Below are 230686 nucleotides of genomic sequence, written 5' to 3' on the forward strand. Positions count from 1 at the left end.
GAAAACGGTGCCAACAGCTCGTTTGTACACCGTTTGGTCGATGCACGTTGCCCTGTTTCTGAATTGGTTGATCATCCAGTCACCACGCTGAAGAGCCGTAAAACTCTGCGCAATCCGTTGATCGATTTGCCACGGGATATGTTCGATAACCGAGCCAATTCCTACGGCCCTAATATCGAAATCGAAGCCGAATGGCAGCCATTTAAAGCCGCGGTTGATGCCTTTATGGGCCCAGAAACCAAGTGGACAGCCCAGCCAATCGTCGCAGGCGAGAGCCTAAGCACAGAAGATGTACACGCGGTTAAAAGCCCTTACGATCACAGTTTAGTGGCTGGTGAAGTACATTGGGCCAACGCTGAGATCGTCAATCAAGCGATCGAGACTGCCCACGGAGCTTACCCAACGTGGTCACAAACGCCAGCCGATGAGCGCGCCGCCTGCCTTGAGCGCATGGCAACGCTGATGGAAGAGAACTACGCCGAATTGGTGGCTATTTGTCACCGTGAAGCGGGTAAAACCATTCAAGACAGCATCGATGAAGTGCGTGAAGCAGTCGACTTCTGTAACTACTACGCACTAGAAGCGCGTAAAAACTTTGCGGCGCCGAAGGCCTTCACCAACTACTTGGGTGAACAGCAAAACGCTAAGCTGGTCGGCCGTGGTGTGTTTGCCTGCATCAGCCCTTGGAACTTCCCATTGGCGATCTTTACCGGCCAAGTCGCCGCTGCCTTAGTCGCTGGTAACACAGTGGTCTGTAAAGCCGCCGAGCAAACCTCTTTGATTGCTTACCGTGCGGTACAAATGCTGCATGAAGCAGGCATTCCGAAAGACGCTCTGCACTTTGTGCCTGGTAATGGCGCGACCGTCGGTGCACCCTTAACACAGCATCCACATATCGCTGGCTTAGCCTTCACTGGCTCTACGGGTACCGCACAACTGATCAACCGCACACTGGCCGAGCGTGGCGTGGCACCCGTGCCTGTGATCGCCGAAACCGGCGGTCAAAACGCCATGATCATTGATTCCACCTCGCTACCAGAGCAAGTGGTGCGTGATGCGGTGCGCTCAGCGTTCGCATCAGCGGGGCAGCGTTGTTCAGCGCTACGCGTGATGTTTGTGCAGGCCGATATCGCTGATCGTGTAATCCCGATGATCGCGGGGGCCATGCAACAACAAAGTGTCGGTTTGCCTTACTTACATTCGACCGATGTGGGTCCTGTGATCGATGAAAAAGCGCAAACGATGCTGCTTGAACACATCGACACCATGAAGCAAGAAGCGCGCTTGATCGCACAATCTGAGCTGCCGCAAGACGCCGATAAAGGTACTTTCGTCGCGCCGACAGCGTTTGAAATCGACAGCATTGATCAGCTAAAAGAAGAGAAGTTTGGCCCGATCATGCACGTAGTGCGCTACAAGGCCAAAGATCTCGATAAGATCATCGATACCATTAATAACTCTGGCTTCGGTTTGACCATGGGCGTACACAGCCGCAACGAAACCACTTGTGCGCACATCGCCAAACGTGCCCGCGTGGGTAACTTGTACATCAACCGTGACCAAGTCGGTGCGGTAGTTGGCGTACAACCATTTGGTGGCCAAGGCTTATCAGGTACTGGACCAAAAGCAGGCGGCCCGCACTATTTGCCACGCTTTGCGAAAGAGCAACTGCTTTAAAAACGCGCATTAGTCCTTGCCGATGCTGATAGCACCACACGGCAGATAGAGGTGCCTGCCGCTCGATGCGATTAAGGCAAGTGAGGTTAGACTTTGACATTGTTTAGGCTGCCCCCTAAGCAATAGGAGAAACAAGATATGACGATGGTAAAACCGATTCAGATGGAGGTCGCCAACCAAGTGCTGGAAACTTGGAACGCTCTTGGTGTGGCGGCTCGAGCAACGGCGCTAGCACGCACTATTGCAGGCCTTAACGATGCTCAAGCGCGTATGGCCCAGTGGCAATTAGACAATGCCCAAGCGCAAATCGGCGAGGCTGAGGTGTTACCCGGCCCAACTGGGGAAAGCAACGTACTGTCTACCCATGGACGCGGTGCGTTTCTGGTGACGGCACAAACAGACCTTGAGGCAGAGCTCAAAACCGTGGCACTGGTCGGCCACCTTTACGCCGCACTGGTGGCAGGCAACCCTGTCATTACAGTTGGGCCTGAGGGCCAAGCATTGATGGATCAAATTGCCCCGCACGTGCCCGAAGGCGTCATACAAAACGTCGCTGAGTCAGCCCAAGACACCATCATTGCCGCAGCAGGTTTAGCCGGGGTGGCGATTGTATGTGATAGCCAACATGCGCAAGCATTAAGCCAGCGCTTGGCGCAAAAAGACGGTTTGCTGTGTCAGCTGATTGAGGAAACCGACACCCAACAACTATCAAGTGTCGCCGCGCCACATACGATTTTGCGCTTTGTCACCGAGCAAACCGTGACCACCAACACCACCGCCATCGGCGGTAACGCTACCTTGCTAGAGCTGGGTAGTCAGGCTGAGTGATACGGCCTATTTGGCTTGGCGCACGGATGTGCGCCAAGCATTTTTTGTTTTAACTCAGCCTATCGTTACCCGCTAACTGAGTGATCCGCCCACGGCTTCCTCCCTAACTGAGCCGTGGGCTTTTTTTTGCCTTTAGAAGTGATAATCGAATGACATCGAAGCGGTACGCGGCGCGCCGTAGTAAGCGGTCGAGTACAAACTTTGGATGTATTTTTCATTAAAGATATTGTCGATGTTTAGACGGACCGTGGCATCGTCGCTTAACTCGTAAGAGGCAAACGCATTGGTTAACATGTAATCGTCTTGGGTCATGCCGTAGGTGGATTCGATATCTGACTGCCAGCGAGTGTTGACGCCGACTTTTAGGCCAGGCACTTGTTCAACACGTGTATCCATCATGAATTTCACTGTGGTACGTGGCACGTATTCGTAGATATCCTGACCATCAGCACCTTCAAGGTTTAGATGCGTCAGACCCAGCGACATACGAGTTCGAGGGGTTACGTGCCCCATGATTTCCATTTCCACCCCTTTCGACTTCACTTCTTTCGGTACGTAGTAGCGATCACCTTCTGCGTTGCGACCTTCGCCTAGTGTCGCCAAACCATCTTGTTCCGCGGTAAACACCGAGAAGGTCGTCAGCACGCGATTGTCCAACCATTCGGCTTTGACACCCGCTTCGTAGTTCACACCTTTTACGGGATCCAGATAATTACCATCGTATCCAACTTGGTCTTGGTTTTGATAAATGTCCGAGTAAGACACATAACCGACCACATCATCGGTGAAATCGTACAGCACACTTAAGTAAGGACTAACTTCTTCGGTATCCGGATAGTTAGTTGTGGTACTGCCTCCACCAAAGATAGAGTCCCCTTCACGCTCTAACTTAATCGCATTAACGCCGACAATGGAGTGCAATGCATCGGTTAACTCAAGTTTAGACGCCAGATAAAAACGCGTTAGCTGCTGCTCGCCCGTCCCGGTTAAGGTCTTAGGGCCAAACTCAGGCTCAACGGGAACATCACCGCCATAAGGCAACGCTGGCAATGGCTGACCTCGGTAAGTGTCCGTATCAAAGTTACGCACATAACGCTTAGAATCTTGGCGCGAATAACTTACCCCCGCCAAAAAGCTGTGCTCACGCTCAAAAGCGTTAAAGTCGCCGCTTAAGTTCAAATCAAAGACATTGTTTTCAAGCTTGGTAAAACCGGAGTAAGGAAAGCTGAATAAGCCCGTACCGTCAGCATTGACCGAATTGTTAGGTGCAGAGGCAAAGAACAGTTTCGAGTCGCCTTCGTATTCACGATAGGTGTAAGTGCCTTTAAGCTCCCAATCGTTGGGTAAGAAATGGCTGTATTCCACGAAGGCATCATTTGTTTTGGTATCGTAATACGCCCACTCAGCACTGGAAGACGAGGACCGATCCAGCTCCAGCTGACCACCGCCGTCGATATTAAGCGGCATCGCGCCCCACATAGGCGCATCTTGTTCGGCGTTACGGTAATTCATACCAAAGGTCAAAATACCATTGTCGCCGATTTGACCGTCGACTACTGCGTAAAGCGATTGGTGCTGATCTTCTAGGTCACGTATGTATGAGTCGCTTTGCTCACCGACCGCCACCACGCGCGCTGCCCAACGGCCATCTTCAGTCAGCACCTTGTTGTAATCCACCGCGCCGCGCATTTTGCCATAAGAGCCAGCGCTAAGATTCAGCTGGCCTTCATCGATATTGGTCGGACGCTTACGCACAAAGTTAATGGTGCCTGAGGCATTACCGACCCCCGTCAGTAGACCATTGGCGCCACGGATGACTTCGATTTTTTCAAATAGGAAAGTATCTTTTTGGCCAATCACGGTGCCCCAGTCATTGGTCATCCCCAAGCCATCCACTTGTGTGAGCTGAATACCAAAACCACGGGAATTGTAACGAGCACGGTTGGTTTCGTACTGGTCAACATTGACGCCAGTAATAAAGCTTAATGCTTCATTACTGGCCGTCAGACCATTATCCGCCATGCTTTCTTGATCGATGGTCGAGATGGATTGCGGAGTATCTTTGATCGCGAGCGCTAATCCGGTCGCGCCTTTTGACACACGATCATTACGCTGCGCTGTGACGGCCAGCGCGTCCATCTCAAAAGGTTCTGAGTTGACCGCGGCGAGTGGCTGTGACAAATAAATCACATCGTCTTGGACCACAGCATTTAGGCGAGTACCTGCCAATAATTGCTGCAGTGCTTGTGCTAGGGTGTAATCTCCGTTTAATGCGTCGGCTTCCTTACCTAAGGTTAAATTCGCTTGTGCTGAGAGCGACAGTCCACTGTCGGCCGCCAGTTTCAGTAACGCTTGCGACAAAGCGCCTGCGGGGATGTCATAGGTATTGCTTGCCTGCATCACACTGTCTGGACCAGTAATTGTTTGCTCGGCGTACACAGGCGCAGTACATAGCGCGCCCAGTACTAATGCGGAAATAGCCGTACGTTTAAACATTGTGAGTTCTCAAAAGTTCGTGATAAATGGGCCTACGTCAGCTTCGTGACGCGTTCACTAGATATGCCCCGACAACCACAAAAAGGGGAACTAGGAATGAGAAATATTTTTATTCTCTTCTATAAGAGTGAACCAAGGCGTGATTTCACGTACTTGAATCGGCAAGGTAAACGCCAAGGTATTCAGCACCTTACGTGTATCGGCCAGCGGGTAATGCCCCACTAAACGCAAGTTGGCAATCGCGGCGGAGCACTTCAACCAACCCTGTGGATGATAGCGATCAAGGTCGCGGATAAAATCTTCTAAGCGCATATTGTCAGCCACCAAGAAACCATCACGCCAAGCTTGAGCATTAGCGGAGACGCCTTGGTTGAGCACTGAATTCGCTTGGTTAAAGTGCAAAGTCTGCTGGCGCTTTACAGATACTTGGGTCGGCAATTGCGTCAACAGCACCTGAGCTTGCCCTTCACTCATGGCCAGTAAAGCACTGTCGTCTTGTAAGCGCATACCAAACGCACTGGCAGTGGCATCGACTTGGCCATAATCACTGTGAAGGCGCAGCGGCTGCGCATGGTTGGCCGCTTCCCAATAGAGCTCACCACGCATTAAATACAATTCTGGAGTAGGCGCCTGCTGGTCGATGTTGATCAAGGTATTGGTGTTAAGCCATAGCTGACTGCCATCTTTAAGCGCCAATTGACGGCGCTCGCCGACCGCTGTCTCATGACGTGTACCAGGAGTTAGAGAGGCCTCTAGAGTATGACGCTGAGTCCAAGCAAACGGTAACGCCACCGCTAAGCCCGCCAACCCATATAAGAACTGGCGTCGACTGCGCCCTGCTCCCTGTAACGCTTGAAAGCTTTCTTGGGCCGGCAATTGGCGAAACTGTCGATCAATCTGTTCTACTTGCGCCCACGCCTCACGGTGCAACGATGAATCCGCTAACCACTGTTGCCATGCTTTGCGCTCGTTGACTGACACTTGATCTCCTTGCAACGCCGCAAACCAAAAGGCTGCGTCTTCTAACGCTTGTTCACGCTGCTGAGTCGTCACCTGGCTCATGAGGCATCTGCCTGCTGGGCTTGTAAGCATTTAAGCATCGCTTGTGCAATGTACTTTTTCACCATGCGTTCAGATACCTCTAGCTCCACGGCAATGTCTTGATAACGCACGCCCTGTAAGCGCGACATCAAAAAGGCTTGGCGCGCCTTGCTCGATAAGTCCTGTAGCATTTGATCCACTTGATACAGCGCTTGCAGTACCTCGTATTGATCCTGCGCCGAGGGATACTCTGCTTCTGGCTGTGTCTGTAGCGACTCCAGATAGCTGCGTTCGATGTCTTGGCGGCGCCAATGGTTGATCAATAAGCCTTTGGCGATGGTAGTTAAGTAAGCCCGTGGTGAGTCAATCAACGACAGATTTTCTTGGCGTGTAATCAGGCGCGTAAAACTGTCTTGTGTTAAATCTTCAGCGGTGTGCTGACAAGACAAATGGCGGGCCAAGAAGCGCTGCAACCAAGAATGATGCTGACGGTAAAAATCCGCAAAATGACGATCAGAGACGCTTTGCATGTCGAACAAGCCTTTATCAGATAAAACTCTTACGAGGATATGTCCGAAGCGACATATCAAGCATGCAAAATAATAATACAAATGAGAATTGTTTTAAACAAAGAAGTCTAATAATTGATCAGCTAGCAAGCGGCTTAATTAGTCGTAATACGCTAGGCAAACGCGATTGCGGCCACTGTGCTTGGCTTCGTACAAGGCTTTATCCACGCGTTTGAAGGATTCCTCAAGTTGTCGCTGTGACGCTAACTGAATCGCGCCAATGGACACGGTTAGCCGCACAATTTGACCTTTTAGGATCAAAGGCTGTGTAGGAATGTAGGCGCGTATCTGTTCTGCCACGCCTTTGGCGCTCGCCAAATCGGTGTTTGGCAGCAACACATAAAACTCTTCACCGCCCATACGATACAGAGTGGCTTCTGCTGGCAGGGCATCTTGCACCGTGTTCACTAAGAATTTTAACGCCTCATCACCACTGGAGTGACCAAAGGCATCGTTGATTTTCTTGAAGTGGTCGATGTCTAGCGTCAGCAGACTGGCCGCTTGACTCGACTGCTTGGCATGGCTCAGCACTGCGTCGACACATTGCTCAAACTCGCGGCGATTACCAATGCCTGTAAGCGGGTCGGTACGGCTGGCACGCTCAACTTTTTGCATCAGTAGGTTGCGCTCGGTGACATCGAGCATCACGCCCACTTGGCCACCCTTTTCACCGTTGCTTTTGTAGAACACCGCTTTGTTAAACTCAATATCTCGGATGCCTTGCGGCGTCTGACAGGCGGCTTCGTAGATTTGCACACCGCCCTCAGCCAACAGCATAGCATCAGCACGATAGTAGACGTGGGCCAGCTCTTTTGGCGCCACGTCATACACCGAGTGATCGACAATTTTCTCCAGCGGCAGACCGATAAACTCACTAAACGCTTGGTTACAGCCACGATAAACGTGATGCTCGTCTTTATAAAAGATCGGTACCGGAATCGCATCAATGACATTTTGCAGCATGGTTTGTGCCGCTTGTTGCGTGACAAAGCTAAACTCTGCACGGGCAAGTTCGGCGGCGATCCAAGCGGCGATACGCTGGCTATCTGACAGAGCCATACTGTCTTTGACACCGGCTTTGAGCCATTGAGTGGCTTCGTCAAACGACCATTCATCACTTAATAAAAGCACACTGCGACTGGCCAACAGCGGAATGTCTCGACGATACAGGTCTTGCTCATGCTGCAAAACAATCGCTGACACCGGCGCTTCAGAAAGGCTGTCCAGCGCTTGCCAAACTAGCTGATGAGCCGTGCCGTTTAATAGCGTTGCAACCGGCGCCTGCCAAGCGGCAAAAGAAGCAGAGTAGTAGATGGTGCAAGTGGCCATGGCGATCGTCTTTGCTTAGGAGAGATACTAACAGTCTAAAGACCCATCAGCGCCAGAGCAATCGATAAACGGTAGCTTTACTCGCAAGATTCGTTGTCTTTACGTAACCTTCAAGCCAAGTTTTCACTGCATAAAAAAAGCCCCGCAATGTCTCCACTGTAGGGCTTCTTTGAACGCTGGGCTAACGTTAGTCACCCGCACGTGCGTTGATGATGGCGCGCTCAGAGACTTCGTGCCACGCCTCGACCTTGGTCTTGAAGGCCTGCATCGAGTTATACACTTTTTGACTCATTGGATCTTTGGCCGCAATGTCGGCCAACACTTCATCCGAGGTGGTACGCAGCTCAGCTAAAACAGCGTCAGGGAAGCGCTTCAAGTTCACATTGTGCTCGTTGATCAAGGTTTCTAACGCCGAGTTATTCAGCGCTGTGAATTCATCAAGCATTTCGGCATTGGCTTGACGCGCCGCCGCACGAACAATCAGCTGTAGATCTTCTGGTAAAGCTTCAAACGCATCTTTATTGATAAAGGTTTCGATGGTAGAACCTGGCTCTTGCCAGCCTGGGTAGTAGTAGTATTTCGCCGCTTTGTAGATACCAAAGGCCAAATCGTTGTATGGGCCGACCCATTCTGTCGCATCGATGGTGCCGGTTTGTAGCGCGGTAAACATTTCGCTACCTGGCAAGTTAACAATGGTCGCGCCCGCGCGTGCCATCACTTCGCCGCCAATGCCTGGCATACGCATCTTAAGACCTTGTAGGTCTTCTAAAGAGTTGATTTCTTTGTTGAACCAACCGCCCATTTGCGCGCCGGAGTTACCTGCCGCCATCGGGATGATGTTAAACGGCTCGTATACTTCTTCCCACAGCTCTAAACCACCGCCACTGTGTAGCCATGAGTTCATTTCTTGAGCCGTCAAGCCAAACGGTGTACTGGTAAAGAACTGCGCCGCAGGCACTTTGCCTTTCCAATAGTAAGAGGCGGCATGACCCATTTGAGCGGTGCCACGCGATACTGCATCAAAGGCTTCTAAGGCAGGCACTAGTTCACCCGCAGCGTATACTTTGACGTTCAAACGGCCGCCAGACATGGCAGTGATGCTGTCTGCTAGTGACTGGGCACCGGTTCCTAACGCGGGGAAGTTTTTCGGCCAAGTGGTGACCATTTTCCATTCGATCGGCTCGGCTTTAGCCGCAGGCGCTGCCGCTTGAGTGCTGTTATCAGAGTTGGCTTCTTCATCGCCGCCACAGGCGATCAAAGATAATGAAAGCAAGCTAGCTAATGCTAGTTTGCCGAAATTCGCTAGTTTTTTCATGATTTTCCTCGAAGTACTCGTTACCTTGCTGCCCGACTAAGATCGTAGCAACAGACATCGATGCGCGTCATACGCTGTCATTAGGCAATGCAACGGACCTGTAATCAGATTCTTATAATGGACGCTCAGGGCTTGTTCTGAGACAAGCGCGGCAAAATGGTAAGGGGGAAATTTGTACAACTCAACGAAATTCTAACCAATTAGTAGAATTTCGCTGAGTTTGGCGTAAATACGCAAGGGCGTTTAGCGACAACGAAATTAAAACGCAGACTGGTACTGCCAGCTTTGACGCTCACCCGTGCGCGCCGAGTGCTCGGCCAATGTCATGGCATACACCAATTCACAGGCTTGCTTAAGGGTCACAGGCGCTTCGCCCTGCCCTTGAATAGCCACCGTCAGTTGCTGGTAGAAATCCACATACCGACCGGCGCTGATCGCCTCATCCGTGGCCGTCACGTCATGCTGCGACGGCGCTAGGTAACAAGCAGCGCGCTGTTTGGTGCTGGCAAAGTCTGGCTGACCTGGTAGCTCTCCTGCTCGCAGCGCGTCTTCTTGAGCATCTAAGTCATAACAGTGCCAAGAGCCGCCATCAAAACGGGCGTTGTAACGGCGCATCGCGCCAGCTTCAAACAAACTCGCACCCAAGTACACGCGACGCTTGCCGTACGCTAAGGTGACATCAAAGGTATCCGCCGCAGAACCGCCTTCTCGCAATGTACCTATATCAGCTTGCACCCAATCAGGTGTACCCAAAAGTGCTAATGCTTGGTCCATTACATGGGGGCCTAAGTCCCAGAAAATCCCGGTACCGACACCCGGCTGCTCGCGCCAGCGCTCTTGTACCTCTGGACGAAAGCGGTCAAAGCGGCTCTCTAGCTGCTTTAATTGGCCTAACTCTTGTGTTTCTACTAACGCCTTTAAACGCAGGAAATCCCCGTCAAAGCGGCGGTTTTGATATACGCTCAATACTCGGTTTTGCTCACGGGCTAGGCGACATAACGCTTCCATTTGCTCAAGCTCTGTCACCGCAGGCTTTTCTAGCAATACGTGTTTGCCAGACTCCAGCGCTAACTTCGCTTGCGCGTAATGCAGCTCATTGGGCGTAGTGATCACCACCAGATCGATGTCATCACTTTGAATCAACGCCTCGGCATCACTTACCACCGCCACGTCAGGCCAGTATTGGTGAACCTTCTCCGGGCTAGAAGAGCAAATATACGACAGCGTCATACCCGCTTGATGGGCCACAAACGGCGCGTGAAACACTCGGCCTGATAGGCCAAATCCAATAATACCGACTCGAATCGTCATGAAATGCTCCCTAGTCATCGACAAGCTTAATACTACAGTTGAGTTATAGTATCAGGGATTTATGAACCAAGGCTTTCGGGTTTGTGCAGGTTTTCAGGTTCTGGGCCAAGACCCAAGCCTAGTGAGATAGGCTTGGGATAATAGCTTATCAAGTAGAGTGCTAAAGCACCTCTAGCTTAGCAAACGACAGCACCAGCCACTTGGAGCCGGCGTCGTCGAAGTTGACCTGCACCCGTGCTTGCGGGCCTTGGCCTTCGTAGTTCACCACTAAGCCTTCGCCAAAGATCGGGTGTTTGACACGATCACCCATGGAGACGTTGGTCTCTGGCACGGTGTGGCCTTGCATAATGTTTTGATTCTGACGCTGCACCGAAGCCGAGTAGTCAGGTCGCTGCATAGACACTGGGCGCGCCACTTGCGAGCGCAGGCGAACTTCTTCTAAGCACTCTTCTGGAATCTCGCGAATAAAGCGTGATGGGCTGTTGAACGACTCAGAACCATACAAACGACGCGATTCGGCGTAGGTGATGTAGAGCTTTTGCATGGCACGCGTGATGCCGACGTAACACAGACGGCGCTCTTCTTCTAAGCGGCCCGGCTCTTCAAACGACATTCGGTTAGGGAATAAGTTTTCTTCCACGCCCGCTAAGAATACTAGTGGGAACTCAAGGCCTTTGGCCGAGTGCAAGGTCATCAGCTGCACCGAGTCTTGGTATTCGTCCGCTTGAGCCTCACCGGCATCCAGCACCGCTTGATCTAAGAACGCCATCATCGGTGAGCTGAATTCTTCATCGGTATCGAGCCAATTAAAGCCACTGGCAGCGTTGACCAGCTCTTTTAAGTTCTCTACTCGGGCTTCACCCTTCTCGCCTTTTTCCTTTTCGTGATACGGAATCAAACCGGCTTCGGCAATGATTTGATCGAAGATATCACCTAGACCCAAGTCGGGATTTTGCAGCGTCGAGGCCATGCCTTGAATCAACTGCATAAAGCCCTTAATCGCATTCGCGGCGCGGGCGGGCATCAAGCTGTGGGTGACGATCTGATCCGCCGCTTGCCACATAGAACAACCTTGATCACGGGCGATTTCACGAATGGTGCCGATGCTGCGCTCACCAATGCCACGGGTCGGCACATTGATTACCCGCTCCATGGCACCGTCATCATTGGGATCAATCGCTAAGCGCGCATAGGCCAAGGCATTTTTGATCTCCAAACGGTCGTAGAATCTGTGCCCACCATAAATGCGATAAGCAATCTGTTCCCGAACTAAGCATTCCTCGATCACTCGTGACTGGGCGTTGGAGCGATATAGGATCGCCATATCCGTTAACGAATGGCCATCATCGCGCCATTTTTTGATGATTTCAACGATAAAACGCGCTTCGTCTTGTTCGTTAAAACCGGCGTATACCGAGATCGGTTCGCCTTCACCACTGTCGGTCCAAAGCTCCTTACCAAGGCGATCGTCGTTGTTCATGATCAGGCCGTTGGCCGCTTTTAGGATATGGCCTGTCGAGCGGTAGTTTTGCTCCAGACGAATGGTGTGTAGGTCTTTGAAGTGATGGGCTAGGTTTTGGATGTTTTCGATCTTAGCGCCACGCCAGCCGTAAATCGACTGGTCGTCATCACCGACTGCCGTGATGGTGCCAGCATCGCCGACCATCAGGCGTAGCCACGCATATTGGATGGTGTTGGTATCTTGAAACTCGTCCACCAGCACGTGCACAAAACGCTGTTGGTAATGTTTCAGCAGCGTCGGGTTGGTCAGCATCAATTCGTGGGCGCGCAGTAGCAGCTCACCAAAGTCGAGTAAGCCGTTTTTCTCACAGGCTTCTTCGTAGTGGTAATACATTTCGCGCATGCCTTTAGAAAAAGGGTCATGGCTATCGGGTACGTGCGCCGCGCGCAGCCCTTCATCTTTTTGCGCGTTGATAAACCAGCACACCTGCTTAGGCGGCCAGCGGGTTTCATCAATACTCAGCTCGCGCATGATGCGTTTGACCAGACGCAGCTGATCATCGCTGTCCATGATCTGGAAGTTTTCTTTAAGACCCGCGTCACGCCAGTGAGCGCGCAATAAACGGTGGGCGATACTGTGGAAGGTGCCCACCCACATGCCTTGAGGCGGTACGCCGATCAGCTGTTCGATACGCCCTTGCATCTCACGCGCGGCTTTGTTGGTAAAGGTCACCGCCATTAAGCTGTAGGGCGAGATTTCGTAGGCGTGCATCAGCCATGCGATACGGTGCACCAATACGCGGGTTTTACCCGAACCTGCGCCAGCCAGAACCAAGCTATTTTGTAACGGTGCTGCGACCGCTTCTCGCTGCTTATCGTTCAGCACATCGAGAATAAAAGAAACGTCCATTAGAACCCGCCAATAAAAAATTCATAAAAATTAGGTTGATTTTTGACCAGCTTTGCTTTTTTCTAACAGCTGAAGTCTTGATGTCTGTCTATTTTGACTTTTTTCACCTGTCGATGACAGTGATCTGTGCATTTCTGTCATCGAAATGGACCGAGAGGGAAAAATGATGAGTACGCCAGTGGAAACCATTGCCGAAGTTAAAACCGATTTGTTGTACGCTTCCATCAGCTTAAAGAAAGAAGAAACCGAACGTAATCAAAAAGAAGGTAGCGAACGCATGCGTAAAGCACGCCGAGCCATCGAAGACTATCTTGAGGAAAAACGCTTAAGCCAAGCGATTTCCGATGGTTGGGACGACTAGCGCGCCTTAACCTGCCCCAACATTATGTTGCCTAGGCCACATAGTGAGCCTAGGCAACACGCCTTTCTGTACGTCATCACGTTGCAGGCATAACTTTTATACCCTTAAAAACAGCATTTCAGATCCCCTCATAGATCAAAAATTGACTCATTTACGCTTTCTGAGGGGTGGTTTTTCTAGCGCACAGGTAGCGCTTGGAGTACCATTACCGCTGGTTTTTTAATGTTAATTTAGAATAAAAGCAGTACTTCTAACCCTTATGGGGAGTCACCATGTTCGAACATATCCAAGTTGCCCCGGCCGATCCTATTCTTGGCCTAAACGACGCTTACCGTAACGATCCGCACCCAGACAAAATCAATTTGGGCGTGGGCGTCTACAAAGATGAGCTCGGCGCGACACCTATCCTTAAGTCGGTTAAGCAAGCAGAAGAGCGCTTAGTCGAAACTGAAAAGACCAAAAGCTACTTGAGCATCGAAGGTACCGAAGCGTACCGCAACGCAGTTCAAGCGCTACTATTTGGTGCTGACCATGACATTATCGCCAAGCAACGTGCGCATACCGCACAGTCTCCAGGTGGTACCGGTGCTTTGCGCATCGCCGCAGAATTCATCAAGAAGCATATGTCTGGTGCAACAGTTTGGGTAAGTAACCCGACATGGGCCAACCACCAAGCGATTTTCCAATCAGTGGGCTTAGAAGTCGGCAGCTACGCGTATTACGATGCAGCGAGCAAGTCACTGGACTTTGAAGCCATGCTTGCCAGCCTATCGCAAGTGCCAGCAGGTGATGTGGTACTGTTCCACGGTTGCTGCCACAACCCAACCGGTATCGACCCAACCAGCGAACAATGGGCACAGTTGGCAAAATTGGCCAGCAAACAAGGCTTCTTGCCGCTGTTTGACTTTGCTTACCAAGGTTTCGGCGATGGTTTAGAAGAAGATGCTCGTGGTCTGCGCATTTTCCTAGAGCAAAACCAAGAAATGCTGATCGCTAACTCGTTCTCAAAGAACTTCGGTCTGTACAACGAGCGTGTTGGTGCCATCACAGTAGTATGTGAAACTGCTGAGCAAGCCGATGCGGCGTTCTCACAAGTGAAACGTTGTATCCGCGCCAACTACTCTAACCCACCATCACACGGTGCGGCGGTCGTAACAGAAGTGTTAACCGATCCTAAGCTGCGCAGCCTATGGGAAATGGAACTGCAAGCGATGCGTACGCGTATTCACGAAATGCGTAGTCTGTTTGTTAATACTTTGCGCGCTAAAGGCGTGACTCAAGACTTCTCGTTTATCTCACAACAAAACGGCATGTTCTCATTCTCTGGTCTAACGCCAGATCAAGTGGCACAGCTGCGTAGTGAGTTCGGTATTTACATTGTTGGCTCTGGCCGTATCAGCGTTGCAGGTATGACTAAAGACAACATGGAACCTCTGTGTGAAGCGATCGCTAAAGTATTAGCGAACTAAGCTCAGCGGTTCAAAGTCTTTTTAAAAAGCCAGCCCAAGCGTCTTGGGCTGGCTTTTTGTGTCTAGAAGCGCTCTTATCAAGCGCCTAAAGCACTCGATCTAATGCATCTAACAGCTGATCTAAATCGGCTTGGCTGGTGTAGTGCGCCAGCGAAAACCTTAGTACACCCGACTCAGGATCCACTCCCAGCGCTTCCAATAACCTTACCGCATAAAAATGCCCTGCGGCACAGATAATGCCTTGCTTTACCAGCTTGGCGGCTAATTCTTGTGGGCTGAACTCAGTTGCTAACAGCGACACTGTAGCACTGCGGCGCTGATAATCTGCTGGTCCCACTAAGGTCAACTTGGGATGCTGTGAGACATAATCTAGCAACTGTGGCAACAACGCAGCTTCGGCATCGTGCAACAGCTTACGCACTCGCTCGGCGCGTTGGCTGATGTCTTTACTGGGCTCAAAGTGATGATCGTGTAAGCGATCAAAGTAATCTACCACGCCTTGTGCAGCTGCGACTTGGGCGTGATCTGGCCCCGCTGGCACAAACCATTTATGGCGATACGCCTGGTTAAAATAATGGCCTTGATTACCCAAGACCTCGGCCATTGCTTGGCGAATCACCATTGCACCTAAATGCGGGCCAAACGCTTTATACAAAGAAAATAGATAAATATCTGCGCCTAAAGCACGCACATCAGCAAAGCCATGACCTGCCATCGCCACACCGTCTACCACGGTCCACACACCGGCTTGGCGTGCCTGCTCACAGATGGCTTTTACAGGATTAATGTGCGCCACCACATTAGAGCAATGGTTAAACGCCAGCAGCTTGGTACGCGGCCCAATTAGGCTCTCTAATTGCTTGGGATCTAACTCTGCCGTGATCGGATCGACGCGCCACTCTTTGATCTCGATCCCCTGCTCCACCAAACGGCGCCACACGCCAATATTGGCCTCATGATCTTGATTAGTAACGATAATTTCATCGCCCGCTTGCAGCACCTTGGCAAACGCCTGCGCCAGCACATACGTATTTTGTGAGGTTGAAGGCCCTAAATGCACTTCTTCTGGCAGCACATTAAGATAGCCAGCTAAGCGATCATAAGAGGCGTCCATCTGCTTGCCTGCGTCTTGCGATACTGGGTGTAGATGGTACGGCTGTAGCTTATTTTGGTGGTAATAACGATTGAGGTGCACGATGACAGGCAGACAAGCGTAAGCGCCACCGGCGTTATCAAAAAACGCTTGCTCCTGCAGGCTTGGCTCATCAAAGGCGGGAAACTGGGAACGAACAAACTCAAGATCAAGCGTAGCCATATCGACTGCCTCCTATACTGGCGATACTTCCTTGCAGTATAGGAGGCTTGCGGCAAATGTCAGGGGCTGCACAGGAAAACCTTAGTTATTGCTCCTGTCAGCAGGTATTAGCCAAAATCGTGATTGATCAAATCCAACATCGGGTTATAAACCGTTTTGGTAGGCTCTTGCTCATCGTCTTTGGCCTCGTCAGGTACAGTGTCAGCGGCTTCCGCTTCAGCCATCAGCTCATCGGTGGGCACATCGGCCTCGGCGTGCTCTATCGCTTGCGCCATTTGCTCGGCTTCTAGCACGGCTTCGTCTTCATCCGCGAGCATCAGGTCTTGATCCATAACCTCTTCAAGCGCCTCAATGCTCGCAGTCTGTTGCTCTAACAACTGCTCGGCTTCTGCCATATCAGCCGCCAGCGCGTCTTGCTCTGATGTAACTGGAGCCTCAGCAAGATGATCAAGCGTCTCAGCATCGTCTAATACTGGCTCATCGATCGTACTCTCAGCGAGAGAATCTTCCATTGCAGGCTCAGATTCAGGCTCAACCAGCACCGCAGTCTGTGACTGTTTCACATGGTGTAACTGTGCCGCCAAAGCCTCCAATCCGTCATAGCTCACATTGACCGCCAGCCAATGTTTGGCATCTGCCTGCGCCGCAAGCAGCTCCCCAGGCACGAGTCCATGGCGGTGCTTGGCCAGCAGTTGCGTCAGTTGATCGTCGGATAACGGTTGCTCTAGCTGTAACCATAGCGCCAAGCCACCTTTGGCGGGGGCAAATCTTACCCAATCACCCAAGGTCTGCTCTAAGGTGCTTTTAGCTTTTTCTGCTAGCGACCAAATCTGACGCGCGCGGCGCCCCAGCGCATGTTTACTGGTGTTGGATTCAAGCGCATCGATCAATGCCTGTTGTTGTGGATCGCTAAGCGCTAAATCAGCACTTAATAACGCACCTTCTAAGGCGCTGTATTGGCTTGGCAAACACCATGCCGCGTTGCGATCGACGCCTTTTGATTCGAGACCACCAATGTAAACAATCTGGTTGCGCTCATCTAACGACTTGTACGTCATCAAGGGTGCATTTTTGTAGCCAAGATGCGAGGTCATGTCCCATTCGATCGCCGGGATATCCACCTGCTGAAGAATCGCTAACCAGCGGCGTAAGCTTAAGTTAGAGATTTCAATGCCCGCGGGAAAGCCAAACTGGCTTGGGAATACCACAAGGCGAATGTCATCGTCGCGCAAACAGCGCACCGCCTCATCCAAATCCACCCCGCGCTCACCGGCAGCTAAGGTGACGACCTCGCGTCCAAGGCTTAGTCCGGTCGACGTCAGGCGTGGATCACAGGGCGTGATGACAAGGATTTTATCGCCCGCTTGAGTCAGCGTTTGCAGGGCTTGGGTAAACATCGCCAATGGCGAACGTCCAAGCCAAATATGCGCAGGATGGGCTTTAATCGCAATCTTACGTAAGTGTTCACTCACGGCTTCACGTACGGCTAAGTGGCCTTTGCCCAGTACTGGTAGATCTGGCTCGCCGGCTTTATGTACCGGAAATAAGAACTCATCACTTTGATCCACTAAGGCGGCTCGATGGGACAAAGCCGACCATGGCATTTTCTTGGCAAGACTTGCCTCAAACTCAGCGATCCGATCGCCAGCGAGTAAATGAGCCTGTTTAGCCGAAGGTTTATGACAGACGAAATAACCTGATTTTGGCCGCGATTCAATCCAGCCCTGCTCGGCTAGAATCTCATAGCCATGAATGACAGTGTTTAAGCTTAACTCCAGCTGTTTGGCCAGTTTACGTAACGACGGCATCTTATCACCAGGCGTTAACTCGCCTTGGCTCATCTGCTCTAAAAACCAGTCCACTACGCCCTGATATAAAAAGTCCGCCACGTCGTCTGTACCTTTCCTGAGTTAATTTTTACATTCTGTTAGAAACCTTAGCGAATCAGGCTAAAATAACAAGTGAATATCGTGCAAAAGGCCGCTAGATAGGGCCTTCAGCCAAATTTAAGGTACAATTTAACGGTCTTTTAACCAACAGCTGTGTGGAGCGTATGATTTTTGACGCCAATAAACTTCGCGATGAGTTTCCTATCTTAGCCATGGAGGCTCACGAGCATCCCTTGGTGTACTTAGATAACGCCGCCACCACACAAAAGCCGCAAGCAGTGTTGGATGCCTTGATCGCCTACTACACCACCAGCAATGCCAATGTTCATCGCGGTGCCCATTACTTAAGCGATCGCGCCACTGCACAGTTTGAACACGCCCGCGACCGTGTGGCTCGCTTTATCAATGCGCCGCAAGCGGACCATGTGATCTGGACCCAAGGCACGACCGATTCGATTAACCGCGTCGCTTATGGCCTCGAATGGTGTCTGAAGCCGGACGATGAGATTCTCATTACTAGCCTTGAACACCACGCCAACTTAGTCCCTTGGCAACAGCTAGCGTTTCGTACCGGTGCGCGTTTGCGCGTGTTACCGCTTACTTCCAAGGGCGAGTGGGAGCCGGAGTACGAGCGCTATTTTAACGAACACACTCGTATTTTTGCCTGTACTCAAGTCTCAAACGCCATAGGTGTTAAGACGCCGATTACAGATATGCTGGCCGCCGCCAAAGCGGTAAACGCCTTTACCTTGGTCGACGGCGCGCAAGCGATTGCTCACTACTCAGTCGATGTTCAAGCCCTCGACTGTGACTTTTATGCCTTTTCAGGCCACAAAATGTATGGCCCTACGGGGATTGGCGTACTCTACGGTAAGCCTCATGCCTTAGAAGTGCTGACGCCACTGCAAACCGGTGGTGAGATGGTCAGCCATGTAACCTACAACAGTACCGAATTTAACGTCTTACCGTACCGCCTAGAAGCTGGCACGCCAAATATCGAAGGCGTGATTGGCCTCGCCGCAGCGTGTGATTTTTTAGCGGCGCAAGATCGCCAAGGCATGATCGAATGGGAACAAAAGCTGGCACGCTACGTCTTTGATGAACTCAAGTTCAACACCGACATCGAGATTTACTCCCCTGCCAGCGATACCACTGTGGTGTCGCTGAGCGTACCGGGCATTCATACGCTCGATTTAAACAGCTACCTAGACAGCCAAGGTATTGCCGTTCGGGCGGGCAGTCACTGTGCTCATCCGCTGATGGCACAACTGGGCGTTAGCAGCACCCTACGAGCTTCATTTGCTTGTTATAATACCCTGTCTGAAGCGCGCCGCTTCTGTGATGTTTTACTCGAAGCCATAGAGATCTTAGGTGATGACTGAATTTGACCGCGACGCCATTCAAGCACGACTAACCACCTGCACCAGCAAAGAAGCGACCTTTAAAGAGTTAGTGAGCCTTAGCAAACAGCTTGAGCGACTCAGTGACGCAGATAAGACCGATGAGCATAAGGTCAAAGGCTGTGAAAGCGCCGTTTGGCTTATTGAGCAGCAAGACAATGGCATCTGTACCTTTCAAGCCGACAGCGACGCTAAGCTAATGCGCGGTGTGTTAGTGGTGATCTTAAGCCTTGCCAACGGCCGCAGCAAAGCCGAGCTGCAAGCGATGGATCTGGCTGCAGAACTGAGTCAGTTTAACCTCTCAAGTTACCTCACTAGCTCGCGCACCAATGGGATTTTAGGCATTCTTAAGCAGATTCAGGCCTAATCTGTATCTGCTTTGCTAAAAGACAAAACCACTGATCCCTAATGCGATAAACATCACACCGGTAAGACGATTAATCAGCACTAGGTGATTTTTCAGAATGTGCGACACTCGATCGATCGCGGCTGAGATCAAGATATGAATGACCAAGGTGATCAGTACTAACTCCAGCGTTAGCAACACCGCATAGCGTACAAAGCTGCCATTGTCAGGGATAAACATCGGAAACAACGCACCAAAAAACACCAAGGTTTTCGGGTTCAGTAGTGAAATCAATACGCCATTTTTGAAGCCATAGCCTTGAGCAGCAATGGTCATTTCACTGTTGGCGTAATACAGAGCCTTACATCCTAAATAGGCAATATAACCGCTGCATAGCCATGTCATGATTTGAAACGCCAGCTCACTTGAATGAATCACCGCCAGTAACCAAGTGTTTGCCAACACTGAGGCCAGTATCAGCCCAGTGGCAATACCGATAATCACTGGCAAAGTACGACGCAGATTGTGATTGATACTGTTGCTAACCACCGCCAAACCACCAGGTCCTGGCGATGCGGCAGAGGCCAAACAAACGGCTAAAAAAGCTAACTGACTTTCCATGTGACTCCCACTGTTACGGCCACTGCTACGGCTAAATTATTAAGAGGCTTGATTGGCCTTCTGCGCCAGTTTCTCAAGTACTCGGCCCACGGCGACAAAGCCGAAGGTTGCTGTGACCACTGTGCTGGCACCGAAACCCGTATCGCAATTCATCTTAGTTTCTGTGTCCCCTTTTTGACGTTGTTCGCAAACTGTACCGTCTAACTGTGGGTATTTTAGTTGCTCTAATGAGTACACACATTCGATTTCAAAGCGGCGTTTGGTGTTGCGAGGGAAGTTATAGTGACGACGCAGGAAGTTACGTAGCTTGGCAGCGAGCGGGTCTTGCTCGGTACGTGACAAATCCGCGATCTGAATTTGCGTCGGATCGATCTGGCCACCCGCGCCACCTACGGTAATTACCTTGCGCTTGTTGCGTTTACACCAAGCGATCAGAGCCGCTTTAGGTTTTAGGCTATCAATCGCATCAATCACGTAGTCAAAGGGCGTTTCAAGCAGCTCAGCGACGTTTTCTGGGGTGATAAAGTCTTCGACACAGTTCACTTGGCACTGTGGGTTGATCAGCTTAATACGCTCCGCCATGGCGTCTACCTTGGCTTTACCGACGTTGCCGTCAAGGGCATGGATCTGGCGATTGGTATTGGTGACACAGACATCGTCCATATCAATCAAGGTGATCTGGCCGACCCCTGAACGCGCCAACGCCTCAGCACACCAAGACCCCACGCCACCGATGCCGATGACACAAATGTGCGCTTGCTTGAACGCCTGATAGGCCGTTTGACCGTAAAGGCGGGCAATCCCGCCAAAACGCTGATCATCACTCACTCTTGAACTCCTTGCAGAATCTTACCGATAAGGCAGAATAACGATGCAATGTCTGATCTAGCTGACCAACGATTCCGTTGTGTCATCGCAGTACCGACCGGGCGGACATCCCTGTCCGCGACGGTCGGGTCGCCCATCCATGGGCTAAGTACTTGCAATGACACAACTTCATCTTAGCTGCGATCGATACATCGGCACCTTACCATGTTCGATAACGTCTACATTTACGATTAATTAGGGTTTATGCTGCATCAAGTCTTAGAACAACTCGGTCTGACCGAACGCGAAACCACCTTATATCAAACGCTGCTCAAACTAGGGCCGGCGTCGATTCGTGACATCGCTGAGCAGTCAGGCGTCAATCGTGGTTCCGCTTATGAATCGCTCAAGCAGCTGCAAAATAAAGGTGTGGTGAGCTATTTTCCGAAGGGTAAGCGCCGTTTTTTTATGGCGGAGAACCCTGATATTTTGCTTAACCTCGCGGAGGAGCGTAAGCAAAACATTGAAAAGACCATCGACTCACTCAAGCATACGATCATTCCGAGCTTGATACAGTCCCAGCCGACTTTCCATCACACCGATGTGCGTTATTACGAAGGCGATGATGGAATCGAGTGGGTATTGCGCGATATTTTAAACGTGGTGTCCGAGCAAGACCATAAAGAATACTGTGTATTTTCCTCGAAACCGATCCGACCGTATTTGTACCGTCCGTTTCCGACCTATACCAAGCAGCGGGTAAAGCTGGGGATCAATGTAAAAGTCATCGCCCTTGGCGATGGTGGTGAAGATGCGGAGCTTTCCGAACGTAAGTGGATCAAAACCGAAGACAGCGTCGATGCCAGCTACATCGCTATCTATCCGCCCAAATGTGCCATCATTTCGCTGGCGCGAGAAAACTTCCCGTCAGCGGTGGTCTTGGAATCAAACGACATCGCGAAAGCGCAACAGATTATCTTCGATACTCTTTGGCGACTGCTGTAGCCCATTTTTAACGCCATAAAAAAGCCCGAGCCGAAGCTCGGGCAAGGTGAATTAACATGGCGGTGGACCATGTTATCGGCTTGCTCAGCGAGTGGGTTGCAGCATCAGCCCGCTAACTTCTCAACGATTACGCCACGCTCCGCCATCAGTTCACGGATATCATCGATACTGTTGGGATCATCGATGGTCGACGGAATGGTGAACTCTTCGCCTGAGGCGATCTGACGCAACAGTTTACGCAAGATCTTACCGGAGCGTGTTTTGGGTAACTTGGGCACCACCAAGGCTAGTTTGAAACAAGCCAACGCACCAATCTCTTGGCGTACCAATTTGATCAGCTCTTCTTGTACTTGTTCGGCTTGGTCTTCGTAGCCATTTTTCAGTAGCACCAAGCCCAGTGGCAGCTGGCCCTTCAGGTCATCATTGATGCCAATGACACAACACTCCGCCACGGCATCGTGCATCGCCACCACTTCTTCCATTTCGCCTGTCGAGAGCCGGTGACCCGCTACGTTAATCACATCGTCGGTACGCCCCATGATGAAAACATAGCCATCTTCATCGATGTAACCGCCATCGCCGGAGGTGTAATAGCCGGGGTAGACACTCAGGTAGCTTGATTTGAAGCGCTCAATATCGCCCCAAATAGTCGGCAGACAGCTTGGCGGTAACGGCCGTTTGATGGCGATACTGCCCTGCTCCATCGGCGGCAACGGCTCACCTTGATCATCCAAGACACACACTTGAAAGCCTGGTGATGGCACCGTTGAAGAGCCTGGTTTGGCTATTTTCATCTCAAGGCCAATGGGGTTGGCACAGATAGCCCAGCCGGTTTCCGTTTGCCACCAGTGATCGACAATACATTTGCCAGTCACCGCTTTGGTCCATTCGTAGGTCGGTGGGTCTAAGCGCTCGCCAGCCATAAAGATGACTCGAAGGCCCGCTAAGTCTTCTTTGTTAAGCAGCTCGGCATTGGGGTCTTCTTTGCGAATCGCACGAAATGCAGTGGGCGCGGCAAACAAGGCTTTAACATCATACTCTTTGCAGACGCGCCAGAACTCACCAGCATTGGGCGTCATGATAGGCTTGCCTTCGTACATCACCGTAGTGCAGCCATAAATCAATGGGCCGTAAACAATGTAAGAGTGTCCAACAACCCAGCCCACATCGGACGCCGCCCAGAACACCTCGCCAGGCTGCATGTTATAGATCGCCTGCATGGAATAGTTTAACGCCACTGCATGACCGCCGTTATCACGCACCACGCCTTTAGGTTTGCCTGTAGTACCCGAGGTATAAAGGATATAAAGCGGATCAGTCCCTTTAACTGGGGTACAGTCACAAGGGGTAGCATCGCGCACAAAATCGTCCCAAGCCATGTCATGCGGACCGTTCAGCTCAGCCAGTTGCTGCTCGCGCTGGTACACCACACAAATATTTGGCGTGTGCTCGGCTTGAGATAGCGCGTTATCTAGCAGTGGCTTATAGGCAATCACTCGATTTACTTCAATACCACAGGAGGCGGTAATCACGGCCTTCGGCTTGGCATCATCGATACGTACTGCAAGCTCATGGGCAGCAAAGCCACCAAACACTACCGAGTGAATCGCACCCAGACGCGCTACCGCGAGCATGGCAATCAGCGCTTGTGGAATCATCGGCATATAGATGACGACGGTATCGCCTTTGTCGACACCTTGCTGTTTTAAAGCGCCCGCAAAGATCGCGACTTCTTCAAGCAGCGCTTGGTAAGTGTAGGTGTGTTGGGTGTTGGTAACGGGGGAATCGTAAATCAGCGCCGCTTGCTCAGCACGGCCATTGGCAACATGATAATCCAAGGCCAGGTAGCAGGTGTTGAGTGCGCCGTCCGCAAACCAACGATCCATGCCGTGCTCGTCCTGTGACAGCACGGTTTGGGGAAATTTAAACCACTCTAATGCGCGCGCTTTTTCGCGCCAAAATGCTTCTGGCTCAGCACAGGCGCGTTGGTATTCTATTTGATATGACATGCAGGCAGACCTTTTGTGTTTATTCTTTGCCAAACTCAGATTGTTGACAATCTGAAACGTCAGAATCAAATATAGACGATTTTTTAACCTAAAAATCTAATACTAAAGGCGTATTTTGAGTGTAGTTTTAATTATTGTCGACAAATCTACCTTCACGACGATTCATCTCTATGGCTCTTAAGCGTGCCACAGCTTCATTCAGCTCTTTTAGCGCTCGAGCATGGTCAAGGTCACTGCTGGAGTCGCCTAGATGTTCTTGGGCATGCTGTTTGGCGGCTAACGCTTCTTCTTCATCAAGCTCTCCAGCACGCTCAGCAAAATCTGCTAGAACGGTGACTTTATGAGGCTGTACTTCTAAGAAGCCACCCGAGATATACAAGACTTCTTCGCTACCGTCATCTTTGACGAGGCGTGCGATGCCAGGTTTTAAAAACGCCAACAGTGGTGCGTGCCCCGGATAAATGCCCATGTCGCCTTGGCTAGCGGTGACGACGATATGCTGAACGGCATTGGAAAAGAGTGTGCTGTCGATGCTGACAATGTCACACTGAATAGAACGACTCATAAAAACTCCCTCTTAGGTCGTAGGAATAGCGATATTGAGCCTCTAGTGTACGCGTTAATCATGGTTAAAATATGAACACAGCACATGATAGGCATAAAAAAAGCAGCCCTAAGGCTGCTTTTTTGAGAGATGGATCATCTAAAATTAGATGCCAGTACCGTGACGGTATTGCTGGATAGTACGTAGACGCGCTACGGCTTCCGCAAGCTCAGCCGTGGCACGGCTAAGATCCATGTCTGCATTTTGTTGATCCAACAGATCTTGAGCATGTTTCTTCGCTTCAAGTGCTGCCGCTTCATCAAGGTCGTTCGCACGAACAGCGGTATCTGCCAAGACAGTTACACGGTGTGGCTGAACTTCAAGGAAGCCGCCAGATACGAAGATAAACTCTTCTTCACCGTTTTGCTTAACCACACGAACAGGGCCTGGTTGCAACGTAGTCAACAAAGGCGCGTGACCTGGGTAGATACCTAGATCGCCATAACTACCTGCAGCCACAAGAGTCTCAACAGAACCTGAGAAGATCTCTTGTTCAGCGCTTACGATATCGCATTGTACCGTGATAGCCATAAGTTGCCTCTTTCAAGTCAGGCTTAGTCAGTGAGCCTGAGCTCACTGACGTCGCGTGGATTAAAGTTTCTTAGCTTTCTCGATGGCTTCTTCGATGCTACCGATCATGTAGAACGCTTGCTCTGGAAGCTCATCGTATTCGCCGTTTAGGATGCCTTGGAAGCCACGGATAGTGTCTTTCAAAGAAACGTATTTACCAGGTGCACCGGTGAATACTTCCGCTACGAAGAAAGGCTGAGACAAGTAACGCTGGATCTTACGAGCGCGGTTTACTGTCTGCTTGTCTTCTTCAGAAAGCTCGTCCATACCTAGGATCGCGATGATGTCTTTCAGCTCTTTGTAACGCTGAAGAACCATCTGTACGCCACGCGCTACATCGTAGTGCTCTTGACCGATTACTAGTGGATCAAGCTGACGTGAAGTAGAGTCTAGTGGATCGATTGCTGGGTAGATACCTAGCGCAGCGATGTCACGTGACAATACAACTGTTGCATCCAAGTGCGAGAACGTTGTCGCTGGAGAAGGGTCAGTCAAGTCATCGGCAGGTACGTATACCGCTTGTACAGACGTGATAGAGCCTTTCTTAGTTGACGTGATACGTTCTTGAAGTACACCCATCTCTTCTGCAAGCGTTGGCTGGTAACCTACGGCAGAAGGCATACGGCCTAGAAGGGCTGATACTTCAGTACCCGCTAGTGTGTAACGGTAGATGTTGTCGACGAAGAATAGTACGTCACGGCCTTCATCACGGAATTTTTCCGCCATGGTTAGACCAGTTAGTGCTACACGTAGACGGTTACCTGGTGGCTCATTCATCTGACCGTATACTAGAGATACTTTGTCGATTACGTTCGACTCAGTCATCTCGTGGTAGAAGTCGTTACCCTCACGAGTACGCTCACCAACACCTGCGAATACAGAGTAACCGCTGTGCTCGATCGCGATGTTACGGATAAGCTCCATCATGTTTACGGTTTTACCTACACCGGCACCACCGAACAGACCAACTTTACCACCCTTCGCGAACGGACATACAAGGTCGATTACCTTGATACCTGTTTCTAGCAATTCACTGCTGTTTGCTTGATCAGCGTAAGATGGAGCTTCGCGGTGGATAGACCAACGCTCTTCTTCACCGATTGCGCCTTTCTCGTCGATTGGGTTACCTAGAACGTCCATGATACGACCTAGAGTCTGAGTACCAACTGGTACAGACACTGGGTGACCAGTGTTTTGAACTTCTAGACCACGTTTTAGACCTTCTGTAGAACCCATGGCGATAGTACGTACGATACCGTCACCTAGCTGTTGTTGAACTTCCAACACCAGCTCTTTACCCTCGATAGTGAGGGCGTCGTATACTTTTGGCACGCTATCACGTGGGAATTCCACGTCGATAACCGCACCGATAATCTGTACGATTTGTCCGCTACTCATGTTCGGATCCTCTTAATACCTAAATACCTTAAACCGCTGCCGCGCCGCCAACAATCTCAGAAATTTCCTGAGTAATGGCTGCCTGACGTGCCTTGTTGTATACCAACTGCAACTCATCAATGATGTTGCCCGCGTTGTCAGTTGCGTTCTTCATAGCCAGCATTCGAGCGGCTTGTTCACACGCAATGTTTTCAACAACGGCCTGGTACACCTGAGATTCGATGTAACGAACCAATAGATCATTCAAGATCTCAACTGGGTCAGTGGGTTCGTAGATGTAATCCCAATGGTGTTTCAGTTGATCATTTTCTTCTGCTTTAAGCGGCAAAAGTTGTTCAACAACTGGCTTCTGAGTCATTGTGTTAACGAATTCGTTAGACACCATCATCAGACGGTCGATGCGACCTTCATCAAACGCATCCAACATTACTTTTACGCTACCAACTAGACGTGATGCTTCTGGCGCATCGCCTAGGCCGGTAATCGCAGCCGTAACATTACCACCGTAGTTTTTGAAGAAAGACACAGCTTTAGAGCCGACTGCACAGATCTCAACTTCGACCCCTGCATCAACGTGCTGCTTCATGTCTTTAATCGCAGCTTTGAACGCATTAATGTTCAAGCCACCACATAGACCACGGTCACTGGATACGATGATGTAACCAACTCGTTTAACTTCACGCTCGTTTAGGTAACGGTGCTTATACTCAAGATTCGCGTTTGCCAAGTGACCAATCACCTGACGAATACGATCTGCATACGGACGAGAAGAGCCCATACGATCTTGAGCTTTACGCGTCTTACTCGCTGCTACTTTTTCCATAGCGCGGGTAATTTTACGCGTATTGTTAATGCTCCCAATCTGAGCGCGTATCTCTTTTCCGACTGCCATATTAGACCTGCCCTTGTGAGAATGTTAATTCACAAACTGCAGAGATGATCAGTGGCTGGCAAGCCAGCCACGAAATCATTACCAAGTTTGCGTCGCTTTAAACTTCTCAATCGCTGACTTAAATGTGCCGGCGATTTCGTCGTTGTACTTACCAGTTTTGTTGATGTCAGCCATCAGATCAGTGTGTTCACTGTTCATGTAGCCTAACAATGCATTTTCAAAGCTAGCAATTTTGCTTGTTTCAACATCCGCAAGGTAGCCTTCGTTGGCAGCGTAAAGGATTACGCCCATTTCACCTACTGGCATTGGACTGAACTGTGCTTGTTTCATCAGTTCGGTCACTTGCTTACCGTGCTCAAGTTGCTTACGAGTCGCATCATCAAGGTCAGAAGCGAACTGAGCGAAAGCCGCCAATTCACGGTACTGAGCAAGAGCAAGACGGATACCGCCACCTAGCTTCTTGATGATTTTCGTTTGCGCTGCACCACCTACACGAGATACCGAGATACCAGCGTTCATTGCAGGACGGATACCCGCGTTGAAAGCACTTGTTTCAAGGAAGATCTGACCGTCAGTGATCGAGATAACGTTCGTTGGTACGAACGCTGATACGTCACCACCTTGGGTTTCGATGATAGGTAGAGCAGTCAAAGAACCTGTTTGGCCTTTAACTTCACCGTTAGTGAATTTCTCTACGTAGTCTGCGCTTACGCGAGACGCACGCTCTAGTAGACGAGAGTGCAAGTAGAAAACGTCACCTGGGTAGGCTTCACGACCTGGTGGACGACGTAGAAGCAATGAGATTTGACGGTAAGCCCAAGCTTGTTTCGTCAAGTCATCAAATACGATCAATGCGTCTTCACCGCGGTCACGGAAGTATTCGCCCATAGAACAGCCAGAGTAAGGAGCAAGGAACTGCATTGCAGCTGGGTCAGATGCACCCGCTACCACAACAGTTGTGTATTCCATTGCGCCGTTTTCTTCTAGCTTACGTACTACGCTAGCGATAGTAGACTGTTTTTGACCTACTGCTACGTACACACACTTAATGCCAGAGTGTTTCTGAGCAATGATAGTGTCGATAGCTAGTGCTGTTTTACCGATTTGACGGTCACCGATGATCAACTCACGCTGACCACGGCCGATTGGCACCATAGAGTCAATGGCTTTGTAGCCAGTTTGTACAGGTTGGTCTACGCCTTGACGCGCGATTACACCAGGTGCAACTTTTTCGACTGCGTCAGTTAGTTTTGCGTCGACAGAACCTTTACCGTCGATTGGGTTACCTAGTGCGTCAACAACGCGACCAAGTAGCTCAGGACCGACTGGTACTTCAAGGATACGACCAGTACATTTTGCTTTTTGGCCTTCTACAAGCTCTTGGTAATCACCAAGAATTACGGCACCTACAGAGTCACGCTCTAGGTTCAATGCCATACCGTAGACACCACCAGGGAACTCAATCATTTCCCCGTACATTACGTCAGCTAGACCGTGGATCAATACGATACCGTCTGCAACGCTGACAATTGTGCCCTCATTCTGGGCATCTGAAGACACATCTAGCGTTTCGATGCGCTTCTTAATGATCTCGCTGATCTCAGATGGATTCAGTTGCTGCATGCTAAATTCCTCAACCCTAGTTTCAATTACGAAACTCTAGGAGTTTATCGCTTCGGCCAGTTTCGCCAGTTTTCCGCGTACTGAACCGTCGATGATTAAATCACCGGTACGGATTACCACGCCACCAATAAGGCTTGCGTCTGTTTCACTAGTTAAATTGACGTGACGGTCTAATTTTTTCGCTAGTGATGCGGCCAGTGTTTGCTCTTGTTCAGTTGATAACGCAAAGGCAGATGTCACAACGACATCAACTGCTTTTTCGTAATTCAATTTGAACTGTTCAAATAACTCAGAAATCGCTGGAAGAAGCATTAAACGCTTATTCTCAGCAAGGCTTAGCAAATATGCTTTACCTTGATCTGTAACGACTTCGTTGCACACTTCCGCTAGAGCAGCTGCCTTCTCTTGCGCACTAAAAGCTGGTTTCTGAAGCGCTACGCTTAGCGATGGCTCAGTTGTAGCAGTAGCCAATATGCTTAGCATATTGGCCCACTCTGCAACTTGGCCCTGCTCACGAGCGACTTCAAAAGCTGCTTTGGCGTATGGTCGCGCGACTGTTTTTAATTCAGCCATATGACCCTCGCTTAAAGCTCTTTGGCGAGTTGTTCAACTATCTCGCTGTGTGCTTTTTCGTCAACGCTGGCGCCCAAAATCTTCTCCGCACCGATAAGAGCTAGAGCTGAAACTTGACTACGCAGTGCTTCTTTAGCACGTGCTGCGTCTTGTTCGATCTCTGCTTGCGCTGCATCACGTAGGCGTTGGCCGTCGGTTAGCGCTTGCTCTTTCGCTTCATCAATGATTTGGTTAGCACGTTTGTTGGCTTGTTCAATAATCTCGGCCGCTTGTTCCTTGCTTTCACGTAGTGTCTTAGTCGCTTGCTCTTGAGCTAGCTCTAAGTCACGTGAAGCACGGTTAGCTGCTTCCAAACCGTCTGCAATTTTCTTGCTACGCTCTTCGAGCGCAGCAATCACTGGTGGCCACACGAACTTCATGCAGAACCACACAAAAATAGCAAACGAGATAGCTTGGCCTATTAGTGTGAGATTAATATTCACGCAAATATCCTCGCTCTAGTCGTTCAAAATTAATAGATCACTTCAAAGTAAAGCGACGTATTAGCCAGCAACCTGAGCAATGAATGGGTTTGCGAAAGTGAAGAACAAAGCAATACCAACACCGATCATAGAAACGGCGTCAAGAAGACCCGCAACGATGAACATTTTAGTTTGTAGCATAGGCGCTAGCTCTGGTTGACGAGCACTTGCTTCCAAGAACTTACCACCCAAGATAGCAAAACCAATCGCTGTACCTAGTGCAGCCAAACCGATAAGGATTGCTACAGAGATAACAGTTAAACCAACTACAGTTTCCATTTTAACTCCTAAATATCACAGTTTTTTAAAGTTTAAAGCGTTTTATTCAAAAAGAATTAGTGATCTTCGTGGGCCATACTTAGGTACACGATTGTTAGCATCATAAAGATGAATGCTTGCAATGTGATGACCAAGATATGGAAGATTGCCCAAGGCACAGATAGCGCCCACTGAGCGAACCACGGCAAAATAGCGATAAGAATAAATATCAGCTCACCAGCGTACAAGTTACCGAATAGACGCAGTGCTAACGATACTGGTTTCGCCAGTAGACCTACCATTTCCAAAACAAAGTTGAATGGAATCATGATAGGTGTATTAAAGGGCTGAAGTGTCAATTCTTTAGTAAAGCCACCCACGCCTTTAATTTTGACGCTGTAAAAGATAATCAAAGCAAACACAGACAGAGACATGCCTAGGGTCGCGTTGATATCTGTTGTCGGAACGATACGGAAGTACGGCACGCCCGCCAACGTAGCTAAGTGAGGGATGAAATCAACAGGGATCAAGTCCATCAAGTTCATCAAGAAAATCCAAACGAAGATCGTCAGAGCTAATGGAGCAATCACACGGCTCTTGCCATGGAAACTCTCTTTTACGCTGTTGTCGACGAACTCGACCATCATTTCAACAAAATTCTGTAGACCAGAAGGCGTATCCGCAGATACTTTCTTCGCAGCCATTCGGAACAACCATAGGAATAGGATCCCTAGGCCGATAGAGAACAACATGGTATCCAGGTGAATCGCCCAGAACCCCATTGCTGCCGCTTCATCTGCACCGTGAGCAATGCCCCACGAACCATCAGGATGTTGACCAAAGGTCAAGTTCTGAAGGTGGTGCTTGATGTAGCCGGACGCGGTGAGATTTTCACTTGCCATATTTACATCCACACTTTTTCAATGATTAAAACCGTTACGCTTTGCTGCACTACTTATTGAGCAACAAAGGGCTGAGCCAGTGGCTCAAAACTGCAACTCCGAAGCCGGCCAATACAGCGCCTGGAACAAGTGGTTTGATGAAAATGAAGACCGCTGAAAGTAAAATAGCCGTCAGTACCAACTTGCCCGATTCACCTCGGTAAAATGACCTCACCACATCTTTTGCGGCTCGCGTCCCAGCATGACCAAATACGCGCCATGCCATATATAAATTTGGAAGGATGCTGGCTAATGCTCCGGCAAAAAATGAGTAGGCGTGTAGACCGCTTAAGGCGAAAAAAATTCCTACACTGATGCCGGCAGCGAGCGCCACTTGCAAGCCTACAAAACGAAACACTGCGCGTTTACGTGCGGCCAGTAATTCGCTTGCCTTTAATGGTTTGCTTGACGCCATGCTATCCCCTAACTTGATGCACTATTTTGGCTCAAAAAATAAGCACACAATGTGATCAAATTCAAAATCGGTCGCATTATATGGGTTATGTTAAGTGGGTTCAATACAAAGACTGCATAGAACACGCACTATTAGCCTAATGTCGACAAAATAGATGAATTTTGGGGCGTATGCGCCCCTATAAATCGAATAATTCTGCCATCATCGCTTCGAGGTGAGCCTGATCCTTGTATTCGATCACTAACTTGCCTTTGCCTTTGGCAGACGGTTGGATCTTGACGCTTGACTGAATTTTGGCAGCGATTTTATCGGCGTGTGCACTAAAGTCAGGCAATTCTGGTTGAGAGGCTTTATCAAGGGGCGGTTGTTGATAGGTTTTTACCAATTTTTCGGTTTCGCGAACCGATAAGGATTTGGTAATCACCACGGACGCCGCTTGCGGTTGTTGCTCCGCCTCCAGCGCCAATAAAGCACGGGCGTGGCCCATTTCAATGTCGCCATGCTCGAGCAGACGGCGAACTTCTGGTGTTAAGTTAAGCAAACGCAATAGGTTGGCCACCGCTGAGCGCGATTTACCGACGGTCTCTGCCACTTGTTGTTGCGTCAATTGGAACTCATCTACTAGGCGTTGTAAGGCCAATGCTTCTTCAACAGGATTGAGATCTTCACGCTGGATGTTTTCGATCAGTGCTAATACCACCGCATCAGCATCTTCCACATGACGCACAATAACGGGCACTTTATCCAAGCCAACAATCTTGGCCGCGCGCCAGCGACGTTCACCGGCGATAATTTCGTAGCGCTGCTCAGACAGTGGGCGTACCACGATGGGCTGCATAATGCCTTGATTACGAATCGAATTAGCCAATTCGTCCAGCTGATTCGGATTCATATCACGGCGCGGCTGGAACTGGCCTTTGCTCAGCCAATCCACCGGCAAGTACGTCAATCCCTGAATCGGCGCATGGGCTGATGCTTGTGTATCGGTCGTTTGACCTTCTTCTGTGGGGGCTGCTTTAGGCGCCAAGAGAGCGTCTAGACCACGGCCTAGACCACGCTTTTTCATCGTCATACGTTCCAAAAACCTTTATTAACCAAGATGCCAAGTTAGGCAGCGACCGCACGTTTGCGGATAAATTCTCCAGCCAGCGCTAAGTACGCGACCGCCCCTCGAGATTGCTTTTCGTAATGCAGCACCGGTAAACCATAACTCGGCGCCTCCGCTAAGCGAATATTACGCGGAATCACCGTATCGAAGACTTTATGACCAAAGTACTCGACCAATTGCGTCGACACATCATGGGTCAAGCTTGGACGCGGGTCGTACATGGTGCGCAAAATACCTTCGATCTCCAATACAGGGTTCAACGCCGTCGAAATCGTCTCAATGGTCTGTAGCAACGCCGATAGACCTTCTAAGGCGTAGTACTCACATTGCACAGGAATTAAGACACCTTGTGACGCGGCTAAAGCGTTAACGGTCAGCATGTTTAGTGACGGTGGGCAGTCGAGCAATACATAATCAAAGTCATGCTCGACTTCGTACAAGCTCGCTCGCAGGCGCGTTTCTTTGCTTGGCAGATCCAACAAAGCGACTTCGGCGCCTGTCAAATCTCCATTGGCTGGCAAGATGCTATAACCTGCCGTTTCACAGTGGACCATGGTCTCTTTAATACCATGGGTGCCTACCAATACATCAAACACAGACTTTTCGAGTTCTTCTTTTGCAACACCACTGCCGGTGGTGGCATTTCCCTGAGGATCGAGATCAATCAATAACACACGGCGTTTCATTGCGCTTAACGAAGCGGCTAGGTTAACGCAGGTGGTGGTCTTGCCCACGCCACCTTTTTGATTGGTCACTGCGATGATACGCGCCATGTTTCTATCCTTTGCGGGTCATGATTACCATATGACGCTCGGCATCAATGGTAGGTACACTTAATGGCTGAATGGTTTGAACGGATACAGAATCCGGTAAATTCACCAATTCATCCTCGGGGTAAACCCCTTTCATCGCTAAAAAGTTACCATTTGCCGCCGGTAAAGGTAAGCACCAATTAATCATGTCTTCGAGCGACGCAAACGCGCGCGAGGTAACATGATCGTAAGCACCTTGATGGGCATGGGTTTCAACGCGCTCATTGGCAACGGTGACATTTTTTAGACCCATTTCCATTTTGACTTGGGTCAGAAAGCGGGTTTTCTTACCATTGCTGTCCAGCAAGGTGAATTCGCGATCCGGCAAACAAATCGCTAACACCATACCGGGTAAACCTGGGCCGGTGCCGACATCGATGATTTTTTGTCCGGTAATGAAAGGAATCGTCGCTAAACTGTCGAGCAGATGTAGCGAGACCATCTTATCCGCATCACGGATGGCGGTAAGATTGTAGGCTTTATTCCATTTTTGCAGCATGCCAAGGTATTGCACAAGCTGTTCGATCGTCTGATCAGACAGTGAGATGCCCATTTTATCGGCACCCCACTTTAAGGTATCAAAGTAACTCACAGTAGTTCCCAGAAAAGCAGTCTAGAGACTGCCGATTCTAGGCACTTTTGCTGCTTATCGCACGTTTTTTCAAGTGAACTAACAGTAAAGATATGGCCGCAGGGGTCACTCCTTGAATACGAGACGCCGCGGCTAAGGTCGCAGGACGTGCCTCGTTTAACTTTTGTTTCACTTCGTTAGACAAGCCATCAATGACACTGTAATCAATGTTATCTGGTAAAGGCGTATTTTCTTGACGACGTAAACGCTCAATCTCATCCGCCTGACGCGCAATGTAACCGGCGTATTTCACCGAGATTTGCACTTGCTCTGAAACCTGCTCAGCCACTGCTTGTTCTGGTGCATTTTTAAGATGTGCGACATCTTTGTATTCCACACCAGGGCGCTTTAACAAATCAAGCAAGTTGTACTCGTGAGAAATGGGCGTTTCTAACTTTGGATTAATCGCTTCTGCTTCTGGCGTGTTCGGTACAATCCAAGATGACTTCATACGCTGTGTTTCGCGCTCGATCGCTTCACGTTTCTCACAAAATGCTGCCCAACGCTCTTCGCTCACCAAACCAAGCTCATGACCTTTTTCGGTCAAACGCATGTCGGCGTTGTCTTCACGTAAGATCAAACGGTATTCGGCACGGCTGGTAAACATGCGGTACGGTTCTTTTGCGCCCATCGTAATCAGATCATCAATCAGCACACCGATGTAAGCTTCATCACGGCGCGGTGTCCAAGGATCTTTGTCTTGTGCTTGTAGCGCGGCGTTCATACCCGCCAATAAGCCTTGTGCTCCCGCTTCTTCGTAGCCAGTAGTGCCGTTTAGCTGGCCAGCAAAGAATAAGCCGTCCATATGTTTGGTTTCTAATGAGTACTTTAAGTCTTGTGGATTAAAGTAATCGTACTCAATGGCGTAACCCGGACGCGTAATATGCGCGTTTTCAAGGCCCTTCATCGAACGGATTAACTCTAATTGCACGTCAAACGGTAACGAGGTCGAAATACCATTTGGATACAACTCATGTGTCGTTAGGCCTTCTGGCTCGATAAACACCTGATGTGAGTTTTTATCAGCAAAACGCACAATCTTATCTTCAATCGACGGACAGTAACGTGGACCGACGCTATCAATCACACCCGAGTACATCGGTGAACGATCCATGCCCGCACGGATAATGTCATGTGTCTGTTCATTGGTATGGGTGATAAAGCAATTGATTTGCTCAGGATGCAATGCACGGCTGCCCATGTAAGACATCACCGGTGTAATGTCATCACCCGGTTGCGCTTGCATGACAGAAAAGTCGACTGAGCGCGCATCAATACGCGGCGGCGTTCCGGTCTTCAAGCGGTCAATGCGAAACGGTAGCGCACGCAATTTTTCAGCTAAGCCAATCGAAGCAGGGTCGCCAGCACGGCCACCTGAATAATTTTGCATGCCAACGTGGATAACACCGCCCAAGAAAGTACCGGTTGTTAGTACGACCGTTTTACCGTGAAACTTGATACCACTTTGAGTGACGACACCACGAGCAGCACCCTCTTCAACGATTAAGTCTTCACAAGACTGTTGAAACAGCCATAGGTTTTCTTGGTTTTCCAAGGTATGTCGGATTGCCGCTTTATACAAAATACGGTCTGCTTGCGCACGAGTGGCACGTACTGCTGGCCCTTTACGGCTATTTAAAGTACGAAATTGAATGCCTGAGCGATCAGTCGCTAATGCCATGGCACCATCTAGTGCGTCAATTTCTTTCACAAGGTGGGACTTCCCGATGCCACCAATCGCTGGGTTACAAGACATTTGCCCCAGTGTCTCAATATTGTGTGTTAATAAAAGGGTTTTAACACCCATACGTGCTGCAGCTAAAGCGGCTTCGGTACCAGCATGACCACCACCGACTACAATCACATCAAAGCGAGTTGGGAAATCCACAAAGACCTCGTAAATGAATAAAAAACGAACAGTTCAAGAAACAGGGCGCCTAGTATATCGGCTAATTCACAAATTGAAAGAGAGCTCTCACGCTATTAACCCGGTCATCAAATATATAAATAGAATAGTATTATATGTCTTTCTTATGTTTATGTTTGCTATTAAAGAACGCTTTTTCTGTTGATAAAAAATAAAACTCTTTATTTATTAATAGTTTACGATCCTAAGAACTTGTTAACTATATACGCGTAAGCTTGTGATGTGGATAACCAAACCTTGTGTATAAAAGTGTGAGTTATACAAGCCATATTTAACACTGTGGAGTTGTCCTAAACTGTGCAAAACTTCTTATGCACTTGTCACCGATTTTGTCCACAGTGATTTTTGATTTATTTTATTAACATAAGGTGCTGAAAAATAAGAGGTTTGTGGGTATTTTTGGTTATTCATACAGCATTTTATTAAAAAAATAATCCACAGGCCAATCATGAGGATTTTTTTTCATCTTCATATTTTTTGCGCAAAAATTTTGTGAATAAAATATCTTGACAACCTCCTGCTGGCGTCAATGTTATGTGCATAACCCTCATTTTTTCGTCGACGCCAGCAAATGTGGATACTTTTCAAACATTTCTCTGCCTGCTATCGCTGTATTTGCCTTTCTGTGAACAAGCTTCTATTTTTAGACGGTCGGTCTAAAAGGAAATTGCTATGACAGCTGTGAGTAATCGTCGGGGGCGCCCGAAACAAACTGAATTAAGTTATTCGGACACGCGTGAGGCGTTATTGCACGCAGGTATTGTCTGGTTAACCAAGCAGGGTTTTAGTGCCACTGGGCTCGAGCCTTTGTTGCGCTCGGTACAGATCCCTAAAGGATCGTTTTATCACTACTTCGACAGCAAGGAGGCGTTTGGCCTCGCGGTATTAGCTCATTATCGTCAGTACTTTGAGCGTAAGTTGGCACGCCATCTTGAGGATGAGCAGTTACCCCCCTTTTCACGTCTGCGCGGCTTTATGACGGATGCGCGAACAGGGATGGAAAAATACGCCTACGAACGGGGCTGCTTAGTGGGCAATTTGGAGCAAGAAGCCAGCCACTTGTCGGCCGCAATGCGCCAAGCATTACTGGAGACCTATCAAAGTTGGCAGCATCAAGTAGCAAATTGTCTCGCCTTAGCGCAACAACAAGGACTGTTGGCGCAAGACGCCGATATCGACGCCCTTGCCCATGTATTTTGGGTCGGCTGGGAAGGCGCTGTCGCGCGAGCGCGACTGACTCAATCAAGTGGCCCATTGGTGCACTTTGAACACTTCTATCTCGCGGGGTTACCGCGCTAAATTTATTGCTTATAGACCTAGAGTCTAATCGGGAGGACGCACATGTTTAATGCGCTGGTCATTAACAAAGATGAACAAGGCTATCACGCTACACTGCGCCAAGTGGATGACGCAGAGTTACCCCAAGGCGATGTCGAGATTGCCGTGCAAGCGAGCACTCTCAACTACAAAGACGCGTTGGCGATTACCGGAAAATCACCTGTGGTGCGCCAGTTTCCGATGGTGCCAGGCATAGACTTGGTAGGCGAAGTGACGGCCTCAAGCAGCGCGCGCTTCAAACCAGGTGATCAGGTGCTATTAAACGGCTTTGGTGTGGGTGAAACCCACTGGGGTGGCTTAGCTGAACAAGCGCGATTAAACAGCGATTGGCTCATTGCATTACCGAGTGCCTTCAGTGCCGAACAAGCCATGGCCATCGGTACTGCTGGCTATACCGCCATGCTCAGTGTTCTGGCACTTGAAAAGCATGGCTTAACGCCTGAGCAAGGCCCGATATTGGTCACCGGCGCCAATGGCGGAGTTGGCAGTTATGCCGTGCGTATTTTAAGTAAATTGGGCTTTGAGGTGCATGCCAGTACGGGGCGCCCTGATGAAGCAGACTACCTAAAAAACCTCGGCGCCAGCACCATCATTGATCGTGCTGAGCTCAGTGAAGCTGGTAAACCGCTGCAAAAAGAGCGCTGGGCGGGGGTGGTTGATTGCGTCGGCAGTCACACTCTGGTCAATGCTTGCGCGCAAACTCAATATGGCGGTGCCGTCACCGCTTGTGGTTTGGCTCAAGGCATGGACTTACCAGCGACTGTCATGCCTTTTATCCTACGTGGCGTCACTCTGTATGGCATTGATAGCGTGATGCGCCCATTGGCGGATCGAGAGCAAGCGTGGCAACGCTTGGCAAGCCTACTAACCAGCGACGATCTGGATCAAATCGGCGCCAAAATTGGTCTCGAAGACGTCACCGAATACGCCCACAAACTGCTCGATGGCAGTGTGCGCGGACGCGTGATTGTGAGTCTATAGATATTTTTCTAGGACTATAAAATAAAAAAAATTTATAGTCCTAAGTTGCCCATTGGCACAAAATGGCACAAGCTTAATAGCCTTTCGCTTTAGATGAGCAATGGCTATCCAACTGGTGATGCACCAGTATTAAAACAATTAAAAAGGGAATTACCATGACGCTAGTATTGATACTAATTGCCGTTATTGCGTTTATCGTAGTGGCGACCTCAAAGTACAAACTCCATCCTTTCCTCACCCTATTATTGGCCGCATTTATTGCAGCCTTTGCCTATGGTTTGCCTGCCACTACCATTGCTAAAACCATTTCCTCGGGCTTTGGTGGTATTTTAGGTTACATTGGGTTGGTGATCGTTCTGGGGACTATTATTGGCACTATTTTAGAGAAAAGTGGTGCCGCGATTACTATGGCTGATGCAATCGTTAAGCTATTGGGGAAGCGCTTTCCAACGCTGACCATGTCGATCATTGGTTACATTGTATCCATACCCGTATTTTGTGACTCAGGCTATGTCATTTTGAACTCATTAAAACAGTCGATGGCCAATCGTATGAAAGTTTCGAGTGTGGCCATGAGTGTGGCGTTAGCAACGGGTTTATACGCAACGCATACCTTTGTTCCTCCCACGCCTGGTCCTATCGCAGCGGCGGGGAACTTGGGCTTGGAATCGAATTTAGGTTTGGTGATTGGCGTAGGTGTATTGGTTGCTCTAGTTGCAGCATTAGCAGGTATGTTTTGGGCTAATCGTTTCAAAGATACCCAACCTAATGGTGAAGGCGCTGAGAATTTGATGTTCGAAAATACCGATTACGAAGCCCTTAAACAGAGCTACGGCGTATTACCAAGCCCATTGAAATCGTTTGCACCGATCTTCGTACCGATCCTACTGATTTGTTTTGGGTCTATTGCTAACTTTCCGTCGGCACCATTAGGTCAAGGCCTGTTATTTGAGCTGTTAAACTTCTTAGGTCAGCCGCTTAATGCCCTAATTATTGGCTTATTCCTCTCGCTACCCCTACTTAAGGGAGAGCATAAAATGAGCGATTTTAGTGATCGTATTAGTGAAGGCTTAGTTGCGGCGGCGCCCATCTTGCTTATCACGGGGGCTGGCGGCGCGTTTGGTGCCGTATTGAAAGCGACCGCGCTTGGCGAATATTTGGGTAGCACTTTGTCTGCGTTGGGCATTGGTATCTTTATGCCGTTTGTAGTGTCTGCTGCATTAAAATCGGCGCAAGGCTCTTCGACAGTAGCCCTAGTGACGACTTCCGCTTTGGTTGCGCCACTGCTGGGAGATATCGGCTTGGATAGTGAAATGGGGCGTGTTCTAACGGTAATGGCGATTGGTGCTGGTGCGATGACAGTATCGCATGCCAATGATAGCTTCTTCTGGGTCGTAACACAGTTTAGCCGTATGAGCGTTAAACAAGCCTACAAAGCCCAAACCATGGCGACGCTGATCCAAGGTATTACCGCTATGCTGATGGTGTATGTACTGAGCTTAGTATTACTTTAACCCTTATCTAAACGCATAGCGCCACGTGAGGTCTTGTTTAAGGCCTCACGTGGTCAGCGCCTTATTTACCAATACAGAATGAACCAAAGATACGACCCAGCAAGTCGTCACTGCTAAACGCGCCGGTGATTTCGCTGAGGGCGTTTTGTGCTTCTTTAAGGTCTTCGGCAAGCAATTCCCCTGCGCCATGGCCGTGCAGTTGATCAAAGCCAGCATCTAGGTAGCGGTTGGCTTTTTGCAGGGCTTCGATGTGGCGACGGCGGGCGATAAAGCCGCCTTCGGTGGTGCTGTCAAAGCCCATTACGCTCTTAAGGTGCGTCGTCAATGCATCGACGCCATCGTTGGTTTTCGCCGATAGTGAGATCACAGGCAGGCCGTTTACTTCTTCGTAGCCAGTGCTTTCTTGGGTCAGATCGACCTTGTTGCGCACCAGGGTGAGATGATCGCGGGTGTGAAGTTGGTCCATAAATTCTGGCCAGATATCACGCGGATCATTGGAATCGACTGACTGACTGTCGACCATCAGCAGGATGCGATCGGCTTTGTGGATTTCTTCCCAAGCACGCTGGATACCAATGCGCTCGACTTCGTCCGGGCTGTCACGCAAGCCTGCAGTATCAATGATGTGTAGCGGCATACCGTCTAGGTGGATGTGCTCGCGTAGGACGTCACGAGTGGTGCCTTCGATGGCGGTTACGATGGCCGAATCTTTACCTGACAGAGCATTCAAAAGACTCGATTTACCCGCATTCGGGCGCCCTGCAATCACCACACTCATGCCTTCACGCAACAAAGCGCCTTGGTTGGCCTCTTGCATTACGCTGTTCAGCTTGTCGCGAATATCACCTAACTGCGCAGCAACTTTACCATCGCCGATAAAGTCGATTTCTTCTTCTGGGAAGTCGATCGCTGCTTCGACATAGATACGCAAATGAATCAGAGCTTCGACCAGCTCATCGACGCGTTTAGAAAACGCCCCTTGTAACGAGCGCAAGGCGCATTTAGCGGCCTGCTCAGACGATGAGTCGATCAAATCGGCGATCGCTTCGGCTTGCGTTAGGTCCATTTTATCATTCAAAAAGGCACGCTCTGAGAATTCACCTGGGCGCGCTAAGCGTGCGCCCAAGGCAACACAGCGGCTCAGTAGCATATCGATGATGACAGGCCCACCATGCCCTTGTAACTCAAATACATCTTCGCCGGTAAACGAGTTCGGGCCTGGAAAATACAGCGCGATGCCCATGTCCAATTGCTCACCTTGAGCATCATTAAACGGCACATAGTGCGCGTGACGTGGCGTTGGCTCAAAGCCAATGATGGCTTCGGCAATCGCTCGGCTTTTAGCGCCGGAAAGGCGCACGATGCCTACGCCGCCGCGACCTGGTGCGGTCGCTTGGGCAACAATGGTGTCTTGATCGATAAGCTGCTGAAAATCTGACATAACGGCCTGTGTAACAAAAAATAATAGAGTAAGTGTACGTCTTTCAATGCAAAAAGGCCTCCCGAAGGAAGCCTTTTTTAACACTTAGAAAAAGCCGGCGCTTTAGCCTTCGCCTTTCTCGATGTTTTTGGTGATCACGTACTGCTGGATAATCGATAAGGTGTTGTTCACTACCCAGTACAGTACAAGACCTGCCGGGAACCACAAGAAGAAGAACGTAAAGGCGATCGGCATGATCTTCATGATACGTGCTTGCATTGGGTCTGGCGGCGTTGGGTTAAGCGCTTGCTGACCTAGCATACTCAGACCCATTAGGATCGGTAGTACGAAGTAAGGGTCCATCGCCGACAAGTCGGTGATCCACAGCATAAATGGCGCGTGACGTAGCTCGACTGATTCCATCAATACCCAGTAAAGGGATAGGAATACCGGCATTTGTACTAAGATCGGTAGACAGCCCCCAAGTGGGTTGATCTTCTCTTTCTTGTACAGCTCCATCATCTTTTGTGACATGGCTTGACGGTCATCGCCGTATTGCTCACGTAGACGAGTAAGCTCTGGGCCAAACTTACGCATTTTCGCCATCGAACGGTAGCTTGCTGCAGACAGTTTGAAGAACAAAGCTTTCACACAGACGACGATCAAGATGATGGCCACACCCCAGTTCACAACAAACGATTGAATCGCTGTTAGCAACCAGAATAGCGGCTGAGCTAGCCACCACAACCAGCCGTAATCCACGGTTAGGTCTAGGTTTTCAGCCGTTGCTGCAAGTTGGTCTTGAAGCTTAGGACCGACATAGAAGGTCGAGCTTAGCGTGCCTTGTTGGCCTGCTGGTACTTCGACTGCAGAGCCAGTAAAGCCGATTAGGTTAAAGCCATTGTTGGTGCGCGCTTGCAGCGTCACTTTTTGGCCTTGCTCTGGAATCCAAGCCGATACGAAGTAGTGTTGCAATAACGCTACCCAGCCCTTTGTGGTCGTCTCTTTAACAGGCTCTTCAGCCATGTCGTCAAAGGAGATTTTATCGTAAGGGTTTTCTTCGTCAGAGATGGCGCCGCCCAAGAATGGCTGTAAGCCCATGTTGGTTGCGGTGCTTGGGTCTTCACTGTTGTCACGTTTGATCTGTGCAAACAGGTTACCACGCCATGTTTGTTCACTGGTGTTATTCACCGTGATCAATTGACGGATACTGTAAGTACCACGGGTGAAGACAAACGTTTTGGTGTAGCTAATGCCTTTGGCGTCGGTGTAGTACAGGTTAACTTCCAGCGTGTCTTCGCCTTCATTTAGGCTGTAAGACGTTTGCTCAGTGCTGTACATCGGGCGTGAACCGCTAGCATCAGGACCGTCACGGCCAATCAAACCACTTTGTGTCACGTAAAGACGTTCGCCGCCATTATCAAGGATCACAAATGGCTCATCGCCATTGTTGGTTTTCATGTACTGCAGTAACGAGGCTTCAACAAGGTCACCACCTTTCGGGTTGATGGCCACATCGAGCGTATCGGTAGTGACGTGAATCAGTTCCCCTTCGGCAACCGGCGTTGCTTGGTCAGGAATTTCACTGTCGCTGGCAGCTTGAGTTGAGGTGCTCGCGCTTGGAAGGTCCGAGTCGGCATTGGCTGCGACAACGGTTTCGCTTGGCGTACCTGCTTTTTGAGCGGTTGCTGTGGTGCCGTAGTCTTGGTTCCACTGCAAGAACAACAGGTAGCCGCTGACAAACAGCGCTCCCCATAAAAAGTAACGTCTGAAATCCATGGTATTCAACTAATTTGTTTGGTTGGACAATGGAGGTGAAAACACCCTTTTAAAAATCACGCCGTATTAAACCAGCCTTTAGCTGATTTTTCAGCCTATTTCTGCGACGAGTTGCGTTGTTTTTGTCCAGAATTGGGCTTTTGGGCTTTCTTCGCCAGTTGTTTCCACGCTTTTTCAAGGCGCTTATGCAACTCAGGGTTATCCACATCTTTAATGCCTTGGCGCGCGAGGAAAATAATATCCAAGCCGTTGAGCACGTCTTGATGATGTCGGAATGAGTCCCGCACAACGCGTTTGATGCGATTACGGCCAACAGCACGCTTATCGGTTTTTTTAGACACAATAAGACCGAGCCTAGCTTGGCTATCTTGTTTTCTTGCTAATAGCAGAAATTCGCCTGCGAAGACTTTAGAAGAGGTGTCGTTAAAGACAGATTGGTAGTCCCCGGCATTCAGGAGCCTGACCTGCCGGGGAAACATAAAGCGGGTCATCAAAGATTACGCGCTTAGAACCTTACGACCGCGAGCACGGCGAGCCGCCAATACTTTACGACCGTTTTTAGTTGCCGAGCGAGCACGGAAACCGTGTGCGCGTTTACGTTTTAGTACGCTAGGTTGGAAAGTTCTTTTCATTTCAATTCTCTCACTGAATCAGTGTTCTGAGTGTGAGGGTTAGCGTCCGCCAAGCCTCTTGGTTTGATTACAAAATCAGGGCGCGAATTCTAGTGGGTTTAGCGGCGCAATTCAATCCACTGAACGCGCATTTCTGTAAATAATTTAACCACAAATTCATTCATAAGGTTATACACAAGTTTATTGTGGTGATGTGAATAAAAAATTAAATGCGCCATTTATATTATCCACAAAGGAATTTTATTAATTTATAAAATTATTAATTAACAAATAGTTATCCTACAAATTTCCCTGTGCAAAAGATCTTATTGATAGGCTTGTTAATATGTTGATAAGTGGCTTGTTTATGCACATCTAGGTGATTTAATGCACTGGTGTGTATAAGTATGACTGTTATTAACATGTCCTGAAAAAAAGAGCGTGTGCGCTGCGCGCACATTTTTTTGTGGATAACTGCAATCGAGAACGTTAGAATCCCCCTCTTATTTCAAATTTACCGATTTTTCTACTCAATCAGGGAGAGCGTCTATCGTGTCTTTGCAGTATTGGGAGCGCTGTCTTGCGACCCTGCAGGAAGAGTTTTCCACATCGCAATTCAATACATGGATTCGTCCGCTGCAAGCGGAAGCCGAGTCTAATGGCGATCTGTGCCTGTATGCACCGAATCGTTTTGTGCTCGATTGGGTGACGAACAAGTACCAAACGCGTATTAAAGAGCTGTTATCGGAGTTTGCTGGTGCGGGCCCTGCGCCTAATCTTGTGTTTTCGGTGCGTCAAAGTGGCTTCAGTCAAACCAATACGCCACCGCCGCCGCCTGCTCCTGCACCAGCGACGCCTGAGCCTGCGCCTCGAGCACCTTCTATGCCCGAGCCAAAGTTTGAATCAGGCTATAGCCCGGGCTTTAGTCTGATGGACGATGAAGATCAGGATGGTCCAGAGATTGAATTCGAAGCGCCGTTAACACTTGGCGACCATTATCCTCGTCCAGAGCCTGAGCCGTACGAACAAGGGCAACTACCTTTAACACCGCCTAATCGTAAGGTGGAAGTAGAAGGTGGTATCAACCACGGTGCCAACTTGAATAACTCATTTACTTTCGAAAACTTTGTCGAAGGTAAGTCGAACCAATTGGCCCATGCTGCGGCGCAGCAAGTAGCAGAAAACCCTGGCGGTGCGTACAACCCACTGTTTATTTACGGCGGTGTTGGCCTAGGTAAAACCCACTTAATGCAAGCGGTCGGTACTGAGCTAATGCGCCATAACCCGAATGCGAAGGTGGTGTATTTGCACTCCGAGCGTTTCGTGGCGGATATGGTCAAAGCGTTACAACTTAACGCGATCAATGACTTTAAGCGTTATTACCGTTCAGTTGACGCCTTGTTGATCGACGATATTCAGTTCTTTGCTGGCAAAGACCGTACCCAAGAAGAGTTTTTCCACACGTTTAACGCCTTGTTAGAAGGTGGTCAGCAGATGATCTTGACTTGTGATCGCTACCCTAAGGAGATCCAAGGCCTTGAAGATCGTCTCAAATCACGTTTTGGTTGGGGCTTAACGGTTGCCATTGAGCCGCCTGAGTTGGAAACGCGAGTGGCGATTTTGATGCGCAAGGCGGACGAAAGCGGTGTTAAACTGTCTTACGATTCGGCCTTCTTCATTGCCCAAAAAATTCGCTCCAATGTGCGTGAACTAGAAGGCGCATTGAAACGCGTGATTGCCAACTCGCACTTTACTGGCCGTGCCATCACGCCGGATTTTGTGCGTGAGTCGTTAAAAGACTTATTGGCCTTGCAGGACAAGTTGGTGAACATTGATAATATTCAGCGTATCGTTGCCGAGTATTACAAGATTAAAATCAGCGATCTGTTGTCAAAACGTCGCAGTCGCTCAGTGGCCAGGCCGCGCCAAGTGGCGATGTCGTTGGCCAAAGAGCTGACCAACCATAGCTTGCCAGAAATCGGTGAAGCCTTTGGTGGACGTGACCACACGACCGCTTTGCATGCGATTCGTAAGATTAAAGAATTGCAGGACACGGACTCGGATATCCGTGAAGATTACAAACAATTAATGCGCATTCTGACCACCTAATTGGTCTAAGACTTTGAATTAACGAGGAAAAGAATGAAATTTTCAGTCGTCCGCGAGACACTACTCAAGCCCCTACAGTTGGTGGCGGGTGTCGTTGAGCGTAAACAAACGATGCCAGTATTAGCGAACGTGTTGGTAGAAGTAAAAGACCAGACTTTAACGCTAACGGGTTCCGACCTCGAGGTGGAACTGGTCGGTCGCGCACCACTAGATGAATGCCAAGAAGGTCGCATCACGGTACCTGCGCGTAAGCTGATGGATATTTGCAAAAGCTTACCAGATAGCGCTGTGATCGAATTTTCGTTAGACGAACAAAAAGCGGTGATTCGCTCAGGTCGTTCACGTTTTACCTTGTCGACTTTGCCTGCCGAAGAGTTCCCTAATATCCAAGATATGCAGGGTGATCTGACGGTCAAAATCCCGCAAGGCAACGTACGCAAGCTGATTGATCGCACTGGCTTTGCCATGGCCAACCAAGACGTGCGCTACTACCTAAACGGTATGCTATTTGAAGTAGCCGATGGCCAATTGCGTGCCGTAGCAACTGACGGTCACCGTCTGGCGACAGCGATCGAAGATGCCCAAGTACAAGGCGATCTGACGCAAGTGATCGTGCCACGTAAAGGCGTACTTGAACTAAACCGTCTATTAAACGATTCGGAAGACGAAGTCGAGCTGACCATTGGTGCCAACCACATTCGTGCCAAAGTTGCCGATTACACCTTCACGTCTAAGCTAGTTGACGGCAAGTTCCCTGATTATCACCGCGTTATCCCGCGTAATAATGAAAAAGTGGTGACAGCGGATCGTCTTGAACTACGCCAAGTATTCTTGCGCGCCTCGATTCTATCTAATGAAAAATACCGTGGTGTGCGCTTAATCTTGTCCAATGGCATGCTGCAAGTATTTGCCAATAACCCAGAGCAAGAAGAAGCCGAAGAATCCGTTTTGGTACAGTACCAAGGTGATAACCTAGAAGTTGGCTTCAACGTCGGTTACCTATTGGATGTATTGGGTGTAGTGGATTCTCAAGAAGTCCGTATTTCTTTGAACGACTCGAACAGCAGCGCATTGATCGAAGAAGGCCAAGGCCATGCTTCACAATACGTTGTCATGCCGATGCGTCTGTAATATCACCCAAGGGCGCGTTCGCGCCCTTGCCTTTCTAGGCCTTTTTTTATGCCGTTGGCCCGTCTTGATATCTCGCGTTTACGCAACTTAAGTCAGGTGCGGCTAGACCCCTCGCCGCAAGTAAACATTATCGTTGGCGAAAACGGCAGCGGCAAAACCTCTATATTAGAAGCCATCCACCTATTGTCTTTGGGGCGCTCGTTTCGTAGCCACAAACACAAAACCTACATCCAACATGAGCAACAAGAATGCGTCGTGTTTGCTCAAGTCGAAGATGGCCATCAGCGTTTACCCGTCGGCATTAAGCGCACCCGCGACGGTGCGGTCGAAGTGCGCATCCAAGGCCGCCCAGCGCAGTCTGCGGTGGAGCTGGCGGAGCGCTTACCAGTGCAGCTAATCAACCCTGATGCGTTCCGTTTATTAGAAGGCTCACCCAAGGTCAGACGTCAGTTTGTCGACTGGGGCGTATTCCATTTTGATGAGCACTTTATTAATGCATGGCGCGGTTGGCAAAAAGCGTTAAAACAGCGGAATAGCTTACTCAGACGTGGTAAAATAGCGGCCAATTTACTGGCGGCGTTTGATCAAGAGTTGATTCGCTTAGGCGAGCAAGTCAATCAGGCGCGTAAAGCGTACTGCGCCGCCCTGACACCGCATTTTGAAGCGGTGCTAAAACAACTAGCGCCAGGGCTGAGCGTGCAATTGCAGTTCTTCCAAGGTTGGGACGCCCAAAAATCCTTGCCAGAGGCAATTGAGCACAGTTACCAGCGCGACATAGATCTTGGATACACCAATACGGGGCCACAGCGCGCCGATTTGCGCGTCAAAACGCCGACCGGCGACGCTCTCGATACCTTGTCTCGAGGCCAGCAAAAATTGGTGGTATCAGCGCTTAAAATCGCCCAGGGTCAGCTCTTAATTGAGCGCGGTCGACAGTTAGTGTTTTTGGTGGACGATTTGCCCGCCGAGTTAGACGCTAACCACCGCCGCAAGCTCTGCCAATTGTTGGAATCCTTGGCGAGCCAAATTTTTATTACCAGCGTTGGACCAGATAGCATGGATTTTGATTGGTCCGATCAGACAGACGTTCGTCATTTCTCCATGAATGAAGGCGAACTGTCCCAAACGAGCAAAGGTTTGCAGGAGAGTTAAATGAGTGAAAATAGTTACGATTCGTCCAGTATCAAGGTGCTCAAGGGGCTAGACGCGGTACGTAAGCGTCCCGGTATGTATATCGGTGATACAGATGATGGTACCGGTTTGCACCACATGGTGTTTGAGGTGGTGGATAACTCCATCGACGAAGCACTAGCGGGCCACTGTGATACCATCAAAGTCATTATTCACCCAGACGAGTCTATTTCTGTATCGGACAATGGTCGTGGTATTCCGGTTGAGATGCACCCAGAAGAAGGTGTCTCGGCGGCGGAAGTCATCATGACTGTACTGCACGCTGGTGGTAAGTTTGACGATAACTCCTACAAAGTATCCGGCGGTCTGCACGGTGTGGGTGTATCGGTGGTAAACGCCTTATCAGAAACTGTGACCTTAACGATCCGTAAAAACGGCAAAATCTACGAGCAGAACTATGCTCACGGTGTGCCACAATCACCGCTTGCCGTGGTGGGTGAATCCGATGGTGCTGGTACAACAGTCCACTTTAAACCGTCTGCGGAAACCTTCTCCAACATTCTGTTTGTCTACGACATCCTAGCTAAGCGCTTGCGCGAGCTGTCATTCCTAAACTCAGGCGTGGCGATCCATCTGAAAGATGAGCGCAGCGGCAAAGAAGAATTCTTTAATTACGAAGGTGGTTTGAAGTCATTCGTTGAGCACTTGAATACCAACAAGCAGCCGATCAACGATATTTTCCACTTTATCTGTCAACGTGACGATCTCGACGATGGCATCGCCGTTGAAGTGGCGCTGCAGTGGAACGAAGGCTTCCAAGAAAACATCTTTTGTTACACCAACAACATTCCACAACGTGATGGTGGTACGCACTTAGCGGGCTTCCGTGGCGCGTTAACACGTACGCTGAACAACTTCATCGAATCGGAAGGCCTAGCTAAGAAGCAAAAGGTAGCGACCTCAGGAGATGACTGTCGTGAAGGTTTGACGGCCATCGTATCGGTGAAAGTACCGGATCCGAAGTTCTCTTCTCAGACCAAAGACAAGCTGGTTTCATCAGAAGTGAAAACCGCGGTTGAGCAGGAAATGGCGAAACGCTTCGCCGAGTACCTACTTGAGAAGCCAAACGAAGCCAAGATCATCGTTAACAAGATGCTAGATGCGGCTCGTGCCCGTGAGGCGGCGCGCCGTGCTCGTGATATGACTCGCCGTAAAGGTGCTCTAGACATCGCCGGTCTACCAGGTAAATTGGCTGACTGTCAGGAAAAAGACCCAGCGCTTTCAGAAATCTACCTAGTGGAGGGTGACTCTGCGGGTGGTTCGGCGAAGCAAGGTCGTGATCGTCGTACACAAGCGATCCTACCGCTAAAAGGTAAGATCCTAAACGTCGAAAAAGCGCGTTTTGACAAGATGCTTTCGTCTGCTGAGGTGGGCACTCTGATCACCGCACTGGGTTGTGGTATCGGCCGTGACGAATTTAACGCCGACAAACTGCGTTACCACAGCATCGTTATCATGACCGATGCCGACGTCGACGGCTCGCACATTCGTACTCTGCTGTTGACCTTCTTCTTCCGTCAAATGCCGGAAATCATCGAGCGTGGTCACATCTTTATCGCGCAACCACCGCTGTTTAAGATCAAACGCGGTAAGCAAGAGCAATACATCAAAGATGAGCCAGCGTTGGAGCAATTCTTGATTGAAGTGGCGTTGGACGGTGCCAAGTTCTTCGTTAACGAAGAAACACCAAGTATCCAAGGCGAAGGCCTAGCGAAGCTGATCCGTGACTTTATCAAGATTGAAGAAGACATTGATCGCATGTCGCGTGTGTACCCGAAAGATGTGATGAACAAGCTTTTGTACTGCAAAGAGCTGACCACTGATCAATTGAGCAGTGAAACAGAGGTACAAACATGGGTCGATGCGCTAGCAGCACAAATGCCGCTAGACGTGCGTACTGGCTTCCGTTTTGACTTCGGTGTTGAAAAAGACAGCGAGCGTAACCTTTACCTACCGGTTGTCGACATCATGTCTCACGGTGTGAGCACGCGCTACCGCTTTGAAGCGGCGTTCTTCACATCACCTGAGTACCAACGCATTGTGGCGATGTCAGAAACCGTTTACGAACTGTTTGAAGCGGGTTCTTACATCCAGCGTGGTGAGCGCAAAGAAACCGTGACCACCATCGAAGCTATGAAAGCCTGGCTGATGAAAGAAGCCCAGCGTGGCCTAAGCATCCAGCGCTACAAAGGTCTGGGTGAGATGAACCCTGAGCAGCTTTGGGAAACCACCATGGACCCAGATGCGCGTCGTATGCTGCGTGTGACCATCGATGATGCGGTAGCTGCCGATCAGATGTTTACCACATTGATGGGTGACGAAGTGGAACCACGTCGTAACTTTATTCAAGACAACGCCCTAACAGTGGCAAACTTGGACGTATAAGTCCTCAGTACGATCTTGGTAGCGAAAGCCCAGCCTAGTGCTGGGCTTTTTTATGTCTGCTATTTAGGAAACGGCTTGCTTGGTACGTTTGGCTCGCGGGCAATTAGCGCACTCGCTAAAGCCTTCACAGCGGTAGATTAAGCAGCAGGTTTTACGCTGAAAACTGCTCTGCTCCTGTTGCAAGCGCTGTGCGGTTTTGGGGACTTTAAGGCCCATCAGCTGACACCATTTTTGTCCTTGTTGATAGACCCAAGTGGCACTGTGTTCACCTGTAGGCGTGATCAGTTGCTGTGCCACCAGATGCTCTAAGGTGGTGAAAATGGTATCGGCTAAGATGGCCATCAGCAGTGGCTCACGGCTGTGTAGTTGGGTTGATAAGGCGTTAGCATAGCGCTGACAAAGGCGTTGCAAATCCGCCGCTGTCGGCACCATAGCGCGTTCTGTATCTGGCGCCGTGAGTAAGCGTGCGTGACTGGGTAAGGCAAAGCCAAGGGTGTAGTTATGTTGTTGGCGCAGGTCGAGTTGCGCTAAGCCCACCAAGCGTGACTGTAAACCATGGACACTGAGTATTGCCAAAAACACCGGCTGCCAAATCAACATACCCCACGTGCGTAAACGCCAAAAAGGCGCTCCCGCTTCGGGGGCGCCTTGGGCAATGCGGTGCGCTAAGCGCGCCGTCCCATAATGGGGACGCGACGCTAAAATAACGCTGCCGGAGTCGATCCTGACTTGAGTAAAGTCAGGGCTAATGGCCTGTGTCAGGTTAGTCAGTGCTTGCATAGATTAACGTCATCATAGTTTAGAACTCATAGCGCGCGCTGAGCTCGTACTGGCGTTCGGCACCAAACCAGCAATTGTCGGTGTCATAACAGCTGACATATTGCTCATCGGTCAAGTTGCTGACGCTAAAGCGTACGCTGGCGCCTTCAAGGTCGCGGTTAAGCATCGCCAAATCATAGCTGACTGCCGCGTCGACTAATGTCACCGAGGGGACAGTGTCAGAGTTTTGCGCATCGGCTTCCATCTCGCCGATATAGCGTGCTCCCAAGCCGAAGTTAGCACCCGCTAACTTGCCTTCAATCGGTTGATAGTTAAGCCACGCGCTAAGCTGCTTTTCGGGCACCCAGATCGGTGTGTTGCCCTTCAAATTGGTATCTTCAGTGACTTCGGCGTCTTGTAATGTCAGCGCGCCGCGTACGTCCCACTCATCGTTTAGGTAATGGGTGACATCGGCCTCTAGGCCACGTGAACGCACCTCGCCCACTTGAATCACATCGTAAGCGGTGCCGTCTGGGTCGCGTGTTTCGACCTTGGTTTTATCGATTTGATAGCCAGCCAAGGTAGCGACCGTATCGGCATTTTCAAACTTGATACCCGCCTCCCATTGTTCGCCTTCAGACGGTTCAAACGGTGTGCCAAAACGGTCTGAGCCGGACACTGGCTCGTAGCTTTGGGCGTAGTTAAGATACGGCGATAGACCATTGTCGAAGCGGTAAAGCACGCCGGCACGGCCACTGGTGAAGCGTTGGCTGATACGTGCATCTCGTGGCGCACCGTATTGCACGCCCTTTTCCGTGGATAAGAAGCGATCATGGCGTAAGCCCCCTAACAGTACCCAATTGCCCCACTCGATTTGGTCTTGAACATATAAGCCGGTTTGCTCTTTGTCGATGGTGAAGTCGCTGTGGTACGCCGGTGTATAAGTCAGAGTGTCGCGATCGACTAGATAGTGGTTGGGGTTATACAAATCGATGCTTGCGATGGCGCCGTCTTCGTAGCGAATGTCTGACTTCAGCTTGGTGTAATCCAACCCGAACAATAGATGGTGTGTCATGGCGCCGCTTTCTAATTCGGCGGCAAATTGGTTATCAATGGTCAGGCCTTTGCTGTCTTCATCGGTTAAATAAGCGCGGCGAGATAAGGTGCGCTCGTCTGCGGCTAAGCCCGTAGAGTAAGTGTTTTCTTGCAGTGCGCTGGCATCCATAAAGCGCGCGTTTTGTAAGAAACGCCACTGGTCATTAATCTTATGGTCCACCTTGTAACCCAACAGTGCGACTTCTTTGTCGTAGGTATTCCAGTTGGCATCACCTGAATAAGCATCGCTGTCCAAGGGGCCGTTAATGTTGGACTGCAGCGTGCCCTTTGCTGGTAATGAGGTATAGATACCCATCTCTGGGTCTTTTTGATAATAGAAATTGAGGTTAACTAGGGTGTCATCACTGGCTTGCCATTCTAGCGATGGCGCGACCATGATGCGTTCTTCTTTGGCGGTCTCGGCTTGGCCATCTTTTTGGCGAATCGCACCGACAACGCGGTAATTCACGTCATCACTTAGGGCGCCCGTGCTGTCAAATTCGGCATCGCGTTTGTTGCTACTGCCGATCGCCAGCTCAATTGAGTGCTGTGATTCGGCTTGCGGCGCTTTAGGGATGATATTGACCATGCCGCCAGGCGGCATGTAGCCATACAGCGCAGAAGTTGGCCCCTTAAAGACTTCGACATGCTCGATGGCCGCGCCGTCGATTTGTGGCTGTAAGTTCCAATCGTTGTACAACAGCTGCATGCCGTCATAATAGTTTTGGTAGTTGATGAAGCCACGGATGTTAAACAGATCCAAGCGCGTCACCGCGCCACCGCGCAGCTCGGTATTGATACCGGAGGTGTAGCGCACGGCTTCGGACAATGATTCAGCACCGCGCTGTTCTAACGATTGTGAATCGATTGTCGTGACACTTTGCGGCGTACTTTGCGTGTCTAATTGGTTTTTGGTACCGGTATTACGATAGGTTTCGCTAGTGACGGTTAAGGTATCCAGTAAGCGCGTGCTCGGTTCGGCTGCCTGCAGAGATAAACTGCTACCAGCGACGGCAATAGCGATTAACGTAGGGGTAAATAACGCACGATTAGCCATGGAACGTAAACTCCGATACATAAATAAAATTGAGAATAAGTCTCATTTTATTAAGTACAGTATCCGCTACTTAACCATTTGGTGCAACCTACGATGTTCGTCAGGCATCTTCTGCGCGCGGCACGATTGGTAGCCAGTATTCCATATGGCTGCTGCTCAAAGCCGGATCATAATCGCTTGGATAGATTTCGAGCTCAAACCCCGCTACCCCGCGATAAGTCGAATTAGGCAACCAAGTATGCATAAACCAACGTAGCGCCTGCTCTATTTGACGTACATCTCCCTCAATCGGGATCACCGCATAGGTTTGCTCTGGCAACGTTAGGCACTCAAGCTGTGTGGGAATGGATGTACAGGCAGCATTGTCGGCGCGTCCAGCCCAGTAGATCAACTTTTCCGCCAAAGGTGCTTCGCTAGGATCGCGAGTGTCAATGACACCGATAAATGGCGCATCGAACTTGAGTGTCGCGTCGGCACTGTTACAGACAGAATGATAGCGCTGCCAAATTTTAGGCACAGTTTCAGTGAAGTTGGGCGCATTTGAAAACGGCCCTTGAATCGTGGCGGATAGACCGATCAGAGTAAAGCTTGGCTGGGTTTCGATGCGTATTTGGCGAAACGCGTGCGTGTCGGCGGGCGCTTGCTGAGCGATGCTGCGCAGCGGTGTTTTTAAGGCGACGCGTTTACCGCGTTTACGGTATTGGCCTGGCGTGCAGCCAAACTGTTGTTTAAAGGCGCGATGAAAGCTGATTTCAGAGTCGAAGCCACAGCTTAACGCGATATCGATGTGCTTGGCTTGGCTATCAAGCAAGGCTTCTGCCGCTCGGCTTAAACGCAGTTCACGGACATACTGGGCGACGCTCAGCCCAGTGACATCGTTGAATACGCGCTGAAACTGCCAGCGAGACCAGCAACTGACCTGCGCCAATGAGGCCACCGTATGCTGCTCGGCCAGATTGTCGTGCAAATACTGCAGCACTGTTTCGATACGTGAGAAGCGTTGGGTGGTCATATTCTGTCGTCAGGTTGAAAGCGAAATAACAATTATTATTCCGCTTTCTGACGTGAATGCCAAGGCTTCTGCCTGTGTCTTGGCGCTTGGCAAACTTAGCCTAAGGCAACTTTGATACTGTCTTGGATCGGTGTCGTTGGGCGCCCTATCAATTCAGACAGAGTATGGCTGTCGTCAAACAAGCCGCCTTTTGAAGCGCCCACATCAGAGTCTGCTAGGATGTTGGCGAAGCCTTCGGGTAAACCGATATCGACCAATACTTTGGCGTATTCTGCTTCAGGAAGGTCTTGGTAAACCACCTCTTTGCCGCTGATTTGAGATAGATAGGCAGCGTACTGCGATAAGGTAAAAGCTTCATCGCCAGCCAACTCATAGATCTTACCTGCTTGCTGCTCTGAGGTTAGCACGATCGTAGCGGCATCGGCGTAGTCAGCACGTGTGGCGGTGGCGTATTGCCCTTCGCCCGCGCTACCCAATACGGCGCCGTGCTCGACCGCCATCGCTGCGCTCATGGTGTAGTTTTCTGAATACCAGCCATTACGCAGTAATACATGCGGTACGCCAGAGGCCTTTAACGCTGCCTCGGTGGCGCGGTGTTCTTCAGCCAGCGCCAGTGGCGATGAATCGGCGTGCAAAATACTGGTGTAAGCCAGCAATTCTACACCCGCAGCTTTGGCAGCAGCGATGACATTTTGATGCTGCGCTGCACGCTGGCCCACTTCACTAGAAGAGACCAACATCACTCGTGTCACACCAGCAAAGGCTTGCTCTAATGTGCTGGGATCGTTGTAGTCCGCTTGGCGCACCTGTACGCCACGTTCGCTCAAATGCGTAACCTTGCTTGGGCTGCGTACCGCGGCGACGATGGTTTCAGGGGCAACGCCACGTGCTAATAAGCTGGCGATGATCAGTTGTCCTAATTGGCCTGAGGCGCCTGTTACTAAAATCATTTTTACATCTCCATGGATTGGTGAGTGGATGAATCTAGGTTAGACTACAAGCTAACTTTTAGTAAGTACTGACCAAAAGGTAAGTATGGGGCTTTTACGAAACGGAGCATTCCATGACATCGAATAATCGCTTTGAGCGTGGGGATGTGTTTTCTAATCAGTGCCCCTCTCGTGAAATTTTGCGCCATGTCACTGGTCGTTGGGGCATGTTGGTGTTTTGGGCGCTACGTGATGGTGAGCCACAGCGTTTTAGTCAGCTGCGCCGACGTATCGAAGGGGGTAGTGAAAAAATGCTGGCGCAGACGTTACAGCAACTAGAAGCCGATGGTTTTGTAGCCCGTATCGAATACCCTGTCGTGCCGCCTCACGTGGAGTATCAGCTGACGACGTTAGGCAAGGCGTTTGGCGAGCGTGTGATCGATTTGATTGATTGGCTAGAGGGCAACTTGCTGACCATTCTTGATCAGCAAGTAACGCCCCCAACAGCATAATAACTATTGGTATTTATGAATGGTTGCGATCGCAAACGCCGCCAGATCCGTGTAAATATCAAAGTAGAAATCGATGTCTTTGTATTGCGTGGCGCGGCCTTTGCCGGTCAATACTAAGACTGGCGCACAACCACGGGCTTTGCCCGCTTCTAAGTCACGCAGCGAATCACCGACCATGATCGCCGGCTGCTGAGTAAAGTCCATCCCCAGCTGTTGCTCGATAGCTTCGATCATACCGCTTTTAGGTTTACGGCATTGGCAAGCGTCGTCTGGGCCATGGGGACAGTATTCAATCCCCTGCACTTCGCCACCTTCGGCGTGTAGTAAATCGAGCATCTTTTGATGCATTTTATCAAGCTCAGCCGCGTCGTAATAACCGCGGGCAATGCCAGACTGGTTAGTCGCGATAAACACTTGAAAGCCCGCTTTAGTCAGTGCCGCCATGGCTTTGATACTGCCAGGTAACGGAATCCACTCGTCGACCGATTTCACGTAGGCATCTGAATCTTGGTTAATCACACCATCACGGTCCAGTATGATAATGGGCTTGCTTGGGGCCATAAATAAATCTACCTCGAATAAATAAACTGCATTCGGTGGTAGTATAAAGGTTTCATAAAGCCTATGCGTTTGTTTTCACGTGAAACACTTTTTTATCACGGTTGTCTGACGCCAATTTATGTACAATGTAGCCATATTTTTAAAACCTAAGTGGGTGTTATGTCAGATCAAACTTCTAACTCTTCCTCGGCCATGACCAAAGTCTTCAAACTGATGGGCAAGCTGCCATTGCCATTGGTGCGCAGCCTAGGGCGTACGTTTGGCCTAATAGGATTGCGTTTTGATCGCCGTACCCGTCGCGCCATCGATCGTAACTTAGAGCTATGCATGCCGTCGCTCGACATCGAACAGCGTATTCGACTGCGTAACAATCGCTTGCGTCACATGGGGCAAACCTTTGCAGAAATGGGTCACTTATGGACCCGTGATGTGTCGTTTATTCTTGATCACTGCTATGAAGGTGAAGGGGCGGCAGCACTGAAAGAAGCGGTACAAGGCAAAGGCGGTGTGATTGTATTGGCACCGCATATTGGTAACTGGGAAGCGGTTAACGTTTATGTCAGCTCTATTCGCCCGATGACGGCTATGTACCGCCCTAGTAAAGACGAAAGCCTAGACAGTTTCATTTTGGCAGCGCGTAACCGTGCTGGCGGTGATTTGGTACCGACCAACCGCCGTGGTGTGATGCAGATCGTCAAGGCACTCAATGCCGACGGTGTCGTAGGAATGCTACCTGACCAAGTGCCACAAAAAGGCAGCGGCGAGTTTGCCCCCTTCTATGGGCATCAAGCGTACACCATGACGCTTGCAGGACAATTGGCACACAAAACCAACGCTAAAGCTTTTGTCGTCGGCTGCTTGCAAACCAGTAAAGGCTTTGAAGTGGTCGCGCTAGAAGTCGATCCGCGCTTTTACGATGAAGATGTCGAGACCTCACTTACTGGTCTAAATGCCTCGATTGAACAGTTAGTGGAGTACGCACCGAGCCAATACCAGTGGGAATACAAACGCTTTAAGTACCAGCCCCACGGTGCGCAAAATCCTTACAAAGAACACCTGTAACGCGTAGCCCTACGCTTCAGCAATATCCGCAAAACACGCTTGGCGACACACGCTCGCCAAGTCGTCTGGCGCTAAGCCAATATCAAAACCACGTTTACCGCCACTCACATAGACTTTATCAAACTGCTGCGCAGAGGCATCAATAACGGTCGTCAGCGCTTTCTTTTGGCCGATTGGACTAATCCCACCGACGATATAACCCGAACTACGCTCGGCTTCCTTAGGCTCAGCCATGCGCACTTTCTTCAGCTTTAAAGCCGCTGCAGTACGCTTTAAATTAAGCTTGCCTGTCACGGGCACAATCGCCACGTACAAAGCTTTTTCATCACTCACCAGTAAGGTCTTAAACACTTGAGCTGGCGCTAACCCCAGTTTGTCAGCCGCTTCTTCACCAAAGTTAGTGCAGTTTGGATCGTGAGCGTATTCGTGCTCGCTAAAAGCAATCTTGTGCTTTTTTAAGGTCTGTGTGGCTGGGGTCATTGCTTGCTCCTAGGCTACTTCTGCCAAAACATTGGTGTGAACAAAACCAACAAGGTAAATACTTCAAGACGCCCTAATAGCATGGCAAAACAAAGCATCCATTTGGACGGATCGTTAATCGTGGCAAAGCTGGCTGAGACTTCCCCAAGGCCAGGGCCTAGGTTATTCAGTGTCGCTGCTACAGCAGACCAAGCGGTGATCTGATCAATGCCAGTCGCCATCAAGCCAATCATCAAAATGATATACACCAACAGGTAGGCCGAGAAGAAGCCCCATACTGCCGATACCACTCGCTCTTGTACCGCCTTACCGCCGATCTTGACGGGAATCACGGCACTTGGGTGAATCAAACGCTGGATCTCACGAAAACCTTGTTTAAGGATCAGCAGAATACGAATCACCTTCATACCGCCGCCAGTCGAGCTAGCACAGCCGCCTACGAATGACGTTACGATCAGCAAGAATGGTAAAAAGTGCGGCCAGACCGAGAAGTCTGAGGTACTAAAGCCTGCAGTAGTCGCGATCGAGACACTTTCAAAAATGGCGTAACGTACAGAGGTTTGCCAATCAAATGTCGAGGTAATCACCAATACCAGCGACGCCAAGGAAATGGCACAAAACAGAATGAAGAAGAAAAAGCGTGCTTCTGAGTCTTTAAAGTAATGCCATACGCTACGGGTGCGCCAAGCATAGAAGTGTAAGCCAAAGTTCAACGCTGAAATTACCATAAAGATGGTACAAATGGCCTCAATGGTGCCGCTGTTGAAGTAACCAATGCTGGCATCGTGAGTAGAGAAACCACCGATTGCCACGGTCGAAAAGCTGTGACAAATAGCATCAAAGAAGGTCATGCCTGCCGCCCAATAACCAATGGTACACAGCACCGTCAGCGTGGCATAAATGTACCAAAGGGCTTTAGCGGTTTCGGCAATACGTGGGGTTAATTTGGAGTCTTTTACTGGCCCCGGTGTTTCGGCACGGTACAGCTGCATACCCCCGACCCCTAGCATCGGCATGATGGCTACCGCTAATACGATGATACCCATACCGCCTAACCACTGTAGCCACTGACGGTAAAACAAGATCGACTGGGGCAAGTTATCAATGGTGTGCAGAATGGTTGCCCCTGTGGTGGTGAGCCCGGACATGGACTCAAACAGCGAGTCGGTAAACGTCAGCTCAGGGTTGGTGGTCAGCAAAAAAGGCACCGCACCAAACAGCCCTAGCGTGGACCAAAACAAGACCGTCACCAAGAAACCGTCGCGGATCTTTAAATCGCCGCGGCAGTTGCGAAACGGCAGCCAGATGACTAAGCCGCTGGTTAAGTTGATCAGCAAGGCATATAAAAACGCCAAGATGGCACCGTCTTCATAGATAAGCGAGACGATGATGGGCGGCAACAGCGTTAAGCTGAAGATCATGATCATCATACCGATAACGCGCAGGATCACCTGAATATGCATGCTTTAGCCTTACTAAAACCAATCTGCGCCAAGTCGTTTGGCGCAGTAAAATGAATGAAAAGTTTGTCGTTAGAAGAAGCTCAGTCCCACTTGGAACAACTGCTCCACCGCTGGAATTTGTTTTTTATTGGAAACGAAAATAATGACGTGATCTTCCGCTTGAATCATCACATCGCCCGTGGCCAAGATGACTTCGTCGCCGCGAACGATGGCGCCGATCGTCGCCCCTTCAGGTAAGTGAATCTGCGCTATCGAACGCCCCACTACTTTAGACGAGCGGTAGTCACCGTGCGCCACGGCTTCTAGCGCCTCAGCCGCGCCTTTGCGCATCGAGTGGACATTAACCACATCGCCACGGCGAATAAAGGATAACAGTGAGCTGATGGTCGTATGTTGTGGTGACACCGCGATGTCGATCATACCTTCTTGTACGATGTCGACGTACGCTGGGTTATTGATGATGGTCATAACCGTGCGTACGCCCAATACCTTGGCCAACATCGAGGACATGATATTGGCTTCATCGTTATTGGTAATGGCACAGAACACATCGGTCGACTCGATGTTTTCTTCGAGCAGCAGCTCCTGCTTAGAGGCGTCACCATTGAGTACAATGGTGTTATCGAGGTTTTCAGAAAGGTAACGACAGCGTTCTGGATCGCGCTCGATGATCTTAACGCGATACTCTTTTTCAAGGCTTTGTGCCAAACGCTCACCAATGTTGCCGCCACCAGCGATAATGATACGACGGTAAGGTGTATCCAATGGGCGCAGTTCACTCATGACATCCATCACATCTCGCTGGGCAGCCAAGAAGAACACTTCATCGTTGGCGTGAATGTGCGTATTACCATCTGGCTTGATCGACTGACCATTTCGATAAATCGCAGCGATCCGAGTTTGGATCGAAGGCATGTGCTCACGCAGATAACTGATCGGGCGATCAATCAACGGGCCGCCCTTTTCCGCGCGTACCACCACCAGCTGAACTTTGCCTTCGGCAAACTCCATCACCTGCAGCGCGCCGGGGTAACGAATCAGACGGCTTAAATGCTTAGTGACTTCTTTTTCCGGACTGATGCGCACGTCCATTGGTAAGGCGGTATCGGCGAAAATCTTCGGATACTTGGAGTAGGCATTAGAGCGGATACGACCAATCTTGGTAGGCGTTTTAAATAAGGTGTAAGCGATCTGGCAGGCGATCATATTGGTTTCGTCTTGGTTGCTGACCGCAATCAGCAAGTCGGCATCGTTACAGCCAGCTTGGTCCAATACATCCGGATGCGAGCCGCTGCCCTGCACGGTTTGTATATCAAGACGATCTTGCAACTCCCTGAGACGATTCAGGTCGGTATCAATGACCGTGATGTCGTTGTCTTCATTGGCCAAGTTTTCCGCAAGAGTTGCGCCTACTTGGCCCGCGCCAATTATGATGATCTTCATTGTCTGCCTTAGAGCCAAGGGCTCATCGCAACATTAAAACGTAGCTGACCCCCACGAAATCATGAGGACGGTATTTGCTCACATTCTAAACGTGATTGGGTCAAGATTTAACGCTGAATAGCATAATATTGAATAATTTTTTGCGCCGCTGTGGTGGGCACTGACACTAGACAGGTAAGAACGCATTGGGGAGGCAGTGTTGCAGGTAAAACAAACACCACGACCTTACGATCGTGGTGTTGATTGGGTTAGGCCTGCTTTTGCAATAAGCAGTAATAAAAGCCGTCTTGGCCATCTACGGTTGGCAAGACTTGAATCCCATGACTCACCGCTTTACCAAAGCCAAGCGCCAGTGCGCTGTTTAAGGTATCCAGTGAGCACTCTTTTGCGTCCGCTTGCTCCGCTAAGAAGTGTGCCATTTGTCGCTCGTTTTCTTCTGGCATCAACGAGCACGTGGCGTAAAGCAAATAGCCGCCCGGTTTCAAGGTCTGCCAAGTCGCCATCAAGATACGCTGCTGGATTGTAACCAGCTCATCAATGTCCGCAGGCTTACGATTAATCTTGATGTCAGGGTTGCGGCGAATCACGCCTGTGGCAGAACACGGCGCATCCAACAAGATCTTATCGAACGCCTGTTGGTCCCACCAGGCATTCGTGTCACCGGCATCAGCACAGATAAGTTCTGCTTGTACTCCTAAGCGCTCCAGATTGGACTCGATACGCTGTAGGCGCCATGGTTCTAATTCCACTGCGGTAAGCTGTAGCTCGGGTGCTCGCTCAAGTAAATGACCGGTTTTTCCGCCAGGTGCCGCACAAGCATCCAGCACGCGTTCGCCCTGCTCAGGAGCTAGAATCATTGCCGCCAACTGCGCAGACTCATCCTGCACACTGGCGTGACCGTGCTCAAAATCAGGTAACATAGTTACGGAAACGGCTTTTTCTAGGTACAAACCTGAATCCGAAAAAGCTGTTTCACGTGAAACAGTGCCCTGTTCTGTTAGTTGTGCTTGATATGTTTCACGTGAAACTTTGTCTTGGTTCACACGGATACACATGGGTGGATGTGTGTTGGTAGCCGTTACGACTTGTTCGAAATCATCGCCCCAGTGCTTTTTGAAACGCTTCACCAACCACTTTGGTAAGTTAAACTCGACGGATGGTTGGCTAGCTAGATTGTCGAGAATGTCATCGCGCTCACGCTGGTAGCGACGCAATACGGCGTTCATCAGTTTAGTTGCCCAGTCTTTATCAAGCTGACGACACAGCTCTACTGACTCGTTAACCGCAGCATGATCTGGTGTATTCATGTGCTCGATTTGATACAAGCCCATCAGTAAGGTGGCGTAAAGATCGAGGTCTTTTTCTTCAAACGGCTTAGACAATAAGCTTAAAGCAACGCTGTTGAGCTGTGGGTAATAACGGCAGACACCGAAGCACAGCTCTTTGGTAAGACCTTGCTCATCGTAATCAACTTCGCCAATCTGCTTACTGATCTGTGTCGATAGTGAGCCGTGTTGGCCCAGCACCTGTTCAAGAATTTTTGCGGCGATTAAGCGTGCTGGCTGACTCATGCGTCGCCCCCGAAGACCTTACCAATTTGTAGCTGATCTTTGTGTTTACCATTTAAGGCATCTTGTACGGCTAGACGTTTGCCGCCTGGGAATTGCAGCTCGGTAATCAAGATTGAGCCTTTACCAGTGGCTACGACCAAGCCCTCTTTGCTCACCATGGTGATGGCGCCTGCTAAAAAGTCTTGGTCATGAGTGTCGAGCAATTTGGCTGCGTGGATCTTCATCGCGCCGACCGGTGTTTCAGTGTAAGCACCAGGCCAAGGCAGTAAGCCGCGGATACGACGGCTGAGCGTCAAAGCATCTTGCGTCCAGTCAATACGCCCTTCTTGTTTGGTAAGCTTTTCGGCGTAGCAAGTTAAGTCTTCATTTTGTGGCTCAGGTGTTACTTTGCCTGCGCGGATCGCTTCTAAGCCTTCGATCAAAGCATCGCCACCTAGTACGGCTAGACGGTCGTGTAACTCACCTGAGGTGTCTTCTGGTTTGATGTCGCACTCTTTCTTCAGCAACATGTCGCCCGTGTCTAAGCCCACATCCATTTGCATGATGGTGATGCCAGTAATGGCGTCGCCGGCGATCACTGCACGGTGAATCGGCGCAGCGCCACGCCAGCGAGGCAATAAAGAAGCATGTACATTGATGCAACCAAGTTTCGGTGTATCAAGCACGGCTTTAGGCAAAATCAAACCGTAAGCGGCGACGATCATGATGTCGGCGTTGAGCTCGGCTAAGGTTTGACGATCGGCTTCGTCTTTGAAATTAAGCGGTTGGTATACTGGGATATCATGCTCAAGCGCCAATTGCTTCACAGGGCTCGCGACCAGTTTTTGGCCGCGACCAGCAGGACGGTCAGGCTGAGTGTACACAGCAATGACTTCATAGTGTTTAGCCGCAGCGTTATCAAGCACGGCTTGTAAGCTAGCAGCCGCAAAATCTGGCGTACCAGCAAAGATAATACGTAAAGGTGTTTGAGAGTCTGGATTGGTCATAGTGCTTGTTTATCTCTACTAACGAAAAAATCAGGCCGTAGCCTGATTTTTGAAAAAGGATGTACGGTGTGTAGCGGGACACGCCGTAGGCTTTTTATGCGCGTTTCTTTTGCGCTTTTTGCAGCTTGGTTTTGATGCGGTTACGCTTCAATGGCGATAGGTAATCCACCATTAGCTTGCCATCAAGGTGATCGATTTCGTGTTGTACACACACAGCCATCAGCTCATCGGTATCCAATTCAAATGGTTTACCGTGACGGTCTAACGCTTTGACTTTGACCTTGGCAGCACGGTAAATGTGCTCGTAAAAACCAGGCACGGATAGACAGCCTTCTTGGCATTCATTGGGTGCATCGTCTAACACGTCAAACTCAGGGTTAACGAAAACAATTGGCTCGTTGCGCTCTTCCGAGAAGTCCATCACAACGATACGGTAATGGTAGTCAACCTGTGTCGCGGCAAGACCAACACCCTGCTCGTCGTACATGGTATCCAACATATCGTCGATCTTGGTCTGTAGGTCGGCATCGTCAAAATCAGTGACGGGTTCAGCGACCTTACGCAGACGCGGATCTGGGTATTCTAAAACGGGTAATACAGCCATAGGGTTTTCCAAATTCTTAATGTGTAGCCTGTCCTTTAACATCTGGGTGGCAAAGGACAATTTCAATACCTATATTGTAACCTAAGATGACGCAAAAGCGTGCATCCAGCTGGCTAAAAAATATGCAATGTGGTTAAATACGCCGCGTTTTTTAGCACCACAGAGTCTCTGTGGCCCCGCTCCTCTTTATGTATCGCGAAGGATTGCTACATGAAACACTCCCTGCATGGTTTGAGTGAAACCCAATGGTTAGCGCTAAGTTTGATGCCAGGCCTTGGTACGACGCGTCTAGCTCACTTATGGACCTATCTGGATACACTGCATCAACCTCAAAGCGTAGAAGCGTCATTATTTCCTGAGCTTGATGAGTCTTCTCACTCTGAATCCGCTATCGATTTTCAGACGTTACGTGCCCTAGGCTGGCCTGAACACACGGCACGTGCGGTGATGTTATACCTCAATCGCGACAAACTACCCTATGAGGCCGAAAGCAGTTTACAGACCGCGCTGGACTGGTTGCAGAGCGATGATCAGCAACTGGTGTTTCGTGGCACAGGCAATTATCCAGCGTTACTTGGGCGCATCAGCGTGCCGCCGACCTTTTTGTATGTCAAAGGCCAGCCCAGTGCTTGGGACAAGCCAACTCTTGGTATGGTTGGAGCGCGAGCCGCATCGGGTTACGGTCGCAAGATTGCCGAGCAATGGGGCATGCAGATGAGCCAGCAAGGCTTTTCCATCATCAGTGGCGGCGCCCGTGGGATTGATACTTACGCTCACCAAGGAGCGCTCAATGCTCAGCAAGCGACGGTGGCGGTAATGGGTACCGGCTTGTTTCACCCTTATCCCAAGCAAAACATAGGCTTATTCCAACAGATCCTAGAATACGGCGGTGCGTTGGTAAGTGAGTATCCGCTTACTACCGGTGTACGCCCCAATTTTTTCCCGCCACGTAATCGCATTATCAGTGGTATGAGTCACGGTGTGTTTGTCGTAGAGGCGTCGGAAAAAAGCGGCTCACTGATCAGTGCGCGTTATGCTCTAGAAGAAAATCGCGAAGTGTTTGCCCTACCGGGTCGAGTCAGTGATCCGCAGGCGTCGGGCACCAATCAGTTGATTCGCCAAGGGGCGACGTTAGTCACTTCGATCGACGATATTTTAGCGGAGCTGCCGCGTTCGGTGCGCAGTCCTGTTGGCGATGTTAAGCAAGACGTGAGCGCTCTGCCTGAAGGAAAGGTTGATGTAAGCGGCTTCTCAATCAGCGCACAAACCTTGGTCGAGGTGTTTCAACAAGAGCGCATTGGATTGGACTTTGATGCGCTGGTGCGACGCACTGGCCTGCCCGCACCAGAACTATCGCAAACGCTCATGGAGCTAGAGCTCTCTGGGGTGATTACCAATGCTCAAGGGCAGTATCAATTTAGCGCTTAATCGCCACTGAAAATATCGCGCTTAAGCTGCTGAATATCGCGGCGCTCTTTTTTGTTCGGACGGTGATCCGACATGATGCGACCACCAAAGGATTTGTGCTCTGCAGCACGGCGCTCACGCTTGGCGATCGAGTCGGCGGTTTCTTCATACAGTAGCTGCGCTTCGGGTGCGCCACGGCGCTGCTCACTAAGACCTTTGACCGCCACGGTGACTTCGTCCCAGCCTTTACGTACGGTGATCAACGCCCCCAGCTCAACATTGCGTGCGGCTTTGCCTTTGGCACCGTTGTACATGACTTTGCCGCCATCGATAGCGTCTTTGCACAGACCACGGGTTTTGAAAAAACGCGCGGCCCAGAGCCATTTATCTAATCTTACTGCTTGTGATTGCGACTGTTTTTCTGCTTTACTCATAGATTGGACACACGATTGTTAAAACGAAAGAATTCATACCATTATGACGGATGTTAGTTGTCACCCAAGCTTTAAGGCACTGCAACAGATAATACACAATGCGGCCGATGCCATCATGGAGATTTATCAGAAAGCCGACTTAGGTGTCGAGCAAAAATCTGATGATAGTCCCGTGACGGCAGCAGACATCGCCGCCAATACCGTGATTATGGCAGGCCTAGAACAGTTTACGCCAGAGATTCCGATTCTTTCGGAAGAAGCCGTGGTGTCGTTTGAAGAGCGTAAAGACTGGCAATTGCTTTGGGTGGTGGATCCGCTGGATGGTACCAAAGAGTTTATTAAGCGCAACGGCGAGTTCAGCATCAACATCGCGCTGGTGCGTGATGGTCGTCCGATCCTCGGTATCGTGTATCTGCCGACAACAGCGGAAGGCTACTTTGGCGTCACCGAAGCGTGGCAAGGACTCATGCCAGGAGCATTTAAATGGCAAGGTGATGAAGTTGAACCGATCACCGTGCGTGAGCCACGTGAGCCGCTGGTGGCGATGACCAGCCGCAGTCATGGACCTGCCCTACCAGAAGACCTAAAAGAAACCCTCAAAGACACCTATGAACAAGTGCGAGAGCTGCCCAAAGGCAGCTCTATCAAAGGCTGTCGTATTGCTGAAGGCGTTGCGGATTTGCACCTACGCCGTGGCCCAACCAGCGAATGGGACACCGCAGCACAACAAGCCATCATCGAAGCGGCCGGTGGCCAGCTGATCGCACCCAGCGGCAAACCATTTCGTTATAACCAACGCGAAAGCCTCCTCAACGGCCACTTCATTGTCGCCGGCCCTGAGATCACACCCGTGATTTTAGATTGGTACAAGCAAGGTGAAGACGAAGCGTAGCCGTAGCCGCCGTCCGAGCCCTAATAAATGCCCACAAAAAAGCCGCTTAGAAATACTCTAAGCGGCTTTTGTCGTTTATAGAGGTTTAACCCTAGACTGTCGTCAGCCCATGAGTTTGTTAGGCAACCAAGTCACAAGCTCAGGGTTGAACATAACGATGATCAACACCAATAGCTTGATCAGTACGAACGGTGTCACCGAACGGTAGATATCGAGCATGGTAATGCCCGGCGGTGCGATGCCTTTTAGGTAGAACAAGGCGAAGCCGTAAGGTGGCGTTTGTACGGCGATTTCGATGTTTAGGATCATCAAGATACCGAACCAAATCGGATCAAAACCCAGTGATACCGCGATCGGCGTGAAGATCGGCGCACACATCAAGACGATGATGAATTCATCGATGATGAAGCCAAGCAACAACATAATCACCTGGAACAACAGGATCACCATCATTGGCGGTAAGCCAAGATCTTCGGTAAAGCCTGCTACCATGCTTTGAACGCCCATCAGTAGATGGAAGTTACTAAAGACGGTGGCACCGAAAATGATCCACATTGCGACACTGACTAGCACCGCCGCGCGTAGGCCTGCACTTCTGACCATCTTAGGTTTAAAGCGTTTAAAGAAGATCGCCAAGATCACCGCACCCACGACACCAATGGCGCCGGATTCGGTCGGGGTCGCAATACCCATAATGATACTGCCCAATACCGCAACGATCAGTAGCAATGACAAGCCACCATCACGGGCCGTCAGTAACTTCTCTTTGGTCGTTTGTGGCGTCTCTGGCAGTTTATCGAGGGGCGCTTTCTTAGGGTTCAGTTTGCACGAAATCACCACGTAAGTGATCAACAGCACAATGGTAATCAACGCCGGCACTAAGGCACCGATAAACATACGGCCCACAGAGTTCTGCGTCGACGAGGCAAACATGATCATTGGGATACTAGGTGGAATCAAAATACCCAGACCACCACCGGCCATGATCACACCCAGTGCTAGGCGTTTGTCATAACCACGCTCAAGCATTGGGCGCAGAGCGATACTGCCTGAGGTCATGATGCCGGCACCAATAATACCGACCATGGCACCGATCATCGAACACACGATGATCACGCTGATCGCTAACGAGCCGCGTACTTTACCGATGACCATTTGACTGGCATTAAACATGGCATCACCGATGCCGGAGCGAGTCAGTAGTTGGCCCATGTAGATATACAGTGGGATGGCGAGCAGGATAAAACTAAAATGCGTCGCTTCAAGAGTCGTTGGGATCACGTTAAACAAGCCATCACCCCAAGTGATGTAACCAATGCCCATGGCGATGCCGCCCAAGGCTAGGCCCACTTGTGCGCCCAGCGCAAAGCTCACCAAAATACAGGCCAGTAGAACGCCCGTTAAGACTTCAATACTCATCATTACGCGTCGTCCTCATCATCAAATCGGCGCTCTGGTAGGAGCTTTTTACCGGTAAATAGGTGGTAGGCTTCTTCGAGCCAATCGCTTGACAGTTGTGCGATAAAGATCGCACCTGCGACCACCATCATCATCCAGTAATGATGCATATGAGGCGCCCATTCACTTTGGCGGCGGTAGTTGAATTCGAGTGCTTCTTCAAACTTGCCAAAGCACATTTTGCAGACAATGACTAAGAAGAAGATGCCAAGCGCAAACGACAGCATGTTAAATACGTTGCGTACGCGCGGAGAAACTTTGTTGTAGAGAATATCAACGTTGATGTGCCCACGGCGTTGTTGTGCGTAGGCACCGCCGAGTGCGGCGATGTAGCCAAACATAAACAAAGATAGGTCATAAGCCCAAATCGTCGGCTCATTTAAGAAGTAGCGAGAAAAAACCTCGAAAGCTACGACAAACGCCAAGGCTGGCATGACATAAGAAACGGATTTGCCTACGAATTCCACCACGCGGTGAATCGTAAGGCAATATAGCCTTATCGCAGTCAATAACATGGAAAGTGTACCTCAGGATAAACGAAAAAAGGCGAGCGCGGACGCGCTCGCCTTTTGGAAAGGATCAATTACTTCTGTTCTGCACGAAGTACATCGATCAAACGTTTGCTGTATTCATCCGATGCAGCGTATTCGTCCCACAGGCCTGCGCCTGCTGCTTTCCATGCTTCTTTGTCCGCTTCGCTTGGCTCTGGAGACCATTGTAGGCCTTTTTCTTCCATTTCAGCGATCGCTTCTGCTTCCCATTGCTTAGACTTGTTTAGCTGCTCGTCTGCGTGCGTTGCAGTCGCTGCTTTCACAGCTTCTTTTTGCTCGTCAGTTAGCTTGCTCCACGCGCTACGGTTAACAATGATAGGTAACACTTGAGCGCCCGCTAGTGGAAGTGGGTACATGTATTTTGCTACTTCTACGTGGTTACCATCGCGGTGGTCGATCATGTTAGAACCGATCGAACCATCGATAACGCCAGTTGATAGAGACGTGTAGATCTCAGACCAAGCTAGAGATACTGGAGAAGCACCTAGGTTACGTAGGAACTTACCGTATGCGCCTGGTGCACGGATTTTCAAACCTTTGAAATCTTCTACTGATTCAATTGGCTCTTTGGTGATGATGTAAACTGGTGGCTGAATGTATGGGTCAAGCCATACTAAGCCTTGAGAGCCGTACGCTTCTTTAAGAATCTCATCCCAACCTTTTTCGTGGAACAAAGCGTTTAGTTCGTCAGTGTCATCGGTACCGCCAGGTAGGCCGATTTCTACCACACCTGCTGGAAGCTCACCCGCGTGCATTGATTGGAATGGTGCGCCCATCGTCACAAGACCAGATTTTACTGCGCCTAGGATACCGGTTGTACCCACACCTTCGCCGGAGTAAAGCACTTGAACTTTAATGTCGCCATTAGAGTTTTGCTCGATATTTTTAGCTAGGTTTTCGTAGATTTCACCGAACGCTGTGCCGCGACCGTATAGGTTGGCAAAGCGCCAGTTATGGTCAGCTGCATGAGCCGAAGTTGCTACTGCGCCAGCACCCAAAGCGACAGCAAGAGAACTCGCGACTAACTGTTTTTTTACTTTTAGTAGAGTTTTTAACATGAGTAACCTCTTGTAGAAGAGTTGCTAATATGAGCCACGTCCTCCCCGACTGTGGCGCTTAATTTGATACTTTCAAAAAGCTTGCACAAATTAAACCGTACAAAATCTACCTAAAGTTTTGTCGCTATCAAACAAATGAGGAGCTAAGAAAACAGCTTATAAATCAGTAGGCTAAAGAGTAAGGTCCAAGGCATACACGGCACTCTGACTGGTCCATTTTGGTGCTTGGTGTGTTGCAGTAAGATGTTCGTTTTATGAAGATCTAATGATCTGATTATTAAAGCATTTTCGCGGCGCAACAGCCAAATATTTTGCTTAAAAAATAAGCAGTAAAATACCCAAAAAACAAACGCACCAATGAGGTGCGTTTGTCGCAATTAGGCAAATCTAATGGGGCAGCCCGTGGCGCCATTTAACCGGCCGTAAAAGCTTGGCTTTTAGCGCACATCAAATTGTTCAATTTGTTGGGTCAGCGCGCCCACGTGCTGATGAATCGCTTGCCCAGAAGACTCAATATTTTGCGTGGCGTGGTAGTTGTGCTCGATGCTTTGCGCAATATCGTCCATGTCTTTGGCCATGGTTTGAGTGGTCTGCACCACCTCTTGAATGGCGCTGGAAATGGTCTGAGTGCGTTCCGCAGCATCCAATGTCAGTTGCTCAACTTCTTGGATCGTCTGCACGGCGCTCTCGCCCTTCTCACGGCCAGTAGCGACTTGTTGCAAGCTGTGCTGCATGGCGCCGATGACCTGTTGCGTGTCTTGCTGAATGCCTTCAATCTTACTGGTGATGCTGCTGGTGGCTTTAACAGTTTGCTCGGCTAAGGTGCGCACCTCGTCGGCGACCACAGCAAACCCACGCCCTGCTTCTCCAGCGCGGGCCGCTTCAATGGCTGCATTAAGTGCCAACAAATTAGTCTGCTCAGCCACGCCTACAATGAGATCAATCACCGAATCGATTTCTTTAGAACGCTCGCCCAGCTTGGTGACCATGGTGTGCGTATGCTCAATAGAATCTGCTACCGCTTGAATCGAATCAATGGCCACGCCAATCACGGCGGCACCGCTTTGCGCGGCGCTATGAGCATGATTTGCAGCGTTGTTTACCTGTTGGGTCATGTCCCCTACATCGGCAGCGGTTTGCGAAATTTCTTCGGTGGCGGTCGCTAGAGTGTTACTGCGATCGCGAATCTGCTGGCTACCCGCAACGATGGTGTGAGCGTCATCACTTAACTGATCGGCAGTTTCGATTAAGGCACGATTGCTATGACGTAGCTGCCCTACTAACTGGCTTAAGCTATCGGTCATGTTGTTGGAGGTCAGTTGAATCTGATCAAACTCATCATTGTTGTTGAGCCCTGCATTGTCACGGTGAATCAGCTTACCCGCGGCGACATCTTTTAACTGTGCCAAGATCACGCCAATCTTTTTGTTTAGGGCGTAGATCAAGGAGGCCATGATCACGCCAATCAGCAACGTTAACACCACGCCGCCAATGATCAGGTTACGACGGGCGTCGTTGGCGGTGGTGTGCGCGGTTTGTTGCGCTTGCGCTAGTAGTGGATCTTGCAGATAGCGTGTGGTTTGGCTTAATAACTCGGTATTTTGCTGACGCTGTGTGCGCAAGGTTTGTTCGAGTGTTACCAGTTTTAATGCGGTGTCCGCTACAGGCTCTAGAGCAGCGCGATAGTCATTTAATAGCGGATTAAATACATCGCCAAAGCCAATGTCGTTGATCTGTTTTAGTAAAGTATCGAGTGCGGCTTGCCAAGCTTGATACCCTTCTGGCGACGGGTAGGCGAGGAAATCTTTTTCCTGGGCGCGTACTTCTTTAAAGCCTGACGCAAACGCCGCCAGCAGTTTCAACTCTTCGGCCGCCGTTTGGGCGCTTTGATTAAGGGTTAATAACGCCCCGTATTGATTATCCGTGCCCAGCTGCTTGATTAACTGTAGACGCTGCTCAAGAGTGGTTAAGTAATCAGGTAATTGTTGGCTTAGCTCGTTGAGTAACTGCTGAGCACGCTTATCAAGGTAAGGATTCTGAAGGATATTGCCTAGCGCTTTCGCTTGATGCAAATCGTTGAGCTCGGTCGCAAGATCGGCTAATTCTGGTTGCTGTGGCTGCGCTGAGTCTTGGGTGAACTTTAGCAGGTCAATTTCAAGCTCACTGATCTGTACGTGAGACGCCGCAATGGCATTTGCCTTGCGCCCTGCTTCCTGCATCTGGTTGAAGTTTAATACGGCATATAACCCAAAGCCTGCATAGCCAACACAAACAAGCACAAGGATGGCAATTAGCTTTTGACGCATAGATAAAGATCGCAGCACAGGAGCTCCTGATTAAATCATCGATTATGAACGGCCAATGTACAGATTCAATATGTAACTTTAATGAAAAAAAAGCCCTCAACTAAGAGGGCCTAAATACGAAGATTCTCAGTATAAGAAGTAAAAAGGGCCTTCTTAAGAGCTACCGACCTGAGCTGTAAAAGGGTGAGAGTTACGCATCAAGGTCAGTGGGTTTACCTTAAATAAGCTAACCTTTGAATGAAAGGTCAGCTTCTAAACCTAAAGTTAGAGCGTGACCAAACTTTGTTCATCAGGCATGCTAAGAGACGATTGAAACCGTGTATATCTTTGTTCGGCATACGGTTTTGAGAGTGGATCCGATATACTGGGTGGGTGTCGGTCGGTGAAGTCAGTAGATTGAAGGGGGACGCCATGAGCGCAAAGAATTACTCGCTTGGGCAAGTAGGTGATTATGAGATCAAGCAACTCAAAGTATTTAAGACAGTGGTCGATTGCGGTGGCTTCTCTGCAGCTGAGACGGTACTAAACATCGGCCGCTCGACGATTAGCCTACACATCTCGAACCTCGAAGCGCGCCTTAATCTGACCTTATGTAAGCGTGGCCGCGGTGGCTTTTCACTGACCCAAGAAGGTGAAATCATCTACCGTATGACCGAAACCTTGCTGGAATCGCTGGATGCCTTTCGTATCACAGTAAATAACTTAAACGCCAGCCTGACCGGGCGTTTGCGCATTGCCATGTCAGACTCCGTTAGCCTCGATCCCCGTTGTCGCTTCCCAGAATTGATACGCGAATTTACCGGCCAGGCCCCAGAAGTATCGTTAACCACCAGCGTGTCGGCCATGGCGCAAATCGAACGTACCATCTTAAATGACGAGGCAGACGTCGGCTTTATACCTTACCACCGTAAATTAGACGGCCTTGGCTACATTCATTTATACAGTGATGCGTGTTATGTGTACGTGGCCAAAGACCACCCACTGGCCCAAATGAGCGCCGCCGAACAAGTTGAAGCCGTCGACAGCTACCCTGCTTCGCACGCAGGGCTTAAACCCCATGAAGGGGTTAGCTCGCAGATGTCCAACATGAACCTGTCAGCGATCTCTTACTTCTACGATACACGTCTTAGCTTGATTTTATCGGGCCGCTACATTGGCTTTTTACCCGAAGCGTATGCTTCAGAGCATGTCAAAAGCGGCGCGATCGTCCCCGTTGCCACCGACCATCGTTCGTACTCCCTCGGCATGGCCGTGATCTATAAAAAGACCGCCCAACCGAACAAACCACGGGAAGTATTTTTGGACGTCATCCGCGAATACTTCGCCAACAACTCTTCTGAAGCAGCGCCTTATTAAAGGCGCTTAAGAGAACAAATAACCGTCAAAATCTGGTGATTCGGTATCAGATAGCTCAAACAACGTGCGTTTGACGTTTTCCAAGTGTTGCCACATCGCCTCGCGAGCACCTTCTGCATCGCGTTTGCGCAGCTGCATTAGCACCTTTTCATGATCTTTTAGCCATTGACCGCTATACGACGACTCGGGGATTCGAGAATGGAGTTGCTGCCACATCGGGTTGTTATCACGCATGTCCCACAGGCGTAAGACATTATCGGCAAGTAAGGTATTTTGCGTCGCTTGGGCGACCAATAAGTGAAACTCACGATCAGCGGCATTGGCTTTTTCGACGTTGTGCAGCTCTGCTTCCTCAAGGTCTAAGGTATCTTGCAGCTTCTGCAGGTCTGCTTTGGTAATAGTCTGAGCGGCACAAGCGGCTACGGCGCTTTCTATCACTTGACGCGCTTGCAGTAATTCAAACGGCCCTACATCGGAAATGGGTGCTGCCGCACGCTCCATAGGGCGACACTTTAAATAGCTTCCCGAGCCTTTCTTTACTTCGATCAGCTCTTCGATTTCTAGCATGATAAAGGCTTCACGCACCAAGGTACGGCTGACGCCAAATAGCTCAGCGTAGACCCGCTCGGTAGGAAGTTTATCGCCGACGCTTAAATCAGATTTCAGAATTTCTAATTTGATTTTTTCGCCAATTTCTTTGTAAAGACGCTCTGCCATAGTGCTTGCTACATAGTTTAAAACGTAGGAGTGGTATGCCATCTTCACGTATTTGTCTAAAAAAGTCGAGTCGCGGGCACTTTAATAGGCCATTAAGATCAAAATGGTATACCAAAAAGCGATGTTTGCTTGTCTGTGGTGAAAAATTACGCTAGGTTTAGCCTCGTTATCCATTTTTTGGTATGCCAAAAATAATAAATTAGGTTTGTCAGTATGAAAATTCGCTCCGCTAAAGTGATTGTGACCTGCCCGGGTCGCAATATGGTGACACTCAAAGTTGAAACCGACGAAGGTGTCTATGGTATCGGTGATGCAACCTTAAACGGCCGTGAAAAAGCGGTGGTTGCCTATTTAGAAGATCATGTGATCCCAACGTTGATTGGCAAAGACCCTCAACGTATCGAAGACACATGGCAGTACCTGTACCGCGGAGCGTATTGGCGTCGTGGCCCTGTTACCATGACGGCTATCGCAGCGGTTGATGTTGCGTTGTGGGACATTAAAGCCAAGCTTGCCAACATGCCACTGTATCAATTACTAGGCGGTAAAAGCCGTGAAAAGGTCATGGTCTATGGCCATGCAACGGGATTAGACATCGACTCTTGTCTTGAAGAAGTACAGAAACATGTGGATCTTGGCTACAAAGCCGTACGTGTTCAATGTGGTATTCCGGGCGTACCGACAACCTATGGTGTCGCTAAAGAGGCTGGCAAACCCTATGAACCAGCAGACTCGTCTTTGCCTGCAGAGCACGTATGGTCAACGGAAAAATATCTGAATCACGTTCCTAAACTGTTCCAAGCAGTACGTGACCAGTTTGGCGAAGACCTACATATCTTACACGATGCCCACCATCGTCTGACGCCTATCCAAGCGGCACGCTTAGGCAAAGAGGTCGAGCCGTACCATCTATTTTGGCTAGAAGACTGCACGCCTGCGGAGCATCAAGCGTCGTACGAAACTATTCGTCAGCACACCACGACGCCGCTAGCGATTGGCGAAGTCTTTAGTTCTTTGCATGATTGCCAAGAACTGATCCAAAAGCAGTTGATTGATTACATTCGCGCGACTATTACCCACGCGGGTGGTATCACCAATGTGCGCCGTATCGCCGACTTTGCCGCTTTGTACCATGTTAAGACAGGCTTCCATGGCGCCACGGACCTTTCGCCAGTGTGCATGGGCGCAGCATTGCACTTTGATACTTGGGTACCGAACTTCGGCATTCAAGAGCACATGCCCCACACTGCTGAGACCGACGCGGTCTTCCCCCATGCTTATGAATTTAAAGATGGTTTCTTCACGCCTGGCGAAGTGCCTGGACACGGTGTCGACATCGATGAAGAACTGGCGGCGAAATACCCTTACAAACCTGCTTATCTTCCGGTTAACCGTTTAGAAGATGGCACGCTGTGGAACTGGTAATCTTATGAAAGCTTTTGAAGTCAAAAACGTTAACGAATACAACCTAATCGATGCAGACATGCCAGATGTCAGTGCGGGTGAAGTCATTATCAAGACTTCCTTTGCCGGTATTTGTGGCTCGGATCTACATATCATTCATGGCCAGAATCCATTTGTGCAGTTCCCTCGCGTCACCGGCCATGAATTCTCTGGTGTCATCACGGCTGTGGCAGACGATGTTGAAGGTCTAGCTGTTGGCGATCGCGTCTGTGTTGATCCCGTGATCAGCTGCGGAACCTGCTATCCATGTCGAGCTGGTCGTCACAATGTGTGTATGAACATGCAAGTGTTTGGCGTGCATCGTAATGGTGGCTTTAGTCAGTTTACCAGCGCTCCTGCTGGCAATGTCATCAAGCTGCCGGACAATGTAACCTTAGAGCAAGCCGCACTGGTTGAGCCTTACTCGATTGCGATGAATGTGCTATCACGCATGAACCCCATCGATGGTGATACGTTATTAGTTTATGGTGCGGGCGTGATAGGCCTCACCATTGTCCAAGTCGCCAAAGCCATCGGCATTAAGCGTATTATCGTCACGGATATTGTTGCTGAGCGCTTGGAGACAGCCAAAGCGCTGGGCGCCACCGATACCATTAATAGCCGCGAGCAAAATGTTGAAGACACCGTGCGTGCGTGGACCAACGGTGAAGGTGTACCGCTGATCGCGGATGCGGCCTGCATTCCAGCGCTATTACCGGAAATCTTACGAATTGCCTGCCCTGCTGGCCGCATTGGTCTGCTTGGCTTTAGTTCTGCGCCGAGCGATTTGGCGCAAATCGAAGTGATTAAGAAAGAGTTAACCTTGGTTGGCTCTCGCTTAAACAACCGTCGATTCCCACAAGTGTTGGAATTGATAGCTTCTGGTCAACTCGACCCGTTGAAACTGATCAGTCACCGTGTTGCCTTACAGCAAATGCCTGAAGGTATCCAGCTGATGGAAAAACACCCAGAGATTACCCGCAAAGTGCTCGTCACTATGGGTGAGTAACTTATAAACGATCGATAATAAAAATTGGAGTTACCCATGATTAAGCCAATGTTCAAAGCCCTTGCCCTGTCATCAGCCTTATTGGCGGCCGGTATGAGTCAAGCCGCCGATGTCACCCTGAAGTTTGGCCACCCTGCTGCCGAAGATAATATCTGGCACAAAGCGGCACTTAAATTTAAAGAAGTTGCTGAAGCTGAGTCAGAAGGCCGCATCGAAGTAAAACTGTACCCAAGTTCGCAGCTTGGTAAAGAACTGGATGTGATTAACAGCATTCAGTTAGGTACAGCAGACATGACAATGACGGGTGAGTCACTGCAGAACTGGGCCCCTAAGGCGGCGTTATTGGCCGTACCTTATGCCTTTACCAGCTCTGAACAGCTGAAAAGTGCTGTCGAAGGTGAAGTGGGTGAAGAGATTGAAGCGCAGATTAAACAGCGCACAGGTCTGCAGCCGATTGCTTGGTTTGAGCGTGGTCCGCGTCATCTAACTTCCAATAAACCGATTACTGAGCCAAGTGACCTTGAAGGCATGAAGCTGCGTGTACCCAACGTACCTTTATTTGTAAAAGCGTGGGATAAACTGGGTGCTAAGCCTATTCCGATGTCATTCAGTGAAGTGTTTACCTCATTGCAGCAAAACACCATTGATGGCCAAGAGAACCCACTAAGTCTGATTAAAAGCGCGAGCTTTTATGAAGTACAAGACTACGTGAACCTAACTGGCCACGTGCGCAGCTGGATTTATGTAGTGATTAGTGCCAACAAACTAAACAGCATGCCAGCTGATCTGCGTGAAATCGTTTTAGATGCAGCAGCACAAATGCAGTCTTACGAACATGAGATGTTTGCCGCTGACGAAGCCGCTTTACGCTCAGACCTAGAAGCTCGCGGTATGGAGTTTGTTGAGCCAAACATCGAAGCCTTCCAAGAAAAAGTAAAAGCAGCGGTTCAAGAGTCTTTGACGCCTGAACAGCTAGAGCTACTGAATAAAATTTAATAACAACACGCTCAACCTCCTCATGCTCTAGCATGAGGAGGTATTTTTTTGGAGTTTGGTCTGATGAATGCTCCCGCTTCTAAGAGCTCTTTTGTGGCGACCATCACCTCTGTCTTGCTGACGCTCAGAGGCGTGATTGATAAGTGCTTTGCCACACTTGCCTGCGTATCACTGTTGGCCATCGCTGCGGTGGTGTTGCTGCAGGTAGTGGCGCGCTTTATGTTGCCTTCTTCGCCCGTTTGGACGGAAGAATTATCCCGCTATCTATTCATTTATCTTATTGTCCTCAGCTCTGGTTTAGTCATTCGTGATGATCGCCATGTGCGTTTAGAACTGTTTCAAGGTCTGCTAAGTCCAGCGTTAAAGCGTGCTTATGTCTTAATTTGTCACGCACTTACTGGCGCCTTTGCGGCCTACCTCATTCCGTTTGCTCTGCAGTATGCGCAAATCGGTCAATGGCAAATGTCGCCAACTCTAGAAATGCCAATGTACTGGGTCTTTATTTCAGTCACGATCTTTTTTGCCTTAACGGCGTTTTACAGTGCATTGGGCTTTGTACTTGAGTTGCTTTCTCCCACTAATCGAGAGACTCAATAACGATGGAAGTTGCGATTTTATTCACCCTGTTTTTTGCTCTTCTGCTCTTTGGTATGCCCATTGTTTTTTGTTTGGGGCTGTCCTCGGTAGCGTATTTATTTATGGCGGATATTCCGCTGACGATTGTGCCACAGCGGCTGTATGCGGGGATGGATTCCTTTGTCTTGCTCTGTATACCTGGTTTCATTTTGGCGGGTAACCTAATGAATGTCGGTAACATTACCGATTACATTATTCGTTTTAGCAACTCGCTTTTAGGTCATATTCGTGGCGGCTTGGGCCTTGCTAACGTGGGTGGCTCGATGATCTTTGGCGGTATCTCAGGTACGGCGGTGGCGGATACGGCAAGTATCGGTTCGGTGATGATTCCGGGGATGGCGCGCTCTGGCTATGACAAGCCATTTGCCGCAGCGGTCACTGCCGCCTCATCAACTATCGGACCGATTATCCCGCCTAGCGTTCCCATGATTATCGTGGGTTCTTTAAGCGGTATCTCCGTCGGCAAAATGTTTATGGCCGGCGTTATTCCTGGTTTGATGCTGGGACTGGCCATGATGGTGACGGCGTACATCATCGCCGTGCGCCGTCAGTATCCGCGTGAGAAGCGTGCCACAGTAAAAGAAATCCTATCGGTTGGTCGCGGTGCGTTTTGGGCGCTGCTGATGACCTTCATTATCCTCTACGGCATCATCGGCGGCGTCTTTACACCGACCGAAGCGTCGATTGTCGCGAGTTTGTATGCGTTTGTCGTCGGTATGTTTGTGTACAAGGGGATTACTTGGAAAAACTTGCCGAAGATCTTGATGGATACGGCACTGAGCTCGTCGAGCTTGTTGATCTTGGTCGGCATGGCGAACTTGTTTGGCTGGATCTTAACCAGTGAGCAGATTCCACAGATGCTAGCGGATGCGATCTTTGGCATTACCTCGAATCCTATTTTAGTGATCTTGATTCTCAATGTGGTATTGCTGCTGGTCGGTGGTTTTATGGAAACCATCGCCGCACTTATCATCCTGTTCCCTACCTTGTTAAAGGTTGCTGAAGGCATTGGTATGGATCCGATTCACTTCGGCATCATGGCGGTCTTGAACTTGATGATCGGCTTAACAACACCGCCAGTGGGGGTGTGTTTGTTTGTCGCGGCTGGCATCGGCAAGATTCCTATGTCGCAAGTCGTGAAAGCGATCTGGCCCTTCCTACTGTGTAATCTAGCGGTACTGCTGCTGGTTGCCTATGTTCCGGCAGTGTCTTTGTGGCTGCCATCGTTTATGAATTAAGCCTGAGATAGTGCTATGAATATTACCTACGAACACAGCCAAATAGCGCCTGGTCAACATCAAGCAGGCATCGTTCACATCGGCTTGGGCGCATTTCACCGCGCTCACCAAGCCGTTTATATTGAAAAGACCTTAGCCGCCAAAGGCGGTGATTGGGCTCTTGTGAGCGCCAATATTCGCTCTAATGTCAGCTTGGTCGAGCAACTCAATGACGCTAATAATCGCTTTCATGTGGTTGAGTATGCGAGCAGCGAGCAGGCGACTGTGCGCGAGATCTGCGCGATGAAAGAAGCGCTGTTTGCTGGCGATGAGGCTGGGCGACAAGCGCTGATCGAACGTCTAGTGGACACACATACCAAGATTGTCACCATGACGGTGACAGAAAAAGGTTACTTCTTATCACCTGCTTCAGGTGAGCTACAGCTCGATCATGCGGATTTGCAGCATGACTTAACACATCCTAACAGCCCGAAAACCGTGATTGGCTTATTAGCCGAAAGTTTGCGCCAGCGTCGAAACGCTGATATGCCTCCTTTCACGGTATTGTGCTGCGATAACATGCCGCACAACGGTCAACGAGTGAAAAATGCTGTGGTAAGCTTTGCCAAAGCATTAGACACCTCACTTGCTGAATGGATTTTGCAGCACGTTGCCTTCCCAAGCTCCATGGTCGATCGAATTGTCCCGGCGATGACGGAAGCGGATTTCTTAGCGGTTAATCGTGATACCGGTATCGATAGCCCTACTGTGGTGAAGTGCGAACAATTTAGCCAATGGGTCATCGAAGATGACTTCCCCCAAGGGCGTCCTCAGTGGCAAGACTTTGGCGTGCAGATGGTGGCAGATGTCAGCGCTTATGAAATGATGAAGCTACGCATGCTCAATGGTAGTCACTCACTGTTAGCGTATCTAGGGCCCATTGCAGGTTATGAAACCGTTGCACAAGCGCTAACCGATGCAGACATCGAGCAGTTTCTACGTAACTACATGATGCAAGAAGTGGCACCGACACTGACGTCCTTCGAGCATGATGAATTATCAGCCTATTGTGAGGCCTTAATTCAGCGTTTTAAGAATGACAGTTTGCATCATAAGCTACTACAGATCGCGATGGATGGTTCGCAAAAACTGCCTCAGCGCTGGCTACAAAGTTGGTTGGAATTAACGCAAGCATCGCGCACAAGCGCAGCGATAGAGTTAGGCATCGCGGGCTGGATGCGTTACGTGATCAACTGCCAAGCGACACAATCAGACTTGAATGATCCACTGCAAGCGGCCTTGTATGAGGCGATATCAGGGCTTAATGACAAGACTCAAAAGGTGCAGGCTTTATTGGCGTTCGGTGATGTGTTCCCAGTACAGATGAGCACTGATCAAGCGTTGGTTGAACGCCTAACCTGCCAAGTGGCGCGACTCTCAGAGCAGCCATTAGCTGAGACGTTACACTCATTGTTTAGTCCTGCAGTGTAGAGGCCCAGATCATGACAACGCTAAAAATAGCCTGCATCGGTGAATGCATGGTGGAATTAACACAGGGTACAGAGCCGAATAGCTTAATCAAAAACTATGCAGGTGATACCTATAACACAGCTTATTATCTAAAAATGCTACTCAAGGGCCACGCAGAGGTAAGCTATATCTCTGCAGTAGGTACAGATGCTCTGAGTGTAGAGCTGGTCGACGCTCTTGAGACGGCAGGCTTAGAGACTGGCTCCATACGTCGATTAGAGGACGGTAAAGTGGGTTTGTACCTTGTGGCAAACGACGCGGATGGCGAGCGACACTTTACCTACTGGCGCGAGACGTCGGCTGCTAAGCGGGTATTTGATGGTGAGGAAGGCGATCGTTTGTTAGCGTCTTTAGCAGATTACGATGTCGTTTACTTATCGGGTATATCGCTGGCGATTCTGACGCCTGTGGCGCGAGTGAAACTATTAAACGCCCTGTCAGAAGCCAACATCGACGTGGTGTTTGATCCCAATTATCGGCCTAAGCTATGGCAAAACGCTGGCGAAGCGTCCTCGGCTATGCGTGAGTTCATCAGCGCTACACACGCTACCGTTATGACTACCTTGGACGATGAGCAGTTGTTGAATAACCTAACCTCCGACACTGAAGTGATCGATTTTTGGTTAGCGGCTGGGGCGCAAGAGGTGATCGTTAAAAAAGGTGCTGAAGGCTGTTTAATCGCCTCGGAAAACTTGCTAGTACCTTCGTTACAAGGTTTGCAGCCGCTTGATACAACAGGTGCAGGTGACTCATTTAACGGTGCGTATTTGGCTGCTAAGGCATCCGGTAAAAGTGTTCAAGACAGTGCTCAATTAGCACATCAAGTCGCGGGCCAAGTGATACAGCATCGAGGCGCCATTGTGCCATCAAGCAAGCTTGAGTTGTGACCCAACGGCATTAACCCCAAAAAAGAAGCCCTAGCTGGAAACAGCTAGGGCTTTTTATTGCGCTTAAAACCTAGCCATAAAAAAGCCACTGCCCAAGGGGCAGTGGCTAAAAATGCAAGAAGTACTTTAAGGAGGACGCTCTTGCAAACGGAAGTCTAGGTGGACTAAACCGTTAACACTGAAATCTTAAACAAGCTCTTTGAATAGACGCTTGAAGATTTCCATACCTTCATCAATGATCTCCATTTCGATCGTCAATGCTGGTAGGAAACGGATAACGTTGCCGCGGATACCACAAGAAAGCAGTACTAGACCGTTTTCTGCTGCTTTTGCAGATAGGTTTTTCGCAAGCTCTGGATATGGCTGGTTTACGTCACCGTCTTTTACGAATTCAACCGCGATCATGGCACCCGCATTACGGATATCACCGATGATTTGTGGGTAGTCTGCTTGTAGACCTTTTAGGTGCTCAACAAAACGCGCGCCAACTTGGTTAGCACGTTCGCATAGGTTTTCTTCTTCGATTACGTCGAATACTGCAAGACCTGCTGCACAACCTACTGGAGAACCACCGTACGTACCGCCAAGACCACCAGGGATTGGAGCGTCCATGATGTCTGCTTTACCAACTACTGCTGCGATTGGGAAACCGCCCGCGATACCTTTAGCAGCGGTCATAAGATCCGCTTCGATACCAGCTTGTTCGTGGCAGAACATAGTACCTGTACGTGCGAAACCTGCTTGGATTTCGTCAGCGATCAATAGGATGCCGTGTTGGTCACATAGCGCGCGAAGTTTCTGCATGAAGCTTGCAGAAGCCATGTAGAAACCACCTTCACCTTGTACTGGCTCAATGATGATCGCAGCCACACGAGAAGGCTCGATGTCACAAGTGAAGCGCATTTGCAGGTCAGCAAGTGCTTGCTCTTCAGTGATGCCTAGGTATTCATTTGGGTATGGCACGTGGAAGATGTCGCTTGGGAAAGGACCGAAACCTACTTTGTAAGGGTTTACTTTACCCGTTAGACCCATGGTCATGTTAGTACGACCGTGGAAGCCACCGTTGAACGCGATGATGCCTGGACGACCTGTGTAAGCACGTGCGATTTTCACACAGTTCTCAACCGCTTCTGCACCCGTTGTAACGAAGATAGATTTCTTCGGTGTGTTACCTGGGGCTGCCGCGTTTAGCTTCTCTGCAAGAGCCACTGCTGATTCGTATGGGCTCACCATCACACAAGTGTGTGTGAAGCGCTCAACTTGCGCTTGTACAGCGGCTTGTACTTTCGGGTGGTTGTGGCCAGTGTTGACTACGGCGATACCAGCACCGAAGTCGATGTGACGGTTGCCTTCAACGTCCCAGATCTCAGCGTTTTTCGCACGGTCTACGTAGACTGGTGCCATGTTGCCTTGGCCACGCGCGATGGCGTTTACTTTGCGTTCTTGTAAGCTAGCGTTGTTCATGTGTCTTGTTCTCTCTTAATTAGGTGCGAGCAATGTCGTTTGCAAAAGGTTGTCTTGGCGTCGTGTTATCGCAAGCATTTAGCCCATGGATGGGCGTTCCGCCCCTTTAGGGCATGGACGCCCTACAGGGCGGTGCTGCGATAACTCGATGCCAAAGCCGCAACCTTAAGGCTCGACACTGGCGGGCAATTGGGCTGCTTAGTTAATGCCGCCCATGCATAGGTATTTAATTTCCACGTACTCGTCGATACCGTACTTGGAACCCTCACGGCCACTGCCAGACTCTTTGACGCCGCCAAACGGTGCAACTTCGCTGGAAATGATGCCTTCGTTAACACCGACCATGCCGTATTCCAAGGCTTCTGAAACGCGCCAGATACGACCGATGTTTTGGGAATAGAAGTAGGATGCCAAACCAAATGGGGTATTGTTTGCCATCTCTACTGCCTCTTCTTCTGTGCTAAAGCGGAACAATGGCGCCACAGGGCCAAAGATTTCGCTTGAGAAGATGGTCATGTCAGGTGTCACACCTGTCAAAATAGTGGGCTCAAAGAATTGCTCGCCCGCTTGCTCTGCTTTCGCGCCGCCGACCAATGCTTGCGCACCTTTGCTCACTGCGTCGTTCACAAGCTCTTCAACCTTGTTCACAGCCGCTTTGTTGATCAAAGGACCAATGTTTACGCCTTCAGTGAAACCGTTACCTGTCTTGAACTCAGCAACGCGCTTCGCCAATTTCTCAGCAAAAGCATCGTACACGCCGTCTTGAACAAGGATACGGTTGGCACAAACACAGGTTTGGCCTGCGTTGCGATATTTGGAAGCAATCGCGCCTTCTACTGCCGCATCGAGATCTGCGTCGTCGAATACGATGAAAGGTGCGTTGCCGCCTAGCTCCATGGAGGTGCGTTTTACCGTTTGCGCACATTGAGACAGCAACAATTTGCCTACTGGCGTAGAACCAGTGAAACTCAATTTACGCACGATAGGGTTGCCAGTCAGTACGCCGCCAATATCTTTGGAGTTAGTACCCACTACCACGTTCAAAACACCCGCTGGGATACCCGCTTGATGCGCCAACTCGGCAAGCGCTAGAGCACACAGAGGTGTTTCTTCTGATGGTTTAATCACGATCGTACAACCTGCAGCAAGCGCTGGACCGGCTTTACGCGTAATCATGGCAATTGGGAAGTTCCAAGGGGTGATCGCTGCAACAACGCCCACGCCTTGCTTGATAGTTAGTACACGCTTGTCGTTGGCAAAAGATGGGATCACTTCACCGTATAGACGACGCGCTTCGTCAGCAAACCAGTCGATGAAAGATGCGCCGTATAGCACTTCGCCTTTCGCTTCAGCAAACGGTTTGCCTTGCTCTAGAGTCATTAGCTTGGCTAGGTCTTCTTGGTTATCAAGAATCAGCTGGTTCCATTTACGCAGTAGCGTGGCACGCTCTTTTGCAGTTTTGCCTTGCCATGCTTTTTGTGCTGCATTAGCCGCTTCCACAGCACGTGTGGTTTCGTCGGCTGCAAGGTCCGCAACGTCAATGATGTGCTCGCCAGTGGCTGGGTTCGTGATGGCAAACGTTTTGCCAGAATCAGCCGCGATCCATTCGCCATTCACGTAGGATTGGCTCTTCAATAGATTCGCTTGCGCTAAGGTTGCTTGCATAGTAACTCCAGACTCAAATATGAGATATCAGTGTTCGAGCCATTGGCTCGTAATGCTGAGATAGTAGGAGATCGTTGATGACGGGAAAATGAAAAGCTATCAATGCAATGTTTGATGCTTTTCAAACATTTAAAACAAGCTTGATGGCGCGCATGGCGCGGCCTGTGTCATGGCATAAAAAAGGCGAGCCAGTGGCTCGCCTTTTAAGATTAGAGCGTGACGCGTGGTTTATTCAGCGTCTTCTTTAATGCCGCCCATGCACAGATATTTGATTTCTAGGTAATCTTCGATGCCGTACTTAGAACCCTCACGGCCATTACCCGATTCTTTGACACCACCAAATGGCGCAACTTCAGTAGAGATGCCGCCTTCGTTGATGCCAACCATGCCGTATTCTAGCGACTCGGAAACACGCCAGATGCGGCTTACGTCTTGGGCATAGAAGTAAGAGGCCAAGCCAAATGGGGTATTGTTGGCACGCTCGATCACTTCTTTTTCAGTCTTAAAGCGGTACAGCGGCGCGACGGGGCCAAAGATCTCAGTTGAGAAGATGTCCATCTCGTCATTCACATCGGTCAGTACCGTTGGCGTGTAGTAAAGCTCATCGCCCTGCTCTGAGTCGTGACCGCCGACGGCGATTTTTGCACCCTTCTCGACCGCATCATCGACCAGCTCGACTACTTTTTTCACCGCGTCCGTATTGATCAATGGGCCAACGGTAACGCCTTTGGTGAAGCCATTGCCGACTTTGATGTCTGCCACGCGTTCAGCCAGCTTTTTAGCGAATTCGTCGTAAATGCCATCTTGGACAAAAATACGGTTGGCGCTGATGCAGACTTGGCCGGCGTTGCGGAATTTACAGCCGATTAGGCCATCCAGTGCGGCATCGATGTCGGCGTCATCAAAGATAATAAACGGCGCGTTGCCACCAAGCTCCATCGAGGTGCGTTTAACGGTTTTGGCACACTGTTCTTGCAGCGTTTTACCGGTTGGCGTTGAGCCAGTGAAGCTTAGCTTGCGCACAGTTGGGTGGCTGGTCAGTGCTTCGCCCACGTCTTTTGAGCTACTGCCGACGATCAGGTTGAGTACACCTTCTGGGAAGCCTGCTTGGCGTGCCAGTTCTGCCAAAGCTAGCGCACACAGAGGCGTTTCTTTAGATGGACGCGCGATGACTGTACAGCCGGCCGCCAGTGCTGGTGCGACTTTACGAGTAATCATCGCCACTGGGAAGTTCCATGGCGTAATAGCGGCAACGACACCGACAGGTTGTTTAATGGTAAGTACGCGCTTGCCGGATGCAAACGTCGGGATCACATCGCCGTCGGTACGGCGCGCTTCGTCAGCGAACCAATCTAAAAACTCTGCGCCATAAAGCACTTCGCCTTTGGCTTCTTCAAAGGGTTTGCCCTGCTCTAGGGTCATTAGTGTCGCGAGATCTTCTTGGCTTTCTAATACCAGCTGATACCACTTACGCAGCAAGGTGGCGCGCTCTTTAGCGGTTTTCTTTTGCCAAGCTGGCTGTGCGGCTGCGGCGGCTTCGATGGCACGATTGGTTTCGTCCGCGCCGCAATCCGCCAAGTTGGCAAGGGTTTCCCCTGTAGCTGGGTTGGTCACGGCAAACGTCTGACCTGAATCTGCTGACACCCACTGACCGTTAATGAAGGATTGGCTTTTTAGTAGGCTTGGTTGCGTTAGTGTGATTTCCATAATGACTCCAGACTCAAAATTAGAGGTTCGCGATCGAGCGCTAGGCTCGATTCCAAGTGAAGGCAGCAAGTCATCGCATTACATCGCTCAGTACTCGCCACCGCGTAAAATCACTATAGCGCTTAAATCCGGTGCGTTTTGCTTAAGAAACATGAAAGCACCGTGAAGAAACGCGCAAATGCCAAAAGGCTTACACCTTGTGTCAGAGATCCGGAAAAATGTGGGTCATTTAAGGATGTGTATTTAAATGGTCATAAACCTTGCCTATAGTGAAACAAACAAAAGCATCTACCGATTGATAGATAGCAAGGAGAACAACACATGGATATGCAATCGACCCTCAGTGCTGCCAACAAGCCTGAGAACCCAACCAAGCTTGCGATTATGGCCGCGGGTGAAAAAGCACTACTAAGCCAAGGTTACAAAGCCATGAGCTTTCGTGATTTGGCGGCTGAAGTAGGTATCAAAAGTGCCAGTGTGCATTATCACTTTCCGACTAAAAGCGATTTGGTGCTGGCGGTGCTAAAGCGCTATCGCGCGGATTTTACCGAGCACCTAGTGCTGCCCAAAAAGAAACGCCAAGCCGCGCAAAAAGCGTTAAACAGCTTTATTGATGGCTTTCGTAAGCGCGTCATCGACAACGGCACCTTAAGTTTATGCACCGTGTTAGCCGCCGAAAAGAGTCTACTTGAGCAACAGGTATTAGATGAAATAGAGGCCTTTTATGAGATCAAAGTCGATTGGCTGGCGACGGTGGTGTCATACATGAAAAAAGGCTGGATGCCGACCGATGAAACGCGCCACTACGCCTACCAAATCTTGGCCAGCCTTCATGGTGCTTCGGTATTGGTGCAGGCCAGCGGCGCGCCTGAGCGTTTCGAAGATGCCATGGCGCCTTGGCGTACGCTGGTGGAGCGTTTTTAAGCGCGTGTTGTTGGTTGAGAATCAGTGCTAGAATGCCAGCACTTAATTTACAACCTAGGGAGCGAGCCTAAGCATGGTAACTGAGGACAAGATAGCGTCTGTTAAGCAGTATTTATTAGGACTACAGGATCGTATCTGTGAGCGTCTTGAAGCCTTCGAACCCACGGCGCGCTTTCATGAAGATGCTTGGCAACGTGAAACCGGCGGCATGGGCCGCACCCGTGTGCTGACGGGGGATGTCGTTGAAAAAGGCGGCGTAAACTTCTCCCATGTTAAAGGTGATAAGTTGCCCCCTTCGGCGACCGCCCAGCGTCCTGAACTTGCTGGCGGCAGCTTTGAAGCCATGGGCGTTTCCCTAGTGATTCACCCGCATAATCCCTACGCACCCACCTCCCATGCCAATGTGCGCTTGTTTGTCGTTCGTAAAGAAGGCCTAGAGCCAGTTTGGTGGTTTGGCGGCGGCTTTGACCTGACCCCTTATTACGTCGATGAAGCAGACTGTATCCAATGGCACCAACAAGCGCTGGATTCGCTGACGCCTTTTGGCGAAGAGTATTACGACCGCTTTAAAGCATGGTGTGACGAGTACTTCTTCCTAAAACACCGCCAAGAGCACCGTGGCATCGGCGGTTTATTCTTTGACGACTTTAATGAACTGTCCTTTGAAGACAGCTTCGCTCTGATGCAAGCGGTGGGCGATGGCTACATTGAAGCGTACGAGCCGATTTTAGCAAAACACAAAGACACGCCATTTGGTGAACGTGAGCGCGATTTTCAGTTGCATCGTCGTGGGCGCTATGTAGAGTTTAACTTGGTGTTTGACCGTGGCACGCACTTTGGTTTGCAAAGTGGCGCTGGGCGCACCGAATCGATTTTGATGTCATTGCCGCCTGAGGTGAAATGGACCTACGGTTACGAGCCAGAGCCAGGCAGCCCAGAAGCCGCACTGACAGAAGACTATCTGACTGGACGCGATTGGTTAGGGCGAGCTTAAGTAGAATCGCTCTTTCCTATTAATCTTTGATCAGCAAGCGTCCAGCCACCAAAGAGACAGCTCAAATGGCACATCCCTTTGCCCCTTGAACTTTCACCGTGATTATGACGGTTCTTCTCTGGCTTGGCTTTGACGTTTGCTGATAATGAACATCGAATTTAGCAATCTTAATTGAGGTTTACAGTGGAACAGCTCGCAGTAATCGGTAATCCCATTGAACACAGCAAATCCCCAGAGATTCATCATGCGTTTGCCGCGCAAACTGGTTTGGCAGTCAATTACTCCAAGATCCTTGGTGATCTAGAAGGCTTTGAGCAGCAGGTTCAGGACTTCTTCGCCGAAGGTGGACTCGGGTTAAACGTTACTGTGCCGTTTAAGCAGCGTGCGTTTGATATGTGCGACAAGCTAAGTAAACGTGCCGAACAAGCCGGAGCCGTGAACACCCTAATGATGGGCAAAAATGGCGAACTCTACGGCGACAACACTGATGGCGCAGGCATGGTGCGCGACATTGTAAAGGTGCTTGAGCAGCCACTTAAAGGCAAACGTGTATTGATCTTAGGTGCTGGTGGCGCGGTACGTGGTGTGCTGGGGCCTGTTATGGCACAAGATCCAGAAACGGTCACGATTGCCAATCGAACGGTAGCGAAAGCCGAAGAACTGGCGCGCATTTTTAACTGCGACTACTCAGGTTTTGATGATCTAAAAGGCGCGTTTGATGTCATTATAAACGGCTCCTCAGCAAGTTTAGGCGGTGAACTACCACCATTAAAGGACTCGCTGATCGCGCCTCATACGTGGGTCTACGATATGGTTTATGGCAAAGAGCCGACTGTCTTTATGCAATGGGCATTTGCGCGTGGCGCACAAGGTGCAGACGGCTTAGGCATGTTGGTTGGCCAAGCGGCAGAAGCTTTCTTCTTGTGGCTACACCAGCGCCCTGAACAAGCACCAGTGATTGAAAAACTACGTGCTGAGATGTAGTCAGTTTAGCTACTGAATTCTAAGATCATATACTCTCTTCGCACTGGCTAAACGGCACATCCATATGCCCATTAGCCAGCGTTGTCATCCTGACAGCAGTGTTCAGGTAAGTTTATGTTTGTCTTTGCTCAGATCATAAAATCTCTTCGCACTGGCTAAACGGCACATCCATGTGTCCATTAGCCAGCGTTGTCATCCTGACAACTGTGCTCAGATGAGTTTATGATCTTAGCTAGGCGTTTTTTGTTACTTGGTTAGAGCACAAGAATACTTTTGGCTTCAGCAATCAATCGAAGAGCCGCCGTCAGGATGACGGCATCGGCTCACCAGCACAGGGATGTGCTGTTGAGCCGACTCGCAGATGATTGCTAAGTCACAATGAATAACTTCACTTCGGAGGCCTCATGAAAGCCCAATGGTTCGCATCCATCGCAGATATTGGCTATGAACGCTGGCAGCAGGCCATCGGTGAGACCTCTTATCCGTTTGCCCAATTCGCTTTTTACCAAGCGTTAGAAGAGCACCACTGCTTGGGGGATGGCACCGGTTGGTATCCAGAATACCTACTAGTCATGGACGACGATGACACGCCGATTGCGATTGCGCCGACCTTCTTAAAGACCCACTCGCAAGGCGAGTTTGTGTTTGACTGGTCGTGGGCCGATGCCTATCAGCGCTATGGCTACGATTATTACCCTAAGCGCATTTGGGCGGTGCCTTATTCACCGGTGACAGGTCCACGCTTGTTTACCCACCTTGATCCGACCGGCCATTCTGAAGAATACGCGGCCATTTATGCGGCGCTTGCTCCAGTGCTGACCCAAGCCAACCAAGAGCGCCAGTTCTCCAGCTGGCATTTGCTATTTTGCCGCGAGCACTTGGCCGAACACTTGGCGCGTTCGGATGACTACTTACACCGTATTTCCTGCCAGTTTCATTGGTTTAACAAAGGCTATCAGTCGATGGCGGATTTCTTTGCCACCTTTGCCAGCCGTAAGCGCAAAAGCGCTCGCAAAGAGCGCGAGAAAATCGCCCAGCAAGGCTTGCGCCTAGAGCGCAAGCTCGGCTCCGAGCTGACAGCTGCTGATGTGCAGTTTTTCTATATTTGCTACCAAAGCACCTACGCCAAGCGCGGCCAAGTGGGCTATCTCAGCGAAGCTTTCTTCCAGCAGCTGGTCAATACCATGGCGGAGCAGATCTTATTGGTACTGGCGTATAAAGAAGACCTGCCAGTGGGGGCGTCTTGGTGTTTCTTCGACGATCACTCACTCTATGGCCGTTATTGGGGCTGTATCGAGGAATTTGACTGCCTGCATTTCGAGGCGTGTTATTACCAAGGCATCGAGTTCTGCATCGAAAAAGGGTTACAGCATTTTGATCCAGGCACTCAAGGGGAACACAAAATTGCCCGCGGCTTTGAGCCTGTGTTCAGCCACAGCATTCACTACATCGAACACCCTGGTTTTCGTGACGCGATCGGCAACTTCTGTGAAGAAGAAGCCGAGGCTGTGCGCGAGTATCACCAAGATACCCATGAACTGCTGCCGTTTAAGCAGGGCTTATAGCTATCTAGGCTTTCTAAGTTAATATTTTCTACAGTCTAGTTTTTCCAGCGGACGACTATTACTTTGCGAAACTGCAATTATTTCGAATAAAAAATACCCGCATAGGGCGGGTATTTTTTAAAAAGCTTGGATAGCTTATTGGTTATCAGGCTATCAGCTTAAATGTTTTCAAACGAATAGTCATGGCTTGCTGCGATACTTCAAAGTACTGAGCAAGTGCTGAAATATCTTGAGTTACGCTTTTAAAGCGCTCTACGACCAGCTCTTTAGGTAACAGCAAAGCAGCTGCAAAGCGATTCGCTTCTGCTTCATGAGAAGGTTTAATCTTGCTGTTTCCTAACTCACCGTTATCACTTCGATATGCAACACTATCGCTAATACCTGTCCCCATCAAATGTCGATGTAAAATAAAGTGACCTATTTCATGGGCTATTGTAAAACGCTGACGATATGCGCCGTGCGTTTTATTCACAGTGATTTCAAATTGATTGTCTTCTTTGCGTTCGATTTTACCAGACATATTGTCTGCTAAACGCTTTCTAGTTAGCTTGATTCCCAGATCAGAGCATAATTGCTCCAGATCAACAGGCTGGTTTCTCATGGCTTCATTTACGATTTCAAAACTATTTTTCATCATGATGCCCTCCCCTTAAATCTTCATCTGGTGCAGGTGCGATATCGTCTTCTGTACCGCTAGTCTCATTCGTGTTAACTACGCCATTCTTATAAAGTTCTGCATAGTCCTGAAAAAGATCTGGTACTGATTCTTCCATGTACTTGATGGCGTCCTGCTCCAGCTTTTCACTCATTTCTTTTTTGAACTGCTCAAAACATTCTTCTGTCGTTTTTTTGGCAATGAATTCAGCGCGATCCTTTAAATGCATAAAGCCAAACACACCAAGGATGGCAAATACTACCCCTATCAGAGCTAGGGCCAATGACGCAAAATCTAAACGACCTAATTGGTAAGCAATGCTTATTGCATCAGCATGAAGCGCAGTTGAAACAGTAGATGAATTCATAATTTCAACGCCTACCTCATCAACTGTCTGGACAGTAGTGCTAACTACTTTGGAAACGGAAGAACTGCTTGTTTCCGTATCAACAGACGCGGCAACCGCTTTATTTACTACTGGTACCGAAACTGGGAACCAAGTTGTCCCGCCATGGTGAATAAACCAAAAACCGGCGATGGTCAGAGTTGATATTGTCCATACCCAATGTGCCAGTTTTAAACCTTTCTTTAACACTAAGAACTATCCCTGAACACTACATATAGTGGTGAAAAACCAAAAAAACACTACATATAGTGTTTTTTACTTCCTTTTAAAACCAGAAAACCGCTCTAATGGCGGTTTTTTAGTGTTGCGAGCTTTTCAAATTGTATGTAGTAGTATCACTAAGCAATGAACCAAAAGATACTAAGACCTGTACACTTAATGTGTAACATCTTACACGTTAAGTGTACCCGTAACTGCATTTTTTTACACGGTAAATGTGTGTATTTGTGTCATTTAATGGCGTTATTTTGTGTATGTTGTACTGAGTTAGCACGGTTTTATATCAGAGGCCAAATGCTAAGCGTCGTCTGAGTCTGGTCGAAGGCTGGATTTGTCTTACTCCAGAAAGGCTTACTTAAAAACTCTGATGTGGTCCAAACACTTCGTAATGAATGCGATCTTCGCTGACACCAAGGCTGAGTAGTTGCGCTTTCGCAAACATCATAAAGCCCACTGGGCCACACAGGTAAAAGTCGCCATCGTTAACCGGTAGTATCTCTGCGATTTGCGCCAGCTGCATTTGTCCTGCGAGGCTGTGATCTTCATTCTCCGGTGCCTGATGTTCAAACCAAGTGTAGTGAGTGAGGTTGATGCGCTCTGCCAAGCTTGCAACGTGCTCGCCAAACGAGTGTTGGCTTGGAGTACGACAAGCGTGTAGGTAAAACACTGGGTTGTTAGTGCCTTGCTGCACCAGCGTGTCAAGGATGGCATTCATCGGGGTTAAACCAACGCCCGCAGAGATTAAAACAACTGGGCGCTCACGCTCTTGATAATGAAAGTCGCCAGCAGGCGGCATCAGAGCCACTTCATCACCGACTTCGACACTATCGTGCAGGTAGTTAGACACCACGCCATTTTTCGTATCGTTTAGCTCACGTTTGACGCTGATGCGGTAGTTTTTGCCATTTGGTGCAGTCGATAAGCTGTACTGACGAATCTCATCAAACTCGTGATCGCTTGGGTGCACTTTGAGCCCTAAATACTGACCTGGAACGTAATCCATCACTGGCTGCTGATCGACTGGTTCTAGCACAAAGCTAGTGACCAGCTCAGATTCGAGTTGTTTTTGCGCCACGCGGAAGGTACGGAACTCTTCCCAACCGCCATCTTTGGCTGCGTTGGCTTTGTACAAATCCCCTTCTACTTGGATAAAGATATCCGCTAGTTGCTGGTAAGCGGCGCCCCATGCTTCTTCAATCTCCGGCGTGAACGCATCACCCAGTAATTCGCGTAGCGTTTCGATTAGGTGATGACCCACGATTGCGTACTGATCGGCCTTGATATTAAAGCTGGTGTGTTTATGGGCGATGCGCATCACAGCACCAGTCAGCACGTCTAGATTATCGATATGAGTTGCATAGGCAGCGATCGCATCAAACAGGGCTGCAGGTTGGCGGCCTGTGGCTTGATGCGACATATTGAATACATCTTTTAATTCGGGGTTGTGCGTAAACATGCGCTTGTAAAAATGCTCAGTGATGGCTGTCCCCGCTGATGCCAATACCGGAATAGTCGCTTTTACGGTGTCGATATGTGTTTGCGCTAGCATAGTGTGTCTCCGCGATGTTTTAAGTGTTTTGGGCTCAATCAACTGAACCAGTTAACCTCTAAGAGCGAAAACAGTGCCAAAAATATTTTATCTAATTAATTCAGTTGGTTAGGTAATTTAGAGAATTGATATAGGTCATTTTGACTGGCTTATTTTCGTGTCATTACCTATTAATTAGGTCAATATGACCTAACGATAAGAATTGAATGAGATAGTTATGATTGCCAGTGATCACCTACTGCGATTTGCCTTAGACCTTGCCAGCTCTGTGACCTTAGAAGATCGGTTCGAGCGTCTAATACGTGCGGTGCGCGCAACCATCGAATGTGATGCGGTGGTATTACTAGTACGCCAAGGCGACGTGCTACAGCCGCTTGCGCAGCAAGGGTTAGTCGATGATGTCATGGGGCGCCGCTTTAGTATTCAAGAGCACCCGCGTTTCACCGATATTTGTGCTTCATACCAACCGGTACGCTTTCCAACAGGCTGCACGCTGCCTGATCCCTACGACGGTATGGTGGCGGGCCATGCTGATGGCTTGCCAGTACATGCCTGCATGGGCATCCCGCTATATGTACAAGGCCAGCTGTTGGGCGTAGTGACGCTGGATAGCATGACGCCAGGTGTGTTTGATGACATTGATGCTCGAGCGTTAGATATTGTCGGTACGATGGCGGCCATGAGCCTTAATACCGCCATGCTACTGCAGCGGCTGGAGCAAAAGTCGAAGCACGCACAAGAGCTCTTGGTGGAGTTAAGTGAAGAAGCATTGAATAAAGAAGCGACTGAGCTGGTTGGACAGAGCCAAGCCATGCAAACACTCAAACAACACCTAGAGTTGGTCGCACCGGCGGATTTAGCTGTGCTGATTGAAGGTGAAACCGGTGTGGGTAAAGAACTAGTAGCACGTACCCTGCACCGTGCCTCTCAACGCTCACAAGCGCCGATGGTGTATGTGAATTGTGCGGCGATTCCAGAAAACCTGATCGAAAGTGAGCTCTTTGGCCATGTCAAAGGGGCTTTTACTGGCGCGGATCGAGATCGTGTGGGTAAGTTCACACTCGCCCATGGCGGCACGCTGTTTCTCGACGAAATTGGTGAATTGCCCTTGGAAGCTCAAGGCACGCTACTGCGTGCCATCCAAAACCAAGAAATCCAGGCCGTCGGTAAAGACAGTATCGAATACGTCGATGTGCGCATCATCGCTGCCACCAATCGCGACCTAAAACAAGAAGTAGCGGAGAAACGCTTTCGTGCCGACCTCTATCATCGGTTAAGCGTATTTCCCATTGCGGTACCGCCACTGCGTGAGCGCCAAGGCGATGTGCTGCTGTTGGCAGGCTTTTTCGCTGAGCAGCTACGCCGAAAATTTGGCTTGCAGCAGCTAACCCTCTCGGCCAATGCGCGTCAGCACTTACAACAGTATGCGTGGCCAGGGAATGTTAGGGAGCTTGAGCATGTATTATCGCGCGCCGCTTTACTCGCAAAACAGCATACAAATCAGGGAATTACCTGCATTGATGTAAGCCACCTAGGCGACATAAACTCGACCTTGCCGCAGGATGAACAGCTGCCGACAAGCAGCGACCTTGCGGCTGAAAAAGCAACAGATAGCAGCGTCGATCTAAAAGTAGCGACAGAAGATTTTCAGCGCCAAATGATTCAACAAGCCCTCGATCAAGCCGAGCTTAACTGGGCGCAAGCGGCACGTCTTCTCAATATGGACCGAGCCAACCTAGTGCGCTTAGCAAAGCGCTTGGATATCCACGTTACCAAGCAGCGGAGTTAGGCGTTATTTTGGCGCTGAGCTTGGCTCACTTGTTGGATGCGGCCCGCGGGGACGCTAAGGGCTGAGATTAGGTAGTCACGTAAATCGTCGTCATAACCGCATTCTACTAAAGCGTCATTCATGCAGTTGAGCCACATTAGGCGCTCGGCATCGTTTACGTCTAGGTGCGCGTGCGCACGTGGCAGTGCGATTTGACCGTATTTGGCGGCGTACATGCGTTCCCCGCCCATCCAGCCGTGTAAAAACAGGATCAGTTTATCGATCGAGGTGTCCACAGGCTGCGGGTGCATATCAAATAGTGGTCGATACGCTGGCGTGTCCGCCATCAAGCGATAGAAGGTGCGCACAAGTTTGTTCAGACCTTCCAAGCCACCAATGGCTTGCAACGTGGCATCGCCCTCACCGAAGGTGGGTTTCGTTGTATTACTCGTCATTCTTCTGCTGCTTCTCAGCTTTCGCTTTGTCCATTTTGACGGAGTTGTGCCAACCACCTAATGCGGCCAACGCACCAATGATTAAGCTCATGTACATCGGGATTTCGAACAGCATGGTAATACTGATAAAGACACAGCCTACAGCGAGACCTTCTAATACGGGTTTGAATGCTTTTTTCATAGGGACTCCGAAAATTTTCGCTGCGAAGTTTAGCAAAATGGCCACTAAATTAAAGCAAATTGTGGAAAAAACCACCACTTATCCAGATGTCAATACAATTTGCTACATGAAACGAATTTGCTGGAACTATGTGGATAACTACTATTTTGGCGCATATTTTGGGTATAAATCCAGGCTATCGCCGTGAAAGACGGCTTTAAACTGTCTAAACGCTAAAAAAATGTGTATAACAGGCGCTTATTTCCACAATCAATTATCGGCGGCACGCGGTTAGCGTTAACTAACTTATCCACAATGATGCAAAATACACCCAATTTGTTCCAACGAGGCAAAGCTTGAGTTATCAACAGCTGAAAGCACGTATCCAGCAAGACGGCGCTCTACATCGCAAAATCTGGCATCTAGCATGGCCGCCAATGGTGTCTAACATCACCACGCCTCTACTTGGTTTAGTCGATACGGCTGTGGTCGGACATCTAGGCACAGCATTGCATCTTGGTGCGGTTGCCATCGGCGCGAGCATTTTTAGCTTCTTGTTTTGGGCGTTTGGCTTTTTGCGTATGGGGTCGACCGGATTAACCGCGCAATCTATGGGACGTGATGACGGGCATCGTGTGCGGGCGCTGTTGTTACAGTCGATTGCGATGGGCGTGGGAATTGGTTTATTACTGATTCTGTTCCAAGGGCCCATTATTGAGCTGGCGATCTATTTTATGGAGCCGAGCGCCGAGCTAGAGCCTTGGGCGCGGGCCTATTGTGAAGCGCGAATCTACAGCGCTCCGGCTGTGTTGGCAGGCTATGCCTTGATGGGCTGGTTCTTTGGTATTCAATATTCCAAAGGCCCTTTATGGATGCTGCTGGTGATCAATATCGCCAACATGATGCTGGATTATGTGGCCGTGTATCAGTGGGATATGGCCAGTGTCGGCGTCGCTTGGGCGACGGTAGCATCGCATTATTTAGGTGTGTGCTTTGCGCTGGTGCTAGCGGCCAAGCAATTACAGCGTTTTGAAGGGCACGTGCCATTAGTGGATTTGGCCAAATGGCGTACCTACATTGAGTTGGTGCAAGTGAATCGCTATTTGTTTGTGCGCACGGTTTTACTGCTGACCGTGATGACCTTCTTTACCGCACAAGGGGCGCGCCAAGGCGATGCGGTCTTGGCGGCCAATGCGGTTTTAATGACCTTCCTAATGATCATTTCCAATGCGCTGGATGGCTTTGCGTTTTCTGTGGAAGCGCTATGTGGCGAATATCTAGGGCGTAAAAAGCGTGAGCTGTTTGAGAAGGTGATCCGCTTATCGACTTACTGGGCGTTGTTTGCTGCGTTGTTGTTAATGTTGGTGTTTTGGCTGTTTGGCGGGCTGATTATCGACCTTTTAACCAGCGTTGAATCGGTGCGAGCGACGGCCAAACTGTACCTACCTTGGCTGATTGCCTTTCCTCTGTTGGGTATTTGGTCCTACATGCTCGATGGTATATTTATCGGCACGACCAGTGTTAAACAGATGCAAAACACCATGATTCTCAGTGTGTTAGGCGTGTTTTTTCCATTATGGTGGCTGACCCAAGGCTTAGGCAATCATGGTCTTTGGCTCAGCATGGCGCTGTTTTTTATCGCTCGTGCGATCACCTTGTGGTGGTGTTACCAGCGTAATTTGAAGCGCCATGTGTGGTTTGCGCCTGAGTCAGTCTAATTCTTGTTCGTTGCGTCGCAAGGAGCGTTGAATACGTGACGCTTCGCGGCGCATTTTTAGCAGGTTATCTTCGACAAACACGAGATGCGCATGCACCGCCGAGCGTGCTTCATCAGGCTGCCCTGCCATGATGGCATCATACAGCGCCTGATGTTGTGCCATGACATGGCCACGCGCATCTTTCTTTTCAAATAAATTGGTCAGATTGGCCGAGATGCTTTTTTCTAACGTCGAAAACAAGCTGCGCAATGTGTGCAGTAGCACGACATTGTGAGCGCATTCGGCGATCGCCATATGAAATTCGGCATCGAGCTTGGATTCTTGGCTTGAATCTTCACGTTGGTTCGCTGCCACTAAGGCGTTGTAGCGTTTGGTCAGCATGGCCTTATCCGCCTCTGTCGCACGCAGCGCGGCGTAATAAGCCGAGAGCCCCTCTAGCGCATCGCGAAACTCTAGTTGATCGTACAAAAACTCGTCATGAGAGCTTAGTAACGCTTGCAGTGGATCGGTAAACGAAGAGCCCAGCTGCTCAGAGACATAAGTACCGCCGCCATGTTTGGAGTTCAGCACGCCGCGGGCGGCCAGCTTTTGGATCGCTTCTCGTAATGAAGGCCGTGACACATCAAAGCGCTCCGCCAACTCGCGCTCCGGCGGTAATTTCTGCCCAGGTTTAAACGTCCCTTCCAAAATCATACTTTCGAGCTCTTGCATGATGATGTCGGAGATTTTCGGCTGTTTGACGCGTCCGAAGCTACTTTTGCTCACGATAAAGCCCCTTTATGTATGTCTACCTAATTGGTTTTGTTGCAGTTAATTATTTGGTAAGACCAATGTCAATGTTTTTCACATGCTGAATAAAACCCTTCAACTTCTGTGGATAAAGTTAAAAGTGGTAAAACCAATGGTAAAAATCACTAATATGTCGACAAAAGTCTTAAAAATAGCCAGTTGACAAATTATCGGCTTGTTCTTATCTTTGCCTTACTTTGATCAGGTAAATTGGTATGACCAATTTATCGATCTTGGATAATAGCCTCTAGTTGGTCTGGGAGTCACGGGGGCGACGATAAAAATAAACATATCCAAACAAAGGTTATAAAAATGAAAACATCCGTAAAAACTCTGCTCACAGGGACAGCGGTAGCTGTTGCCATGGCATCTCTTACACCTGCGGCGTTGGCTGATGACAAGAAAATCATGCTAAAAGTGCCCGTAGCCTTCTCTACTAATCTACCTAGCCTAGGTTCTCCGATCGTTAAAGTGGCGGATCAGCTTAAGCTGGTTTCCAACAATACGCTGCGCATGAAGGTATACGAGCCGGGTAAATTGGTCGCACCGTTTGAAATTTTAGACTCTGTATCACGTGGCAAGGTTAATGCAGGCTTCACGTTGGCAGGTTACTGGGCAGGTAAAATCCCTGCGTCACCGATGTTTTCATCTGTACCTTTTGGTCCAGAAGCGTCTGAATACCTTGCGTGGATTTATTACGGCAACGGTTTAAAACTGTACCAAGAAATGTACGACCAAGCGGGTTACAACGTACATGTTGTGCCATGTGGTATTACCCCGCCAGAAACCTCTGGCTGGTTCTCAAAGCCAATCGAAAAGCCAGAAGATCTTGAAGGTCTGCGCATGCGCTTCTTCGGTCTTGGCGGCAAAGTCATGGAGAAGCTAGGCGTGTCGACGTCGTTGCTACCAGGCTCAGAAATCTTCCCTGCGCTGGAAAAAGGTGCGATTGATGCCACTGAGTTCTCTATCCCTTCAGTGGATAAAAACATCGGCTTCCACAAGATCGTCAAATACAACTACTTCCCTGGTTGGCACCAACAAGCAACCTTGGCTGAGCTTTTGATCAACAAAGATACTTGGAATGAAATGTCCGAGAGCCAGCAAGCGCAGCTAAACCAAGTCTGTAAAGCTTCCGTGGCGGACTCACTTGCCCAAGGCGAAGCGGAGCAGTTTGCCATCTTGCAAGAAAACGTTGAAAAGCGTGGTGTTGTAATCAAAAAGTGGAGCCCAGAAATGCTGAGCACCTTTAAATCCGCTTGGGACGAAGTGGTCGCTGAAGAATCGGCGAACGATCCATTCTTTGCCAAAGTCTGGGAAGACCTATCGGAATTCCGTGAAGGCTACAAAGTCTGGGGCGAAAATGCCTTCCTACCGCGCTAAGCGCTCGTTTAACGACGACTTCAAGCCAGTAAGCATTTGAGCTTACTGGCTTTTCTGATTGATTTAACAGGAGAATCACGTGTCTCACTCTGATTCTGATGCTTTGCCAACTGTACCCTTGGCAACCTTTCTAGAAAAGATTGTACTGGGCAGTGGGCGTTTATTTGCGTGGGCGTATGTGGCGCTGATCGTAGTGATTTTGCTACAGGTCGTGCTGCGCTATGGCTTCAACCACGGGCTTGTCTTGCTAGAAGAGCTGCAATGGCACTTGTATGCCATCGGCGTGATGTTTGGTGTGTCCTACGCCCAAGTCACCAATTCTCATATTCGTGTGGATTTGTTCCATGCCACCTTGTCCGCCCGTGCGCGTCACTGCTGGGAAATCTTTGGCATTGTGTTTTTGCTATTTCCTTTTATCTACGTGGTGTTTGATTCCAGCTTGCCGTTTGTCTACGACGCGTGGCGCATTGGCGAATCGTCGGCCGCGCCGACTGGATTGCCCTACCGCTGGGTCATTAAATCGGTGATTCCGTTAAGTTTTGCGCTCTTGTTCCTCGCGAGTTTGGCGCGTTTGATCCGTACTGTTGCGGCGCTACGTCGAGGTTAATGCTATGGAAATGAATGAAATTTTAGTCATTGCGATGTTTTTGACCTTCATCGCTTTATTGTTCACCGGCTTTCCGGTGGCGTTTGTCTTGGGTGGCGTTGGCGTTGCCTTTGCGTTTATCGGTTACCTTTCAGATATCTACCTCGATACCTTCACCGGTTTGGATTATCTAACCCTGAGTTTGGTGGTTAACCGCATCTATAAGGTGATGGATAACTGGGTCATGGTCGCCCTGCCGATGTTTATCTTTATGGGCATCATGCTGGACCGCTCTGGCGTGGCCGAGCGCTTAATGCAGTCGATTCAGCAGTTGTTTGGTCGTGTGCGTGGCGGCTTGGCGATCACGGTTACTCTGATCGGTATTATCTTGGCGGCGTCGACCGGCATCGTTGGCGCATCTGTGGTGTTGCTGGGGTTAATGTCCTTACCTGCAATGCAAGCGCAGAACTACAATAAGCCGCTGGCGCTGGGCACCATTGCCAGTGCGGGCACCTTGGGTATTTTGATTCCGCCTTCGATCATGTTGGTGATCATGGCCGATCAGTTGGCACTGTCCGTGGGTGACCTATTTATGGGCGCGGTAGCCCCAGGTTTCTTGTTGGGTGCGATGTATGTGTTCTTTATCGTCGCGGTTGGCATCATTCGTCCGAGTATGTTCCCGCTGCCAGAAGACGCTAAAAAAGTCGATTGGCCAGTGATTTGGAATGTATTTAAGAGCATTTTGCCGCCTGTGGCGCTGATTTTTGCTGTGCTCGGTTCGATCTTTGCAGGCATCGCCACGGCGACTGAAGCCTCAGGTGTCGGTGCATTTGGTGCGACCTTGCTGGCCTGGTGGAATAAAAAGCTGAACTTCAAAGTCTTTAAGGAAGTGCTGCACGGTTCTTACAACACAACCGCGTATATTTTCGCTGTCTTCTTGGGCGCGACCTGTTTTGCCTTGGTGTTGCGCGAATTAGGCGGAGATGAGCTGATCGAGTCTTGGTTGCATGCGCTACCGTTTGGTGACTACGGCATCATTGTATGCGTATTGTTGATTATTTTCTTATTAGGCTTCTTCCTTGATTGGATTGAGATCACGCTGATCGTACTGCCTTTGTTGGCACCGGTGATTTCGGCACTGGACCTAAATATCAATGGTTACGGTGTCATCGATAACCCAGAGCTGGTGTGGTTTGTGATGTTGGTAGCGATGGCGCTGCAAACCTCCTTCTTAACACCGCCGATGGGCTTCTCGTTGTTTTACTTAAAAGGCGTTTGCCCGCCAGATGTGAAGTTGTCTCACATCTACAAAGGTGTGGTGCCTTTTATCATTCTGCAGTTGATTGGTTTGGCTATCTTGGTCGCTTGGCCGCAGCTAGTGCTGTGGTTACCGGCGACGGCGTACGGTAGTTAATTCGTCAGTAAAATTGGAACACGTTATGAAACCGCATTATCAAGCTTTATACGACAAGTTGGCGCAGCGCATTGATCGCGAGCGTTTGATTCATGACCCTTTGCGTACTCTTGCGTACGGTACGGATGCCAGCTTTTATCGCCTTGTGCCGCAGTTGGTGGTGCGGGTTCATAACGAAGAAGAAGTACAATTTGTGCTGCGTGAAACGCGTGCCATGGATATCCCGGTGACGTTTCGCGCCGGCGGCACCAGCCTTTCAGGCCAAGCGGTCACGGATTCGGTGCTGATTCAGCTGTCTGACCAATGGAAGGGTTACCGCATTCACGATCATGGTCATGCGGTGTCATTGCAGCCAGGCATTATTGGTGCCCGTGCTAACCAGCTGCTAGCGCCCTATCAGCGTAAAATCGGCCCAGATCCAGCATCGATTAATGCCTGTATGATCGGCGGGATTGCCGCCAACAATGCCAGCGGCATGTGTTGTGGTACCGCGCAAAACAGCTATCACACGGTGAAAAGCATGCGTGTGATCATGGAAGACGGCACCTTGCTGGATACCTCCGATGAGAACAGTCGCGCTAACTTCCAGCAAAGCCATACAGAATTGTTATCCGAATTGGATACATTAGCCAAGAGTGTCAAAAATGACAGCGATTTAGCCAACAAAATAAGACACAAATACAGGCTCAAAAATACAACTGGGTACAGTCTTAACAGTTTGGTAGATTTTGACGACCCATTCGACATTCTGATGCACCTAATGATCGGTTCCGAAGGGACGTTGGGCTTTATCAGCGAAGTGACTTACGAAACCGTGATCGAGCACCCAATCAAAGCGGCCGCGCTGATTTACTTCCCAGACATGCATACGACTTGTCGTGCGGTGACCGTGCTAAAGAGCACACCGGTGGCGGCAGTGGAGTTGATCGACCGCGCGGGTTTGCGCGCAGTGGAAGACAAGCCTGGCATGCCTGAGATGCTCAAAACATTAGACGAAAGCGTTGCTTGCCTATTGGTAGACGTGCGCGCTTCGACTCAGGCTGAGCTTGAGCAGCAGATTGCTCAGGTGGCGCAGTCCCTTGAGAGCATGAATGCGCTCTACGAGATTGAGTTCACCCAAGACAAAACCCTCTACGACACCTACTGGAAGATCCGTAAAGGTATGTTCCCAGCGGTCGGCGCCGTGCGAAATGTCGGCACCACGGTCATCATCGAAGATGTGGCGTTTCCCGTGGAACAATTGGCCGAAGGCGTGGCCGAGCTACAAGGCGTATTTCAAAAATACGGCTACAGCGAAGCCATCTTGTTTGGCCATGCCCTTGAAGGCAACCTGCACTTCGTCTTTACCCAAGGCTTTGATGATCCGGCCGAAGTCAAACGCTACGAAGCACTGATGGACGAAGTGGCGCAGCTGGTCGCCGGTAAATACAACGGCTCTCTAAAAGCCGAGCACGGCACAGGGCGTAATATGGCGCCTTATGTGCTGCTCGAATGGGGCCAGCAAGCCTACGACATCATGTGGCAACTGAAAAAAGCCTTTGACCCAAAAAGCTTGTTAAACCCTGATGTGATTTTGACGCACAACGCCAATATCCACGTGGAAAACCTCAAGCCGCTGCCCAAGGCCAACGACAAAGTCGATACCTGTATCGAGTGCGGCTTTTGTGAGCATGCCTGTCCGTCGCGTGATCTGACCTTGACGCCACGCCAGCGCATTGTGCTGTGGCGTGAGATTCAGCGCTTAGAACGCTCGGGCGAATCTCCCGAGCGCTTGGCCGAGCTGCGCCAAGAATACGCCTACGAAGGCGTCGATACCTGCGCCGCCTGTGGTTTGTGTTCGATGCAGTGCCCAGTGGGCATTAATACTGGCGATTTGACGCGCGAATTACGCCACGATCGTTACGACGATACCAAGGTCGGCTATTGGATCGCCGATCATTTTGAAGGCGTCACCAAGACGGCGCGCACCGGCCTTGCCCTCGCTGGCGGCATGCGCACTGTGCTAGGTAATAGTGGTATGAAAGCCGTCACCGGCATCGCCAACAGCGTGACCGGTGGCATAGTGCCTAAATGGCACCCGCAGATGCCAAAAGCCGCCTCAGTGCCGCAGCAGCGTATTGCCATCACCCAAGACGGTCGCCCGACGGTTGTCTACGTGCCGAGCTGTGCCACGCGCGTGATGGGCGCCGGCCCAAACGCACAGGATCAGCGCCCCGTGATGGAGGTGATGCTATCTGTACTCGAAAAAGCAGGCTATAACGTCATTGTACCCGAAGGCATCGATAGCCAATGCTGTGGCATGGCGTTTCAATCCAAAGGCCAGTTTGATGCGGCGGCGCAAAAAGCTAATGACCTCAATAGCTTACTGATGAGTGCTACGCAACAAGGCGCGCTACCAGTGGTGTGTGACACCAGCCCGTGTTTACTGACTATGAAAGACACTCTCGATCCAGCATTGAACTTGTACGAGCAAGTACAATTTCTAGCGGATCACGCCATGGCGAATCTAAACATCGAACGCAAAATCCCGAAAATGGCCCTGCATATCACCTGTAGCACCACACGCATGGGCTTAGGCAATACCTTCGTGAAACTGGCTGAGCAACTGGCCGACGAAGTCGTGATACCGCCGGATATCACCTGCTGTGGCTTTGCCGGTGACAAAGGTTTCAGTACACCCGAGCTAAACCAAAGCGCCCTGAAAACGTTGAAAAACGCCGTACAAGACTGCGACGTCGGCTACTCCAACTCCCGCACCTGCGAGATCGGCCTGACCGAGCACTCCGGCATCGAGTACCAATCGATTGTTTACTTAGTGGACCAGCTGGCGCGATAGCTATTTGTTCACGTTAAAAGCTTGTTCATGATGCATGAACAAGCTTTTGCGATAGGCACTGATACCTTTTCTAGCGCATTCTGCGCTCAAACCATCATCACCAAAACTGCGTTGTGCAGACGTGACTGTAAGGCGGTGATAAGATCCGCGCCCTAAGATATTCCATAAATAGTTGATGACTATTCCCAGAAGGAATATTTTATGGCCACACCTCACTAATCTCACAGAGTTGGTGAGATTGCAGATTCAACTGGGCGCTCATTAAATGATCTTTATAAAAAACTTAGTCACCAAATCTATAGTCTTCGCGCAGCAGTGGCCTGGGCTATTGGCAGTGATCGCCTTTGCCAGTGGTGTGGCGAGTTACGCGCTTGTCGAGCGCAACGAATCGTTTGCGCAGGGTATCGCCGTTCTATTGTTGTTGTCTTGGTTGTGGCTAATCATTGATAACTGGCTACGCCATAAGGTCAAACAACGTTTCGGCGTCGATGTGTCGCCAAACTTTATGCGCTTTGCGCTGCAAATGGTGCAGCAAGAAAGCCTGTTTTTTGCATTGCCGTTTTTCTTAGCGGTGACCTCTTGGAACCATCCGCAGGCGGCCTTCACTGGTTTGATCATTGTCTGTGCTTTTATCTCTGTCGTGGACCCGATTTACTACAAAAAGCTGGCCAGCCAACATCTGCTTTATACGGTGTTTCATAACTTTGCGTTGTTTGTCGTGTTGCTGGTGACCCTACCCATTTTATTGCATCTGACGACTAGCGAAAGCGTGAAGATCGCTCTAATCATCGCCACCATATTCACCATCCCCAGCTTAAAAAACCTGATGCTCAATGCTAAATGGTGGCACTTCCCTATTTTGATCATCGTGCTTTGCGCCTTGAGCGCTGCCCTGTGGCAATTGCGCAGCTGGGTGCCACCTGCGGCGCTACGCTTAACGGATATCACGATCTCACATGACGTCAATGAAGAAGAGCTCAAGCCCGCTGAAAGTGTCAAACAGATCAGTGCAAACACGCTAAAACAAAGTGGCTTATATACGTGGACGGCCGTCAAAGCGCCGCGAGGGTTAAATGAAAAAATCTATCATGTCTGGATCCAAGACAAACACGAAGTTGATCGTATCGCCTTAGAGATCGCTGGCGGGCGCCAACAAGGCTATCGCGCTTGGACCCACAAAGTTAACTTCCCTGAAAACCCAATGGGGAGATGGCAAGTTGAAGTCGTCACAGAATCTGGACAATTGATTGGCTTAACCAAATTCACCGTCACCAAAGCGACAGAATCTGAGACGCCAGTCACACCGGCAGCTGAGCTGGCGCGCTAGTTGATATGTTTCTTGCTCAGGCACTTAACCTATTCATGGCACTACAACCAAAAGGTCGAGTACATGCCGCAGACGCAGACGATCAGTAGCGCCCAGCCGATCACTTTAAAGAACACTGGGGTTTCGGCTTTTTGAATCTTGTCGTGGAAATGCTGGCCGATCAGGTGGCCGATAAAGGCACAAGGCAACAGCCAAAGCTGGTGGATCAGTTGCAAGTCGACGCCCGCGATCAAAAAAGACGTCATCTTGATGCACACCAAGATAAACCACAGCACAAATAGCGTGTCGCGCAGCTGATGGCGCGGCACCTTGGTGGCAAACACCGATACGATCAAAGGCGCGCCGACCAGCGATGTGCCGCTGACATAGCCGCCCAGCATTAGCAGGCCGTTGTTGACGATCGGATTAGTGCTGTAAAACGGCCGACTGATGATATAAGACACCGCAAACACCGACACGATCACAAAAATCACGCCCGTGACGATATCATTAGGCAACGTCAGCAAGCCAAATACACCGATCAACTTAGGCACGATCATGATGCCAAGCGCCTTGCGCAAATAGCCCCACGCAATGTTGCCGGAGGCTTCACCCTGCTGCGGTAAGTCTTGATTGTGCTTGGCTTTTTTGGCGCCGCGCCAAGCGATCCAGCTGGAGAAAATCAGCAGATGAATGGAAATAATCGGTAGAAACACCAGCGGGTCGTTGTGCACCAGCAACAGAAACGGCAGCGCCAATACCGCGCCCCCGAAGCCCAGCCCAGTACGGACAAAGCCACTCCAAATAAAAATCCCTGCGATGGCGGCATACTGCCAGCCCATTAGCTGTTCCATGGTGTCGATCTTCTTAACAATGCATAAGCGGGAATTATGACGGTTGAAACCACGCTTGGCTATGCAAGTACGCCATCAATTCATCGCGCAATAGCTTGGCACGCACCGATAAACTGCGTCGATACGGCCACACCATATAAATTTCGCGACTGCGCCCGCGCCACTCCGGCAACACCCGCTGTAAGTGACCTTGCTGCATCTCTTCATAGACCAAGCTCTCCGGCAAAAAGGTCACCCCTTGGCCGTGCTTCACTAGATTGACGGCAATGCGCATATCGTTGCTGGTGTGGCGATGGGATTTATCCAGCGTCACGCTTTTGCCGGATTGGTGAATCAAATGCCACTCGGCAAACAACTGGCCCGCTACGCTTTGGGTTTGCTCCAGTTGCTCTAGCGTCGTAGGAAATGGCGCTAAGCTCGGTGACGCGACCAGCACGCCTTGGATCTCGCCGACCTTGCGCTGAATCAGTGACAGATTGGCCGACTGCCCCGAACGCAAGGCCAAATCCGCCTGCGTATCTTGCAAGCTTTCGTAACTGTTACTGAGCTCAATACGTAGGGATATTTGCGGGTATCGTGCGGTAAATTGCGCCCAAAATTCATCAAGTGGCCCAGCACCTAAGTTCGTTGGCGCAAGGATTTTAACCTCACCTTCGAGACTATTAAGCGTGTGATCCAGGTCTGAGATACGCTGGTCCAACGCCTCGATAAACTCCGCACACTCGCGGTAATAAGACTCGCCCGTGGTGGTCAGCGTCAGCCCCTTCGTCGAGCGATGCAGCAACACCGCTTCGAGCGTGTTTTCCAGTGCAGCGATGCGGCGCGATACCGTCGCAATGGTCATGCCCAACTTATCCGCCGCCGCGGTTAGGCTTTTGGCCTCAGCGGCCACGATAAAGATTTTAAGATCGTCCAGCATTTTGCATTTCTGTAAAAAGGGTTATTAAAAGTGGCTATTTTTACCAATATAACGCTTTGGTAAGCTTCTCGCATTCGTTAATAGCCATTTTTGAGGACGTTTTTATGAAGCACCGTATTGTCTTTGCCGCCATGATGTCATTTGTTTTATCCCTGCTGATGTCGGCTTGGGTGACCTTTATGAACATCGGCGCCCACCCTGAGTTTGTCTCGTTTTGGCTGCACGCATGGATCTACGCATGGCCCGCCGCTGCCGCGATTTCATTTGTGTTCGCACCCTACTTACATCAGCTCGCCACCAAACTCACCAGTAAATAAACACCAAAAAGCCACATCAGACTTCTCTTGGCGTGGCTTTTCTACACCTACTCTGTAAGACCGCGCTATGCGCGGGAACAATAATGTTATCCGCTTTACCTTATGTTCAATTAACTGTACAAGTATGAATTCTAGGCTTATACTTGTCCTATTAAATGTACATGTGGAGGTTCTATGAGAATTGTATCTTTTACAGAAGCAAGAAATAGTCTTAAAACTGTGTTGGATGGCGTTGTAAATGATGCGGATACCACGGTGATTACTCGTCGTGATTCAGAAGACGCCGTTGTCATGTCACTAGATTACTACAACAGCTTGATGGAAACCGTTCATTTGCTTCGCTCACCGCAGAATGCTGAACACTTGAGCCGCTCAATAGCACAGTACCGTGCAGGCAAAACCGCAGCACGAGAGCTAATTGATGAGTAGCCAACGTTTACTATCGTGGACTGATGAGGCATGGGGTGACTATGTTTATTGGCAAACACAAGATAAGAAAACATTAAAGCGTATCAATAAGCTTATCAACGATGTAAAGCGTTCACCATTTGAGGGGATTGGTAAGCCTGAGCCTCTAAAAGAGAGCTTGGCGGGGTTCTGGTCGCGCCGTATTGATGATACCAATCGACTAGTTTACGCAGTCGATGACCACTCCATCACAATACTTTCTTGTCGTTATCACTACTGAGCCCCCATTAGCAGAGTGCTCACGAGTGTCAGTTCACTTAGTAGGACCGCGCTGTGCGCGGGAAAATCGACATCCCCCGCCCTAAATCATTGGAAACCACGCCTGAATCGCTTAGTCTTTCATCATTGCTGTCATGGAAGACGAAAAGCCCGCCTTAACGCCTCCCTGATGCACGGTTATTTAGAAAACCACGCATGCTTGTTTTGAAAGTCCAAGAGGTGCGTAAATTCTATTTGATCCATTAAAAATCATATAGTTAGTGCTTATAAATTATAAGAACTAAGCAGAATAATGAGCACGTACGGTTTATTGGGTAAGCGCGGGTGCGCACTATTAAAATGTTATGTGCCAATAAAAATTAGTCATGTAGGGAATTTCAAATGGGAAAAGAAAACAAGGACTGCTTTATAATAATGCCAATAGCCGATGCCGATGGCTATGAGAAAGGGCACTTTCTAAGAGTTTATGAAGATATAGTTAAACCAGCAGTTCAAGATTCAGGGTTCGTAGCAACCAGAGCTGACGAGGTAAAAGAGACAAATTTCATCCACTTGGATATTCTTAAAAAGCTCATTGATGCCCCTATTGCGATTTGCGATTTAAGCTCAAGAAATCCAAATGTTCTTTTTGAATTGGGAATTAGACAGGCTTTTGATAAGCCAGTTGTTCTCATTCAAGAAAAAGGAACTCCTAAAATCTTTGATATTGGGCCGTTACGTTACCTTGAATACGATAAAGGCATGAAGTATCACGATGTTTTGAGAACACAAAAAGAACTCTCTGAGGCTATAGTTGCTACCAAGACAGCAGAAGGCCAACAAGGTAATATCAATTCAATTGTCAGGCTGATGGCCTTGAGCAATCCTGCATCTATACCAACCCTTGAAGGCGATAATAAAGAAGCTCTTGCTATAGATATACTTCAATCACAGCTTAATGATATGCGTAAGATGATGGAGATTTCTTTGATGGAGAATAAACGAGGAAGCAGCAAGGGAAGCATTCACCTAATCGAATATGAACGAATTTCCAATAAGCTCGACAAGTTAATTAACTCTAGAAACCGTATGTCCAAATCTAATCTCGAAGGTGAGTACCACCGATTAATGATGGAAACAGAGGAGCTAGCTATGCACTGCGATGAAAAGACTGATCATCGAATGCTTCGCTATTTGATGGAAAGAATCCACCGTTCGATGCATAGCGATTTTGGTGATGAGTAAGGCACATAACAAACCAAGTCAGCGGGACACCAACACGTAGGCCCCCGTCACTTCGTTCCGTATTTTAGCCTACGTGTTATTGCCCCTGCTTGGGGCGTTATGCAATTCAAGGAAGCTCCAAATGGATTGAGGCCGTATCGGATAAAAAACCTAGGAGGACAGCATCAGTCGCCGTAATGCGATCGGGCTCGGATAATCACCACTACACAGCGACCATTCTCAATCCGATAGACGATCCTGTCTTGGAAGCTTAAGCGAACGGAGTAATAGCCCTTTAAATCACCGACTAGCGGTTTGCCAGTTTCGGGAGCTACGGAGATCTTGTGACGCAGGATATCTTTTAGCTTGTCCTTAAGCTTAGGGGGTAGCTTGGCAATATCTATTTGCGCTTGCTTGGTGAACTCGATTTGGTAGGTCTGCTCTGTCACAGAGGCTCCCTAAACACGTCTTCAAAGCTATCAGTCTCACCTTCATCTGCTTCTTTAACGGATTGATCAAAGGTTTGCTTAAAGTTTGGCTGTGTCAGCAAATGAAGAGTTTCTTGCAAGCTCTCGTAGTCTTCTGCTGACATGATCACTGCGTTACCAGTTTTATGTTGTACTTCGATGATTTCGTGTTGTTGGTTGGTTTGCTTAATCAGCTCAAAGAAGGCTTTTCGAGCTTCTGTCGCTGTCATCTTTACCATGATGATAGGTCCTCTAAAAACGTACCACTTGAGTGTTTGAGAAGTATATTTTCATTTGGCTAATTCGATCAATAAATGATCACTTTGAACTATTGAGCTTTTCGTATGCCCGCTCTATTTGAAGAACTTAGCTGCGTCCTAAGTGACAATCAGTTGTAACAGTCAGCTTTTGTTGGTGCTGTAGGACGGCGCTTTGCGCGGGAAAATCGATATCCCCCGCTCGAAATCATTGGAAACCACACTAGAATCGCTTAGTCTTTCATCATTGCTGTCATGGAAGACGAAAAGCCCGCCTTAACGCCTCCCTGACGCACGGTGATTTAGAAAAACACGCATGCGCACTATTAAAATGTGAGCTTGAAGGGAAGCATGAAGTACGATCCGATCAATATAAAAAATAAGCTGGCTCTTTTCGATGAGCTCTGGTCCCCTCGCGTAATAGCTGAAATGAATGACTACCAGTTCAAGCTTGCGAAAGGTGAAGGGGATTTTGTCTGGCATGATCACCCTGATACCGATGAGGTTTTTATCGTAATGGAGGGTCAGCTTGTTATTGAATTTCGTGATGGGGCGGTAACGTTAAACCCTGGAGAGATGTATGTGATTCCAAAGGGTGTTGAGCATAAACCTTTCGCTAAAGGCCTTGTGCAGGTTTTGCTTGTAGAGCCTAAAGGTGTTGTGAACACGGGTGAATCTGGTGGCACTCTTACCGCAGAGAACGATATTTGGGTTTAAAGCTAACAAGCGGCGCGAGACGGACCAAATTTCCGCTCGTACCTTGCGCCGTTCATGTGGGGCGTTATGCTGCTAGGAGTAAATATGTTGAGATTTGATCAGGGCAACGCTCGGTTTAATTGTCGTAGTGCTGCTGTGATAATTGATGAAAATCATGTGTTGTTGCATAGACTTGCAGGTGACCCTTTTTGGGCATTGCCGGGCGGTAAAGTAGAGTTTTTTGAAAACTCAGACGATACATTGAAAAGAGAGCTGCTTGAAGAGCTGTCTATCCAGTCAGTTGTTGAAAGGCATCTTTGGTATGTTGAAAGCTTTTTTGAGTTTTCTGGTAAAAAGTATCACGAATTAGCCAATTACTTTTTGGTGCGCTTGAGTTTTCCACAGAAGTTACCAAAAACTGAGACTTTTCATGGTATAGAGTCTGACGTAGATTTAGAGTTTCGCTGGTTCCCATTGACTGATTTAGCAGACATCGATATTAGACCTAGGTTTTTACGCTCTGGCTTATTAGATTTACCTAGCGAAACAAGATATATCAAGCTAAATGAAAACGCAGCATAACAAACCGTTTAAGCTGGTTCGCAAACGCTCAAACATGGCATAGGTTCACTCACAGCTTAACGCGACGTTAAATTTAAATAACCCATGAACACCCTTCCATGCATTCAATTGGCACGCTTTTTAAACAATTAAGTTGCATGGAAGAGTGCCCCAACGATCCTGCACCCTCGACAAAACCAAAGCCTCGCAAACCTAAAAGACTCCCGCGCGCAGCGCGGTCCTACAAGGGCTTAAACCAGTGCCCAGAACGCCTCAACCAGTGGTTTTTTCAGGCTCTTCTGTAAGGTAGACAAGCCAATATCATAAGGCTCTATCAGGACGCCATTATGCAGTTTTATTTCGATGTGCGGGTGCACTTGGCGAAAGCATTTAGAGATAAAAAAACGGCCTCACTAGGAGGCCGTTTTTCTAATCACACTCTACCTGACTAAGACTGTTTCTCAGTCGGCGTGTTGTCACTTTCGTCTTCGTTGTGCTCGTTCCAGATTGAGTCGTCGATCTGGCCTTTTAGCTCTGGGTATTCTTTGGCATCAAAAATCGGGATGTGATTTTTGCGTTGCGCAAAGTAGTCTTTGGTCAGTTTCACCACGACACCAGACAGCAAGACGATGGCGATCAAGTTGATGGTTGCCATCAGACCCATCGCAGCGTCGGCGGCGTTGAAGACCATTTGAACGCTTTCGTACGCGCCCCAAGGGATCATTGCTAACGCCAAGATACGCAAGATGAAGATGCCTGGCTTGGTCGCCCATTTTAGGTACGTCAGGGCGTTTTCAGCGTAGCTGTAGTTACCGATGATCGAGGTAAAGGCGAAGAACAAGATGGCGATCGCGACGAAGTAGCTACCAAAGCCGCCGATATGCTCATCTAGAGCGGTTTGCGTCAGCATGATGCCGGTCTCATCTGTCCCCATGGCACCCGATAGCAAGATCATCAGCGCGGTGGCGGTACAGACCAGCAGCGTATCGATGAATACGCCCAATGACTGCACCATGCCTTGTGATGATGGGTGGTGTGGGTAAGGTGTCGCGACTGCGGCGATGTTTGGCGCTGAACCCATACCGGCTTCGTTGGAGAACAAACCACGTTTAACACCGTTTAACAGTGCACCGGCGACGCCGCCAGCGGCTTGTTCAAAGCCAAAGGCACTCTTCACAATCAACGCTAATGCTGCTGGAACCTCGTCAATATTGACGACGATAACAAATAGAGCCAGTAGCAAATACGCTGCTGCCATAAAAGGCACTAGGATCTCTGCAACGCGAGCGATCTTTTTGATGCCACCAAAGATCACGATCGCGGCAAGGCCCATTACCACAAAGCCAGTGACAAGCTTAGGCACATCGAAGGCTTCTTCCATGGCGCCGGCGATCGAGTTGGCTTGTACGGCGTTGAACACGAGACCAAACGCTAGGATCAGTGCTAACGAAAACAACGCCCCTGCCCAAGGCGCTTTCAGGCCGCGAGCAATGTAAAATGCTGGGCCGCCACGCAGTTGGCCGTTGGCATCGCGCACCTTGTATAGCTGCGCTAGCGTGCTCTCAGCGTAGGCAGTGGCCATACCGATCAAAGCAACCATCCACATCCAAAAAATCGCGCCAGGGCCACCTAAGACCAGTGCTACGGCCACGCCGGCCATATTGCCGGTGCCGACGCGTGACGCCAAGCTGGTACATAGGGCTTGAAAAGGAGAAATGCCACCGCGATCATTTTGTGGTGCACGCATAATGGTGCGAATGAACTCTGGGAAGTGGCGGATCTGAATGAACGCCAAGCGGATGGTGAAAAACACGCCGACCGCAAGGAGCCCGTAAATGAGGATATAGCCCCAAAACAGATTGTTTAACGTATCAATGATGGTTGCCATGAGGCGCTCCATAGTTATGTTTGTTATTCAAAGGCGAGCACGTTTGGCTTGTTACTGAGCGCAACGTGGGTGCTCCCTTCCCTCGAAGCGCGCAAGGATAGCGCGGCCTTAAAACATAGCAAGGATAAAGCTGACCAACTGAACAAATAGGGTGCAAAAACTAAGTAATTAGCCTTTTGCACTCGGTTTTGGGCGGATAATCTTCAAACCAAAGGTCGTGATCTCGCCTTTTTCGATTTCTTTTACGGTGAGCTCGATTTCACCAAAACGGTAGCGGTCACCGACCACCACGCGGCGATGGAATTTCTCTAAAAAGAACTCTTTGACGGTGCAATCAAGGTAGCGTTCTTCCATGCGGAAGAAGTAGAAATACGCCAGATCGCGCAGTTTGGCATCGCTGTTGACCACAAAATCGCCGTAGAACTGGCTCATAGAGGTTTGCTGCAAACGCTGCCCTGAGGTGAAGTAACGACTCAATTCGATGTCTTCGGCCACTTGCGAGAAGAATGCGGCTTTGTCGTTGGCTTGCAGGGCTTGGTCAAACTCCACCATCAGCTCACCGCCGCGCATCACGCCCATGGGCCTTGAGTACGGCGTAGACGGCATGGATTCTACCGAACAGCCGACCAGATCGCTGTCTGCAGGCACGTTAAAAATCAGGATATGGCGATTGTGGAAGTCGTCAAACGACAAGCTGTAAGTGTTGGGTGTCGCAGCTTTGTCGGGCAGCTCTACTTTGAGCCAACGTGCCACTTTAGGGATGGTCCAACCCTGCAGCACCAATGACATAATCACCACGAAAAAGACCAGGTGGAAGTAGGTGTTGGTTTGCTCAAGCCCAGACAGTGACGGATACATGGCCAAAATGATCGGTACGGCGCCACGCAGACCACACCAACTGATAAACACCTGCTCGCGCCACGGGAAGTGAAATGGCAGTAAAGACAGCAACACCGCAATTGGACGGGCGACGAAGATCAGCGCGAAGCCTATGGCGATGGCGGGCAAAATCACCGTGACCAGCTGGCTGGGTGAGACCAGCAGGCCCAGCATCAAGAACATACCGATTTGGCTCAGCCACGCCATGCCGTCATGGAAGCGGTGTACGTCTTTTTTGTAGGGCATATTGACCGAGTTACCCAGTACCACACCGACGATGTAAATCGCCAAGAAGCCACTGCCGCCGAGTAAGTTGGTGATACCAAAGACACTTAAGCCAGTGGTCATGATCAATAATGGGTACAGTGAGCTGGCAAGCTTGAGTCGTGGTAATACTTTTGTCAGCAAGTAACCGATACCAGCGCCTATGGCTAAGCCAAGCCCCATTTGCTGAACGAAGTGCAGCAGCATGCCCCAACCTAGCTCTTTGTCTTGGCTGCCAATCAATTGCACCATGGTAATGGTTAAGAAGATTGCCATCGGGTCGTTGGCACCGGATTCGACTTCAAGTGTTGCCCCCGTACGCTCTTTTAAGCGCAGTCCGGCGTTACGGATCAAACCAAATACTGCGGCGGCATCGGTAGAGCCGATGATAGCGCCGATCAGCAAGCTTTCTTGCCATGGTAGCCCGATGATCCAATACACGGCTGCGCCAGTAATGCCTGCGGTGACTAAGACGCCGACCGTCGCTAGCATAAAGGCAGGTTTTAAGCTGATGGCAAAGGATTCGCGCCGGGTACCAAGACCGCCGTCGAGAAGGATGGTGGCGAGCGCGAGGTTTCCGAATAAAAAGGCTAAACCGGAGTTATCAAACTCAATGCCGCCGATTCCGTCTTCGCCGGCAAGCATGCCGACCACAAGGAAGACCAGCAGGAGTGGTGCGCCCAAGCGGCGCGATAAGACACTGGCAAGGATGCTAAACAGCGCTAAGGCACCCGCCAAAAAAATGTACTGGCTTGAGATTTCAATGGTCATAGGCGTTCTATCCGTAATTGTTAAGCTTTAACCATCAAAGGACGAGCGGTTAACAGATGGAACGTATCAGTGTATGGCAACTTGATGAGCCTGCAAAGGGCGAGACAAAGCAATTGCCCGAATTTCCACAAAGCCCTAAAAAGACCCACTGACAAGCGGCGCCAGTGGGTATAAGTAGGTGTTGTATGCTCTTTTGTGTGAGCCTACAGCCCCAGCTCGCTTTTTACAGCGGCTAAGCCTGGTTGGCCCGAGGTCGTGGTAACACCTTCTAGCCAGTTATCTAACACATCTGGATTGTCTTGCAGCCATTTGCTGGCGGCTTCGTTGGCGCTCATGCCTTCATCGGTCATGGCGATGACGGTGTTTTCCATATCCAGCGTGAAGGCCATGTTTTCTAGTAGTTGGGTGACGTTGCCACAGTCGCTGGCATAGCCTTTACGGGTGACGGTTTGGATCGTGGCGCCGCCATAATTTGGGCCAAAGTAGTCATCGCCGCCGGACAAATATTTAAGATCGAAGTTAACGTTCATTGGGTGCGGCTCCCACGCGAGGAAGACAATTGCCTTTTCACGTTTAACCGCACGCGCTACTTGCGCCAACATGGCTTGTTCGCCGGATTCCACCACACGCCACTCACCAAGGCCAAAGTCGTTTTTATCGATCATATCCATCAGGTTTTGATTAGCCGGAGAGCCCGCGCCAATACCGTAGATGCGCTCGCCAAACTCGCGCGCGTGCGCTTGCAGGTCACTAAAATCTTGGATGCCTTGATCGTACATGTACTCCGGCACGGCAAGGGTGAATTTCACTCCTTCTAAATTGGTGCGGATCACATCAAGGTTGTCTTGATATTGCTCGATAAACGCGGTTTGCGCGGGCATCCAGTTGCCTAAGAAGACATCAATCTGACCATTTTTGAGGCTTTCGAAACCAATGGGCACCGCCAATAATTTGATGTCTGTCTCATAGCCGAGGGCTTCGAGTACGGTCGTCGCTAAGCCATTGGTGGCGCCGATGTCGGTCCAGCCTGGGTCGGTCAGCGTGACCGTTTGGCATTGTTCGGGGACGGCGGCCAGTGCGCCGCTAGCAGAGACAGAGATCAGGGTGGCAAGCAGAGTATGAGTCGGGCTCAGTGGTTTCATGAATCGGTTCCTCAGTGATGTTATGTTGTTATGTTTACATGGAGCGTTCTTATCTTTTTGGTTGATTTCTATACAAACTATGACGCGCCCATAGGGCGCGTCAAATGCTTTAGTGAACTTTTGGGTAACGGGATTTGGCTTCGAGGTCATCCAAATCAATGTGATTACGCATGTACATTTCGGTCGCTGGGAAGTACGGCTGGTGATCCCAAGCGATGTTGGTCTCGCCCTCGCCCACTGCGCGCACGATCAAACGACGACGGCGCTGACTGATCTTCACGGCTTCGGTAATGGCCTCAGAATCCCAACGTTGCAGCGCCTCGTCGCGGAAAGCTTGTACGACGTTGGCGTAGGCTTCATCGTTGGCTAAGTTGTTCAGCTCTAACGGGTCTTTCTCAAGGTCGTACAGCTGGTCTGGGTCAATATGACAGTGCACGTATTTGTATTGGCCACGGCGAATCATAAACAGTGGCGCGATCGCCCCTTCGCCACAGTATTCGCCAATCACTTCATCGTGTCCGCCCGCTTTGCCTTCTATGTGTGGCGTGAGTGTGCGGCCATCGATAGGCATCGCATATTCCATGCCTTCGCCGCCGGTGGCCCAGTCGACAAACGTCGGCAGCAAGTCCATGGTGGAGACTGACTCTTTCACACGTTTCGGCTGGAAGCGATCCGGTGCAGAGACGATCAATGGCACGCGCGCTGAGCCTTCGAAGTATGACATTTTGAACCATAGGTTACGCTCGCCCAGCATGTCGCCATGGTCGCCGGAGAAGACAATGATGGTGTCTTCATCTAGGTTACAGTCTTTTAGGGCTTTTAGTAGGCGCCCTACTTGATCATCGACGTAGCTGCAGGCGCCGTAGTAAGCGTGGCGCGCGTTGCGAATGTCTTCATCAGTAATCTCTTGATCGTAGTAAGCAAACACATCCTGCAGACGGCGCGAATGCGGATCTTGCTCTTCTTCTGGAATACGAATCTTCGGCAGATCGATTTCATCGTGATCGTAGCGATCCCAGTATTCTTGCGTAATCGCGTAAGGGTCGTGTGGGTGTGTCATCGACACGGTCAGACAAAACGGCTGCTCTTTTTTGCTGCGTGCGTAGTCGTATAGGTAACGCTCGGCGTGGAACACGACCTCGTCGTCAAAATCGAGCTGGTTACTGCGCACGCAAGTGCCCGCTTCTAGCACAGAGCCCATGTTGTGATACCAAGTTGGGCGCGTGTCTGGGTCGTCCCAGTTGGGGAACCAGCCGTAGTCGGCCGGGTAAATATCGGTGGTTAAGCGGTGCTCAAAACCGTGTAGCTGATCGGGGCCACAGAAGTGCATTTTGCCAGACAGCGCGGTTTTGTAGCCTTGGGTACGTAGGTAGTAAGGGAACGTCGGGATATCCGCTGGGAAGTCCGCGGCATTGTCCCATGCGCCGATACGAGTCGGCAGTTGCCCTGTCATCAGTACATAGCGTGATGGCGCACACAGAGGGCTGTTGGTATAAGCCGAGTCAAACACCACGCCGCGCTCAGCTAAGCCAGCAAGGTTTGGCACTTTGGCGGTTTTGCCGCCGTAAAACGGCAGTGCCGAAGCGGCCATTTGGTCCGCCATGATGAAAAGAATATTAGGTTTTTTGTGCGCCATGCTCGATTACTCCAGATGCGTTTATAAATAAGCTTGATTAATACTACTTCAGCGCTGAAGTCCTTATGTGTTATAGATTGAAGGGAAATCTTAATGCTGTAAACTGACTAAAAATTTATGAGTAAGATAAGGTGAGCTTATGTTAAACGATGGCGATATGCCGCCGCTGCAGATGTTGGTAGTGTTTGAGTCTTCGGCGCGACATCTAAGCTTTACCGGCGCGGCGCGCGAGCTGGGCACGACACAGCCGGCGATCAGTCAGCAGGTCAAAGCGCTGGAGGCGTTTTTAGGGGTGATGCTGTTTCGCCGTGTCTATCGCGGCGTGGAGCTGACCGATGAAGGTCACATCTTGCTGAAAACCACTCAATCCAGTTTCAGTGAGATTCGTAAAACCATCAGTTTTATTCGTAATAAACGTGACACGCCGCGCCTCAATGTGGCGACCGATTTTGCCTTTGCCGCCTACTGGCTGATGCCGCGGTTACCTGAGTTTCGTAGGCTGTACCCCAATGTCGAAATTCGTTTGCATACGTCACAATCCAATGCCGATGTGGCGCTGCAAGATATTGATTTGGCGATTGTTTTCAGTGATGGCGTGCACAAGGGCTTAGTCACGGAAAAGCTGTTTGAAGAAGAGGTATTTCCGGTCTGCAGTCCGCGATTATTAGCGGAATATGGCCCCTTTGCCACGCTCGAAGATTTGACCCAAGCGCCGCTGCTAAAACTGCATGCCCAGCCGGATGAAAAATGGATGGTTTGGGAACGTTTGTTTGCCCAGCATAATGCGGCGTGGTCACCGGCTCAGACCATGATGGAGTTTGATAATTACACGCTGTTGGTGCAAGCAGCCATTGCCGGACAAGGTGTGGCATTAGGCTGGAGTGCGCTATTAGACGACATGCTAAACAATCAGTTATTAGTGGCGTTTCCTGAGTTTAAAACCCAATCTTCTAATGGCTACTTCTCTGCTGTTCCGCCCGCTAAAGTCGAGGATTTGACGGTGCAGTTATTCAAAGAGTGGCTCCATCAGCTGTGCTAATCGAATCAATGCCTAGAAAGTGATCAACATTTTTACTCCAGGGATAGACAAACGCAAATGATAATGATTATTATTGTTTGGCATTTTCATTCTTGGAGGGGCATCCAATGGAAAACTGGAAACACGTCATCGTCGCCGGCAATCACGCTTTTAGCGCCGGTCAAAATCAGCAAGCACTTGAGCATTACCAACAAGCCTCAGCGTGCGCACGCGAATACTTAGGACAATGGTTTGATACCAAAGCCGCGGTGATGGCGCTGGTGGTCAGTGATTTGAATCTCGCTGAAACCCAGTGCCGCTTAGAGCAATTCTCCGACGCGATCGACACGTACAGTACCTTGAGCTTGGATCTGCGCCGTTTTCAATGTCGTTTCCCACAAAGCAACCCCATCGTCGGTTATGTGGCGCAGGCGCTGACGCGTGTTAAGCAAGAGTTTTTAACGCTGACCAAAACCTATGCTTACGACATTTTAGACGTGCCGCCACAACCTGCCGCTGCGCCACAGGCGTCCGGTGCCTCCTAATGTACCCACTCATTCATAGTCTAAAGGAGTCTTTGTTATGTTAACGCGTGTTTTCACTAGCGCCGTTGCGCTGACGGCCACCAGTGCTGCGCTGGCCCATCCTGGCCACGATCACTCCCATTGGAGCAGCCCTGCCGTGCATGCTTTATTTTTCATTGGCATTGCTGTCGTGCTCGGTGCTGCCGCTTGGCAAATTCGTAAACAAATCAAAGCGAAGCGAGATCAAGGAGAATCCTAATGTTACACGGTATGTTAAGTAAACTAGATCGCCTGCTGACGCTGGAGCAAGCGTCTGCCCATTGTGATATTCCCTGTAAAATTTACGATCCTTACATGGCGCAATATTCGGCGTTAAGCGTCTTGCGGATGATGGATTTGATCGCCGAACTAAGCGCGAAAGAGTCACTAAGCATCGCCGATCACGCCCAATTAGCACGTGTCGTGGCAGAGAAAGAAACCCACGCTGAAAAAGCCAAGCATGAAGTGCGAGTGATCTGGGGCGACTATTTTAAACAGCCGCAATTTGAGCAATACCCAGACATCAGCGATCTTGTACATCGCATCATGTTGGCAGGCTCTGCGTGCAAGCAAGGCATCGAACGCGATAAAGCCGAAAACTTTATAAGCCTAATCAATGAATTTGCGGCAGCCTTTTGGACCACAAAAGGCATCGAAACGTACACGGCTACCGCGCCGTTCCCACCTTCAGTTCCTGTGGTATATGCCAAATTGGGTGATTAATGCGCCTTAATTGGTGGCCGCTACGCTGCTTTCGCGTACACGGGGACAGCATGTCCCCGACCCTGCATCACGGTGATTATGTCATCACCCGCACCTGCTTACTCAACCTGCATGCGGGAGATGTCGTCGTGGTGCAGCACCCGCAATTCGACATCATTATTAAACGTATCGCCGCGATCCTACCCCATGGTTTGACGCTCCAAGGAGACAATTTGGCGGCGTCGACCTCCAGCGAGCGCATGGGCTTGGTAAGTCACGCTCGCGTCCTTGGCAAGGTTATAAAGTGCGTTTCAACCTAAGTGTCGTAACGCTCAGCTTAGGCGCAGGCCCTAGCTCGGCTGCTGCGGCCTAGTATCTGCTGGATGTAGGGCTTCACTTCGGCGACGGTGGTGCAGTGGTTCGGAATCGAGACACTGCGGTAGCCGTCGCTTTGGAAGGCTCGATCAACTTCTAGCAAGAGGCCGGTTTCGTTGTCGTTATCGACGAAGGTAGCTTCGATCTCTTGAATACCTAGCCAAGAGCGGCTCTCAGGTTTGAACTCATACTCTTGGTAGCATGGCAGATGCGAGATGAAGTCGGGGGTTTGAGCGCGTCCGACTTCGATGTCTGACTTGAATAAACGATAGCCGCTTTGGTTAAGGCATTTGAGTACTGCCAGTTGCGTGGCTCTTGGCAGAATGACCAATGGCTCTTGGTCAGAACCATCTAATCCGTATTTGATGTCTAGCCCTGTCTGGAGCCAAACGTTGGCGATCTGCTCGCCCATGAGTTCGGTGGCAGGGATTTCGGTATGTAGCGTTAGGGTGAACGTTTTTGTCAGGGTTTCGCCCGCTTGCACTGTGATGTTTAATTCTTGCCACCATTCTTGTAACACCACGTTTTTGACGAACTCGTGCTTGCCATCATGAGTTTGCGCATGAGCGCCAGTCATAATGGCAAAGGCCAATCCTTGGACTTCTTGCGCGACCTCGCCACCTTGGATGGTGACTTCTAGTTCGAACGGTTCACCCGCTTGTAACGTGGGTGAAAGCATGACTGCCTCGACTGTGGCGTTACCAATACCGGCGCTGGCTAATAGCTTTTTAAACATAATCAAATCCTCCTAACGGCTACATCGTCCATTCAAAGTAGCATCGCTTAGAAGCATGCGACTACACAGCACAATGCCAACAATATGGTTGTTTAGGTTAGGGCTTTGACAATGCTATGACGTAAGCTAGCAATGCGCTTATCTGGCTCAAAAATAGCGCACGTTCTATGCACGCTTAGACAAACCAAGCGATACCTAAGCCGACCACACTGGTAAACACCAAGGGCAGGCTAGCGCGAAGCATGGCGCGGCCACCGATGGCGGCAGTCATGCCAGCTTTGAGCAAGCCATTAACGGTGGCCGCGATCACGATCCCGAGCACCGCGGTATTGAGTGCCAATCCTTCACGGCTCATGCCGGACAATGACAAGTTGATCGGGTCCACATCGGCTACCCCTGATGCGGCCGCTAGCAAGAGTACCCCAGCATCCCCAAGGGTGGCTTTTAAGCCGCTGCTGAGCAGTAGAATAACCGTTAGCAAGGCACCAAATCCTAACGCCGACCATAACGATAATGGCGATGCCGGAGGCGCGACATCTTCGGGGACACTTTGATTCCCTTGATACCAAAACCATAGGGCGGGTAGATAAGTCAGCAGAGCCATGATTAAAACAGGGATAGCCAGAGGCGTAATCAGATCAGGGTTAATCACGCCAGCGACTAATAACACACGCGGGTACATGGTGCCGCAGGCAAACAGCACCCCAGCCGCCAGTAAGGGCGAGGCCGCCGGTACTTGTTTGGCCATGCGCGAGAATTGCAGTGTCAGCGCCGTCGATGAAGCGAAGCCTGCAAACAGTGCTGTCGCCATAATGCCTTTGCGGGCACCAGCAAACTTCATCGCGAAATAGCTGACAAACGAGATACTGGCGATCAGTACCACCATCCACCAGATTTCATAAGGATTCAGCGCGTCCCAAGGGCCCATATCTTCGTTGGGAATGACCGAGAGAATCACCACAGAAATGACCAGCAACTCTAAGGCGGCCCATAGCTCTTTCTTTTCAAACAACAAAAGCCAGCGATGTAGCTCGCCTTTAAGGCTTAATAGAAGGGCGGTAATTACCGCCAAAGAGGAGGCTTCGACGACGTAGCCCAGCATCACCATGGCGCCATAACTAAACGTCAGCAACGAGGCGATCAGTGAGGTTAAAGAGGCGCGCTCGCGGGTGCTGTTGACCACATACGAGGCGGTTAATGCCAATGCTAGGGCAATGAAGAAAACGCCCAATAAATAGACGTTGACGGATTCACTGAGCATCGCCGCGACCGCGCCAAGCAAAGAGATCAGCGCATAGGTCCGCAATCCCGCTACGCGAGAACCTTCTTTTTGATCGCGGTATTTAAAGCCGCGTTCGATGCCAATTAATAAGCCTAAAGAAAGCGCAACGGCCAACAAAACAATCTGAGAATCACCAAACTGCATAGCACCATCCTATTGTTCTATTTATAAATATTCTTATGCGTGTTGCATCCTTGAGCCTTCTTTAAGCCTAACACAGAGGTGCAAAATTGCCTGTTTAGTTACTGTTTCATTGTGTTTTAGCAGGGTTAGCGAGGCACGCGCGAGCGGATTGCCTCAGGCAAGAGCCGCAGCACTTGTTGACGTGCCACATGCCAAAATCCAGACAAGATCAGCAACGAGAAGCCCACGGCGATACCGACCAGTGCCGCGCTGTTTTCGACGCCCCCATAGGTGTCCATAAAGTCCACCGTGGCATACAACACATAGACCAAGGCTGACACCATAAACGCACGTCGATCAATGATAAGCGATAGCACTGTGAGTAGCGCGTAGAGTGCGATAAAACTGGCAATATGAGCACCAGCAGTAGGTGCGATGATTAGGTTATAAAAGGCCGCATGAACGATCAAAGGCGAAGCGCACAGATGCAACCAAAAGGCGATGTCGGACTGGCGCTTAGTGCGCGCTAAGTCTTGGCGATCCCACCACAGCGCCATGGCAAACAAGATTAGGCCCGCGATCAGAGCGGCTTCATCAAGGTAATTAAGGTTTTGTAAGCGCGGAAAGAGGCTCACTAAGCCGCTAAACAAAAAGATCACTGCCGGTACGGCGCCAGCGGCAATGGTGATCGGCACTCGAAAGCGTTGCCAATGGCAAAAGGTACCCGCAACGGTTACCGCAGCGGCCAACAATACGGCGTTTTGATGCAATGTTTCAAAGGTCAGCATGACCGCCGAGAACAAGCTGCCGGCAAAATACGCAACCAAGACAATCGCTGGCAGCGCCATATGACGACGCCTGACGAAAAACTCCGCCAACAACCAAGACGCAGCGGCGACCATGGCCGAGCCAAGAGCTGGCGCATAGGCATCGCCTAACAAGGAAATGGAGTATAAAAATAGACTGATCGCAATGACGACAAAAATGTCATTGAAGCTTGAAATCAAACGAATATTTTCTTCGTCGACACTGGGGCTGTGGCGTTGTTGTTCGACCATCTGGCGAAAGGCTTGCACGTCAGCAGAGCGAAAAATCCCCTTACGTGTCGCCTGTTCTAGATCTTCATCCGTGTACATAGCGTCTCATCTTAAAACTGATCAATAGCGTGAATGTATGAGTGCTTAAGATGACGAATGCCTTGCTGTGATGCAAGGCTTGTGCGCTGGAAAGTCATTTATTTACACGGCACTTAGCGACATCGTGTAAGTGTCTTATTTAGGCACTCATGATGAGCTGGCTAATGGCATTGCTGATCAGGTTTTTGTTCACCGTGGTGCGTGCCACAGGTTGATCAAACCAAAAGCTCATGGGTTGGTCGTAGCCTATGCCGTGCATGAAGTTGTACAGCGCTTTGCGTAACCCTTGGCCGAGCATGTCATGATCGGTGCCAGTGGGGTCAAAGAAGTCTACATCGTTTTCCGCGAACAGCGTCTCAGGGCGTTCGGCTAAGGTGATGCCATATTCTTCAGGATTAAGGCCGATAGGGCTGTGAATGGTCGCTGCAAAGCGGTGCCAGTAAGCGGATTGGAAACAGCCGTGTGACATCATTTGGCGTACCATTTCGAGGGCATCGACGGTTTCTTGCTCGGTTTGTGTTGGGAAGCCGTACATCAAGTAGGCGTGCACTAGGACGCCAGCATCGCTGAAGCCTTTGGTGACGCGTGCGACTTGCTCGACACTGACGCCTTTTTTCATCAGTTTTAGCAGACGATCGGAAGCCACTTCCAAACCACCGCTGACGGCAATACAGCCTGAGTCTGCCAGCAGTTGGCATTTTTCTGGTGTGAAGGTCTTTTCAAAGCGAATATTGCCCCACCAGCTGATCACGACGCCACGCTCGATTAGACGCTCAGCAAGCGCAAACAGTGCTTTCGGTGGAGCGGCTTCGTCAACAAAATGGAAGCCTGTTTGACCGGTTTCTTCGATCAACTGCTCAATGCGATCCACCAAAATATCGGCGCCCGCGTAGTCATAGCGCTCGATATAATCCAAGCTGACATCGCAGAAGCTGCACTTCTTCCAATAGCAGCCATGGGCAATGGTCAATTTATTCCAGCGGCCATCGCTCCAAATGCGGTGCATTGGGTTAAGCATCTCGCACAATGCCAAGTACTCGTCCAGCGGCAAACCGTCGTATACAGGTGCACCCACATCAAGCTGCGGGATGTCGTGTAAGTCTTTGTTATCGTTAAAGTAAACAAACGCTTCGCCGTCTTGGTCTTGCGCTAAAAAGTAGGTGCGCACCAGCTCATCGACGTCCCGTTTACCATCGAAGTATTCGAGCAAGGTCATAAACGGGCGTTCGCCATCGTCGACACAGATAAAGTCGACGAATTCAAACACACGTGGGTCTTTTAAAGCGCGCAGTTCGGTATTAATAAAACCGCCGCCCATCACCACCGGAATATCTGGCGCTAGCTCTTTGCAGGTCTGCGCAATTCGCAGTGCACCGAGCATGTTGCCTGGGAATGGCACGGTCAGTGCCACCACGCTAGGCTGAGTTTCGTCTAAATACACTTCGACCAGCTGCTCTAAAATCTCTGAGCTAAAGCTTGGCTCTGCCATCAGCGTATCGTACAAATCATCAAACGTTGGATTGGCGGCGGCGAGGCGTTCGCCATAACGGCTCACTTCAAAGTAAGGATCCACCCCTTGGGTGATGACAGCGGATAAATCGTTGATAAACAGCGTGGCTAAGTACTTGGCCTTATCCTGCACACCTAGGTCGCCGAAGGCGCTTTTGAGCACATCGCCCGACACTGCTTCCATTTGCGCAATGGCATCGAAGGCAGGACCTTCCGGTAAAAAACGGCGGCTATTGATGCGCATCGCAAGACTTGGGTCTTTGCCTTGTAAAAAGCGAATCACAGGCTCGACACACAGATGATAGCGATCAAATTCGGCCAAAAAGGTGTAGATCACATCGGGTAATTCATCGTCGTCAAACTCGGCAAAATTATCCTCTACATGCTGACGCATAATGTCTAATCCAGACTGCGTCATCATCTCTAAGAATAATTCAATCGCAGGGTCCCGCTGTACCGCCTCGTATCCTTGAGAACGCAAAAAGCCTGTCAGATACGCCGTCGCTGGATAGGGCGTATTTAACTGAGTCATTGGAGGAGTCATGAATAGAACGGTCATAAAAGGCCTGTGTTTTGAGCTTAATTAGCGTAAAAAAGTGTTTAATACGGTTTCAAATTGATCACGTAAACGTGACTCATAGACTTGCTTGACCGACTCTTGGTTAGCGAGCGACACGCGTTGGCGCAGTGCTTCATCCTCAAGCAGGGTCGTCATAAGGTTTGCCAACTCTTGATTGTCAGAACCTTCATAAATAAAGTCTGCCGCTTCGCCACTAATCAGTTCACTCGCACCCACCCACTGTGTGGTGATGACTGGCGCGCCACAGGCCATTGCTTCGGCTACTACGCGGCCAAACTCTTCAATGCGGGCGGGTAAAACAAAGATATCCAACGCATTGAAGTAATCTTGTACTTCATTAGAAATCGGTAGATGACGAATACGATGAGCGTAAGGCGATTGATCCAGCATCGCTTGGTATTCTGGCGTTAAGTTATCTTTGCCGACATAGACGAAATGGGTTTTTTCCGCGAGTTCGGGGGCCAGTAAATCAATCGCTTTAAAGAAGCGGTCAATGCCGCGCTTTTTGAATGCACCAGAGGTGACTAGACCCACCAGAAACTCATCGTCTTGAACCCCTAGCTTGCTGCGAATAGTTTGGCGCTCCTGCGTAGACACGCGCTTAAACTGCTGCTCATCAATGGCGGGGTAAATGATGGAAATATCTTCTGATGCCACATTAAAGCGTTGCACCAGCTCGTTTTTCATCATCTTTGAGTTAGCCACAATATGTTTGTAGGTATGATTCTTAAGAATAGGTGTGTGAGTTTGATACAGCTCATCGTCTTCGGCTAATGGTCGACCATGGATCTTTTCCGAGGCCAAGTGCACACAGTTATGGATAAAGTGAATATCAGGTTGCTGGAAGTCACCGTGGCCAATAATAAGGTCAACGTTTAAGCGCTCTGCTAGTTTCAATACTTGCTTATTAAACTGCTTACGACGCGCTGATTTCTTTTGCCAAAAATAGCGCTTAGCTTTGTGCGGGATACCGCCACTGGCCTTGATATCTGGAATGTTTAGCGCTTCAGCAATGATGTGTACTTCATAGCCTTTTTCTTTTAGGAAGCGTGCTTCTTCATGGACATGACGGCTCGCACCTGAGTAGGTTTTCTCAAGATTAAGCTTAGCGATTAGGATCTTTTTCATAGAGCTTCCCTTTTGAAGGATGACGTAATCATTGCCTTGGTATCAATGTATGTGCGCGGGCGCAGTTTACCTTATTTTGGTCTGAAACAGTTGCTTAATTTTGTGTTGTGCTGGGCGCTCGACAAGATGCCAAGAAGCAATCGCACAGGCGAAGGTAACCGTACTTGAGAGTAATACAAAGCCTGGCCACGACAGCTCAGGCCATAGATAAATGACACTCTGCTGTACTAAAAAACCATAAATATAGAGCCCATAGGAGTAATCCCCCAGGCGCTGCAAGCTGCGCATTTTATTACGGGGTAGATAGGCGAGTGTGAGCGTGGTGTAACTGATGGCAAGCCCAGCAAGCGCAGGTAATAGCGCTGTGTGTTGCAGTGCCCAAAGCATGATACAAAGCGCTAGCGCATAGCGGAAGCGTAATACCAGAGTATGGCGTGCTAGGTACATAAATGCGCCAGCTAAGAACACACAGACAAATATCAGCATTACCCAAGCATCGTCTGTGCGTGTGTTTAGCGCACGATGCCCAAGGACACTCAGTAGAACGTAGCCAATAAATGCCAAACCAAGCGCGCGGCGTCGAAGCCAGTAAGTGGAAGAAATGGACGTGGCTGTTAACACGCAAAAGCCTACCGCCACCATCACATACAGCCACGCCTCAATCGGCAGCGTCCAAAGTGAAGCATTGATGGTATGCGGGTACGGCGTTGTCTGAAACACGCCAGGCAACTGAAACTGCGTGTGTATGTCGAGTAGGTTTAGATTGAGTAGGTAGCGCCATGTGGAGGCTGTGCTGAAATAGTCTGCCAGCCTTAGCTCAGTTAAAAGCGGACCCGCTACCAATACAGTGAGACCAAGCAAAACAATGAGCCCAGGGAGCAAGCGTGCGGCGCGCGCGCAGGCGTAGTAGCGAAGGTCTTGGGAGCGATGCAGACTGCGACAAATCAAAAAGCCACTGATGGCGAAGAACACGCAGACAAAAACATGATCTAGGCGAATGCCAACGATCGACCATGGCAGCGCGGTGCCGGAAAACACCAGCACACTGTGGCTGAGCAATACGCCCACCGCGCAGCACAGGCGCAGGAGCGTAAAGTGATTATCGCGTGATGGGCTAAAGTCGGCTAAGGTCATGCGCGCATCATAGCACGATGACGCAGGCGGTCAGCCCATCAGGCGTTCACTTAAATGTGAGGCTAGGCGCTTACAGTACCGTCATGATGTCTTCGCGCGCCAGACGGGTTTTAGCAAGACCGGCATTGTAATCCGTGCTTTCGTCACGGTAGCCCAGCGCCAAGCCAACATCACAGCGGTAGCCACGTAGCTCATCAGCAAACAGCTCGCTCAGCATTTCGTGATCCACCCCTTCAAGCGGCGTTGAGTCAATACCAAGGCGTGCTAGCGTATGTAGGGTGTTGCCCAAGGCTAGATAAGTTTGCGCTTTGGTCCAAGCTTCGGTGTTGCCGTTTTCGTCGGTATTAAGCTCAGCAAATGGAAACGAGCTGTACGCCGCTTCGCGCTCTTCAGGCTTGGTGCGGCCATCAGCGATGCCTTTGTCGACGACTTTATCGTAATCGGCACGGGTGTAATGTGTTTTGTGGGCAAACAAAATAATGTGCGACGCTGCTTTGGCGTGCTTTTGGTTGAACTGAAATTTGTTTGCGAAGCTGTCGTAAAAGCGTTGCTTAGCCGCATCACTCTCGATCACGACAAACTTCCACGGCTGTGAATTAATCGACGACGCCGACAGACGCATGGCTTCGTAAATCACTTCCATATCGGCCGCTGAAATGCGTTTAGTAGGGTCGTAGCTTTTAGTGGTGTAACGCTTTTCTAAGTCCGCAATAATTGGATGAGTCATAATCTTCTCTCTTAATCATTAGGGCATGCTGAGCATGCGGCATTTATGTGGCCATGCTAGTGAAGTTAAATGACAATCGGAATAGGTGTTAAATTGAATTATTATCAAATATATTTTGATAATACATTTCTAATGAAGGTCCTGAGTCGTGCAAATCGAAGATCTTAATGTGGTGTTGACCGTGGCGGAGCTGGGCAGTATCACCGCGGCCGCCACTCAGCTGGATATGCAGACGGCGACCGCGAGTGCGGCGGTAAAGCGCGTCGAGGCGTACTTGGGCGCGCCCTTGTTTATCCGTACTACGCGTCGCTTACGGCTGTCGGCCATCGGAGCAAGTTATCTACCTCAGTGCCAGCAAGCACTGCAGACGCTGGCGCAAGCCAAGCAGGCGGTGCAGCAAGAGCAAGGCACCATGCGCGGCGAAGTGCGTTTGTCGGTGTCCTCTGATTTGGGCCGTAACCTCGTAATGCCGTGGCTGGATGAGTGGTTTGATGAGCACCCTGAGTTATCGATTCGCGCGCATTTAAGCGACACCAATGTGGATTTTTACCGCGACAACATCGACCTCGCGCTGCGCTATGGTGCGCCGCCGGACTCCAGCTTGTACGGCTTTAAAATCTGTAACGTGCCACGACTGCTGTGTGCGAGCCCAGCTTACTTAACGGCGTACGGTACGCCGCGAGTACCAGACGATCTCAAGCAAGGGCACAACGGCTTGTTTTATCAATTACGCAACATCTTAAACGATGCTTGGCAGTTTTATGATGGCACAGGCCAAGTCTATAAGGTGAAGCCGCGGTCCAATCGCTGTGCCAACGATGGCGAGTTGGTGCGGCGCTGGTGTGTGGCGGGCAAAGGTATTGCGGTTAAATCGAGCTTAGACATCAGCGGCGATTTATTAGCTGGGCGCTTGGTTCCGCTGATGTCTGATTATCAAATAGAAATGGGGGAATTGTGGCTAATTTATCCGAGCAAAAATATCACCACGCCGGTGATTCATTTATTACGGGATCGCTTGCGCGAGCGCACACGAGCACTACTGACGGCGCTGATTGAGCGCCGTCTCCTACCACCTGAGGTGCTAGATTAGCGTGGCTCACTAGGCACGCGCGTGACCAAAAGCTGCTCCACGCGGACCCCTTCTAGATCGAGCACTTCAAACTTATAACCCGCGTGTAGCAGTGAGTCGGTGCGCTTGGGTAAGCGTTTAAGTTGATAGATGACAAAGCCTGCGATGGTTTCGTATTGGTTGCGATCAGGGAAGTCCTCGATGTCTAAGTGGCGCATGACATCGTTGATGGGCGTTAAGCCGTCGATCAGCCAAGAGCTGTCATCCCGTTTCACAATGTGCTCGGCATCGTGTGAAGTAATCAAATCGCCCATAAAGCTATTTAGCAAATCTTTTACCGTGACCAGTCCGACCACGGTGCCGTATTCATTGACCACCACCGCAAACGCTTGGGGCGCGACCTTAAATGCGTTGAGAGCCTCCGACAGGGTCAACGTCTCTGGTAGGTAAAAAATATCCTTATCAAGCTGCGCCAGTGGGATGTTGGCTTGTTCCCCTTTGAGCACTTGGCGCAAGATTTCTTTGGATTCGATGATGCCTAAAATCGTATCCAAACCACCCGCACAGACTAAAAAGTCATTGTGTGGATGCTCGATAAATTTTTGCGTGATCGCCTCGCTGTCTTCTTGAGCATCAAAATACACAATTTGGTCGCGCGGTGTCATGGCGCTGCCAATGGTGACACTGTCCAGCTCAAATACGTTGCCAATCAGTTGATATTCCTGCTTTTGCAAACTGCCATCTTCGGCGCCCGCTTCCATCATGGCGACGATGTCTTCGGTAGTCACTAGTTCCTCTTGCTGAGTCGGTAATTTCAGCAACCTGAGGATCATGTTGGTGAGTCCGTTGAAGAAAAATACTAGCGGCATCAGCACAAATGTCATCCAGCGCATTGGTGTGATTACGCGCATGGCAATGGCTTCGGGCATGATGATCGCCAAGCGCTTAGGCAGTAGGTCGGCAAACAAAATGAACAGTGAGGTAAGCGTGATAAACGAGAGCCAAAAGCTTATCTGATCCAGCAGTGGCCCTTGGTACACCATCGCAACCCATTCTTTAAAATACGGCGTCAGGGCTTGCTCACCAATGATACCGCCCATGATGGCGATCGCATTGAGCGCAATCTGAATCATGGCGAAAAACGTCCCTGGATTCTGCTGTAAGGCGAGCACAGCACTGGCGTTAGGGTGGCCGTCTTCGACCAGCATGCGCAGTTTGATCTTGCGGGCCGCGGCCATGCCGATTTCTGACATGGCAAACAACGCACTGACCCCGATTAATAAGCCAATGCCAAACAAATCACTCATACACACCTCATTTCACGACCGACGCAATCAAGCCGTGTGTGGGCGTCCTGAGTAGGTAAAAAGGGGCGCGCCATAAACGGCGTTTTCTGATCAGAAAACAGCCGCATTATAGAAGTAAATGGGTTTAGAGCAACGCTTATTTCACTCTAAAATCGCCGCTAAATGTTGCGGCCCTAGTTGGCGCATTTGACGCTCGATCCAGCTCACTCGTTGGCTCAGCTGGTAGCTTAAACGATTCGGATTGCGCTGGCGTGGATTGGGCAGTAAGACTGCTAGTTGTGCCGCTTGGCGAGGTGTTAGGGCGCGGGCAGAGCGATTGAAGTAATGCTGGCTGGCAGCTTCGACACCATAAATACCAGGCCCAAACTCGGCGACGTTTAAGTAGATTTCTAAAATGCGGTGTTTGCCCCAGAGTAACTCTAGGCTCATGGCTAAGCTGGCTTCCAGTCCTTTGCGGATCAAGCTGCGACCAGGCCATAAGAATAAGTTTTTAGCGGTTTGCTGAGTGATGGTACTGGCGCCACGCAGCTGTTCGCCGTCGCCGTAATCGTGTAACGCATTGCTGATCGCGGTGAAGTCGACGCCGTAATGCAGCGGAAAGCGCTGATCCTCAGAGGCCACAAATGCCAATGGCACATAATCGGGTAATTCATCTAAATCCACCCAAGACTGCGTCACTGGTGCATCGCTTTGCAGCATAAACGCAGTCGTCGGGGGCGGCACAAAGCGAAACAGTATCAACAGTAGCACGAGCAAGAGTGCCAGCTTCCAGAATACAGACCAGAGCCAACGAAAGATCGGATAGCGTCGTTTTGCCATGAATAACCCTAAAGGTAAAAAGTTAATAACCAATGCTAGTAGATCATAGCAATTTTTCAGAAGATCGTGCTTATGGTCTGATTTTTTCCAATTTAGCTCCTAACACTCAGAGCACATGATGTCTTCAGTATTTTACTTTGATAATCAAATAATCTACGCTTTATTTATATTTGATAATCAAAGTAGTTGTTATGACCATACCGAATTGCAATAAAACCGAACAGTTCTCGTATTTTGACGCGCAGAATGAAAAGCGTACGCGTTATGTCTTGGCGCTGACATTTGTCACCATGGTGTTGGAGATTGGCGCGGGTACGATTTTTGGCTCCATGGCGCTGTTGGCAGATGGCTGGCACATGGGCACGCACGCGGCGGCGTTTTGCATAACTTTGTTTGTGTATCGCTACGCGCGCAAGCACAAAGACAGCGGTAAGTTCTCTTATGGCACTGGTAAGGTCGGTGTATTAGGCGGATACACCAGTGCTGTGTTGTTGGGACTGGTGGCATTTGGCATGTTGTTTGAGTCGCTGCATCGCTTGGTGGAGCCAGTGGCGATTGAGTTTAACGCCGCGATTGGTGTCGCGGTGATCGGTCTAGTGGTCAACATCGCCAGTATGTTCTTACTTGGCCATGATCACGGCCACGACCATGGTCACGGCGGACATTCACATGATCATCATCACGGGCACGATCATGCTCATGACCACTCACATAGTCACCATGATGATCACAATCTACGCGCCGCGTACATTCACGTGCTGACCGATGCTTTGACCTCGGTATTGGCGATTGCTGCGTTGTTGGTCGGTAAGTATGTCGGCTGGACTTGGCTGGACCCCATTATGGGCGTAGTGGGCAGTATCATCATAGCTAAGTGGGCCTGGGGGCTAATGCAGCAAACGTCGCCGATCTTGCTCGATAAAGCGATCGATGAAGACTACAAACATCAGTTGGTTGAGACGGTTGAGCAAAGCGGCGCACGCTTACAGGATATGCATATCTGGAAGGTCAGTGCCGATCATTTTTGTGCCACGCTAACGCTTAAGGACAGTGAGCAGCGTTCGCCTGCTTTCTTTAAGCAACTACTGCGAGAGTTTGATAAGATTGACCACATAGTGATTGAAGTGAACCCAGCCTAGGAAGCTTACATGTCTAGCATCGCGACCTTAAACAAAGTACTGACGGAATACTACGACAAGATGGCCTCGTGGGAAGCCTGCGTGGTACGTGAGTCAGAATACTCGTTGGCCCAGATCCACACCTTAGAGGTGTTGGGTAATTATGGCGCGACCAATATGAAAACTCTGGCTCATCGCTTAGGCATCACCACCGGCACCTTGACGGTGCAGGTGGAAAAGCTGGTCAAACAAGGCTTGGTGCAGCGCCAATACAGTGAGGACGATCGCCGCTCCATCACGGTGGCGCTGACCGATGCTGGCCAAGCCATCCATGAGCATCACAATGCCTTACACATCGCCTTAACCGAAGATCTCACCAAAGACTTCAGCGACGCGGAACGCGACACCTTGATCGCTTTGCTGAGCAAGGTGAATCAAGAGTTTTAAGATACCAACCTTGCCTGTGCTTCGTTGCCAAAGTACAACACTCCGTTACGTTACACAGTGGTATTTGTAGATAGGTTTGCTAATTTACTTAATAAGGTTAGGTAAATAGGCACACTCTACATGAGCGACAGTACTCCACAGTATGATGGTTTCGAAGCGGTTTTTAGACACTCTAAAGACGGCCTTGCCATTTTCAAAGACGGCTACTTTGTTGATTGCAATCAATCCATGATTGAGCTCGTAGGCGGTACCCAAAAAGAAGACTTTTTAGGGTTAACGCCGTTTGAATTCTCGCCGGAATATCAGTTTGATGGGCAAAGCTCAGCCGAAAAAGGCATGGCATACATTAATCAGTGCTACGCTGAAGGCAGTGTGCGTTTTGAGTGGATACATAAGAAGCTCAATGGCGAACCTTTTTGGTGTGAAGTCATTCTGACCAAAATGGAGCTCAACGGTGAAGTGGTTGCCCATACCAACTGGCGCGACATCTCCGAGAAAAAACAGCTAGAGCTGGATCTTGCCGAACAAAAAGAAACCTTTGAAACCCTATTTAACGAGTCTATGGATGGCCTGTGTGTATACGATGGCAAGCAATATGTGGACTGCAACAAAGCCTTTCTAAAGATGTTTGGCTTTGCCAAAAAAGAAGACGCGATCGGGCTTAACCCTGGGGATATTTCACCCGAATTTCAGGCCGATGGTCGACCTTCCAAGATCGCTGCACGAGAGATCGTACAAGACTCCATGGAAAAGGGCAGCGTGCGCTTTGAGTGGGTGCATAAGCGCGTCGATGGCACCGAGTTTTGGACCGAGGTCATTGTCACCAAAGTGATGCTCAATGGCGTCAATTCGATCTATGCGGTGATCCGTGACATCTCGGAAAAGAAAAACTTAGAGCTTGAGCTTGCGGATCAGAAGCTTACCTTTGAAACCTTGTTTAATGAATCCGTCGATGGCCTGACTTTCTTTGATGGTGAACGCTATTTAGACTGCAACAAAGCCTTCTTGCAGTTGATGGGATTCCAGCACAAATCCGAAGTGATTGGACTCAATCCGTTAACCATTTCGCCCTCTCATCAAGCTGACGGGCGCACCTCCGAAGAGCATTTTGATGATCGTGCTGCCGAGTTGTTTGAGCACGGCAGTACGCGCTTCGAATGGCTGCACAAAAAAACCGATGGTACGCCGTTCTGGACCGAAGTGATTGTAGGGTTATTGTCATTAAATGGCCGCGAAGTGACCTACTCGATCACCCGTGATATCAGCGAGAAAAAAGCGCTCGAGCTTGAAATTGTCGAGCGCAATGAGGCACTAAATCAGTCCAATGCCGATCTAGAAGACACGATCGACAACCTTAAACAAACCCAAGACAAATTGGTCGAGTCAGAAAAGATGGCCAGCTTAGGTTCATTGGTGGCGGGTGTGGCCCATGAGATCAACACGCCTGTTGGCGTTGGATTGATGGGCATAACTCAGTTTTTAGAGGACAGCTACGAGCTACGCCAGCGCTATGACCACGGCCAGCTGACCGAAACGGACTTTGAAAGCTTTCTAAATAACGCCAACGATATCTCTGAACTGGTGAAGAAAAATCTCGAGCGCACTGCGCACCTAGTCAAAGGCTTTAAACAAATCGCCGTCGATCAAACCAGTGAAGAAGAGCGTCAGATCAACCTAAATGATTACTGTGAAGAGGTGGTATTTAGCCTTGGATCGGTGATTCGCAAAGCCCGCGTTAGCGTAGAGATCGATTGTGCACCGGATTTAAATGTGGTCACCAACCCTGGGCTGTTGTCACAGGTGCTGACTAACTTGATTGTGAACTCGATGAATCACGGCTTTGGTGATCAAGGTACGGGCACTATCCGTATTGCGCTGCGCGAACAAAGTGAGCAAACCTTTGTGTTGAGCTATAAAGACAATGGCAAAGGCATCAGTGCGGCCAATTTGCCGAAGATATTTGATCCCTTCTTTACCACCAATCGCGGCCAAGGCGGCACGGGCTTAGGTCTTAATGTTACGTACAACATTGTTACGGGGCCGTTAGCTGGTGCGATTCGCTGTACTAGCCAAGAAGGTCATGGGGTGGAATTTACGATCAGCTTCAAGGTGAAGCAGCGACTATAAATGAGAGCGGCCCACCTTAAGGTGAGCCGCTGGCATAGCTTAGGCAAGGTGCTTGTTGAAGAACTCAGTCATCTTATCAAATGGGATGATGTCAGTTTGATCGTATAGATCCGTGTGAGTCGCCCCAGGAATGATCATCAGCTCTTTTGGCTCGGCCGCTGCTTCGTACGCGGTTTCGCTGAAGTAACGCGAGTGTGCGTTTTCACCATGAACAAATAAAATCGGACGCGGTGAGATTTCATCAATGTAAGTCAAAATCGGCAGGTTCATAAACGGTAGCGGCGTGGTGAGTGACCAAGCTGCATTCGAGTTGATCGCACGCGGATGGAAGCCACGTTCCTTTGACTTGTAGTAAGCGGCGTATTCGACCACGAACTGCGGCTCGCCACCTTCAAGCTCCAGTGACACTGGGCCGTACGCTGGCTTACCATTTTCGGCATCTTTCCAGCGCTGTTGGCTAAGTTGCTCTAGCGTTTGTTGGCGCTGCTCAGGTGTGGTGCTGTCGTTGTAACCTTTCGACATCACGCGCGTCATATCGTACATGGTGCTGGCTACGACCGCTTTGACACGTTTATCAACTGCCACCGCGCTCAGTGCCATGCCACCAAAACCACAAATACCGATCACGCCGATACGCTCACGGTCAACATTAGACTGAAGGCCGATGCAATCGACGCCTGCACTAAAGTCTTCGACGTTGATATCGGGTGACGCAACATTGCGAGGTGCGCCGCCGCTTTCGCCGGTAAACGATGGGTCAAACGCCAAAGTGATAAAGCCACGCTCGGCCATGGTTTGTGCGTATAGGCCAGAAGATTGCTCTTTGACCGCACCAAATGGACCGCTTAACACCAAAGCTGGCAGCTTACCGCTAGCATTTTTAGGGGTGTATAAGTCGCCAACTAAGGGAATGCCGTAACGGTTTTTGAAGGTGACTTTTTGGTGGTTAACCTTATCGCTTTTCGGGAAGGTTTTGTCCCACTCTGAGCCAATCTCAAGTTCAGAGCTTGAGTGTGCAAACGCTTGACCGGATGTCATCGCCGCGACGCTTGCTGCGGCAATACCTGCACCAGTCATTTTCAGTAAATCACGGCGCTCTGCGCTTTGTAGGGATGCTTCTGTCGATGGGATATCTTGGCTCATACTCTGGTCTCCTTATGGGGATTAGGCCATATCAATGAAAATCACTTACCAAAGTGTTACTGAGTAGGGGCAATTTACGTAGTCGAATTGTCTTTAGTTATTGCCTAATGATGCAAAAAACTGAGCGTTAATGTTGGCTTGGCTGAGACATCTGAGATGTATGACCTCCGTTTTTTTTCCCTGCAAAAGCTGCAGTTCATAAAGCTTTCACAAATACTCGTTAGTTTACTCAGAGCCAATGAGTAGCCTGAATAAAATAGAAACTACTACAGCCATTGTCATGACTGGGATACAGCGGTGCAAGATAAATGATTTCTGTGGTTATTGATCCGTACTCATGATAGCGTGGCGATAATTAAGTCAATGGAATGACATATTCTTTACAGATAGCGAGCCGTGCTTCGCTGTCATGCCGAGACTTAAGCACATAATAACAATGCTCGGATTTACGTGAGGCGTGTCAGATAGCGCTAAGCGCTGCTAAAGGCGCCCTCACGTAGTAAAAAGAAGGAAAAAATAGTTTATGGATAAATGGCATCGCTTAGCTCTGCGTACGCGCTTTTTCTTGGTGGTTGGTTTGCTGCTACTGGTGCAGCTGTGTATCGTGATGACCAGCCAAGCACTTCTCACCAGTCAAGATCGCTTAGATCGTTTGCAACAGTATGAATTACCGCTCGCGTTAGAAGGTATTGGTAGCGGTATTCAAGCAGAGTTAAACAGCATGATTGCCGGCTCACAAGCGCTTGCGAACAATCCCGTGATCACCCAATGGGTACAGCAAGGCATGCCCCAGAGTGGCTTTGAGCAGGTCTCCCAAACCATGGTCAAAACGCAATCCAACCTCGGCGCACTGGGCGTATTTCTAGCGGCCAATGATGGCAACCGGATGGCCTATTATCATTACGAAGATGGTCAATTGCATGAGCGTCCACTGACTCAGTCAAATCCAGACGACAGCTGGTACTTTGATTACCTCAGTCGACAGCCAGAGTACGAGCTGAATCTAGATTCCAATGATTTCAGTGGCAATGATCTGCGCATGTTTATCAACTTTTCCAGCACCGAGCTAAACGCTGCAGGCCGTCCTTATGTAGTCGCCGGTGGCGTGATGGATTTAGCGGCGGTGGCAAAGCTGATTCAGTCTTACCAGATTGGTGCTAATGGCACCGTGTTAATGGTCGCGGCGAATGGCCAAGTGGACGTCGGCCCAAGTGATTTACCGCAAGACTTAGCCTTGGCGCAAAATCCCACGATCGCCCCTCTTATTCGCCAGCCGAGCACCAGCGTACAGGTGGCAAAAGGTGATTGGCTTGGGCGCGACAGTTATATTGCTTCTTATTGGTTACCATCGTTGCAGCGCTATGTGGTCGCCACGGTACCGACCAGTGAGATTACCGCGGATATTCGCAACAACCAATTATTGATCGCAGGCTTATCGTTGGTGCTTTTGCTGGTTGGACTGCTGGTGCTTTACCCTGTCACAGGCGCCTTGATTCGCCCAGTCGTGCGTTTGCGTGAGCAGATTCGTCAAGCATCGGAAACGCTCGACCTATCGATGCAGTTTAAGACCCGTGACCAAGCGGAGATCGGCGATTTATGTGCCCAAATGACACATTTGATGGCACGGTTGCGCGGCACTATGCAAGAAGTGGCGGTCGTTTCAAACGAGACGGAAGATCTGTCTGAGCAATTGGAATCTGGCGCCCAAAGTACCACTCGCTCGTTTCATGAGCAGCAAGCCGCCTTGGCGCAAATCTCGGCAACCATGGAAGGCATCGCTGAGCAAGTATCGACCATTGCTCACTCGGCGCGCGAGGCGGGAGACCAGTCAAGCCAAGGGCGTGATATCTTGGCGCAATCGGTGCAACGCTTACAGATCAGTGTCAGCGCCATCGAACAGTTGCAAACCGAGATGAACGCGAACCGCGAAGAAATGAGCGTGTTACAGCATCATGGTGATGAAATCCTTGTGGTGTTAGACGTCATCCGCGGCATTTCTGAGCAAACCAATCTGCTGGCGTTAAACGCTGCCATCGAAGCGGCGCGTGCCGGTGAGCATGGTCGCGGCTTTGCTGTAGTTGCCGACGAAGTACGTCAGCTGGCACAGCGTACCTCCGACTCTACGGCCAATATCCAGGGCATGATCGATACGCTACGTGGTGCAACGCAACGTATGGCAGATCAAATGCAAAACAGTACCGAAAGCACTGAGAAAGGCTTAGCTGGTTTGCATGAAACCCATGCCAAACTCGACGATATGAGCCATCAGCTGACGGCGGTCTTTGATCGCAATGCGCAAATCGCGCAGAGCACACAAGATCAAGAATACTCCATCAGTGAGGTGCACGAAGGTTTACAAGCCCTGTCGACGCAAGGGGAAGTGGCGGCGACCATGGCCGATCAATCAAGCTCCGCTACGCGTCATTTACGCGATCGCATGGGGACACTAAAAGAGCATATGAAGGTGTTTACCTTTTAGTAAACGCTGAATGTGGGTCAGCACAGGCCGGTTGGGCTATAAGAGAATGTTATGTATAACTTTAAACCGTTAGAAATCTGGTTATCATGGGCGTCAAATTCAGATGACGTAGTATGAAAGGATAATTTTAATGGGTTGGGTGTACTTAATTTTGGCGGGTCTGACAGAGATCGGCTGGCCGCTTGGGATGAAGCTGGCACAAACCACAGGGCACAAGTGGCAGTGGTTGCTGTTTGCTGTGGGTTTTATGATCATCAGTGGCTTTTTGCTATGGATGGCGCAAAAGCAAATCCCGATGGGCACGGCTTATGCGGTGTGGACCGGCATCGGCGCCGCTGGCACATTTTTGGTTGGCGTGTGGATGTTTGGCGATGCGACCTCATTGTTGCGTTACATGGGCATCTTGTTAATCATCTCAGGTGTCGTCGTCCTCAAGCTCGCACACTAAGCAGAGACGGGCTTGCTATGCTGCAAGCCCGTATGGCGCTATTTAGGCGCGTTCGCCGAGCTGTTTTTAGCGCGAACGTGTAGCTGCAAACCCAATAAAAAGTAGCGCAAGATCTGATCTTTACACGGGCGATAGTGGCGATTATCCGGCTTACGGAAAAACGCGCTTAGCTCGTGTTTACTCAAGTTGAACTCCGCCAAGCGCATCATCTCAAGCATGTCTTCGGCTTTAAAACTCATCGCAATTCGCAGCTTCTGCAAGATCACATTATTATTCAGACGCGTTTCTGGCACCGGTTTTTCGCCCTCACGCGCGCCGCGGCGCTGGATAATTAAGCCATTTAGAAAAGACGCTAACTGCACATCTTCCATTGGCTCAAAGCCTTCCATGTCTTCTTTTTTTAACCAAGCCGCAACCTGCGCTTCTGTTGTATTCACGTCGGCCAAGGCAAAAATCTCGACCATGGTGCTGTCTTTAAAATCGAAGGTGTAGCGTACGCGACGCAAAATATCATTGTTGGTCAAAATAGAATCCAGTGAGTTAATAAACCAGCTTAATCCAAATGATTGCTGGGGCCGGATCATGATAACAGAGAAGCGCGCTAGGCTCTTGTCTAGAGCGTGTCAATCGGCATTACTTTTTCCTTCACAGACTCTTTTCTCAGATTACTGTAGTATGCGCACACTAACGCGCTAACGCTTTAAATAGCGCGTTTTATAAGCAACTTTTGTGAAAGGATAATGCCGAATGGCAGATTTTAAAACTCACGTCAGTGTGGCCGCCGCCTTAAGTATTCCATTGGCTGCGGGCACCTACTTTTTCCATTTAGCGAGCCTTACCGATGCCTTGTTATATGCCTTGGCTGGTACGTTAGGGGGCATGCTGCCTGATATTGATGCCGATGAGTCGATTGCCATACGCATCGTGTTTCGGCTGTTTGGTGCGCTGACCGCGGCGGTGTGTGGCTGGCTTTGGTTTGATGAGCTCTTGATTTGGCATGTCTTAGCCTTAGCGCTGGCCAGTTATTTTGTGGTGCGTATTCCAGTGCAGTGGGTGTTTGAGCGTCTGACAGATCATCGCGGCGTGCTGCACAGCCTGTTGGCCAATGTATTATTCACCGTCGTCGCCGTACCGATCGCTTATCATGTGCTGGGCCTAAGCGCCAAAACCGCATGGGGTATTGGTGCTTTCATTTTCTTTGGTGCCACGGTGCACCTAATTTTGGACGAGGTCTACAGCATCGATTTGAGCGGCATGCGCGTCAAACGCTCGTTTGGCACCGCTTTAAAACTCACTGACTGGAAAGAGCCGTTGGCTTCTTTGATCTTTGTCGTGGCTTGTGGCGTTGGCTATTGGTTGAGTCCAGGCCTTGAAGCGTGGCAACAGTCTCTGCTGGCGCTGACCCCTTAAGCCAATGCCATCCAGTAACTAAGTGTCAGCATCAGTATTGCAATGCCCGCATCCAAGCAGCGCCATGCTGCTGGCTTACTAAACACTGGCCGTAACAATCGCGCCCCAAACCCTAAGCCACAAAACCATAGAATGCTTGCCATACAAGCGCCTAGGGCAAACAAAATTTGGCCGATCCCCGTATATTGCGCTGACAAACTGCCGAGCAGCACCATGGTGTCTAAGTAGACATGAGGGTTTAAAAAGGTAAACGCCAAACAGGTTGCGATCGCGGCTTTAAGAGAGCCGGCGGATGCTTGCGCCGCCTGTAAAGCGGCGTTGCCGGATAATGCACGGTAGGCTGCTTGCAGGCCATATACGGCTAGAAATACCGCGCCGCCCCAGCGCAAATATTGGATCAGCAGCGGCCAGCGCTCTGTTAATACTCCAATCCCTGCAACGCCTGCACTGATCAGGAGAATATCGCTAAGCGAAGTGATCAGCACGATAACGCCCACGTGCTGACGCAACAGCCCTTGGCGCAACACAAAAGCGTTTTGTGAGCCAATCGCAATAATCAATCCGGCGCCGGTAAACAGCCCCGACAGTAACGCCGTTAACATCATCTTTAGACCTATTAGTTGAATAACGGCGCTATGATGGGCGGTCAGTTCTAGTTAGTAAAATTAATAAAATTGGATATAGTTAAGAAAAACTAATCTGGAGCGCAAAATGAGTTTAGTACACCCGCAGTTAGCGGCTTTTGCGGCAGTGATCGAAGCCACCAGTTTTGAAGGCGCTGCGCAGCGTTTGCATGTCACGCCTTCGGCTATTTCGCAGCGAGTGAAGGCGCTTGAAGACCGATTGGGGCAAGTGTTGGTCGTACGTCAGCTACCTTGTCGGCCGACCGAAGCGGGCCAGTCTTTATTGCGTAAAGTGTGGCCCATGCTTGCATTAGAAAGTGAAGCGTTAGAAGCCTTTCAGTTAGAGCTATCAGCCAATGCGGCAGCGCGTCCGCTCAAAATTGCGGTCAACGATGACTCTTTAGAAACCTGGTTATTGCCCGCTTTGGCCGAGCTTCATCAGCAGTTCGGGTATTTGTTTGATGTGATGGTCGACGATCAAGATCATTCGTTGCACCGGTTGCGTGAAGGAAGTGTATTGGGCGCGGTAACCGCGGATCATCGCCCGATTCAAGGGTGTGCAGTAAAGCCGCTTGGCACTATGCGTTACCAAGCCATTGCCAGTCCAGAGCTGGCTCAGCGTTATTTTGCAAATGGAGTGAATGCTGACAGCTTGCGCCAAGCGCCGATGCTGGTTTTCAACCGCAAAGACGAGCTTCAGCATCGCTTTATTGCGCAGATCACGGGGCAAACACCCTGTCATCCGCCCACACACTATCTGCCAACTTCAAAAGGATTTGTGGACGCTGCAGCACTCAGTATCGGCTGGTGTATGGTGCCTGAATGCATGATAACAGAGGCCTTAGCGCACAAGCGCGTCTGCTTGCTGGCACCAGAGCAACCAATAGAGGTGCCCCTGTATTGGCAACACGCCTCGGTTCGCTCGCAAACACTAGCGCATTTAACCGAGGCACTGCGTCGACATGCTGAGCAGATGTTAGGGGTTACTTAAGCTGGTAGTCACAGACTGCCCAATCTTCGCCGTCGGTCCAGACACTACCCGCTTGGCGGTCGATGTCTTGCTGCTGGCTTTGTGCGCTAAAGAAAATACCGTGAGTAGCAGAGGGCGCGCGGCCTTTCACATCAATCTTGATGCGATCGTCTTCGATTGCGCCCACCGTGCCGACACTGTTTTGCCAAGTGCAGACCGACGCACCTAAGGGTTTGGGTTGCTTAAGGTTGTGCTCATAGCGGGCTTCGCGAGACTGCGTTTCACGCTCCATTTGGGCGTTATCCTGTTTGGCTTGTTGCTGTGCTTGCTTTGCTTCAGCAAGCAGTGGCGTCTCGTCTTTGCTCGAGGCTTGAGCTTGGCTGCTGTGTTGCTTGGCTGTGGTGACTTCGCCTTGAGGCTCACTCACTGGCTCGGGATTCGACACAGCACTACATGCGCTCAATAACAAAGGCAGAGCGACTAAAGTCAAATTACGTATCAACATGAGCAATCCTTTTTGTCCTATAAGTTGACTCTAGCTTAGCACTGTTTGAATTTAAAAAGTGAGCACATAAAACCCAATAAAAAACCAAGCTACTATGTGTATCTTTACGGTTTGGGGGGCGGCGCGTAAGGTCCTTCAAGTAAGCCCTTGTACCTATCATTAATGGCAATAATATTGGCACTTCGAGCCAGTTGCGGCGTTTGATCATTTACCGAATTAAGGATCTGCGTGGCAACCGCGTTAAGAATCGCAGAGGTCAGGCTGCTACTAGAATCAGAGCTTTTCGAAGCACTGGCTTTGGCGTCCCACAGCGTAACGCCGGTTTGGCTATCGACCAAACGCATCGAAACATCGACTACGGTGCTAGAGGACAGCAGGTTAAATTTCTGCCCCCAATCGTGGATCTCAGTGTAAAGGACTGCATCGGCGCCGATGTGCTCATAGAGCTTATCTAGCGGCACTAAATTCATTTCTTCGGGCGTTGGTAAACCATTGTCCTTCATAAACTGGTCAATCACCGCGACCGGAAACACGTAGTAGCCTTTTTCGCCTAAGGGCCGACTAATGGTCGAAATAAACACATAAGGTGCTTGTACTTCGAGCGATTGGTTTTTGGGCGGGATCACCAAAATTGAGCGCGGCTCAGCGGCTTTCAGGGCGTCATAATTATAAGGTGCCGGTGTCGTACAGCCCGCGAGCAGTAGACACAAGCTCAGGCCGAATAAGGTCCGCACAGCGGTTAGATATTTCATTGTGCACCACCTTGTAAGCGCGACAGCATGCCGTCGACCATCACCGTTGCCTCAGGAAATAGGGTTTTCTCCATCACGAGTTCTGCCTTGGCTTGCGCCATATTGCCTTGCATGGCGTATAGATAGCCTAAATGCGCATGCACACCAGGGGCGATGGTCAAACCTTTGGCGTGGCTTTTCTCCACGTCCGCCTGCAATGTGAGGATTTGCGTCGTGGTGTCGGCACTGCCGGGCTCAAAGTACATGTCGTACACTAAGCCCTCATAATGGCCCCAGTAAAAAGCCGGCTCACGCGTGGCACAGCCGACCGCAAGTAGTGTCAAACCAGCGAGGCAGGCTAGCCGAGCGGTCTTATAACAGGATAGAAGAGTGCCACGTTGCATCGTTATTCAACGCTCCACGTGCCATTTTCCAGATCACGGACGATGTTGTTGACCGCCTCAGTAATCGCAAAATTCAGTACCTTGCCATTCAGTGTGGCATCGTAACTGGCGGTCGAACCAAAGCCGATGACTTCGCGGTTGCTAAGCTCGTATTCACCGGCCGCTTGAGTCGCGTATACGATTTCGCCATTGATCACATCGACGATGTTTAAGCTGACTTTGGCGTAAGCGGTTTGTGTTTTACCTGAGCCTAAAATACCGAAAAGTTGCTTATCACCGGTGATCTTGCGACCAAATTCAGTGACATCGCCAGTTAAAGTGTAGCGAGCGCCCGTCAAGCTTTGGCTGACGCCATTTAACTCGGCTTCGCGTTTTAGCGTTTCTAGGTTTTCACGATCGACCACTTTAAAACGGTTGGTTTGTTGCAGATGAGTTTTTAAAATGGTTTTTGCTTGGTTGCCTAGCTGATCCACATTGCTGGAAAACAGCCCTTGCATGTAGGACGAGCGATTCTGGAAGTTACCCACTACTAAGGTAGTTTTTTGACCTTGATAGTTGGTTTTATAAGTCGCCACGGTCTCAGATGGCACCATACGGTTGGACTGTGTTGCACTACATCCCACTAAGCCTAATGCGATGATTGCTGCGCCAAACGCCAGTGATTTTTTAATAGAAAAACGCGCCATAGAAAACTCCCCATAAGGCTCGTGAAAAGCAGTGCTGCGAAAATGCCACTGCAGATTATTTGCACGATTGTATAGCGCTTACAGGACAGGCGCCAGTGCAAAAATAGCGCTCTGCGCTAGTCCTATGACGCATAGATGCGTTACCGTGGTGAGCATGTACCATTTAACATTAAGGATGCTTATGTCGCGTCAAAAATTAACCCCAGCAGAGATTGAAACGGCTCTAGCTGAGCTCAACGCCGCCACAGAAAATGCTTGGCAAATTGAAGACGGTAAGTTGAGTAAAACCTTTAAATTCAAAGACTTTGGGCAGGCGTTTGGCTTTATGACCCAATGTGCTCTGTATGCAGAGAAAGATGATCATCACCCAGAATGGTTCAACGTCTACAACAAGGTCACGATCCAGCTGATTACGCACAGCGCCGCAGGTCTATCCGCTAAGGATTTTGCCTTTGCTCAAAAGGCGGACCGCTACGCTCAGGGCGATTGAGCCATGGTCGCCATCAGAGCATGTCGGCCGCGTAATTTGCTGTTACAGTGAATAGCGATTAACCAAGGATGATAGGCTATGCCAGAGAGTCAAACAAACACTTTAGTGCCCGCACCAAACTCAGTAATGGGCTTTGATCAAGATGTATGGACGTGGGACTTTTTTTATCAGCAGTGGCTACAGATCGTCCATGCCTGTGCGCAAATCTTACCTACCTTGTTATTGGGTTTAGCGCTATTCGTGTTGTGTTATCTGATGTCTGGCCCTTTATCGCGTTTGCTGATTCGTCCGATCGCATTAATGACCGATAGTAAGTTAGTCGAAGTCGTGGTGAGGCGAGGCATCAGCACTTTGATTATATTGCTTGGCGTGTATTTATTTTTGCGCTTGGCAGGACTGACGGAATTTGCCGTGGCCATCATGAGTGGCACTGGCTTGATCGGCCTGATCCTCGGTTTTGCTTTTCGCGATATCGCCGAAAACTTCATTGCTAGCTTGCTATTGAGCATCCAGCGACCCTTTAAGATTGACGATGTGATCGAAGTCGATGGGCGCGTAGGCGTTATCCGTAAGGTGACTTCACGGGCGACCACACTGGTGGATTACGATGGCAATCATATCCAAATCCCTAATGCCACCGTGTACAAAAACACCATCAAAAACCTCACCGCTAACCCTAAAATGCGCGCTAAAGTGAGCATCGGTATTGGTTATGAAAACGATATTCGTAGCGCTCAAACCTTAGCCTTAAGCATCGCTAATCAGCAGGCTGCGGTATTAAATGAGCCGCCCGCACAAGTCTTAATCGAAACCTTAGGCGCTTCGACCATCAATTTAGTGCTGTACTTCTGGGTCAACAGCGAACAGCACAGCCCGCTAAAAGTCAGCTCGCAGCTGATGCGTGAATTGGTCGAAGAGTTTACGCGTCGGTCGATCAGCATGCCTGACGACGCCCGCGAGCGTATCCTGCTGAACGTGCCTACCGCTCTAACTCAAACTACTGAACCGGCTCGAGAAGACACAGAGACTCAAGAACCAAGCACCGCCACGCAAGAGCCCCCTGCAAGCCTTAATGACACCAGCAGTGATACAGATGATATTCGTGAGCAAGCTGATCAAGCCCGTGATCCTGAGCAAGGTAAGAATATTATTTAGGGTTAAAACGTAGGGATTTGGCCGGTTTGAATGCTTTCTAGGACGCCTGCGCGCATTTTTTCTGTGCGGCGCAGCATGCCTTGGATGACCTGCTTGCTTTTTTTCCTAGCAAGTGGGCTTAATACCATACGTGACAAAGATTTAAAGCTCATATCGCGTGGGCCAAAGCCATCGACTAAGACAGGGGTTAAGCGGCCATCTGTTGCTTTGCGCATTAAAATATTTTGGATGCCATCATCGTGCAATAAAACACCGCACTTCAGGACTTTTTCTTGCAGAGCCTTGATGTAGGCAAAGCCTTGCTCAATCGAGAGCAAGTTAGCTTCGATGTATTCTTCAAGGCTTTTAGATACTTTGCCGTCATGATCTTTAACGATCTCAGTCACCACGCCTTTACCCATGTTGGTGGCCACGGTGCCTTTGTATTGCGCAATGAAATCCAACGCATGGCGGCGGTGAAAGTGGTAAAACACGATCTCTGTAATATTGCGGTCTTTGCGCGGGTTATGGTTAACCTTGATGCACAAGTCGTTGTGACTTGGGTGCTTGAACACCGTACGGCAACTGCCTTTGGCAAGATATAAGGGATCACTGAGCGTTACGTTCACGAAAGCCTCGGGGTGTTAAAACTAATAACAGTGGCCCAGTGAAACTTTAGAGGTTGCTTCCTTGAACCATCGCTGACGGTAGTGCCATTATGCCACAACAACAAAGATTCACATAATTGAAAACAGATTGTCATAGTTTTGTGCGTTTTGTGTCAGCTAGGCAGTGCTGGTGTAGTATTGATCTGCCCTCACAGCCTTTTTTGAGTCAATCTTGTAAGGATGGTCAACAGCAGGCCATTGAATTACTATAAGCTACTGTTATCCAATATCTGCATCTTAGCCTGCAGGTATCTTGTCGATAGGGACGTTATGAAGACAAATGCATTTTTGACTAGAAGCTTACTGAGTGGCTTATATCTGCTTCTACTCAGTATGTCTGGCATGTCGTATGGACAAGATATCTTGACGGCTGAGGAACGCCAGTGGCTAGCGGATCAGCCCGTGATTCGCTTTGCCCCCGCCCCTAATTATCCTCCGGTCGAGTTCTTCGATGACAACAACGAGTACCAAGGCATTACCGCCGATTTTATTCGCATCATCGACCAGAAATTTAACTTTGGCCTCAAACTTGAGATCGTACAGCTAAAGAGCTGGGGAGAAGTGGTGTCGGCAGGGCGCGCGCGTGAGGTCGACATGTGGGGCGCAGCCGAACAAACCCCAGCGCGCAGTCAATATATGCAATTCACTCGGCCTTATATTCGTTTGCCGGCGGTGATTATCGTGCGTAATGAATTCGTCGGCGAAGGCATCGAAGCGCTGGAAGGCAAGCAAGTTGTCGGTATCGACAATTATGCCTCTTACGAGCATTTGCAAGAGCATTATCCACAACTCAACACCATGGCCGTGCCAGATATTGAGACCGGCCTGCGCATGGTCTCTTATGGCTCGGCGGATGCGATCGTCGCCTCCAACGCCGCCGCGATTTACTACATCGAAAGAAATGGCCTGACCAATCTTAAAGTCATCGGTGAATCCGGCTTTGAGTGGAATTTACGTTTCGCTGTAAGAGACGACTGGGCGCCGCTACTGTCCATTATGCAAAAAGGCTTAGACGGCATCACTGCACAACAAAAGCGAGACATCTACCGCTACTGGATTAATTTGGATTCGGTAGAAGACGGAGCCTTTTCCCAAAATGGTCGCTATATCACTTTGGCAGGCGTTTTGGTGGCGATTTTACTGGTCTTGTTAGGCTGGTGTGTTCGTAGAAAATCGAAGCTTAAAATGCAGCTACTGACTCAGCGCCTCGAAGAACAGAAACAAATCGAACAAGAGCTCAAAAACCTGGCGACGACCGATGCCTTAACCGGCACTTATAATCGACGCGCTATTTTAGAAATGGCACATGTAGATCACGCAAAATGCCTAGCAGAAGGGCAACCCTTTAGCGTGCTGTTGATGGACATCGATCACTTTAAACAAGTGAACGATCAATACGGTCATGAGGTAGGCGACCGAGTCATCAAGGCAGTGGTTGATGTTTGCAGTGAGGTCTTGCAGGTCAAAAGTCTTGGTCATATAGGCCGTTTTGGTGGCGAAGAGTTTGTGATCCTACTGCCAAATACAGATCAAGCTGCCGCTAGCATCCTCGCCGAACAGCTCAGAGAGCGAGTCGAACGAGAGCCAATTCAATGCGTCAAAAATGCGTGGCACTCTGCCACCGTCAGCATTGGCTTGGCGTCACAGGATAGCTATGAGACATTCGACGAGCTGTTAAATCGAGCGGATCTTGCCATGTACGAAGCGAAAAAAGCCGGTCGTAACCAAGTCGCTATTTCACAAGAGCTGGTTGCTGGCTAATAGTACAAAGCGTTACTGCTGCATCTCTCTTATGCGCATAGGCATCCGATCAATATCGTTAAACAAGCGCTCTAGATCCAATCCCGATATGCGCTCTTTTAGGCCGCCATCCTTACCGATCAGAATGACCTCGTTGTCGTTAAGTTGATACTGGCTTTTCACGCGGCTTAACAAGCTTGGGCTGATGGCACCTTGGTAATTAGTCTGAATATCATTGTCTGATAACACCAACCAGACCACATCCCGATCAATGATCGCGTCGCTCGCTTGGCTAAAAAGATCTGTCAGCTTCGTACTGTCTTGGCCGGCGTTGGCCACTATGATGCGGTTTTCCCACCTTAAATCTTGCAGGCTCGTGAGTGTTTCATCGCTGGCTGCAGCAGCTTGAGTAAACGCCGTGAGCGCCAGTACACAGGGAATAAGACAAGGCTTCATATATTCCTCCAGGTCAATGCTTATTAAGCGGTACGAGGATGAATAGTGCGTAGATCAGTTAGTGGTAACTCTTAGAGCGGATCTCTTTGCGCCCATTGTTCACCACGTGGATTCGCAATAACATGGCAGCAGACACGCAACGCCAGCATTTCGGCTGCTCACAGGACTTACTTAGGTTGTATAGAGAATGATTCACCTGCAAGACTACTTCGCCCGTATTCACTATCAAGGGCCGGCAACACCAGAGCTTTCCACGCTAAAAGCCATTCACGCGCTGCATCCGGCGCACATCCCCTTTGAGAATATTGATGTCTTGCTTGAGCGTGGCATCAGCTTGGATCTAGAGAAGATCCAGCAAAAACTTATCGGCGATCGTCGCGGTGGTTACTGTTTTGAGCACAACGCGCTGTTTATGCAGGTGCTAAAACAACTGGGGTTTGAAGTCGAATCGTTAATGGCGCGTAATGTTTGGCGCCAGCCCGAAGATATGCCATTTGGCCCACGCACCCATCAGGTGCTAAGAGTACGTATTGAGGGTGAATGGTGGCTCGCGGATGTGGGATTTGGTGGTCTTGTACTGACCGATCCTCTGCGTTTGGAAACCGATGAAGCGCAGCAGGGACAACACGAAGCATTTCGTATTTTGACGCACGATCACGGCTGGATGTTGCAGGTAAACGTACAGGAGCGATGGGAAGACCTATACGATATTGCCAGCCAACCTCAGGAGCCGATCGAGATGGACGTGGCTAACTGGTTTACTTCAGCGAGCCCCAACTCCAAATTCCGCCACAACTTAATGATGGCGCGAGCCACACATGACACTCGCTATGCATTGCTGAACAACCGCCTAACGGCTCGCCCACGCAACGGCACAGTAGAGCAACGAGAGTTAAACCCAGAGCAGTTAGCCGCTGCTTTAGAGGAATGCTTTGAGCTTAAGGTCGAAAGCGAGTGGATGCCGCTGTTGGAAAGGATTGTTGAAAAAGCCAATTCGTAAAAGCAATAGTTAAGCTGATGGAAGGGGTGGATTAGTTTTCATCTGCCCCCAATATCTCATAGCTCCATACCAGCCATCATGTGCTTCGCTACATGAGAGTGGATCGGCGTCAGTCCAGATTTAATGCCAAAGGGCTTAAACACGGTATCAATCATCGACTGGGCTTGGTTGCCTTTGTCTTGCTCAATATCTGTGAGCGTACGGCGACTGACTCCGACAAACTCCGCGTAGCGGGTTTGAGAAAATCCTAAGACCTCTTTACGTAGCGTCTTAAGCATTTGCCCTTGGCTGATTTCACCTAGTAAATGCTGTTGTAGCAGTTGTACCAACAATGCCTGGCGTTCGGCAGGTGTCATGCTCATAAAAGCCCCCAGCGAGTCAGTTTAGTTTCCAGCCATTCGATTTGAATCACCCTTAAAATACGTTCTGCCACGCCTCGTTCCGTCAATCTGTCCTGTAATCCCACTAACTTTTGAGCCGTGTTTTGCAGAGCGGAAAATGAAATGTTACTAGGACACAGATCGCCTAATTCTTCTGTGATGGCGTGCCAGCGGTATTCACCGCCTTCCTCAAAAGGCGGCCCCCATTTTGTGGTGCGAGTTACGCCTTCTGGGTCCACTTTCATTGGCGCAAAGTCATAGATAGGTGACAGCCAAATATCATTCGGGCGTTTCAGTAAAGCGGTATTGCGGCCATGATTATCCGTGTTGCCAAAAGCAATGTTTAATAAATCGCGAGTCAGCCATTCACAGACAAAACGCTGTGGGTCAAATTTCGCAGAGCGTTTGGCAAGCAAAGCACAGATTGAGCGTAATACCTCAAAATGGTTTAAGTAACTGCCAGCTGGCTTGTGCAGTACCGAGAATATCGACTCTAAACCATAGCGCTCCCAAACCGAACCATTCCAATGTGTATCAAAGCGAGGTAACCAAAGGGAAGGGTAGCGCTCCCCTTCGATGAGGCGCATACCTTCCGTATTGATGGTGTTAAAGCCCATGGCTGCTAGCTCTTGGTAAAAGTGGTACTCAGCGCGCAAGATATCGCAATCATCTTGTGTGCGGTGCTTTCCTCTAGGAAACTTTACCAAGTAATGAGCATCGGCAATCGTATGTTGGTCTTGAAAGGTATCAATCCATACTTCTTCGTTATCAGAGCAACGCAATAACAACTTAGGGGCTTCGCCGCCAGCACCGGTTGCCCCGCCACTGATGGCGCCCATTTCCTGAGCATAGGCTAAAAAGTCAGAATCCCGTTCGACCACATCTTTCACAGCAAACTTACGTAAATGAAGAGTCGAGCTTTCTGGTAATTTAGGTAAAGACTCCTTAACTCTTAAATTGCCTACTGGTGCAATAGTGCCTTTTTCTAATAGTTCAGAATCCAATTCGCCTGATGATAGACCTGCTAAGCCCCAAGCATCCACCAGATAGCGGCGTGCAGCCTCTGCTGGAACAATATCATCCAAGAAGCCAAACCAGCGTTCTGCTTCATGCTCAATCATCACTTGAACCGGAAGCGTCAGTCCACAAGCATGCTCATCATCGTAGTCAAGCCACTCGATGGCATAGTTCATCTCATAGCCAAGGCTACATCGACCAGTATTGCCTTTCTCCGGCTCAGCAATATTGACGATAGCGATGTCATGCCATTGTTGATCGAATAGTGCTTGAATAGTAAGGGATTTCATAAGATACCTGAGTGAGCAGTATTTTGCTCATTCTAGACTTTACTAGCCGTTTTTGGGAAATATATTTCTCAAAAAAATCTAAAATACTTATTTTTGAGCAATATATTTCCCAATGGAAACAGTAACCCATTCACGCCTTGTGAACTGCTCTAACAGGCTTGCATGGCGATACTGTAAAAAGCTAAATTACCCGCTCTGGTCAAAAATCGATCTCAATGAGGAGAAGTACAATGTCATCAAAACGCACTAGAGAGATGTCTGCGCTTAAAGCGAGCAATCTTAAGCGTTTAGGCGAGGCGTACGCTAAGGCCAAAGCTGAAGGTACATTGAAAGCAAAGTCACCTCAAAAGCAAGCTGTAGCGCGCTAGTACGACCAATAAAATTAGACTGATAAGCCGAGCATTGCTCGGCTTTTTTGTCGCTAAATCGCGGTTCTTGCATCTTACCCGCAAATCTCAATAGTACTTCCAAAAACTGGCTTACCATCGCGATTGAATTTGAGAAACATACCCATGCAGCAGTTGGCACAGAGCTGATCCTAACTAACTACTACCAGAATGCAGGCTACAAACGCCGACCGAAAATAAGCTGAACGAAACAGCTACTCGCCTAGTAAGCTCTCACTCCCTTTCATTTTCTATTACCTGAACTGGTAAGAGTACAGTCCGCCTAAATATCGTTAAATCTCGATAAAATCTACGATATGGATGGTAACGAAGCAAGAAAAGCCAGCTTTAGATAAAACTGGCTTGGTTGATAGAACTGAACTCTGGATCATTTTTTAAGGTGGGTGGCCTGTTAAGCTGCCTGTTAATATTCTTTAGGTAGCGTAAATCCATTAATATAAGATTTTTTTATGACAATCTTTCTATTATCAGGCGTCTCTATTAGGTATTCGTGACCTAGTCTAGAGAGAACTATCACATCAGTTATTGTGTTTTCTATGCACTTCTCATTCATTTCTTCCAGTACTTTGCATCCATCATCACTAAAATGAATTGAATCTACTTTGAAGTTTCCAATTTTAAATATTTTTGCAGTTGCTTTCGGTATGTAATAAGTATTTTTGCTTGAAATTGATATGATTAATATTAACATAAATCCTGAGATTAATATTTTAAGAAGACTGGCTTCTGAGCTGCTTATTATGATGTTTATGAGCAATACAGACAGTCCTGTTATGAAGATATAAATGTAGTCTTCATAGTTTCCTTTGAATTCATTGGATGTCTTGAAAATTGCTAAGACTACTATGACAGGAAAGAAAATTAAGAATGACGCCGCCGTTGCTTGGAGAGAGATTTTAAATTTTCCATATTTTTCATGCACGAATTTAAAATCCAGAATTTTTAGTACTGCCAGGGAAAAAAGCCATGAAAGTGCTAATGTTAATGTTAATATGTATTCTGGTGGTATTTTTTCTGGATCATTATTTAAGATTAAATACAGTGCACTTGAAATTGAGAATGTTAAAAAAGGTGTAAGTATACATATTGCTGCCACAAAAAACGGTTTAATTTCTTTCCCTAAAAAATAAACATCATAAAATGATTTTCTTTTAATGCTCAGTATTAGTCCTGGTATTATTAAATACATTGATAAGTTTACTAATAAAAAAAGGCTTGATGCTGTAGTTGTGATGAAAAGTACACCTAGATCTTCTATTTTTATGGATGGAACATACTCAATATAAGTATAGTAAATTACAAGATTGAGTAGTCCAAATAAAGTGAAGAAAGTACTTAGGGTTTTAAATGGTTCTTTGATTAGTTTTGATTTAAATTCTTCCATTAATGTATGTGCTCTTTTTTAGAATATCTGATGGTAATGAAATTGTGATTTTGATTGTGATGGAAAAAATAAGGCACTAATGCGCCTCGTCCCAGTTGTTCCCAATCCCAGCTTTCGCAAGCAATGGCACGTCGATCTCGCTGGTGGTTTGCATTATTTCGACAATCTTCTCTTGCGCAGCGTCAAGGTCTTTCTCAGCCACTTCATAGATGAGTTCATCGTGTACTTGCATGATCATGCGTACGTCTAGGTCGGTGTCGGCGAGCCAGTTGTGCATGTTGATCATGGCGCGTTTGATGATGTCGGCGGCGGAGCCTTGCATCGGGGCGTTGATCGCGGTGCGTTCGGCGGCTTGGCGCATCACGGCGTTACGGGCTTTGATCTCGGGGACGTACAAGATTAATTTTCATCTGACCCCAATTGTTCAGGTTAAGGCGTGGTAACTTCTTAGTCATATACTGCCTCTTTAAGTTTGATATAAGTATGTATATAAACATTCTGTTTTTATATACAGTGCCATGGTTCTTAGAATAATTCCAGAAATGGGGCAAAAATCTCCTATTCCGCCAATCCTGTTTTGATATTTAGAAACATGTCATAACAGCTCATTTCCCAAGGTAAAAGTTTTTAGGGTGGGCGAACTATCGCTATCATGCAAAAGAGTCACTGGGTCTACAAAGTGAGCTCTGGCAGTCACACGAGCTCTATCTCAAACTGAGTCATCAGCAAAGAGCACGAGCAAAGCGTTATCAAACATTATTCAAATATCATATTCCCGACGAAGAGTTTGGACGGATTCGATCCACCGCATTCCGATATGGGTGGTAAAGAAGCAAGAAAAGCCAGCTTTATATGAAGCTGGCTAAGTGCTAGAACTGAGTGTTGAATCACTTTTTAAGGTGGGTGGCCAGTTAAGCACTGTTTTGCCTGATTTGTTAAGAGTTTATTGCGTCTAAAAACGTTAAATCTCGATAAAATCTACGATATGGATGGTAACGAAGCAAGAAAAGCTAGCTTTAGATGAAACTGGCTTAGTTGGTAGAACTGAGTGCTGGATCATGTTTTAAGGTGGGTGGCCTGTTAAGCCTTCTAGTTAATATCGATTATTTAGTTTTGTAAAACCTGTGCTCATCATCTAAAAAAACAATATAAAATGTGTTTTTGCAGAATTTCCATTCAGAAGAGCCTTGCTTCATATCGTGGCATGTTTCAGGCGTTACGAAGCCTATGAGTCTTGTTGAACTATCTATTCTAAACCTTGCCCACTTTGCTTCAATAGGGACGTGCTTAGGATGTGAGAAATCCGATTTCTTGGGGAAATCTCCATAGACCTCTAAGACATGACCACTCCCTCTACCAATTTTTTCTCGCTGCCAATGCTCTAAGCTATCTTTTGAATAGTTAATGAGCTTGTCTATTAACTTTACGATATTATCTTGATTCCAATCCTTGAAATCTTGGCCAGCATCTTGGTCTCGATCAAAGTAAGAAAAGTTGAATTTGCAGCGTTTCGAAAGATCATTATTCTCACTAAAGATACTAATTGTAGGTATCTTTGATAAAAAGCCATCCTTCCGTGAATTTTTAAAACTCATATCTTAGGAGTTCCACCAATTTTTCCAGAATTATAGATTCTTGCTATTGAACGATCATTTCTTAATAGCTCGCCTGGGATTTCATCAAGCCTATAGCTAAAGCATTCATTGTTTTCTTTTTCTACTAGGTATACCTTGTACTTTCCCAAATGATCAATGATTTCTGTATTATGTGTAGTGAAGATTAACTGTGCATCATTAGGGTTAGTCTCTTTATCTTCAAAAAGAGATATCAGCTTAGGTAATATGTGTGGATGTAAATTTATATCAAATTCATCTAAGCAAAGAATTCCACCTAACTGTAGGACAATTTCATATTTACCTAGTTGATCATATAAGGATCGAGTGCCAGTCGATTCAAAGTAATAATGTAGTTTATGATCTTTTTTGTTGTGTGAGTGATAAAATAATGGGACGTATGATATCTTGCCGCTTTCTTCATTTTTTCGTTTAAATACTTTTATATCAGTAATACCTGTGTCACATTCTTTTATGATATTTTTTGTAAACTCTAAAGCCTCAGGTCTTTCATAAAATATTTTTGATATCTTCGATACAAAAGAGGGCATTGATCCTGTCTCTTCGAGTCCCGTATAAGATACATTAAAGATCATTTTGTTAAAGAAAATATATGTATCTTCAATAGCGGAGAGATCAGTTTTTTTATTTTCAGAATCTAAATTATGTTGTTTGTATATGCTAAATAATGAAACATTCTTTCTTAATTTTATCGAGCGTAAAATGGAAAGAGAGGCAATTGAATAGTTAATTTCATTATCAATCCTCTCTAATATTAGAGTTTTGCGATTATTTTTCCTATAAAGTCTTTCTGACAGTACAGAAGACTCTGTAATACTTAGCTCATAAACATACTCAGTGTTATTTATGATAAAGTTTACAAAAAAATTCGATGGGTCTTCACTGTCAAAGAATGGTTCGTAATTTAGTAAGTCATCAGGTTCATAATCATCGAATGATTTAGTACAAAAGTTACTTAGGAAAGAAAGAGCTTTAATAAGGTTTGTTTTACCGGAGGCATTTTTTCCTTTGATACATAACAATTTTGAAATGCCACTATCATTTGAATACTGCTCAGGTACGCGAAAACTAATATTGGCCCCTTCTTTAAACCCAAAAAAATTTTCAAAACCATATTCTAGCAACATTTTAATATCTCTATTTAGAGTTAATTTATATGTTCTTGATTGTCGTCTAATTGGCGCATCTTGTCAATTTTAGGCAGAATGCGCCAATTAGGGTTGGCGCCTAGTGCGCCTCGTCCCAGTTGTTTCCAACCCCAGCCTCAACCAATAGAGGTACGTCGATCTCGCTACTCGTCTGCATAATCTCGACAATTTTCTCTTGCGCGGCATCAAGGTCTTTCTCGGCCACTTCGAAGATCAATTCATCGTGTACTTGCATGATCATGCGTACATCTAGGTCGGTGCCTTGTAGCCAGTTGTGCATGTTGATCATGGCGCGTTTGATGATGTCGGCGGCGGAGCCTTGCATCGGGGCGTTGATGGCAGTGCGTTCTGCGGCTTGGCGCATCATGGCGTTTTTCGCTTTGATTTCAGGTAGGTACAAGCGACGACCAAAGATGGTTTCGACGTAGCCTTTTTCTTTGGCGCTTTCACGGGTGTTGTCCATGTAGGTGCGCACGCCTGGGTAGCGTTCGAAGTAGCGCTGTACGTATTGCTGCGCTTCGGGGCGGCCGATGCCAAGTTGTTTCGCGAGGCCAAAGGCCGACATGCCGTAGATCAGGCCGAAGTTGATGGCTTTGGCGCGGCGTCGTTGTTCGCTGGTGACTTCATCAGCGGTGGTGTCGAAGACTTCCGCAGCGGTCGCCTTGTGTACGTCGAGGTCATTGGCAAACGCGTCTAAAAGTCCCTTATCTTGTGATAGGTGCGCCATGATGCGCAGCTCGATCTGTGAGTAGTCGGCCGCGACCAGCTTGTAGCCTTCCGGTGCGACAAACGCTTGGCGAATGCGGCGACCTTCGGTGGTACGGATTGGGATGTTTTGCAAGTTCGGATCGGTCGAGGACAAACGGCCGGTCGCGGTCACGGCTTGATGGTAAGACGTATGAATGCGGCCAGTCTTTTGTAGCATCTCTGGTAGCTTATCGGTGTAAGTCGACTTGAGCTTCGATAGGCTGCGGTGTTCCATGATCAAGCGTGGTAGTTCGTATTGCTCGGCCAGCTCTTGCAGGATCGGCTCAGCAGTCGAAGGTTGGCCTTTTGGAGTCTTCTTAATGACTGGCAAGCCTTGCTTCTCAAACAGGATTTCTTGCAGCTGTTTCGGTGAGCTTAGGTTAAAAGCTTGGCCTGCTTCTTCGTGTGCTTTGATCTCGATTTCTTGCAGTTTGCCAGCGATTTCAGAGCTTTGCGCGTGCAGTAAGTCCGGGTCGACCAAGGCGCCCGTTTGTTCCATTTTTGCCAATACTGGCACCAATGGTAGTTCGATGTCTTTTAGGACTTTGACCAAGTCGCCTTCTTTTTCTAGCTTAGGCATGATCGCATGGTGCAGGCGCAAGGTGATGTCGGCGTCTTCGGCGGCGTAATGGGCCGCTTGCTCAAGTTCGATCTGGTTAAAGGTTTTTTGCTTGGCACCTTTACCAGCGATTTCTTCAAAGCTCACCGTGGTGTGGCCCAAGAATTTGGTCGCAAGGCTGTCCATATCGTGGCGCGTGGCGGTGGAATTCAGCACGTACGACTCTAGCATGGTGTCGTAGGCGATGCCGCGCAGGGTGATGCCGTAGTTGTTCAATACGTTGGCATCGTATTTTAGGTGCTGACCGACTTTTTTCTGGTTATCGTCTTCTAGCCAAGGCTTCAGTTGCTCTAGTACCCAATCACGATCCAGCTGCTCGGGCGCGCCTTCGTAATCATGTGCGACTGGGATGTACGCGGCTTTGCCGATTTCCACGGAAACGCTCACGCCCACAAGCTCAGCGGCCATGTAGTTAAGAGATGTGGTTTCCGTGTCGAAGGCTACCAGCTCGGCGTCTTGGATTTTCTTCAGCCAAGCGTTGAAGCTGTCTTTATCAAGCACCGTGTCGTACTCGACGTCGATATTGGCCGCAGGCGCTGGTTCATCTTCGTTGTCCACTGTGTCATCGGCGGTGCCGTGGGCTGGGGCTTTGTCGATATCGCGCAACCAGGTTTTGAATTCTAGCTTTTGGAACCACTCGCGTAGGGCTTCTTTGTTGATTTCTTCGTTTTTCAACGTGTGTGGATCAAATGGCAGCTCGACGTCGCATTTAATGGTGGCAAGCTTGTAGCTTAGCTCGGCCATTTCGCGGTGTTCTTCCATTTTCTTGGCCATGGTTTTAGAGCCACGGAAGCCCAAGTCCGCCAGTTCGTCGAGGCGTTGGTAAATTTCTTCGATGGAGCCGATGCCTTGCAGCATGGCTAAGGCGGTTTTTTCACCGACGCCCGGTACGCCTGGGATGTTGTCGACTTTGTCGCCCATCAGCGCTAGGAAGTCGATGATCAACTCAGGTGGGATTTTGAATTTTTCTTTAACGCCTTCCACGTCCATCACGGTGTCGGTCATGGTGTTGACTAGAGTGACTTTGTCGGTGACTAGCTGCGCCATGTCTTTGTCGCCTGTAGAAACAACGACTTCACGGCCTTCGCCACCGATTTGTTTGGCGATGGTGCCGATCACGTCGTCGGCTTCGACGCCGTCGATGATGACCAACGGCAAGCCCATGGCTTCGATCATGCGGTGGATCGGTTCGATCTGTACGCGCAGGTCGTCAGGCATCGGTGGGCGCTGGGCTTTGTATTCGCTGTACATGTCATCGCGGAAGGTTTTGCCTTTGGCGTCAAAAATCACCACGATCGGGGAATTTGGGTAACGGCCGATTAAGCTGCGGATCATGCTGATCACGCCACGGGCTGCGTTGGTCGGTTGGCCGTCGCTAGTGGTCAGTGGTGGAATGGCGTGAAAGGCGCGGTACAGGTAAGACGAACCGTCTACCAATACCATCGGTGCTGCATGGGTCAGTGAATCTTGAGCCGACATAATTTCCCTCGTGCACGGTACGCTCGGCGTATCGCGTCTGTTTAAATTCAAATCTTAGATATTTGCGTCGTAGATTAACATAATCGCCCCTTTTTTCGTGGTGTTCAATTGACCTTTTTGCTCTGATTGTGGAGCATTAGCGGCTTATGCAGATTTAATTCATTAGGTACAGATTTTGGCTGTTTACACTTCTCTCTCGGACTCTGACATGCGCGGCCTTGTGGCCGATTACAACTTAGGTGAACTGGTGTCTTTTCAAGGCATTTCAGGGGGTGTGGAAAACACCAATTATTTTGTCACGACGACAACAGGGAAGTATGTACTTACTTTGTTTGAAGAGTTTGAGTTTGATGAAGTGCCGTATTTCTTAGATGTGGTGTCACATCTGCAGAACAAAGGCTTTAATGTGCCAGCGGCGTTGCTTGATAACGAAGGCGAGCGCCTACGCGTGGTGCAGGATCGCCCAGCGATCATTGTCGATTGCTTCCCTGGCGACATCATGGAGTCTACCAGTGTGGAATCTTGCCGCATCATGGGTAAGGTACTTGCGCAGCTGCATACCGCAGGTATGGACTTCCCTGAGCAGCGTGCAAGCCATCGCGGCATGGAGTGGTGGCACGCAACGTCTAAAGCGTTGGCGCCGGAGCTTGAGCCAGAGCAAGCGCATTTGTTGCTTGAGCAAGTGGCGGAGTTTGATCAGTTTATCGATCAATACGACGATCAGTTGGCCAAGGGCACAGTGCACGGCGATTTGTTCTTCAACAATACTTTGTTTGAAGGCGAGCAGTTGTCGGCCATCATCGATTTTTACAACGCCTGCTACTCGTGGTTGATGTACGACCTTGCGATCGTGGTCAACGATTGGTGCTCGGATTTGAGCACGGGCGAGTTGGATATGGACAAATACCACGCCATGATCAATGCCTACATGCATGAGCGCAAGCCTAGCGCGGCGGAAATCCTGTCTTGGCCGCATATGATGAAGATCGCGGCGTTGCGCTTTTGGTTGTCACGCTTAGAAGCATGGCACGGTGCGAAAGACGACCCAGAGCGTCTAGCTCAACAACACGATCCGAAGGAATTCCAGCGCATTTTGGAAGCGCGTGTGCGCAACGTACCGAGTTTAATGGAGCACTAAATGCGCGCGTATTGGCGTCATGCTTGCATCGGATTACTGAGTGCGTTGGGCGTAAGCTCGGCGCTGGCGCATCCGCACATTTGGATCGATTCCTATTATTCGGTCAATGTCAGTACGCCGCGCGTGCAGGTGGTGGAAGCGCACTGGTCGTTTGATGTGTTTTCAAGCTTAGATATGTTGATCGAGTTTGATAAAGACGCCAACGGCCAGTTAGAAAAAGCCGAGAAGGCAGAGGCGGCCGAAGCCTTTACCAATTTGGCGCAATACGGCTACTTTATAAAGATGCAGGTGGATGGCCAAGCGGTCACGCCTGCGAGCGTCGATGTGCTCGATGTCGGCGTGCAAGATCAAGCGCTTACGGTGCGTTTGGGCATTACCCTGCCTAATGAAGTCGACCTACAACAGCAGCGCTTACGCATGGGTTTTGGTGATCCGGAAAACTATTTTGCGATGGTGATCCCAGAGCAGGGCTTGGTGCAGCTCAATGGTATGCGCGCCGAAACCTGTACGCCAACACCTGCTGATGCGACGGAGTTTTATATGGAAGGCTGGGTCGATCTAAGCTGCGATCCCTAAGTCGCTCAACCGTCGCCCACGAATGTTAGACGAGGCGTGTCATGCTTGAGCAGTTTCAGTGGTTACCTTTTTTAGTGGCGATTAGCTTGCTCACCATGAGCCCCGGCGTGGATACCTTGTTGGTGTTACGCAGCTCGGCGATGGCGGGCTGGCGGGTCGGCTTTGTCTGCAGTTTGGGCATTTGCATGGGGCTGTTTGCTCATGCTGCCGTGTCGGCGCTGGGCTTGTCGGTGATTATGCTTGGCTCGGCGACGCTGTTTACTATGTTTAAGATCGCTGGGGCCTTGTATCTGGTGTATCTCGGCCTGCAGGCACTGCGCAGTGCGTGGCAGGCTCAAGGCTTGCGTTTGGAGTTGCCCCAAGGGCGTACGTTTACCGCGCGCACGGCGTTTCGCCAAGGCCTGTTGTCGAATCTTTTGAATCCTAAGACGATTGTGTTTTACATGGCGTTTTTACCGCAGTTCATCAACCCAGAACACTCGGCGGTGACACAATCTCTGTTTATGGCTGCCCTGCACTTTATCATAGCGATGGGGTGGCAGACCTTTTTGGCGGTGATGGTTCACCGTGCAAGAGTTTGGCTAGCGCGACCAAAAGTGGCGCAAGCTTTGGATGGCTTAACTGGCGTATTGCTGGTGGGCTTTGGTATTAAATTGGCACTGACTCAACGCTGATCGTGTGAGCGGTGTCTACTTGGGTATGACCTATCATGAGTTTATTGATTTCCACTTGGATTAAGTTCTTCTTCCTGTTCGCACCGTTTTTCGTGTTGTCGATGTTTTTGGCACTGACGCGCGGTGAGACACCTTCAGCACGTCGTCATGTGGCGAATAAGTCGATCATTGCGGCGCTGGCGATTTCGTTGGTGTTGATGTTTTTTGGCGGTGCCTTGTTTGATGTATTGGGCATTACGCTGGACTCGTTCCGTATCGGCGCGGGCATCTTGCTGTTTATGTCGGCGATCAGCTTGGTCAAAGACGGTACCCGTAACCACGCTACCGGTATGCCCAGTGAGGAGCGCGACGATGTGTCGGTAGTGCCATTAGCGGTGCCAACTATTATTGGCCCCGCGACCATCGGTACCATCTTGGTCTATGGTGTGGAGTTTGAAGGCTGGGATTTGGTGATCGGCGTATTGGGCCTTGTCGGGGCGTTGTTGTCCTTGGGCGTGTTGTTGTACGCCAGCTCCTTGATTGAGAAACTTTTAGGCCGCACCGGACTCAATATTCTCTCGAAAATCACCGGTTTGATCTTGGCCGCGATGGCGGCGCAGATTTTTATGGGCGGTGTGATGGGCTTTTTGCAGCCAAATTAAGCGATGCTGAGGCGTCATTGGCTGGATGTTCATTTGCGTTTAAATGTTATACTATAACATTATGATAACCCTACAGCGGAGCCAATGGTGCCACGTAATCTTGTCGTAACTCTTATCTTAGCGCTGCTGGCCAGCAGCTCTTGGGCCGCCGACGGTCAGTCGATGTTTGCCGTCAGTCGCTGGATCATGGAACAACAGCGCGACTTTCATCGTCAGTTGGCGAGCTTGGTGCAAGGCCTAAGCCGAGAACAAAGCCCTGCGTTGATTGGCAGCTTGCTGGTGGCGAGCTTCTTATATGGTATTTTTCACGCAGCGGGTCCAGGTCACGGTAAGGCAGTGATTGCGTCTTATTTGTTGGCCACGAAAGCGCCGCTGCGTAAGGGTATTTGGCTGTCATTTTTATCCGCTACGCTACAAGGTGTGGTGGCGATCGCCTTGGTGGTGGCGCTGGCGCAGGTATTAGAGCTCGCCGGACGCGTCACACAGACCACGCGTATGTTAGAATTAGCCTCTTATGCGGCGATTGGCTTGATTGGTGTGTGGATGCTGTGGCGTTTGGCGCGCGGTAAATCCAGCTGTGGCCATGATCATTCTCATGATGAAGTAGGCTGTCACGGCCATCACCATGACGCAGCGCATGCGCACCATGGGCATGGTTGTCATCACGATCATAGCCACGCCCATGAAGAACAAAAAGTCGCCCAGCGCAGTACGGTTGCGATGGTGTCGGCGATCGGTATTCGCCCCTGTACGGGGGCAGTGTTGGTGTTGCTGTTTGCCACCAGCACCGGAATTTTACAATGGGGAATGTTAGCGACCTTAGTGATGTCGCTAGGCACCGCCCTCACGGTGTCGGCGCTGGCATTGGTCAGTGTCCTAGTGCGCGATGGCAGTATGGCATTGAGCCCCAATAAATGGCGCAGTCGTTTGACCAAAGGGCTGGCAGTACTTGCCGCTTGCGCCTTAATTTTTATCAGTGTCACGATGATTTACAGTGACCTACAAGTAGCAGGGCGGGCATTCTAATGACCGAACACAAACACGATCAGAGCCACGATCACAGTCATGATCATGCGCACAATCACGATATCTGTATTGAGCAAGCGTTGGAAACGGCGGAAACCGTCTGCGCCGAGCAGGGCCAGCGTTTAACCAAGGTGCGCCGCCGTGCGTTGGAGTTGATTTGGCAGAGCCATCGTCCACTTGGGGCGTATCAATTGTTGGCCAAATTGGCCGAAGAAGGCTTCAATTCTGCGCCGCCGACGGTGTATCGCGCGCTAGACTTTTTGTTGGCTGCAGGCCTAATCCACAAGGTTGAGTCGATGAACGCGTATCTTGGCTGTGCCCACGCAGACAAAGTCCACAAGGGCTATTTCTTGATCTGTGACGAGTGCCAAAACGTGATGGAATTTGACTACCAAGACATCCATCAAACCTTGATCGATAAAGCGGCAGAGCAAGGTTTTGAGCTGCGCTCAGAGACCATCGAACTGACCGGCTTATGCGCCGATTGTCGTCACTAAGGAAGCCTTGGCATGAGTACCCGGTTAGCCGAGTTAAAAGACATTGGTATTCGCTTCGGCGAGCGCCAGCTGTTAAGCAATATTAATATCACCCTGCATCAAGGCGAGATCGTCACTTTGATCGGCCCAAATGGCAGCGGTAAAAGTACCTTGATCCGCACCTTGTTGGATCTACAACAGCCAAGCTCCGGTAAGGTAGTGCGCCATGACACCTTGCGTATTGGCTACATGCCGCAAAAGCTACACATTGATCCGACGTTGCCTTTGACAGTGAAGCATTTCTTGGGGTTGGTGCGCGGTGTGAATAAAAAGCAGATCGCTCCGACGCTGGCCAAAGTGGGCATTCCACACTTGGAAAACTCGCAAGTGCATGTTTTGTCAGGTGGTGAAACGCAGCGCTTGTTGTTGGCCCGTGCGTTGCTCAATCAGCCCAATTTATTGGTGCTGGACGAGCCGGTGCAAGGGGTCGATGTAAATGGTCAAATCGAGCTGTATAACTTGATTGCGGCGATCCGTGATGAGCTCAATTGCGGCGTGTTTATGATCTCCCATGATTTGCACTTGGTGATGGCGCAAACCGATACCGTGGTGTGTGTGAACCAGCACGTATGTTGTTCGGGGTCGCCGCAGCATGTGAAAGATCATCCTGCCTATCAAGCGTTATTTGGTGTGCCGGGGGCCGATGCGTCACTGGCGATTTATTCACACCAACACGATCATGTTCATGATGACAGCGGCGAAGTGGTCGAAGAAGGCCATGTGCATTCCAAGCATTGTCAGCACCATAGCCACTAGCCCGGAGAAGTAAGAAATGTTGGAACTGTTAATGCGCGCCTTGCTCGGCGGCTTAGGTGTGGCGGCGGTCGCGGGGCCCTTGGGAGCTTTCGTGGTGTGGCGTCGAATGGCGTACTTTGGTGACACCTTGGCGCACTCGGCGCTGTTAGGCGTAGCGCTGGGCTTCTTGCTCGATATTAATTTGAACTTAGCCATTGTGGTGTTGTGTGTCGGCTTGGCACTGGTGCTGGTGACGTTACAGAAAAAGCAGATCATTGCCACGGATACCTTGCTTGGCATATTGGCGCATTCGGCGCTGTCGCTAGGCTTGGTTGCGGTCAGCTTTTTGGACAATATCCGTATCGATTTGATGGCCTATTTGTTTGGTGATTTGCTCGCCATCGGCCAGACGGATCTGTACTGGATTTATGGCGGTGGTTTGGTTGTCATGGCGCTCTTGGTAGCCTTTTGGCGACCTTTGCTGGCGATGACTGTCAATGAAGAGCTGGCCAAAGTCGAAGGTTACCCAGTGGAAGCGATTCGCTTGCTACTGATGTTGTTGGTGGCGGTAGTGATTGCGGTGGCGATGAAGATTGTCGGCGTGTTGTTGATCACTTCTTTGATGATCATCCCTGCGGCGACTTCCCGTAAGTTATCTCAGACTCCGGTGCAGATGGCGACATTTGCCGGCATTTTAGGCTGTTTATCCGTCTGTGGTGGCCTCTGGGCCTCGTACCATTGGGATACGCCAACAGGGCCAAGTGTGGTGGTGTGTGCGGCGCTGTTGTTCTTGATCGCTTATACCTTGCCGACACGCAAAATGGCTCAGTAACAGCTTTAAGAAGTTATCAAAAACGCGGCTAAGGCCGCGTTTTTTGTGCGCGTCGATTAAGCCAATAATCCACTGAGATGACGCCTGCCCCTTGGCGCATTAATAACAGCGCCAACGCCGCCCAAGTGCCGTGCAAAGCATAGGCATCAGGGTAGACAAATATCTGAATCACCAGTGTCATGGCGAAAATACCTAAGGCGGCCAAACGGCACAGCACACCGGTGAGCAATAAAATCGGCAACAGATGCTCGGCGATCGTGGCAAGATAAGCCGCCCAAGTCGGATCGATCCAAGGGAGGGCGTATTCGTATTCAAATAAAAACACCGTGCTGTCTTTTAGCATCGGCCAACCCCATTCATATACATCCGCTACTGGGTTAAAGGCGAAGCCTTCGATTTTGGTTTGCCCTGAAAGCCAAAAAACGGCGGCTAAGGCAAACCGCGTCAGCAGCAAAACCACACTCTCTGGCACGGTTTGGAATAGACGCTCAATGCGCGCAGATAAGGCGTGTCGCATAAGTCCTCCTAGGATTCTTTGATGTCACTGAATACTTGCCACTTCATCAGCTGGGCTAGCGTCTGGCCCAGATCAAACGCCGTACCGCTAACGTCTTCGGGTAAGGCTTCGCCCAAGCGATGGCCTTCTATCAAGGCGTTTAGAAACGCATGCTGCGCTTGTGAGATGACATAGCAGCAGCCGTATAAACCGTCTTTGGTCAGTAACAGCGCCTCAGGTTGATAGACGTTTAGCTGGCTGAGATCGGGGGTGGCTTGGCGATGAGCAAGATATAAAGAACCGATGGCGTAAGGGCTTTGCATCAGCTCGCAGTTAGCTGACAGCGTCAACTGCAGGGTGTCGGGTTGTTGTACTTGGCTTAAGCGTTGTTGAGCTTGGGCCAATGTCAGCGTCGCAGCTTCGGCCTGATGGGTTAGCTGCAGCAGACGGTATTCTAAGCGGCACAGATCGGCTAAATACGGCAGCGACTGAGCTGGTACAAACGTTTGGATAAAATCGGCGAAAGTGTCGCCATAATCGGATAAAACTGGGCTTTTCGGCAGGGTTTGGTAACTATACTGACGTGCCATGGTGTGAAAAAACGCTTCGCCCACTAGCTGCTTGCAGACGGGGAAAATATCACTCAGCGCCTCGATCAGGGAATGCTGAACATTGTTGCGATAGACGCTAAAGCGACTGTCTTGTTCACTGGCACCGCGCGCTTTGATATCGCGTAGCAGGTGTTTGTCTTGCTGCCATAGCGCGGCGTGAAACTCAGTTTGCATGACGTAGCTCCTGTGCATTGGCGCGGATCTGATCAGCTTGCTGAGCTTCCTTAAGTAGCTGACTAAGCTCTGGTAATTGGCCATCGCGCTCGATCAAGGTCGGGCAGTCACCGATCCGCTGTAGCGCGTATTGATACAGTTGCCATACTTCATCGGCGACCGGCGCATCGTGGGAGTCGATCTTGAGCGCCAGTGCAGCGTGTTCGTCTAGCGCGTAGCCCGCCAAATGTATCTGTTGCACGGCACGCATGGGAAAATCCAATAAGTATTGATAAGGGTTGTGACCATGGTTGAAGCAGGAAACTTCGACATTGTTGATGTCTAATAGCAGTCCACAGCCGGTGCGCTGAGCTAACTCGTGAATAAATTCGGTTTCTGGCATGGCGCTGGAGTGAAACTCGACATACGACGATGGGTTCTCGATGAGAATTTGGCGTTTCAGGCGGGTCTGCACCTGATCAACATGCTCACATAACACCTGTAACCGCTCAGGCGTATAAGGTACTGGCAAGAGATCGTTTAAAAAGCTGTTTTGGTGGCGTGACCAAGCGAGATGCTCAGAAAACATCGCTGGCTCAATGCGCTCGACAAGAGCGGCCACGCGCTCTAAATGGGCCACATCTAATGGCTCGTCACCGCCTAACGACAAACCGACGCCATGGACGCTGATGTCGTAGTACTGACGAATCAGATCTAAGTAATAACGTGCGGGTCCGCCAGCGCTCAGGTAATTCTCGGCATGAATTTCAAAAAAACCGACCTCAGGACGCTGCGCTAAGATGTCTTCGTAGTAGCGCGGTTTAAGGCTGATACCGGTGCGCGTGGCAAAGCCCGAAGGGACATGCCCTTCGGTTTGCGCAGCGGCTAACGTATGCTTGAGCATCCCTTAGAACGCCTCAAGTTTGCCGTGACCGCTTGGCGATGTTGGTGATTCCATGTCCATACAAGTACCCGCAGGGACAAGCTTCCAAGCATTGCCTTGATAATCGACCGTTGAGCTACCCGCGCATGAGGTGCCTGGGCCTGCTGCGCAGTCGTTTTGACCTGCGAGCGCCACGCCGTAGCATTTTTCTTTGTCAGCAGCTTGAGCTGGCACAGCAACAGCCGATAGGGCGACAGCAGTACCTAGCGCTAGGGCAAGAGAAGTGTTTTTGTTACTCATAATGTGTCCCTCCAATGGGATGGTTTAGGTGGTTGTACAAGCATTGGACGGAGCGAGTAGGTGAGTTCTTACACAAACAATAAAAAATTTTGCATGAGTTTTGGATAGTGTGATTGTGACGCCTGCGTTTCCTTAATGTTAAGTTTTGATTAAACGTTTTCAGGTGCTATGTTTATTCGTAGTGCTTTTTAGTAGGGTGAAGCATCAAAATGATGCAACAACAGATGCAAGGAGAAATGGATATGGCTAAACTTGATAAGAAAGCAATCAAAGCGGAAATCAAAGAGCGCAAAGAGAAGGTTGCTAAGCACAAGAGCAAAATCGAAAAGCTGAAAGATTCGCTAGAGAAAAAAGCGAATAAGAAATCGACCATGAAAGCGACCAGCAAAAACCCGAAAGAATCTCCGGGAAACAAAGCCGCTAAAGACGCTTCTGGCAAAAAAGCATCCGCAAAAAAATCGGCTAAAAAATAAATTAGACGTCACCAGATCCCATAACGGAGCCTAAGGCTCCGTTATTTTTTGGCGTCCTCTGACTCAGTGTCGTCTGACTGCACGTAACGCTGAGTAATCTCTCGCAGTGCCGACATCTGTTTACCAAATTGACGACAAGCTGGGCACATGGCCGTGTGCATGCCCAAGGACACTTTCTCTTTGGTGCTCAGTGGACGATCCAACTTTTCGGACAGTAATTGTGTAGCTTCAGTACATTTCATCATGGGCAAGTCTCCCCAGCGAACCAATTGTCTTCCAAGCATTCGCGCAGGCGCAAGCGCGCACGAAACAGCGTGGTATTGAGATTGCTAACGCTGAGCTGTTCGTTGTCACAGATTTCGTTGGACTCTAGCTCTAAAAATTCGCGCATCATAAATAAGCGACTGTAGCGCGCCGGTAGTGCATCCAAGCAGGTGTCAAAGATTTTCCAAAAGTCGCTGCTTTCTAAACCGTGATCGGGCTCGTCCCACTTTTGCGGGCGTTCGTCTTTTTGCCAATGACCATGATCGGTAAACAAGGTGTCGAGCAAGGCCTCGTCGTTACGCCCGGCGCCTTCTTCTAAGATACTGGCGCTGGTATAGCGTTTTTCCTTACGCAAAATATCGATCAGTTTGTTTTTGAGGATGGCGAACACCCAAGTTTTCAGTGCCGCTTGGCGCTGGAAGCGCTCGATATGTTGATAAGCTGAGAGCATGGCGTCTTGTACCGCGTCTTCTGCTAGGGCTTGGTTGCGCACTTGCAGTGTGGCGAACTTAAGCATTTGTAGGCGCAAGGCGTTCATAAACTCGGTGTCGTCAAACAGACTCGAGCAAGGTGCTGGGTCGATCGGTAAGGCGGCAGAGGTCATAGGCAATCTCGGTTTGTCGGTAAGCTTGGTTAGCAATGTAGAACACTAGACGTAACAAACCGAGATCTTCTTACACTAAACTACAAAAAAATTAGTCGTTAAGTGCAGAGAGGGCCGCGTCGAGGCGTGGCGCCGTATAGGGCGGGCGGATCGAGCCTGAGAACTTGCCTTCAGGGTTGACCAGCAGCACTTTATTTTGGTGGGTGGCGTAGTTTTCCGCCGAAATTACGTCGTACAAGTCCGCATAGGCGTCGTCGCTTGGTTGCACCACTTGGATGCCGAGCTGGGTTTGCTCGGTGATCGAGCCTTGGCACAGGGCATCACAAAATTTTGGTTGCACAAAAATGGCTTGCCATACGTCAGCGTGATTGGGCACCGGTGGTAATTGACGCGGAAACTCCAGTAACTCTACGCCTAAACGTTGCTGGGTCTCGTGGTCCAATACCGGATCCGAAAAGTTCTTTTGGTAAGACTGCGTGGCAATCCATGCGGCACCTGCGATCAGTGCCACGCCAATAAAAGGTGCTGTTAACCGAGCCATTATCCCTCTGCTGCCTCCGCTAAGTATTCGTCTTTGAGTTTGACGTAGTTCAAACCCGCATATTGGAAATATTCGATTTCTTTCTCGGTCAATTTACGCGCTTGTTTAACCGGTGAGCCCATGTACAAATAACCTGACTCAAGACGCTTGCCAGGTGGCACCAAGGAACCGGCGCCAATGATGACTTCATCTTCGATGACCGCACCGTCTAAAATGGTGGTACTCATGCCGACCAGAACTTTGTTGCCGATGGTGCAGCCGTGCAGCATCGCCATGTGGCCAACAGTGACGTCGTCACCGATCTCGAGCGGGTGGCCTTCGGGTTTGTAAGTGCTGGCGTGAGTGATGTGCAGGCATGAATTGTCCTGAATGCTGGTGCGCTGACCAATGCGAATACGGTGCATATCGCCGCGAATCGACACCAAAGGCCATACCGAGCTGTCATCTCCTATAACAACATCGCCGATGATCACGGCGCTGTCATCGACCCATACACGTTCACCAAAAGACGGCGTGTGACCGCGAAATGTTTTGCTTCCCATCTTCTCGACCTTAGCACTCAAGGTGCAGCATTAATAAAACCTATGGATGTGATCAAGCTGGCACCATTGAAAAAGCGCTAAGACCACATATCTTATATAGCAGAACCTAATCTTATAGTTGCAAGGCGGCTCGCGTCTTGCCAAAAAAAAGGATAACACGATATGACACAATCCGTATGGGATGCGACCAGCTTACCTGAATTTTCCAAGGTCGATCCAGCCACGGTCGCGGCGGACCTTGAAGCATTGCTAAACAAAAATCGTGCCGAGATCGAAGCGATTGTAGCGCACAATGTTCACCCGACTTGGGAGAGCTTAGTCGTGCCTTTGGATGAGATCGAAGATCGCCTAGGGCAATTTTGGTCGCCGATCAGTCACTTAAACTCGGTAAAAAACGGCCCAGAGATTCGTGAAGCCTACAATGCCTGCCTACCAATGCTAAGCGACTACGCTACTGAATTGGGGCAAAACAAAGCCTTGTACGAAGCCTACAAAGCGTTGGCCGAAAGCGACGCTGCTGCGCAACTAAGCCAAGCACAGCGTGAAGCGCTGACACAAACCATCCGTGATTTTGAGCTATCAGGCGTAGGCCTTGAAGGCGATGCTAAGAAGCGCTACGGCGAGATCAGCTCCCGCTTGTCTGAACTGGGTAGCCAGTTCGGTGAAAACGTACTCGACGCGACCCGAGCGTGGAGTAAACTCATCACCGACGTAAACGAACTGAAAGGCCTGCCGGATTCTGCGTTGGCGCAAGCCAAGCAAGCGGCACAAGCGAAAGGCGAAGACGGCTGGTTGTTTACCCTAGACATTCCATCGTACTTGCCTGTCTTGAGCTACGCTGATAACCAAGCGCTGCGCGAAGAGATGTACAAAGCCTACGCCACGCGTGCTTCTGAGCTAAGCGACGATGGTCAGTTTGATAACACGCCTTTGATCCAAGAAATCCTAGCGTTACGTCATGAAATGGCTCAACTGCTTGGCTTTGATGATTACGCGGAGCTGTCTGTGGCGACCAAAATGGCGCAAAGTGGCGACCAAGTGATGGCGTTCTTAAACGATTTGGCAGAAAAATCTAAGCCTGCGGCCCAAGAAGATCTCGCCGCGCTACAAGCGTTTGCCAAAGACGAATACGGTTTAGACGAGCTTAATGCATGGGATGTTGGTTACTACGCCGAGAAACTGCGCGAGAAAAAGTACGCTATCTCTCAGGAAGCTTTGCGTCCGTACTTCCCAATCAACAAAGTCTTGTCTGGCTTGTTCCACACGGCGCAAACCTTATTTGCAGTCGACATCCGTGAAGAATCTGACTTTGACTCTTACCACCCAGATGTGAAGCTGTTTACCATTTCGAAAAATGGTGAAGACGTGGCGCGTTTCTTCCTTGACCCGTACGCTCGCGAAGGCAAACGTGGCGGCGCTTGGATGGACGAATGTCGCGTACGTCGTCGTCTAGATGACGGCCGCTTGCAGCTGCCAGTGGCGTATCTTGTGTGTAACTTCACCCAGCCAATCGGCGATCAGCCAGCGCTGTTGACCCATGATGAAGTGACGACCTTATTCCATGAATTTGGCCATGGTTTGCATCACATGCTGACGCAAGTCGACGTGGCGTCTGTATCAGGCATCAATGGTGTGGCGTGGGATGCCGTGGAGCTACCGAGCCAGTTCCTAGAAAACTGGTGCTGGGAGCCAGAAGCCTTGGCGCACATTGCCGGTCATTACGAGACGGGCGAACCGCTGCCAAAAGATCTGCTGGATAAAATGCTGGCGGCGAAAAACTTCCACTCGGGCATGCAGATGGTACGTCAGCTAGAGTTCTCGCTGTTTGACTTCCGCTTGCACCGCGAATACCAAGACGGCGTCACTGCTCAAGCCGTTTTAGACGATGTACGCCAGCAGGTCGCAGTGATCATTCCGCCAGCGTTCCACCGTTTCCAAAATAGCTTCTCGCACATCTTTGCCGGTGGTTACGCGGCGGGTTATTACAGCTACAAGTGGGCAGAAGTGCTATCGGCGGATGCGTTTTCTAAGTTTGAGGAAGACGGCATCTTCAACACTGAAACCGGTGCCCTGTTCCGTGATACCATACTGGCCAATGGCGGCTCACGCCCAGCTGGCGAGTTGTTTGCGGCGTTCCGTGGCCGTGAGCCAAGTGTTGATGCTTTACTTCGTCACAGTGGTATTGCGGCTTAAAGGTTATAAGTGCGAGCAGTCAATCCATCCCCTTTTGCTGCGGTGGAGGTGTGTAAGCTGCTTGATCGGTCAATACTCAACGCCGACCGGAAGACATCCCTGTCTTCGACGGTCGGTCGACGCCATCCATGGCGTCTGCTTATGAGTATTGATCGATCAATCAATAAAGACCGAAGGCTCGACTTAGTAATCTTCTTGAGTGTTACGTGAGTTTCTTTTCAACAGCCACCAAGGAAGGTGGCGCGAGGGCTCTGGCGCAGGGATGCGCCACGCCCGAGTGAAAAGGAACCACGTGACCGCTAAACTAAAGCAGTGAGCCAAAGCCAACTAATAAGTGGTGCGAGTAAACAGTAATCATCGTTTGAGCAGATTTCCTCTTCAACAGCAACCGTGGATGGTTGCGCGAGGGCTTTGGCACTGGGATGTGCCATGCCCGAGTGAAGAGGAACCACGTGAACGATAGACTGAAGCAGTGAGCCAAAGCCAGCATCTGCGGTGTGCTTGAGCGGCTGATCACTCAACGCCGACCGGAAGACATCCCTGTCTTCGATGGTCGGTCGACGCCATCCATGGCGTCTGCTTATGAGTAATCAACAGCTCAATCAAATGAATTCAACTGAGGTTTATATGACAACCAAACGCTTTATCGCGGGGGCGGTATGCCCACGCTGTAACGAGATGGATAAAATCCGCGCTTGGCGCGATGACGAGGCGGAAAAGCAGTACCGTGAGTGTGTGGCATGTGGCTATGAAGACGAGCAATCGACCAAAGTCCAAGCCCAGCCACAGGAGCTTGAGACGCGCGTCAATCAGCCGTTTGCTTCTTCGCCAGAAGGCGACACGGCAGTGATTAATTTTGTCCCTAATCCTGGTGACACTAAGCACTAAATTGCTTCACGTGAAACTTGCCTAATTACGCTCTTTTAGATGGCTCTAAGCCCAATCTGTCGCGGCTCGATTGAATATGAGAGTAGTTATTATTACCATAATAACTATCTTTAATAACAGTCCGCTTCAGTAGGCCATCTTATGAGCTCCTTTCTAACGCGTTTTCTTATTCGTCCTGTGTTTGCGGTCATTTTGTTGGTGCTGCAATCCCACGCTTGGGCGTCCGGTGTCACGGTTACTCATGCGATGGGGGACACCGATATTTCTGATTCAACACGCGTGGTGACCTTGTACCAAGGAGCGACAGATTCGGCGCTGGCGTTAGGCGTACAGCCGGTCGGTGTGGTGGAGTCGTGGGCACAGCAGCCGGTGTACGATTACCTGAATAATCGACTAGGCGACGAAGTGACCTATGTCGGGCTCGAAACCCAACCTAATCTTGAGGTGATTGCGCGCCTGCAGCCGGATGTCATCATCGGTGCTAAAGCGCGTCATGAGAAAATTTACGGTCAGCTGTCGCAGATCGCACCGACAGTCCTCGCTGAGAATGTCTACGATTTTAAGCGCACACTTGAGTTAACAGCTGAGGCGACGGGGCGTACAGAAAAAGGGGATGAGCTTTGGCAAGCGTGGCAAGCGCGTACTCAAGCATTTCGTGATCACCTTAGCGCAGAGCAGCAGCAATGGCCGCTAACAGCATCGATTCTAAACGTACGCGCCGATCATTTACGCCTTTACTTGGAAGACAGTTTCCCAGGAGCAGTGCTTAAGGATATCGGCTTTGAGTTTCCGTTGTCAGAGCAGGCCAGCTGGGGCATGAAGCTAAAAACCAAAGAGGCGCTACCGACGGTCAATGCTGATGTGTTTTTCATTCTGTTCGATGGCGATGATGCAGCGGTGCAGCAAAACTATGATGCTTGGCGCTTGCATCCTCTTTGGAATGTGCTGAAAGCACCGCGAGCAGGCCAAGTGCACGAAGTCGATCGCATTACTTGGCTGCTGTCGGGCGGGATCTTGGGCGCGAATCTAATGCTGGATCAACTTTCGGCAATTTATGAACGAGCCCCTGCGAACTGATTATGCTGATTCCTTATCAAGCACGCTCTCTACGCGTGGGTCTGTTGCTACTGTCAGCAGTGGCGCTGTTAGTCAGCTTTATGGTGAGTGTGGCGTTTGGTCAGTATGCCGTGCCGCTGCAAAGCGTTTGGACCTCTTTTTTTCATTACGATCCTAACTCCATTGATCATGTGGTAGTTCATACCACGCGTTTATCCCGTGCCGTGGTAGCGGTGGCCGTGGGTTCGGCGTTGGCGGTGTCGGGTGTGTTGATGCAAACTCTGACGCGTAATCCGTTGGCTTCTCCCGCGATCTTTGGCGTCAATGCCGGCGCAGTGTTTTTCATTGTGCTGTTCGCGCAGTTCTTTTCGGTCAGTGAGCTGAATGATTATCTGTGGATCGCCTTTTTCGGCGCGGCGCTCGCTGGGGCGCTGGTCTATGGCTTAGGTGCGATGGGCCATGATGGTTTATCGCCAGTACGCATTGTCTTAGCCGGTGCTGCGATCAGTGCCTTATTTGTGGCTTTTACCCAAGGTCTATTGGTGATTGGCCAAGAAGGTTTAGACAGTGTGTTGTTTTGGATCGCAGGCTCAGTGTCGGGGCGCGAATTAGACGTGGTGATGCCCGTGCTACCGTATCTTGGCGGAGCGCTTTTGGCGGCCTTGGTGCTGGCGCCGCATATCAATATTTTGCTGTCCGGTGACGATGTCGCTAAAGGGCTAGGGCAAAATACGCTGCTACTTAAAGTGGCGCTCAGTGTGCTGATTATTGGCCTTGCCGGTGCGTCGGTAGCCTTAGCAGGCAATATCGGTTTTATCGGCTTGGTGATTCCGCATATGGTGCGCGCGTTTGTAGGCAATGATCATAAGTGGCTGATTCCGCTGGCGGCGATCTGGGGCGCGAGCTTGCTGCTTTTGTCCGATGTATTAAGCCGTTTTGTATTGTTGCCCGAGGAAGTGCCGATCGGCGTAGTGACGGCCTTGATCGGCACGCCGTTCTTTATTTACTTGGCACGTAAGGGGCGCAAACATGGCTAAACAGTGGGTCGTGCGTGGGCGCTGGTGCTCGTTTTCAGTACCTGTAGCAAGTTTGTGGATGCTGGCGTTGATCACTGCGGTGACCTTGCTCGTGCTATTAGGGTCGTTGATGTTGGGTGATAGCTTATTGTCGCCGCAAGCGGTTATTGAAGCGTTACTGGCGCCTGCTAGCAGTGAGTATGGTTTTGTCGTCGAAACGTTACGCTTGCCGCGAATCTTGATGGCAGCGATGGTCGGTGCGGCCTTGGCCTTGTCTGGTTTAGTGCTGCAGTCGATGATTCGTAATCCGTTGGCGTCACCGGATATTATCGGTATCACCAGTGGCGCATCAGCGGCGGCGGTGTTGTTTTTATCCTTGTTTGCTGGGCTGGGCATTGTCTGGTTGCCGCTATTTGCTATTGCGGGCGCTTTACTGGCAGCGCTAGCGATTTATGTGTTGGCGTGGCGCGGTGGCGTGACGCCCATGCGTTTGATCTTAGTGGGTATTGGTGTGTCGGCGGCCATGGGCGCAGTGACCACCTTGCTAATTGCAGTGAGTTCTACGGCCACCAGTATTACGGCGTATATTTGGCTGACCGGTAGTGTCTATGGTGCGGATTGGCAAGATGTGCAGGCGCTGGCGCCGTGGTGGTTGCTGACGTTACCGCTGTGTATATTTCTAGCGCGCCGTATCAATGCGCAAGAGCTAGGTGATCAGCTCGCCACAGGCTTAGGAGTGTCGGTACAGCCGCTGCGTTTAACGCTGCTTGGCTTAAGTGTGCTGTTAGCCGCCCCCGCGGTGGCGTATGCCGGTGCGGTGGGTTTTGTTGGCTTGATCGCGCCACATATTGCGCGGCGTTTGGTGACACGTAGCTTTGCTATGTTGCTGCCCGCTACAGCGATGATCGGCGCTTGTTTAGTGATGTTGGCCGATCTGATGGGGCGTACGCTGTTCCAGCCGCTGGACATTCCGGCAGGTGTGTTTGTCTCGGCCATCGGCGCGCCGTTCTTTATTTACCTTCTCTACCGACAACGATTTTAAGTGAGTGACGTGTTATGACGACAACTGAGTCCAGTATGCATCCGCTGACCTGCGAGCAGCTGACCCTTGGCTACGATAAAACCACGATCATTAACGCGCTGGATTTGGCGATCGAGCCGAACCAAATTACGGTGTTGGTGGGGGGCAATGGTTGCGGTAAATCGACTTTGTTAAAGTCTTTGGCGCGCTTGTTAAAGCCGACCTCAGGCGAGATTTTTTTGTACGACCAAAAGCTGCTACAGCAGTCGGGCAAAGAAGTGGCGCGTAAGCTGGCGATCTTGCCGCAAGGGCCGATTGCACCTGAGGGATTAACTGTCGAGCAGTTGGTGCGCCAAGGGCGTTACCCACATCAAAACTGGCTACAAAGCTGGACTGAGCAAGACGAGCAATTGGTGCAAAAGGCGCTACGCGATACCAACATGCAGGATTTTGCTGAGCGTCCGATAGAGGCCTTATCTGGCGGTCAGCGTCAGCGTGCTTGGATTGCCATGGCATTGGCCCAAGATACGGAAATTTTGCTGCTCGATGAGCCGACAACTTATCTAGATTTGACCCATCAGATTGAGATTTTGGATCTGCTGTTTGAGCTCAATCGCACCCAAAACACGACCATTTTAATGGTACTGCATGATCTTAACTTAGCCTGCCGTTACGCTCATCAAATGGTGGCAGTGAAGCAGGGTAAGGTGTTTTGCCAAGGCGCGCCGGAACAGATTTTGGATTTTGATATGGTCAAAAGCGTGTTTGATATGGAGTGCCATATTACGCAAGATCCGCTATTTGGTACGCCCATGTGCATCCCGTTTGGCAAGGGGCGTAAAGTTGGCTAGTGCGACGTTTACGCCAGAAGAATGGCAAGCTCTCGCGGCATATGGTCTAACGCAAGCTGATGCTGAAGGCGAGAGTGGCTTTCGTGTGAATGCCGAGCAGCTTGTGAATGATGAGTCATGCGTAGCGGTGCTTGAGCAGATCAAGCCCGCGTTGGGCGCCCCCAATCTTAAGGTGGCGGCGTCTTTGACTATCAAGCGTTTGGCTTTTTTAGTGCTGGCGCCGACGCTTTATGCGTTATCACGCTTTGACAAAGGCTTGGATGTGTCGCTGGCGCAATGTGAATTTGACTACGCGTTAAAAGACCGTATCTGGCAATCGAAAATGCCGCTAAAACGTATCGATGTGACGCCTTTATGCGGTGATCGTGCTGATTGGCGCATACAAGTGCTGACTCAAGCATTTGCTGAGCATCTTAGCCCCGTGGTTGAAACCATGCATCGTTTGACACGTTCGCCTAAACGTATCCTGTGGGAAAACGTTGCGGTGCGTGTGTTCAGTATTTACGAGCGTCGCGTGCTACCAGGCTTAGAAGGTGAGCAAAAAGCTTTAGCGCAGGCAGATTATGCGTGGCTATTGTCGGACGGGGCGAGTGAAGTATTTGGTTTGGACACTAACCCGATTGCCGAATTTGATAGCGCTTTTACCGAGCTTGAAAGCGCGGCCGAGCCCGTGCGTGTGCGCCGTACGTGTTGTTATTACTATCGTGCCACGGAACCACAAGAGTTTTGTAGCAACTGCCCGTTGCCACTGAGGTTGAAGCGCAACAAGAAAGCTTGAAACAGCCATAAAAAACGCCCGTAAGTCAGACTTGCGGGCGTTTTTTAGTTGGGTGCCAACTTAGAAGTCGACGCCATAGCCGACTGTTAGGGTGCGGCCACGGCCTTTGAAGTAAGAGTTATCGTTGGCGTATGAAGCCTGTGAGTAATAGGTGAAGTAGTCTTCATCAAATACGTTGGCGACCGACACGTTCAAGCGACCCACTGGCAACTGATAGCCCATCGACGCGTCGACTAGTGTGTAGCCATCAAAGTCTAGATTGTCTTCTTCGAAGCTGCGTGAGAACGAGTGGTTAGCTTGCAGCATGGTTGATAGCTTGTTGTTCCAGTTCGCTGTCCACGCTACGCGTAGGCGGTTTGGCGGCAGTTCCGAGCCATTTAGCTTGGTGTCTACTTCACCGTCGCCATCGCGGTCCGATTTGCCGCGGATGTAGGAGTAGCCTGTTTCTAAGCGGTGTTGCTCGTTAAGTGCTAAGCCAAGAGATGCTTCGACACCTTTGATTTCTTTTTTCTCGCGATTAACCGTGTACAAACCATTCACTTCCGATAGACGGCTACCAAGGTCGGAATTACTTTCGTAGTAGCTGATTTCGAAATCAACATTTTGCTGATTTACACGGACACCGGCTTCGTAGTTGTCGGTCACGATCGGAGATAGATTAAGCAGGGTGTTGACGTCTTGATTAGGTGTGTCGATGCCGCGCAAAACACGGCCTACATCTGGCATACCAAAACCTTCTGAGTAGTTGGCAAACAAGCTAACAGACGGCGTTAGTTTGAACACCGCACCGGCGTTGTAGACGGTTTCGTCAAACTCCGGTGAGCCGCCATTTACGGTCACGTTGTCGTTGGCTGCGACGGTTTGATAGGTGTCTACATCTAACTTGGCTTTTTCGTAACGCGCGCCTGCTTGCAGAATCAAGCGGTCAGTGGCTTGCAGTTCAAACTGGGCAAATGGAGCGTAGTTTGTGTAGGTTGTCTCAGGCACGTAAGTACGATCGGTGAGGATCAGCTTTTGGCTGGTAGTGTCTTGAAGTACATCCAGACCTGTGATCACTTTCAAGCGATTATCCAGCAGGCCATCTTTGGTTAGGCTGACTTTGGCACCGATTTTTTCTGACTCATTTTGTGATTGGTCGTAGATGGTTTCCGGTGTATTAGGATCTTGGAAACTGCTGGACGTGCTGGCACCGTAACGACCTTTAAAGTCTTGCAGGAAGGCTTGAGCGTTAAGCTCCATGCCCGCTAAGTCGCTATCTGTGTATGTCAGGTTGGTGGTTTCCACTTCATTGAAATGTGCTTTGCCTTCTGGGCGGCCTTTGGTGGACCCTGTGGCGATGCCATTGGCGCGGTCACCTGTAACCGCACGAAAGTCCATATTACTCTCAAGCTTATAGCGGTTGTGTTGCAGCTCAAGGTTTTGATCATCATTGAACCAGTAGCCGACTTTAGCAAATACATCGTAGCTGTCAGAGCCTTGCATATCGCCACGCAAGGTTTCCGCGCCCACGTAGTCGTCGTTACCATCTAGATACATGCCTTGTGTCTCACGCGTGAGACCTACGAGGTAATCCCAATTACCTTTTGCGCCTTGTGCTTGGTAGCCCAACTTATGCGACAGAGTATCGCTATCCAGCTCGCTGGTCGGGGTTGTGATCGAAGCGTTGATGCTTTGTTTCAGGCTGTCTGAGCGGTTAGATTTGGTGATGAAGTTGATGATGCCACCGGTGGCGCCTAGGCCGTGAATGGCGCTGGCACCGTGAATCACTTCGATACGTTCCACCATGGCAAGATCAATCGTATGCGCTGAGCGGCTGCCTTCACGAATCGGATTGGACTGCGGAACGCCATCAATCATGTACAGCACTGAGCGGCCGCGGAATGTTTGGCTGCTGTTGTTGAGTTTTTGCGTGTTAGGTGAATACGCTGGCAGTAGGCTCGACAATACTTGTGAGCTGTCTGAGCTGATGCTCATCTGCTGTTCAATCTGCTCTCGAGTGATGACGGTTACCACCTGGGAGTTGTTGCCTTGCTCGGTATTAATACGGCTGGATTCGATTTGAATCGGGGCCAACTCTAGGGTTTGGGTGTCGGCTATGGCCGCCGTGGTTACGCTGAGCGCGAAAGGGATGGCCACGAGGCCAAGTGGGGTCGAGAGAGAGTGGCGCATGATGAATTCCTCATCTACTGTAATTTATTGTAAAGATGTAGGTGAGAATAGTAACGGTTATTGTTTGCTGTTGTAAATTGCAACGAGGCGTTGCATGAAATAAAAAGTAATAAATGTCGCTTATGAAACAAAAAAGGCCACGCTAATTAGCGTAGCCCTTGCCGATGGCTGAGAAAGGAAGATCAAGTCCCAGTTCTGGGATTTGTAAGCCAACCCAAGCGGGGAAGGTGTTGCTGTTGGGACCAGGGAAGACGGTGTATTGGTCTTTCCACGGATAGTCGACTACGGCTTGTTCGATCCGAGGAATCAGCTCAGCCGCTTGTGCGCCTTTAAGTGATAGCAGCTTTTCAGGCTTGGCACCGTACCAAAAGCGGTCAGGCGTAGCCGTGTTGTAGGTGTGTAGCGCAGGTTGGCCACGTTCGATGCGCCAGCCGACCACTTCGTGGACTTTGTACTCATCCGCATTGGCTTCTTTAGTGGCGATCCATGTGTGAATCGCAAACCAGCCGCGCCAACTAAACGCGTCGGCACCGTAGACTTCGATCACCGCTTCTTGCTCTTCGCTCGGATTTGGCGCAATGCCCGCGGGCTCGCGGCTGGCGGTGCGCCAGTCAGAGTTAGAGCAAGCGCTGACGAGGGTGGCCAGCGCCGCTAAAGTAAACAGTTTCTTCATGAGGCTCTCCTTAATCTTATTGTCAGTGTGACAAAAAATAGGCACAGAGTGTGCCTATTTATAGAGAGTCCCGAATAGATTCATAATCTAGTTCGGCTTGATAGAAGGTAGGTGCTCAATCAGCTGTTGCTCTTGTACTGGCGGTAAAAACCAATAGCCCTGTAGATAATCGATGCCCATGCTGGTCAGCAATTGGCGCTGCTCGTCGGTTTCTACCCCTTCGGCGATAACCTTGTAGTCAAACGCGGTCGCGATTTGTGAGACGGCTTCGACGATTGCTTTGCCGCCTGTGTCCATTGACCAAACAAAGGAACGGTCGATTTTGACGTAGTCGACGTCAAACTCCTGCATCACCGATAGCGATGAGTAGCCGGTGCCAAAGTCGTCGATTGAGACTTTAATGCCAAGGTCTTTTAAGCGTTTGATATTGTTAATCATGCGTCGCTTGTCGTGCGCAAACAGCGACTCAGTGATTTCAAGGTCAAGCTTGTTGGGCGCAAAGCCAGTGCGTTTTAATACCGCGGCCACTTCGTTTGGAAAGTCATTATCAAGCAGTTGCTGGATCGACACGTTAACACACATGCCCAAATCTTGATGGTGTGCTTGCATGCGTTTGCCGGCTAAGCAGGCTTCGCCCAGCACCCAAATACCGATCGAGCGAATAAAACCATATTGCTCGGCAATGGCAATAAATTCATCCGGCGGAATGCGCTCGTCATCCAGCGTCCAGCGCAGCAGGGCTTCGACGCTGGCGATTTGCCCTGTTGTGGAGTCGACGATCGGTTGGTACACCAAAGAAAGCTCGTGACGGTGCACGGCATTTTCTAGGTGGTCGCGCAGTCGAATTTCACGCATCAGTTGATCACGCAGGGATTCATCAAACACACCAACGCGGCCTTTTTCGGCACGTTTTTGGTTGTACATGGCCATGTCGGCGCGCTGGATCAAACGTTCATGGTCATTACCGTGTTGCGGATAATACGCCACACCGATGGTAGCACCGATAGAGAGTTTAGAGCCGTCGACCACGTACGGTAGCGCAATCAGGTCGATGATCTCTTGGGCGTTGTTGAGTAACGTATCGCTTTGGTTAATGGTCAACAGAAACTCATCCCCGCCCCAGCGACACAGCAAATCTTTATCTTGGGTTACTTGCTTGATGCGTTGTCCGGCCTCTTTAATGACTTGGTCACCGGCTTTGTGGCCGAGCGTATCATTGATGGTTTTAAAGCCGTCTAAGTCAATAAAGAGCACCGCCAGTCGTGTATTAGGCTGGGTGCTGAGGCGATAGCTTAGGTTTTCGGCAAACGCCTTGCGGTTGTAAAGTCCTGTCAGCGGATCGATGTTGGACAGGGAGTAAATCTCTTGGGTGCGCTTGTTGACCTCTTGCTCCATGTGCGACAGCAGGTGGTCATTTTGATGTTTAAGATGAATCGCGCGTGAGGTAAAGCGACCGGCATTATTGGCACCTAAGCCCATCACGATGCAGAAGGCCAAGCTTAATAGACCCAAAATACCGAAGTAGTCCTCATTGGGGGAGATGAGCAACACAATCGCCAACGGCAGGGTGAGGATCACCGAATACACGATTGATAAACGTCGACCCGCAGACAACAGACTCACCGAGCCGCCAGAAAAAGCGGCGATGACAATACAAGTGACGGCGATCTCAGCCCAGCTAGCCTGCCACATAAGCACGGTAAACACGGCATAGGCACTCCATAGGCTGCCAGTGAACAGCGCGCCTGCGGCAAAACGTGCACGTGCGCGGCCGTGGGCAAAGCTGTCTTGATGACGAGCCGAGCTAAAGAAGTAAATGAGATCCATAAAACGCAGTAGGGCCGTCACACAAATAAGGCCCCACCAAGCGTATTTGATGGACTGAATGGCGGCACTGGATGGAAAAGAAAATACCAAAACTGATGCGGCAAACACTGAAATGACGAGTCCCATCCCTGAGTTGCTATACAGTAAATTGACAGCATCTTTTTGCTCCACACGGGAGGTTTTAGTTTGAGTCATATAATACGGTTAGCCTAAATATCGAGTCGCATGCCTGCTGAGTATTAGCGTATAACTTGAAGTGCTCGATCAAAGTCATACTGAGCAATGTTGCTTCTAATTATATCTAATTTCTCGACTGGGTAGTCAGAATCTTGCAGTTTATTGAGTACGATTAAGGCTTCGTCGGCATCGCCAAGCTCACAGGCTTGACATAAACGCTCCAGTAATAGCGTCACCTCGGCATCACTGACAGTGGTAGCGCAAGCCGGTATTGGGCTGGATGGTTCGATACAAGGATTTGCTTGGGGCTTGGCAACCAGCGTCATGAATTGCTGAATCACTTGATACAGTCGGCTCAAGGCGATTGGCTTAGCGATAAACTCAGAAAACCCTTGGGCAAGATAGTAGCGCCGTTCATGATCAAAGCTAGATGCTGTCACCGCTATAATTGGGATGTCGGCAAGGGCGGATTGTGTGCGGATGTGCTGCAACAAGGTGACGCCATCCATTTGTGGCATGCGAATATCGCTAAAAATGATATCGATGGCAACGTCGAGGCAGTTCAATGCCTGAGCACCGTTTTCAGCACAAATCACCGTGAATCCCATACCTTCTAGTAGCCCTTGTAGCATGTCGCGGCTGAGTTCGTCGTCTTCAATGACTAGGGCGTGAGCGCTGCTATTAGAGGGCAATTGCCAGTGCTGTTGCCCTGCTGAGGCGGGTGTCTCACTGGTCAGTGTTAGGGGAATAAATATTTCGATTTGCGTGCCGCGGTTAGGTGTACTGTGCAGTACAAATTCGCCCTCCATGGCTTCGGCGATGCGCCGTGACAGAACTAACCCAAGCCCAGTGCCGCCATTGATGTTACCGCTGGCGCCTTGGCTAAAAGGTTGAAACAGTTGCTCTAGTTCACTGGCAGAGATGCCAGGACCAGTGTCTTCGATGCGCATACGAAGATTAGGTGCTTGGTAGTCTATTTTGACGCTGATGCTGCCTTTTTGCGTAAACTTAACTGCATTATCTAAGGCGTTCAATAAAATCTGTCCAAGCTTAGTGCGGTCGACGCGGCAGTGATCACGGGCGTCTAATAACACCGATTGGTGGAAGGCTAAGCCTTTATCTTGAGCGCGCTGGCTGTGTAGGCTAAGCAGATCCTCGAGCTCGCGCTTAAGAGCAATCTTTTCTGGATTGAGTTGTAGCCGCCCTGCTTCGATCTTCGACAAATCTAAAATGTCGTTGATTAGGTTTAGTAGGCGCTGACCGGCGCTGTAAATGCGTTCGATCTGACGGCTGCTTTGCTCGGTAAACTCATCTTTTTGTTGCAGTAATTGAGCGTAGCCCAAAATAGCGTTTAGAGGTGTACGGATTTCATGGCTCATATTGGCCAAAAAGATGCTCTTACTGGCGTTGGCTTGATCCGCTTGCTGTTTGGCGTTTTCGAGCTCCTGTTGCAGCAGGAAGGTGTCGGTCATGTCGCGTGCGACAGAGAGTACGCCGATCACGTTTTTATCAGCATCGAGGAAAGGCGTGCGAATAATGCTGAAATACGCTTTGCGATGTAAATCGGTATTGAGCCAGGAGGCGATGGTACAAGGGCGCTTATGTTGAACTAAAGTCTGCTCTTGTTGCTGCCAGAGGCCGCGTTGATCCTCGGGTAAACTTTGCGCCATGGTATGACTTTGAAAATAGTGGCGATAGGCCTTATTGGCAATGGTGTCGCGCTGGTCAAAAAACTCCAGTACAACTAAGTCGGGAATGGCATCAAACAGCAACGTTAGTAAGGCTTCTTGTTGCTGTTGTTGCATCTGCGCCTGTTTGCTTAAGGTGATGTTTTCTAGCGTACCGGTCAGGGTAGGCTTTTTATTAAAGCTTTGTATCGCGCCACCTTTGAGCGCTAACCAGCAAGGGGTTTCTGAGTTGAGGCGAAACTCGATATCGATCACCCCTAGCTCACTTTGACGGGCGCTTTTAAAGGCCTCGTAAGTCATGTCGCGATGCTCAGGCGCGATCAGCTCGATAAACTCACCCAAGCTTTTAGGGTGTGTTACACAGGTTGGCACAATGCTGGCGAAGGTGCTGGGCAGCTCTAACTTGGCGGACTGGTACGGTAGCTTCCATTCGGTGGCTTTGATTGCCGCGAGCGCTGTTTCGAAGCGTTGCTTTTGCGCCTTGATCTGACGCCTGCTGAGCCAGGTAAACAGCATTAAGCCTAACAGGACGACAATGACGGCTAAGAGAGCGAGGGTGTAATTCCAGTTGACGGTTTCGCTGGCAAAATAATCGGTGTGTTCAAGATACCAGTTTTCGGCAATTTGATAGCGCTCAGCCGGTGTTAGGGAAGCAATCCAACGATTCATGATTTGCTCAAGTTCAGGCCAATCGTTGCGTACGGCGAAGGCCAGCTCGGCTTCAAAAGGAAGGCGACCGCGAATTGTAAGCGAGGTGGCTGCTAAGCGTGCTCGTTGAAACTGACCTAGAGCATAAGTGGTGATCAGGTATTGGATGTCATCGCCGGCTAAAGCCGCCACACCTTCTTGAAACGAGTTAACAATGACAAATTCGGCATCAGGGTAGTTCTGAAACAGTGCCCAAGTATAGCCATAACCATTGATAATACCGATTTTGCTGCCAGCAATTGTAGAGAGGTTAGTGACTTCGCCGCCGACCTCGTCGGCCAGTAATACCAAACTGTTGCTTAAATAGGGAGCAGTGAAATGATGGCTATTATGAATAGCAATACTGCCCAACACATCGGACATCACATCGACTTGCCCTTGTTGTGCCAGCAGTAGCGTTTCATCCCAAGAGCGAGTCGTCACAAATTCGACTTGTATGCCAGTATCTTGTGTAAAACGCTGCAAAAACGCGGCGACAATCCCGACATAGCGGCCTTGTTCGTCAAATGCTTCAAAGGGCAGCCAGTTAGGATCACCGGCGTAGCGAATGGTGTGGTGCTCTGCTAGCCAGCGTTGTTCGTAGGCGCTTAGTTCGAAGTCGCGGGCGAGGGGGCTGGCGCTACTTAAGAGCGCTATCAAGCTAAGCGCTAAGGCGCAGGTTACTGATCTGACGTGCATGAGCTGATCCGCGTAAGACAGCGTTCTAGATTGGCTTCTGTTAGCGGCTCAGGTTTGTGAAAATGGTAGCCTTGGCCCCACGCGATGCCCATGCTTTTGAAACGCTGGGCAAGGGCTTCATTTTCGACAAACTCCACCACACAAGGTTTATCAAGCTTGGCTGCGACATCTAAAATAGACTGCACCATGGCCAAGCTTGCTTCAGAGTGTTCGACTTCTCTGGCAAACATGCCATCGATCTTGATGTGATCAAACGGAAAATCACGCAGGTAACTAAAGCTTGAATAGCCACTACCAAAATCATCAATGGCGATGCTGCAGCCCAGCTGCTGAATTTGTTCAAGGATGGAGGAGGTCTTGCTAACGTGAATAATTTGCTCGGTTTCAGTGACTTCAAAGCACAGCATCCGGCTAGGGATCTGGAATTGCTCGAGTGTGTCTCGGATGTAGGCGACTAAATGCTGATCACGCAATGTGGTGGCGGATAAGTTCAGTGCCACATAACCAATCTGTCGTTTGATGTTCGGATGCTGTTGTAAAAACTGGCACACTTGGCGGATCATCCAGCGGTCGATATCAGCGATTAGTTGGTAACGCTCGGCGGCAAATAAGAACGTATCAGGAAACAGAATCTTGTCTTGCTCAGGAGCATACAGTCGTACTAACGCTTCTAAGCGCAGCTCGCTTTGCGCGCTATCGAGTGGGCAGATTTGCTGAAAATAGACGCGAAAATGATCGTACTTGAGGGCGTCAATTAAGCGTAGCGCCCAGTTTTGACGGATCGGTTGGCGGCTCGACTCGGTTTGCATGTCGGTAAAGAAGCGTACGACTTGCCCTCCGCTGCGTTTTGCATCGTACATGGCTTCGTCGGCCATCATCAGCACTTGGTCAAACGAGGTGATGGATTCATCGATCTCAACCACCGCGATGGTAGCGCCCACGTCAAACTGGCGTTCGTCCCAGGTAAAGGTAAAGTGCTCGAATTCGCGATGCAGTTGCTCGGCAATGGTACGAATGGTGGCCAGCTCGGGCGAAGGGTAAACCAGTGCAAAACTGTCGCCACTTAGGCGCGCCACAAAGGCCGCACGCCCCGCCACCAAGCTGATCAGCTCGGCGGCTTCACTCAGTAGCTCATCACCGGCGATCAAGCCACAGCTTTCATTGACGACTCGAAAACGGGCTAGATCAATAGAGAAATAGTAAGCCGAGGTGAAACTGTCGCTGGATTGGCTGATGAGTTCCACCACATAGGATTCAAGCGCGGTACGGTTATGGGTGCGGCTGACAAAATCGTGATCGGCCAAATACTTGAGGCGATCTTGCATGTAGCGGCGTTCGTTGATTTCTTCGCGCAATTGCTTGTTGACTGCCACTAGCTCGGCGGTGCGCAGTCGCACGCGTTCTTCTAAGTCATTATTTAGATTACGTAGCTGTTGCAGTAACGCATGGCGCTCTTGGTGGTGCTGTACGCGCGCCACGACTTCGTCGGCGTTTATAGGCTTGGTAATGTAATCATTGCCGCCAGCAGCGAAACCTTGGCTGATGTCGTCGGTGCGGCCAGTGACAAAAATAATCGGAATGTCTTTAAAACGCGGATCTTGACGTAGTAGTCGGCATAAATCAAAACCGCTCATGCCGGGCATCATGACGTCCAGCAGAATAAGATCGGGAATCAGTTGCTCGAGGATGACGAGGGCGCGCTCAGCGGAGGTCGCGACCGACATTTTACACTGCAGTGGGGCAATAACATTGCGCAACACATCAATGTTGTCAGGTACATCGTCAACGATGAGTACGGTGAATACCTTCATTCTTATCCCTGTTTGCTTAACCTAAAAATTAGAATCGTTTATTTCTCGAGCAATGTCCAGCCTCGTAATAGGGATTCACAAATTGTTCTTTTGCGGCTGAGATTCAGAACGGTTTGTGAGGGCATAAAACTTATTTCAACTAGCCGCTGACAGGTTGCTTAAGACAGGTTTATACTGAAAATATCATTTGCAGTAACATTCTTAAGGAAGGCCTTATGACACAACATCTCGTATTAACCGTCATCGGTGATGATCGCCTAGGATTGGTAGAAGCCGTGTCGAATGTGGTTGCCGAGCATCAAGGCAACTGGGGCGAAAGCCGTATGGCGCACTTGGCAGATAAATTTGCCGGGATTGTCACGGTAGCCGTGCCTAAAGAAAACGAAGAGGCCTTGATCAGCGCCTTGAATAATTTGTCTGGAATGGGCTTAAAAGTCTCCGTCGAGCGTGCTCAGGCGCGTCGCCATGAAGGTGAGACCTTGGTGCTATCAGTAATGGGCAATGATCGTACGGGCATTGTGCGCCAAGTGTCCCAAGTGCTGAACCAGCTCGGTGCCAGTGTGCTGGATTTGAGCAGCTTCTGTGAGCCCGCACCGATGAGCTCCGAAATGTTATTTAACGCTGAGATTGAGATTGCTTTGCCACAGGGCACAAGTCTTGAAACGCTTGAGCGTGCCATCGAATCCATCAGCAGCGACTTAGTGGTCGAAGTGGTGGAATAACTCACTGGGCATGGGCATCATTATGGGAAATATTGTGATGCCCTTGCAGCTTTTGCAGAACCTGTTTCAATAGTCCTATCTCTTTATTAAAACAGGCCCTCACTTCTCCAATGCAATTACCCGCCACTTTTCGCGCCCTCGCCAATGTCAATTTTCGACTGTGGGTGTTGTCTGCGTTTGTCTCTAATATCGGCGCTTGGTTACAACGCACCGCTCAAGATTGGATCGTCATAGCGGAGTTATCGGATCACAATGCCGCTGCCGTGGGCATTGTGGTGTTTTTGCAGTTTGTGCCGCAAATTGTGTTGCTGCCAATCACGGGCTGGGCGGCTGATCGTGTCGAGCGGCGGCGCTTATTATTGATCACTCAAAGCTTGATGGCGCTTTTAGCGCTGGTGCTAGGGGTGCTGGCGATTACCGAGGTGGTAGAGCTGTGGCATGTTTACGCCTGTGCTTTAGGGTTGGGCATTGTGGCAGCCTTCGATGCGCCCGCGCGGCATGCGTTTGTGTCTGATGTAGTGACCGAAAAAGAGGTGCCAAATGCGGTGTCTCTGAATTCTATGTCGTTCCAGTCAGCGCGTCTGATTGGCCCTGCGATTGCCGGTATTTTGATTGCCGCAGTGGGTGCAGGTTGGGTGTTTATTATCAATGTGATTTCCTTTGCGCCTTTGCTGATTGCGTTGTATTTATTGGGCAAACGCACGCTTGTGGGCAGCGAAGAAGGTAAGCGCTCGGGCCAGCAAAAATCTGGTTTTTTGGATGGTTTTCGCTACCTTAATGCCCACCGTGAAATGATTGTCTGCTTAATTATGGTATCGCTGGTGTGTGGCGTGGCGATGAACTTCCCCGTTTATTTGTCGGCCATGACTGTGCATGTGTTCCAAGGTCATGCGGGACAGTATGGTTTATTGATTTCGATGATGGCGGTGGGCTCGATTATGGGCGCTTTGATCACCGCCAGTCGCGCACAGCCGACGTTTAGCTTCTTGGTATGCTTGCCCGCAGGCGTAGCCTTGAGTAGCGCGGTGTTGGCGCTGGCCCCGAGTTTTCTGACGTTTGCGCTGTTAATGATTGTGTTGGGTCTAAGCGTACAGTTGCTGACCATTTCGGCCAATACCTTTATGCAGTTGTCTACCGAGCGGACTTATCGTGGGCGGGTGATGGCCATTGCGCTGGCCACGATGCTAGGCAGTACAGCGCTAGGCGCGCCTTTGGTGGGCTGGATTGCGGATACCTTCGGTGCGCGCTGGGCGATTGGCGCCAGCTCGGTATCGGCCCTGCTGGCGTTTATCATTGGTATGACTTATTACCGGCGTTACTTTTTGGCAAGAAGTGCAAGCGAATAGGCGCTTAAGCGCCTATCGCGGTGTTTACTAAGTCTTCTTTGGTTAAAGCAATCGCTTCTTGAGGCGGCACAGGGCGACTGAAAAAGTAACCTTGCATCACATGCACACCGAGCTGCTCTAAAATATGCATTTCGGCTTGTTTTTCGACACCTTCACCGAGTACCACGCAGTTGGTTTCTTTGGCAAAACCGATGAGGGCGGCCACTAGCGCGCGTCGGCTACGGTCTTGGTCAATGTTGCTGATTAAACTACGATCCAGCTTAATAATGTCTGCTTGCAGCTCGAGAATATGCTGAAAGCTGGCAAAGCCCGCCCCCGCATCATCGACGGCCAAGCGCATGCCTTTGGCGCGTAGCGGTGCAAAGCTCTCGCGAAAGGCTGCATAATCTTCGATGACTTCGCGCTCCGTCACTTCTAATACCAAACGCTCTAAAGGTTGATGTTCAAGTAAATCAAACAGCCCTTGAGAGTTTAAAAAAGTGGGCGAGATGTTGATGGCTAGGTAACGATCTTCTGGAATGAAATTCAGCAGCGCCAGTGACAATTCAATCGAGTAGAGCTCGAGTAATTCACCTACGCCCGCCTCGTGTGCTTGCGCGAACCAATAGTTGGGTGGTTGATAAGGATCCGTGCGAAAGCGTGATAAGCACTCGTAGCCAACGATAGCGGCTTTACGGCTATCGTAAATTGGTTGCAGAGCAATGCCTAGCGCCTCTTCTTGTAGCAGCGTAAAGATCGCCTCGCGCGTGGTTTCGCTTTGCTCCAACTTGAGTAAATCCGCTTCAAGATTGCGTGAGGCAAACTGAGCAAACAGCGTCAGGATCGACAGGTCTTTATGCGACAAACTTTCATCAGGCGTGGTGCTAAAGCAGCACAAGGTGCCATACACACGATCATCGGAAAACGTAATAGGGACGCCAATATAGCTGCCAATGTTGAGCGCTTCGGTGACCGCCATGTTGCGAGTAATCGGGTGGGCTTGTGTGTTCGGAATGATCGCTGGAATTTCTTTGTCGCAGATTTTTTGACAATAGGTCGTATCGCTGGGGTCCTTGTGACCCACGGGAATGTCGAGTGAGCACTCTGGATGTGAATTGATATGAGTGAATTCACGATAGCCGTCTTTAAAGCGCGATATAAAGGCGATCTCCATCCCTAGATGCTGACGGATGGATTCCACCAGGGTGTCGATATCGTCACGTTGTGATTCAGCGTCCGAGGTGATGGCGTCGGCAGAAGATAGCTGATTGATTAGATTGGAAAAAAGTTGCGACTGCTGTGAAGAGGTTCCTTCAGTCGTCATAAATTATACTCCCTAAAATATGGCTGGCACATACTTCGTGGCACTGGCTGCGTGCCTTGCGTCCTGCTCATTGCAATTTATACGATACCTATAACGGGTTGCAATAGCTTCTTGGCGCTTGCGTTTGTTTTCACAGATTAAACAATGCTAATACTTCTCACGGATTTCCCCGCGCTATTGGATAGTGGTACGATGCCCACCTCACAAGAGTTTGCATATCGAGAACAAGCACTATGACAAAGTACACCGTGCTGCAGCGAGATCACCTAACACGCGCAGAATCCGAAGCCGATAAAATAGAACAGCTCACCTCATGCGGCTACCGCGTCTGTAAAGAAGTAGAAGCCGATAGTGCAGAGGCCGCGCTTGCGCAATACCAAGCTGAGCCAACACCGGCCGCGCCTGAGAGCCCAGCTATCCCACAAAAGTATCGTAAATTCCTTTGGCTGGGATTGGTATGTGCTGTGCTTTGGTTCTTATTTGTCATCTTCGGTCTGCTTCCGCTCGCCTTTCCAGATTGAGTCTGAGAGCGAAGGCTTAAAGCGTTTTAATGATGCGAATCAATAAGTAGCGCTTATTACAGCAAAAACCGTCGTGCGTCATAAAACGGTCATCACTGTCCCGTCACCCTACCCCTATAATCAGCGCGAAATTTACCGCTCAGAGGGAAAGGGGTTACAAAGGACATGCTTAATCGTGTTATCGGTTCCATCAAACATAAGCTGTATCTGGCAGCCATCGTCGTTGGTTTGACACTTATCGCGATCGCGGTATTTGCCTATCGTGAGGCAGATAAAGTCCAGGATCTGTTTCAGCTTAACCAGCTGCTTGAAAACAGCGAAAAGCAAATGCTGCATCTGCGCAAAGACGAGAAGGATTTCTTAAGTCGCAGCGACGAAACCTATGTTGAGAGCTTCCAAGCTAACTACCGCACACTGCTGCAAGATCTTGAGCAAGTCGTCGGCTCGCCTCTCATTCATGCGGCGCCGATCAATTACTCAAGCCGCATCCAGCACAACATCAGTTTGCTAAAGCAGTATTTAGAAGAATACCGTCAGGATTTTGAGCAGATTGTCGCGTTGCAAACGCAGGTTGGTCTATCGGAAACGCAAGGCCTCAAAGGGCGCTTACGCCAAGCGGTGCACAATGCCGAAGACAGCATCCAATCATTTGACAACAGCACCCTTGAAGCGGCCATGCTGACACTACGTCGCAATGAAAAAGACTTTCTCCTGCGACATGACGAGAAATATGTCAGCCGTCATCGTGATAATGTCGCGCGTTTCCAAACGCTTTTAGCTGCCTCACCGCTGGCCGCTGCCGATCAAGCCAACATTGAACAACACATGCTTGCCTATCAGCAGGACTTCCAAGCCTTAGTCGATAAAATGCAAATCGTAGGTTTGACGCCAGAGGTCGGTGTGCTGGGTGAAATGCGTGATCATGTGCATCAAACAGAACAAAACTTTGCTGCGGTGCGTTTAGAGCTATATGAGCTACAAAAACTGTTTGTAAAAGAGATCACTTGGACGCTCGGTATTATGCTCACCATCGCCGTTGGCTTTGGTGTCGGTATGATTACCTTTATCGCCGTAAGCGTGTCTCACCGTATTGGTATTGTCGCGGGGCAGTTGCACAACATCGCTGAAGGCTCAGCCAATCTTGGTCAGCGCTTAGATATAAAAGGGCAAGATGAAGTAGCGGCTTTAAGTGCCAGCTTTAATCGCTTTGTCGGCAAATTACAGGACGAGTTCACCGGTATCCAAAGTGTTAGCGATGAGCTTTATAGCACCACCCAAGCGAATGCCGCATTGACCTCTACCGCCCGTGAGAACGCCAGCCAGCAGCATGCAGAATCGTCTCAGGCCGCCGTGGCTGCTCAGCAAATGGCAGCTACCGCGCAGGAAATGGCGATCAATATTGAAGATACCGCACGTCAAACCGAAGTCATGCAAGGCGCCGTCTCAGAAGGTCATACGGTTGTTCAAGCCACACGCCAATCGATCGAAGACCTGAATAAAGTCATCCTTGAATCGGGCGAGTCGGTTGGTTATGTCAGCGAGCAAAGTGGACGCATTGACTCGGTCGTCGATGTGATTCGTGATATTGCCGAACAGACTAACTTATTAGCGCTAAATGCGGCCATCGAAGCGGCACGAGCGGGTGAGAGTGGCCGCGGCTTTGCCGTTGTGGCTGATGAAGTGCGAGGTCTTGCGCAGCGAACCCGTGGTTCCACCGAAGAGATTCAGGAGCTAGTAGAAGGCTTACGTACCCGTGTGCAGAATGCTGTGGCGCTCATGGAGCAAAGCAATGCCTTCGCGCAAAAGGGCGTCGAAAGCACATCGGCCGCAGAACAGGCGCTAGAAAAAATTCATCATGCGGTGGATGGTATTGTTTCTATGAGCGCTCAGATTGCAGCGGGCTCTACCGAGCAAGCGCAAACTGCTGATGTCATGGGCCAAAACATCGCCGCTATCTCTGAGCTGGCAGATTCAACCTTAGACACCATTAATCAAGTGGATCAAGAGGGTGAGCGCTTGGCACAGAAGTCGTCTCAGCTATCAGGCATCGTACACCGCTATATCTAGATCATCAGACATAAAAAAGGGGCGCTATCCAAAGATAGCGCCCCTTTTTATTGAGCGACTTTAATGAAAAATTAAAGTGCTACGATGTTCTCAGCTTGTGGGCCTTTTTGGCCTTGAGTAACAACGAATTCTACTTTCTGGCCTTCAGCAAGAGTTTTGAAGCCTGAACCTTCGATGTTACGGAAGTGAGCGAATACGTCTGGGCCGTTTTCTTGTTGGATGAAACCGAAGCCTTTAGTTTCGTTGAACCATTTAACTGTACCAGTTGCTTTAGTAGACATAATAAATATCCTGTAATTAAAAATAATAGATGCCCTTAAGGGCGGGTGTAGCGGAGAAATGACAATATTTTAAATCTTACAAGACGAGGGACTACTTTTAATAACGCAACGTAACGAGGATGTAAAAACGCACACTTTCTAGCTGCTGTTTAATTTATAGACATTCGTTTACCCTGTCAAAGGTTATTTTGGTTTATTTTGTAAGTGTTTTGTATATTCATAGCCAATACTGCCACGCCCCATAAATCCATGTGGCTAACATAGCCACTCCTAAGACATTGCAAACGCGAAACATGCGCTTTTGCGTCTTATGGCGAAAGCGCTGTTGTGCGTAGATCGCGCCTAAAGCACCGCCCATGAGTGTGAACAAGAGTAAGACGCGTTCGGGGATACGCTGTTTGTTTTTACGTTGTGATTGGCGTTTATCAAACCAATAAAGCATCGGCACTACGATGAGGTTCTGCACGAGTAAACTCAGTAGTAAACCCAAGTGCCAGAGAGTAAGCGGGCTTCGCTCAAGCAAGGTGGTGTACTGCTGCAACGCGAATAAAGTCGCTGAGGTGAACAGTAGGTTGCCAGTAAGTGGTAGGCAAAACCATTTTACATAGATAGAGCGCATCGTAGATTAGAGTGTAACTTCGTTGGTGAGCGTGGAGGTGACGCGGTTACGCCCTTGGCTCTTGGCATGGTACAAGCGTTTGTCGGCGAGCTTAAGCATCTGTCCGATATTTTGCGTTTCGTCACTGTGTGCCACACCGAAGCTTGCGGTCACCTGAATGGTTTGTTCTTCCACGCATAATACCGAGGCTTCGATGGCCGATCTTAAGCGCTCGGTCAGAGCACGCACTTCATAATGATTCATCTCAGAGACCAGTAGCACCATTTCTTCACCACCCCAGCGGGCGATGGCATCTTTTTCACTGACCGAGTTACGTAGAATTTGCGCGACCTTTTTAAGCACTAAGTCGCCGACATTGTGACCGTAGTTGTCATTGATAGACTTAAAGTGATCAATGTCCAGCATGATAAGACTGAGCAAATGATGGTTTTGCTTGGCGTGCTGTACCAGCTTACTGGCGGCCATTTCAAAGGAGCGACGGTTAAGCAATTGCGTGAGCGGATCACTGCTGGCAAGAAACTTCGCTGTGACACGATCAGACTCGATGTCCTTAAGGCGGGTGGCAATAATCGTCGCCAAGATAATCGCTTCCAGAAACACGCCGATCTCCGCGCCGCGATAACCCCAGAAGGTATAAGGAATAATGCCGCACACGGACACCGTCGAGGTAAATAAACCAAACATGCTACACAGTACCGCAACCAAAAAGTAGCGCGCTTCGGGCACCTTTCCAGCGTTATAAATTCCGACCGCGATCATCAAGCATGAAGTAATGGCTAAGAAGCCAAAGGACACAATCGAGCTGGCAATGTGCAATTGCGCCAAGGTGAAGATCGACATACACAGTAAACTGACCGCGGCGTAAACCTTGATGACATTTAAAAGATTGGGCATACGCTCACGCAAGCGCAAGAAGTTACTCATGAACGCTAAGCCACAGACACCGTGCACGACCATAATAAATATGGTGCTGTAGTTTTGAAACGTAGGCGAATTGGGGTACAGCCAAGCATAAGCGTAACCATTATAGCCGATGTTCATAACCACAAAGCTCGACATATAGGCAGCATAGTAGAGTGCATACGCTTGCTTAAAGATAATAAACAGCACAATGCTAAAGCCAGTCAGCGCCAGTAACGTGCCGTAAAGCAGGCCAGAGGCAAGATAGTTTTTCGGCTCTTGGCTTTGAAATTGCTCTAGACTTTCTAACTCGATAGGCATCGCCAAGGGGTCGTGGGTACGCGCTTTGATCAACACATAACTTCGCCCAGGCGGGACATGCAGATGGAAAACGAAGCCTTTGGTGGGTAACAAATGTTTATCGGCCGGAGCCGCATCTCCCGTGTACCATTCTTGTATCAGCCCGCTCCCATCAAGATGGTAAACGTTTAATTGCTCAATCCAGGTTTGCCCAGCCGTGAGGCGTCGATCGAGAACTTCTGATGTGGGGTTATTGATCGCGACTTGAACCCAAGTCGTACGATTACTGATACCAAAGGTAAGAAACGGATGACTGGCTTCGGTAAATTGTAGGCTTTTGAAGCGCTGGCGTGCTTGCGGCCAGTCGATTACGTCATCGGTATACTCTTGAAAGTAACCAATGGATTCAATCAAAGAAGTAGGTGGTGTTGGCTTAGCAGAGGCGACACTGACGCTTAACAAAAAAGCTAATGAAAGTAGAAAACAGCGAATCATCATGTGCACGTCGACAAAGTTTGCCCCTTATAAGGCCGAGTCAGCCATCGCAGTGAAAATAGCGTAATTTGGTGTGTGTTCCAAGATGAAAAGCACCGATGGCTGACAAATCTCGTATTTTTAATACTTTTCGCGGGTTAAGTTGTACTTTCTACCCCCGCTAAGCGGCGTGTCATCGTGCCGGCCGTTACACGCTGACAGCCGCTGGTATTTTGCCCAGCCCATAATGGAGAAAAGTCTCCTGAGCCAGTCGCTTCAGCGGCTTTGCGTAATGGCGTCATAGCATCACTGGCTAATGGAAATGGCGGTGCTTCAGCGCTCATGGGCCCAAGTTCACGCATTAAGCGGTTAACGATGCCGCGTGCAGGCCCGCCGCTAAATAAATTGGTCAGTGCTGTATGTTGCGCGTTTTCGCTTTGCAAAGCAGAGCGGTGCACATCGGAGGTGTTGGCTTCATCGCACAGCAGATACGAAGTGCCGATTTGAGCGCCGGCGGCACCAAGCGCCATAACCGCTTGCACACCTTGCGCGTCGGCAATGCCGCCAGCTGCAATGACAGGGGCAGAAACCGCCGCCACGATTTGTGGTACTAGGGCAAAAGTACCGACTTGAGTCGTAATGTCGTGACTTAAGAAAAAGCCGCGATGGCCACCAGCCTCCACACCTTGAGCAATGATGGCAGCAACGCCATGTTGCTCAAGCCATAAAGCTTCATCGACGGTGGTGGCGGTCGCGATGATCTTGCCGCCCCAATCGCGTATTTGCGCCATCAGGGTTGGGGAAGGTAATCCAAAATGAAAGCTCACCACTGGGGGCTGAAAGCGCGCTAATACTTGCGCCATTTGTGCGTTATAAGGCGCACGTTTTGCTCCCCCTTGAATGTCAATCAGGTCGACGCCCAGCTCTTCATAATAAGGCAGTAATGCGGCACGCCAGCGCCCTTCGACGGCGCTATTGCTTTCAGGCGGGGTATGGCAGAAAAAGTTAACGTTATAAGGCTTATCAGTGGCTTGAGTTAGAGCGGTCAGCTCACGCTCTAAAGACTCTGTGTCGAGCATGGCGCAGGGGAGCGATCCTAGACCGCCAGCATTAGAGACCGCTGCCGCCAATTTATGATCTTGTACGCCCGCCATCGGCGCCTGAATAATCGGATACTCAATACCAAGCAATTCTTGAATCATAGCGCACCTGTCACTCCATGGTTTGTGGCCACAGACTAGCATTGAATGATGACAGATTAAAATCGCTTTACTGGGCTTTTATTGACGTTTGGAAGGGTTGGCATAGCCTTTGCCATGACTTGAGGATAAAAGCCAAAAAACGCTCATAAAAGGTATTTTTGCAGATTTTTGGTCATTATTGCTGCATTAGAAGGCATCTTTTTGCCGCTCTATGTGTGAAGCGCCAACAATAAAAAGGAGTTTGTATGAGTACTATCTCTTCCCGCATGAACCTTGATCAATGGAATCGCATGGATAATAAAACCGCCACGGTACTAGAGTTTCACGAGCTCAAAGCGGAAGGTTTGATCGGCGAAAGTTCAGATGCTTATCAAGAAACCCAATGGCGTAAAAACCTTGATGAACCGTATGCCCAAGACGAAAAACTACGTTTTTGGAGTGAGCGTACCAACACCCAATGGTGGGCGATGATGGAAGATGGCGCGGTCGGGCAGCAAGCGGCAGGGTACTTAGCGCAAATGACGACCGAAAAGCGCCAGACAGCCGCTGATTATCTGGCCAGTTTTCATGATTTATCCAATGCCTTACAAACAGAGCTGTCCGAGATGGGGGGTTCTGCTGATCTCGATCAGTTGCTTGATAATGCCGCGGCAGGGCGAGCAGCGACCCTGAACGCCGATGGTTCGAGCGTGGAATTTGCCGAGCAAATTGAGCAGTTTTGGCAATCGAATCAAACCGAGATCAGTGATGTTGAAGCTCAATATAACGACCTAAAAGCCTTCCCGAAACACCTGTCTGAGTGGCTTGATGAAAAGCAAATTGAGCGTTCAGCGGACCTCGATGCGATGGTCGAAAAGCACCGTTACAGCGGTTTAAACGGCCTTCGAGAACACAGTGATGCATTGTTAGGAAGCTTTCGCTTCAATATCCGCGATGATCAAGGGGCACAAATGATGGTGCCCAGTGAACTTGGCAGCATCAGCCAAAAAGACAACTTTTCAATGTTCGACTCGTTAGTCTTTTCCTTTCCTGTGCATGAAGACTACACCGAGCGTCGCATCGAAATGGCGCTACTGATGGGTAACGCAGGCGCTATGAAAAATGCTCTAGCGACCGGTATGATGCAGCGTGAACAGCAAAATCTGCTCTCGAAATACAGCAATATTTACTCAACACTATCGGCAAATATCAGCGCGCAAATGCAAGCTATTGAGCCAAGCCTGTCATTACAGGATATTTTGGATAACCTCAAAGCAGGTAAAGACCCTGCGATGTTGGCAGGGGATAACTTGCACCCACAAGCTGACAAAATTAACGACCTTGTTAATAAATTTGCTGGATTAATCGACGCTGTGCGAACCCAGCAACAGCAATTTGAAAGCGCACCTAAGACAGTGCAAGACTGGCTGGCAGAGGGGGAGAACAGTCAAATGCTCGACCAAATGGTGTATAACCAATTTGGCCTAGAGCCTTGGGAATCAGGCAGCAACAGCCGTATGTTTCGAGACTCTGCCAGTGCTCCTGGGCTAAACTTCTTCATGCACCAAGGCGAAGAGTACCAACAGAAAATCATTGAAGAAGCCGTCGAACGTCGCGATCGACTAGAAAAAGAGCTATTTCGCTACACCGGCGGTGACAGTGCACTTGATCTTGAAACCGTGCTGCATAACTTTCGCTTTAACCAGCCTCTTGGCTTAATGGAAAATGGCGAGATACACGAGGCCAGTTACTCGCTCAAAAGCTTCGTCGAAGACAACATGGACGACATTGCCAACCACATTGACTGGTCTTGGGTGCTTGGCGAGCAAGAAAACCTCACCATGATCGACTACCAATCATGGATGAGCTACGACCGCGCCGCCGATATTGCCGACCCAGTGGTGGATTGGCTGCTAGAGAGTTTTCGTAAGAAGCAGGTGTGAGGAGGTGGTCATGCTTTAAAATGAAAAGCGCGACGAGCCTATAGCACTGTCCCTTCTGGAAGGGTGACAAAAATCGAGTGGCGGATTTCGTTGTTCAATGCTTTAGAGCAGTGGCCTTCGCCTTCGGTGTCTTCTAGCAGTAGCACGTCACCGCCTTTGAATTGGCGGGTTTCACCGTTCGACACTTTAAATTCACAGCTGCCTTTGATGATAAACAACAACTGACGCTGTGGTGCTGGGTGCCATTTGAAATCGTAGTCGGCAGGGGTTTCACGAAAAATCATCTCACCCGCAGAAAAACGCTCCGACAACATACCGATTGGCCCGCCATCGCGGACAGCGATATTTACTTCACCGAAATGGCTTTTGCCCTGATCGTCATTATAAATTCGAGTAAATTGCATGGGAGATTCCTGTAAGTAATCCAGGGGTCAGATCCCTTAAATGTTCAATGGCTTAGTCTATGAGTGTTTTCGTTAAAGGGATCTGCCCCCTTATAGCTGCAGAGCCTGCTCCGGGAGCGAGGCGTTGTGCCCTAGCTCGTCAATCCAAAAACCTATTTCAAACTCTGCAATGTATGGCTTAACACCGCTAAAGTCGCGACCACATCTTCGGTCATAATGGCTTCCGCCGGATGGTGGCTAATGCCTTTATCACAGCGCATAAACAGCATCGCCACAGGGCAAATATCTGCAATCGCCATGGCATCGTGTCCAGCACCAGAGAATAAGGTGTGTACGTCGATATTTTGCGCGGCGATGGCATCACGCAACACGCTTTGCAGCTTGGCATCACAATGCACGGCGTTGGCGCTGTGAGTTTGCTGATGTTCTAACGTTACGTTGCGTTTTGCGGCGATATTCGCCAAACGCTCCATGATATCGGCCAAAGCATCATCACGTTGTTGGTCGTGTTCGCTACGAATATCCAATGAGAAAACGGTTTTGCCAGAGATCACATTGACGCCATTTGGGCGGTTGCTGATCTGGCCCACAGTCGCCACCACGCCATGTTCTTTGGCAACGGTTTCCACCGCTAAAATCATTTCACTGCTGGCTGCTAGTGCGTCTAGACGCATTGGCATTGGTACAGTGCCCGCATGACCGGCCATACCGGTAACGGTAAACTCAAAACGTTTAGCGCCAGCGATGGCACTGACCACACCTACGGGAAGGTTTTTCTCTTCTAAAACAGGGCCTTGCTCGATATGCAGCTCAAGGTAGCCTTTCAAATTGTCCGTAGAAATGGCCGCTTCAGACACTTTATCAAAGCTTAAACCGAAGTTTTCCAGCGCCTCGGCAAGGCTAATACCGTCATCGTCTTTTAGCTCGGCCCAGCTCGCGGGCCATTGACCGGTTAAGGCGCGGCTACCTAGCAGAGTTGAACCAAAGCGAGTGCCTTCTTCGTCACCAAAGCCCACGATATCCAAATGGAAAGGCAGACGAATACCTTCTGCTTGGAAGGCTTCGATCAAGGTCACTGGCGCAACCACGCCAAGCATGCCATCGTATTTGCCACCGTTGGGTACCGTGTCTAAATGGCTGCCCATAATAAAACGCGGTGCGTTGGCATCTTCCGCCTCAAAGCGCCCCCACAGGTTGCCTGCTTGATCTTGCCAAGTTTGCATGCCTGCGGCTTCCATCCAGCTACCTACCAATTGATTGGCTTCTTTATGTTGCTCCGTCAGGTAGCGTCGATCAAGGTATTCAGACGCTTGGCTAATCTTGCCAAGCGTCTCCAAGCGCTCCATGACGGCTTGGCCAAGGCGTTTGAAATCCATCATAGGCTGGCCTTTTGCGTTGCCGCATATACTGCCATCGCTGTGTCGACACCTTCACCATTTGGCAGAGCAAAACCTTGGCCGCGAAGCACGGTTTCAAGAGACTGAAGCGTGTGCAAAACAGCGTCTTGGCGTGCGTTGTAGCCCATGGTACCGATACGCCATACTTTGCCTTTTAATGGGCCAAAGCTCGTGCCGATTTCGATGTTAAATATGTTGAGCATATCGTGACGTACTTTCTCGCCATCAACATTGTCAGGGATATGAACGCCAACCACATTGCTCATTTTGTTGCTTAGATCACCGTATGGCTTCAAGCCCATCGCTTTAATACCTTGAAGCATGGCATTGCCTGCTAATTGGTGACGAGCGATCACTGAGTCTTGGCCTTCGCGTAGCAGTTCCACGGCACATTGGCGTGCGCCAAACAGCATAGTTGCCGCTTCCGTGTGGTGGTTTAGACGCTCTTCGCCCCAGTAATCCATAATCATGCCAAGATCGAAGTAGTTCGAGCGAATGCGAGAACCAGCGGACTCTGTATGGTGTGCATCACGGATACCCGCTTCCACATGGTGGCGCTTGCGAACAGCGGAAACAAAACGATCGCTGTAGCTTACTGGCGCGCTACCAGATGGTCCGCCAAGACATTTCTGTAGACCAACAGAGACTGCGTCAATTTGCCACGCGTCCATATCAAATGGGTTACCACCGATAGAAGCCGTCGCGTCCGTGTACAGCAACACATCGTGGGCACGACAGATGCCGCCGATTTCATTTAATGGCTGCAGCATAGTCGTTGAGGTATCGCCTTGAACAATGGCTAATACTTTTGGTTGTACGCGTTTGATCGCTTCTTCGATTTGTTGTGGATCGAAGACTTCACCCCAAGGCACTTCAATGGTGTGTACTTCCGCGTCGGCGCGTTCCGCGATCTCTGTTAGAAGATGACCGAAACGACCGAAGATTGGCACAAGCACTTTATCACCAGGCTCAAGCACAGACACCAAAGACGCTTCGATGCCCGCACGAGACGTACCATCGATTAGGAAAGTTTGTTCGTTTTGCGTATTGAAGACCTGACGGTACAGCGCCATCACTTCGTTCATGTAACTCGTCATCGTCGGGTCATATTGACCGACTAACTGCGTTGACATGGCTTGCAACACACTTGGGTAACAGTTGATTGGGCCTGGACCCATTAGCAAACGTGGTGGAAATTGTAGAGGTTGCATGAATAGCTCCTACGCTAAAACTTGGTAAAGCATTCTTAGGCCAGTGAAAATCAGTGTTACCGCGAACACTTTTTTCAACATGGCCGCGTTCAAACGGTTGGCAAGGCCCGCACCGACTGGTGCGAACAAAACGGTCAGTGGGATAATGCAGGCTGCGCCGACAAGGTTTACTAGACCGAAAGTACCGAATGGTGAATCCACTGGCGTTTGACCTGCGATCAACATAGTGACCGCCGCTGGCAGAGAAATAATCAGACCTACCGCCGCGGCTGTGCCGACAGCACGGTGTGCTGGGTAGTTACAGAAAGTCAGAGTAGGCACGGTTAGCGTACCGCCACCGATACCCACCATAGAGCTGAAGAAACCAATGCAAGTCGCGATGATACTTTGACCACCTTTACCTGGAAGAGACTGGAAAAAAGCGTCTTTCTTACCCAGCAACATATTGAGTGCAGACAGAGTCGCAATCACACCGAATAGCAGTGTTAGCCATTGGCCTTCCACGCGCGTCACCACGTATGAGCCGATCATCACGCCAGCAAAAATAAACACGCCCCAAAACTTAAGTAGTTGGAAATCCACATTGCCTTTGGCGTTGTGGGCCCGGATCGAGCTGATCGACGTTGGGATAATCGTGGCTAGAGATGTAGCGGTCGCCACTAGCATTGCTGTATCAGCACTAACACCTAAGCCTTGGTACAAGAAAAACAGCACCGGCACGATTACGATACCGCCACCAACACCTAAAAGACCTGCCAAGATACCCGCGACTACGCCTGTGCCCATCATGGCTAAAATCATGGAATAGTTTTCCATTATGAATGACATCTACTTTTTAACTCCTGCTTAGGGACTGTTGTGTTTGATTGGAATCAAAACGAATTCTTCGGCCCGGCTTAGACGGCACATCCATGTGCCGATTAAGCCTACGCAATCATCCTGATTGCTGGCCTCTAGAATTGTTTTGATCCCATTGAATACGTACTTCATCTAGTGAGACAGCCAATTAGGTTATGGCAAGCACCAGCCCATGGATGGGCTGGGTAGGCTGTCGCAGACAGGGATGTCTGCCAGCCGGCGGCCATAACCTAATTGGCGGCTCAGTCTGAATGACTTTCTATTTGCGAGCCGGCGCTTTCATAATCAACTTCGACGCATTTCAGGCCAAATGACTTAACCTGAGTAGCTAGCCGAAGAAACGGCTAAACCATCACTGCGTGGGTCGGTTGCGGCGTCGGTATTGCCCTCAGGGAACAACACGACAGCGCCCGCATGGCCCATTAATTCATTGCACGCTGGCACGGCGACTAGGTCATGGCCGCGGGCAATCAATGTCTCTGCGGCTTCCGCCGCGAAATCGCTTTCCACTTTTAAGTTGTGGCTCACATCTCCCCATGTACGACCGAGTAACCAACGGCCTGCGGCAATGCTCTGGGCCAGTGGTTGCTTGTGGTACACGTAACGGCTGAACAACGCCGCTTGGGTTTGTGGTTGGCCTTCGCCACCCATGGTGCCGTAACTGATACGACGGCCATCGTTAAGTTCTGCAAAAGCAGGGTTTAGGGTGTGAAATGGCTTTAAATTCGGCTTAAGTTCTTGCAAATGGCCTTTTTCAAGGCTGAACGATGAGCCGCGGTTGTTCCACACAATGCCAGTGCTTGGGCTGACGATGCCGCTGCCAAATTCCCAGTAAAGACTTTGGATGTAGCTCACCATACGGCCTTCGCTGTCACAGCAGCCCATCCAAATGGTGTCGCCGTGTTTCGCTGGGTGTGGCCATACTTGGGCTTGGTCGATGGTAATCTTGTCAGCCATGGACGCTAGGCTTTCATCGCTCAGTAACTCTTGTAGTTCAACGCTTAAACGCGCTGGGTCAGTGACGTATTCGTTGCGAGCGATAAAGGCTTGCTTGGTGGCTTCGATCAGTAGGTGCGCCATATCGGTTTCACCGCCATCGCCTAGCTGATGAATGCGATCGTACAGTGCCAAGATGATCAAGGAAGCAATGCCTTGCGTCGGTGCCGGCAGGTTGTAAAGTTTGCCTACACCTGTCTCCACACTTAATGGCGTCACTTGTTCGGCGCGGTAATCGTGAAAATCCGCCAAGCGAATCGGCGAGCCAGCCGCTTCAAGGTCGGCCGCCAGCTTCTCTGCCACTGTGCCGTGGTAGAAATCGTCTAAGCCGATTTCTGCTAGGTGTTTTAACGTTTGCGCCAAAGTGCTTAGGGTTAAGCGGTTACCGTGAGTCAGTGTTTCACCTTGATCTAAAAACTGTACGAAGCCCGGTAGAGAGGCTAAATCGTTATGTACTTTTTGGCTGGCAGCTTGCAGGCTTTCTGTAATTTCAATGCCATTCTCTGCATGATCGATGGCATTTTGCAGCAGTTCGCTTAATGACTTAGGCGCTTGCCAGAAGGCGCTGATGTCTAAGGCTTTTTGCCAACCCGCTACCGCGCCCGCCATAGTCACGGTTGCTTTACCGCCGCGTGCAGGGATCGCATCGTCGCCTTGGAAGAAGTCTAATGTCGCCAGTTGCGCCGCTTTACCAGAGGCATCGATGCCAATTGGCGCTTTACCCGGTTCGCTGATCAGCCAAAAACCGTCGCCACCTAAACCGTTCATGTGTGGGTACACCACCGCAATGGTTGCTGCCGCAGCGACCATCGCTTCAATAGCAGTGCCGCCTTGTTCAAGAATAGCCTGACCGGCTTTGGTCGCCTCGTGATGTGGTGCGGTAAAGGCAATAGAAGGTGAAATCGAAGACATGCGTTACTCCATTAGTTCTTTGGCTAGGGCTAACAAACTTAGGTCGCTACCGCGAGGGCCTATTAGGGATAGGCCACACGGTGCGCCATCGATCTCACAAACGGGTAAGTGCAATTGTGGGAGACCGCATAGACCAGCGATCGCCGTCAGCTCTAAAAGCTGGTTACGGTAATCGGCTAACTCATTGTCTTTCATCGTTAAAAGTGGCGAACGACCTGGTGTGGTTGGCAGTATCAAGACGGCACCTTCCAGCTGTTCATCAAGCCATGCGCGAAACTTCGCTTGTTGTGCTTTGGCGTCGCTGACGTCGTCTGTACTGATGGTTTTCGTCCACTCAAAGCGGCTGGCGATGTCTGGCGCAAAATCAGGATCGTTTTGTGTGATCCACTCACCGTGAGTTTGCCAAATTTCCGCCCCTTGTAGGGTGCGGAAGGTTGCACCGGTTTGCCAGTACACTGGGTCGATTTCAAGGCTTTCATCTATGTTGAGCTTGCCTTGATCTGCCCATGTGTCTAGCTGCTTAAGTAGCGCGTCTTTGTGTTCAACTTGTTCGATTAATACTTTGGAAATCAGTGTTTTAGCAAGCAGTGGTTGTTGATTCGGTAGCAAAGTTTTAGCAACCTTGATCAGCTCATCAAGGCTACGGGTCATAAAGCCAACCGTGTCAAAAGACGGAGCTAACGCCACCATGTTATCCATCGCGATGGCGCTGTGAGTCGGGCGTAAACCAAACAAGCCGTTGTAGCTTGATGGCACACGAATGGAACCGCCGGTATCCGTGCCCAAACCAATCTCAGCCAGCTTGCCAGAAACCGCGACCGCCGAGCCTGATGACGAACCACCCGGTAAACGCTCTGGGTTAATTGGGTTTTCTGGTGTGCCGTAATGAATATTTTGCCCGTTTAGGCTGTAAGCCAATTCGTCGGTAATCGTCTTTCCGACGAACTGCGCGCCTGCGCTTAGCAAGGTGCTCACGCTCGATGCGGTTGCTGTTGGTTGATCATGGGTAGCGAGCCACGTTGGGTTACCAGCTGTGGTTGGCAAACCTTCCATATGAAACAAATCTTTCACCGCTAAACGCATACCTGCAAGTGATTGCTCAGAGGCAGCCACCACCGTCGGGGAGAAGTGTTCTGGTAGGCGTAAAAACGGGTTTTGGACGATTGCGTGTTTCATAAGTCGCTCCTTTGCTTGGCAGTATGAAACAATTGTTTCTAATATTTGTCAACTGAAACGAAAGGTGCGAAACGCTTCGCTTCAATCCCTGTCGCAAATAGGCTGATTTAGCATGATGGCTGTGCCCACAGAGAGTCCGGCAGCGCTGCCAAGCGAAAACCTGCGATTTTATGTACTTCATTCAGGGCATAACGAAACTCTGTTGCAACAGTGTTGGGAAGGCGTGCTTCGAAGGCTTCGAGGATTTGATCTTTGCTCGCGCCCTTCACTGCCATAATGAAGGGAAAACCAAACTTGTCGCGGTAGCTTTCATTAAGCGCTAAGAAACGCTCCAGTTCCGGAGGGGAGAGTTGGTCAAGCCCGGCGCCCGCTTGCTCGTTGCTGGAGGCATCGGTGAGTTCGCCTGCTAATGCGGCTTTTCCGGCCAAATCGGGGTGTGCTCGCAGCAGCGCTAGCTGAGTGTTGTGGTCGGCGGCTTCGACGATATCGCGCAGCGCGCTTTGCACCGCTATTTGGATGCCTTCAGGATGCTGGTTAAGCGTGTCGCGTTGCTCATAAAGTGCCTCGGCGACCCATTTAGAGTGTTCGTAGATGTCCTTCAACTGCTTGATAAAGCTTGGCTTATCTTGATCAAGTAACGCTGTCTCTGTGGTGTCCATACACACTCCTGTGAGCTGTGATATCTGTATTTGTATTTGGCGCTGCTAGAGTTTTGAGCGTAATCTCTGTAGCGATGAAGCGCTAATTTTTATCCTACATAGTGGTTATCAAGCAGTCTATGGGAGGCTCGATGGGATATTTAACGACACATATCTTAGATACAACACATGGTCTTGCGGCGGCTGGTGTGGCGATTACGCTCTTTCAACTGGCAGACGATGGCACCCGAAGCGTGGTGCAGCGAGCGCTGTCCAATGACGATGGCCGCTGTGATGCGCCACTGATAGAAGGCGACAGCTTCCAAGTCGGGCGCTACGAACTAGAGTTTGCCATAGGTGATTACTTTGCCAAGCAAGGCGTTGAGATGCCTGAACCACGCTTTCTTGACGTGGTGGTACTGCGCTTTGGCATCGCGGATGAAGCCAGTCACTATCACGTACCACTGCTAGTGACGCCGTACTCTTATAGCACTTATCGTGGCAGCTAATAGAGCACCTTATTGGTGCGTGAGTGGTTGGCGAAATCACTTGGCCCGTTTTGTTTAATTCTTAACTTATTGTTTGTAATAGAAAATAGTGGCCTTTAAAGCTTGGGCACGATTCTTGATAGCCGTTACATTGAGCAATGGGCTAAAGGAGTGCGGTATGAAAGCGATCATTATTGGTGCTGGTATTGGCGGAATGTCTGCTGCCGCTGCTTTGCATCAACAAGGCATAGAATGCGAGATATTTGAGGCGGTCAAAGAGATGAAGCCAGTGGGTGCGGCGATCTCGATTTGGTCCAATGGCGTTAAATGCATGAATCACTTAGGCATGGGGGACATCATGGATGACCTCGGTGGTCCACTACACAATATGGCTTACCTTGAAGGTTTCAGCTCTGCCCAGATGACACGCTTTAGTTTAAAACCTTTAGTCGACGAAGTGGGCGAGCGTCCATGTCCTGTCTCGCGCGCCCATCTGCAGACACGCATGATTGACTGGTGGGGGCGCGATAAAGTCCAGTTTGGCAAACGCTTGGAATGCGTGACGCAAGATGAAGACGGCGTGACCGCGACCTTTACCGATGGCTCCGCTGCTCAGGGTGATTTTATGATCGCGGCCGATGGCGCGCACTCTATCGCTCGAGAATATGTATTAGGCCGTAAAGTCGAGCGTCGCTATGCGGGGTATGTGAATTGGAATGGCTTAGTCGAAATCGATGAAGCCATTGCCCCAGCCGACCAGTGGACTATGTTTGTTGCCGATGGCAAACGTGTTTCTGTGATGCCAATTGCTGGCAATCGCTTCTACTTCTTCTTTGATGTGCCGTTGCCAAAAGATTTACCAGAAGACCGCTCAACGGTGGTAAATGACCTAAAAGGTTACTTCGAAGGCTGGGCTGAACCGGTTCAACGCCTAATCGATGCCATCAATCCTGAGACCACCAATCGTATTGAAATCCACGACGTCGAGCCATTTAGTTCATTGGTGAAAGGCCGTGTTGCATTGCTTGGTGATGCGGGCCATAGCACCACGCCAGATATCGGCCAAGGCGGCTGCGCTGCGCTGGAAGACTCTGTGGTATTGGGGCATTGCTTCGCCGCCAGTTGCGATATCGAAGGCGCGCTGCAATGTTACCAAAGCGGTCGCTTAGAGCGCGTCAAAGATCTTGTGCTCAAAGCACGCCAACGCTGTCATGTGACTCACGGTTTTGACCGTGAGACGACGCAAGCTTGGTACCAAGAGCTGCGTACCGAAACTGGCGCTGGCATTATGTCTGGCTTGGCCAAAACTATCCTTGGCGGCCCCTTGGGCTAATTAACCTTCCAGTTCATCCAAGTCGTGGTACAGATTTGAGATCGATTGAGTGCGCAGTTGCGCGGTTTCGCCCAGCTGTTCGTAGACTTGGTTGCAGAGCATAGAGACGAGGCTCATCGGAGCAGCGTAGCTGTAAAATGGGTTTTCGTTACCAAGGTGACAGATCAAAATATGGTTGGCGTGTTGGTTATACACTTGGCCTGTCGGGTCGGTGATGAGAATCACGTTGCGGCCAGTCAGGGCGTTGATAATAGACTTAAACGCTTTGGTGCGACGCTGAAAGCCCAACAGAATCACCACTTCATCTTCTAAAATATCGTGAATGTCTTCGCCTAATGTTTGCCCTGGCTGGGGTAATAGGCGCACGGCTGGGCGAATCTGTTGCAGTTGCTGGCGAAAATGCAGAGCCACTGGGTAAGAGTTGCGAAAGCCGATTAAGGTCACGCGGCTGGCGTGGGCGATTTGTTGGCTAACGGCAGCGAGTGTCTCAGGGTTTAGCCCCGCAAAAGTTTGCGCCAAGTTATTAAGCTCAGTCGCGGTCTGGTCGATGCTTTGATCGTGGGTCATCACGGGCACGCCGCTTTGGCGCAAGGCGAGTTGTGCTTGCTTGGCATCTTGCTGTGATTCGAAGCCAAGTTGGCGGAAGAAACGACTGACGGTGGCCTTAGAAGTGCCGGTTTGCTCGGCAATCTGAGCCGAGGTCTGGCTGACAATCGCCAGCGGGTGCTGTTGGAGATAGTTCGCTATGGCGCGCGCTGAGGGCGATAACGACGGGTAATTTTGCTCAATTAATGAGAGAACATCCTGCTGCACGATTACTTCACACCTAACCAATCAATTTTGCCCCATAAGGTAAAGCAAAGCGCTGACTAAGCCAAATAATATACTAGGGCAGAGCGTAACAATGCAGGCGCGATGTAAATTGGGTCGGGTCAACCTTTTGTGTAAATCATGGGCGGTTAGGTTTACATCAATAGTAAGTGGTCTATAGTAAAGGGGCTTAATGATTATAAGGATATAACGGTCAAGCAAGGAGTGTTTATGGCCATTATTACAGTCAGTTACCAGCAGCATAATTTTCAGCAACAGCTGGTGTCTTACGATTTAGAAATCGATACCTTTGACGAGGTATGTCTACTGATCGATGAGTACCCTTGGGAGCGCGAATTGGCGCTCGCCCACGTTCGTGGTGAAAAGGGGCACTTCCATTTTGTGCGTCGTGATGGCGATCAGCTTCCCTATGCCAGCATTCAATTTGTGCCAGTCTCGAAAGGCCGTGGCCGGCTGGACGTCGACGTGGTGGTGCGCCCAGGCTTTTTGGACTTTTTTGGACGCAAAGCGTTGTCACGGCATTTTAATGTGGTGGATATGGTCGACGCGAAGGCGGCCGTCAAAGAGTTGTTTGAGGCGCCAGTCACTGACTTGTACCAAAAGTATTTGTGCGACAGCCACTAGCGCGTCTTTACATCGCGTGTTTTAAAAAGTCGACCAGCTGTGTCACCTTGGGTGACGGATATTGACTGTACGGGTAGACCGCCCAAATACCATCTTCGGGTTCACGGTATTCGTCTAATACCGTGACCAGCTCGCCACGGTCCAGATAATCTTGTACATAGTAATCTGGCAATTGCGCTAAGCCCATGCCTTTCAGGGTTGCATCCAGCAGCGCATTGCCATTATTGCAGGAGATAGTGCCTTTTGGGTGCAGTTTGTGGTGCTTTCCGCCATGACAAAAACGCCAATAATCGGTGCTGCCTAGTAAGCAATTATGATGCTGTAACTGTGATAACTGAGTCGGTGTGCCGTATTTTTCGAGGTAGGCGGGTGTTGCGCACAGATGTTGTACGCGCGTGTCCAGCTTCTTTGCGATCATGCTGGAATCCTCTAATTTGCCCAAGCGGATCGCTAAATCAAACCCATCGCGTACCAAGTCTAAACGCTCATTGCTGAGTACTAATTCAATAGTGAGTTGTTCGTGCAGCGCCATAAAATCATTGATCAGCGGCGCAATGCGCTTTTCACCGTAGGTACTGGCAGCGGTGACTTTTAAATGTCCTGTCAGCACACCAGACATATTGATCACCGCCTGATCTGCTTGCTCAAGGCCTTGCAGCAATTGCTTACAGTGCTGGTAATAAATAATCCCCACATCCGTCAAGGAGACATGGCGCGTGGTGCGGCGAACCAGCTTGGCTCCCAAACGTTGCTCTAAGGCTGTGAGTTTACGACTCACTTGAGCGGTAGAAATATCTAAGATTTTAGCGGCGGCGGTGAAGCTGGCTTCATCGGCCACGGTGACGAATTCGGCGATGCCTTCCCAGTGAAACATTGTTACATATATGCAAAAGTGATTTAACGAATCGCTAGATTATCATCGTAAAAGAAATAAATACAATGCTCACCATCTTAACGGATAGCGCCATCGGCCCAGTGCAAAGGTGACCGGTGAACACAGTTAGACTCTGATGGGAGAGCAACATGATCTACGCACAACCGGGCCAACCAGGCTCAGTCGTTTCTTTTAACACTCGCTACGAAAATTACATCAATGGCCAATGGGTGGCACCAGTCAATGGCCAGTACTTTGATAATGTCAGCCCTGTTACGGGTGAAGTGTACACACAGGTGCCGCGCTCAGATCAGGCGGATATTGAGTTGGCGCTCGATGCAGCGCATGCGGCGAAAGCCAGCTGGGCAGCGACCTCGGTCACCGATCGCGCCAATATGCTATTGCAAATTGCCGATCGCATCGAAGCCAATCATGAGATGCTAGCGGTAACCGAAACTTGGGACAATGGTAAAGCGGTGCGTGAAACACTGGCCGCAGATGTGCCACTGACCGTGGATCACTTCCGCTATTTTGCCAGCGTGATTCGCGCGCAAGAAGGTGGTATCAGTGATCTTAACCAAGACACCGTGGCTTACCATTTTCAAGAACCGCTTGGGGTGGTTGGACAAATCATTCCGTGGAACTTCCCGATGCTGATGGCCGCTTGGAAACTGGCTCCCGCACTTGCAGCAGGTAACTGTGTGGTGCTTAAACCAGCCGAGCAAACGCCTATCTCGATCTTGAAAATCCTAGAGCTGATCGGTGATTTAATCCCAGCTGGTGTGTTGAATGTGGTCAATGGTTTTGGGCGCGAAGTCGGCCAAGCGCTGGCGACAAGTACGCGTATCGCCAAGATTGCCTTCACTGGCTCTACGCCTGTGGGCGGTCAAATCATGAAATACGCGGCGGACAATATTATTCCGTCGACGGTAGAGCTTGGCGGTAAGTCGCCTAATATCTTCTTTGAAGACATTTTGCAGCAAGAGCCTGAATACCTTGAGAAGTGTGCCGAAGGCTTAGCATTGGCCTTCTTCAACCAAGGTGAGGTGTGTACTTGCCCATCGCGAGCTTTGATTCAAGAAAGCATTTACGATGACTTTATGGGCATGGTGTTGGAGCGTGCGGCTAAGATCAAGCGCGGTAACCCGCTCGACACTGAGGTGCAGGTTGGGGCGCAAGCGTCACAACAGCAGTACGAGAAAATCTTGGAATACATTGAAATCGGCCGTCAAGAAGGCGCTGAAGTGCTGACGGGTGGCAACATTGCCCAAGTCGGTGAAGGCTTTGATAAGGGGTATTACATCGAGCCAACGCTGCTAAAAGGTCACAATAAGATGCGCGTGTTCCAAGAAGAAATCTTTGGCCCAGTGGTCTCGGTGACGACTTTTAAAGACGAAGCGGATGCCATCGAGATCGCTAATGACAGTGAGTTTGGCTTGGGAGCCGGCCTTTGGACGCGAGATATGAACCGCGCCTACCGTGTCGGGCGAGCGCTTGAAGCGGGGCGTGTGTGGACCAATTGCTACCATCAGTATCCTGCGCACGCGGCGTTTGGTGGCTACAAGAAGTCCGGCGTTGGCCGTGAAAACCATAAGATGATGCTCGATCATTATCAGCAAACAAAAAATCTCTTGGTCAGCTACGACACTAATCCAATGGGCTTTTTCTAAGCGTATAAGGGCCTTAGTACCCTAAAGAACGCTAGCCGCATCAGGGCAACTTGATGCGGCTTTTCTTATTGTTTACAGACAATGCGGTCTACAATATGGATTCTTGCCTAAGGATTTGTGGGCCAAACTTTTTAATAATAAGGACATGTGTGCAGGCATTATTTGAGTTTTTAAGCTCGGTAATCGACTCGATGACCGACCACCTTGCCGTGATTGATGAGCAAGGACAAATCGTCTTTGTTAACGAAAGTTGGAAGGCGTTTGCAGACCTGAATGCCTGTGACTTGCAAAGCGTTTGGCAACAGGTGAACTATCTAGATGTCTGCGATGCGGCCGCCGCCAATGGTGATGATTTTGGTATCCAAGCGAGCCAAGGTATTCGTGCGGTCATCGCCCAAACCGAGTCAGAATTTACCTTAGAATACCCCTGCCATAGCCCAGACCAACAGCGTTGGTTCATCATGCGTGTGACTCCATTTTGGCATTGTGAGCAGCTGTTTCTGGTAGTCGCGCATCAAAATGTCACCGAGCGCAAGTTAGCCGAGCAAAAGGCGGAGCGCTTAGCCAATATTGACGCCCTGACGGATATCGCCAATCGACGTGCATTTGAGCGAGAATTTAACGCTGTATGGGAGACATCCCGCGAGCATCAGCAGCCACTGTGTTTGGCGTTTATCGATTTGGATTACTTTAAAGTGTTGAACGATACTTACGGGCATGCCGTGGGGGATGAGTGCTTAAGTCAGTTTGCTCGGTTATTGGAGCGTCACACACAGGCGCAGGGACAATTTTGCGCCCGCTGTGGCGGTGAAGAGTTTGCCATTATTTGGCGCAATACTGCGCTGGCCGTTGCCGAACAACAGATGCAGCAGCTGCTGGATGAACTGCGGCAGATGGCCTTGGCCAATGAGCGTTCGCCAGTGGCGCCTTACCTAACGGTGAGCGCGGGTTTAGCTGAAATCACGCCTAGTGAAGCGTGCTGTCCTAGTCGCTTTTTTAGTCACGTGGATGAGCGACTCTATCAGGCCAAACACACTGGGCGTGATGGCGTTGTGGCCAGTGATGAGCCAACGCTTCTTTCCCCCAAAACCGCGTAATAATACGCGGATTAGATGGCGCTACTAAAGCGCTTCATTGGGGTTTTCAATATCAAACAAGTACGCCCACTCTTGGTCACGCCCCATAGCATCGACCAACTGCACTTTTAACACCCACTGCATACGTTCGTCGGTACACAATGGCACCACCACTTTGTTGGTCCAAGTGTTATCAGGTAGTTTGCGCAGTGGGTATTCGTAAACCCCCAAATACATGTCACGACCTTCTAATACGAGGGTGACTTCTTGAGCATTTTGCAGTGCGCTAGGCAGCTCCAGCGTGGTGTCGATACGACGATTAAGGCGAATGCCGTCATCAAACTGAATGGTAGCGCTACTCAGGCGCTCTGGCCCCGTTTGCAACATGCAGTGCCCGGTGTCTAAGTTACAGGGACCCAGAGCATCCGGCAGGGGATCTTCTGAGTGCACCATTTTGACAATGGCAGCAACGCCGAAAATAGATAAGAAGGCAGCGATGTAAAAAATGATTTCAGCTTTGCTCAGCGCTTTCATAGGTCAATCTTTCTTTGGTTAGCAGTGTGTCTTATACGCATTTTACCCTGATACAGACCTCTAGGTCAGGTAAGAGTTCGCGATGCGCCCAAAATCTCGCTAAAGGATGACGCAACTAGGGTGAATGCTCTTACCTGTATGCGCTTGATAGATGGGCTATTGCGCCTGAACAAGCGTACAATAGTGGCGATTTTTTTTGTGTTTTGGGAGTACACGGCGCGTGGATTTTTTAATGTATTTGGTATTGGGCGCATGCTCTGGTGTGTTGGCAGGCTTATTTGGTATCGGTGGCGGTCTGATTATTGTGCCGGTGTTGGTGTTTAGTTTTGCGGCGCAAGGGGTAGCACCAGAAGTACTGACACACTTGGCAGTCGGGACCTCCCTTGCGGCCATTTTGTTTACCTCAATCAATTCGGTATTAGCGCACCACAAAAAAGGCGCGGTGTTGTGGCCGTTGGTGACTTGGTTAGCCGGAGGTATTTTAGTGGGCAGCGCTTTGGGGGGTGTCACAGCATCGCTGATTCCAGGCGAAGATTTGCAGCAGATCATTGGTGTGTTTGCCATCGTTATGGCGTTTCAAATGTGGTTTGGCTGGCGTCCAAAGGGCGATCCTAAACCTGTGGCTAAGCCAACATTGGTCGGTGCCGGCGGTATTATTGGTTGGGCCTCGGCGATCTTTGGCATTGGTGGCGGTTCTTTGATGGTGCCATTTTTGTCTTGGAAAGGAACAGAAATGAAGCAGGCGGTGGCCACATCTGCGGCCTGTGGTCTACCGATCGCATTGTCGGGAGCGTTGACTTTTATGGTCACTGGTTACGGCCACGCTGATTTGCCTGATAACAGCATTGGTTATGTCTATTTGCCGGCATTAGTGGGGATCGCGGCGACCAGTATGTTCAGTGCGCGCTTGGGCGCTCGTTTGGCACACAGTTTGGATTCCGGCTTGCTAAAAAAACTGTTTGCCGTGCTGTTACTGTTTGTCGGTAGCAGCTTCTTGTTTTAGTGAGACAATTGCCTAAGACATTCGTATAACTTTTGTACATTATCAGCGAACAAAATTGGTGCGCCATGGGCAAGCGCACCAGTTTTGTATATATTGAAGTGAAGAAGGTGTACCAAGAGGAGATGATGTGATGACAATAAGAAGGGTACAGCCAATCGATTTAGAGCCTCTTGTTGAGCTGTGGGAGATGGTCTTTCCGGACGATCCGTCACACAATGCGCCGCGCTCTATGCTACCCACTAAGCTGGATGTGGACGATTTAATCCTAGTCGCATGGGAAGAAGGTGTCATGGTGGGGGCATGTATGCTGGGCTATGACGGTCATCGTGGCTGGTTGTATGCCGTGGCAGTGCATCCTGAGCACCGTCGTAAAGGCATTGGCACAGATTTGATCAAGTCTGCATTTGATACCTTGCAGTCATTGGGCTGCATTAAGGTCAATCTTCAAGTCCGTGAAATTAACAACCCCGATCTGATTGCCTTTTATGAGTCCCTTGGCTTTAAAGTTGAGCCGCGCATCAGTATGGGCAAGCTGTTAGACGGGCCTTCTCTTTAGGCGCTACTGGGCGATCTTTGATCGCCTTTTGCCCAGCTTTTACCTACAATACCGCTGTTTTAGTCGCTAGCACCGCAGTCGTGGTGCTTAGTCGCATGCGCACTGCGAAGGTTTGTGCGCCGCCATTTTTTAAGGAGTTTTGCTATGTCCTTGCGCGTGTTACGCCAAATGCTGGCCGTTTGTGCTGCCTTAACCAGCACCTTGGTTTTGGCCAGTGATATCGAAATCAGTCAACCAGCCGTACGTGCCATGCCACCAGGGGCGCCTGCCAGTGGTGCTTATGTAACTTTGACTAATCACAGCGATCAAGTACGCCATTTGGTCAGCGTGGAAAGTGATGCGGCCAAGACTGTCGAGATTCATTTAAGCGAAATGCAGGGTGACACCATGAAAATGTCCCAAGTCGCTTCGGTCACTGTGCCAGCTCACGGGCAAGTGGCGTTACGCCCAGGTAGTTACCACATCATGATGATGGGACTGACTCAGCCGATTAAGGTGGGCGATCAGATTGACTTTACCTTGGTCATGCAAGACGGCGAGCGCATTGCTATGCAAGCTCCGGTGTTAGGGCCTGAGGACATGGCACGCTACACACCGGCAATGAAACACAAGATGATGGATCACTCTCAGCACCAGGGTGAAACAATGGATCACGGGGCACACCAAGCGGATCACGCCCATCATTAATGTCTAGCGGGCCAGCGGCAGCTGGCCTCACTCCGAATAACGGCGGCGCGCCGCCGTAAATCTCTGTTTTGCACACGTCCATGGGAGCGACTATGCAGCGCCACTATATACTTGGCTACGGCAGTCTCATCAGTTCAGAAAGTCGAGCCAAAACCGGTGAAACGGGCCAAGTTTGGCCGGTTAAATTACATGGCTTTGAGCGTCATTGGTCAGTGATGTCGCCAGAGCTTGGCATGAGCACGGTCGCCATCGTGCAAGCCGAAGATAAGTTCTGTAACGGCGTGCTGATCGAAGTGGCTGAGGATCAATTTCCGTTATTTGATGAGCGTGAGCAGGGTTATCATCGTGCTCAGATCGATAAGCAGCAGTTGCAAGCATACCAAGATGAGCCATTGCCAGAGGGCACCTACTGGGCGTATCACACCAATGAAATCGTCCACCCATGTGTGAATTATCCCATAACATTAAGTTATGTGGATGTGATTTTGTCAGGCTGTTTTGAGCATGGCGATGCGTTTATCACCGACTTTTTATCTTTAACCCGCGGTTGGCATGGACCACTGATCAATGATCGCCCGATGCCTGTGTATCCAAGGGCTCAACCTGACCTAGCGACCGAGCGCTTGAATCGCTTATTGGCGCCAGTGTCGACGCTTTCTATGAATGAGTTAGCCATTACCTATGAATCTTAATTCTCCTAGTTTATTGCTTGAGCGAAACGCCGAGCAGTTTCAAGGCAAGGTCTTATTTGCCAATCCTGAAGACCGTTATCCACAGATGCTCGCGAACGCGGCACAAGTGTCTGCATGGTGCCAATCTCACAGTGTGTTTGAGAGCTTGCAGCAAGCTGGCATGGGGGCTGAGTCGTTGCATTTTGGCGCCACGTGGGATGACAGCAAAGGAACAGAATTTGATCATGTGATCATCTATCAGCCCAAAGCCAAAGAGCTGTTGGATTATCTACTGGCGGCAACCTTGCCTCTTTTAAACAAGGGCGGCCAAGTTTGGCTAGTGGGAGATAATAAGAGCGGTGTGAAGTCTTCAATGAAGCGCTTACAAGGGCCGCTTGAAGACGTGGGTAAGTTTGATAGCGCGAAGCACTGTTTGCTGTACAGTGGATATAAACAAGCGCCAGCGAAGCCGTTTGTGTTTGAGGAGTGGATCACTACTTGGCAACAAGAAGTGGCAGGCCAGACGCTGACCTTGTGTAGCATTCCTGGTGTCTTTGGTCATGGTAAATTAGACAAAGGCACCGCGCTCTTATTAGAGCAGCTTCAGCAACATCGCTTTATGAGCGATGTGGCCAAGGCGCGTTTGCTCGATTTTGGTTGTGGCGATGGCATTATCAGTTTGTGGCTACACCAGCAGACCGGCGCTCATATTCATGCGCTAGATGACTCGGCGCTCGCCTTAAAGGCGACTGAGCTTACCTTTGCGGCCAATGAGTGTCATGACGCGCTTACGCTGATTGCGTCCAATGGTCTGGCGCAGGTCAAAGGACGCTTTAACTATGTGATCACCAATCCGCCATTTCACACGGGCGTGAGTACTGATTATTCGATCGCAGAGCGCTTTTTCATCAATGTGAAACAGCATTTGACGCTTAATGGTGAATTGTTTGTGGTGGCGAATGACTTTTTACGTTACCCGCCGCTGATGGATGCCGCGTTGAGTAAGCATACGGTGCTTACAAAAGCGCGTGGTTTTGCCGTTTACCATGCCCGACAAAAGAAGAATTAGGCTATACTTCCAAGCTTTGGCATGGATGCTGCTTATTCTTGGGCATAAGGATGAGTGCGCTATTTAGCGTTTGGGTGGAGGGAGTGCATGCTCCAGTATGTATTGGCGAAGTATTTGAATCTCAGCAAGGATGATGAGCAGTACCGCCACGTTAGCTTAATCTTGATTTACATCTTATCGTGTGTGGCCATCACCACGTTTTACTGCTTCTACAACACAGTGATTTTTGATAATCCAGTGATGTTTTACATCGACTTGGGTGGCACTGTGCTGGGATTGTTTGCCTTGTATGCTTTGCTAGGCCTAAAGCGTGTGCAATTGGCGTCTTTTATCTTGCTACTAATGGCGACCAGCGTCTGCCTATTGGTCATCTATCAGCGTGGCAACATCAACTATAACTTCGCTTGGGCGCTTATCAGCCCGTTAATGAGTATCTTTTTACTCGGTTATCTGTGGGGCAGTCTCTATACGCTCGCGTATTTTCTCTTAGTTGCATGGATTGGCTGGCAAGGTCTATACAGCTGGTCGGATTCGCCTTGGACTACCAGCGCACTGGTGAATGTGATGGCCATTTATCTGCTGCTGTTCATGTTTTCCTGTTATTTCGAGTCCAGTCGCCGCGCGGCACAACAACAGCTGCAAGCTTCTAATAAAAAGCTGCAGATGTTGGCGACCACTGATGCCCTAACTGGACTTTATAATCGTCGTTACATGGAAGATGAGCTGCTGAACTCCGAGGCGGAGGTGTTCTTCGTCATGGTTGATGTGGATGACTTTAAGCATGTGAATGATCAATTTGGGCACATGGCGGGCGATGAAGTGTTGGTCGGCTTGGCGCAAGAAATGCGTGATGTGGTCGGGGAGGAAGGCTGTGTTGGGCGCTGGGGTGGCGAGGAGTTCGTCATTATTTGGCGACTCGCTGATGCGATTACCTTGGCCGCACGTCTGGACGAGTTGTTACTGCAGGTTGCACGCCGTCCATTTGGTCTTGAGCGACCGATCACCATTAGTGCGGGGGCGGTCAAGCATGCCTCTAATGAGCATCGTGATGCGTTACGCAAAGTGGATGAGGCGCTTTATTTGGCAAAAATGTCGGGTAAAAACTGCTATCGCTTAGCGTTAAATGACTAAATTGTGCATAAAATATGTAAAACGGCGCTTTTTTGGCGTACAGCTTTGCACAAACTAATACAATACGCCCAATTTACTCTATCAACGCTAGGGTGCCGTTTTATCAGACATCGCTGATATCAGAGATGTGGGTCTCTGAGGGTAGCCAAATGTCACTTCAAGGAAATTAACATGAACAAAAACACATTTAAAAAGAGTGTTAAAGCAGCCGTTGGTGGGTTAGCGCTTAGCTTATCAAGCCTGACGCTGGCCGCTGAAACTTGGGATATGCCATTGGCCTATTCGGCCACCAATTACCATTCTGTGATCGCGAAAGAATTTGCCGAACAGGTTTCTGCCGCTCAGGATGAAGTCGAGATCGTGACACACCCTTCGGGCTCTCTATTTAAGGGTGGCGAGATTTATGGCGCGGTACGCCGTGGCTTGGCGCCAATTGGTGAGCGCTTGATTTCAGCCTTGAGTAACGAAAGTGCGATCTACTCTTTAGATGCGATTCCGTTTTTGGCGACGGATTTTGATTCGTCTTGGGATTTGTATCAAGCCTCCAAGCCAGCCTTAGAAGAGGTGCTGGATAAACACCGCTTGAAGTTGTTGTACTCTATTCCATGGCCGCCACAAGGCTTATTTGCCAACCGTGAGATCAACGAAATCGCGGACATGCAGGGACTAAAATTCCGTGCCTACAATCCGTCTACTTCGACCATCGCCGAACTAATGGGCGCGATTCCTACCAAAGTAGAAGCCGCTGAAGTGGCGCAAGCGTTTGCGACGGGCGTGGCAGAAAGCATGCTGTCATCAGGTTCGACAGGCTACGATCAAAAGCTTTGGGAGCACGTTGATTACTGGTACGACGTAAAAGCTTGGTTGCCTAAAAACATGGTATTTGTAAACAAGCGTGCGTGGCAGCAGCTGGATCAAGAGACGCAAGATGTAATCTTGGCGGCAGCGGCAGAAGCAGAGCAAAAGGGCTGGGCAAAAGCGCAAGAGTTGGCAGATTGGTATAAAGGCGAACTGGCGAAAAATGGCATGACCGTACAAGAAGCCAGTGACACGCTTAAAAACGAGTTAAAAGCGATTGGCGAGCAAATGACCAATGATTGGTTAGAAGACGCAGGCGAGGAAGGCCAAGCGGTAATCGACGCTTATCAAGCTATGTAAGATGCCACAAGGGTAGCGCCAAGCGCTGCCCTTGTCCGACTTCCTATCGCGGAATCTGTTCTATGTTTCTATGTTCTATTGGCAAGGGATTAGAAGGCTTATATAAGTTTTCTGGTGCTCTCGCCGCTTTGTGTTTAGTCTCGATGGCCTTGTGCGTCATTCTGAGTATTGTTACTCGTTTATTCGATGGTTACGTGCCTGGTTTGACCGAGATTGCTGGTTACTTGATGGGCGCGGCCAACTGTCTGGCGTTGGCGTATACCTTCCGCAATAAAGCGCACATCCAAGTCACTTTGTTTATCGAAAAAATGGGCGTTAAGCAGCAGCGTGGCTTTACCGTTTTTGCCCTCTTGATGACCTCTCTAATCACCCTTTATGTCGCGTATTACATGATTCGCCTGACCTATTTTTCATGGGACTTTCATGAGGTCAGTGATGGCTCGATTGCGCTACCGCTATGGATTCCACAAAGCGTCGTCACGCTGGGCACGATTCTATTTGCGATCAGTGTGGTGCACTCATTTTTCGAATACTGCTGGTTGCTGCTGACTGGGCAGGCCCCAAGCTCTAATGCTCAAGAAGAGGCGCTATAATGGATGAGATGTTATTGGCCGTGGCGTTGCTTGCGGTGCTGTTTTTTCTTTTGGGCTCAGGTATTTGGGTCGGTGCCAGCTTAATCGGCTGTGCCATAGTGGGTATGGAGCTGTTTACTGGTCGTCCTACGGGTGATTCGATGGCCATTACCATTTGGGGCTCGATTTCCTCTTGGACACTCACCTCTTTGCCGCTGTTTATCTGGATGGGTGAAATCCTGTTTCGCACCAAGTTATCAGAGACCTTGTTTAAAGGTCTGACGCCTTGGATGTATCGTTTACCAGGTGGGTTGCTGCATGTGAACATCACCGGCTCTGCGGTGTTTGCTGCGATCTCTGGCTCGTCAGCCGCCACGGTTGCGACGGTCGGTAAAATGTCGATCCCTGAGCTGAAGAAGCGTCGCTATAGCGACCGTATGATTGTTGGTACCTTGGCCGGTGCGGGCACGCTAGGCTTGCTGATTCCGCCTTCGGTATCGCTGATTATCTACGCGGTGACAGTAAATGAGTCGATTGCCAAGCTCTTTATGGCGGGCATTATTCCTGGTTTGATGCTGGCAGGCTTATTTATGGGCTATGTGGCGTTGAGCTCGTTTTTCCGTAAAAGTGGCGAAACCGATGATTTGTCGTTTAACTGGCGTGATAAGGCCTCGGCGCTGGTTAGTTTGAGCCCGATCGTGGCGCTGATCATCTGCGTGATTGGTTCTATTTATGCCGGCATTGCGACGGCAACTGAAGCGGCGGTTTTGGGCGTCGTTGGTTCATTACTGATTGCACTGATGCAAAAGAGCTTGGATTGGCAAAGTTTCCGTGACTCGCTAATGGGCGCCGTCAAAACCTCCAGTATGATTGCCTTTATCCTGATGGGCGCGCACTTTTTGTCGTTGGCAATGGGTTTTACCGGCTTGCCGCGTCATTTGGCTGAAGTAATCGGTGGCTGGGAGTTGTCGCCGTTAATGCTGATCGTAATTTTGACGGTCTTCTACATCATTTTAGGCTGCTTTTTGGATGGTTTGTCTTCCATCGTTTTGACTATGGCTGTCATCGAGCCGCTGGTGCGCCAAGCCGGTTTTGACATGATTTGGTTCGGCATTTATCTGATGATCGTGGTGGAAATGGCGCAAATTACGCCGCCAGTTGGCTTTAATCTGTTTGTGCTGCAATCCATGACGGGGCATAACATGGCGTTTATAGCGCGCGCCGCATTCCCGATGTTTTTGCTGATGATCATGGCGGTGTTCATCATGGTGTGGATACCGGAGCTGGCGACCTTTTTACCCAATGCGATGAAGTAAGCCTTCATCGCATTGTGGTGGCTTAGGCGTTCGCCATTACTTTGGATTGTTTGAACCACTCAATGGCTTGAATGATATCAAACGTAGGCAAGCCTAGCGCTTTGACCAGCGCGGCGCGGTAAGGTGAAAGGTTGGTGCATTCTAGGATCAGCACTTTGATATTAGGATGCGCTGCCACCAGTGCTTGGGCCGCCGTGACGACTTCTGCTTCGGCTTTGGCGGTATCAAGCGTCGGTCGATCTTGTTGGATGGTTTGATAAAGCTCGCCGTCTTTAGGGATGTCGCCGATGACGATGTCCGCGGCAAAGTGTCCACCGAAGTGCTTTTCGTTTAGTTTGTTGGCATCAAAGGTCAGTACGCCAATTTGCTCATCGGCGTTAGACAGAAAGTTGCGTGCAAAGGGGATGGTCAGCAGCGAGCTGGTGAGGACCGGAGTGCGGGTATGAGCTTTCAGCTCTTGCTGCATTTCACCTAAAAAGCCGCAGGTGGTTACGATCAAGTCGATACCTTGCTGTTCAAGTTGAGTTAAGCGCGCAAAAATATCTTGTTTGGTGGCAGGATCGACGCCGTTGGCGCTGACGATGGCACTGACCGTGGCCGACGGTACACGTTGATACACCACGTCAAAATCAAAGGAGTCAGGATTGCCGATATCCCCCAGTACACGCGGAAAGTGTGTATTAAGCATGATGACACCCAGTGAAAAGGTGTGCTCTGAATTCGACATGTGTTTTGCGTCCTAGTAATAGTTTTTCAGTTTTTATAGAGGCATTAGATGGTTAGCGTCTACGTAGTTGGAGCAGGTATTGTGGGCGTCAGTTGTGCGCTGAACCTGTTGGAGAAGGGCTATAAAGTTACTTTAATTGACCGCTCAAGTGAAGTGAAAGAAACGTCCTTTGGTAATGCTGGTGTGATTGCTCGCAGCTCGGCCTTTTTGATCAATAATCGTAATTTAATCCCGAGCTTGCACAAGTATGCTTTTAACAAAAGCTTAGGGGTGCGCTTGGATTATCGCTACTTGTTAAAGAACGCTGGTTGGGCGGCGCAGTTCCTGTATCAGTCCTTAGAAGTCAACTCCGATAAAAATATCCGCGCGCTTAATCGCCTGATAAAGCCTGCTTTGGCGGAGCATAAAAAGTGGTTGGCTCAAGCGGGGCAGTTACATCGTTTGCAAGAAGGTGGCTGGTTGAAATTGTTTCGCTCGCCCAATGGACTAAACTCTACGGGCTATGAGCAATCGATTTACAAGCAACTTGGCATCGCTTACCAAGAGTTAGATGAAGCGCAAATCCAAGCGTTGGAGCCGGCGCTAAACCCTATTTATAAGTGTGGTTTGCACATTAAAGATACCGCTTCAGTGGATCATCCTGGAGAAGTGACACAAGCCTACATCGATTTGTTTGTCGCCCGTGGCGGTGAGCGAGTGATCGATCAAGTATCGCGTTTGTCGCGTGAAGGTGAGCAGGTTGTATTGCACGGTGAAGCTGATCTTTATCGCGCCGACCGTTTAGTATTAGCGGCGGGACCTTGGTCCAATGATTTGTTGAAAAGTATCGCTAAGCCATTGCCCATGTGTTTTGAGCGCGGCTACCACCAACACTTTGCGGTTCGCTCAGAGAAGCGTTTACAGCGTCCATTTTTAGATGCCGAAAAGTCTTTTGTGATGACGCTGACCAGCCAAGGCTACCGTGTCACCAGTGGTTCAGAGCTAAAGGACAAAGACGCACAGTGTTCGCCTGATCAGTTATTTGACGTCATGCCGTTTGCGCGCCAAGCATTGCCGTTTGGCGAGCTTGTGACGGACTCTTTGTGGCAGGGTAATCGTCCGACGCTGCCCGACTCCTTGCCTGCGATCGGCCCTTGTCCGCAGCAGGCGAATATTTGGTTGGCGTTTGGCCACCAACATGTGGGCTTTAGTACGGGGCCGATAACCGGGCGCTTAATTGCGCAAATGATCGCAGGGGAGCGTGCTGATATTGATTGTGCGCCTTTTTCACCTGCACGTTTTTAAATAGGAAGCATGATGCAATCAAGCAGGGAATCGCTGTCATCACTCGTTCAACTAGCGCTGTCAGGCTATGGCGTGGCGCTGGGCTGCGCGGTGTTTTTGTGTGCTTTGATTCCTCAGCTGAGCTTTTTGACGCCGGTTGCAGCCATGATCTATTGGCTGGTGTGCTTGCATGCTTGGCCACGAGTAAATCGCCGTAATAAGCGTCAGATCGTGTTTTTGTTGGCGGTAGGGCTCACTGCTTTGCTAGTGGCCTTGTCGACCTCGGTAGCGATTCCAGTATGGCATTTACTAGAAGGTAACTTGGCGATCGTGGCGATGCTGTCGGCGGTATCGTTTCTGGGGTTGCTACCGGATACGGTGAAACAAAGCAAAGCGGTCCTCGGCGGTAAGGGCGTGGTCAGTACTTGGTCGAGTGTCCAGCTGCTTGGGGCGGTCATCAATATGTCGTCGGTCTTTGTGGTTGGGGATAAGTTACAGCGCTTATCCAAAGACATGTCCCCAGCTCAGTTTTCGGTGCTGGTGCGGGCGCTGACCAGTGCTGGTTGGTGGTCACCGTTTTTTGCCTCGGTGGCGGTCGCTTTATCGATTGCGCCCGCGGCGCAGTTTCATCAGTTGGCGCTGATTGGTGTGCCGATCGCTGTGATCGCTTGTCTCATGACGCTTTGGGAGTTTAAACGCCAGCAAACCATGCGCGATTTTGTGGGCTTTCCGCTGGCGCTAAGCTCGCTACTCTTTCCTGTGACACTGGCACTGATGGTGCTGGTGTTTCACTATTTTATCCTGCCCGATGTGGCGATTTTGGCCATCGTCACCTTGCTGAGTCCTGTCTCGGTGATTGTTTTGTTGCTGATGCGCAGTGGACCTCGCAACACTAAGCAGCGCTTACAGAATCATGCTCAAGTGCGTTTGGCGAATATGGCCAATGAGCTATCACTGTTTTTGGCGGCGGGCTTTTTAACCACCACGGTCAGTTTGGCCCTTAAAGGTGTGCTGGGAGACGATTGGTCGCTGTTTGCGCAGTTTGGCTTCTTGCAGGCTTATCTCTGTTACTTGGCCATTTGTGGCATTGCTTTGTTAGGGCTGCATCCGATTGTGGGAATTTCTTTGATGAGTTCCATGGTGCCCGCGGCAGATGTTAATAATACCTTGTTGGCGTTTGTGGCCCTTTGTGCATGGGCGGTTGGTACCTCGGTGAGTCCGTTATCGGGTATCAATTTATCCGTGTCAGGTAAATATGATGTGGATAATTTTCAGTTAGCTAAAAGCAACTGGTGGTATGGCGCGGTGATGTCTGGGTGGGTCGCCATTGCTATGTGGGTGTTAAGTTGGGCGCTTGAGGTTGGTGTTAGCTAAACACGATGTTTGGTGCAAAAAGGCTGTTTAGTTGATGAAATCAACAACCCTTGAATCGTGTAAATGAAAGTGATGTTTAATTGTCTTTGCACTTTAAAATTAGCGCGGATGGCTGTTTAAACGGCGTTATAAAAGCAGTTTTTTGTGGTTCTTTTCTGTATTTTTAAAAAGAAAAAACAGTTTATTACGGCTCAAATAATAATCTGGATCACTTTTTAGCATGAAAAGTGTGTAAAACTTTCCAGCTGACACTTTGCACTATTTAGACGCATTCCATTCATTAAGGAAGTTTGCTTACAGAACTTTACCAAAGTGCAAGACTTACCTACTCTCTAACGATTACAACTCTAATCTAATCTGCAGGGAGCCATTTTCCATCATGTTTATCTTATCGATTCTGTTCATTTTGCTCGGCGTCGTTCTAACCATAGGTGGTATTTGGTTACTGGCGGTTGGCGGCAGTGCTTATTACGTCATTCTGGGCGTGTCCTTACTTTTAGTGGGTGGTTTGTTGAAAAAACAGCGCCGCTTAGCCAATGGTCTATATGCAGCACTACTACTTGGCAGTATGGTGTGGGCATTATGGGAGTCTGGCTTAAGCTGGTGGCCACTGGCCAGCCGCATGGGCATGTTGCTAGTGTTAGCGCTACCTTTGCTGATTTTTGTAGGGCGCAAAAATGCTGGCGCGCAGCGTTTCTTATTACCTGTCTGGGGCATCAGTACCCTGATTACTCTGAGCCCTTTGGCGATGGACGATCCGACCGCGACCGAAGGTACTATGGCGCAGCAAGTAGTGTCACCTAATGCCAATATTGGCTTAGAAGACGATAGTGAGTGGCTCGCTTATGGCCGCTCTAATTTAGGTCAGCGCTACTCGCCGCTTAATCAAATTACCACCGACAACGTGACCGATTTAGAGCTTGCTTGGCAATACCAAACGGGTGATACCAAGGGACCGCAAGATGTCACGGAAACCACCTATCAGGTGACGCCGCTTAAAATTGGCAATGCTCTCTACATTTGTACACCACATAACTGGTTGATCGCACTGAACGCCGACACCGGTGAAGAGCTGTGGAAATACGATGCCAAAGTACCTGCCGAAAGCCAGCGTCAGCACCAAACTTGTCGTGGCGTTTCGTATTTAGAACCTAGCAATAGTTCCGCTGAAAATGTGGCGCTTAATATGGAGCAGCCATCTGAGCAGCTAGCGCCGGTGCAATGTGATGCGCAGCTATACATGCCGACATCAGATGCGCGCTTGCTGGCAGTGGATCCGGCCACAGGTGCCTTGTGTGAGAACTTTGCCGACAACGGCGTGCTAGACCTAATGCACAACATGCCATTTACGCAATCGGGCTATTACTACTCAACGTCACCACCATTGGTAGCAGGTGGTGTGGTCGTGGTCGCCGGTGCGGTGAATGATAACTACGATATTAATTCGCCATCAGGTGTCATTCGTGCCTACGATGTTAAAACTGGTGAGCTTCAATGGAACTGGGATTCAGGTCATCCAGATGATACGGCGCCAATTGGTGCAGATGAAACCTACGCGGTGAGCTCGCCTAATAGTTGGTCAGTAGCCAGTGCCGATGAAGAGCTAGGCCTTGCTTACTTCCCGATGGGCAACCGTACGCCAGATCAGTTGGGCATGTATCGTTCGCCAGCAGAAGAAAAATACGCGACCTCTGTAGTGGCGCTGAGCTTAGAGACCGGTCAACCACAATGGGTGCAGCAATTTGTCCATCATGACCTTTGGGATATGGATACGCCAGCCCAACCGGTGTTGCTAGACTTGGATACTGAGCAAGGCAATCAACCTGCTTTAGTGGTGCCGACCAAGCAAGGGGATGTCTATGTGCTGAACCGTGCTACTGGCGAGCCGATCTTCCCGATTACAGAAGAGCCTGCTCCGCAGGGCGCGATCCCTGGTGACTTTACCGCACCGACGCAGCCGACTTCGGCGGTGACCTTTAAGCCTGAGCCTTTAACGGAAGCGAAAATGTGGGGCGCCACACCGATCGATCAAATGTTGTGTCGTATCGAGTTTAATCAGTTGGATTACCAAGGGCGCTACACGCCACCGTCCGAAAACGGCTCGTTGATTTATCCTGGTAACTTTGGTGTGTTCAACTGGGGCAGCGTGGCCGTGGATCCGCGTCGCCAAGTGATGTTTGGCATGCCGCTTTACCTAGCCTTCACCTCTAAGTTAGTCGCCAAAGGTGGCCAAGACCTAGGTGAAACCAACCAAGGTGAGCAAGGCTTGAATGAAAACGCTGGCGCACCTTATGCGGTAGAAATGGGACCATTCTTATCACCCGTTGGCATTCCTTGTCAGCAGCCGCCTTGGGGCTATGTGGCGGGTGTTGATTTGCAGACAGGTAAAACCGCTTGGCAACACAAGAACGGAACTATCCAAGATCTGACACCGCTGAATTTGCCGATCAAAATGGGTGTGCCAGGTATCGGTGGCCCGATTATCACGGACAGTGGCGTAGCCTTTATGGCGGCCAGCATTGATGACTACTTGCGTGCCTACGATGTCAAAACGGGCAACCAGCTATGGGAGACGCGTTTACCAGCCGGCGGTCAAGCAACGCCAATGACCTATTTAAACAG

At 49.8% G+C, this 230686-nt stretch carries 215 protein-coding genes and 1 pseudogene (2 of these 216 only partly in view); 98 read left to right on the forward strand and 118 right to left on the reverse strand.

Annotation, left to right across the window (positions count from 1 at the left end; genetic code table 11):
* Window positions 1-1677 carry the 3' portion of a bifunctional proline dehydrogenase/L-glutamate gamma-semialdehyde dehydrogenase PutA gene (gene putA, locus JQX58_RS06000; RefSeq protein WP_204145929.1) on the forward strand. It extends 1446 nt beyond the left edge of the window, so only the last 1677 of its 3123 coding nucleotides appear in the window; its start codon lies beyond the left edge, outside the window; the stop codon is at window positions 1675-1677.
* A gap of 138 nt (window positions 1678-1815) precedes the next feature.
* The gene (locus tag JQX58_RS06005) at window positions 1816-2505 is read left to right on the forward strand and encodes a 1-pyrroline-5-carboxylate dehydrogenase (RefSeq protein ID WP_204145930.1); all 690 of its coding nucleotides are present in this window, start codon (window positions 1816-1818) and stop codon (window positions 2503-2505) included.
* A 132-nt stretch (window positions 2506-2637) separates the two neighbouring features.
* Here the strand turns inward: JQX58_RS06005 and JQX58_RS06010 are convergent, their stop codons facing one another.
* From JQX58_RS06010 to uvrD, 7 genes are all read right to left on the reverse strand, one after another.
* Window positions 2638-5001, reverse strand: a complete 2364-nt coding sequence (locus JQX58_RS06010; protein ID WP_204145931.1) for a TonB-dependent siderophore receptor — start codon at window positions 4999-5001, stop codon at window positions 2638-2640.
* A 90-nt stretch (window positions 5002-5091) separates the two neighbouring features.
* Window positions 5092-6063, reverse strand: coding sequence for a FecR domain-containing protein (locus tag JQX58_RS06015; protein WP_204145932.1), 972 nt, complete (start codon window positions 6061-6063; stop codon window positions 5092-5094).
* Window positions 6060-6572: a sigma-70 family RNA polymerase sigma factor gene (locus JQX58_RS06020; protein ID WP_204145933.1), complete on the reverse strand. Its 513-nt coding sequence runs from the start codon at window positions 6570-6572 to the stop codon at window positions 6060-6062. Before JQX58_RS06020 ends, JQX58_RS06015 begins: the two co-directional genes overlap by 4 nt.
* Window positions 6573-6710: 138 nt before the next feature.
* On the reverse strand, window positions 6711-7940 hold the full coding sequence (locus tag JQX58_RS06025) for a sensor domain-containing diguanylate cyclase (RefSeq protein WP_204145934.1): 1230 nt from the start codon (window positions 7938-7940) through the stop codon (window positions 6711-6713).
* Window positions 7941-8127: 187 nt separating this feature from the next.
* Window positions 8128-9255 (reverse strand): TRAP transporter substrate-binding protein, encoded by a 1128-nt coding sequence (locus JQX58_RS06030; RefSeq protein ID WP_204145935.1) that lies wholly within the window; start codon window positions 9253-9255, stop codon window positions 8128-8130.
* Between the two features lie 258 nt (window positions 9256-9513).
* Entirely contained in the window at window positions 9514-10566 is a 1053-nt protein-coding gene (locus tag JQX58_RS06035) for a Gfo/Idh/MocA family oxidoreductase (RefSeq protein ID WP_204145936.1), read from the reverse strand.
* 160 nt (window positions 10567-10726) lie between these two features.
* On the reverse strand, window positions 10727-12937 hold the full coding sequence (gene uvrD / locus JQX58_RS06040) for a DNA helicase II (RefSeq protein WP_204145937.1): 2211 nt from the start codon (window positions 12935-12937) through the stop codon (window positions 10727-10729).
* A 166-nt stretch (window positions 12938-13103) separates the two neighbouring features.
* Here uvrD and JQX58_RS06045 point away from each other — a divergent pair, with 166 nt between their 5' ends.
* On the forward strand, window positions 13104-13298 hold the full coding sequence (locus JQX58_RS06045) for a PA3496 family putative envelope integrity protein (RefSeq protein ID WP_204145938.1): 195 nt from the start codon (window positions 13104-13106) through the stop codon (window positions 13296-13298).
* A 272-nt stretch (window positions 13299-13570) separates the two neighbouring features.
* A complete protein-coding gene (locus JQX58_RS06050) occupies window positions 13571-14767 on the forward strand; it encodes an amino acid aminotransferase (protein WP_204145939.1) in 1197 nt (398 codons plus the stop codon).
* Window positions 14768-14852: 85 nt separating this feature from the next.
* Here JQX58_RS06050 and JQX58_RS06055 read toward each other — a convergent pair whose 3' ends face one another.
* Complete coding sequence (locus tag JQX58_RS06055) at window positions 14853-16082, reverse strand: aminotransferase class V-fold PLP-dependent enzyme (RefSeq protein WP_204145940.1); 1230 nt, start codon at window positions 16080-16082, stop codon at window positions 14853-14855.
* A 107-nt stretch (window positions 16083-16189) separates the two neighbouring features.
* Window positions 16190-17971 carry a GntR family transcriptional regulator gene (locus tag JQX58_RS06060; RefSeq protein WP_204145941.1) on the reverse strand — a complete coding sequence of 594 codons (1782 nt, stop codon included), beginning with the start codon at window positions 17969-17971 and terminating at the stop codon, window positions 16190-16192.
* Window positions 17972-18135: 164 nt separating this feature from the next.
* On the opposite strand from JQX58_RS06060, the gene JQX58_RS06065 reads away from it, so the two are divergent.
* Both JQX58_RS06065 and JQX58_RS06070 read left to right on the forward strand, forming a co-directional pair.
* The gene (locus tag JQX58_RS06065) at window positions 18136-19353 is read left to right on the forward strand and encodes an aminotransferase class V-fold PLP-dependent enzyme (protein ID WP_204145942.1); all 1218 of its coding nucleotides are present in this window, start codon (window positions 18136-18138) and stop codon (window positions 19351-19353) included.
* Complete coding sequence (locus tag JQX58_RS06070; protein WP_204145943.1) at window positions 19346-19738, forward strand: SufE family protein; 393 nt, start codon at window positions 19346-19348, stop codon at window positions 19736-19738. The genes JQX58_RS06065 and JQX58_RS06070 overlap by 8 nt, the downstream gene beginning before the upstream one ends.
* Before the next feature lie 15 nt (window positions 19739-19753).
* Here the strand turns inward: JQX58_RS06070 and JQX58_RS06075 are convergent, their stop codons facing one another.
* Window positions 19754-20338 carry a LysE family translocator gene (locus JQX58_RS06075; RefSeq protein WP_204145944.1) on the reverse strand — a complete coding sequence of 195 codons (585 nt, stop codon included), beginning with the start codon at window positions 20336-20338 and terminating at the stop codon, window positions 19754-19756.
* A gap of 39 nt (window positions 20339-20377) precedes the next feature.
* On the reverse strand, window positions 20378-21166 hold the full coding sequence (gene tcdA, locus JQX58_RS06080) for a tRNA cyclic N6-threonylcarbamoyladenosine(37) synthase TcdA (protein WP_204145945.1): 789 nt from the start codon (window positions 21164-21166) through the stop codon (window positions 20378-20380).
* Between the two features lie 243 nt (window positions 21167-21409).
* Between tcdA and JQX58_RS06085 the strand changes: the two genes are divergently transcribed.
* Entirely contained in the window at window positions 21410-22150 is a 741-nt protein-coding gene (locus JQX58_RS06085; protein ID WP_204145946.1) for a TrmB family transcriptional regulator, read from the forward strand.
* Between the two features lie 104 nt (window positions 22151-22254).
* Here JQX58_RS06085 and JQX58_RS06090 read toward each other — a convergent pair whose 3' ends face one another.
* The 15 genes from JQX58_RS06090 to mnmG all read right to left on the reverse strand — a co-directional run bounded on the left by JQX58_RS06090 (window position 22255) and on the right by mnmG (window position 36393).
* The gene (locus tag JQX58_RS06090) at window positions 22255-24159 is read right to left on the reverse strand and encodes a propionyl-CoA synthetase (RefSeq protein WP_204145947.1); all 1905 of its coding nucleotides are present in this window, start codon (window positions 24157-24159) and stop codon (window positions 22255-22257) included.
* Between the two features lie 127 nt (window positions 24160-24286).
* Entirely contained in the window at window positions 24287-24724 is a 438-nt protein-coding gene (locus tag JQX58_RS06095; RefSeq protein ID WP_204145948.1) for a F0F1 ATP synthase subunit epsilon, read from the reverse strand.
* A 144-nt stretch (window positions 24725-24868) separates the two neighbouring features.
* On the reverse strand, window positions 24869-25294 hold the full coding sequence (locus JQX58_RS06100; protein ID WP_204145949.1) for a F0F1 ATP synthase subunit epsilon: 426 nt from the start codon (window positions 25292-25294) through the stop codon (window positions 24869-24871).
* A 60-nt stretch (window positions 25295-25354) separates the two neighbouring features.
* On the reverse strand, window positions 25355-26731 hold the full coding sequence (gene atpD / locus JQX58_RS06105) for a F0F1 ATP synthase subunit beta (RefSeq protein ID WP_204145950.1): 1377 nt from the start codon (window positions 26729-26731) through the stop codon (window positions 25355-25357).
* A gap of 28 nt (window positions 26732-26759) precedes the next feature.
* Entirely contained in the window at window positions 26760-27623 is an 864-nt protein-coding gene (gene atpG / locus JQX58_RS06110; protein ID WP_204145951.1) for a F0F1 ATP synthase subunit gamma, read from the reverse strand.
* Between the two features lie 78 nt (window positions 27624-27701).
* Window positions 27702-29246, reverse strand: a complete 1545-nt coding sequence (gene atpA / locus JQX58_RS06115) for a F0F1 ATP synthase subunit alpha (RefSeq protein WP_204145952.1) — start codon at window positions 29244-29246, stop codon at window positions 27702-27704.
* Window positions 29247-29282: 36 nt separating this feature from the next.
* Window positions 29283-29819, reverse strand: a complete 537-nt coding sequence (locus JQX58_RS06120) for a F0F1 ATP synthase subunit delta (RefSeq protein WP_204145953.1) — start codon at window positions 29817-29819, stop codon at window positions 29283-29285.
* A gap of 11 nt (window positions 29820-29830) precedes the next feature.
* The gene (locus JQX58_RS06125; RefSeq protein WP_204145954.1) at window positions 29831-30301 is read right to left on the reverse strand and encodes a F0F1 ATP synthase subunit B; all 471 of its coding nucleotides are present in this window, start codon (window positions 30299-30301) and stop codon (window positions 29831-29833) included.
* Between the two features lie 60 nt (window positions 30302-30361).
* Window positions 30362-30619, reverse strand: coding sequence for a F0F1 ATP synthase subunit C (atpE, locus tag JQX58_RS06130; protein WP_087610906.1), 258 nt, complete (start codon window positions 30617-30619; stop codon window positions 30362-30364).
* Between the two features lie 56 nt (window positions 30620-30675).
* Window positions 30676-31500, reverse strand: a complete 825-nt coding sequence (gene atpB, locus JQX58_RS06135) for a F0F1 ATP synthase subunit A (protein ID WP_204145955.1) — start codon at window positions 31498-31500, stop codon at window positions 30676-30678.
* A gap of 49 nt (window positions 31501-31549) precedes the next feature.
* Window positions 31550-31954, reverse strand: a complete 405-nt coding sequence (locus JQX58_RS06140) for an ATP synthase subunit I (protein WP_204145956.1) — start codon at window positions 31952-31954, stop codon at window positions 31550-31552.
* 178 nt (window positions 31955-32132) lie between these two features.
* The gene (locus tag JQX58_RS06145) at window positions 32133-33026 is read right to left on the reverse strand and encodes a ParB/RepB/Spo0J family partition protein (RefSeq protein ID WP_204145957.1); all 894 of its coding nucleotides are present in this window, start codon (window positions 33024-33026) and stop codon (window positions 32133-32135) included.
* A 35-nt stretch (window positions 33027-33061) separates the two neighbouring features.
* Window positions 33062-33835 (reverse strand): ParA family protein, encoded by a 774-nt coding sequence (locus JQX58_RS06150; protein WP_204145958.1) that lies wholly within the window; start codon window positions 33833-33835, stop codon window positions 33062-33064.
* 4 nt (window positions 33836-33839) lie between these two features.
* Entirely contained in the window at window positions 33840-34466 is a 627-nt protein-coding gene (rsmG, locus tag JQX58_RS06155) for a 16S rRNA (guanine(527)-N(7))-methyltransferase RsmG (RefSeq protein ID WP_204145959.1), read from the reverse strand.
* A 37-nt stretch (window positions 34467-34503) separates the two neighbouring features.
* Window positions 34504-36393: a tRNA uridine-5-carboxymethylaminomethyl(34) synthesis enzyme MnmG gene (mnmG, locus tag JQX58_RS06160; RefSeq protein ID WP_204145960.1), complete on the reverse strand. Its 1890-nt coding sequence runs from the start codon at window positions 36391-36393 to the stop codon at window positions 34504-34506.
* A gap of 711 nt (window positions 36394-37104) precedes the next feature.
* On the opposite strand from mnmG, the gene acuR reads away from it, so the two are divergent.
* The 3 genes from acuR (at window position 37105) to JQX58_RS06175 (ending at window position 40265) form a co-directional block, all read left to right on the forward strand.
* Window positions 37105-37731: an acrylate utilization transcriptional regulator AcuR gene (gene acuR / locus JQX58_RS06165; protein WP_204145961.1), complete on the forward strand. Its 627-nt coding sequence runs from the start codon at window positions 37105-37107 to the stop codon at window positions 37729-37731.
* A gap of 42 nt (window positions 37732-37773) precedes the next feature.
* Complete coding sequence (gene acuI / locus JQX58_RS06170; RefSeq protein WP_204145962.1) at window positions 37774-38751, forward strand: acrylyl-CoA reductase (NADPH); 978 nt, start codon at window positions 37774-37776, stop codon at window positions 38749-38751.
* Window positions 38752-38906: 155 nt separating this feature from the next.
* Entirely contained in the window at window positions 38907-40265 is a 1359-nt protein-coding gene (locus tag JQX58_RS06175) for a GntP family permease (protein ID WP_204145963.1), read from the forward strand.
* A 61-nt stretch (window positions 40266-40326) separates the two neighbouring features.
* Here the strand turns inward: JQX58_RS06175 and mnmE are convergent, their stop codons facing one another.
* From mnmE to rpmH, 4 genes are all read right to left on the reverse strand, one after another.
* Window positions 40327-41706 carry a tRNA uridine-5-carboxymethylaminomethyl(34) synthesis GTPase MnmE gene (gene mnmE / locus JQX58_RS06180; RefSeq protein WP_204145964.1) on the reverse strand — a complete coding sequence of 460 codons (1380 nt, stop codon included), beginning with the start codon at window positions 41704-41706 and terminating at the stop codon, window positions 40327-40329.
* Between the two features lie 102 nt (window positions 41707-41808).
* A complete protein-coding gene (gene yidC / locus JQX58_RS06185) occupies window positions 41809-43464 on the reverse strand; it encodes a membrane protein insertase YidC (protein ID WP_204145965.1) in 1656 nt (551 codons plus the stop codon).
* Between the two features lie 95 nt (window positions 43465-43559).
* A complete protein-coding gene (rnpA, locus tag JQX58_RS06190) occupies window positions 43560-43955 on the reverse strand; it encodes a ribonuclease P protein component (RefSeq protein WP_204145966.1) in 396 nt (131 codons plus the stop codon).
* A gap of 6 nt (window positions 43956-43961) precedes the next feature.
* A complete protein-coding gene (gene rpmH / locus JQX58_RS06195; RefSeq protein ID WP_082856320.1) occupies window positions 43962-44096 on the reverse strand; it encodes a 50S ribosomal protein L34 in 135 nt (44 codons plus the stop codon).
* Window positions 44097-44627: 531 nt separating this feature from the next.
* On the opposite strand from rpmH, the gene dnaA reads away from it, so the two are divergent.
* From dnaA to gyrB, 4 genes are read left to right on the forward strand one after another with little or no spacing between them, the layout of a single operon-like run.
* Complete coding sequence (gene dnaA / locus JQX58_RS06200) at window positions 44628-46184, forward strand: chromosomal replication initiator protein DnaA (RefSeq protein WP_204145967.1); 1557 nt, start codon at window positions 44628-44630, stop codon at window positions 46182-46184.
* A gap of 33 nt (window positions 46185-46217) precedes the next feature.
* Window positions 46218-47315, forward strand: a complete 1098-nt coding sequence (gene dnaN / locus JQX58_RS06205; RefSeq protein WP_204145968.1) for a DNA polymerase III subunit beta — start codon at window positions 46218-46220, stop codon at window positions 47313-47315.
* 48 nt (window positions 47316-47363) lie between these two features.
* Window positions 47364-48467, forward strand: a complete 1104-nt coding sequence (gene recF, locus JQX58_RS06210) for a DNA replication/repair protein RecF (RefSeq protein ID WP_204145969.1) — start codon at window positions 47364-47366, stop codon at window positions 48465-48467.
* Window positions 48468-50891, forward strand: coding sequence for a DNA topoisomerase (ATP-hydrolyzing) subunit B (gene gyrB, locus JQX58_RS06215; RefSeq protein ID WP_204145970.1), 2424 nt, complete (start codon window positions 48468-48470; stop codon window positions 50889-50891). It abuts the gene before it with no gap.
* A gap of 63 nt (window positions 50892-50954) precedes the next feature.
* Here the strand turns inward: gyrB and JQX58_RS06220 are convergent, their stop codons facing one another.
* The 4 genes from JQX58_RS06220 to JQX58_RS06235 form a co-directional block, all read right to left on the reverse strand.
* Entirely contained in the window at window positions 50955-51671 is a 717-nt protein-coding gene (locus tag JQX58_RS06220) for a (2Fe-2S)-binding protein (protein ID WP_204145971.1), read from the reverse strand.
* Between the two features lie 19 nt (window positions 51672-51690).
* Window positions 51691-53802 carry a TonB-dependent siderophore receptor gene (locus JQX58_RS06225; protein ID WP_204145972.1) on the reverse strand — a complete coding sequence of 704 codons (2112 nt, stop codon included), beginning with the start codon at window positions 53800-53802 and terminating at the stop codon, window positions 51691-51693.
* Between the two features lie 100 nt (window positions 53803-53902).
* Window positions 53903-54814, reverse strand: coding sequence for an AraC family transcriptional regulator (locus JQX58_RS06230; RefSeq protein ID WP_204145973.1), 912 nt, complete (start codon window positions 54812-54814; stop codon window positions 53903-53905).
* Between the two features lie 95 nt (window positions 54815-54909).
* On the reverse strand, window positions 54910-55764 hold the full coding sequence (locus JQX58_RS06235; protein ID WP_204145974.1) for an SDR family oxidoreductase: 855 nt from the start codon (window positions 55762-55764) through the stop codon (window positions 54910-54912).
* Between the two features lie 113 nt (window positions 55765-55877).
* Between JQX58_RS06235 and JQX58_RS06240 the strand changes: the two genes are divergently transcribed.
* Window positions 55878-56255, forward strand: coding sequence for a winged helix-turn-helix transcriptional regulator (locus JQX58_RS06240; protein WP_204145975.1), 378 nt, complete (start codon window positions 55878-55880; stop codon window positions 56253-56255).
* Window positions 56256-56258: 3 nt separating this feature from the next.
* Here the strand turns inward: JQX58_RS06240 and gmhB are convergent, their stop codons facing one another.
* Window positions 56259-56816, reverse strand: coding sequence for a D-glycero-beta-D-manno-heptose 1,7-bisphosphate 7-phosphatase (gmhB, locus tag JQX58_RS06245; RefSeq protein ID WP_204145976.1), 558 nt, complete (start codon window positions 56814-56816; stop codon window positions 56259-56261).
* A gap of 159 nt (window positions 56817-56975) precedes the next feature.
* Between gmhB and JQX58_RS06250 the strand changes: the two genes are divergently transcribed.
* Window positions 56976-57878, forward strand: coding sequence for a lysophospholipid acyltransferase family protein (locus tag JQX58_RS06250; protein WP_239090201.1), 903 nt, complete (start codon window positions 56976-56978; stop codon window positions 57876-57878).
* A gap of 9 nt (window positions 57879-57887) precedes the next feature.
* On the opposite strand, the gene ybaK is transcribed toward JQX58_RS06250, so the two are convergent.
* From ybaK to def, 6 genes are all read right to left on the reverse strand, one after another.
* Complete coding sequence (gene ybaK / locus JQX58_RS06255; RefSeq protein ID WP_204145977.1) at window positions 57888-58358, reverse strand: Cys-tRNA(Pro) deacylase; 471 nt, start codon at window positions 58356-58358, stop codon at window positions 57888-57890.
* Between the two features lie 14 nt (window positions 58359-58372).
* Window positions 58373-59821, reverse strand: a complete 1449-nt coding sequence (locus tag JQX58_RS06260) for a TrkH family potassium uptake protein (protein WP_204145978.1) — start codon at window positions 59819-59821, stop codon at window positions 58373-58375.
* A gap of 69 nt (window positions 59822-59890) precedes the next feature.
* A complete protein-coding gene (gene trkA / locus JQX58_RS06265) occupies window positions 59891-61264 on the reverse strand; it encodes a Trk system potassium transporter TrkA (protein WP_204145979.1) in 1374 nt (457 codons plus the stop codon).
* 248 nt (window positions 61265-61512) lie between these two features.
* Window positions 61513-62835, reverse strand: coding sequence for a 16S rRNA (cytosine(967)-C(5))-methyltransferase RsmB (gene rsmB, locus JQX58_RS06270; RefSeq protein ID WP_204145980.1), 1323 nt, complete (start codon window positions 62833-62835; stop codon window positions 61513-61515).
* Window positions 62832-63821 carry a methionyl-tRNA formyltransferase gene (fmt, locus tag JQX58_RS06275; RefSeq protein WP_204145981.1) on the reverse strand — a complete coding sequence of 330 codons (990 nt, stop codon included), beginning with the start codon at window positions 63819-63821 and terminating at the stop codon, window positions 62832-62834. The genes rsmB and fmt overlap by 4 nt, the downstream gene beginning before the upstream one ends.
* Before the next feature lie 94 nt (window positions 63822-63915).
* Window positions 63916-64425 carry a peptide deformylase gene (def, locus tag JQX58_RS06280; RefSeq protein WP_204145982.1) on the reverse strand — a complete coding sequence of 170 codons (510 nt, stop codon included), beginning with the start codon at window positions 64423-64425 and terminating at the stop codon, window positions 63916-63918.
* Window positions 64426-64635: 210 nt separating this feature from the next.
* Between def and dprA the strand changes: the two genes are divergently transcribed.
* Entirely contained in the window at window positions 64636-65853 is a 1218-nt protein-coding gene (gene dprA / locus JQX58_RS06285) for a DNA-processing protein DprA (protein ID WP_204145983.1), read from the forward strand.
* On the opposite strand, the gene JQX58_RS06290 is transcribed toward dprA, so the two are convergent.
* Window positions 65850-66266 carry an RNA-binding S4 domain-containing protein gene (locus tag JQX58_RS06290; RefSeq protein WP_204145984.1) on the reverse strand — a complete coding sequence of 139 codons (417 nt, stop codon included), beginning with the start codon at window positions 66264-66266 and terminating at the stop codon, window positions 65850-65852. The genes dprA and JQX58_RS06290 overlap by 4 nt on opposite strands.
* A gap of 43 nt (window positions 66267-66309) precedes the next feature.
* On the opposite strand from JQX58_RS06290, the gene cysQ reads away from it, so the two are divergent.
* Window positions 66310-67158: a 3'(2'),5'-bisphosphate nucleotidase CysQ gene (gene cysQ, locus JQX58_RS06295; RefSeq protein ID WP_204145985.1), complete on the forward strand. Its 849-nt coding sequence runs from the start codon at window positions 66310-66312 to the stop codon at window positions 67156-67158.
* Window positions 67159-67260: 102 nt separating this feature from the next.
* Here the strand turns inward: cysQ and JQX58_RS06300 are convergent, their stop codons facing one another.
* The 4 genes from JQX58_RS06300 to JQX58_RS06315 all read right to left on the reverse strand — a co-directional run bounded on the left by JQX58_RS06300 (window position 67261) and on the right by JQX58_RS06315 (window position 72549).
* Complete coding sequence (locus JQX58_RS06300; RefSeq protein WP_204145986.1) at window positions 67261-68580, reverse strand: TRAP transporter large permease; 1320 nt, start codon at window positions 68578-68580, stop codon at window positions 67261-67263.
* The gene (locus JQX58_RS06305) at window positions 68580-69086 is read right to left on the reverse strand and encodes a TRAP transporter small permease subunit (RefSeq protein ID WP_338040692.1); all 507 of its coding nucleotides are present in this window, start codon (window positions 69084-69086) and stop codon (window positions 68580-68582) included. The genes JQX58_RS06300 and JQX58_RS06305 overlap by 1 nt, the downstream gene beginning before the upstream one ends.
* Window positions 69087-69199: 113 nt before the next feature.
* A complete protein-coding gene (locus JQX58_RS06310; protein ID WP_204145988.1) occupies window positions 69200-70225 on the reverse strand; it encodes a TRAP transporter substrate-binding protein in 1026 nt (341 codons plus the stop codon).
* Window positions 70226-70662: 437 nt separating this feature from the next.
* A complete protein-coding gene (locus JQX58_RS06315; protein WP_204145989.1) occupies window positions 70663-72549 on the reverse strand; it encodes a methyl-accepting chemotaxis protein in 1887 nt (628 codons plus the stop codon).
* A gap of 393 nt (window positions 72550-72942) precedes the next feature.
* On the opposite strand from JQX58_RS06315, the gene JQX58_RS06320 reads away from it, so the two are divergent.
* On the forward strand, window positions 72943-73887 hold the full coding sequence (locus JQX58_RS06320) for a LysR family transcriptional regulator (protein WP_204145990.1): 945 nt from the start codon (window positions 72943-72945) through the stop codon (window positions 73885-73887).
* Window positions 73888-73893: 6 nt separating this feature from the next.
* Here JQX58_RS06320 and JQX58_RS06325 read toward each other — a convergent pair whose 3' ends face one another.
* Window positions 73894-74604, reverse strand: coding sequence for an FCD domain-containing protein (locus JQX58_RS06325; RefSeq protein WP_204145991.1), 711 nt, complete (start codon window positions 74602-74604; stop codon window positions 73894-73896).
* Window positions 74605-74817: 213 nt separating this feature from the next.
* Here JQX58_RS06325 and manD point away from each other — a divergent pair, with 213 nt between their 5' ends.
* From manD to JQX58_RS06360, 7 genes are read left to right on the forward strand one after another with little or no spacing between them, the layout of a single operon-like run.
* The gene (gene manD / locus JQX58_RS06330; RefSeq protein ID WP_204145992.1) at window positions 74818-76029 is read left to right on the forward strand and encodes a D-mannonate dehydratase ManD; all 1212 of its coding nucleotides are present in this window, start codon (window positions 74818-74820) and stop codon (window positions 76027-76029) included.
* Between the two features lie 4 nt (window positions 76030-76033).
* Window positions 76034-77056, forward strand: coding sequence for a Zn-dependent oxidoreductase (locus tag JQX58_RS06335; RefSeq protein WP_204145993.1), 1023 nt, complete (start codon window positions 76034-76036; stop codon window positions 77054-77056).
* A 36-nt stretch (window positions 77057-77092) separates the two neighbouring features.
* On the forward strand, window positions 77093-78052 hold the full coding sequence (locus JQX58_RS06340; protein ID WP_204145994.1) for a TRAP transporter substrate-binding protein: 960 nt from the start codon (window positions 77093-77095) through the stop codon (window positions 78050-78052).
* A 48-nt stretch (window positions 78053-78100) separates the two neighbouring features.
* Window positions 78101-78649: a TRAP transporter small permease gene (locus JQX58_RS06345; protein ID WP_239090202.1), complete on the forward strand. Its 549-nt coding sequence runs from the start codon at window positions 78101-78103 to the stop codon at window positions 78647-78649.
* 2 nt (window positions 78650-78651) lie between these two features.
* Window positions 78652-79926 (forward strand): TRAP transporter large permease, encoded by a 1275-nt coding sequence (locus JQX58_RS06350; protein WP_204145995.1) that lies wholly within the window; start codon window positions 78652-78654, stop codon window positions 79924-79926.
* A 15-nt stretch (window positions 79927-79941) separates the two neighbouring features.
* Window positions 79942-81396, forward strand: coding sequence for a mannitol dehydrogenase family protein (locus JQX58_RS06355; protein WP_204145996.1), 1455 nt, complete (start codon window positions 79942-79944; stop codon window positions 81394-81396).
* An 11-nt stretch (window positions 81397-81407) separates the two neighbouring features.
* A complete protein-coding gene (locus JQX58_RS06360) occupies window positions 81408-82322 on the forward strand; it encodes a sugar kinase (protein ID WP_204145997.1) in 915 nt (304 codons plus the stop codon).
* Between the two features lie 186 nt (window positions 82323-82508).
* Here the strand turns inward: JQX58_RS06360 and gabT are convergent, their stop codons facing one another.
* The 3 genes from gabT to JQX58_RS06375 all read right to left on the reverse strand — a co-directional run bounded on the left by gabT (window position 82509) and on the right by JQX58_RS06375 (window position 87158).
* Complete coding sequence (gene gabT, locus JQX58_RS06365; RefSeq protein WP_204145998.1) at window positions 82509-83786, reverse strand: 4-aminobutyrate--2-oxoglutarate transaminase; 1278 nt, start codon at window positions 83784-83786, stop codon at window positions 82509-82511.
* Between the two features lie 198 nt (window positions 83787-83984).
* The gene (locus tag JQX58_RS06370) at window positions 83985-85451 is read right to left on the reverse strand and encodes an NAD-dependent succinate-semialdehyde dehydrogenase (RefSeq protein WP_204145999.1); all 1467 of its coding nucleotides are present in this window, start codon (window positions 85449-85451) and stop codon (window positions 83985-83987) included.
* Between the two features lie 228 nt (window positions 85452-85679).
* Window positions 85680-87158, reverse strand: coding sequence for an NAD-dependent succinate-semialdehyde dehydrogenase (locus tag JQX58_RS06375; RefSeq protein WP_204146000.1), 1479 nt, complete (start codon window positions 87156-87158; stop codon window positions 85680-85682).
* Between the two features lie 321 nt (window positions 87159-87479).
* Between JQX58_RS06375 and JQX58_RS06380 the strand changes: the two genes are divergently transcribed.
* From JQX58_RS06380 to JQX58_RS06395, 4 genes are all read left to right on the forward strand, one after another.
* Window positions 87480-88082, forward strand: coding sequence for a TetR/AcrR family transcriptional regulator (locus JQX58_RS06380; RefSeq protein ID WP_204146001.1), 603 nt, complete (start codon window positions 87480-87482; stop codon window positions 88080-88082).
* 73 nt (window positions 88083-88155) lie between these two features.
* A complete protein-coding gene (gene hemF, locus JQX58_RS06385; protein ID WP_204146002.1) occupies window positions 88156-89076 on the forward strand; it encodes an oxygen-dependent coproporphyrinogen oxidase in 921 nt (306 codons plus the stop codon).
* A gap of 183 nt (window positions 89077-89259) precedes the next feature.
* Window positions 89260-90060 carry a shikimate dehydrogenase gene (aroE, locus tag JQX58_RS06390; RefSeq protein WP_204146003.1) on the forward strand — a complete coding sequence of 267 codons (801 nt, stop codon included), beginning with the start codon at window positions 89260-89262 and terminating at the stop codon, window positions 90058-90060.
* Between the two features lie 404 nt (window positions 90061-90464).
* Window positions 90465-91625, forward strand: coding sequence for a GNAT family N-acetyltransferase (locus JQX58_RS06395; protein ID WP_204146004.1), 1161 nt, complete (start codon window positions 90465-90467; stop codon window positions 91623-91625).
* Between the two features lie 145 nt (window positions 91626-91770).
* Here the strand turns inward: JQX58_RS06395 and JQX58_RS06400 are convergent, their stop codons facing one another.
* From JQX58_RS06400 to hmpA, 3 genes are all read right to left on the reverse strand, one after another.
* Window positions 91771-92262 carry an ImmA/IrrE family metallo-endopeptidase gene (locus JQX58_RS06400; RefSeq protein ID WP_204146005.1) on the reverse strand — a complete coding sequence of 164 codons (492 nt, stop codon included), beginning with the start codon at window positions 92260-92262 and terminating at the stop codon, window positions 91771-91773.
* Window positions 92249-92875, reverse strand: coding sequence for a hypothetical protein (locus JQX58_RS06405; RefSeq protein WP_204146006.1), 627 nt, complete (start codon window positions 92873-92875; stop codon window positions 92249-92251). The genes JQX58_RS06400 and JQX58_RS06405 overlap by 14 nt, the downstream gene beginning before the upstream one ends.
* Before the next feature lie 385 nt (window positions 92876-93260).
* Window positions 93261-94454 carry an NO-inducible flavohemoprotein gene (hmpA, locus tag JQX58_RS06410; protein WP_204146007.1) on the reverse strand — a complete coding sequence of 398 codons (1194 nt, stop codon included), beginning with the start codon at window positions 94452-94454 and terminating at the stop codon, window positions 93261-93263.
* Window positions 94455-94671: 217 nt separating this feature from the next.
* Between hmpA and norR the strand changes: the two genes are divergently transcribed.
* Window positions 94672-96243 carry a nitric oxide reductase transcriptional regulator NorR gene (norR, locus tag JQX58_RS06415; RefSeq protein ID WP_204146008.1) on the forward strand — a complete coding sequence of 524 codons (1572 nt, stop codon included), beginning with the start codon at window positions 94672-94674 and terminating at the stop codon, window positions 96241-96243.
* Here the strand turns inward: norR and JQX58_RS06420 are convergent.
* Window positions 96240-96677 (reverse strand): group II truncated hemoglobin, encoded by a 438-nt coding sequence (locus JQX58_RS06420; protein WP_204146009.1) that lies wholly within the window; start codon window positions 96675-96677, stop codon window positions 96240-96242. The genes norR and JQX58_RS06420 overlap by 4 nt on opposite strands.
* Window positions 96667-96858, reverse strand: coding sequence for a hypothetical protein (locus JQX58_RS06425; protein WP_204146010.1), 192 nt, complete (start codon window positions 96856-96858; stop codon window positions 96667-96669). Before JQX58_RS06425 ends, JQX58_RS06420 begins: the two co-directional genes overlap by 11 nt.
* 335 nt (window positions 96859-97193) lie before the next feature.
* Between JQX58_RS06425 and JQX58_RS06430 the strand changes: the two genes are divergently transcribed.
* Window positions 97194-98555, forward strand: a complete 1362-nt coding sequence (locus JQX58_RS06430; RefSeq protein WP_338040694.1) for an MATE family efflux transporter — start codon at window positions 97194-97196, stop codon at window positions 98553-98555.
* On the opposite strand, the gene JQX58_RS06435 is transcribed toward JQX58_RS06430, so the two are convergent.
* Complete coding sequence (locus JQX58_RS06435) at window positions 98547-99266, reverse strand: FCD domain-containing protein (RefSeq protein WP_204146651.1); 720 nt, start codon at window positions 99264-99266, stop codon at window positions 98547-98549. The two genes, JQX58_RS06430 and JQX58_RS06435, sit on opposite strands and share 9 nt — an antisense overlap.
* 390 nt (window positions 99267-99656) lie before the next feature.
* Between JQX58_RS06435 and JQX58_RS06440 the strand changes: the two genes are divergently transcribed.
* The 5 genes from JQX58_RS06440 (at window position 99657) to JQX58_RS06460 (ending at window position 106887) form a co-directional block, all read left to right on the forward strand.
* Complete coding sequence (locus tag JQX58_RS06440) at window positions 99657-100724, forward strand: TRAP transporter substrate-binding protein (RefSeq protein WP_204146011.1); 1068 nt, start codon at window positions 99657-99659, stop codon at window positions 100722-100724.
* A 79-nt stretch (window positions 100725-100803) separates the two neighbouring features.
* Window positions 100804-101331 (forward strand): TRAP transporter small permease subunit, encoded by a 528-nt coding sequence (locus JQX58_RS06445; RefSeq protein ID WP_204146012.1) that lies wholly within the window; start codon window positions 100804-100806, stop codon window positions 101329-101331.
* A 4-nt stretch (window positions 101332-101335) separates the two neighbouring features.
* Window positions 101336-102724, forward strand: a complete 1389-nt coding sequence (locus JQX58_RS06450; RefSeq protein WP_204146013.1) for a TRAP transporter large permease — start codon at window positions 101336-101338, stop codon at window positions 102722-102724.
* A gap of 25 nt (window positions 102725-102749) precedes the next feature.
* Window positions 102750-105560: an FAD-binding and (Fe-S)-binding domain-containing protein gene (locus JQX58_RS06455; RefSeq protein WP_204146014.1), complete on the forward strand. Its 2811-nt coding sequence runs from the start codon at window positions 102750-102752 to the stop codon at window positions 105558-105560.
* A 265-nt stretch (window positions 105561-105825) separates the two neighbouring features.
* Window positions 105826-106887: a DUF5924 family protein gene (locus tag JQX58_RS06460; RefSeq protein ID WP_204146015.1), complete on the forward strand. Its 1062-nt coding sequence runs from the start codon at window positions 105826-105828 to the stop codon at window positions 106885-106887.
* 41 nt (window positions 106888-106928) lie between these two features.
* On the opposite strand, the gene JQX58_RS06465 is transcribed toward JQX58_RS06460, so the two are convergent.
* On the reverse strand, window positions 106929-107720 hold the full coding sequence (locus JQX58_RS06465) for a sulfite exporter TauE/SafE family protein (RefSeq protein ID WP_204146016.1): 792 nt from the start codon (window positions 107718-107720) through the stop codon (window positions 106929-106931).
* A gap of 34 nt (window positions 107721-107754) precedes the next feature.
* Complete coding sequence (locus JQX58_RS06470) at window positions 107755-108639, reverse strand: LysR family transcriptional regulator (RefSeq protein ID WP_204146017.1); 885 nt, start codon at window positions 108637-108639, stop codon at window positions 107755-107757.
* A 104-nt stretch (window positions 108640-108743) separates the two neighbouring features.
* On the opposite strand from JQX58_RS06470, the gene JQX58_RS06475 reads away from it, so the two are divergent.
* The 4 genes from JQX58_RS06475 to JQX58_RS06490 all read left to right on the forward strand — a co-directional run bounded on the left by JQX58_RS06475 (window position 108744) and on the right by JQX58_RS06490 (window position 110867).
* Entirely contained in the window at window positions 108744-108956 is a 213-nt protein-coding gene (locus JQX58_RS06475) for a DUF2798 domain-containing protein (protein WP_204146018.1), read from the forward strand.
* Window positions 108957-109130: 174 nt separating this feature from the next.
* Window positions 109131-109385, forward strand: a complete 255-nt coding sequence (locus tag JQX58_RS06480) for a type II toxin-antitoxin system Phd/YefM family antitoxin (RefSeq protein ID WP_204146019.1) — start codon at window positions 109131-109133, stop codon at window positions 109383-109385.
* On the forward strand, window positions 109378-109644 hold the full coding sequence (locus JQX58_RS06485; RefSeq protein ID WP_204146020.1) for a Txe/YoeB family addiction module toxin: 267 nt from the start codon (window positions 109378-109380) through the stop codon (window positions 109642-109644). The genes JQX58_RS06480 and JQX58_RS06485 overlap by 8 nt, the downstream gene beginning before the upstream one ends.
* A 380-nt stretch (window positions 109645-110024) precedes the next feature.
* Window positions 110025-110867 carry a hypothetical protein gene (locus JQX58_RS06490; RefSeq protein WP_204146021.1) on the forward strand — a complete coding sequence of 281 codons (843 nt, stop codon included), beginning with the start codon at window positions 110025-110027 and terminating at the stop codon, window positions 110865-110867.
* 164 nt (window positions 110868-111031) lie between these two features.
* On the opposite strand, the gene JQX58_RS06495 is transcribed toward JQX58_RS06490, so the two are convergent.
* Both JQX58_RS06495 and JQX58_RS06500 read right to left on the reverse strand, forming a co-directional pair.
* Window positions 111032-111295 (reverse strand): type II toxin-antitoxin system YoeB family toxin, encoded by a 264-nt coding sequence (locus JQX58_RS06495; RefSeq protein ID WP_204146022.1) that lies wholly within the window; start codon window positions 111293-111295, stop codon window positions 111032-111034.
* Window positions 111292-111552, reverse strand: a complete 261-nt coding sequence (locus JQX58_RS06500) for a type II toxin-antitoxin system Phd/YefM family antitoxin (RefSeq protein ID WP_204146023.1) — start codon at window positions 111550-111552, stop codon at window positions 111292-111294. The genes JQX58_RS06495 and JQX58_RS06500 overlap by 4 nt, the downstream gene beginning before the upstream one ends.
* A 369-nt stretch (window positions 111553-111921) precedes the next feature.
* On the opposite strand from JQX58_RS06500, the gene JQX58_RS06505 reads away from it, so the two are divergent.
* Together JQX58_RS06505 and JQX58_RS06510 are read left to right on the forward strand one after the other, a co-directional pair.
* A complete protein-coding gene (locus tag JQX58_RS06505) occupies window positions 111922-112287 on the forward strand; it encodes a cupin domain-containing protein (protein WP_204146024.1) in 366 nt (121 codons plus the stop codon).
* 84 nt (window positions 112288-112371) lie between these two features.
* Complete coding sequence (locus JQX58_RS06510) at window positions 112372-112848, forward strand: NUDIX hydrolase (RefSeq protein ID WP_204146025.1); 477 nt, start codon at window positions 112372-112374, stop codon at window positions 112846-112848.
* Window positions 112849-113275: 427 nt separating this feature from the next.
* Here the strand turns inward: JQX58_RS06510 and JQX58_RS06515 are convergent, their stop codons facing one another.
* From JQX58_RS06515 to betC, 4 genes are all read right to left on the reverse strand, one after another.
* The gene (locus tag JQX58_RS06515) at window positions 113276-114715 is read right to left on the reverse strand and encodes an alanine/glycine:cation symporter family protein (protein ID WP_204146026.1); all 1440 of its coding nucleotides are present in this window, start codon (window positions 114713-114715) and stop codon (window positions 113276-113278) included.
* A gap of 168 nt (window positions 114716-114883) precedes the next feature.
* Window positions 114884-116629, reverse strand: a complete 1746-nt coding sequence (locus JQX58_RS06520) for a potassium/proton antiporter (RefSeq protein WP_204146027.1) — start codon at window positions 116627-116629, stop codon at window positions 114884-114886.
* A 203-nt stretch (window positions 116630-116832) separates the two neighbouring features.
* Window positions 116833-117771 (reverse strand): choline ABC transporter substrate-binding protein, encoded by a 939-nt coding sequence (gene choX / locus JQX58_RS06525; protein WP_204146028.1) that lies wholly within the window; start codon window positions 117769-117771, stop codon window positions 116833-116835.
* Between the two features lie 109 nt (window positions 117772-117880).
* A complete protein-coding gene (betC, locus tag JQX58_RS06530; RefSeq protein WP_204146029.1) occupies window positions 117881-119407 on the reverse strand; it encodes a choline-sulfatase in 1527 nt (508 codons plus the stop codon).
* A 139-nt stretch (window positions 119408-119546) separates the two neighbouring features.
* Between betC and JQX58_RS06535 the strand changes: the two genes are divergently transcribed.
* The 5 genes from JQX58_RS06535 (at window position 119547) to sodX (ending at window position 122010) form a co-directional block, all read left to right on the forward strand.
* A complete protein-coding gene (locus tag JQX58_RS06535; RefSeq protein WP_204146030.1) occupies window positions 119547-120446 on the forward strand; it encodes a choline sulfate utilization transcriptional regulator in 900 nt (299 codons plus the stop codon).
* 107 nt (window positions 120447-120553) lie between these two features.
* Window positions 120554-120970, forward strand: a complete 417-nt coding sequence (locus JQX58_RS06540; RefSeq protein WP_204146031.1) for a tetratricopeptide repeat protein — start codon at window positions 120554-120556, stop codon at window positions 120968-120970.
* A 37-nt stretch (window positions 120971-121007) separates the two neighbouring features.
* Window positions 121008-121208: a hypothetical protein gene (locus JQX58_RS06545; RefSeq protein ID WP_204146032.1), complete on the forward strand. Its 201-nt coding sequence runs from the start codon at window positions 121008-121010 to the stop codon at window positions 121206-121208.
* A complete protein-coding gene (gene sodN, locus JQX58_RS06550) occupies window positions 121208-121711 on the forward strand; it encodes a superoxide dismutase, Ni (protein ID WP_204146033.1) in 504 nt (167 codons plus the stop codon). The genes JQX58_RS06545 and sodN overlap by 1 nt, the downstream gene beginning before the upstream one ends.
* A complete protein-coding gene (sodX, locus tag JQX58_RS06555) occupies window positions 121711-122010 on the forward strand; it encodes a nickel-type superoxide dismutase maturation protease (RefSeq protein WP_275412747.1) in 300 nt (99 codons plus the stop codon). Before sodN ends, sodX begins: the two co-directional genes overlap by 1 nt.
* Window positions 122011-122027: 17 nt before the next feature.
* On the opposite strand, the gene JQX58_RS06560 is transcribed toward sodX, so the two are convergent.
* The 7 genes from JQX58_RS06560 to JQX58_RS06590 form a co-directional block, all read right to left on the reverse strand.
* Entirely contained in the window at window positions 122028-122801 is a 774-nt protein-coding gene (locus JQX58_RS06560; protein WP_204146035.1) for a sporulation protein, read from the reverse strand.
* 175 nt (window positions 122802-122976) lie between these two features.
* Window positions 122977-124227 (reverse strand): MgtC/SapB family protein, encoded by a 1251-nt coding sequence (locus JQX58_RS06565; protein WP_204146036.1) that lies wholly within the window; start codon window positions 124225-124227, stop codon window positions 122977-122979.
* 125 nt (window positions 124228-124352) lie between these two features.
* Entirely contained in the window at window positions 124353-125342 is a 990-nt protein-coding gene (locus JQX58_RS06570) for a hypothetical protein (protein ID WP_204146037.1), read from the reverse strand.
* Between the two features lie 139 nt (window positions 125343-125481).
* Window positions 125482-127383, reverse strand: a complete 1902-nt coding sequence (locus tag JQX58_RS06575; protein WP_239090204.1) for a B12-binding domain-containing radical SAM protein — start codon at window positions 127381-127383, stop codon at window positions 125482-125484.
* A 51-nt stretch (window positions 127384-127434) separates the two neighbouring features.
* Entirely contained in the window at window positions 127435-128559 is a 1125-nt protein-coding gene (locus JQX58_RS06580; protein WP_204146039.1) for a glycosyltransferase family 4 protein, read from the reverse strand.
* Between the two features lie 66 nt (window positions 128560-128625).
* Window positions 128626-129693, reverse strand: a complete 1068-nt coding sequence (locus JQX58_RS06585; RefSeq protein ID WP_204146040.1) for an acyltransferase family protein — start codon at window positions 129691-129693, stop codon at window positions 128626-128628.
* Between the two features lie 70 nt (window positions 129694-129763).
* The gene (locus JQX58_RS06590; protein ID WP_204146041.1) at window positions 129764-130420 is read right to left on the reverse strand and encodes a nitroreductase family protein; all 657 of its coding nucleotides are present in this window, start codon (window positions 130418-130420) and stop codon (window positions 129764-129766) included.
* A 148-nt stretch (window positions 130421-130568) separates the two neighbouring features.
* Between JQX58_RS06590 and JQX58_RS06595 the strand changes: the two genes are divergently transcribed.
* Window positions 130569-131510, forward strand: a complete 942-nt coding sequence (locus JQX58_RS06595) for a LysR substrate-binding domain-containing protein (protein ID WP_204146042.1) — start codon at window positions 130569-130571, stop codon at window positions 131508-131510.
* On the opposite strand, the gene paeA is transcribed toward JQX58_RS06595, so the two are convergent.
* Complete coding sequence (gene paeA, locus JQX58_RS06600; protein ID WP_204146043.1) at window positions 131507-132796, reverse strand: polyamine export protein PaeA; 1290 nt, start codon at window positions 132794-132796, stop codon at window positions 131507-131509. The genes JQX58_RS06595 and paeA overlap by 4 nt on opposite strands.
* Before the next feature lie 141 nt (window positions 132797-132937).
* A complete protein-coding gene (gene mtgA, locus JQX58_RS06605) occupies window positions 132938-133615 on the reverse strand; it encodes a monofunctional biosynthetic peptidoglycan transglycosylase (RefSeq protein WP_204146044.1) in 678 nt (225 codons plus the stop codon).
* 191 nt (window positions 133616-133806) lie between these two features.
* On the opposite strand from mtgA, the gene dmeF reads away from it, so the two are divergent.
* From dmeF to JQX58_RS06620, 3 genes are all read left to right on the forward strand, one after another.
* Window positions 133807-134754 carry a CDF family Co(II)/Ni(II) efflux transporter DmeF gene (gene dmeF, locus JQX58_RS06610; protein ID WP_204146045.1) on the forward strand — a complete coding sequence of 316 codons (948 nt, stop codon included), beginning with the start codon at window positions 133807-133809 and terminating at the stop codon, window positions 134752-134754.
* Between the two features lie 9 nt (window positions 134755-134763).
* Window positions 134764-135180: a MarR family winged helix-turn-helix transcriptional regulator gene (locus tag JQX58_RS06615; protein WP_204146046.1), complete on the forward strand. Its 417-nt coding sequence runs from the start codon at window positions 134764-134766 to the stop codon at window positions 135178-135180.
* Between the two features lie 120 nt (window positions 135181-135300).
* Window positions 135301-137307 (forward strand): PAS domain-containing protein, encoded by a 2007-nt coding sequence (locus JQX58_RS06620; RefSeq protein ID WP_204146047.1) that lies wholly within the window; start codon window positions 135301-135303, stop codon window positions 137305-137307.
* A gap of 39 nt (window positions 137308-137346) precedes the next feature.
* On the opposite strand, the gene JQX58_RS06625 is transcribed toward JQX58_RS06620, so the two are convergent.
* On the reverse strand, window positions 137347-138450 hold the full coding sequence (locus JQX58_RS06625) for an alpha/beta hydrolase (protein ID WP_204146048.1): 1104 nt from the start codon (window positions 138448-138450) through the stop codon (window positions 137347-137349).
* A 523-nt stretch (window positions 138451-138973) separates the two neighbouring features.
* On the opposite strand from JQX58_RS06625, the gene JQX58_RS06630 reads away from it, so the two are divergent.
* Window positions 138974-140929 (forward strand): methyl-accepting chemotaxis protein, encoded by a 1956-nt coding sequence (locus tag JQX58_RS06630; RefSeq protein WP_204146049.1) that lies wholly within the window; start codon window positions 138974-138976, stop codon window positions 140927-140929.
* Between the two features lie 130 nt (window positions 140930-141059).
* Window positions 141060-141377, forward strand: a complete 318-nt coding sequence (locus tag JQX58_RS06635) for a DMT family transporter (RefSeq protein WP_204146050.1) — start codon at window positions 141060-141062, stop codon at window positions 141375-141377.
* Window positions 141378-141415: 38 nt separating this feature from the next.
* On the opposite strand, the gene JQX58_RS06640 is transcribed toward JQX58_RS06635, so the two are convergent.
* A complete protein-coding gene (locus tag JQX58_RS06640; RefSeq protein WP_204146051.1) occupies window positions 141416-141901 on the reverse strand; it encodes a YehS family protein in 486 nt (161 codons plus the stop codon).
* 223 nt (window positions 141902-142124) lie between these two features.
* On the opposite strand from JQX58_RS06640, the gene JQX58_RS06645 reads away from it, so the two are divergent.
* The gene (locus tag JQX58_RS06645) at window positions 142125-142787 is read left to right on the forward strand and encodes a metal-dependent hydrolase (RefSeq protein WP_204146052.1); all 663 of its coding nucleotides are present in this window, start codon (window positions 142125-142127) and stop codon (window positions 142785-142787) included.
* Here the strand turns inward: JQX58_RS06645 and JQX58_RS06650 are convergent.
* The gene (locus tag JQX58_RS06650; RefSeq protein WP_239090205.1) at window positions 142784-143392 is read right to left on the reverse strand and encodes a LysE/ArgO family amino acid transporter; all 609 of its coding nucleotides are present in this window, start codon (window positions 143390-143392) and stop codon (window positions 142784-142786) included. The two genes, JQX58_RS06645 and JQX58_RS06650, sit on opposite strands and share 4 nt — an antisense overlap.
* Window positions 143393-143498: 106 nt before the next feature.
* On the opposite strand from JQX58_RS06650, the gene JQX58_RS06655 reads away from it, so the two are divergent.
* Window positions 143499-144401 (forward strand): LysR family transcriptional regulator ArgP, encoded by a 903-nt coding sequence (locus tag JQX58_RS06655; RefSeq protein WP_204146053.1) that lies wholly within the window; start codon window positions 143499-143501, stop codon window positions 144399-144401.
* Here JQX58_RS06655 and JQX58_RS06660 read toward each other — a convergent pair.
* The 4 genes from JQX58_RS06660 to JQX58_RS06675 form a co-directional block, all read right to left on the reverse strand.
* The gene (locus tag JQX58_RS06660) at window positions 144394-144885 is read right to left on the reverse strand and encodes a hypothetical protein (protein ID WP_204146054.1); all 492 of its coding nucleotides are present in this window, start codon (window positions 144883-144885) and stop codon (window positions 144394-144396) included. The genes JQX58_RS06655 and JQX58_RS06660 overlap by 8 nt on opposite strands.
* Window positions 144886-144989: 104 nt before the next feature.
* Complete coding sequence (locus JQX58_RS06665) at window positions 144990-145637, reverse strand: DUF799 domain-containing protein (RefSeq protein ID WP_204146055.1); 648 nt, start codon at window positions 145635-145637, stop codon at window positions 144990-144992.
* On the reverse strand, window positions 145634-146020 hold the full coding sequence (locus tag JQX58_RS15440) for a DUF4810 domain-containing protein (RefSeq protein WP_204146056.1): 387 nt from the start codon (window positions 146018-146020) through the stop codon (window positions 145634-145636). Before JQX58_RS15440 ends, JQX58_RS06665 begins: the two co-directional genes overlap by 4 nt.
* 2 nt (window positions 146021-146022) lie before the next feature.
* On the reverse strand, window positions 146023-146706 hold the full coding sequence (locus tag JQX58_RS06675) for a CsgG/HfaB family protein (protein ID WP_204146057.1): 684 nt from the start codon (window positions 146704-146706) through the stop codon (window positions 146023-146025).
* Window positions 146707-146887: 181 nt separating this feature from the next.
* Here JQX58_RS06675 and JQX58_RS06680 point away from each other — a divergent pair, with 181 nt between their 5' ends.
* Together JQX58_RS06680 and JQX58_RS06685 are read left to right on the forward strand one after the other, a co-directional pair.
* A complete protein-coding gene (locus tag JQX58_RS06680; RefSeq protein ID WP_204146058.1) occupies window positions 146888-147196 on the forward strand; it encodes a 4a-hydroxytetrahydrobiopterin dehydratase in 309 nt (102 codons plus the stop codon).
* A 78-nt stretch (window positions 147197-147274) separates the two neighbouring features.
* Entirely contained in the window at window positions 147275-148351 is a 1077-nt protein-coding gene (locus JQX58_RS06685; RefSeq protein ID WP_204146059.1) for a mechanosensitive ion channel family protein, read from the forward strand.
* 2 nt (window positions 148352-148353) lie between these two features.
* Here the strand turns inward: JQX58_RS06685 and JQX58_RS06690 are convergent, their stop codons facing one another.
* Window positions 148354-148959, reverse strand: coding sequence for a YrbL family protein (locus JQX58_RS06690; RefSeq protein WP_204146060.1), 606 nt, complete (start codon window positions 148957-148959; stop codon window positions 148354-148356).
* Between the two features lie 309 nt (window positions 148960-149268).
* On the opposite strand from JQX58_RS06690, the gene JQX58_RS06695 reads away from it, so the two are divergent.
* Window positions 149269-150759, forward strand: a complete 1491-nt coding sequence (locus JQX58_RS06695) for a transporter substrate-binding domain-containing diguanylate cyclase (RefSeq protein ID WP_204146061.1) — start codon at window positions 149269-149271, stop codon at window positions 150757-150759.
* Window positions 150760-150771: 12 nt separating this feature from the next.
* Here JQX58_RS06695 and JQX58_RS06700 read toward each other — a convergent pair whose 3' ends face one another.
* Window positions 150772-151194: a DUF4174 domain-containing protein gene (locus JQX58_RS06700; protein WP_204146062.1), complete on the reverse strand. Its 423-nt coding sequence runs from the start codon at window positions 151192-151194 to the stop codon at window positions 150772-150774.
* 187 nt (window positions 151195-151381) lie between these two features.
* Between JQX58_RS06700 and JQX58_RS06705 the strand changes: the two genes are divergently transcribed.
* Complete coding sequence (locus JQX58_RS06705; protein ID WP_204146063.1) at window positions 151382-152194, forward strand: arylamine N-acetyltransferase family protein; 813 nt, start codon at window positions 151382-151384, stop codon at window positions 152192-152194.
* 56 nt (window positions 152195-152250) lie between these two features.
* On the opposite strand, the gene JQX58_RS06710 is transcribed toward JQX58_RS06705, so the two are convergent.
* The 7 genes and pseudogenes from JQX58_RS06710 to polA all read right to left on the reverse strand — a co-directional run bounded on the left by JQX58_RS06710 (window position 152251) and on the right by polA (window position 161299).
* Window positions 152251-152556, reverse strand: a complete 306-nt coding sequence (locus tag JQX58_RS06710) for a helix-turn-helix domain-containing protein (protein ID WP_204146064.1) — start codon at window positions 152554-152556, stop codon at window positions 152251-152253.
* Window positions 152553-153881, reverse strand: a complete 1329-nt coding sequence (locus tag JQX58_RS06715) for a type II toxin-antitoxin system HipA family toxin (RefSeq protein ID WP_204146065.1) — start codon at window positions 153879-153881, stop codon at window positions 152553-152555. The genes JQX58_RS06710 and JQX58_RS06715 overlap by 4 nt, the downstream gene beginning before the upstream one ends.
* Before the next feature lie 810 nt (window positions 153882-154691).
* Window positions 154692-155672 carry a hypothetical protein gene (locus JQX58_RS06720; protein WP_204146066.1) on the reverse strand — a complete coding sequence of 327 codons (981 nt, stop codon included), beginning with the start codon at window positions 155670-155672 and terminating at the stop codon, window positions 154692-154694.
* Between the two features lie 76 nt (window positions 155673-155748).
* Window positions 155749-156069, reverse strand: a pseudogene (locus tag JQX58_RS06725) (DNA polymerase); the annotation flags it as partial.
* Between the two features lie 706 nt (window positions 156070-156775).
* Window positions 156776-157267, reverse strand: coding sequence for a hypothetical protein (locus tag JQX58_RS06730; RefSeq protein WP_204146067.1), 492 nt, complete (start codon window positions 157265-157267; stop codon window positions 156776-156778).
* The gene (locus tag JQX58_RS06735; protein ID WP_204146068.1) at window positions 157264-158433 is read right to left on the reverse strand and encodes an AAA family ATPase; all 1170 of its coding nucleotides are present in this window, start codon (window positions 158431-158433) and stop codon (window positions 157264-157266) included. The genes JQX58_RS06730 and JQX58_RS06735 overlap by 4 nt, the downstream gene beginning before the upstream one ends.
* A 100-nt stretch (window positions 158434-158533) precedes the next feature.
* Window positions 158534-161299, reverse strand: coding sequence for a DNA polymerase I (polA, locus tag JQX58_RS06740; protein WP_239090207.1), 2766 nt, complete (start codon window positions 161297-161299; stop codon window positions 158534-158536).
* A 175-nt stretch (window positions 161300-161474) separates the two neighbouring features.
* Here polA and JQX58_RS06745 point away from each other — a divergent pair, with 175 nt between their 5' ends.
* The 8 genes from JQX58_RS06745 to znuB all read left to right on the forward strand — a co-directional run bounded on the left by JQX58_RS06745 (window position 161475) and on the right by znuB (window position 167457).
* Window positions 161475-162437, forward strand: a complete 963-nt coding sequence (locus JQX58_RS06745) for a homoserine kinase (RefSeq protein ID WP_204146069.1) — start codon at window positions 161475-161477, stop codon at window positions 162435-162437.
* A complete protein-coding gene (locus tag JQX58_RS06750) occupies window positions 162438-163013 on the forward strand; it encodes a DUF1007 family protein (protein WP_204146070.1) in 576 nt (191 codons plus the stop codon).
* Window positions 163014-163054: 41 nt separating this feature from the next.
* The gene (locus JQX58_RS06755; protein ID WP_204146071.1) at window positions 163055-163687 is read left to right on the forward strand and encodes a LysE family translocator; all 633 of its coding nucleotides are present in this window, start codon (window positions 163055-163057) and stop codon (window positions 163685-163687) included.
* A gap of 35 nt (window positions 163688-163722) precedes the next feature.
* A complete protein-coding gene (locus tag JQX58_RS06760; RefSeq protein WP_204146072.1) occupies window positions 163723-164328 on the forward strand; it encodes a MarC family protein in 606 nt (201 codons plus the stop codon).
* Between the two features lie 84 nt (window positions 164329-164412).
* Window positions 164413-165354: a nickel/cobalt transporter gene (locus JQX58_RS06765; protein WP_420827039.1), complete on the forward strand. Its 942-nt coding sequence runs from the start codon at window positions 164413-164415 to the stop codon at window positions 165352-165354.
* On the forward strand, window positions 165354-165851 hold the full coding sequence (locus tag JQX58_RS06770) for a Fur family transcriptional regulator (protein ID WP_204146074.1): 498 nt from the start codon (window positions 165354-165356) through the stop codon (window positions 165849-165851). Before JQX58_RS06765 ends, JQX58_RS06770 begins: the two co-directional genes overlap by 1 nt.
* A gap of 12 nt (window positions 165852-165863) precedes the next feature.
* Window positions 165864-166646, forward strand: coding sequence for a zinc ABC transporter ATP-binding protein ZnuC (gene znuC / locus JQX58_RS06775; RefSeq protein WP_204146075.1), 783 nt, complete (start codon window positions 165864-165866; stop codon window positions 166644-166646).
* A gap of 16 nt (window positions 166647-166662) precedes the next feature.
* Entirely contained in the window at window positions 166663-167457 is a 795-nt protein-coding gene (gene znuB, locus JQX58_RS06780) for a zinc ABC transporter permease subunit ZnuB (RefSeq protein WP_204146076.1), read from the forward strand.
* Window positions 167458-167485: 28 nt separating this feature from the next.
* Here znuB and JQX58_RS06785 read toward each other — a convergent pair whose 3' ends face one another.
* Genes JQX58_RS06785 through JQX58_RS06800 form a run of 4 tightly spaced genes read right to left on the reverse strand, consistent with a single transcriptional unit; the run spans window position 167486 to window position 169900 of the window.
* Entirely contained in the window at window positions 167486-167974 is a 489-nt protein-coding gene (locus JQX58_RS06785) for a DoxX family protein (protein WP_204146077.1), read from the reverse strand.
* Between the two features lie 8 nt (window positions 167975-167982).
* A complete protein-coding gene (locus JQX58_RS06790; protein ID WP_204146078.1) occupies window positions 167983-168738 on the reverse strand; it encodes an HvfC/BufC N-terminal domain-containing protein in 756 nt (251 codons plus the stop codon).
* On the reverse strand, window positions 168728-169621 hold the full coding sequence (gene bufB, locus JQX58_RS06795) for an MNIO family bufferin maturase (protein WP_204146079.1): 894 nt from the start codon (window positions 169619-169621) through the stop codon (window positions 168728-168730). The genes JQX58_RS06790 and bufB overlap by 11 nt, the downstream gene beginning before the upstream one ends.
* Window positions 169622-169624: 3 nt before the next feature.
* Window positions 169625-169900 (reverse strand): BufA1 family periplasmic bufferin-type metallophore, encoded by a 276-nt coding sequence (locus JQX58_RS06800; protein WP_204146080.1) that lies wholly within the window; start codon window positions 169898-169900, stop codon window positions 169625-169627.
* 242 nt (window positions 169901-170142) lie between these two features.
* Between JQX58_RS06800 and JQX58_RS06805 the strand changes: the two genes are divergently transcribed.
* The gene (locus JQX58_RS06805) at window positions 170143-170373 is read left to right on the forward strand and encodes a hypothetical protein (RefSeq protein WP_204146081.1); all 231 of its coding nucleotides are present in this window, start codon (window positions 170143-170145) and stop codon (window positions 170371-170373) included.
* 41 nt (window positions 170374-170414) lie between these two features.
* On the opposite strand, the gene JQX58_RS06810 is transcribed toward JQX58_RS06805, so the two are convergent.
* From JQX58_RS06810 to JQX58_RS06825, 4 genes are all read right to left on the reverse strand, one after another.
* The gene (locus JQX58_RS06810) at window positions 170415-170618 is read right to left on the reverse strand and encodes a zf-HC2 domain-containing protein (protein WP_204146082.1); all 204 of its coding nucleotides are present in this window, start codon (window positions 170616-170618) and stop codon (window positions 170415-170417) included.
* The gene (locus tag JQX58_RS06815; RefSeq protein ID WP_204146083.1) at window positions 170615-171241 is read right to left on the reverse strand and encodes an RNA polymerase factor sigma-70; all 627 of its coding nucleotides are present in this window, start codon (window positions 171239-171241) and stop codon (window positions 170615-170617) included. The genes JQX58_RS06810 and JQX58_RS06815 overlap by 4 nt, the downstream gene beginning before the upstream one ends.
* Before the next feature lie 91 nt (window positions 171242-171332).
* Window positions 171333-171782, reverse strand: a complete 450-nt coding sequence (locus JQX58_RS06820; protein ID WP_204146084.1) for a hypothetical protein — start codon at window positions 171780-171782, stop codon at window positions 171333-171335.
* The gene (locus tag JQX58_RS06825; protein ID WP_204146085.1) at window positions 171782-172324 is read right to left on the reverse strand and encodes a gamma carbonic anhydrase family protein; all 543 of its coding nucleotides are present in this window, start codon (window positions 172322-172324) and stop codon (window positions 171782-171784) included. The genes JQX58_RS06820 and JQX58_RS06825 overlap by 1 nt, the downstream gene beginning before the upstream one ends.
* Window positions 172325-172486: 162 nt before the next feature.
* Here JQX58_RS06825 and prlC point away from each other — a divergent pair, with 162 nt between their 5' ends.
* The 7 genes from prlC (at window position 172487) to JQX58_RS06860 (ending at window position 180127) form a co-directional block, all read left to right on the forward strand.
* Window positions 172487-174517, forward strand: a complete 2031-nt coding sequence (gene prlC / locus JQX58_RS06830) for an oligopeptidase A (RefSeq protein ID WP_204146086.1) — start codon at window positions 172487-172489, stop codon at window positions 174515-174517.
* Window positions 174518-175144: 627 nt separating this feature from the next.
* On the forward strand, window positions 175145-175405 hold the full coding sequence (locus JQX58_RS06835) for a YheV family putative zinc ribbon protein (RefSeq protein WP_204146654.1): 261 nt from the start codon (window positions 175145-175147) through the stop codon (window positions 175403-175405).
* Between the two features lie 141 nt (window positions 175406-175546).
* The gene (locus JQX58_RS06840; protein ID WP_204146087.1) at window positions 175547-176482 is read left to right on the forward strand and encodes an ABC transporter substrate-binding protein; all 936 of its coding nucleotides are present in this window, start codon (window positions 175547-175549) and stop codon (window positions 176480-176482) included.
* Window positions 176483-176484: 2 nt separating this feature from the next.
* A complete protein-coding gene (locus JQX58_RS06845; protein WP_204146088.1) occupies window positions 176485-177498 on the forward strand; it encodes a FecCD family ABC transporter permease in 1014 nt (337 codons plus the stop codon).
* Entirely contained in the window at window positions 177491-178519 is a 1029-nt protein-coding gene (locus JQX58_RS06850) for a FecCD family ABC transporter permease (protein WP_204146089.1), read from the forward strand. The genes JQX58_RS06845 and JQX58_RS06850 overlap by 8 nt, the downstream gene beginning before the upstream one ends.
* A gap of 14 nt (window positions 178520-178533) precedes the next feature.
* A complete protein-coding gene (locus tag JQX58_RS06855) occupies window positions 178534-179349 on the forward strand; it encodes an ABC transporter ATP-binding protein (RefSeq protein ID WP_204146090.1) in 816 nt (271 codons plus the stop codon).
* A complete protein-coding gene (locus JQX58_RS06860) occupies window positions 179342-180127 on the forward strand; it encodes an IucA/IucC family C-terminal-domain containing protein (RefSeq protein ID WP_204146091.1) in 786 nt (261 codons plus the stop codon). Before JQX58_RS06855 ends, JQX58_RS06860 begins: the two co-directional genes overlap by 8 nt.
* A 60-nt stretch (window positions 180128-180187) precedes the next feature.
* Here JQX58_RS06860 and JQX58_RS06865 read toward each other — a convergent pair whose 3' ends face one another.
* The 5 genes from JQX58_RS06865 to JQX58_RS06885 form a co-directional block, all read right to left on the reverse strand.
* A complete protein-coding gene (locus JQX58_RS06865) occupies window positions 180188-182296 on the reverse strand; it encodes a TonB-dependent receptor (RefSeq protein ID WP_204146092.1) in 2109 nt (702 codons plus the stop codon).
* 142 nt (window positions 182297-182438) lie between these two features.
* Window positions 182439-182969, reverse strand: a complete 531-nt coding sequence (locus JQX58_RS06870; protein ID WP_204146093.1) for a DUF3750 domain-containing protein — start codon at window positions 182967-182969, stop codon at window positions 182439-182441.
* 87 nt (window positions 182970-183056) lie between these two features.
* Entirely contained in the window at window positions 183057-184991 is a 1935-nt protein-coding gene (locus JQX58_RS06875) for a putative bifunctional diguanylate cyclase/phosphodiesterase (protein WP_204146094.1), read from the reverse strand.
* A gap of 44 nt (window positions 184992-185035) precedes the next feature.
* Window positions 185036-188047, reverse strand: a complete 3012-nt coding sequence (locus JQX58_RS06880) for an ATP-binding protein (protein ID WP_204146095.1) — start codon at window positions 188045-188047, stop codon at window positions 185036-185038.
* Window positions 188029-189858 (reverse strand): EAL domain-containing response regulator, encoded by a 1830-nt coding sequence (locus JQX58_RS06885; protein ID WP_204146096.1) that lies wholly within the window; start codon window positions 189856-189858, stop codon window positions 188029-188031. Before JQX58_RS06885 ends, JQX58_RS06880 begins: the two co-directional genes overlap by 19 nt.
* A gap of 215 nt (window positions 189859-190073) precedes the next feature.
* Between JQX58_RS06885 and JQX58_RS06890 the strand changes: the two genes are divergently transcribed.
* Window positions 190074-190580, forward strand: coding sequence for a glycine cleavage system transcriptional repressor (locus JQX58_RS06890; RefSeq protein WP_204146097.1), 507 nt, complete (start codon window positions 190074-190076; stop codon window positions 190578-190580).
* Between the two features lie 110 nt (window positions 190581-190690).
* Window positions 190691-191926: an MFS transporter gene (locus JQX58_RS06895; RefSeq protein ID WP_204146098.1), complete on the forward strand. Its 1236-nt coding sequence runs from the start codon at window positions 190691-190693 to the stop codon at window positions 191924-191926.
* Window positions 191927-191930: 4 nt separating this feature from the next.
* On the opposite strand, the gene JQX58_RS06900 is transcribed toward JQX58_RS06895, so the two are convergent.
* Window positions 191931-193229, reverse strand: a complete 1299-nt coding sequence (locus tag JQX58_RS06900; protein WP_204146099.1) for a sensor domain-containing phosphodiesterase — start codon at window positions 193227-193229, stop codon at window positions 191931-191933.
* Window positions 193230-193462: 233 nt separating this feature from the next.
* Here JQX58_RS06900 and JQX58_RS06905 point away from each other — a divergent pair, with 233 nt between their 5' ends.
* Together JQX58_RS06905 and JQX58_RS06910 are read left to right on the forward strand one after the other, a co-directional pair.
* Entirely contained in the window at window positions 193463-193750 is a 288-nt protein-coding gene (locus JQX58_RS06905) for a hypothetical protein (RefSeq protein WP_204146100.1), read from the forward strand.
* A 165-nt stretch (window positions 193751-193915) separates the two neighbouring features.
* Window positions 193916-195817, forward strand: coding sequence for a methyl-accepting chemotaxis protein (locus tag JQX58_RS06910; RefSeq protein WP_204146101.1), 1902 nt, complete (start codon window positions 193916-193918; stop codon window positions 195815-195817).
* A 71-nt stretch (window positions 195818-195888) separates the two neighbouring features.
* Here the strand turns inward: JQX58_RS06910 and JQX58_RS06915 are convergent, their stop codons facing one another.
* The 4 genes from JQX58_RS06915 to JQX58_RS06930 all read right to left on the reverse strand — a co-directional run bounded on the left by JQX58_RS06915 (window position 195889) and on the right by JQX58_RS06930 (window position 199593).
* Window positions 195889-196098, reverse strand: coding sequence for a cold-shock protein (locus tag JQX58_RS06915; protein WP_204146102.1), 210 nt, complete (start codon window positions 196096-196098; stop codon window positions 195889-195891).
* 217 nt (window positions 196099-196315) lie between these two features.
* A complete protein-coding gene (locus JQX58_RS06920) occupies window positions 196316-196564 on the reverse strand; it encodes a DUF1294 domain-containing protein (RefSeq protein ID WP_204146103.1) in 249 nt (82 codons plus the stop codon).
* 159 nt (window positions 196565-196723) lie between these two features.
* The gene (locus tag JQX58_RS06925; RefSeq protein WP_204146104.1) at window positions 196724-198415 is read right to left on the reverse strand and encodes a diguanylate cyclase; all 1692 of its coding nucleotides are present in this window, start codon (window positions 198413-198415) and stop codon (window positions 196724-196726) included.
* A 134-nt stretch (window positions 198416-198549) separates the two neighbouring features.
* Window positions 198550-199593, reverse strand: coding sequence for an NAD(P)H-dependent flavin oxidoreductase (locus JQX58_RS06930; RefSeq protein ID WP_204146105.1), 1044 nt, complete (start codon window positions 199591-199593; stop codon window positions 198550-198552).
* Between the two features lie 245 nt (window positions 199594-199838).
* On the opposite strand from JQX58_RS06930, the gene JQX58_RS06935 reads away from it, so the two are divergent.
* Window positions 199839-201515 (forward strand): hypothetical protein, encoded by a 1677-nt coding sequence (locus tag JQX58_RS06935; protein WP_204146106.1) that lies wholly within the window; start codon window positions 199839-199841, stop codon window positions 201513-201515.
* 38 nt (window positions 201516-201553) lie between these two features.
* On the opposite strand, the gene JQX58_RS06940 is transcribed toward JQX58_RS06935, so the two are convergent.
* The 7 genes from JQX58_RS06940 to uraD form a co-directional block, all read right to left on the reverse strand.
* Window positions 201554-201919, reverse strand: coding sequence for an AraC family ligand binding domain-containing protein (locus JQX58_RS06940; RefSeq protein WP_204146107.1), 366 nt, complete (start codon window positions 201917-201919; stop codon window positions 201554-201556).
* Between the two features lie 152 nt (window positions 201920-202071).
* Window positions 202072-203298, reverse strand: a complete 1227-nt coding sequence (locus JQX58_RS06945) for an allantoate amidohydrolase (protein WP_204146108.1) — start codon at window positions 203296-203298, stop codon at window positions 202072-202074.
* A complete protein-coding gene (locus JQX58_RS06950; RefSeq protein WP_204146109.1) occupies window positions 203295-204527 on the reverse strand; it encodes a pyridoxal-phosphate-dependent aminotransferase family protein in 1233 nt (410 codons plus the stop codon). The genes JQX58_RS06945 and JQX58_RS06950 overlap by 4 nt, the downstream gene beginning before the upstream one ends.
* Window positions 204528-204536: 9 nt before the next feature.
* On the reverse strand, window positions 204537-205355 hold the full coding sequence (locus tag JQX58_RS06955; protein WP_204146110.1) for a sulfite exporter TauE/SafE family protein: 819 nt from the start codon (window positions 205353-205355) through the stop codon (window positions 204537-204539).
* Window positions 205356-205700: 345 nt separating this feature from the next.
* The gene (locus tag JQX58_RS06960; RefSeq protein WP_204146111.1) at window positions 205701-207293 is read right to left on the reverse strand and encodes a gamma-glutamyltransferase family protein; all 1593 of its coding nucleotides are present in this window, start codon (window positions 207291-207293) and stop codon (window positions 205701-205703) included.
* Between the two features lie 3 nt (window positions 207294-207296).
* The gene (locus JQX58_RS06965; RefSeq protein ID WP_204146112.1) at window positions 207297-208469 is read right to left on the reverse strand and encodes an amidase; all 1173 of its coding nucleotides are present in this window, start codon (window positions 208467-208469) and stop codon (window positions 207297-207299) included.
* 107 nt (window positions 208470-208576) lie between these two features.
* Window positions 208577-209128, reverse strand: coding sequence for a 2-oxo-4-hydroxy-4-carboxy-5-ureidoimidazoline decarboxylase (gene uraD / locus JQX58_RS06970; RefSeq protein ID WP_204146113.1), 552 nt, complete (start codon window positions 209126-209128; stop codon window positions 208577-208579).
* 131 nt (window positions 209129-209259) lie between these two features.
* Between uraD and uraH the strand changes: the two genes are divergently transcribed.
* Entirely contained in the window at window positions 209260-209616 is a 357-nt protein-coding gene (gene uraH / locus JQX58_RS06975; RefSeq protein WP_204146114.1) for a hydroxyisourate hydrolase, read from the forward strand.
* A gap of 157 nt (window positions 209617-209773) precedes the next feature.
* Entirely contained in the window at window positions 209774-210928 is a 1155-nt protein-coding gene (gene hpxO, locus JQX58_RS06980) for an FAD-dependent urate hydroxylase HpxO (RefSeq protein ID WP_204146115.1), read from the forward strand.
* Here hpxO and JQX58_RS06985 read toward each other — a convergent pair whose 3' ends face one another.
* Window positions 210929-211741: a MurR/RpiR family transcriptional regulator gene (locus JQX58_RS06985; protein WP_338040699.1), complete on the reverse strand. Its 813-nt coding sequence runs from the start codon at window positions 211739-211741 to the stop codon at window positions 210929-210931.
* A gap of 228 nt (window positions 211742-211969) precedes the next feature.
* Here JQX58_RS06985 and JQX58_RS06990 point away from each other — a divergent pair, with 228 nt between their 5' ends.
* Window positions 211970-212383, forward strand: coding sequence for a hypothetical protein (locus JQX58_RS06990; protein WP_204146117.1), 414 nt, complete (start codon window positions 211970-211972; stop codon window positions 212381-212383).
* Window positions 212384-212390: 7 nt separating this feature from the next.
* Here the strand turns inward: JQX58_RS06990 and JQX58_RS06995 are convergent, their stop codons facing one another.
* Entirely contained in the window at window positions 212391-213257 is an 867-nt protein-coding gene (locus JQX58_RS06995) for a LysR substrate-binding domain-containing protein (protein ID WP_204146118.1), read from the reverse strand.
* A 149-nt stretch (window positions 213258-213406) separates the two neighbouring features.
* On the opposite strand from JQX58_RS06995, the gene exaC reads away from it, so the two are divergent.
* Together exaC and JQX58_RS07005 are read left to right on the forward strand one after the other, a co-directional pair.
* Window positions 213407-214927 (forward strand): acetaldehyde dehydrogenase ExaC, encoded by a 1521-nt coding sequence (gene exaC, locus JQX58_RS07000; protein WP_204146119.1) that lies wholly within the window; start codon window positions 213407-213409, stop codon window positions 214925-214927.
* 149 nt (window positions 214928-215076) lie between these two features.
* Window positions 215077-216024 carry a diguanylate cyclase domain-containing protein gene (locus JQX58_RS07005; RefSeq protein ID WP_204146120.1) on the forward strand — a complete coding sequence of 316 codons (948 nt, stop codon included), beginning with the start codon at window positions 215077-215079 and terminating at the stop codon, window positions 216022-216024.
* Window positions 216025-216048: 24 nt separating this feature from the next.
* On the opposite strand, the gene JQX58_RS07010 is transcribed toward JQX58_RS07005, so the two are convergent.
* Complete coding sequence (locus JQX58_RS07010) at window positions 216049-216537, reverse strand: hypothetical protein (protein WP_204146121.1); 489 nt, start codon at window positions 216535-216537, stop codon at window positions 216049-216051.
* A gap of 220 nt (window positions 216538-216757) precedes the next feature.
* Here JQX58_RS07010 and JQX58_RS07015 point away from each other — a divergent pair, with 220 nt between their 5' ends.
* The 9 genes from JQX58_RS07015 (at window position 216758) to JQX58_RS07055 (ending at window position 224700) form a co-directional block, all read left to right on the forward strand.
* Complete coding sequence (locus tag JQX58_RS07015) at window positions 216758-217540, forward strand: TSUP family transporter (RefSeq protein WP_204146122.1); 783 nt, start codon at window positions 216758-216760, stop codon at window positions 217538-217540.
* Window positions 217541-217670: 130 nt separating this feature from the next.
* Entirely contained in the window at window positions 217671-218096 is a 426-nt protein-coding gene (locus tag JQX58_RS07020) for a GNAT family acetyltransferase (protein ID WP_204146123.1), read from the forward strand.
* A gap of 144 nt (window positions 218097-218240) precedes the next feature.
* Window positions 218241-218783, forward strand: a complete 543-nt coding sequence (locus tag JQX58_RS07025) for a copper chaperone PCu(A)C (RefSeq protein ID WP_204146124.1) — start codon at window positions 218241-218243, stop codon at window positions 218781-218783.
* 92 nt (window positions 218784-218875) lie between these two features.
* The gene (locus JQX58_RS07030; protein ID WP_239090210.1) at window positions 218876-219475 is read left to right on the forward strand and encodes a gamma-glutamylcyclotransferase family protein; all 600 of its coding nucleotides are present in this window, start codon (window positions 218876-218878) and stop codon (window positions 219473-219475) included.
* Window positions 219465-220523, forward strand: coding sequence for a class I SAM-dependent methyltransferase (locus JQX58_RS07035; protein ID WP_204146126.1), 1059 nt, complete (start codon window positions 219465-219467; stop codon window positions 220521-220523). Before JQX58_RS07030 ends, JQX58_RS07035 begins: the two co-directional genes overlap by 11 nt.
* An 87-nt stretch (window positions 220524-220610) precedes the next feature.
* The gene (locus JQX58_RS07040; RefSeq protein ID WP_204146127.1) at window positions 220611-221654 is read left to right on the forward strand and encodes a GGDEF domain-containing protein; all 1044 of its coding nucleotides are present in this window, start codon (window positions 220611-220613) and stop codon (window positions 221652-221654) included.
* Window positions 221655-221825: 171 nt separating this feature from the next.
* Window positions 221826-222812 (forward strand): TRAP transporter substrate-binding protein, encoded by a 987-nt coding sequence (locus tag JQX58_RS07045; protein ID WP_204146128.1) that lies wholly within the window; start codon window positions 221826-221828, stop codon window positions 222810-222812.
* Window positions 222813-222874: 62 nt separating this feature from the next.
* Entirely contained in the window at window positions 222875-223405 is a 531-nt protein-coding gene (locus JQX58_RS07050; RefSeq protein ID WP_204146129.1) for a TRAP transporter small permease, read from the forward strand.
* Entirely contained in the window at window positions 223405-224700 is a 1296-nt protein-coding gene (locus JQX58_RS07055; protein WP_204146130.1) for a TRAP transporter large permease, read from the forward strand. The genes JQX58_RS07050 and JQX58_RS07055 overlap by 1 nt, the downstream gene beginning before the upstream one ends.
* A 22-nt stretch (window positions 224701-224722) precedes the next feature.
* On the opposite strand, the gene JQX58_RS07060 is transcribed toward JQX58_RS07055, so the two are convergent.
* Window positions 224723-225427: an aspartate/glutamate racemase family protein gene (locus tag JQX58_RS07060; RefSeq protein ID WP_204146131.1), complete on the reverse strand. Its 705-nt coding sequence runs from the start codon at window positions 225425-225427 to the stop codon at window positions 224723-224725.
* Between the two features lie 48 nt (window positions 225428-225475).
* On the opposite strand from JQX58_RS07060, the gene JQX58_RS07065 reads away from it, so the two are divergent.
* The 3 genes from JQX58_RS07065 to JQX58_RS07075 form a co-directional block, all read left to right on the forward strand.
* Window positions 225476-226711 (forward strand): NAD(P)/FAD-dependent oxidoreductase, encoded by a 1236-nt coding sequence (locus tag JQX58_RS07065; protein ID WP_204146132.1) that lies wholly within the window; start codon window positions 225476-225478, stop codon window positions 226709-226711.
* A 12-nt stretch (window positions 226712-226723) separates the two neighbouring features.
* Window positions 226724-228064 (forward strand): hypothetical protein, encoded by a 1341-nt coding sequence (locus tag JQX58_RS07070; RefSeq protein WP_204146133.1) that lies wholly within the window; start codon window positions 226724-226726, stop codon window positions 228062-228064.
* 379 nt (window positions 228065-228443) lie between these two features.
* Window positions 228444-230686, forward strand: partial view of a membrane-bound PQQ-dependent dehydrogenase, glucose/quinate/shikimate family gene (locus JQX58_RS07075; protein ID WP_204146134.1) — the 5' portion only. The gene runs 100 nt beyond the window's last position; only the first 2243 of its 2343 coding nucleotides appear in the window; it begins with the start codon at window positions 228444-228446; its stop codon lies beyond the right edge, outside the window.

This window comes from Marinomonas ostreistagni (genome assembly GCF_016888445.1).
In the GTDB taxonomy this organism is placed as follows: Bacteria; Pseudomonadota; Gammaproteobacteria; order Pseudomonadales; family Marinomonadaceae; genus Marinomonas; species Marinomonas ostreistagni.

Bases quoted from the DNA above. Each gene is read 5' to 3' on its own strand.
- def (WP_204145982.1), bottom strand. From the start codon at position 64,425: ATGGCTGTATTACCCGTTTTAGAATACCCAGATCCGCGTCTGCGTAAG.
- recF (WP_204145969.1), top strand. From the start codon at position 47,364: ATGCCGTTGGCCCGTCTTGATATCTCGCGTTTACGCAACTTAAGTCAG.
- hpxO (WP_204146115.1), top strand. From the start codon at position 209,774: ATGAAAGCGATCATTATTGGTGCTGGTATTGGCGGAATGTCTGCTGCC.
- JQX58_RS06560 (WP_204146035.1), bottom strand. From the start codon at position 122,801: ATGTTTAAAAAGCTATTAGCCAGCGCCGGTATTGGTAACGCCACAGTC.
- JQX58_RS06845 (WP_204146088.1), top strand. From the start codon at position 176,485: ATGCTGATTCCTTATCAAGCACGCTCTCTACGCGTGGGTCTGTTGCTA.
- JQX58_RS06120 (WP_204145953.1), bottom strand. From the start codon at position 29,819: ATGGCTGAATTAAAAACAGTCGCGCGACCATACGCCAAAGCAGCTTTT.
- JQX58_RS06620 (WP_204146047.1), top strand. From the start codon at position 135,301: ATGAGCGACAGTACTCCACAGTATGATGGTTTCGAAGCGGTTTTTAGA.
- JQX58_RS06035 (WP_204145936.1), bottom strand. From the start codon at position 10,566: ATGACGATTCGAGTCGGTATTATTGGATTTGGCCTATCAGGCCGAGTG.
- JQX58_RS06290 (WP_204145984.1), bottom strand. From the start codon at position 66,266: ATGAGTAAAGCAGAAAAACAGTCGCAATCACAAGCAGTAAGATTAGAT.
- JQX58_RS06030 (WP_204145935.1), bottom strand. From the start codon at position 9,255: ATGAAAAAACTAGCGAATTTCGGCAAACTAGCATTAGCTAGCTTGCTT.
- mnmE (WP_204145964.1), bottom strand. From the start codon at position 41,706: ATGTCAGATTTTCAGCAGCTTATCGATCAAGACACCATTGTTGCCCAA.
- uraH (WP_204146114.1), top strand. From the start codon at position 209,260: ATGGGATATTTAACGACACATATCTTAGATACAACACATGGTCTTGCG.
- JQX58_RS06995 (WP_204146118.1), bottom strand. From the start codon at position 213,257: ATGTTTCACTGGGAAGGCATCGCCGAATTCGTCACCGTGGCCGATGAA.
- JQX58_RS07045 (WP_204146128.1), top strand. From the start codon at position 221,826: ATGAACAAAAACACATTTAAAAAGAGTGTTAAAGCAGCCGTTGGTGGG.
- JQX58_RS06140 (WP_204145956.1), bottom strand. From the start codon at position 31,954: ATGGCGTCAAGCAAACCATTAAAGGCAAGCGAATTACTGGCCGCACGT.
- trkA (WP_204145979.1), bottom strand. From the start codon at position 61,264: ATGAAGATCATCATAATTGGCGCGGGCCAAGTAGGCGCAACTCTTGCG.
- JQX58_RS07065 (WP_204146132.1), top strand. From the start codon at position 225,476: ATGGTTAGCGTCTACGTAGTTGGAGCAGGTATTGTGGGCGTCAGTTGT.
- betC (WP_204146029.1), bottom strand. From the start codon at position 119,407: ATGGCGCACAAAAAACCTAATATTCTTTTCATCATGGCGGACCAAATG.
- znuB (WP_204146076.1), top strand. From the start codon at position 166,663: ATGTTGGAACTGTTAATGCGCGCCTTGCTCGGCGGCTTAGGTGTGGCG.
- JQX58_RS06925 (WP_204146104.1), bottom strand. From the start codon at position 198,415: ATGATGATTCGCTGTTTTCTACTTTCATTAGCTTTTTTGTTAAGCGTC.
- JQX58_RS06075 (WP_204145944.1), bottom strand. From the start codon at position 20,338: ATGGAAAGTCAGTTAGCTTTTTTAGCCGTTTGTTTGGCCTCTGCCGCA.
- JQX58_RS06645 (WP_204146052.1), top strand. From the start codon at position 142,125: ATGGCAGATTTTAAAACTCACGTCAGTGTGGCCGCCGCCTTAAGTATT.
- JQX58_RS06835 (WP_204146654.1), top strand. From the start codon at position 175,145: ATGACAACCAAACGCTTTATCGCGGGGGCGGTATGCCCACGCTGTAAC.
- atpA (WP_204145952.1), bottom strand. From the start codon at position 29,246: ATGCAGCAACTGAATCCATCTGAGATCAGCGAGATCATTAAGAAGCGC.
- JQX58_RS06425 (WP_204146010.1), bottom strand. From the start codon at position 96,858: ATGAAAAAAGCATTCAAACCCGTATTAGAAGGTCTCGCTGTAGGCTGT.
- JQX58_RS06440 (WP_204146011.1), top strand. From the start codon at position 99,657: ATGAAAACATCCGTAAAAACTCTGCTCACAGGGACAGCGGTAGCTGTT.
- JQX58_RS06790 (WP_204146078.1), bottom strand. From the start codon at position 168,738: ATGCAAACTGAGTTTCACGCCGCGCTATGGCAGCAAGACAAACACCTG.
- JQX58_RS06085 (WP_204145946.1), top strand. From the start codon at position 21,410: ATGCTGCATCAAGTCTTAGAACAACTCGGTCTGACCGAACGCGAAACC.
- JQX58_RS06065 (WP_204145942.1), top strand. From the start codon at position 18,136: ATGATTTTTGACGCCAATAAACTTCGCGATGAGTTTCCTATCTTAGCC.
- gmhB (WP_204145976.1), bottom strand. From the start codon at position 56,816: ATGGCCCCAAGCAAGCCCATTATCATACTGGACCGTGATGGTGTGATT.
- JQX58_RS06435 (WP_204146651.1), bottom strand. From the start codon at position 99,266: ATGCAAGAGCTCGAAAGTATGATTTTGGAAGGGACGTTTAAACCTGGG.
- dmeF (WP_204146045.1), top strand. From the start codon at position 133,807: ATGACCATACCGAATTGCAATAAAACCGAACAGTTCTCGTATTTTGAC.
- paeA (WP_204146043.1), bottom strand. From the start codon at position 132,796: ATGAGTGATTTGTTTGGCATTGGCTTATTAATCGGGGTCAGTGCGTTG.
- JQX58_RS06370 (WP_204145999.1), bottom strand. From the start codon at position 85,451: ATGCAAGCAACCTTAGCGCAAGCGAATCTATTGAAGAGCCAATCCTAC.
- JQX58_RS06625 (WP_204146048.1), bottom strand. From the start codon at position 138,450: ATGAGCCAAGATATCCCATCGACAGAAGCATCCCTACAAAGCGCAGAG.
- JQX58_RS06500 (WP_204146023.1), bottom strand. From the start codon at position 111,552: ATGGTAAAGATGACAGCGACAGAAGCTCGAAAAGCCTTCTTTGAGCTG.
- JQX58_RS06875 (WP_204146094.1), bottom strand. From the start codon at position 184,991: ATGACTCAAACTAAAACCTCCCGTGTGGAGCAAAAAGATGCTGTCAAT.
- JQX58_RS06230 (WP_204145973.1), bottom strand. From the start codon at position 54,814: ATGACCACCCAACGCTTCTCACGTATCGAAACAGTGCTGCAGTATTTG.
- JQX58_RS06240 (WP_204145975.1), top strand. From the start codon at position 55,878: ATGACATCGAATAATCGCTTTGAGCGTGGGGATGTGTTTTCTAATCAG.
- JQX58_RS06850 (WP_204146089.1), top strand. From the start codon at position 177,491: ATGGCTAAACAGTGGGTCGTGCGTGGGCGCTGGTGCTCGTTTTCAGTA.
- JQX58_RS06520 (WP_204146027.1), bottom strand. From the start codon at position 116,629: ATGACCATTGAAATCTCAAGCCAGTACATTTTTTTGGCGGGTGCCTTA.
- JQX58_RS06470 (WP_204146017.1), bottom strand. From the start codon at position 108,639: ATGCTGGACGATCTTAAAATCTTTATCGTGGCCGCTGAGGCCAAAAGC.
- JQX58_RS07030 (WP_239090210.1), top strand. From the start codon at position 218,876: ATGCAGCGCCACTATATACTTGGCTACGGCAGTCTCATCAGTTCAGAA.
- JQX58_RS06770 (WP_204146074.1), top strand. From the start codon at position 165,354: ATGACCGAACACAAACACGATCAGAGCCACGATCACAGTCATGATCAT.
- JQX58_RS06735 (WP_204146068.1), bottom strand. From the start codon at position 158,433: ATGTTGCTAGAATATGGTTTTGAAAATTTTTTTGGGTTTAAAGAAGGG.
- JQX58_RS06885 (WP_204146096.1), bottom strand. From the start codon at position 189,858: ATGAAGGTATTCACCGTACTCATCGTTGACGATGTACCTGACAACATT.
- JQX58_RS06615 (WP_204146046.1), top strand. From the start codon at position 134,764: ATGTCTAGCATCGCGACCTTAAACAAAGTACTGACGGAATACTACGAC.
- JQX58_RS06325 (WP_204145991.1), bottom strand. From the start codon at position 74,604: ATGGCAGAGCGTCTTTACAAAGAAATTGGCGAAAAAATCAAATTAGAA.
- JQX58_RS06545 (WP_204146032.1), top strand. From the start codon at position 121,008: ATGTTAACGCGTGTTTTCACTAGCGCCGTTGCGCTGACGGCCACCAGT.
- JQX58_RS06825 (WP_204146085.1), bottom strand. From the start codon at position 172,324: ATGGGAAGCAAAACATTTCGCGGTCACACGCCGTCTTTTGGTGAACGT.
- mtgA (WP_204146044.1), bottom strand. From the start codon at position 133,615: ATGGCAAAACGACGCTATCCGATCTTTCGTTGGCTCTGGTCTGTATTC.
- JQX58_RS06800 (WP_204146080.1), bottom strand. From the start codon at position 169,900: ATGAGTAACAAAAACACTTCTCTTGCCCTAGCGCTAGGTACTGCTGTC.
- JQX58_RS06300 (WP_204145986.1), bottom strand. From the start codon at position 68,580: ATGATGAGTATTGAAGTCTTAACGGGCGTTCTACTGGCCTGTATTTTG.
- JQX58_RS06655 (WP_204146053.1), top strand. From the start codon at position 143,499: ATGAGTTTAGTACACCCGCAGTTAGCGGCTTTTGCGGCAGTGATCGAA.
- JQX58_RS06760 (WP_204146072.1), top strand. From the start codon at position 163,723: ATGAGTTTATTGATTTCCACTTGGATTAAGTTCTTCTTCCTGTTCGCA.
- JQX58_RS06260 (WP_204145978.1), bottom strand. From the start codon at position 59,821: ATGCATATTCAGGTGATCCTGCGCGTTATCGGTATGATGATCATGATC.
- dnaN (WP_204145968.1), top strand. From the start codon at position 46,218: ATGAAATTTTCAGTCGTCCGCGAGACACTACTCAAGCCCCTACAGTTG.
- JQX58_RS06340 (WP_204145994.1), top strand. From the start codon at position 77,093: ATGATTAAGCCAATGTTCAAAGCCCTTGCCCTGTCATCAGCCTTATTG.
- JQX58_RS06700 (WP_204146062.1), bottom strand. From the start codon at position 151,194: ATGAAGCCTTGTCTTATTCCCTGTGTACTGGCGCTCACGGCGTTTACT.
- JQX58_RS06475 (WP_204146018.1), top strand. From the start codon at position 108,744: ATGAAGCACCGTATTGTCTTTGCCGCCATGATGTCATTTGTTTTATCC.
- JQX58_RS06880 (WP_204146095.1), bottom strand. From the start codon at position 188,047: ATGCACGTCAGATCAGTAACCTGCGCCTTAGCGCTTAGCTTGATAGCG.
- JQX58_RS06360 (WP_204145997.1), top strand. From the start codon at position 81,408: ATGACAACGCTAAAAATAGCCTGCATCGGTGAATGCATGGTGGAATTA.
- JQX58_RS06785 (WP_204146077.1), bottom strand. From the start codon at position 167,974: ATGCGACACGCCTTATCTGCGCGCATTGAGCGTCTATTCCAAACCGTG.
- JQX58_RS06515 (WP_204146026.1), bottom strand. From the start codon at position 114,715: ATGGCAACCATCATTGATACGTTAAACAATCTGTTTTGGGGCTATATC.
- JQX58_RS06890 (WP_204146097.1), top strand. From the start codon at position 190,074: ATGACACAACATCTCGTATTAACCGTCATCGGTGATGATCGCCTAGGA.
- rpmH (WP_082856320.1), bottom strand. From the start codon at position 44,096: ATGAAAAGAACTTTCCAACCTAGCGTACTAAAACGTAAACGCGCACAC.
- JQX58_RS06045 (WP_204145938.1), top strand. From the start codon at position 13,104: ATGAGTACGCCAGTGGAAACCATTGCCGAAGTTAAAACCGATTTGTTG.
- JQX58_RS06010 (WP_204145931.1), bottom strand. From the start codon at position 5,001: ATGTTTAAACGTACGGCTATTTCCGCATTAGTACTGGGCGCGCTATGT.
- JQX58_RS06635 (WP_204146050.1), top strand. From the start codon at position 141,060: ATGGGTTGGGTGTACTTAATTTTGGCGGGTCTGACAGAGATCGGCTGG.
- JQX58_RS06710 (WP_204146064.1), bottom strand. From the start codon at position 152,556: ATGAGCATGACACCTGCCGAACGCCAGGCATTGTTGGTACAACTGCTA.
- JQX58_RS06535 (WP_204146030.1), top strand. From the start codon at position 119,547: ATGTTAAACGATGGCGATATGCCGCCGCTGCAGATGTTGGTAGTGTTT.
- JQX58_RS06020 (WP_204145933.1), bottom strand. From the start codon at position 6,572: ATGCAAAGCGTCTCTGATCGTCATTTTGCGGATTTTTACCGTCAGCAT.
- JQX58_RS06650 (WP_239090205.1), bottom strand. From the start codon at position 143,392: ATGATGTTAACGGCGTTACTGTCGGGGCTGTTTACCGGCGCCGGATTG.
- atpE (WP_087610906.1), bottom strand. From the start codon at position 30,619: ATGGAAACTGTAGTTGGTTTAACTGTTATCTCTGTAGCAATCCTTATC.
- atpB (WP_204145955.1), bottom strand. From the start codon at position 31,500: ATGGCAAGTGAAAATCTCACCGCGTCCGGCTACATCAAGCACCACCTT.
- JQX58_RS06485 (WP_204146020.1), top strand. From the start codon at position 109,378: ATGAGTAGCCAACGTTTACTATCGTGGACTGATGAGGCATGGGGTGAC.
- JQX58_RS15440 (WP_204146056.1), bottom strand. From the start codon at position 146,020: ATGCAACGTGGCACTCTTCTATCCTGTTATAAGACCGCTCGGCTAGCC.
- JQX58_RS06750 (WP_204146070.1), top strand. From the start codon at position 162,438: ATGCGCGCGTATTGGCGTCATGCTTGCATCGGATTACTGAGTGCGTTG.
- JQX58_RS06965 (WP_204146112.1), bottom strand. From the start codon at position 208,469: ATGAAACACGCAATCGTCCAAAACCCGTTTTTACGCCTACCAGAACAC.
- JQX58_RS06910 (WP_204146101.1), top strand. From the start codon at position 193,916: ATGCTTAATCGTGTTATCGGTTCCATCAAACATAAGCTGTATCTGGCA.
- yidC (WP_204145965.1), bottom strand. From the start codon at position 43,464: ATGGATTTCAGACGTTACTTTTTATGGGGAGCGCTGTTTGTCAGCGGC.
- atpG (WP_204145951.1), bottom strand. From the start codon at position 27,623: ATGGCAGTCGGAAAAGAGATACGCGCTCAGATTGGGAGCATTAACAAT.
- JQX58_RS06905 (WP_204146100.1), top strand. From the start codon at position 193,463: ATGACAAAGTACACCGTGCTGCAGCGAGATCACCTAACACGCGCAGAA.
- JQX58_RS06590 (WP_204146041.1), bottom strand. From the start codon at position 130,420: ATGACTCATCCAATTATTGCGGACTTAGAAAAGCGTTACACCACTAAA.
- JQX58_RS06895 (WP_204146098.1), top strand. From the start codon at position 190,691: ATGCAATTACCCGCCACTTTTCGCGCCCTCGCCAATGTCAATTTTCGA.
- JQX58_RS06150 (WP_204145958.1), bottom strand. From the start codon at position 33,835: ATGGCGCGTATCATCGCAGTGACCAATCAAAAAGGTGGCGTGGGCAAG.
- JQX58_RS06490 (WP_204146021.1), top strand. From the start codon at position 110,025: ATGGGAAAAGAAAACAAGGACTGCTTTATAATAATGCCAATAGCCGAT.
- JQX58_RS06840 (WP_204146087.1), top strand. From the start codon at position 175,547: ATGAGCTCCTTTCTAACGCGTTTTCTTATTCGTCCTGTGTTTGCGGTC.
- JQX58_RS06025 (WP_204145934.1), bottom strand. From the start codon at position 7,940: ATGGCCACTTGCACCATCTACTACTCTGCTTCTTTTGCCGCTTGGCAG.
- JQX58_RS06460 (WP_204146015.1), top strand. From the start codon at position 105,826: ATGATCTTTATAAAAAACTTAGTCACCAAATCTATAGTCTTCGCGCAG.
- JQX58_RS06940 (WP_204146107.1), bottom strand. From the start codon at position 201,919: ATGCAATTTACTCGAATTTATAATGACGATCAGGGCAAAAGCCATTTC.
- JQX58_RS06350 (WP_204145995.1), top strand. From the start codon at position 78,652: ATGGAAGTTGCGATTTTATTCACCCTGTTTTTTGCTCTTCTGCTCTTT.
- JQX58_RS06175 (WP_204145963.1), top strand. From the start codon at position 38,907: ATGACGCTAGTATTGATACTAATTGCCGTTATTGCGTTTATCGTAGTG.
- JQX58_RS06945 (WP_204146108.1), bottom strand. From the start codon at position 203,298: ATGATGGATTTCAAACGCCTTGGCCAAGCCGTCATGGAGCGCTTGGAG.
- prlC (WP_204146086.1), top strand. From the start codon at position 172,487: ATGACACAATCCGTATGGGATGCGACCAGCTTACCTGAATTTTCCAAG.
- JQX58_RS06450 (WP_204146013.1), top strand. From the start codon at position 101,336: ATGGAAATGAATGAAATTTTAGTCATTGCGATGTTTTTGACCTTCATC.
- JQX58_RS06540 (WP_204146031.1), top strand. From the start codon at position 120,554: ATGGAAAACTGGAAACACGTCATCGTCGCCGGCAATCACGCTTTTAGC.
- JQX58_RS06755 (WP_204146071.1), top strand. From the start codon at position 163,055: ATGCTTGAGCAGTTTCAGTGGTTACCTTTTTTAGTGGCGATTAGCTTG.
- JQX58_RS06335 (WP_204145993.1), top strand. From the start codon at position 76,034: ATGAAAGCTTTTGAAGTCAAAAACGTTAACGAATACAACCTAATCGAT.
- JQX58_RS07010 (WP_204146121.1), bottom strand. From the start codon at position 216,537: ATGAAAGCGCTGAGCAAAGCTGAAATCATTTTTTACATCGCTGCCTTC.
- norR (WP_204146008.1), top strand. From the start codon at position 94,672: ATGATTGCCAGTGATCACCTACTGCGATTTGCCTTAGACCTTGCCAGC.
- JQX58_RS07025 (WP_204146124.1), top strand. From the start codon at position 218,241: ATGTCCTTGCGCGTGTTACGCCAAATGCTGGCCGTTTGTGCTGCCTTA.
- JQX58_RS07040 (WP_204146127.1), top strand. From the start codon at position 220,611: ATGCTCCAGTATGTATTGGCGAAGTATTTGAATCTCAGCAAGGATGAT.
- JQX58_RS06480 (WP_204146019.1), top strand. From the start codon at position 109,131: ATGAGAATTGTATCTTTTACAGAAGCAAGAAATAGTCTTAAAACTGTG.
- JQX58_RS06565 (WP_204146036.1), bottom strand. From the start codon at position 124,227: ATGCAGTTTGGTGATTCTCAGATTGTTTTGTTGGCCGTTGCGCTTTCT.
- JQX58_RS06630 (WP_204146049.1), top strand. From the start codon at position 138,974: ATGGATAAATGGCATCGCTTAGCTCTGCGTACGCGCTTTTTCTTGGTG.
- znuC (WP_204146075.1), top strand. From the start codon at position 165,864: ATGAGTACCCGGTTAGCCGAGTTAAAAGACATTGGTATTCGCTTCGGC.
- JQX58_RS06380 (WP_204146001.1), top strand. From the start codon at position 87,480: ATGGATATGCAATCGACCCTCAGTGCTGCCAACAAGCCTGAGAACCCA.
- JQX58_RS06900 (WP_204146099.1), bottom strand. From the start codon at position 193,229: ATGACGACTGAAGGAACCTCTTCACAGCAGTCGCAACTTTTTTCCAAT.
- JQX58_RS06225 (WP_204145972.1), bottom strand. From the start codon at position 53,802: ATGGCTAATCGTGCGTTATTTACCCCTACGTTAATCGCTATTGCCGTC.
- cysQ (WP_204145985.1), top strand. From the start codon at position 66,310: ATGACGGATGTTAGTTGTCACCCAAGCTTTAAGGCACTGCAACAGATA.
- JQX58_RS07035 (WP_204146126.1), top strand. From the start codon at position 219,465: ATGAATCTTAATTCTCCTAGTTTATTGCTTGAGCGAAACGCCGAGCAG.
- JQX58_RS06095 (WP_204145948.1), bottom strand. From the start codon at position 24,724: ATGAGTCGTTCTATTCAGTGTGACATTGTCAGCATCGACAGCACACTC.
- JQX58_RS07020 (WP_204146123.1), top strand. From the start codon at position 217,671: ATGACAATAAGAAGGGTACAGCCAATCGATTTAGAGCCTCTTGTTGAG.
- dprA (WP_204145983.1), top strand. From the start codon at position 64,636: ATGAAACACTCCCTGCATGGTTTGAGTGAAACCCAATGGTTAGCGCTA.
- JQX58_RS07055 (WP_204146130.1), top strand. From the start codon at position 223,405: ATGGATGAGATGTTATTGGCCGTGGCGTTGCTTGCGGTGCTGTTTTTT.
- JQX58_RS06050 (WP_204145939.1), top strand. From the start codon at position 13,571: ATGTTCGAACATATCCAAGTTGCCCCGGCCGATCCTATTCTTGGCCTA.
- JQX58_RS06575 (WP_239090204.1), bottom strand. From the start codon at position 127,383: ATGACTCAGTTAAATACGCCCTATCCAGCGACGGCGTATCTGACAGGC.
- JQX58_RS06705 (WP_204146063.1), top strand. From the start codon at position 151,382: ATGATTCACCTGCAAGACTACTTCGCCCGTATTCACTATCAAGGGCCG.
- rsmB (WP_204145980.1), bottom strand. From the start codon at position 62,835: ATGAGTCAGCCAGCACGCTTAATCGCCGCAAAAATTCTTGAACAGGTG.
- JQX58_RS07070 (WP_204146133.1), top strand. From the start codon at position 226,724: ATGCAATCAAGCAGGGAATCGCTGTCATCACTCGTTCAACTAGCGCTG.
- JQX58_RS06675 (WP_204146057.1), bottom strand. From the start codon at position 146,706: ATGGCGCGTTTTTCTATTAAAAAATCACTGGCGTTTGGCGCAGCAATC.
- JQX58_RS06930 (WP_204146105.1), bottom strand. From the start codon at position 199,593: ATGATTCAAGAATTGCTTGGTATTGAGTATCCGATTATTCAGGCGCCG.
- JQX58_RS06680 (WP_204146058.1), top strand. From the start codon at position 146,888: ATGTCGCGTCAAAAATTAACCCCAGCAGAGATTGAAACGGCTCTAGCT.
- JQX58_RS06320 (WP_204145990.1), top strand. From the start codon at position 72,943: ATGAGCGCAAAGAATTACTCGCTTGGGCAAGTAGGTGATTATGAGATC.
- JQX58_RS06455 (WP_204146014.1), top strand. From the start codon at position 102,750: ATGAAACCGCATTATCAAGCTTTATACGACAAGTTGGCGCAGCGCATT.
- JQX58_RS06580 (WP_204146039.1), bottom strand. From the start codon at position 128,559: ATGAAAAAGATCCTAATCGCTAAGCTTAATCTTGAGAAAACCTACTCA.
- JQX58_RS06375 (WP_204146000.1), bottom strand. From the start codon at position 87,158: ATGGAAATCACACTAACGCAACCAAGCCTACTAAAAAGCCAATCCTTC.
- exaC (WP_204146119.1), top strand. From the start codon at position 213,407: ATGATCTACGCACAACCGGGCCAACCAGGCTCAGTCGTTTCTTTTAAC.
- hmpA (WP_204146007.1), bottom strand. From the start codon at position 94,454: ATGCTAGCGCAAACACATATCGACACCGTAAAAGCGACTATTCCGGTA.
- JQX58_RS06235 (WP_204145974.1), bottom strand. From the start codon at position 55,764: ATGATTTTAGTAACAGGCGCCTCAGGCCAATTAGGACAACTGATCATC.
- JQX58_RS06955 (WP_204146110.1), bottom strand. From the start codon at position 205,355: ATGTCATTCATAATGGAAAACTATTCCATGATTTTAGCCATGATGGGC.
- JQX58_RS06395 (WP_204146004.1), top strand. From the start codon at position 90,465: ATGAAAGCCCAATGGTTCGCATCCATCGCAGATATTGGCTATGAACGC.
- gabT (WP_204145998.1), bottom strand. From the start codon at position 83,786: ATGAACAACGCTAGCTTACAAGAACGCAAAGTAAACGCCATCGCGCGT.
- JQX58_RS06665 (WP_204146055.1), bottom strand. From the start codon at position 145,637: ATGAAATATCTAACCGCTGTGCGGACCTTATTCGGCCTGAGCTTGTGT.
- JQX58_RS06865 (WP_204146092.1), bottom strand. From the start codon at position 182,296: ATGCGCCACTCTCTCTCGACCCCACTTGGCCTCGTGGCCATCCCTTTC.
- rnpA (WP_204145966.1), bottom strand. From the start codon at position 43,955: ATGACCCGCTTTATGTTTCCCCGGCAGGTCAGGCTCCTGAATGCCGGG.
- JQX58_RS07060 (WP_204146131.1), bottom strand. From the start codon at position 225,427: ATGTCGAATTCAGAGCACACCTTTTCACTGGGTGTCATCATGCTTAAT.
- JQX58_RS06310 (WP_204145988.1), bottom strand. From the start codon at position 70,225: ATGTTAAAAACTCTACTAAAAGTAAAAAAACAGTTAGTCGCGAGTTCT.
- JQX58_RS06815 (WP_204146083.1), bottom strand. From the start codon at position 171,241: ATGACCTCTGCCGCCTTACCGATCGACCCAGCACCTTGCTCGAGTCTG.
- JQX58_RS06400 (WP_204146005.1), bottom strand. From the start codon at position 92,262: ATGATGAAAAATAGTTTTGAAATCGTAAATGAAGCCATGAGAAACCAG.
- JQX58_RS06935 (WP_204146106.1), top strand. From the start codon at position 199,839: ATGAGTACTATCTCTTCCCGCATGAACCTTGATCAATGGAATCGCATG.
- acuI (WP_204145962.1), top strand. From the start codon at position 37,774: ATGTTTAATGCGCTGGTCATTAACAAAGATGAACAAGGCTATCACGCT.
- JQX58_RS06720 (WP_204146066.1), bottom strand. From the start codon at position 155,672: ATGGAAGAATTTAAATCAAAACTAATCAAAGAACCATTTAAAACCCTA.
- JQX58_RS06870 (WP_204146093.1), bottom strand. From the start codon at position 182,969: ATGAAGAAACTGTTTACTTTAGCGGCGCTGGCCACCCTCGTCAGCGCT.
- sodN (WP_204146033.1), top strand. From the start codon at position 121,208: ATGTTACACGGTATGTTAAGTAAACTAGATCGCCTGCTGACGCTGGAG.
- JQX58_RS06685 (WP_204146059.1), top strand. From the start codon at position 147,275: ATGCCAGAGAGTCAAACAAACACTTTAGTGCCCGCACCAAACTCAGTA.
- JQX58_RS06070 (WP_204145943.1), top strand. From the start codon at position 19,346: ATGACTGAATTTGACCGCGACGCCATTCAAGCACGACTAACCACCTGC.
- JQX58_RS06990 (WP_204146117.1), top strand. From the start codon at position 211,970: ATGGCCATTATTACAGTCAGTTACCAGCAGCATAATTTTCAGCAACAG.
- JQX58_RS06505 (WP_204146024.1), top strand. From the start codon at position 111,922: ATGAAGTACGATCCGATCAATATAAAAAATAAGCTGGCTCTTTTCGAT.
- atpD (WP_204145950.1), bottom strand. From the start codon at position 26,731: ATGAGTAGCGGACAAATCGTACAGATTATCGGTGCGGTTATCGACGTG.
- JQX58_RS06355 (WP_204145996.1), top strand. From the start codon at position 79,942: ATGAATATTACCTACGAACACAGCCAAATAGCGCCTGGTCAACATCAA.
- JQX58_RS06005 (WP_204145930.1), top strand. From the start codon at position 1,816: ATGACGATGGTAAAACCGATTCAGATGGAGGTCGCCAACCAAGTGCTG.
- JQX58_RS06570 (WP_204146037.1), bottom strand. From the start codon at position 125,342: ATGTACACGGATGAAGATCTAGAACAGGCGACACGTAAGGGGATTTTT.
- JQX58_RS06820 (WP_204146084.1), bottom strand. From the start codon at position 171,782: ATGGCTCGGTTAACAGCACCTTTTATTGGCGTGGCACTGATCGCAGGT.
- JQX58_RS06465 (WP_204146016.1), bottom strand. From the start codon at position 107,720: ATGGAACAGCTAATGGGCTGGCAGTATGCCGCCATCGCAGGGATTTTT.
- bufB (WP_204146079.1), bottom strand. From the start codon at position 169,621: ATGCTCAAGCATACGTTAGCCGCTGCGCAAACCGAAGGGCATGTCCCT.
- uvrD (WP_204145937.1), bottom strand. From the start codon at position 12,937: ATGGACGTTTCTTTTATTCTCGATGTGCTGAACGATAAGCAGCGAGAA.
- JQX58_RS06855 (WP_204146090.1), top strand. From the start codon at position 178,534: ATGACGACAACTGAGTCCAGTATGCATCCGCTGACCTGCGAGCAGCTG.
- JQX58_RS06810 (WP_204146082.1), bottom strand. From the start codon at position 170,618: ATGATGAAATGTACTGAAGCTACACAATTACTGTCCGAAAAGTTGGAT.
- choX (WP_204146028.1), bottom strand. From the start codon at position 117,771: ATGAAACCACTGAGCCCGACTCATACTCTGCTTGCCACCCTGATCTCT.
- JQX58_RS06915 (WP_204146102.1), bottom strand. From the start codon at position 196,098: ATGTCTACTAAAGCAACTGGTACAGTTAAATGGTTCAACGAAACTAAA.
- sodX (WP_275412747.1), top strand. From the start codon at position 121,711: ATGCGCCTTAATTGGTGGCCGCTACGCTGCTTTCGCGTACACGGGGAC.
- JQX58_RS06765 (WP_420827039.1), top strand. From the start codon at position 164,413: ATGGTGCCACGTAATCTTGTCGTAACTCTTATCTTAGCGCTGCTGGCC.
- JQX58_RS06950 (WP_204146109.1), bottom strand. From the start codon at position 204,527: ATGCAACCTCTACAATTTCCACCACGTTTGCTAATGGGTCCAGGCCCA.
- gyrB (WP_204145970.1), top strand. From the start codon at position 48,468: ATGAGTGAAAATAGTTACGATTCGTCCAGTATCAAGGTGCTCAAGGGG.
- JQX58_RS07050 (WP_204146129.1), top strand. From the start codon at position 222,875: ATGTTTCTATGTTCTATTGGCAAGGGATTAGAAGGCTTATATAAGTTT.
- JQX58_RS06420 (WP_204146009.1), bottom strand. From the start codon at position 96,677: ATGACGAGTAATACAACGAAACCCACCTTCGGTGAGGGCGATGCCACG.
- manD (WP_204145992.1), top strand. From the start codon at position 74,818: ATGAAAATTCGCTCCGCTAAAGTGATTGTGACCTGCCCGGGTCGCAAT.
- JQX58_RS06250 (WP_239090201.1), top strand. From the start codon at position 56,976: ATGTCAGATCAAACTTCTAACTCTTCCTCGGCCATGACCAAAGTCTTC.
- JQX58_RS06730 (WP_204146067.1), bottom strand. From the start codon at position 157,267: ATGAGTTTTAAAAATTCACGGAAGGATGGCTTTTTATCAAAGATACCT.
- JQX58_RS06090 (WP_204145947.1), bottom strand. From the start codon at position 24,159: ATGTCATATCAAATAGAATACCAACGCGCCTGTGCTGAGCCAGAAGCA.
- acuR (WP_204145961.1), top strand. From the start codon at position 37,105: ATGACAGCTGTGAGTAATCGTCGGGGGCGCCCGAAACAAACTGAATTA.
- hemF (WP_204146002.1), top strand. From the start codon at position 88,156: ATGGTAACTGAGGACAAGATAGCGTCTGTTAAGCAGTATTTATTAGGA.
- JQX58_RS06220 (WP_204145971.1), bottom strand. From the start codon at position 51,671: ATGCAAGCACTGACTAACCTGACACAGGCCATTAGCCCTGACTTTACT.
- uraD (WP_204146113.1), bottom strand. From the start codon at position 209,128: ATGGACACCACAGAGACAGCGTTACTTGATCAAGATAAGCCAAGCTTT.
- JQX58_RS06145 (WP_204145957.1), bottom strand. From the start codon at position 33,026: ATGACGATGAAAAAGCGTGGTCTAGGCCGTGGTCTAGACGCTCTCTTG.
- JQX58_RS06715 (WP_204146065.1), bottom strand. From the start codon at position 153,881: ATGAAATCCCTTACTATTCAAGCACTATTCGATCAACAATGGCATGAC.
- JQX58_RS06960 (WP_204146111.1), bottom strand. From the start codon at position 207,293: ATGTCTTCGATTTCACCTTCTATTGCCTTTACCGCACCACATCACGAG.
- JQX58_RS06660 (WP_204146054.1), bottom strand. From the start codon at position 144,885: ATGTTGATACGTAATTTGACTTTAGTCGCTCTGCCTTTGTTATTGAGC.
- JQX58_RS06015 (WP_204145932.1), bottom strand. From the start codon at position 6,063: ATGAGCCAGGTGACGACTCAGCAGCGTGAACAAGCGTTAGAAGACGCA.
- polA (WP_239090207.1), bottom strand. From the start codon at position 161,299: ATGTCGGCTCAAGATTCACTGACCCATGCAGCACCGATGGTATTGGTA.
- JQX58_RS06510 (WP_204146025.1), top strand. From the start codon at position 112,372: ATGTTGAGATTTGATCAGGGCAACGCTCGGTTTAATTGTCGTAGTGCT.
- JQX58_RS06805 (WP_204146081.1), top strand. From the start codon at position 170,143: ATGGCTAAACTTGATAAGAAAGCAATCAAAGCGGAAATCAAAGAGCGC.
- ybaK (WP_204145977.1), bottom strand. From the start codon at position 58,358: ATGACCCCAGCCACACAGACCTTAAAAAAGCACAAGATTGCTTTTAGC.
- JQX58_RS06585 (WP_204146040.1), bottom strand. From the start codon at position 129,693: ATGACCTTAGCCGACTTTAGCCCATCACGCGATAATCACTTTACGCTC.
- fmt (WP_204145981.1), bottom strand. From the start codon at position 63,821: ATGACCAATCCAGACTCTCAAACACCTTTACGTATTATCTTTGCTGGT.
- JQX58_RS06695 (WP_204146061.1), top strand. From the start codon at position 149,269: ATGAAGACAAATGCATTTTTGACTAGAAGCTTACTGAGTGGCTTATAT.
- JQX58_RS06055 (WP_204145940.1), bottom strand. From the start codon at position 16,082: ATGGCTACGCTTGATCTTGAGTTTGTTCGTTCCCAGTTTCCCGCCTTT.
- JQX58_RS06100 (WP_204145949.1), bottom strand. From the start codon at position 25,294: ATGGCTATCACGGTACAATGCGATATCGTAAGCGCTGAACAAGAGATC.